The organism is Pseudomonas sp. HN11 (assembly GCF_021390155.1).
Classification (GTDB): Bacteria; Pseudomonadota; Gammaproteobacteria; order Pseudomonadales; family Pseudomonadaceae; genus Aquipseudomonas.
In genome coordinates this window covers 5287501-5518186 of record NZ_CP089985.1, presented here as the reverse complement: position 1 = coordinate 5518186, position 230686 = coordinate 5287501, and the positions used below count along the sequence as shown (strand labels likewise).

Genomic DNA, 230686 nt, shown 5'->3' with positions numbered 1-230686 from the left:
ACCTGGCTCTGCCGACAGTTTCCAATGTGCAGGGGGGAGCACGCGTGCCCTGCCAAACTCGAGCGGTTCCTCAAGAGGTGGCGGGAGCGTACCTGATAAGAGTTTCGATCAAAAGTTCGTTGACTCAAAAGCCAAGGGATTCGACTCCCAGGGCCATACCACTGGCGTACGGTCGCCGGGTGACGATCCGAGTACCAGCAGTAATCGCTCCCCGGAGCTGGACCAATATCGAACCGAGCAACAAAAAAAGTGGCAACTTGAGCAAGATAACAAAACCCGGGATAAGTTGTTCGGCCAGAAGTCTTCAGGCGAGGTTGGTGGTGAGGGCGTCAAGGAATTCTCTTCGGAAAAGCTCTCGCAGGAAGCTGCATCTGCGTCATCAGCAAAGGCCAAGGTAGATAAGGCCGCGCCGGCCAGAAACACCAGCCTGCTGCGCACCGCAGCGATCGCTATGCCCTTTTCAGCCTTGGGGTTGGTGATTGCGGGAACAGTCAACGCTTTTACCAAGACATTGATTGATCCTGCACAGCCCACAGGCCTAAGCGCAAAGGATCTGAGGGACACTCAGATAGTCCAGCAGAGTCAGAACGATGTATTCGTAGCGGCCAACGCTTTAAATGATCTCAATGGCCATGCGCACGTCGCGCCAGATTTGAAATGGGCGATGCAATCCAACGACGAGCGCATGGATACCCTCGAGGAAATGGTTGATATCGTAGAAAAGCAACTGGGAGCCAAAGCCAAAGAGTTGGGTATTCCGTTCACGCTCGCGTCCACCGGGGCTTCGGCGGACGATGTCCCAAACCGTGCGTTGTCGATCAACTCCAGGCTTGCGGTGATTACCGGACTCTTGCGTAGCATCGCTTCTGAGCTGAACGCCTCAGTCCCCTAAGCTTGTACTAGGCCGGGTCACACGTGGTGTGTCCCGGTGGTTTAAGTACGGTGCATGAAATGCAAGAAAACCTCGGTGTCTCAGGACGTTTCCTGAATAAGAGAGGGCGGATACATCGGTGCGTTTTACTTATTGCTTTACCAGTCCTGGTTTTTTTCTGACAGAGCGGGGCAGCTACATCCCAAGCTAAAGAGTGCGACTTTTCTCACCATACGCTAACCTGCCTCGATGTTTTACGAGGTCGACCATGCACATTCATATTCTCGGTATTTGCGGCACATTCATGGGCTCGATGGCGGTTCTGGCCAAAGAACTGGGCCACCACGTCACGGGCTCCGATGCCAACGTCTACCCGCCCATGAGCACGCAACTCGAGGCCCAGGGTATCGAGTTGACCCAAGGCTACGACCCGGCGCAATTCGATCCGGCCCCCGATCTGGTCGTGATCGGCAACGCCATGTCGCGTGGCAACCCGGCGGTCGAGTATGTCCTCAATAAAGGTTTGCCTTATGTGTCTGGCCCGCAATGGCTGGCCGACCATGTGTTGCAAGGCCGTTGGGTGCTCGCGGTCGCCGGCACTCACGGCAAGACCACCACCAGCAGCATGCTCGCCTGGGTGCTGGAGCACGCAGGCATGAGTCCGGGCTTCCTTATCGGTGGTGTACCGCAGAACTTCTCCGTGTCGGCCCGATTGGGCGATACGCCGTTCTTCGTAATCGAGGCCGATGAATACGACAGCGCCTTCTTCGACAAGCGTTCCAAGTTCGTTCACTACCGCCCGCGCACGGCGATCCTGAACAACCTGGAGTTCGATCACGCCGACATCTTCCCCGATCTGCCGGCCATCGAGCGTCAGTTCCATCATCTGGTACGCACCATTCCGAGCGAAGGCCTGGTGATCTGCCCGACCACCGAGCCGGCCTTGCGGCGCGTGATCGATATGGGCTGCTGGACGCCGGTGCAAACCACCGGCGCGGGCGGGCAGTGGCAGGTCAAGTTGCTCAGCGAAGACGGTTCCCGCTTTGAAGTGCTGTTCGAAGGCGAAGCCCAAGGCATTGTCGAGTGGGACATGACCGGCCAGCACAACGTCGCCAACGCCTTGGTTACATTGGCTGCCGCGCGGCATGTGGGCGTGGTGCCCTCCATGGGGATTACCGCGTTGAATGCTTTCAAAAGCGTGAAGCGCCGTATGGAAAAAGTCGCCGACGTGAATGGGATTACCATCTACGACGACTTTGCCCACCACCCGACGGCCATTGCTACCACGCTGGATGGCCTGCGCAAGCGCGTCGGCGATGCGCCGATCATTGCGATTGTCGAGCCACGCTCCAACTCCATGAAGCTCGGTGCCCACCGCGACGGCCTGCCGGAAAGCGTCAACGACGCCGACCAAGTAGTCTGGTACGCACCGGCCAACCTCGGCTGGGACCTGCCGGGCATCGCAGCGCTGTGCACCGTGCCATCAACGGTGTGCGATTCCATTGACGGCATCATCGAACACGTCAAACACCAGGCCAAACCCGGTACTCACGTGGTGGTCATGAGCAACGGCGGCTTTGGCGGCCTGCACGGCAAACTGGCCGAGGCGCTGAAATGAGTGGCCCGGAACGCGTTACCCTGGCGATGACCGGTGCCTCCGGTGCGCCTTATGGTTTGCGCCTGCTCGATTGCCTGGTGCGTGAAGACCGCGAGGTGCACTTCCTGATCTCCAAGGCTGCGCAATTGGTGATGGCTACCGAGACCGATGTGGCGCTGCCGCCCAAGGTGCAAACGATGCAGGCTTTCCTCACCGAATACACGGGTGCGGCGGCGGGGCAGATCAAGGTCTACGGCAAAGAGGATTGGATGTCGCCCATGGCGTCTGGCTCCGGTGCGCCGGCAGCGATGGTGGTGGTGCCGTGTTCCACCGGGACTTTGTCGGCGATTGCCACCGGTGCCTGCAACAACCTGATCGAGCGTGCGGCGGACGTGACGCTGAAGGAGCGTCGCCAGTTGATCCTGGTGCCGCGTGAAGCGCCGTATTCGAGCATTCACCTGGAACACATGCTCAAGCTGTCGAACATGGGCGTGACGATTCTGCCGGCCTCGCCGGGTTTCTATCACCAGCCGCAGACCATCGATGACCTGGTGGACTTTGTGGTGGCGCGCATTCTCAACCTGCTGAACATCCCTCAGGACATGCTGCCGCGTTGGGGCGAGCATCATCTGAGCAGTGATGAATAAGGCGCTGTTGATCCTGCTGGTGCTGCAACTGACGGGCTGCGCCACCGCGCGCACGTTGGATGCGGCGCAACCTGGCGCGCCGGTGGTGTATGCCGGCACGCGGTTGGATCTGTATGCGATGAATGGCGGTTGCTGCGCCAAGGACAGGTTTGGTGCCGAGGCGCCGGCCTATCCTGGGGTGGACCTGCCGGCGAGTGCGTTGCTCGACACGCTGTTGTTGCCGCTGTCGGTGTTGACGGTACTCGGCGTCGGCTTCAACGCAACAGGCGGCCTCTGACTTAGTCTTGAAGGCAACACAAAACCAATGTGGGAACGGGCGTTAAATCGGGTTATTTGCCTAGTTTACGCAACTCATCCGACTCCACCACTCGCACCCCATCCTGCTCTTCCAGCGCCAGGCGCCACATGGCACGCGCCAGTTCGCACACTTCAATGCCGTGGTATTTCCCCGGAATCAGTCGCGACAATGGTCCGGCCAGTTGTTCGGCCAGGCGTGGTTTCAGCCTTTCTCCCAGCAGCAACGACGGCCGCACGATGGTCAGTTGTGGCCAGTCCTGGGCTTTCAGCGCTTCTTCCATTTCCCCTTTGACACGGTTGTAGAAAATCGAGGATTTCGGGTCGGCGCCAATCGCGCTGATCACGATCAGGTGGCGTGCCCCCATTTCCCGCGCGCGTTTTGCGAAGGCCACGACCATATCCAGATCGACGGCGCGAAAAGCCGCTTCTGAGCCCGCCTGCTTGATGGTGGTACCCAGGCAGCAGAAGGCCAGATCCACCCGGCCACTCAGTTGCGGCAGGAACACCGCCGGGTCGCCCACCGGGTTTTCCAGGTGCGGGTGTTCGGCCAATGGTTTACGACTGGGTGCGAGCACTCGGGTGACGGTGGGTTCGTTGAGCAGACGATCGAGCAGGTGTTCGCCGGTGAGGCCGGAGGCTCCGGCGAGCAATATATGCTGAGGCGTCAGGTACATGGTGTTTCCCCCTTGTTACACGTTACAGCTTAGTTGCCTTTGGCTTCCTTGCTATTCATTGAGACGCTTTCGAGCGCCTTTCGTGCCTGCTGTTTGCGTAATAATTGCCAATGGGCGATTACGCCCTTGGGAGCCCAGAGCTGCGGTTCAGAGGCTTCGAAGTTGTCCGCCTGTTCGCGTTCGGCCACGTGCAATTGCGCCAGCTTGAAGGCTTGCTGCAAGTCGTCGGTCTGGTTGAAGGCTTGGGCGAAGAGGGCGTCGCCGAAGTAGGTGAAGTCGGCTTCTTCGGAGCAACCGAAGGACACGCGATCAGCACGGGAGGCGGTCATGATCAGGGTACGATCATCCTTCAAGGCCGGGATGAAACCACCGGAGTAGCAGGCGGAAATCACTACGATTTTGTCGCGGTTCTTCAGTGGTGCGAGTACGGCAGCGAGCTCATCGGCGGGCAGGTCAGCCAGCTCCATGCGCGGTTGGTCCAGCACCAGTTCGTGTTCGTGGGTGCCGTGGCTGGTCATGTAGATAAACACCAGGTCTTCCGGCCCGGTGCGGTCGGCCAGGGTTTGCACGGCGCGGCGCAGGCTTTCGCGAGTGGCCAACGGGCGGTCGGCAATGTGGTCGCGGTGGTTGACCAGGCGAATCTGCCCACGAGCACCGAAACGGGTGGCGAGCATGTTGCTGACGTAATCGGCTTCGCGCAGGAACACGCTCTGCTTGCCGTCACCGGCCACGGCCAGGGTGTACAGCTCCACGGCAGGTGTGGAGGCGGGCACAGCGGCGAGGGCGGCGTCGAGCAGGCGGCCTTGGGCCAATACGCCGATTTCCAGCGGGTCGGGCAACAGTTTGCCGTCGGCGTCCCGCACGCGCATGCCGTTGACCCAGGTGCCGGCCTGTACGGTGCCGTCGGTGAGGACCAGGGTGCCTTTGCCTTGATAGCTGTCGCTGTCGAAGCCGCCGATATAGAAGCTGCCGTCGGTGAGGTTCAGGCGACCGTCACCGCTGAAGCGCCAATCGCTGAAGTGACCGACATAGTGGCTGCCGTCCACGCCGATCAACTCGCCCTTGCCGCTGAGCGCGCCTTCCTTGAACTGGCCGATCCACACATCGCCGTCGGCGTTCTCGTAGCGGCCCTTGCCGTTGAGTTGGTTCTGCTTGAACTGGCCGACATAGATGTCGCCGTCGGCACTGTTGAACGTGCCATTGCCTTCCAACTGGCCATCGACAAAATGGCCGCTGAACTGGTTGCCACTGTCGTCGTTGCGCTGGCCTTCGCCATTTGGCTTGCCGTGGGCGAACTGGCCCTGGTATTGGCTGCCGTCGGCCAGCTCCAGGCGACCAAGGCCGGAATACTGGTCGTCCTTGAATTCGCCGCGATAGGTCATCTGCCCCTCTTTGAGGGTGCCTTCGCCGTTGCGTCGCCCATTCTTGAAGCCGCCCACATAGTGGCTGCCCGCCGTGGTCAGGCTGCCCTGGCCGTCGAACAGTCCCTTCTGGAACTGGCCTTTATAGACTTCGCCGTTGCTGCCATGCCACTCGCCCTGGCCGTGCCACTGGCCTTTGTCGAATTGGCCGGCGTACCAGCTACCGTTGGGGTAGTCCACACGGCCCTGGCCTTGCAGCAAGCCATCGACCACGTCGCCCCGGTAGCGGCCGCCGTCGGGCAGGCGCGCATCGGGCGGCAACAGCGATTCGCCGTCTCCGCAAGCGGTGAGCAACAGGGCAAGGGCGAGGGGAGCGAGTGGGCGCATAGCGGGATCCGGATAATTGAGCGCCGAGTATGCCGCAGCTGCGAGTTTCATACATAAATTTACATAGCCTGTGGTGAGTTTCAGTGCCTCACCACAGGGACGGGCTTACACGAAGTAGAGCGACAACGACTCAGCGATGTAAGCCGGCTTTTCCTGGCCTTCGATTTCCAGGGTGGCGGTGGCTTTGAGCAGCCATTGGCCGGGTTTTTTCTCGGTCACGTCATTGAGTGTCACGTTCAGGCGCACCTTGGAATTGACCTTCACCGGCTGGATGAAGCGCACGCTGTCCAGGCCATAGTTGACGGCCATCTTCAAGCCCTCGGGCACGATCAGCAGGTCTTCCATCAGCTTGGGCATCAGCGACAGCGACAGGAAACCGTGGGCGATGGTGCTGCCAAACGGGGTTTGCGCGGCCTTGACCGGGTCGACGTGGATGAACTGATGATCGCCCGTGGCCTCGGCGAACAGGTTGATACGCGCCTGGTCGATGGTGAGCCATTCGGAACGTCCCAGTTCCTTGCCGACATAGTCTTTGAGCTGCGCTACGGGTACATAGGGCATTGCGTCTCTCCTTGGTTCATCGGTTCTATATTTTTCATGGATTACAGAGAACCAATGTAGATCATCACGGCCAATCAGCCCGGTCAACCCACCATGCTTTTGGCGAATGCCGATGCATAGGGTGGGCATGCTTATAATGCGGGCGAGTTTTGAGGGAGAAGAGCGGATGCTGTTACGTGGCCTGACTTGGCTGGTGCTGTTTCAACTGATCGGCACGGCGATTAATCATTTGCTGTTGCCGGTATTGCCGGGGCCGATCATCGGCCTGCTTTTGATGCTTGGCTTTCTGATCTGGAAGGGCGAAGTCGGCGAGCCCCTGAGCCTGGCCGCCAGCAGCTTGTTGCGTTACCTGCCGTTGCTGCTGGTGCCGCCGGCGGTGGGGGTGATGGTGTATGCCAAGGACATCGCCGCGGATTTCTGGGCCATCGTCGGTGCGCTGGTGCTGTCGCTGGTGATTGCCATGGGCTTCGTCGGCGTGCTGATGCAGCAGATGGTCAAGCGCAAGGAGAAGGATCAATGATCTTCGACTGGCAGGGCGCGTGGACGGCAGTCATTCATCACCCGTTGTTCGGCATCGGCATCACCCTTGGCGCTTATCAGCTGGTGCTGGCAGGGTTCGAGAAAACCCGCTGGATCTTCCTGCAACCGGTGCTGGTGTCCATGCTGCTGGTGATCGGCGTCCTGATTACCTGTGGCCTGAGCTACGCCGAGTACCGCAAAAGCACTGAGATCATGGGGATCCTGCTGGGCCCGGCTACCGTGGCCCTGGCCGTGCCGCTTTATCTGAACCTGCGGCGCATTCGTCAATTGTTCTGGCCGATTTTTACTACGCTGGTGGTAGGCGGGGTGTTGGCTACCGGTTTGTGCGTGCTGTTGGGCTGGTGGTTTGGCGCTGAGCACATGATGTTGATGACCATGGCACCCAAGTCGGTGACCTCGCCGATCGCCATGCTGGTGGCCGAGCAGATCGGCGGCGTGGCAGCGTTGGCGGCGGTGTTTGTGCTGATCACCGGGGTGGTGGGTGCGATGATCGGTCCGACGTATCTGTCACGCTTGGGGGTGCACAGCCCAGAGGCACGCGGCATGGCCCTGGGCATGACCGCCCACGCCGTCGGCACCTCGGTGGCCCTGCAGGAAAGTGAAGAATGCGGCGCCTTTGCAGCGCTGGCGATGAGTTTGATGGGCGTGGCTACGGCGGTGTTCCTGCCGCTGGCTGTGTCGGTGATCGTTTAAACCGGGTTTAAGGAAACCTTTATGAGTCTGGCGCTGTTCCCGCTCAATACCGTGCTGTTCCCTGGCTGCACCCTTGACCTGCAACTGTTCGAGGCGCGCTACCTGGACATGGTCGCGCGTTGCATGAAAAAGGGCGAAAGCTTCGGCGTGGTGTGCATTCTTGACGGCCAGGAGGTGGGCACGGCACCGGACGGCTACGCGTTGATCGGCTGTGAAGCGCTGATCCGTGACTTCAAGCAACAAGACAATGGCTTGTTGGGGATTCGTGTCGAAGGCGGTCGCCGCTTCCGAGTACGGGACGCCGACGTGCAGAAAGACCAATTGCTGGTGGCCGACGTGCAGTGGCTCGAAGAGTTGCCGGACCAGCCGTTGGAAGAAGAGGACGCCGACCTGCTGGCGCTGCTCCAGGCATTGGCCGAGCACCCGATGGTGGCGTCGTTGGACATGGATGCCCACGCCGAGGGCCAGCAAGCCTTGAGCAATCAGCTGGCGTATCTGCTGCCTTTCACCGAAGCCGACAAGATCGACCTGCTGCAACTCGATGACCCGCAGCAGCGCCTGGATGCGATCCAGATGCTGCTCGACGAGTTGCAGGGCGAACTGTTCACTTAATAGGCATAGCGCAGCAGCGCGTGGGGCGTGCCGGTGAGGGCGATGAAACTCAGTACCGCGAACAATGCCGGCAGCAACAGCCACCAGGTTTTTTGCGACATGGCTGGCAACGGGCTTCTATATTCGCTGACGCCCAGGCTGAGCGCACACACCGTCATCGCCAATAGCGTGCCCGCGAGGATATCCGTAGGCCAATGAGCGCCGAGGTAAACCCGCGACAGCGCGATGAACGCGGCTGGAATACAACCCATCAACATCCAGGTCAGGCGCAACCGTACGGGTTGCCCGCGACCGGCCAGGATCGCCAAGGCCAGGAAAAACGCGAATGCACCGGACGCATGGCCGCTGGGCATGCTGAAACTGGTCAATGGGTCTGTGAGAATTTCCGGGCGGCCACGGGCGAAAAACAGCTTGGTCCCGGTGTTGATCACCGCAGCCCCGGCCAGCGTCGCGCCGACAAACACTGCATGGCGCCACTGCCGCGCCAGTAGCAGCAGGCCAGTGAACACGGCGCTGGCGACGAACATCTTCTTGAACTCACCCAGTTGGGTGATGCGCACCATCACTTCGTCCAGCCAGGGGCTGCGATGCTCCTGTACCAGCGCGCTCAGGCCGTGGTCGAAGTTGTCCAGCGAGTGATAGCCAATAAACAGCGCGATCAATAGCACCAGACTCGCACAACCAATCCACAAGGTGGCGCGACGATGGCCGCGCAGGCTGCTGTTCAGGCTCAGCCCGATCACTACCGCAAGGCATCCGGCAACCACTGCCGCCTCGCTCCAGAACCCTTCGGGCAGCGGCAGGCGGAAAGCGGCGCCGGTCGCCCAACCGGGCAGCAGATACGCCACCGACCAGCCCGCCGCCGCGACGATGCTGACAATCGCAAAGCGTGGGAAGGGCATGTCGCACATCCCGGCCACCATCGGCAGCATGGGGCGCAGCGGGCCGATGAAGCGGCCGACCAGCAGGCTGGCGATGCCGTACTTGTGGAAGTAGGTTTCTGCGCCGTTCATCCATTCAGGGTGGTGACGCAGGCCGGGCAAGCGCCGGATATTCTGGTGGAAATGTCGGCCCAGGAAGTAGGAAACCCCGTCACCCAATAAACCGCCCAGGAACCCCAGCAGCAGCGTTTCACTCAGGGACAGCGCGCCGCTGCCGGCGAGGGCGGCAATGGCAAACAACAACACTGTGCCCGGCACGATCAACCCGGCGATGGCCAGGCATTCCACGCAGGCGACGATAAACACCGCCACCGCCAGCCATTCCGGGTTCAAGGTCAACCAGCCGGTAATGATATCGAGCCATTGGCCCATACAATCCACTCCATGCTCAAATCAGAAAATAATCGCGGCCTTCGACCTGGCCCCGGCGCAGCGGGTTCCGCGTGCAATAAGGCGCATACCCAGCATCGACGAAGCGGTACATCAGGTGTTCATCACGGCCGCTGGGGATACCCAGGCGCGTGGTCTGGATGATCTGGGTCGGGGTCTGGCCCACGTCTTCAACGTAGAGCAATTCGCGATCGAAACGCTTGGCGTCCCACATCGGCACCTTCAGGCCCAAGGCTTTGCACAGCAGGGTCTGGCCGGCGCAGAGTTTCTGTGAGGCGCGCGGGCTACCGTCGGCATTCGGGTTGTTCAGCAGCATCTGCGCCAGGCTGGCCGGGCCGGACAATTCATCGACCCACGGATAGGCCGATTTGATCAACACGGCATTGCCCGGCCCATGGGCGCTGAAGTTCAGGGAATCACCACCACGGGCGTAGTACATGTAGATATGGCCACCATCCAGAAACAAAGCCTTACGCTTTTCTGTGTAGCCCAATGAAGCGTGGCTACCTTTTTCGGCCACGTAATAGGCTTCGGTTTCAATAATTCGCGCCGAAAGCCAGATTTTTCCCACTCGATGACGTATGACTTTTCCGAGCAAATCTTGCGCGAGCGCTTGTGCGTCACGGTCGAAAAAGCTATCGGGCAGGGGGCTTGCGGGGAGTTGCGGCGGTGAACTGGGCATGGTGGTCAGGGTAAATACGGCTAAATGTGACGGAATCATAACAACTCCCACCTTAATTACCGCTGAACCCCAGGTTTTTACAGTTCATTTCGACCATCCGCCCCTCACCGCTGTCAGTCGGGCGGCGTCACAGCTATAATCTGCCGCTTTCCTCCCTGCCAAGACTCCCTGACCATGACTGAGTCCGTTCTTGACTACATGACCCGCCTGGGTCGCGCCGCCCGTCAGGCCTCGCGGTTGATCGCCCGTGCGAGCACCGCGCAAAAGAACCGCGCCCTGCTGGCCGCCGCCGATGCTCTGGATGCTTCGCGCTCCGAGCTTACCGCCGCCAACGAGCAAGACCTGGCCAACGGCCGCGCCAATGGCCTGGAGCCGGCCCTGCTGGACCGCCTGGCGCTGACGCCGGCACGTATTGACGACATGATCGAGGGCCTGCGTCAGGTGGCCAAGCTGCCTGACCCCATCGGTGAAATCCGCGATATGCGTTACCTGCCGTCCGGCATTCAGGTCGGCAAGATGCGCGTGCCCCTGGGCGTGATCGGCATCATTTATGAGTCGCGTCCGAACGTGACCATCGATGCCGCGAGCCTGTGCCTCAAGTCCGGCAACGCTACCATCCTGCGTGGCGGTTCCGAGGCGATCAACTCCAACCGTGCCATCGCCGCGTGCATCCAGCAGGGCCTGGCCGTGGCCGAATTGCCCGCCGAAGTGGTGCAAGTGGTAGAAACCACCGACCGCGCCGCCGTGGGCGCGCTGATCACCATGCCGGAATTCGTCGACGTGATCGTGCCGCGCGGTGGCAAGAGCCTGATCGAGCGCGTCAGCCGCGATGCCAAGGTGCCAGTCATCAAGCACCTGGACGGCGTGTGCCATGTGTACATCGACATCGCCGCCGACATCGACAAGGCCATTCGCATCGCCGACAACGCCAAGACTCACCGATACGCCCCGTGCAACACCATGGAAACCCTGCTGGTGCACGTCGGTATTGCCGAGCGCGTGCTGCCGCCGCTGGCTGCCATCTACCGTGACAAGGGTGTTGAGCTGCGCGGCTGCGAGCGCACCCGTGCGCTGTTGGGCGCGGACGTGATCGAAGCGACCGAGCTGGATTGGTACACCGAATACACGGCACCGATCCTGTCGATCAAGCTGGTCGACGACCTGGACGAGGCCATCGAGCACATCAACACCTACGGCTCCAAGCACACCGACGCGATTGTTTCCGAGCATTTCAGCGATGCCCGGCGTTTCCTCAACGAAGTGGACTCCGCTTCGGTAATGATCAACGCCTCGACGCGTTTTGCCGACGGCTTCGAGTACGGCCTGGGGGCGGAGATCGGTATTTCCACCGACAAGCTCCACGCCCGTGGCCCGGTTGGTCTGGAAGGCCTGACCAGCGAGAAGTACGTGGTGTTCGGCGATGGTCATGTGCGCACTTGATGGGTAAACGCATCGGGTTGCTCGGCGGTACTTTCGACCCCGTGCACATCGGCCATTTGCGCAGCGCCCTGGAAGTCGCGGACGCCCTTGCACTGGACGAGCTGCGCGTGATGCCCAACGCCCGGCCGCCCCATCGCGATACGCCGCAAGTGTCGCCGCAGCAGCGCCTGGAAATGGTGCGCCTGGCGGTGGAAGGTATACCGCCGCTGGTGGTGGACGACCGCGAGCTCAAGCGCGATAAACCGTCCTACACTGTTGACACCCTGGAACTGATACGCGCCGAGTTGGCCGTGGATGACCAGTTGTTTCTGCTTTTGGGCTGGGACGCATTTTGCGGTCTGCCCTCTTGGCATCGCTGGGAGGAACTCCTCCGGCATTGCCACATCCTGGTTTTGCAACGCCCGGATGCCGACAGCGAACCGCCGGATGCCCTGCGCAACCTGCTGGCCGCGCGGTCGGTAAGTGACCCCTTGGCCCTGACCGGGCCGAACGGGAATATTGCATTCGTCTGGCAGACCCCGCTTGCGGTGTCCGCCACCCAGATCCGTCAACTGCTGGCCAGCGGTAAGTCGGTACGTTTCCTGGTGCCTGACGCGGTCCTGGCCTACATCGATGCGCACGGGCTTTACCGTGCGTCGAACTGAAAAGGCGCGCTTGAACGTACGAAATGTCGTGCAGCGAGCGCCCGAACATACGAGCAAAACGAGTTTTATATGACGAACAAAGACGTAAGCAAAGTTAAGCGCAAAGGCACTTTCAAAAGCGCTCCTCTGCCAGTAGAAGCCCACACCGGTCCTGAACTGGCTGGCGAAGAGCTGGTAAAAGTCGCCGTGGCCGCCCTGGAAGACGTTAAAGCCCAGGACATCCAAGTGCTGGACGTGCGCGACAAGCAGAGCATCACCGACTACATGATCATCGCCACCGGTACCTCGAACCGCCAGATCGGCGCGATGCTGGACAAAGTGCGCGAAGCCGTCAAAGCCCAGGGCGTCAAGCCACTGGGTGAAGAAGGCAAGGGCGACAGCGACTGGGTATTGCTGGACATGGACGACGTGATCGTTCACATGATGACCTCCAACGCCCGTCAGTTCTACGATCTGGAGCGTCTGTGGAAAGGCGCTGAGCAGAGCCGTGCCGCCGATGGTAAGCACCACAGCCCGGAAGTGGGCCACGCGCACTTCGACAAGCTGAACAAAGACCAGGAATAAGGAACGGCTGTGCGCCTGCGTCTGATCGCTGTCGGTTCACGCATGCCCAAGTGGGTGGAAGAAGGCTGGCACGAGTATGCCAAGCGTCTGCCCGCTGAGCTGTCGCTTGAACTGGTGGAAATTCCGCTTAACACCCGGGGCAAGAATGCCGATGTGGCGCGCTTTATCCGTCAGGAAGGCGAAGCCATGCTGGCCAAGGTCGGCCCCAACGAGCGCATCGTCACCCTGGAAGTGCACGGCAAACCCTGGAGCACCGAGCAGTTGGCGGTGGAACTGGATCGCTGGCGCCTGGATTCGCGTACGGTCAACTTCATGGTCGGCGGTCCCGAAGGGTTGGCGCCGGAAGTCTGTGCGCGGGCGGATCAGCGTTGGTCGTTGTCAGCATTGACGCTGCCGCACCCGTTGGTACGGATTCTGATCGGTGAACAGCTGTATCGCGCCTGGACAGTTCTGTCCGGGCACCCTTATCACAAATAATCTGCGCCCCTCCCGATGACCCAGCCGATCCGTATCAAGGACCACGAGAAAGACGCACGTCTTGTACGCGCTCGCGTGGTGTTTGGCGCAATCATGGTGGTGGCGTTAATCGGGGTGCTGATCGCGCGCCTGTATTTCCTGCAGGTGATCCAGTACGACTATCACTCCACCTTGTCGGAAAACAACCGGGTGCATGTGCAGCCGATTCCGCCGACCCGTGGGCTGATTTTCGACCGCAATGGTGTGGTGGTCGCGGATAACCGGCCCAGCTTCAGCCTGAGCATGACCCGCGAACGTTCCGGCGACTGGCAGCAGATCCTTGATGTGATTGTCGAGGTGCTGCAACTGACGCCGGAAGACCGGGCTATCTTCGAAAAACGCATGAAGCAGGGGCGCCGGCCTTTCGAGCCGGTGCCCATCCTGTTTGAGCTGACCGAAGAGCAGATCGCGCGGATCGCGGTAAACCAGTTCCGTTTGCCGGGTGTGGAGGTGGTGGCGCAGTTGGTGCGGCATTACCCGCAAGGGCCGCACTTTGCCCATTCTGTCGGCTACATGGGGCGGATCAACGAGAAAGAGCTGAAAACCCTCGATCCGGTCAACTACAGCGGCACCCACCATATCGGCAAGACCGGCATCGAGCGCTTCTACGAGCCCGAGTTGCACGGGCAGGTGGGTTACGAAGAAGTCGAGACCAACGCCCGTGGCCGCGTGCTGCGGGTGCTCAAACGTACCGACCCGGTGCCGGGCAAGGACATCGTGCTGAGCCTGGACATCAAGTTGCAGGAAGCCGCCGAGATGGCCTTGGGTGGTCGTCGCGGCGCAGTGGTTGCCCTGGACCCGAAGACCGGCGAAGTGCTGGCGATGGTCAGCCAGCCAAGCTTCGACCCCAACCTGTTCGTGACCGGCATCAGCTTCAAGGCTTACGCCGAATTGCGCGATTCCATCGACCGGCCGCTATTCAACCGCGTGCTGCGCGGCCTGTATCCGCCGGGGTCGACGATCAAACCGGCGGTGGCGATTGCCGGCCTGGACGCGGGCGTGGTCACAGCCTCCAGCCGAGTCTACGACCCCGGCTACTACATGCTGCCCAACTACGATCACAAATACCGTAACTGGAACCGCACGGGTGATGGCTATGTCGATTTGGACACCGCGATCATGCGCTCCAACGACACCTACTTTTACGACTTGGCCCACAAGCTCGGTATCGACCGCTTGTCCGCCTACATGGGCAAATTCGGCCTCGGTCAGAAAGTCTCCCTGGACATGTTCGAAGAATCCCCCGGCCTGATGCCGTCGCGGGAATGGAAGCGCGCGACCCGGCGCCAGGCGTGGTTTCCGGGTGAAACGCTGATCCTCGGTATCGGCCAGGGCTATATGCAGGCCACGCCGCTGCAACTGGCCCAGGCTACGGCGCTGGTGGCGAACAAAGGCATCTGGAACCGTCCGCACCTGGCCAAGACCATCGAAGGCGAAAAGCCGGTGGATGAAAATCCGATCCCGGACATTGTGCTGCGCGACCCGTCCGACTGGACCAAGGTCAACCACGGTATGCAGCAAGTGATGCACGGCGCTCGTGGTACCGCGCGCAAGGCCGCAATCGGTGCGCAATACCGCATTGCCGGCAAGAGCGGTACCGCTCAGGTGGTGGCGATCAAGCAGGGTGAAAAATACGACCGCACCAAGGTTCAGGAGCGCCATCGCGACCACGCCCTGTTTGTCGGCTTTGCCCCGGCGGACGACCCGAAAATCGTGGTAGCCGTAATGGTTGAGAACGGCGAGTCCGGCTCGGGCGTCGCGGCGCCAGTGGTGCGCCAGATCATGGACGCCTGGCTGTTGGCCGACGACGGCAGGCTCAAGCCAGAATATGGCGGCCCCCCTTCAAGCACCGAGGTTACGGCCCGTGAAGAGTAATTTTGACCGCATCCTCTCCAGCGAAGATGTGATGCGTCGCCGTGCGACGTTGCTGCAACGCATGCACATTGATGGCCCGTTGCTGATCCTGCTGCTGACCCTGGCGGCGGGTAGCCTGTTCGTCCTTTATTCCGCCAGTGGCAAGAGCTGGGACCTGCTGATCAAGCAAGCCTCGTCGTTCGGCCTGGGCCTGTTGTCGATGGTGGTGATCGCCCAGCTTGAGCCGCGCTTCATGGCACGTTGGGTGCCGCTGGGCTACGTCGCCGGCGTGCTGCTGCTGGTGGTGGTGGACGTGATGGGTCACAACGCCATGGGCGCGACCCGCTGGATCAACATTCCGGGGGTGATTCGCTTTCAGCCGTCGGAATTCATGAAGATTCTGATGCCGGCGACCATCGCCTGGTACCTATCCAAGCGCACCTTGCCACCGCAGCTCAAGCACGTGGGGATCAGCCTGATCCTGATCGGCATACCCTTCATCCTGATCGTGCGCCAGCCGGACCTCGGCACCTCGCTGCTGATCCTGGCGGGCGGGGCGTTCGTGCTGTTCATGGGCGGACTGCGCTGGCGCTGGATCCTCAGCGTACTGGCCGCCGCCGTGCCTGTGGCCATCGCTATGTGGTTCTTCTTTATGCACGACTACCAGAAGCAACGGATCCTGACCTTCCTCGACCCGGAAAGCGACCCGCTCGGTACCGGCTGGAACATTATCCAGTCAAAGGCGGCCATCGGCTCCGGCGGAGTTTTTGGTAAGGGTTGGTTACTGGGCACCCAATCGCATTTGGACTTTTTGCCGGAAAGCCACACCGACTTCATCATTGCGGTGATGGGCGAAGAGTTCGGCCTGGTGGGCATTTGCGCGCTGTTGCTGATCTATTTGCTGCTGATTGGCCGCGGCCTGGTGATCACTGCGCAAGCGCAGACACTGTTCGGCAAACTGCTGGCCGGTGCGTTGACCATGACTTTTTTTGTTTACGTTTTCGTCAACATCGGTATGGTCAGTGGCCTGTTGCCGGTGGTAGGGGTGCCGTTGCCGTTCATTAGCTACGGCGGAACTTCGCTGGTGACATTGCTGTCAGCGTTTGGGGTTTTGATGTCGATTCATACGCATCGCAAATGGATCGCGCAGGTTTGAATAAGGTGAAGATGTCAATGCAAGTAATGCGCGGCTGGGCGACTCGGCACGCGTCCTGGATGGGCCTGATTGGCCTGCTGGGCGTAATGCTAGAGGCGCAGGCCGGTGACTACGATGGTTCACCCCAGGTCGCCGAGTTTGTCGGTGAAATGACCCGCGACTATGGTTTCGCCGGTGAGCAACTGATGGGCGTGTTCCGCGAAGCCCAGAAAAAGCAGGCGATCCTCGACGCCATTTCCCGCCCGGCCGAACGCGTGAAGCAGTGGAAGGAATACCGCCCGATGTTTCTCACCGACGCCCGCGTGGCGCGGGGTGTGGACTTCTGGCGCCAGCACGAAGCGGTATTGGCCCGTGCCGAGCAGGAATACGGCGTGCCAGCCCAGGTGATTGTCTCGATCATCGGCATCGAAACCTTTTACGGACGTAATACCGGCAGTTATCGGGTGATCGACGCCTTGTCGACCTTGGGCTTCGATTATCCGCCGCGCGCCGACTTCTTCCGCAAGGAGCTGCGCGAATTCCTGCTGCTGGCCCGCGAAGAGCAGGTCGACCCGTTAACCCTCAAAGGTTCTTACGCCGGTGCGATGGGCTTGCCGCAGTTCATGCCGAGCAGCTTCCGCGCCTACGCGGTGGATTTTGACGGCGACGGGCATATCAATATCTGGAGCAACCCCGACGATGCCATCGGCAGCGTGGCCAGCTACTTCAAACGCCATGGCTGGGTGGCCGGTGAGCCTGTGGTGATCCGCGCCAATGTCACGGGTGACCGCGCCGACGAAGGCCTGACACAGGGCATTGAGCCGGCCAAGACGGTCGGGGAGTTGCGGGCGCTGGGCTGGTCGAGTCAGAATGCGCTGCCGGATGATATGCCGGTCACGGCGTTCCGCCTTGAAGGCGAAAACGGCCCGGAATACTGGATGGGCCTGAAGAATTTCTACGCAATCACGCGTTATAACCGCAGTGTGATGTACGCCATGGCCGTGCATCAGCTGTCAGACATGCTGGTCCAAGCACGGGGCAACAAGTAATGCGGGCATCGCCGTTCAATCAACCGCTCAAGCTGGTGGCGTTCGCCGCGTTGTCCCTGCTGGTCGTCAGTTGTTCCACCACCAACAGTCGCGCGCCGGCGCAGAAGTCCGGCGGCGCGGTGGTTCGTGCTCAACCGGGCCTGGACATCAACCGCGCGCACAAAGACGGCGCGCCGTGGTGGGACGTCGACGTGTCGAAGATCCCGGATGCCACGCCGACCCTGCACACCGGTCCGTACAAGGCCAATCCCTACACCGTGTTGGGCAAGAGCTACTTCCCGCTGCAGGAGTCCAAGACCTACGTGCAATCGGGCACGGCGTCCTGGTACGGCACCAAGTTTCATGGCCAGAACACCGCCAACGGCGAAGTGTATGACCTGTATGGCATGAGCGCGGCGCACAAGACGTTGCCGCTGCCCAGCTATGTACGGGTGACCAACCTGGACAACAACCGCACGGTGATCCTGCGCGTGAACGACCGTGGCCCGTTCTATTCGGACCGCATCATCGATTTGTCTTACGCCGCTGCGAAGAAGCTCGGTTACGCCGAAACCGGCACCGCGCGCGTGAAGGTCGAAGGTATCGACCCGGCCCAGTACTGGGCCCAGCGTGGCAAACCGGCGCCGTTGATGCTCAATGAGCCGCAAGCCCAGCAGCCGCAAGTGACCGCCTCCACCGGCAAGATCGAGCAGTGGACGCCACCTGCGGCGCAGCACGCGCCTGATACGGTGGTCGTGCCCCATGCCGCACCGGGCGCTTCCATGGCGGGTGGGCAATACCTGCAGGTCGGCGCTTTCGCCAACCCGGATGCGGCAGAACTGTTAAGGTCCAAGCTCAGTGGCATGGTCAACGCGCCGGTGTTCATCAGCTCCATCGTGCGTAACCAGCAGACATTGCACCGCGTACGGATGGGCCCGATCGGCTCGCCGAGCGAAGTGGCACAAGTACAGAACAGCGTACGCATGGCCAATCTGGGGCAACCCAGCTTGGTCACCGCGGAATAAGAGAGAATTGATGGTTCAGGCTCGTGCGCGGGCTCGAACCCTGGTTGTTGGCTCGTTGAACAATAAAAACCCAGGGGCAAGGGGTGAGCAGGCAACCGAACACGCGACAGTCTGGCAACGGGCTGTCTGAATAAGTTTTGCCCGCGAGGGCAAGTTTCCATAAGCAATTTCGAGAGACGGATGAACATCACCACCTTAGCCAAACGCACGTGCCTGCTTCTTTCGCTGATCATCACCCCGGCCGCCTGGGCCGTTGAAATGGTGCCGGCTTCCCCGCAACTGGCCGCCAAGTCCTGGGTCCTCATGGATGCCGCCAGTGGCAACGTGCTGGTCGAGAGCAATGGTGACCAGCGCCTGCCACCGGCCAGCCTGACCAAACTGATGACCGCCTACATCGCGACCCTGGAAATCCGTCGCGGCCAGATCGGTGAGAACGACCCGGTCACCGTCAGCGAAAACGCCTGGCGTACCGGTGGTTCGCGGATGTTCATCAAGGTGGGCTCGCAGGTCACCGTGAGCGACCTGCTGCACGGCATCATCATCCAGTCCGGTAACGACGCCAGTGTCGCGCTGGCCGAGCACATCGCCGGCAGCGAAGATGCATTCGCCGACATGATGAACAAAACCGTGGCCGACCTGGGCATGACCAACAGCCACTTCATGAACCCGACTGGCCTGCCGAATCCAGAGCACTACTCGTCGGCTCACGACATGGCGATCCTGGCGCGTGCAATCATCCGCGTCGACCCGGTGCACTACGCGATCTACTCCCAGAAGGAATTCTTCTGGAACAACATCAAGCAGCCTAACCGCAACCTGCTGCTGTGGCGCGACAAGACTGTCGACGGTCTGAAAACCGGCCACACCGACGAAGCCGGCTACTGCATGGTGTCGTCCGCTGTCCGTGACGGCCAGCGCCTGATCGCCGTGGTCTTTGGCACCAACAGCGAGCAGGCCCGTGCGGCCGAGACGCAAAAACTGCTGACCTACGGTTTCCGTTTCTTCGAAACCCAGACCTTCTACCAGAAGGGTGCTGAGCTGGCGACCGCGCCAGTGTGGAAAGGCGCGACCTCCCAGGTCAAAGCCGGCCTGGCCGATGACCTGACTCTGACCATGCCTAAAGGCCAGCTGAAAAAGCTCGCGGCCAGCATGACCATGAACCCGCAATTGGTTGCCCCAATCGCCAAGGGTGATGTGATCGGCAAGGTCGAAGTCAAGCTGGACGACAAAGTGGTACACAGCGCCGACCTGATCGCGCTGGACGCCGTTGACGAAGGTGGTATCTTCCGCCGCGTCTGGGATAGCATCCGTCTATTCTTCTACAGCTTGTTCAACTGATAGTGTGCACCTGCAAAGCCCCGCGTTGATCCGACGCGGGGCTTTGCCCGTCGCCACGGCTTACGCTTACGAGGCCGTTACGCCATGACCGATAAAGAAGTAGAAGTAAAGGCGCCTAAGATCGAATTCCCAGTGACGGATTATCCCGTCAAGGTGATCAGCGATACCGGCGTGGGCCGCAAGGACAAGATTCTCGAGATCGTGCGCAAATACGCGACGATCAACGATAACCGCGTGGACGAGCGTCAAAGCTCCACCGGCAAATACACTACGATCCAGTTGCACATCGTTGCGACCGATCAAGACCAGCTCTACAACATCAACAGCGAACTGCGGGCCACGGGCTTCGTGCACATGGTGTTGTGATGTCTCACGTCCTGGGCTTCCGCGAGCTCGGCCGGATGGACTACGAGCCCGTCTGGCACGCCATGCAACGGTTCACGAATGAGCGCGGCACCACGGCCCCCGATGAGATCTGGCTGGTGGAACACCCGCCGGTCTTCACCCAGGGCCAGGCCGGCAAGGCCGAACATCTGCTGCTGCCGGGGGATATTCCGGTGGTGCAGGTCGACCGAGGTGGCCAAGTGACTTACCATGGCCCTGGACAACTTGTCGCATACCTATTGCTGGACGTGCGCAAGCTGGGGTTTGGCGTGCGTGACCTGGTCAGTCGCATGGAGGCTTGCCTGATCGAGCTGTTGGCCAGTTACGGCGTGACCGCCGCGGCCAAGCCTGATGCGCCGGGTGTGTATGTCGACGGCGCGAAGATCGCCTCCCTGGGGTTGCGGATTCGCCACGGTTGTTCCTTTCATGGCCTGGCCCTGAACGTGGACATGGACCTGGCACCGTTCCGGCGGATCAACCCGTGTGGCTATGCCGGGTTGGCGATGACGCAACTGAGTGATCACGCTACACCGATTAAATTTGCCGAGGTAAGTGCCCGGCTGCGTGCGCAGCTCGTCAAACACCTCGACTATGCTGAGCAGACGACCCTTACGGGCGGAATCGACTGATTATGACTACTGATGCAGTGCAAACCATGATCCCGACGGTGGACGTTACCGACCGTCCGGCCCCGGCCCCGCGTGCCAAGGTGGAAGCCGGCGTCAAGCTGCGCGGCGCCGAGAAGGTTGCACGCATCCCGGTGAAGATCATTCCGACCACCGAACTGCCGAAAAAACCTGACTGGATTCGCGTGCGCATCCCGGTTTCGCCGGAAGTCGACCGTATCAAGGCCCTGCTGCGCAAACACAAACTGCACAGCGTGTGCGAAGAGGCGTCCTGCCCGAACCTGGGCGAGTGCTTCTCCGGCGGCACCGCCACCTTCATGATTATGGGTGACATCTGCACCCGTCGTTGCCCGTTCTGTGACGTCGGCCACGGCCGTCCGAAACCACTGGACGTCAACGAGCCGGAAAGCCTGGCCATCGCCATCGCCGACCTGCGCCTCAAGTACGTGGTGATCACTTCGGTGGACCGCGACGACCTGCGTGACGGCGGTGCCCAGCACTTTGCCGACTGCATCCGCGAAATTCGCAAACTGTCGCCGAACGTGATGCTCGAAACCCTGGTGCCGGACTACCGTGGCCGTATGGACGTGGCGCTGGAAATCACCGCCGCCGAGCCGCCGGATGTGTTCAACCACAACCTGGAAACCGTACCGCGCCTGTACAAGGCCGCGCGTCCGGGTTCGGACTACCAGTGGTCGCTGACCCTGCTGCAGAAATTCAAGCAGATGATGCCGCACATCCCGACCAAATCCGGCCTGATGCTGGGCCTGGGCGAGACCGACGAAGAAGTCATCGAAGTCATGAAGCGCATGCGCGAACACGATATCGACATGCTGACCCTCGGCCAGTACCTGCAACCGTCCCGCAGCCACTTGCCGGTGCAGCGTTTCGTGCACCCGGACACCTTCGCCTGGTTCGCCGAGGAAGGTTACAAGATGGGCTTCAAGAACGTGGCGTCGGGCCCGCTGGTACGTTCCTCGTACCATGCTGACGAGCAGGCCAAGCTGGTCAAGGCGAGCTTGGTTTCCTGAGCCGCTCCGCAATTGAAAGTGGATGCGGGCTTGCTCGCGAATGCGGTGTTTCAGTCACCTGATTTATTGACTGACATTGCGCTTTCGCGAGCAAGCCCGCTCCCACATTTCGTTTCGCGTCAGCCAAGGAGAATTGTGGATGAGCATTGCCGTACCTGTCTTGCGACCCGAAGGCACCATCGCCCTGATCGCTCCCGCCGGCCCCGCCACCCTGGACGTCGAAAAAGCCGGCCAATGGATGCGCGTTCGCGGTTACGACCTGCGAATCTTCCCCGGCGTCTATGAGCGCGACGGCTACCTTGCCGGCAGCGATAAAACCCGCCTCAACGACCTTCACAAAGCCTTCGCCCACCCTGAAATCGACGCCATCTTCTGTTTGCGCGGCGGCTACGGCACGCCACGCTTGCTCGACAGCCTGGACTTCGACCTGCTGCGTGCCAATCCCAAACCCTTCGTCGGTTACAGCGACATCACCGCGTTGCACCTGGCAATCAGTCGCTACGCAGGTTTTGTGACCTTCCACGGCCCGATGCTGAATGCCGACCTGCTCGGCGACAAGCAACAACCCACTGAGTCTTCCTTGTTCAGCCTGCTGCGCGGCCAACTGGGCGCCGGTAGCGAGTTGGTGCACCCGGTGGCCTACCCGTTGACCACCATCGAGCCTGGCATCGCTTGCGGCCGCTTGCTGGGCGGCAACCTGTCGATGATCGCTGCGGTGATGGGCACGCCTTACGAGATCGACGCAGACGGCATCATCCTGCTGATCGAGGATGTCAACGAGCCGATCTATCGCATCGACCGCCTGCTCACGCACCTGCGCCTGTCGGGCAAGCTGGCGCAAGTTGCCGGCGTGCTGGTGGGGGATGTGGCGGGCGTGGATAACGTCGCGTTGGAGCGGCTGCTGAAGCAGACCTTTGCGCCGCTGGGCATTCCGGTATTGGCCGGCTGGCGCAGTGGGCATTGTGATCCGAACCTGACGTTGCCGATGGGCGCGTTGGTAAGGCTGGATGCGGGGGAGCAGCGGGTGGTGTTGGAGCAGGATGTGGTGCTTAAACCTTGAGTTTCATGTTGCCTGTCAGGCCGTTATCGCATGCAAGCCAACTCCCACATTTGGAACGCATCCCCCCTGTAGGAGCTGGCTTGCCTGCGATAACGGTCGTTGCCGTGCGACGGTCTACCGGTTCTGCAGCGACTCCAGCAACTTCACCGTCGGATACCCATCCGCCGGCCAACCCAGCGCCTGCTGCGCCGCACGAATCGCCTTGCGCGTATTAGCGCCGATAATCCCGTCCGGGTTGCCGGCGTCATAGCCATTGGCACTCAAGGCCGTCTGCAAATCGATACGCTGGGAACGGCTCAACGGCAGTTCATCCTTCGGCCAATCGCCACGAATTACACCACCACCAGCAAAACGTTCCGACAGCAGGCCAACCGCCAGTGCGTAGGACGACGAGTTGTTGTACTTGAGGATCGCGCGGAAGTTGTCCAGTACGAGAAACGCCGGACCGCGATAACCCGCGGGCAGCAGCAGGGCGGCAGACAGTTGGTCGACATTCGGCGGCATGGTTGCGCCCGGCGGCAGTTGGATACCCAGCTTCAGCCATTCAGCGACCGTCTTGCGGATGCCGCCATCGGCCAGCGCGTAATCGAAATTCACCGGCAGTTGTTTCACCTCGAAACCCCAGGGCTGGCCTTTCTGCCAGCCGGAGCTTTGCAGGTAATGCGCGGTGGAGGCGAGGGCGTCGGCCGGGCTGTTCCAGATATCGCGGCGACCGTCGCCATCGAAGTCCACGGCGTGGGTGTTGTAGGTGGTCGGGATAAACTGGGTCTGGCCCATGGCGCCAGCCCAAGAGCCTTTCATCTGGTCGGCCTGGATATCGCCGTGCTGGATGATCTGCAGCGCGGCCAGCAATTGCGCTTGGGCAAACGCCGGGCGACGGCCTTCATAGGCCAGGGTCGCGAGTGAGCGAATCACCGAGTTATTGCCCTGGAACTGACCGAAGTTGCTTTCCATGCCCCATACCGACACCAGCGCCTGGCGGTCGACGCCGTAACGCTGTTCGATGCTTTGCAGGATGTCGGCGTACTTGATCAGCAGCGCCTGGCCGTTGCGTACGCGCAGTGGCGAGAGGGCGCCGTCCAGGTACTCCCACACCGGTCGGGAAAACTCCGGCTGGCTGCGGTCGGCGCGGATGACCGCCATGTCCGGGGTGATGTTGGCGAACGCGTTGTCGAACACGGCAGCAGTGATGCCGGCCTGCAGGGCTTGCACGCGGAAGCCAGCCTGCCATTCGGCAAAGGTCTGGGTCGGTTGGATGTCCAGATTGTCAACAGCCAGCGGGGCCACGACAGCGGGCGCTACCACAGGGGCGGTCTGAAGCTTGGGCAGGGGTTGAGCGTCGGCGGCGGTCGGTTTCTCCGCGCAGGCGACGAGCAGAATGAGGCTGGAGGCAGCGATCAATTGGCGAAGGTGCCAACGACGGGAAAGACTAGAGGGCATGCACAGGTCCAGGGATTGCAAATCAGGTGCAGACCTTATCATGTCGGAGGGGCGCTTGCCTTCAGGCAGCCAGAAAGTAAGAAGCCTCCCAGCTATTAGACTGGAAGGCTTCGCGGCGGTAGCTGCCTTTGCCCTTGCCGGCGCGTTCCTGACGGCTACGGAACAGGGGCTGGGCGATGATGGATTTGGCTTTGTTGGGGCCATGCTTGGATGGCTTTTTGCTCATGTTGTTACTCTCGATAGGTGGGATGAAACGGTGCAAATCATCTGCCGAAGTTTGGCTGCTGTAAAGCCCGGCGATATGTAGGAAATATAGAAAATTTGAAGGTGTACACGGTCAAAATGTGGGAGCGGGCTTGCTCGCGAATACGGTGGCTCACCCGACACTTGTAGTGACTGACACGCCGCCTTCGCGGGCGAGCTCCCCCATGGGATTTGTGGTGTTTTTGAGAGCGGGTTATTCAGCGGGGAGGGTCAGGCGCTGGCCGGCCATTAACAGCGACAAACGGCTCAGGCTCATCCACGGTGAACCGGCCGCCTGGCCCTTGATCTGCGCGTCGATACGCTGCGCTTCCAGCAACAGTTGCGCCCAGCGTTGCGCCGAGTGCCGCTGCAGCGCTTTGCTCATCAGGGGTTTGCGCTTGTCCCATACCGGCGGACGGGCTTGGCTGAAGGCCTTGTCCAGCGGCGTACCCTGGCTGTATTGCAGGGCGATATTGGCCAGCACGCGCAGTTCCCGGGCCAGGGCCCAGAGAATCACCGGGGGCTCTACACCTTCGCCGCGCAGGCCTTCGAGCATGCGCAGGGCGTGAGCGGGCTCGCCATTGAGAATTGCGTCCACCAAACCGAACACATCAAAACGCGCGCTATCCGCCACGGCGCCTTGGACGGTCTCGACGGTAATCTGCCCGTCTTCGGCCATCAGCTTGAGCTTTTCGATCTCCTGGGCGGCGGCCAGCAAGTTGCCTTCGACCCGAGCGGCAATCAGCTCCACGGCGTCCTGGGTCGCCGACAGCCCCGATTGGGACAGGCGCTGACGAATCCACTGCGGTAACTGATTGCTGTCCACTGGCCAGATCTGGATGAACTGGGTTTGCGCCCCTTCCACCAGGGCCTTGCCCCATTTGGTTTTCTGCGCACTGCCGTCGAGCTTGGGCAGGCTGATCAACAGCACTGTGTCTTCAGCAGGCCGCGAGCAGTATTCCATTAAGGCTGCCGCGCCTTTGTCGCCCGGCTTGCCCGAAGGCAAGCGCAGCTCCAGCAGGCGTTTTTCGGCAAACAGCGACATGCTCGCGCCAGCTTGCAGCAGCGTGCCCCAGTCGAAACTGGCGTCGGCGCTGAAGACCTGACGCTCGTCGAAGCCTTGCTGGCGTGCAGCCGTGCGGATGGCGTCGGCGGCTTCCTGGCACAGCAGCGGATCATCGCCGCTGACGATATAGACAGGCTCAAGGCCACCTTGCAGGTGTTTGGCGAGTTGGGCGGGGGCGAGTTTCATAGGCAGGGCGAACGGGGCGCTTGGGGCGCCCCGTCTGGCTTACTCGACAGGTACTTCAACAGGCGATTGTTTCGGCGTGTTGTCTTCGTACTCTTGGGCGGCTTTCAGCGCGTCAGCATCGGCCTTGGCCTTGTTGTCAGCGGCTTGCTGCAGGGCTTCCAATTGAGCCGGCGTCAGCAGTTGCAGACGCAGGATCATGCGCTGGACCAGCTCACGACGCATCTCCTTGCGCACTTGAACGATTTCCGAGTCCGAGCCCACCAGGTTGTTGCCATCGTGGCTCACGACCTTCTGAACCTGGATTTTGTCACCCATCAACGGCAGATGGTCGCGGCCCTGGATTTGAAAGCTCAATTCGGTGCTCAGCTCGATGTCGGATGCACGGCCGGCGCTGGCGTAGCTCAGGTTACGCTGGGTTTCTCTCTCGTCCACCAGAAACAGTTTGTACGTCGCGCCGGTGTAGACATGAACGCCGCTGTTTTTCAGAACCTGGCGCAACTGCGTCACGGTATCGCCATAGGCATTACGGGCGCTGACGTCCAGTTCCTTGATCGCCAGATCGTTGGTGCCGGTGCCGCGCAGCTGGAAGCCGCAAGCGCTCAGCAGCACGGCAAGGCCCATCACCAGCAAATTGCGTTTGATCATTTTGTTGCTCCCCTTGAAACCATGTGGGCCTTATCGAGGCCCTGAAGGCTTTGTTCGGCGCAGGGCTAGAAGCCTGCGCCCGATCCGATTAGCTAGCGACGATATTGACCAGTTTGCCAGGCACCACGATCACTTTGCGGATCGTCAGGCCTTCGGTAAAGCGCAGCACGTTTTCGTTGACGCGGGCAGCCGCCTCGACGTCTTCGCGGCTGGCCGTGGCCGGCATGTCGATCTGGCCACGCAGTTTACCGTTGACCTGGATCACCAGTTGCAGCGTGTCCTGCACCAGGGCGCTATCATCCTGCACCGGCCAGCGCGCATCAATGACAGCGTCGCTGTGGCCCAGGCGGTTCCACAGGTCGTGGCTGATGTGCGGCGTGATCGGTGCCAGCAGCAGGGTGACCGTTTCCAGGCCTTCCTGTACCAGTGCGCGATCCTGTTCAGTGGCTTGTGGTGCTTTTTCCAGCACGTTCATCAGCGTCATCACTTGGGCGATGGCGGTGTTGAACTTGTGGTTCTGGCCCACGTCCTGGCTGGCTTGCTTGATGGCCAGGTGGGTGCTGCGGCGAATGAGTTTCTGCTCGTCGCTCAAGGCCCCCACGTCCAGTTTGCCCGGCAGACCCTGGCTGATATGGGCGTGCGCCAGGCGCCAGACGCGTTTGAGGAAACGGTGCGAACCTTCGACGCCGGAGTCGGACCATTCGGCGCTCATGTCGGGCGGCGAGGCGAACATCATGAACAGGCGGCAGGTGTCGGCGCCGAACTGGTCGATCATCGACTGTGGGTCGACGCCGTTGTTCTTCGACTTGGCCATCTTCTCGGTACCGCCGATTTCCACCGGCAGGCCGTCGGCGATCAGCTTGGCGCTGATGACCTTGGCCTTGCTGTCGCGCTCGAGTTCGACGTCAGCCGGGTTGAACCAGGTATAAGCACCGTTGGCTTCACGGCGATAGTAGGTCTCGGCGACTACCATGCCTTGGGTCAGCAGGTTCTTGAACGGCTCATCGGAGCTTACCAGGCCTTCGTCACGCATCAGCTTGTGGAAGAAGCGCGCGTACAGCAAGTGAAGGATAGCGTGTTCGATACCGCCGATGTACTGATCCACCGGCAGCCAGTGGTCGGCCGCGGATTTTTCTACCAGGCCGCCTTCATAGTGTGGCGAGGCATAGCGCGCGTAGTACCACGAGGACTCGACGAAGGTGTCCATGGTGTCGGTTTCACGCTTGGCAGGCTGGCCGCATTTCGGGCAGCTGCATTCGTAGAACTCGGGCATTCGCGCCAAAGGCGAACCGGCGCCGTCCGGCACCACGTCTTCCGGCAGAACGACCGGCAGTTGATCTTCCGGTACTGGCACGTCGCCACAGCTTTCGCAGTGGATGATCGGGATCGGGCAGCCCCAGTAGCGCTGACGGCTGATGCCCCAGTCGCGAAGGCGGAACTGAGTGCGCGAAGCGCCCAGGTTTTTCTTGATCAGTGCAACTTCGATCGCGTCGAAAGCGCCTTGGAAGTCCAGGCCGTCGAACTCGCCGGAATTGATCAGCTCACCGTGCTCACCGTAGGCGTCTTGCCATGGGGCCGGGTGGGTATCGCCCGAGCTGGTGCGCACCACGGATTTGATCGGCAGGTTGTATTTGGTGGCAAATTCGAAATCGCGCTCGTCGTGAGCGGGCACAGCCATTACGGCGCCATCGCCATAGTGCATCAGCACGTAGTTGGCGACCCAGACTGGCAGCTTCTCGCCCGTCAATGGATGTTCAACAAACAGCCCGGTCGGCAGGCCTTTTTTCTCCTGGGTGGCGACGTCGGCTTCGGCCACGCTGCCGCCTTTGCATTCGGCGATGAACGCCTGCAGCTCGGGGTTGTTCTGTGCGGCCTGGGTGGCCAGCGGGTGTTCGGCGGCCACGGCGACGTAAGTCGCGCCCATCAGGGTATCTGGGCGGGTGGTGAAGACTTTGAGCGCGCCCGCTTCGCCGATCGAATCGACGTTGTACGGGAACTGCACTTCCATGCCCTTGGACTTGCCGATCCAGTTGCGCTGCATGGTCTTGACCTGTTCAGGCCAGCCCGGCAGGTCGTCGAGGCTCGACAAGAGCTCATCCGCGTAGGCGGTAATCTTGAAGTAGTACATCGGGATTTCGCGCTTTTCGATCAGCGCGCCGGAACGCCAGCCACGGCCGTCGATCACTTGTTCATTGGCCAGTACGGTCTGGTCCAGCGGGTCCCAGTTCACGGTGCCGCTTTTTTTGTAGATCACGCCTTTTTCGAACAGGCGCGTGAACAGCCATTGTTCCCAGCGGTAGTAATCCGGCTTGCAGGTGGTCACTTCGCGAGACCAGTCCACCGCCAAGCCCAGGCTGCGCAGCTGGGTCTTCATGTAGGCGATGTTTTCGTAGGTCCACTTGGCGGGGGCTACGTTGTTTTTCATCGCGGCGTTTTCCGCCGGCATGCCGAAGGCGTCCCAACCCATGGGTTGCAGAACGTTCTTGCCTTGCATGCGCTGGTAACGGGAAATCACGTCGCCGATGGTGTAGTTACGCACGTGCCCCATGTGTAGCTTGCCGCTGGGGTAAGGGAACATCGATAGGCAGTAGTAAGTCTCCTTGCCTGGCTGTTCACTGACTTCAAAGGACTTTTGTTCGTCCCAGAAGGTTTGGGCGGCATTTTCTATTTCACGGGGCTGATATTGTTCGTGCATGGCTACTTTTGAACTGAATAGGGGTGGCCTAATCCTCTTCGGTGCAGCGTTCAGGTTGATCGACACCAAAAAGCGGCGTGTCCGTGCCCAAACCCTGCGGGAAGTGGAGTTACAGGAAGCGCCGTAGCATACATGACCCCACTCTATCGAGGGAAACCCTGATTGCGCAGGCAGGGCCGTCTGTCGCGGCGCCAAGCAGGTGCAGCCATGGGGACTACGCTGTTTATTGGGGAGTGAGTCATATCTTCAATGAGGTGAGGGGATGGTTGAATCGCAGCGAATCGTAACGAAACCGGATATCTATGAAGGACTGATCGACCGATTGGGTCGTGCATTGGATGCAGCGAGGACAGCGGGCCGATTGCGTGATGAACGGCCTGTTGAGTTGGAACTGCGTGGTCTTAGCCGCGCGGAGCTGGAATTGATCAAGGCTTATCTGGAACGCAATGGGCGCAGTGCGCCTCCCTGGGTGGCAACCCCGCCAGCCAAGGAGCCTACGCACTCAGCCAAGGTGGTGTGGCTCAAGGACTTGTCGGCCGGTCGTGGCCCGGAAAAGCTCCGGTCCGCCCGCTACAAGTAGTTCATTCCCCCCTGAACTGCATCATCGCGCCATGGCACTGTAAAGATTGTCGCTAAACCCCGTTACACCTTAGGCTTCGGGCATCTATGGAGATGCCCGATGCCTATTCGTTACTTCATCAAACAACTGCTCCTGCCGCCCGGCATTCTCTTGCTGTTGCTGGCGCTTGCCTGGTGGTTTCGTCGCAGCCGTCCGCGATTGGCGGCTTGCTGCTTTGTCCTGGGGTTTGGGGGCATGTGGCTGGTCAGCCTGCCGGTGATGGTGGAGTGGGGGGCGCGGGCTTTGGAAACCGAACCGCCATTGGCGCGGGAAGACTGGTCGACCCTGGCCCAGCGCGCCGACGCCATCGTGGTGCTGGGCTCGGGGCGTGAGCGCGGCGACCCGGCCTGGGGCACTGACCAGCCTACCGGTACCGGCCTCGAGCGCCAACGCTATGCCGCACGATTGGTTAAAGCCTCCGGGCTGCCGGTGCTGACCACTGGCGGCCTGCATTACGGCACACCACCCAGCGAAGCGGCGTTGATGGCGGTGTCGATGCAGGATGATTTTGGTGTTGCGGTGCGCTGGAAGGAGGAGCGCAGTCGCACCACCTGGGAAAATGCGCAGATGAGCGCCGAGATTCTATTGCCTGAGGGCATCAAGCGCGTGGTGGTGGTGACCCAGGCCTGGCACATGCCGCGTTCGGTCTGGAGCTTTGAAAAGGCGGGCTTCACCGTGGTACCGGCGCCCGTGGGTTTCCTGGGCGTGGACAACGCCCGGCCGCTGGGCGGGTGGATGCCGGAGTTCAAGTCGATCTGGCAGAGCGGGCAATTGATCAATGAAGCGGTGGGTCAGTTGGGCTACCGGTTGTTCTACCGATAACACCGCAAATCCAAATGTGGGAGCAAGCCCGCTCCCACATGGATTTTGTGTTTGTTTGTCAGACTGTCTTGGACATCCGGCCCGCGAGCAGCGCCCAGCCGAACAATACCAGGCACACAATGATCAACGGCCATGAGCGCCATTGCAGGTACGGGGTGAGGTTGTGCATCGGCACCACTTCACCGTAGAGGATGCCGCGCTCGAATTGCGGGATCTGCGAGGTGATCTGCCCGAACGGGTTGATCAGGCCGGTAACCCCATTGTTGGTGGCGCGGATCATCCAGCGCCCCGCTTCCAGCGCACGCATCTGCGCCATTTGCAGGTGTTGCAACGGGCCGATGGAGCGGCCGAACCAGGTGTCGTTGCTGATAGTCAGCAGCAGATCGCTCTGGGCCGACAGGCCGGCGGCGAATTCCGGGTACACCACTTCGTAGCAGATGAACGGCGCAATCTGATAGCCCTTGGCCTGCAGCATCGCCTGGTCAGCAGGGCCGCGAGCGAAGTCCGACATCGGCAGATCAAAGAAAGCAATCAGGCCGCGCAGCATGTCCTGCAACGGCACGTACTCGCCAAAGGGCACCAGCTTCTGCTTGAGGTAGGTGCCGTCGCCTTCGCCAACCACGGTGATGCCGTTGAAGTAGCGCTTCTGGTGATGCACTTCCTGGCGGATCGGTACGCCGGTGATCAGCGCGGTGTGCCGGTCGGCGGCGAACTTGCCCATCATGCCCAGGTAGCCTTCAACGGACTCCTTGAGCACCGGCACGGCAGTTTCCGGCCATACCAGCAGGTCGACGGGCTTGGAGGTGAAGCTCATGTCGCGGTACAGCGCGAGCTGCGCATTGAGCTGTTCCGGGTCCCACTTCATGCTTTGTTCGACGTTGCCCTGGATAGCGGCCACGGTCAGCGGCGCGCCGGACGGGCTGGTCCAGGCGTGATGCTTGAGCGCCAGGCCGATCGCCCAAGGCGCGACCAACAGCACCAGACCCGCGCTAATAAACGCGTTGCGCTTGCCGGCCAGCAGGCGCGGCAGGTTGCACAGCAGCGCTGCGGTCAGTGCCAGGGCAAAGGAAATCAGCCACATGCCACCCACTGGGGCCAAGCCCGTCAGCGGGCCGTCAAGCTGGCTGTAGCCGGAGTACAGCCACGGAAACCCCGTCAGGAACCAGCCACGGAACGCTTCCTGGCCTACCCACAACGCGGCAAATGTCAGCGCATCCGCCAACGGCGCCTCGTTACGCCGCAACCAACGCGCCCACAGCCAAGCGGGCAGGGCGAAGAACCAGGCGATGGCAGCGGTGAACAGCAGCATCAGAAAACCCGCCAGCAGCACCGAAGCGCCGCCGAAGTGGTGGATGCTGTAGTAGATCCAGCTGGTGCCGGCGCCGAACAGGCCGAAACCAAAACACCAGCCACGCCCCAGGGCCTGGCGCGGGCTCAGGTCCCGCAGCCCCACGTAGAACAAGCCGACCGCGACCAGCGCAAACGGCCACAGGTCGAACGGCGCCAGCGCCAGGGTGGTGATGGCGCCGGCCACCACGGCCAGCAAATTACCGGGCCAGCCGGGGCGGGTCAGACGGCGCATATCAATCCTTAGCGGGCAATAGGTGTCAGGCGGATCAAGTGGATGCGACGACTGTCGGCATTCAGGATGCGGAAGCGATACGCGCCGATCTCGGTGGTTTCGTTACGCTTTGGCAGATGACCAAACGCACTCATCACCAGGCCACCCACGGTATCGAACTCATCATCGGAGAACTCGCTGTCGAAGAACTCGTTGAAGTTCTCGATCGGCGTCAGCGCCTTGATCAGGAAATCACCGCTGGGCAGTGGCTTGATGTAGCTGTCTTCTTCGACGTCATGCTCGTCTTCGATATCGCCGACGATCTGTTCCAGCACGTCTTCAATCGTTACCAGGCCGGCGACGCCGCCGTATTCGTCGATCACGATGGCCATGTGATTGTGGTTGGCGCGGAATTCACGCAGCAACACATTGAGGCGCTTGGATTCAGGCACGAAAGTGGCTGGACGCAGCAGGTCCTTGATGTTGAAACTGTCGCCATTCTCCTTGAGGATCAGCGGCAGCAGGTCCTTGGCCAGCAGGACGCCCATGACGTCGTCATGACTTTCGCCGATCACCGGGTAGCGCGAGTGCGCCGAATCGATCACGGCCGGGAGGAATTCCCGTGGAGTCTGGGTCGCCTTGATGCTGATCATCTGCGAGCGCGGGACCATGATGTCGCGTACTTGCAGGTCAGCCACCTGGATGGCGCCTTCGACGATGGCCAGCGCTTCGCTGTCCAGCAACTTGTTCTGATGGGCCTCGCGCAGCAGCTCAAGCAGTTCCTGGCGGTTTTTCGGCTCGTGGGCAAAAGCCTGGGTCAGTTTACCCAGCCATGACTTCTGCCCGTTGCTCGATCGGTCTTCGCTCATAGCGATTACTCTGAATCCTTTATTGTTACAGTTGAGTGTTTTTAAGCTTCGTCGTCGGCATACGGGTCCGGATGACCCAATTGCGCAAGCAACGTTTGTTCCAGTGATTCCATTTCCTCGGCTTCGTCATCGTCTATATGGTCGTAACCCAAGAGATGCAAGCAGCCGTGGATAACTAGATGGGCCCAATGGGCTTCCAGTTCCTTGCCTTGTTCTTTTGCCTCGCGCTCCACCACCGCGACACAGATGACCAGGTCGCCCAGCAACGGGATATCCAGCAGTTCATCCGGTACGTCGGCGGGGAAGGACAGCACGTTGGTCGCATAGTCCTTCTGGCGCCAGGTGTGGTTCAGCTCGCGGCCTTCGGGCTCGTCCACCAGGCGAATGGTCAGTTCCGAGTCAGCGGTGCGCTGGCGCAGGGCCAGGGTGCACCATTGGCGGAACTGGGCTTCGCTGGGGACGGGCGCTTCGGTGGCCAGTTGCAGGTCAAGCTCAAGCATCGCGGTGAACGTCCTTGGCCGGCGCGTCGTCGCGATGGTCGAAGCGCTCGTAGGCTTCGACAATGCGCTGCACCAGCGGGTGGCGGACCACGTCTTTGGGCATGAAGTGGGTGAAGCTGATGCCCGGCACGTCCTTGAGCACCTCGATCACCTGGGCCAGGCCCGACTTGGTGCCCTTGGGCAGGTCGACCTGGGTGACGTCGCCAGTGATCACGGCAGTGGAGCCGAAGCCGATCCGTGTGAGGAACATCTTCATCTGCTCGACGGTGGTGTTCTGGCTTTCGTCGAGGATGATGAAACTGTTGTTCAAGGTACGACCGCGCATGTAGGCCAGCGGGGCGATCTCGATCACCTGGCGTTCGATCAGCTTGGCCACGTATTCGAAGCCGAGCATCTCGTACAGCGCGTCGTAGAGCGGGCGCAGGTACGGGTCGATCTTCTGGGCCAGGTCGCCGGGCAGGAAGCCGAGCTTTTCGCCGGCCTCGACCGCCGGGCGCACCAGCAGGATGCGGCGCACTTGCTCACGCTCCAGCGCGTCAACCGCGCAGGCCACGGCCAGGTAGGTCTTGCCGGTACCGGCCGGGCCGATGCCGAAATTGATGTCGTTGCCGAGGATTTCCTTGACGTACTTCTGCTGATTCAAGCCGCGGGGGCGAATCATGCCTTTTTTGGTACGAAGGGCCACGCTGGCTTCGGCCACAGGGTTGTTGGCCAGGTCTTCCACGGCCGATTCCTGCAGGTACAGGTGCACGGTTTCCGGTGACAGCTCGCTACCCTTGGTTTCGCGGTAGAGACGGCGCAGCAGGTTTTCTGCGGACGTGGTGTGTTGGGGTTCACCAATGAGCTCGAACTGGTTGCCGCGGTTGCGGATCTCGATGCTCAGGCGTTGTTCGATCAGGCGCAGGTGCTCGTCGAACTGTCCGCACAGGTTGGCGAAACGGCGAGCCTCAAAGGGCTCGAGAATAAAACGATGGGGTTCTGCTATAGGTGCGTTCAAGGTCGCTTTTAGCCGCCCTTTGGCTGTTGAGGTGAAATAGAGAATAACGCCAGTGGCGCGGGTACGAAAGCACTTACGTTATCGGAATGCTGCGCGGTCTAAATGTGGGGGCGGGCTTGCTCGCGAAAGCGGTCTGTCAGTCAACCCATGCAGTGACTGATCCAGCGCTTTCGCGAGCAAGCCCGCTCCTGCATTTTGATCTTCGTCAGTCAGTGATACCGATGGATTACGGGATCAACGACCCACGCAACGAGTGCGGCTGCGCCGCATCGATGTGCACATCGGCAAACTGGCCAATCAAGGTTGGATTGTCGCAACGGAAGTTTACGATTCGGTTGTTCTCGGTGCGGCCTTGCAGTTCGCCCGGGTCTTTTTTCGAGTAGTCGGTGACCAGGATACGCTGAGTGGAACCGACCATTTGTCGGCTGATCTCGAAACCCTGTTGGTTCAAGCGGTGTTGCAGCGCATTGAGGCGCTCTTTTTTCAGCGCTTCCGGGGTTTCATCCGCCAGATCGGCCGCCGGGGTGCCGGGGCGCTGGCTGTAGACGAATGAGTACGAGAAGTCGAAGCCGACGTCTTCGATCAGCTTCATGGTCTGCTCGAAGTCTTTCTCGGTCTCGCCGGGGAAGCCGACGATAAAGTCCGAGCTGATACAAATGCCCGGCACCGCCGCGCGCAATTTGCGCAGTTTGGATTTGTATTCCAGGGCCGTGTGGTTGCGCTTCATCGCCGACAGGATACGGTCCGAACCCGATTGCACTGGCAAATGCAGGTGCTTGACCAGTTCCGGCACTTCGGCGTGGGCCTGGATCAGGCTGTCGGAGAACTCCAGCGGGTGCGAGGTGGTGTAGCGGATGCGCTCGATACCGTCCACGGCAGCCACCACGCGGATCAGCTCCGCCAGGTCGGCCAGGCGGCCGTCTTCTGTCAGGCCGCGATAGCCGTTGACGTTCTGGCCCAGCAGGGTCACTTCGCGCACGCCGTTTTCGGCCAGGTGGATGATTTCCGACAGCACGTCGTCAAACGGCCGGCTGACTTCTTCGCCTCGGGTGTAAGGCACTACGCAGAAGGTGCAGTACTTGCTGCAGCCTTCCATGACCGACACGTAGGCGCTTGGCCCATCGATACGTGGCTCGGGCAAGTGGTCGAATTTTTCGATCTCCGGGAACGACACGTCGACCTGCGGCAGCTTGGTGAAGCGCGCGGCGTCGATCATTTCCGGCAAGCGGTGCAGGGTCTGCGGGCCGAAGACCACATCGACATACGGCGCGCGGTCGCGGATCGCGGCGCCTTCCTGGCTGGCCACGCAACCGCCGACGGCGATTACCATGTCCGGGTTGGCCAGTTTCAACTCGCGCCAGCGGCCCAGTTGCGAGTACACACGGTCCTGGGCCCGCTCGCGGATCGAGCAGGTATTGAGCAGGATCACGTCGGCATCTTCGGCGCGGGCGGTGACTTCCAGGGCCTGGTGTTCGCCCAGCAGATCGACCATGCGCGAGCTGTCGTACTCGTTCATCTGGCAACCGTGGGTTTCGATGTAAAGCTTCTTGGCCATGGGAATCGTCAACTGGTGGTAAAGAACCGCGCATTATAGGGGGCATGTCCATTGGTTCCTAGCGTTGTGCATCGGGTGCCATGCTATAGTTCGCGCCCTCTTTTATATCCCCTATGTGTTATTCGCCCACCATGACCAAACGTGAAGCTCCAATCTACAAGGTGATTTTCCTCAACCAGGGCCAGGTGTTCGAAATGTACGCCAAGCAGATCTATCAGAGCGATCTGTGGGGTTTCCTGGAGGTGGAGGAGTTCGTCTTTGGCGAGCGCACCCAGTTGGTCGTCGATCCGGGCGAAGAGAAACTCAAGGCGCAGTTCGAAGGTGTGGTGCGCAGCTTTGTGCCGATGCATTCGATTGTGCGCATCGATGAGGTCGAGCGTTTAGGGACGCCGAAGATCAGCGAGGCGCGGGGCGTGAGCAATGTAATGCCATTCCCGATGCCAATGCCTGAAAAATAAGACCGCTGTCAGGGCAGGGGTGAGAAGGGCGAACGCCCGTCGGCACTCTGCAGTTCCTGAAGGTAATTACGGAAAATCTGCCCCAGCACCTGGGTCGCCACTTCCAGTTCATCGCGCTGCATGTGTTCGGCGACTTCATCGGCAGTGTCCAGCGCGTCTTCGGCGCCGTTGACCGCGGCCATTTTCAGCACGATGTACGCCTGGACATTATTGGCCGGCACACCTTCGCCTTTGAAGAACATGTTGCCCAGTTCGAATTGCGCCTGCGCATGCCCTTGCAACGAAGCTTTCTCGAAGTAGCTCAAGGCTTTGTTGAGGTCGCGGGCCGGGTTCTTGCCGTCGTGGAAGTACTCGCCCAACTCGTATTGCGCCTGTGCATCCCCGTCATCGGCCTGTTTCTGGCACGCGCTCAGCGCTTCGGCCTGGCTGTCTGGCTGGGTATTGAGGGTGCAACGACCCATCGCTGGGATTAACAACGAGTTGCCGCCTGCCTGGGCATGTGCCAGCAGCGGCTGAAGGAGCAACAGGCAGCCCAGAACCAGGGTGCGGCCGGTGCGTTTCATGGGAATCGACTTACCTCTGACGGGGCGCGCGGACCCTCGGGGGGTCCAATAAGCGCGCATTATGAAATAAGCAGGCCTCTGCTTACAAAGTCTTTACTCGTTTTTCTGCTGCTTGGGCAAGTTATCTGCCGGATTGCAGGTGATTTCTCGAAAAAACTCGGAAATCGCTGTAAGCAAAGTAGCAAATCAGGCGCCGTTTGCGTGGTGCCTGATTTTTGCGGCCAGTTATTTCAGTGCAGCAAAGGCGCGTTCAGCGGCATCGAGGGTCAGTTTCAGCTCGGCTTCGCCATGGGCGATCGAGCTGAAGCCGGCTTCGAAAGCGCTTGGCGCCAGGTACACCCCGCCTTCCAGCATCAAGTGGAAGAAGCGCTTGAACAGATCGGCGTCGCTGCCCATCACGTCATCAAACGTCACGATATCGTCGGCGCCGCTGAAATACAGGCCGAACATCCCCCCCGCCTGGGTGGTGACAAACGGGATACCGGCAGCATCGGCGCGCTGTTGCAGGCCGTCGAGCAGGCGCGTGGTGTAGTCGGTCAGCTCGGCGTGGAAACCCGGACGGCTGATCAGGCGCAGGGTGGTCAGGCCGGCGGCCATGGCCAGCGGGTTACCCGACAAGGTGCCCGCCTGGTACACCGGGCCCAATGGCGCGATGTGCTGCATGATTTCGCGCTTACCGCCGAAGCAGCCCACAGGCATACCGCCGCCGATGATTTTGCCGAAGGTGCTCAGGTCCGGCGTGACGCCATAGTGAGCCTGGGCACCACCCAGGGCAACGCGGAAACCGGTCATCACTTCGTCGAAAATCAGCACCACGCCGTGCTTGTCGCACTGCTCGCGCAGTCCTTCGAGGAAGCCCTGCGCCGGCGGTACGCAGTTCATGTTGCCGGCCACCGGCTCGACGATGATGCAGGCCACGTCCCGGCCCACTTCATTGAGCATCCGCTCGACGGCGGCGATGTCGTTGAACGGCAGGGTCAGGGTGTGTTTGGCAAACGCTGCCGGCACACCGGCCGAGCTTGGCACGCCTTGGGTCAGCAAGCCGGAACCGGCTTTCACCAACAGGCTATCGGAGTGGCCGTGGTAGCAACCTTCAAACTTGATGATGCTATCGCGGCCAGTGAAACCACGGGCCAGGCGGATCGCACTCATGGTGGCTTCGGTGCCGGAGCTGACCATGCGCACCATTTCCATCGACGGCACGATGCTGCACACCAGGTCAGCCATCTCGGTTTCCATGGCGGTCGGCGCGCCGTAGGACAGGCCGTGTTCCAGCTGCTTGCGCACCGCGTCCAGCACGTCCGGGTGGCTGTGGCCGAGGATCATCGGGCCCCAGGAGCCCACGTAGTCCACATAGCGCTTGTCATCTTCGTCGGTGACGTAGGCGCCTTCGGCATGCTTGAAGAACAGCGGCGTGCCGCCCACGCTCTTGAACGCACGCACGGGGGAGTTCACACCGCCGGGGATGTGTTTCTGGGCATTGGCAAACAGCGTTTCGGAACGGGACATGATCGGGCTCTCTAAACTGAAATTTTAAGAAGGTCGTTGAACGCACGAGCGCGGCGCGTGACTTGCTGGGTGCTGTCGGCGCCAAACAGGCCGTGCACCACCGCCAGCAGATCGGCGCCGTGGGCCACCAAAGGCTCGGCGTTCTCCAGGGTGATGCCGCCAATCACGCAGATCGGCAGCTGCAAGCGCGCGCGGGCTTGGGCCAGCATCTCGACGGTCGCGGCAGGTGCGCCGGGCTTGGTGTTGGAATTGAAGAAGCGGCCGAAGGCGACATAGCTGGCGCCTTCCTTGGCGGCCTGCTCAGCCAGTTCGATCTGGCTGTGGCAGGTGGAGCCGATGATGGCTTTGGAACCGAGCAGGGCACGGGCCGGGGTCAGCGGGCCGTCGGTCTGGCCCAGATGCACGCCGACGCCGAGGCGCGCGGCCAGTTCGGCGTCATCGTTGATGATCAACTGGGTCTTGTAGCGCGAGCACAGCTCCCGCAGCTTTTGCGCTTCACGCAGGCGCCGCGCTTCATCGCTGCTTTTGTCGCGGTACTGCAGCAGGGTCACGCCGCCGTCCAACGCCGCTTCGACGTAGGCGAGGAATTTACCGGCCAACAGTTGGCTGTCGGTAATGGCGTAAAGGCCACGTAGTTTCATCGGGCATGTCCCTTGATGTTACGAGCAGAAATCCAGCGGCAACCGGCGCGGTACAAACTGGCCCTGGCCGAGTTGTTCGGCGTCACGCAGAGTGCGCCAAGTGTAGTTGAGGGCCGATTGCACGGCGCTCACCAAGCCTTCGCCCTGGGCGATCCGACCGGACAACGCACTGGCCAACGTGCAGCCCGAGCCGTGATAACTGCCGGGCAAGCGCTGGCAGGTAAAGGTCTGGCGCGTGCCGTCGCGGCTGTAGAGGCGGTTGTGCACTTCGTGCTCGTCGCCATGGCCTCCGGTGATCAGCAGGTGCTTGATGTAGGGCAGCAGCTTCTCGGCGCATTCGTCCGCCGTGCCTTCTGGCAGCTCCGCGAGGATGCGTGCTTCCGGCAGGTTCGGCGTGGCGATCAGCGACAGCGGCAGCAACCGCTCGCGCATCGCATAGCCGACTTCATCCTTGCCCAGGCTGCCGCCGCCGCCGGCGCGCAGCACCGGGTCGCACACCACCGGCAGGTGCGGATGCGCCTGCAGTAGTTCGACCACGGTGTCGACCATCGCGGTGGAGCCGAGCATGCCCAGCTTGACCGCCGCCACTTCGGAGTCGCCAAGTACGGCATTGGCCTGCGCCAGCACCCACTCTCGGTCGAGCACGCGGAAATCGCTGACGTTGACGGTGTTCTGCACGGTCAGGGCGGTGACTGCCGGAGCCGCATGACAACCCTGGGCGAGCAGGGCTTCTATATCTGCCTGCAAGCCGGCGCCACCACTGGGGTCATGGCCGGAGAGACAGAGGACAACGGGACGAGAGCTGTAGATATTCATGGTGCGCGAGCTTACCACCAAACGCTTTTGGCGGGGCCGTCTGGCGATGGTTGAATTTTGCCTGGGGCACGACGTTTTTTTGGCGCGCTGCTGGCCGTTAGAACCCTCTGTAATGCCTGATCTAGAGCCTTTCAAAAAATTATTTCAATGGTGTCCAATAGCCTTTAGTGGCTATGCTAGAGTGGATCCAAACGACTAACTGTATTACCGGTGTACGTCTTCTCAAAAGGAAAGGGGGGCTTTTTGACATAACCGGACAGGCCACGCTGGGGCTCTATGCGCTATTTGCTGATTTTATTGTTGTGCGGGCTGCCGATGCTCGCCAACGCCATCGAGTTCAACCAGGACACGCGAAGCCTGCCGCTGGGCCGAGCCATGCAAGTGCTCGAAGACCCGACTGACGCGCTTACCATCACGGACGTCAGCGCACCTTCCGCCACCGTGCAGTTCAAGCCCCACGATAAAGACACCCTGAATGCCGGTTACTCACGCTCGGTGTTCTGGCTCAAGGTCAATCTGCATTACCTGCCGACTAACCCCGAAGCGCAACGCACCTGGCTGCTGGAGTTGGCGTACCCGCCGCTCGACCATCTGGACCTGTACCTGCCCGACAGCACCGGCAGCTATCGCCTGGCCGGGCGCACCGGGGATGCGCTGCCCTTTTCCGCCCGTGAGATTCGCCAGAACAACTACTTGTTCAAGGTCGACTTCATGCCGGGCGAGGCAAAAACCGTCTACCTGCGCCTGCAAAGCGAAGGCTCTATCCAGGCGCCGCTGACGCTCTGGTCCAGCACCGCCTACCTGGAACAACAGCCGCTGCGCCTGTATGTGCTGGGCCTGATCTATGGCGTGTTGCTGGGGATGCTGGTCTACAACCTGTTTATCTACCTCAGTGTGCGCGACACCAGCTACCTGTATTACATCTTCTATATCGCTTCGTTCGGCATGTATCAGTTGTCGGTGAATGGCGCGGCGGTGGAGTATTTCTGGCCGAACAATCCTTGGTGGGCGAATGCGGCGACACCGTTCCTGATCGGCTCGGCGGCATTGTTCGGCAGCCTGTTTGCGCGAAGCTTTTTGCACACCGCACAGCACAGTCGCTGGATCAACCGCCTGCTGCTGGCGCTGGTGGGCTGTGGGGCAGTGGTGATGCTGCTGTCATTGATGACCAGCTATGCCTTGGCGTTGCGCCTGGCCACCGGCTTGGCCCTGGTGTTCACCGTGACCATCTTTGTCGCCGCTATCAAGGCCTGGTACTGCGGCCAACGGGTGGCACGCTATTTCATCATCGCCTGGTCGGCGTTCCTGCTGGGTGGGGTAGTGAATACGCTGATGGTGCTGGGCTATCTGCCCAATGTATTCCTCACCATGTACGCCAGCCAGATCGGCTCGGCGATTGAAGTAGCGTTGCTGTCCCTGGCCCTGGCTGACCGTATCAACTCCATGCGAGAGCAACAGGCGCAGATCCTGTTCGATGCCAGCCAGAAACTCGAAGTGCTCAACCAGCAACTGGCCCGCAGCAACCGGCTCAAGGATGAGTTCCTCGCCACTCTGACCCACGAACTGCGCACCCCCATGAACGGCGTGATCGGTTCCCTTGAACTGATGCAGACCGTGCCCCTGGACGCCGACCTGGCGCAATACCATCAAACTGCCGCTGGCTCGGCGCGGGACATGATGCGTATGGTCAACGGCATCCTTACACTTACCGAATTGCAGGCCGGGCGCCTGAGTGCCCAACCCCAGGTGTTCAGCCTGCGCGCTACGCTTGACACCTTGCGTCAGCAGTTCAGCACCAGCGCCCAGAGCAAAGGCTTGGCGTTTTCCATCGACGTGGCGGACGAGCTGCCGGACCGCGTACTGGGTGACGTCGGCAAGCTTTCGCAATGCCTTGATTGCCTGCTGGACAATGCCTTCAAGTTCACCCACGAGGGTTCGGTGCGCCTGCGTGTGGTCGGTGTGCCCCAGAGTGATGGCGGCCTGCGTTTGAGCTTTATCGTCACCGACACCGGGATAGGCTTTGCTTTCCTCGACGAGGCGACCCTGTATCAGCGTTTCTTCCAGTTGGATGGCTCCACCACCCGCGAGTACGGCGGCCTGGGTATCGGTCTGGCGATCTGCCGGCAACTGATCGAGCTGCTGGGCGGACGCCTTACTCACCATTCCGAACCGCGCACAGGCAGCCGCTTCCAACTGGAGTTGGAAGTCTGCCCAGCGCCAACTGAGTCCAAACCCGCGCCGGATCAGCAACGCGCGCCTCAGGAGTGTTCGGTGCTGTTGGTGGATGACAACAGCGTTGGCCAGTTGGTCGTGCGCGGCATGCTGCTTAAGCTCGGTTACCGGGTGAAAACCGTGGAGACCGGCCCGAATGCGTTGGCCGCCTTGCAGGCGGGGGAGTTCGACGCGGTACTGTTGGATATTCCCGAGGGTGGGTTCTCGTTGTGCTGTCAGATTCGTGCACTGCCGGGCTGCGGTGAATTGCCGGTGATCGCGTTGAGCGCCTCGCTGAATGTGTCGGAGCGAGAGCACTGCCATGGCATTGGTGTCTCTGATCGACTGGCCAAGCCTGTGCGTTTTGAGGCATTGCAAGCGGTGCTGGAGCGCCGGTTGTTGTGCCTGGTAGAGGGCGAAAGCGCCGGGCATTCGGCGGGTATGCCACTTTTTTAAGCCGTCTGACGGTGCTTAACTGAAATTCAGGCCTCAACTGTACGTGGCCTTTTCAGGAGGCCCATCATGAACCCGCATCAGTTCGCCGAAACCCACGACGTCACCAATCAGCCACCGTCCCTGGACGGCACCAACCTGTACCGCATCGATTTGCCCCTGCAAGAATGGTCGCGCCGCTTTGGTGCCGGCTGGGCGCAAGCGCGTATCGATGCCTACGGTGCGCTGGCAGGTGGGCCGCTGATGGAAGCCGGGTTCCTGGCGAACCAGAACAAACCCGTGTTCAACAGCCATGACCGTTATGGTCATCGCATCGACCTGGTGGAGTTTCACCCGGCCTATCACGACCTGATGCGCACCGCCGTCGAACACGGCCTGCCATCGCTGCCTTGGGCCCATCCGCAGTCCGGCGCCCATGTGGCCCGCGCCGCCATGACCTACCTGCACAGCCAGGCCGAAGCCGGCACCGGCTGCCCGCTGACCATGACCTTCGCCTGCGTGCCCGCCCTGCGTTTGCAGCCGGACCTGGCTGAGACCTGGCTGCCGAAAATCCTCAATACCCACTATGACTCGCGCAATGTCGGCATCGCTCACAAGGCCGGCGCCACCATCGGCATGGCCATGACCGAGAAACAGGGTGGTACCGACGTGCGCGCCAACACCACCCGTGCTTACCCGGTGGGCGCCGGCGGGCCGGGCCAGGCGTATGAGCTGGTGGGCCACAAGTGGTTCTGCTCGGCGCCGATGTGCGATGGGTTCCTCACCCTGGCCCAGACCGATAAAGGCCTGAGCTGTTTCCTGCTGCCCCGGCACCGCCCGGATGACACGCGCAATGAGTTCTACATCCAGCGCCTGAAAAACAAGCTAGGCAATTGCTCCAATGCCTCCAGCGAAGTGGAGTTCCGTGGCGCCCTTGCTTGGATGATCGGCGAAGAAGGGCGGGGCGTGCCGACCATCATCGAGATGGTCGCCATGACCCGCTTTGATTGCATGGTCGGCTCCAGCGCCCTGATGCGCCAGGCGCTGACCCAGGCCAGCCATCATTGTGCCCATCGTTTGGTCGGTGGGCGAGTACTCAGCGAGCAACCACTGATGCAAAACGTCCTGGCTGACCTGGCGCTGGAAAGCGAATCCGCGTTGGCCTTGAGCCTGCGCATGGGCAGGGCCCTGGATCATTTGGGGGACGAGCAGGAAGCCAAGTTCGCCCGGCTGGTAACGGCGGTGGGTAAGTATTGGATCTGCAAGCGCGCCCCGGCCATGATCAACGAAGCCGCCGAGTGCATGGGCGGCGCCGGGTATGTCGAGGACAGTATCCTGCCGCGCCTGTTCCGTGAGGCGCCAGTGAACTCGACGTGGGAAGGTTCCGGCAACGTGCAGTGCCTGGACGTACTGCGGGCTTTGTCGAAAGAGCCAGGCGTGCTGGAAGCGTTGTTTGTCGGACTGGGGGATGGGCATGGCGACCGCCTGCTGGCGCGACATATAGAGCAATTGAAGTCGGCATTCATGGACACCCAGGATATCCAGTACCGCGCGCGGCAGCTCACCGAAGATATCGCGGTGGCGTTGCAGGCCAAGTTGTTGCTGGAAGCCGGCAATGCGGCGGTGAGCGATGGGTTTATCGCCAGTCGGTTGGGCGAATCGTCCGGTCGGGTGTATGGCACCTTGCCGCGTGGTGTGGAGGTGGCGGCGATTGTCGCCAGGTCCACACCTCGTTGATTGCATTCAAAGTTTGCGTCTGACAGGGATACAGGCAAGATAAAGGCCTGCTCGTCAGAACACAGGATGCTTACCGTGACCGAAGCTTTTGTTGTCGTTCAAACCGCTGAAGAAGCCGTGGACCGGCTGGCGGCCCTGCATGAGCGTGCCACCGGTGCGCTCAATCAAGCCCTCAAGCAATACCTCAAGGACCGCGTCGAACCCGACGCCGAACAACGTGCGTTGTTTCGCTACCCGGAACTGCGCCTGACCTACCACTGCCATGGCGAAGTCCCGCAGACTACCCGGGCGTATGCCAAGGTTCAGTTGCCGGGAACCTACAGCGTTACCGTCACCCATCCTGCGGCGTTCCGTAAATACCTGCTGGAGCAATTGGTGCCGTTGATGCATGACTTCACCGTAACGGTCGAAGTTGGCGTCAGCCAGCAGAACATTCCGTACCCGTACGTGGTGGAGCAGGGCGATGAACTGGCCGGCTCCGGGGTGACCGCGGCGACCCTGGCCCGCGTGTTTCCGAGTACCGACTTGTCGGCCGCCACCGATGGCATCGCCGATGGCCTGTACGACTGGGAAAACACCGACCCGCTGCCCCTGGCGTTGTTCGATGCGGCGCGCGTGGACTTTTCCCTGCGTCGCCTGGTGCACTACACCGGCAGCGACTGGCGCCATGTTCAACCGTGGATCCTGCTGACCAACTATCACCGTTATGTCGACCAGTTCATCCTGCATGGCCTGGAACAACTGCGCAGCGACCCGCGTTTTATCCGCATGGTGCTGCCGGGCAACGTAGTGATCGACAAAGCGATGGACCACGGTGAAGCCTCCGCGATTGCTGCCGGGGTGGTGTGGCACCGTTATCAGATGCCGGCTTATCACTTGCAAGCCACTGACGGCCACGGCGTGACCTTGGTGAACATTGGCGTCGGCCCGTCCAACGCGAAGAACATCACCGACCACCTGGCCGTGCTGCGTCCGCATTGCTGGCTGATGATCGGTCACTGTGGCGGCCTGCGCCAATCCCAGACCATCGGCGACTACGTGCTGGCCCACGCCTACATGCGTCGCGACGGTATTCTCGACCGCGTAGTGCCGCCGAACATCCCGATCCCGGCCCTGGCCGAAGTGCAGCTTGCGCTACAGCAAGCGGCGGCCAACGTCACTGGCGAAAAAGGCGAAGAGCTGAAAAAACGCCTGCGCACCGGCACCGTGCTGACCTACGACGACCGTAACTGGGAACTGCGCTGGGCTCAGGAACGACCGCTGATCAACCTGTCCCGCGCCGTGGCCGTGGACATGGAAAGCGGCACCATCGCCGCCCAGGGTTATCGCTTGCGGGTGCCGTACGGCACTTTGTTGTGTGTGTCGGACAAACCGCTGCACAGCGAAATCAAGCTGCCCGGTTCGGCTAACGCGTTCTATGAGCGCGCGGTGAGCCAGCACTTGAAGATCGGCATCGAGGCGGTGGATTTGCTGCGCACCGAACTCAACTCGCTGCACTCGCGCAAACTGCGCAGCTTCGACGAGCCGCCGTTCCGCTAAGCGGTTGGGATGGTCATTTGACGGTCAGGCCACTAGCATTGTCGGTCCTGACCGTTAGATGTTCCTTTGCCATGTCCCGTCCCACCCGTCCCGATTCGCGCCGCCCTGGCGTGAAACCGCCGTATTCCGCAGCACGGCGTGTCGCCAAGGCACCGCCGGCCGAGCCGAAATTGATACTGTTCAATAAACCGTTCGACGTGCTGACCCAGTTCAGCGACGAAGGCGGGCGTGCGACGCTCAAGGATTTCATCGACATCCCCGGCATCTACCCGGCGGGCCGCCTGGACCGTGACAGTGAAGGCCTGTTGCTGCTGACCAATGACGGCCAGTTACAGGCGCGGATTGCCGACCCCAAGCACAAACTGGCAAAAACCTACTGGGTGCAGGTCGAAGGTGAGCCGAGCGAAGAACAGCTGCAACGCTTGCGCGATGGCGTCGAGCTCAATGACGGCAAGACCTTGCCTGCGCAAGCGCGGCAGTTGGATGAGCCCGAGTTATGGCCGCGTAACCCGCCGGTGCGCTTTCGCAAAAACATACCGACGTACTGGCTTGAATTGGTGATTCGCGAGGGGCGTAACCGCCAGGTGCGGCGCATGACCGCCGCCGTGGGTTTGCCCACCTTGCGCCTGGTGCGAGTGCGCATTGGCGATTGGACAATCAACGGCCTGGATCAAGGCCAGTGGAAGGAAGTGCCGGCGCGCTTATAAGGCGCCGGATTCGATCAGGCCGATCACCACGCTCTTGATGATGAACGCGGCCACGCCCAGGCCCAAGACGAAGAACAGAATGAACGAGCCAAAACGCCCGGCCTTGGACTTCTTCGCCAGGTCCCAGACGATAAAGCCCATGAAAATGATCAGGATCGTGACCAGGCCGGTCATCATCCATTCTTCGAAGAGGGCGGGGTCGATGTTATTCACGGGGTCTTTTCCGACGGAGTAAGCGGCGAGTATAAGGCAGCGTCACAGGCCTGGAATTGGCCTGCGTCGGTCAGTCGCACCTCAAGTACGCAGGTGAGTCAGTGGCAACTCGGTGCTGTTGAGCACCTGGTTCAGCACAAAACTCGACCGCACGCTGGTCACGCCTTCAATACGGGTCAGGTGACCGAGCAGCAGTTTCTGGTAGTGATCCATGTCCGGCACCACCACTTTCAACTGATAGTCCGCATCCATCCCGGTCACCAGGCTGCACTCCAACACCTGGGGCAGAGTGCGAATGGCTGCTTCAAAATTCTCGAAACGCTCCGGGGTGTGGCGGTCCATGCCAATCAGCACATAGGCGGTCAGGCTCAGGCCGAGCATCTTGCGATCGAGCAAGGCGACCTGACGGGCGATGTAGCCGTCGTCTTCCAACTGCTTGACCCGGCGCGAGCACGGCGAAGGCGACAAGCCGATGCGTTCGGCCAACTCCTGATTGGAGATCCTCGCGTCGCGCTGCAATTCCGCCAAAATACTCAGGTCGTATCGGTCAAGCTTGCTCATTGGGTTGGCCTTTGTCGTAACTATTGCGGTGAATTATCCATGAAGGGTTAAAAATTGCGCAAGCACTGTTTATTGACGCAATCTTCGCAATCATCTGTCGGGCGCGGACGGGTATCTTTATCAACAGAATCACCGCCTGGACAACAGTCCACAGCAGCTCGCCCAATCAGGCCCGCTGCGGCCGCCACCCCCAGCAGGGTTGAGCCGGCCTCCAGGCTGCACACTGTCCACAGGACGGCGTGAGGTGAGCCAACGCCAAAAGCGTTGAGCCAGGACGAAGTTCTCAAGGGGTAGCCGACGGGTCACCCCTTTTCTTTTGCCTGCTGATAACCTGTCCCCGAACCGGGCCTGGCTTTTCCAGTCTCATGGACAGGCCCTAATCCGCAGTGAGGAATAGCATGAAGCGCATCTGGCGTTTGGCAGGTGTAGGTTTGCTGGTGGTCAGCGTCGGCGCCCAGGCAGTGGCCGACGAACGGGACAATGGGCCGCGTGGTGACGGCGGCGGCCAGCATGAAAGAGGGCCGGAGGGCGGGCGGCCAGGGGGAAGTGAACAGCCACGTCCGCAGAATCAGCATTTTGATCGCGCAGGCCAGAACGGCGGCGGCCAATGGCAAGGGCGTCCCCAAGGCAATGAGCAAGGGCGACCGCAGCCACAACCACAGCCCTCGAATAACCTGCCGATCCAGAGTCGCCCCGACACCGTGCGCCAGACCCAGGAGCCGCGCCAGGGCTACTACCGCGACATCCCTCGACGCAATGACGGCAACCAACACTGGGAGGCCGGAGGCCCAGGCTCACGTCCCGGCGACAACCGCTGGCCCGGTCGTCCCGACGGCCATGGCAACGGCTGGGGCCCTGGCCCGCAACATCGTCCAGGTTATGTGATCGATCGCTTCCCCGACCGCAATTACCGCGTGCCTTACCGTGGCCAGGATTATTTCTATTCCGGCGGCTATTGGTATCGCCCGCAAGGCCCGCGCTATGTAGTGGTGACGCCGCCCTACGGCATCCGTGTGCATTATCTGCCGGATTATGCCCGTGAAGTGTGGATCGGCAGTGCGCTGTTCTTCCTCGCGGCGGGTTCCTACTACACCTACGAAAGCAGTTCCCAGCAGTACGTGGTGGTGCCACCGCCAGCCGCCGTACCGGCACCGCAGCCCGCGCCGCAAGGCAATGGCTATGACGTGGTGGCGTATCCGGCCAATGGCCAGTCACCGGCCCAGGTGCAACAGGATGGTTATGACTGTTATCGCTGGGCCGTGCAGCAAAGCGGCTTCGACCCGCAGCAAGTCACCTACGCCCCCGACCCGGCGGTAGTGCAAACCTACCGCCAGGCCCAAGGCAACTGCCTGAGCAGCCGCGGTTATCAGGTGCAACAGTAGCAGTGGCAAGCCTCAAGCTTTTAGCTTCAAGCTTCAAGCTTCAAGCTTCAAGCTTCAAGCTTGAGGCTTGCCACTTGCAGCTTGAAGCTGATCCGCAGGATCCGCATGCACCAGCACTTCGGCGCGCGGGTATGCCTGGTGAATCGCATCGGCGGCCTGGTCGCTGATGCCGTGGGCCACTGACAGCGTCAATTCCCCCGGCAACTCCAGGTGCAACTGCACAAACCAGTGGCTGCCGGAGATCCGTGTGCGCAAATCATGCGCGCCCAATACGCCCGGTACGCCACGGGCCAGTTCGAGCATGTGCTGGCTGACGTCCGGCGGCAGTTCTTCATCCATCAACACCGCAAAGCTTTCACGGGCGATCTGGATGGCGCTCCATAAGATGTAAGCGGCAATGCCCAGTCCGAACCAGGCATCGACCTGATGGTAGCCAAACCCTGCCAGCACCAGCGCTACCAAGATGCTGCCGTTAAGCATCAGGTCGGAGCGGTAATGCAATGAGTCCGCGCGCACGGCGTTGGAGCCGGTTTCGCGGATCACCCGGTGTTGCAGCATCAGCAAGGCCACGGTCAGTACCAGGGAAAACACGATCACGCCGATGCTCAACCAGGGGGCGCCGACCGGTTCCGGGTGTTGCAGTCGCTCATAGGCCTGGAACGCGATCAACACCGCACTGCCGCCGATAAACAGCGCCTGCGCCATGCCCGACAGTGACTCCGCCTTTCCGTGCCCATAACGGTGATCGTCATCGGCCGGGCGCAACGCGTAATGCACCGCCACCAGGTTCAGCAGCGAGGTCACGCCATCCAGCAGTGAGTCGGTCAACCCGGCGAGCATACTCACCGAGCCGCTGAGCCACCAGGCGATGGCCTTGGTGATAATCAGCGCACAAGCCACGCCCACCGAGGCGCGGGTGGCCAGGCGCAAGAGCCTGGCGTGTTCGGGACTGCTGGTCATAGGCGGCTCGGATCCTTAAGCGGCGGGTTGCAGGCCCAGGCTGGCGAGCTGTTGCACACTGCCCTTGAACTGGATCATGCGCGGGTCGTCGAGCGGCAGGCTGCGGCCGGTTTCTTTCTGGATGATGCTTTGCAGCTTGGCGTTGTCGACCTTGCCGTCGGCGTCAACGGCTTCGTGGAGTTTCTGCGGATCGACCTGGGCGGTCTTGCCCGGTTCGAAGTAGATAGCGCCGGTGGCGAAGTCTACGCCGAACGCGATCAGGCCGGGGATCACATAGAACAGCAGGCCCACGGCGTCGAGCACGGCAATGGTCGGGTCGATCTTGCCGTCGATCTGGCCACGGCGGTCCGGGTAGAAGATCGAACCGCAGGCCGTCAGTTGGCTCAGCAGGGTGACGGCGAGGACACCGCCAATGACACGGGAAGCGATACGCATGGAAACTCTCCTGAACACGGTTGATACGGGACTATATAGCAACGGACTTATGGCAATGGCCTTGAGACCATCGTCGGCACTCGGCAGTTCGCCGTTATACTCGCCGCTCTGCTTTGGAGCCAGTATGAATTCGTTGCCGATTGATGAAGTTTTACCCGCACTGCGTGACGCCTTGGCGAATCGCCATGAAGCCGTGCTGGAAGCGCCGCCCGGCGCCGGTAAAACTACCCGCGTGCCCTTGGCGTTATTGAACGAACCCTGGCTGGCCGGGCAGACCATCCTGATGCTCGAACCCCGCCGTCTCGCAGCCCGTGCGGCGGCCGAGCGCCTGGCCAGCGAGCTGGGTGAGAAAGTCGGCGAAACCGTCGGCTATCGCATTCGTCTGGACAGCAAGGTCGGCCCCGATACGCGCATCGAAGTGGTCACCGAAGGCATCCTCACTCGCCGCCTGCAGGACGACCCTGCGCTGGACGGCGTGGGTTTGCTGATCTTCGACGAATTCCACGAACGCAGCCTTGACGCCGACCTGGCGTTGGCCCTGAGCCTCAACGGCCGCGAGCTGTTTCGCGATGATCAACCGCTGAAAATCCTGCTGATGTCCGCCACCCTAGAAGGCGAGCGCCTGGCTGGCTTGCTGGACAACGCGCCGATCCTGCGCAGTGAAGGGCGCATGTTCCCGGTGCAGATGCGCTGGGGCCGACCTTACCAGCCCGGCGAGTTCATCGAACCGCGTGTGGTGCAGACCATTCTCGAAGCCCTGCACGACGAAACCGGCAGCGTGCTGGTTTTCCTGCCGGGGCAGGCGGAGATTCGCCGGGTCAACCAGCAACTGGCTGACGCCCTCGGTGATCGCATCGATGTGCTGTTATGCCCCTTGCATGGCGAATTGGACCTGAGCGCCCAGCGCGCCGCCATCGACCCGGCGCCCACCGGTAAACGCAAAGTGGTGCTGGCGACCAACATTGCCGAGACCAGCCTGACCATCAACGGCGTGCGCGTGGTGATCGACGCCGGGTTGGCGCGGGTGCCGCGTTTCGATCCGGGCAGCGGCATGACCCGTCTCGAGACTCAGCGTGTCTCCCGCGCCAGCGCCACCCAGCGCGCGGGCCGGGCAGGGCGCCTGGAGCCGGGTGTGTGCTATCGGCTGTGGTCCGAAGACCAGCATGAGGGGTTGGCCGCCTACGGCAGTGCGGAGATCCTCGCCGCCGATCTGGCCGGCCTGGCTTTGCAGTTGGCGCGCTGGGGCGTTACGCCTGGGCAATTGGTATGGCTGGATGTGCCGCCGACCGCCGCGTATGCCCAGGCTCAGGATTTGTTGGTACGCCTCGGTGCGTTGAATGAAGACAAACTCACCGCCCATGGACAGAAGATGGCCGAGTTGCCTGCCCATCCGCGTATCGCTCATCTGCTGTTGCGCGGGCAGGATCTTGGGCTGGCGATGACGGCATGCAATGTGGCCGCTCTATTGGGCGAGCGCGATATCTTGCGCGGTGGCGGTGCGGATTTGCACAGTCGATTGGCACTGATGTCCGGCGAAGAACGAGCACGCGGCGCGCACGGCGGCGTGCAGCGGGCCAAGCAGCTGGCGCGACAATATCGCGGCTACTTGAGAGGCCAGGCGACTCAAGCCGTTGCCGACCCCGATCATCCGCGCTGGCTCGGCGCCTTGCTGGCACTGGCTTACCCGGACCGCGTCGCCCAGCAGCGTCGCCCCGGCGGTGCCGAGTATCGCCTGGCCAACGGCCGCGCGGCGCTGTTCGCCGAAGCCGACAGCCTGATGAAGCAACCCTGGCTGGTGATCGCCGACCTGGGCAGCCGTCAGGGCCAGCGCGAAGAACGTATCTACTTGGCGGCGGATTTTGATCCGGCGCTGTTCGACACGGTGCTGGCCGAGCAAGTGCGCAATGTCGACCAACTCGACTGGGACGAGCGCGAAGGTGTGCTGCGTGCCGAGCGCCAACGCAAAATCGGCGAGCTGGTGCTTAGCCGCGAACCCCTCACCGGCCTCGACGAATCCGCACGCAGCCAGGCACTGGTCAACCTGGTACGCCGCAAAGGCCTGGAGCTGCTGCCGTGGACGCCTGAGCTGCGCCAATGGCAGGCCCGCGTCATGTTGCTGCGCCAACTCGACGCCGGCAAAACCAGCGAATGGCCCGACATCAGCGACAGTGCCTTGCTCACCAGCCTTGAACACTGGCTGATGCCCTACCTGGGCAAAGTCTCGCGCCTGAGCCATTTCGCCAATCTGGATATTTCCAGCTTCCTGCACAACCTGCTGCCCTGGCCGCTGCCGCAGCGCCTGGACGAACTGGCGCCACAGCATGTGAAAGTGCCCTCGGGCTCGTCGGTGCGCCTGGACTACAGCGAACAGCCGCCGATCCTAGCGGTGCGCCTGCAAGAACTGTTCGGGCTGGCCGACACCCCGCGCATTGCCGGCGGGCGTCAGGTGGTGAAGCTACACCTGCTGTCCCCGGCACGCCGGCCGGTGCAAGTGACGCAGGACTTGGCGAACTTCTGGCGCAGTACCTACGCCGAGGTAAAGAAGGATTTGAAAGGGCGGTATCCCAAGCATTACTGGCCGGATGATCCGCTGGTGGCCGAGGCAACCGCGCGAATCAAACCGCGTAAGTAATCAGCGCACACAGGAAGTGCCTTGATTCATTACGCGGCATCACAAATGATGTTCCCGCCGCCGCATTTATTCGTCCAAGGCAACATTCTAAAGTCTCCACACTTGCCGCCTTATCATGTCGATGAGGGGCGAAGTGGAGACTTTTCCATGCCTTTCATCAGCGTTCGTATTACCCGTGATGGCGTCACCCAGGAGCAGAAAGCCCGGGTTATCGCCGAAATAACCCAAACCATGGAAACCGTGCTCAATAAGGACCCGCATCTTACCCATATCGTCATCGAAGAGGTGGATACGGATAACTGGGGCTACGCGGGAATCACCACCACCGCGTACCGAAACAGGGTCGAATAAACGCACACACCCCGTGCTCCCAGGGGAGGGATTATTGTGCGGCGGGCAGCAGGAACCGGGCGATCACCGGCAGGTGGTTGGAAATGCGCAACGTGTCCTCCTGCCGTACTTTCGCCTCCACCCGCTTGAGTCGCGGGCTGTAGAACAGGTAATCGAGCGTGCGGTCCGGCCCGTCGACGCTCGGGTCGTTGGGGAAGTGGGTCAGCCACTTCTCACGGTCAATCCCGCTGGATTGGCTGTTGCTCGGGATCATCGGGTATTTGTCCCACAGCAAATGCAGCTCGCTGTCCGGCGAATATTGCCCACGCTTGCCGGCGTCCAGGCGCAGGAATTGGCCCAGGGGCAGCAGGTTGAAGTCGCCGCCGATCAGCCAGGGCGTGCCGCGGCCTTCGAATTTATCCAGCAGCTTGACCGTGGTTTGTACCTGCTCCTGCACCGCGTTGCGCCCAGGGGCGTCGCCGTCCAGGCGGGTGTTGAGCACGGCCAGTTGGCCACCGTCGCTCAGCGGCAGGTAGGTCAACAGCAAGGCCGGCTTGGGTTGGAACTGGCGGCTGATGAAGTTCGCTTCGGGCGCCGGCAGTTGCAGGCGTTCGGCGTGTTCGATCTGGTAACGGCTGAGGGTCGCCAATTTACGGCCGACGCTGCCGAAGATATGCCGGTCGGGCACAAAGTCGGCTTTCCAGTCGAAGGCCTGGGCACTGCAGGGGTAGAGATCGACCAGGCGCTCTTGCAACAGGGCAAGCTGGTCTTGGTAATGGGAGGGCTTGGCGTTTTCGTCGAGTTCCTGCAGCAGCAGGATATCGGGTTGTTCGTCACGGATCACCCGCGCCACTTCGTCGAGGCTGGCGGCCATGTCCTCAACCGTTGGGCGGTCGTCGGGGCCGCTGCCGTCCGTGGTGTCATACCAGAAGACGTAATTCTTGCCGGCCAGGTATTGCACGTTCCAGGTCATGACCTTGAGTGCCTGCCCCGGCAATAGGGTCGGCGCACGCGGCGCGACGCAGCTCACCGGCAGGGTTTCCTTCGCCTCGGGGCGCCAGGTCAGGCTGTAGATCAGGACGGTCAGTAGGCCTGCGATGATCAGCAGGCCCAGCAAGGTGATGCGCAATAAACGGGTCATCGGCTCGGCTTATAGCGTTTCAGAAGTGGCACGGAGCATATCACCGCGCGTCGGCATCGCCACCGATCAGCATGAATAAACGGAACAGCACCACGCTGGTAAACAGTTGGAGGAAGCTGTGGGCGCTGTCCAACAACAAGCCAATCAGCGGCGCAGGTGTTGGATACGCTGCAACGCTGGCGCCCTTGAGCAACCACAGCGGCGTCATCACGCACAGCAGGCACACCAGGATCAGCCAGAAATGCCCACGGCTCAGGCGGAAACTTTCCTTCATTGCCTCCAGCGCGGGCATGCCGCGCAGCACCAGTAGGTACTCGGCAAACGCCAGCACCACCATCAGCCACAGCCCCGGTAGGAAATACAGCGACAGCCCCAGCAGAATCAGCAGCGTGCTCATCGCCGTCAGCAGGGCGAAGCGCGGCCACAGGGTGAGAGCCATAGCCCAGACATCTTTAGTGCGCGGCGACTCGCCACGGGTGCGAGCATCCAGAAACAGGATCAGCGCGCCGGTATACAGCGGATACACCAGCAACCCCACCACCACGCTGTAGCCGGGAAACGCATCCGGGCCGACGACGTGGTTGAGCACCTGTTGCAGCAGGGCTTCGAAAATCACCAGCGGCAGACACAGTTGGACGATGGCGCCCAGGTTGCGTTGGGTGAAACGGAAGGAGTCGCGCAGCACGTCTAACGGATTCATCAAGTTCATCGCAGGCCTGAAAGCAAGGGCAACACTTTAACCGATCAGCACCGGAGGTAAGCAAACGTAAACCTTGAGTAAAGACCATTGAAACAACTCGTAACACCCCCATAACTAAGACGGCGCCTGATGACAGGCGAGACCACGATTTCTATCGGCAATCTAACGAGGTCGCCATGAACAGCGAAGAGCAAACCCTGATCGATGGACTGTTTTCACGGTTGCAACAAGCCGAAACGGACTCAGCTCCCCGCGACGCCCAGGCCGAAGCGCGGATCAAGGAGCACATGACGCGCCAACCGGCGGCCGGGTACTACATGACCCAGTCGATCCTGGTGCAAGAACACGCGCTCAAGAGCCTCGACGCGCAGAACAAGCAGCAGGCGCAACAAATCCAACAACTGCAGGACGAGCTGCAACGGGCCAAATCCGCGCAGCCTGCCCCGGCGAGCAGCGGCGGTTTCCTGTCGAGCATCTTTGGCGGCGGCGGTTCCCGTGACCCGCAACCTGCCCAAAGCGCGCCAGCGTCTTCCGGTGGCGGCTGGCGCGAACCGGCGCGGCCTGGGTTCAGCCAGCCGGCACCGCAGCAAAACTATCAACAACCTGCTCCAGCCGCTCCGGTCGGCAGCGGGTTCCTGGGTGGCGCGATGAAAACCGCTGCCGGCGTGGCCGGTGGTGTGTTGCTGGCCGAAGGCATCAGCAGCCTGTTCCACCACAACCAGCAACCGCAGGTGGTGGAGGAAATCATCGAGCAACCGGCACCGGCCAGTGATCAAGGCGGCTGGGGCAATGACGACCAGAAGTACGCCGGCAATGACAACTGGGGCAGCAACAATTCGGACAGCTTTGCCGACAGCGATTATTCCGACGACTCCTCTTCCTTCGGCGACGACGATTCCTTCGTCTGAACCACCCGGGCCGGGGCGTCCCATCGCCCCGGTCTGATTTTTCCCGGAAACCTTCTCGTGGCTGGCATACTGGCACCCTTTCCGGGCCCTGGCGCCTGGCTGTCATGAGGAAATGCGGTGAAGAAAATTGCAGTGTTCGCCGATGTGCAAAACCTCTATTACACCGTCCGCCAGGCCTATGGTTGCCACTTCAACTACGCCGCGCTGTGGGCTGATATCAGCGCGCGTGGGCAGATCGTCGAGGCGTACGCGTATGCCATCGACCGTGGCGACAGCAAGCAGCAGCAATTCCAGCAGATCCTGCGCAACCTGGGCTTCACGGTAAAACTCAAGCCCTACATCCAGCGCAGCGACGGCTCGGCCAAGGGCGACTGGGACGTGGGCATCACCATTGACATCATGGATGCCGCCGACCACGTCGACGAAATCGTGCTGGCCTCTGGCGACGGTGATTTCGACATGCTGCTCGACCGGGTTATCCACAAGCATGGCGTCGAGGCCGTGGCCTATGGCGTACCGGGGCTGACGGCCAATTCATTGATACGCGCCGCCAGCCGGTATGTGCCGATTGAAGGCGCGTTGTTGCTCAAATAAATGCTAAGACGGAGTTGGAACAGGTTTGGAACGTATAGCGGTCATCGACTTTGAAACCACCGGCATCACCCCGAGCAGCCGTTGCCGGGCCACGGAAATCGCGGTGGTCATCCTTGAGCGTGGCCAGATCGTGGACCGCTACCAGAGCCTGATGAAAACCGGCGTGCACGTGCCCGCGTTCATCGAACAACTCACCGGCATCAGCAACGCCATGCTACGCAGCGCGCCGCCGGCGGAGCGGGTGATGAATGAGGTCAATGAATTTGTGGGTGTCACGCCGTTGTTGGCGCACAACGCCGCGTTCGACCAGAAGTTCTGGGATTACGAGTTGGGACTGATTCGCCGGACTCGTCTGCAAAAGTTCGCCTGTTCTCTGTTACTGGCCCGCCGCTTGATGCCCGCCGCACCGAACCACAAACTCGGCACCCTCAACAGCTACGCCCAACTGCCCCACACCGGCAAGGCTCACCGGGCGATGGCGGATGCGGAGATGGCGGCGAACCTCACGGCCCACCTGGCCCAGGAACTGCGCGGTACCCATGGCTTGCGTGAACTGTCCCATGATCTGCTGTGCACCTTGCAGAAAGTGCCGGCGGCGAAGATCAATGAGCATCTGAAGAAGCATCGCGGGTTCTAAACCCGCCACAATCCCAAGCACACTGAAGATCAAAATGTGGGAGCGGGCTTGCTCGCGAATGCAGCCTGTCAGTCGCCGAATAAATTGACTGATACACCGCCTTCGCGAGCAAGTCGCACCGCCGCTCCCACATTGGGTTAGGCGGCGCTCATCGAGGCTGTACACACTCCAGGGCTCGATCCACGACCCCCTTCGCCATCCCCACCAAATGCATCACCGCCCGCTGCTGCGCGCTCAGCACCTCAGCCGAGTCCTGCACCGTCTCCACCGCGCAATGCAGCAAATCCGCCGCATGGGCGAGGGCATCTTCGAAGCTCAGGTTGTCGTTCAGAATGAAATGGGGCGCATCCGGGGCGCAGGCTTTGAGGTAGTAGTTGATGGCTCGGCGATTGAGCAGGGCGTCTTCGCTGAGGAACCTGGGTGGATCGGGGGTGACTTTGACCATGGTGTAACTCCTTCCGTTAGGTAAGAAGCTGCAACCGTTCGCTTGCACGCGAATTAGGGTGGCAGCAGTACGCGGGTGTGCAAGACCAGGACGGAAGAACCCCGGCAGGCCCGAAGACCTCCCGCGCACAGCTGCCATAACAGGTCACGCCTACAACAATACGGGCGTTTTGATGTGAGGCATTTGTGCCTTCCGTAAGTCGGACTTGCACGTCCGATCATCGATTGTTCGACGACGAGGCGAGACTAGCTACTTGGTCCGACTGGCGCAAGGCTTTGGAATTCTCTAGGAAACGTCCTGCAAATGAAAGGGACTGATCTGTCCGTAGGATTAAAAACTAGAATGTATGCACGCTCCAGCAGCGACCGATGTGACTCGATGTGCTGTAAAGGCTGCGATGCTTCGGGAACTTCGACTCTTATATAATTAGGGGGTGTCTTCCTCGCTGTAACTACTCAGAAAGGGATATCGTCGTCGAATGGGTCATGTGTCGGAAGTGCAGGAGTGAAGGAAAGCATGGCCTCTTTAAGCTTCTTGCTTTGTGTGTTCCAGAACTCACCAATGATTACTGCGTCATGAAAACGCTCATCCCCTTCCCTTATTTTTTTAGTAAATAGCTCGTCGAAGCCGGCAGGAGCTTGTTCGGAAAGCTTAGTCAGGCTTGTTGATATGAATTTAAATATATAATTTTCTCGTTCGGTGTTCTTTGAGCTTAGGTTTTCGTAAATCGCCTGAATTGCTTCCTGTTTTAGAATCATTTTGTTGAAAATACATATAGCCCATGTTCCAAGTGAGCCGTCCAAGGTTCGCCCTTGTTTTGTACTGTATCTTCCTTCTTTTATAGATTTTATGAGGCGATTTTCAATTCTAAGACGTGCTGTTTCATGTAGGCTTTCCCAGCATGATTCTCCCAAGGATCCAGTTATATATCGAATGGTCGTTTCGTCATCTGCGGTTTTGAGCTCATCTGATATGACTTCATATGCTTGCTTGAGTTGTTCTGTGTTTAATTTCGGCAATAGGGAGTTAAAGAAGTGGCGCAGACTTTCAATTTTTCCAGACGTCTTGGCTCTATATGTATCGAGAAAAACCTCTAGTAACTGGCCTGTTGGGATTTCCGAAACAAGGAGGTCAGAATATCTGCTATTAGGGAAAAAGTCAGGATCCATAACTCTCTTTAAGAAATCTTCTCGCGAAAATTGCGATTTTGCGATGTCCAGCTGCCGAACTATGTATCCAATGAATACAATTATTACTTGCGCATCTTCTTCGGAGTCAGAGAACTTCTCATGGCTTCGTGGGTTTCTGAAAGTTTGGTACAGGCCGCGTAGGGTCATTTCCATACCCCTTTGTATATTTAGCTCTGATTCTGATTGCAGCTTGTTGAGCTTTATTTTGGGAGCTGCGCCTCCCAGTGCGCTTCCAATAAGGGCTGCACCATCACCCTCAGCGCCAGATTTTTTTCGGATGAGATCGCTTAGGAAGTGGAACGCATCCAAAATTGCTCCAGTGAAATCTTGTTTATCGTAATTTGTTCTTATAGAAGTCCACAGCTCAGTTGTTATTTTGGTTTCTAGGTTCAATTCTAAGCTCCATCATTCTGTATTTTGATTATAAGAGTTTTCTGGCGCGGGGATTTGGGGTGTTTGTGGCAATGTGCCATGAATAAACATTACCTGTTGCTTAGATCAGCGTCTACATGAATGCCAACGTGGGCGTCAAAAAATTTACTCCCTTGAGTTTTTGCTATCTAATTCAGTACCGCTTGCTACTGTTTTTCGCATTTTGACATGACGGCGTTTTGGGTGTCCGGGTGTCGCCGTATCTTATTAGGCTGAGCTCTCGCGGATAGGGACGAATGCCATCACTGACGCTGGCGATCCCGATCTGCCCTCAAGCGCCAATACACCAATTACCAGCGTGATGCCTTTGGCTGGCAACTGATCCAAGTTGGTCAAGCACTCCAACATAATCCTATTCCCCGCCAACACCGCATGGTTTGTCGCGAAAGTACTGCTCTGCCCCCGATCAACCCCGTGGGTATCAATCCCCACTCCTGCAATTTGACGCTGTTCAAGCAAGAACTGAATCGCCGCCTCGCTAATTCCAGGAAAGTGCGAGCCTTGCGCGTCCTGTCCAAAGAACGCTGTCGGATCATGCAGAGGTGTTGCCAGCCGGTGTACATCAGCACCATGGAGCCCGGTTCGATGAGCCCGTGCTGGCGTTCCCAGTCTTCAATGTCCTGCCCACTGATTTCGTAGTCCGGGTTGCAGCGGGCCCGTACATCAATTACTACCGCAGGTCGCACCAAGTCTTCCGGTTGATAACCTTCGATCCCCATGCCACCGGCATAAAAACTGTTCGGCGCATTCATATGAGTGGCGCTGTGTTCACCCATGCTGAAACGCCTTAGGAAATTGCCGTCCTCTGCCAAGGAGGCGACGTCTTCAAATTCAACCAGTGGGTCTCCCGGCCACAGCGGGATACGCGGACTGATCGGGTGACTGAGGCTGACGACCTTGCTGGGCTTACCCACCATTTTTGCCCTCCAACTGCCCCAACGGCACCCGCCGCTCTATCGCGCTCGACAAAATAATCGAGGTCTTGCTGAACCCGAACTTCGCCACGCGGTTGATCAAGCTCTCCAGCTCCGGCATCGACCCGACCGCCGCCTGCATGATCACACACGGATCGCCGGTCACCCGATGGCACTCCGTCAGTTCAGGGATCTCCGCCAACGCGTCATATACCTTCTGGCTGCCGTGATTGGTCAACCGCAGCTCAATCACACACTGAATCGGCAACCCCACTTTCGACAAATCCACCTTGGCCTGATACCCGGTGATCACGCCGCTGGCCTCCAGCTTGGCCACGCGCTCGGCCACGGCGGGGGCGGAGAGGTTTACCGTGCGGGCCAGTTGCGCGTAGGACGCGCGGCCGTCTTCGAGCAGAGCGCTGAGGAGCATGCGGTCGTATTTGTCCATGATAAGGCTCCGGTTGCGCATGACTTTCGAAAGCACGGTTTATAGCCTTCACAACCATGCTTTGAAAAGTGTATTGGCGTTTTAAACAGGTTTTGTAACTTATGTTTAGTGACTTGCCTTTTTAGAATAAGCCTCCCATCTCCTGCCATAGAGCCGCCCAATGCCTGGCCCACGTCGCTTTCCCTTACCGTTGATCGCCGCCTTTTTTGCGCTGTATGTGATCTGGGGGTCTACCTATCTGGTGATTCGCATCGGCGTGGAGTACTGGCCGCCGTTGTTGCTGGCGGGGATTCGGTTTTGCACGGCGGGGGCGTTGATGTATGGCTTCCTGCGCTGGCGCGGGGTGCCGGCGCCGACTTGGCCGCAGTGGAAGGCGGCCGGGATGATCGGTCTTTTGCTGCTCACCGTGGGTAATGGCGGCGTCAGTGTGGCGGAACACATGGGGGTGTCGTCCGGCGTCGCGGCGTTGGCCGTGGCGACCGTGCCGTTGTTCACCTTGCTGTGTGGGTATTTCTGGGGCGCGCGTAATACCCGTCTGGAATGGGCAGGGGTGATCCTGGGCATCATCGGCATCGCCATGCTCAACATGGGCAGCACGTTGCAATCGAGCCCGATGGGCGCTGTTTTGCTGTTGGTTGCGGCTGCCTCCTGGGCATTCGGTTCGGTGTGGAGCCGGCAATTGCCGCTGCCCCAAGGCGCCATGGCCAGTGCTGCGGAAATGCTGGTCGCCGGTGTGGCGCTGCTGATGGTGAGCGCGCTGTCTGGCGAACGCCTGCAGGCCGTGCCGCCGCTGGAAGGCTGGCTGGCCCTGGCCTACCTGACCGTGTTCGGCTCGATCATCGCCTTCAATGCCTATATGTACCTGCTCAAGCATGTACGCCCGGCGGCGGCGACCAGCTATGCCTACGTGAACCCGGCGGTCGCCGTATTGCTCGGTATCGTATTTGTCGGCGAGACCATCGGCTTGGAAGAAGCCTTGGCGATGCTGGTGATTATCAGCGCCGTGCTGTTGATCAGCCTGCCCCAGTGGCGAAAGCCCAAGCCGGAAATAAGGTAAACTGCGGCGCATTACGCCCTTGCGCTGAATTTTTCCTACGGTAAATACATGACTTTCGCCACCCTTGGCCTGATCGAACCCTTGCTGCGCGCCCTTGAGACGCTTGGCTACCAGACCCCGACGCCGGTGCAGGCGCAAGCCATTCCGGCGGTGCTGGCCGGTCGCGACCTGATGGCTGCGGCCCAGACCGGCACCGGCAAGACCGCCGGCTTCGCCGTGCCGTTGTTACAATTGCTGACGATGGAAGGGCCGAAAGTCGCCGCCAACTCGGCACGCGCGCTGATCCTGTGCCCGACCCGCGAGCTGGCCGAGCAGGTGCACGCCAGCGTCGCCGAGTATGCGCAAAACCTGCCGCTGACCACTTACGCGGTGTACGGCGGCGTGAGCATCAACCCGCAGATGATGAAGCTGCGCAAAGGTGTCGACATCCTGGTCGCCACACCTGGCCGCCTGATCGACCTGTTCCGCCAGAACGCGCTGAAGCTCAACCAGTTGCAAACCCTGGTGCTGGACGAAGCCGACCGCATGCTCGACCTGGGCTTCTCCGAAGAGCTGGCGAACATTTATCGCATGCTGCCTAAAAAGCGCCAGACCCTGTTGTTCTCCGCGACCTTCTCCGATGAGATCCGCACGCTGGCCGGGCAGATGCTCAATGACCCGCTGAGCATCGAGGTCAGCCCGCGCAACGTCGCTGCCAACACCGTGAAGCAATGGGTGGTGCCGGTGGACAAGAAGCGCAAGCCGGAGCTGTTTGTGCACCTGATGCGCAAAGGCCGCTGGAAGCAGGTGCTGGTGTTCGCCAAGACCCGTAACGGCGTGGATGCGCTGGTGGATAAGTTGCAGGGCCTGGGCATCAATGCCGACGGCATCCATGGCGACAAACCCCAGGCGACCCGCCAACGCGCGCTGGACCGTTTCAAATCGAGCGAAGTGCAGATCCTGGTGGCCACCGACGTGGCGGCCCGTGGCCTGGATATCGAAGACTTGCCGCTGGTGGTCAACTTTGACCTGCCGATCGTGGCCGAGGACTATATCCACCGTATCGGCCGTACCGGCCGTGCGGGCAACACCGGTGAGGCAATTTCCCTGGTGTGTGCCGATGAGGTGAACATGCTGTCGGCCATCGAGATGCTGACGCGTCAGACCTTGAACCGCCACATGGAACAGGATTTCGAGCCGGAACATCGCGTGCCGGACACCGATGCCAGTGGGCAGGTGGTGAAGAAGCCAAAGAAACCGAAGAAGCCTAAGACCTCGGGCGGCGGCGGTAAGCGCAACCTGGGCAAGTGGGTGGACAGCGGGGAAGTGGCGCCGGCGGAGCCTTCGATCAAGCCGGTGCGCAAGGTGCCGGTGTTCAATACCGGGCCGCGTAAGAAGAAGTGAAGCAGCCCTGAGCGGCAAGCTACAAGCTGCAAGTGAGTGTTGCTCTTACTTGCAGCTTTTAGCTTGCCGCTTAACCTCTGCTTTTAAACCATTCCAACATCCCCCGCCCAGCCGCTCTGCCGCTGGCAAAACACCCCGTCAGCAAGTAGCCCCCGGTTGGCGCTTCCCAATCCAGCATCTCCCCTGCACAAAACACCCCCGGCAACTGCTTGAGCATCAAGCGCTCGTCCAACGCTTCAAATGGCACGCCGCCCGCTGTGCTGATCGCTTCATCCATCGGCCGGGTCTTCACCAGCGTCAACGGCAACGCCTTGATATCCACCGCCAACTGCGCCGGATCATTGAAGTGTCCGGCAGGCGTCAACTCACGCAAAAGCGCTGCTTTGACCCCATCCAACCCCAACTGACTGTGCAGATGTTTGCTCATCGAGCGTGAGCCACGGGGTTTGGCCAACGCGGCCTGAACCTTGTCCAGCGGCTTGCTCGGCAGCAGGTCGATATGCACGGTGGCCGCCCCGTCCCTGTTGATCGCTTCGCGGATCGGTGCTGACAGCGCGTAGATCAAGCTGCCCTCGATCCCGCTGGCGGTGACCACGCATTCCCCGAGGCGTGGCTTGTCATCCCCTAAACCAATGGCGACGTTTTTCAACGGCGCGCCGGCGAATTTGCTGACCATCAGCTCGCTCCAGGCCGACACCTCGAAACCGCAGTTGCTCGGTTGCAGCGGGGCGTAGGGCACGCCGCGATCCTCCAGCAACTTGAGCCACGCACCGTCGGAACCCAGGCGCGACCAACTGCCGCCACCGAGGGCCAGCAGCACCGCATCGCTGTGGACCGTTTGTTCGCCTTCGGGGCTGTGGATAAGTAAGTCGCCGTCGGTATTCCAACCCAGCCAGCGATGCCGGGTGTGGATAACCACGCCTTGGTCGCGCAGGCGCTTGAGCCAGGCGCGTAGCAGGGGCGCGGCTTTCATGTCGGTAGGAAACACCCGTCCCGAGGTGCCGACAAACGTCTCGATGCCCAAGCCATGAATCCATTCGCACAACGTCTCGGCCCCAAAACCACGCAGCAACGGCGCCATGTGCGGCGCACGTTCGGCATAGCGCGACAGGAACGCCGGATACGCCTCGGAGTGGGTGATGTTCATGCCACCCACACCGGCCAGCAGGAACTTGCGCCCCACGGAAGGCATGCCGTCGTACAGATCCACCCGCACGCCCGCCTGGCTCAGGACTTCGGCGGCCATCAGCCCGGCAGGGCCGCCACCGATAATGGCAACGTGGGAGGGAGCAGTAGCGGGCATCGGCAAGCCTGGTCAAAAACAAAGGGCGCCCATTGTAAGCAATGCGCGCCCCGTGCCGTTAGGCAAAAAGTATTCAGGCAAAACCGGTGTTGGCGTACGGTGGGTATTCATCCTTGCGGTCGGCGTCGGTGATTGGGCCGCCGGTGAGGCCGTATTTGTCCAGCGTCGGCACCAGGTTGCCAAAGAACGCATCCTGTTGTTTCTCCCGCTTCACCACCTCAATGATCGGGAACACAAAGCTGGTCACGATGCCCACGCCGGCCGCCGCCCAGCCCAGTACCCCCGCGAAGGTGCCGGCGATGGCCGCCGCATCGGCAATGCCAAACAGGCCTGCACCGCCCTCAATAATCGACGCCACCGCCGCGCCGGTGCCCAGGGCGCCGCTGGTAAGGGAGAACCCGGCGTTGAGTTTGTCCCCGGCGAACGCGCTGTTGACCCCGCTGATCAGACCGAACACGCCGCCGATAAAGCTGCCGCCGCCGCCAACGATCTTGCCCAGGTTGCCCAGGCGGTTGAGGCCGTCGGTGTTCTGCACCATTTTGCCGGTGGGGAATTCGCCGATGCCTTGGGGTTTGTTCGGATCAATCGGCGTGGGTTTCCAGGTCATGCCGTAGCCGGCTTCCTTGGCGTATTTGGTGCCGCCTTCGGTAATCAGGCCGGCAAACTGCATGCCTGCCGCGACGCGGCCGGCGTTGTCTGCCGGGCTGTTGCCGCCCGTGGCGGAGCGCGCGGCCAACACGCCACCGGCCAACAGGGCGCTGCCGATGTGTAGCAGGCCCTGTTTGTACGCATCACTGGCGTTGAGCTTCAGCCCATCCACAGCCTTGGGCAGCACGTCGCTGATTTTCTCGCCCTGGCGATTAACGTCCCACATCGAGCGGATCAACGAGATCACGTCCTGCGGTTTGATTTGTGCACCCGTGGCGTCCTTGAACATTTCCGGGTCGTCGGCCATGGCTTTCTCGATGATGGCCGTGGTCTTGGCCTCGTCGAAGTTGCCATTGGCGTCACCGAACGCACCCTTGAGCACGTCATCGTTGGCGCCGTTGACCAGCGAATCGGACACCGCCTGGTTGACGTACTGCTGCACCGTCGACGAGTCCTGGGCCGAGACCTTGTCGCCGAGGAACTCCTTGAGCAACTCGGCGTGGGCGGCGTACTGGCCGATGGCGGTCATCGGGTCGGCGTTCGGCTGGGCGAGGGCGTCATCCAGATCCTTGCCGTTGAGAATGTGGTCCTTGAAAAATTGCTCGATATCCCCGGATTTGCCGGATTTTTGCGCAATGACGCTGAGGTCCACATGGCCATCGCCGCCCAGGGCCAGATCGGTGAGGGTGGCGTCGGTGCCGGCCAGGCTCAGGGCGTCCATGAGCGACAGCGGTTTGCCATCGGACCCTTTGGTGTTCAGGGCGGTGTTGAGCACGTTGCCGCTGTTGATCTGGCCGTCCTGGTAGGCCTGCAGTTCATGCTTGATCGCCGGGTCACTGTTGACGATATCGCGCATGCCGGACGCTTGGTTTTGCGAGAGGAAGGTCTTCACATCCGGGTCACTGGACAACTGGCCGATGGCGGCGTCGAGCTGGTCGGTGACCTTCGATTTGGTTGGGTTGAGGTGATATTCGGTGTCCGCTGTAATCCCCGCGTACAAATCGCCGTCACCCACTTTGTCACTGGCGGCCATGCGCGCGCGGGCGTCGCTGATTTCCATCATCACCGCGGCTTTGGTTTTGCCGTCGTAGTTTTCCGGGTGTTCGAGCACATCCTTGGTCAGCTTAGAGGTGTCGACGTCGGCCACCGAGCTGCGCACCGCGGCGTTGCTGAGCATCATCAGCACGCCGTGGTCGTCCTTGGGCGCCTGGTTTTCCAGCCAGGCGCCGATGTTTTTCTGCTGGGTGATGCCATCGGCCTTGGCGGTCGCGGGCAGGTCACCGGCCATGTCGAGGGTGCGCAGCATGCCGGGGGTGGACCAATAGCCTGCGGCGCCCGTCAGTTCCGGGCTCAGGCCTGAGTCATCCTTGATCGCCTGGAGGTTGGCGGTGTTGAGGCTGCCGTTGTTGGCGCGCTGGTTGGGCCCCTGCATTTGCGGGCCAGCGCTGCTCACCAGGGAAATATTGGCCATGACGATAGCCGCAGACTTGGCGTTTTCCTTGGCCAATGCGGTGGCATCGGGGTTTTTGCTGAGGAAGGTGCTGTAGGACTTCGAGGCGGCCGACAGATCCTTGTTCGATTGGCTGATGAACTTATCCACATCCGCGTGGGTAATCACCCCATCGCTTTTGCCCAGGCCGCCGCTGTCGAGGGCGTTCATCAGGCTCGGGCTGCCGGCCAGGTACTTGAGGCAGGCCTGGGCTTCGGGCGGCAGGTCGGCGGGCGGGTTGGAAAAGTCGATGGGGCGGTCATGCAAACCCCATTTGTCCCAGTTGTCGCTGAGCATTTTCGAGGCGGCGCGTGGGCGGTCGAGGTCGCGTTCTTCCTGGGTCGGCGCGCCGCTGGTGTTGCCGACTATCTTGTCCCAGTCCTTGGCGCTGGCGTATTTGGAGTTGTCGATCCAGTTGGTGTCCACCGCTCCGTCGACGTCGAAAATGCCGTTGGATTCCTTGACCACCGAGGCGTACAGGTCGGGGCTGATGGCCTGAGATACGATGATCTTGTCGCCCGAGGCGGTTTCGTAGCGGATCAGCCCGTGGCCGAGCTCTTCCGGCGTGCCCACCAGGCTCACGCTGCCGGCCTCATCGGCATTGGCCAGGCGATACCCTTCGTTTTTGCTATCGTTGATCAGGCCCCAGGTCTCGCCATCGGACTTCACTTTTTCGTACAGGTCGAGGTTGGTTTCCTTGCTGACAACGACCTTATCGCCCGATAGGGTTTCGTAACGAATCATCCCCGGCCCCACTTCATCAGCCGGGCCGATGCCTTTGTAGGTGTCCAGGCCCGGCGCGGTGTCGCCGGCCTGCGCGATGCGATAGCCGTCGGCCTTGCTCTTGTTCAGCGCATCCACCGCGTCGGCTTTGCCGGCCATGCCGTCAAACAGGTACGGGGTCATCTGCTTGATAATGATGATGTCCTCGCCGTCGCGGGTTTTCAGCTCCAGAACGTTGTCGGAAATCTTGGTGATGCTGGCGATATTGGCCAGGGGCACGCCGGTGTTGCTGATGTCGGCCAGATTCGGGTCGTTGAGGCGCTTGATCGCTTCCTGGTCGCCGGTAGCTTTGACGTCGGCGATTTTCTTGTCCTTGGTGTTGTCGGTCACCGCCAGCACCTTGAAGTTGCCAGGGTGGGCGGCTTCCTTGAAACCGGACAAGGCGCGGGACATCGCAGCGTCGAAGGTGGCGGCGACTTTCTTCAGGGCGTCGTCATTGCCGGGCGTCGTGCTACTGCCGATCTTGTAAGTTGCCATCGCAGGGTACTCTGAAAGCGGGAGAGGCCTTCAGGTTGACGACGGCGTACGGCAGTTTTGTTGCAAAACGGTCGCGGATGCCAAGTTCCACAACGTTTCACGGCTGTGGAAAAGTATCTGGTCAAAAAATGTACGGTTTCTGACAGGCTATGCGGCTAGAGGCTTTCAGGTCGTTACGCTCAAGTTATCCACAGGTGGTTCCACAGGGATTGTGGGTAACGCTCACAGTTCAGTGACAACCTGATGACGTCCACACCCGTTGCGCACTGTGGTGCAGGATGCCGTGGCGGCGGGCGAGGGCCGGTCGGTCCTTGCTATAACCGCCGCCGATTACGCCCATCACCGGGATGTCTCGGCCCAGGCAGTGGCGCATCACGCTTTCATCGCGGGCGGCGACGCCCTGGTCTGTCAGCTTAAGGTAACCGAGGGCGTCGTCCTTGTGCACATCGACGCCGGCGTCGTACAGCACCAGGTCGGGTTGGTAGAGCGGCAGCAGGTAGTTGAGGGCATCGTCCACTACCTTAAGGTAGTCGGCATCGCCCATGCCCATGGGTAGCGGAATGTCCCAGTCGCTCTGGGCCTTGCGCGCGGGGAAGTTCTTTTCGCAGTGCAGCGACACGGTGATGGCGTCCGGTGTGTCGTGAAGGATACGCGCGGTGCCGTCGCCCTGATGCACGTCGCAATCGAAAATCAGCACGCGGTTGACCCGGCCGCTGGCCAGCAGGTAATGGCTGATCACCGCCAGGTCATTGAAGATGCAAAAGCCCGCCGGGTAATCGTAATGAGCATGGTGGGTGCCGCCAGCCAGGTGGCAGGCCAGGCCGTGCTCAAGGGCTTGTTCGGCCGCGAGAATCGAGCCGCCGACCGCACGCACGGTGCGCCGGGCCAGGGCTTCGTTCCAGGGCAGGCCGAGGCGGCGCTGGTCTTCTCGGGATAATTCGCCGCCCATGTAGCGTTCGATATACCCAGCGTCATGGGCCAGGGCCAGAATCTGCGGTGGGCATAACTGCGGGCGCAGCAGTTGGCTGTCCTGGGTCAGGTCACTGTCCACCAGGTGGTCGCGTAGCAGACGGAACTTGTCCATGGGGAACCGATGGTCCGCCGGGAACTCGGGGCTGTAGTCATCGTGGTAGATCAATGGCAAAGGCATGGGATTTTCTGACGGGAACCTGCGACGGATCTTAACAGCGCTGTACACTCACGCACATGGCGAGGAAGGGGGACCCATGGAGCCGATACTGGAATTGGAAAGCGCACGCCTGGTGCTGCGCCAATGGCGCGACAGCGACCTGGCGGAGTTTGCGCGCATGTGCGCCGACCCGCAGGTGATGCGTTATTTCCCGGCCAAGCTGAGTCACCTGGAAAGCGCCGCGTTGATTGGCCGCATTCGTGGGCACTTCGCCGAATATGGCTTTGGTCTGTGGGCTTTGCAGCGCAAGGACAGCGGTGAATTCATCGGTCTCACCGGTTTGCTGAATGTCAGCTTCGAGGCCGACTTTGCCCCGGCGGTTGAAATTGGCTGGCGCCTGGCCCGCGAACACTGGGGGCTGGGCTATGCCAGCGAGGCCGCGTGGACAGCATTGCGTTGTGGTTTTGATCGTTTGAGCCTGGACGAAATCGTTGCCTTCACCACGGAAGCCAATCTGCCATCACAAAAAGTCATGCAGGCCATCGGTATGCATTACGATCCCCAGGCAGATTTTGAACACCCCAAGGTCGCAGCCGATGACCCGCTGCGCCATCATGTTTTGTACCGCATCACCCGCGCCCAATGGTTGGACACGCTGCACGGATAAGCAGCCCGGAATGCCCCATAGATTGTAGGAGTTGCTCTATGAGCCAAGTATTGGAAGATCTGGTGGACTTGCTGACCCTGGAGCCGATCGAGGAAAACCTCTTTCGCGGCCGCAGCCAGGACCTGGGTTTTCGCCAACTGTTCGGCGGCCAGGTGCTTGGCCAGTCGCTGTCGGCCGCCAGCCAGACCGTAGAAGAAGCGCGGCACGTGCATTCCCTGCATGGTTATTTCCTGCGCCCCGGCGATGCAAAGTTGCCGGTGGTGTACTCGGTGGACCGTGTGCGTGATGGCGGCAGTTTCAGCACGCGCCGCGTGACTGCGATCCAGAAGGGCCACCCGATCTTCACCTGCACCACCTCGTTCCAGTACGACGAACAAGGCTTCGACCACCAGACCACTATGCCCGTGGTAGTGGGCCCGGAAAACCTGCCGTCGGAGCTGGAACTGACCCAGCAGCGTGCGCACCTGATCCCCGAGCACATGCGCGACAAGCTGCTGTGCCCCAAGCCGATCGAAGTGCGCCCGGTCACCGAAAAAGACCCGTTCAACCCGCAGCCGTCCGACCCGGTCAAATACGTGTGGTTTCGCGCCGACGGCGCCCTGGCTGATGCGCCGGCGCTGCACAAATACCTGCTGGCCTACGCCTCGGACTTCGGCCTGCTGACCACCTCGCTGCTGCCCCATGGCAAGACCGTGTGGCACAAAGACATGCAGGTCGCCAGCCTCGACCACGCGCTGTGGTTCCACGCCGACCTGCGCGCCGATGACTGGTTGCTGTACGCCATGGACAGTCCATGGGCCGGCAATTCCCGTGGCTTCTCCCGTGGCAGCGTGTACAACCGCGCCGGGCAACTGGTGGCCTCGGTGAGCCAGGAAGGCCTGATTCGCCACCGCAAGGATTGGGCATGAGCCTGTCAGAGGTAAAACACTGGGTGTTCGACATGGACGGCACCCTCACGGTGGCCGTGCATGACTTCGCGGCCATTCGCGTGGCCCTGGAGATTGCGCCCGAGGACGATATCCTCACGCACCTGGCGGCGTTGCCGGCGGAGGTTGCGGCGGCCAAGCATGCGTGGTTGCTGGAGCACGAGCGCGAGCTGGCGCTGGGTTCAGTTGCGGCTGAAGGCGCGGTTGAGCTGGTGCGTGAGCTGGCCGGACGCGGTTATCGCTTGGGTATCCTGACCCGCAATGCTCGGGAGTTGGCGCACGTCACCCTGGAAGCGATCGGCCTGGCGGACTGCTTTGCCATTGAGGACGTGCTGGGACGTGACGATGCGCAACCCAAGCCCGATCCGGATGGCTTGCTGAAACTGGCGGCGGCCTGGGACATTTCGCCGAGCGAGATGGTGATGGTCGGTGACTACCGCTTCGACCTGGATTGCGGCCGAGCGGCGGGGACGCGGACAGTGTTGGTGAATGTGCCGGAGAACCCGTGGCCCGAGTTGGTGGATTGGCATGCAGCAGACTGCGCGGTTTTACTCGGGATGATCTAGCCCAGACAATGGAGATCAAATGTGGGAGGGGGCTTGCTCCCACATTTTGATTGGGTTTCTTCAAGAGAAGCTATTGAAAGAGTACTTTCTGGCCTTCCGGCGACGTAAACATCCCATCCCCGTTATGTCCCACCCCCGGCACTTCCACCAACTGATGGCTCAATTGCGGATGGCGCTGCTTGAGGTAGTCAAAATAGTTGTGCCCACGAATCAGGCGATACGCGCCCTGGGTTTCAGCGGCGCAGCTTTTATCCAGCGCTGGGTGGTTCGGGTCGGTGTCTTGCTGGCCCAGCAGGTAAGTGATGTTGCGTGACACATAAGCCTGCTCAAGCTGCTCGGCGCTCTGGCCCTTGGCGTAGGCCGGCAGGTTTTGCAGGCCGTATTTCCAGTCGTTGAAGCCTGGGCAACTGGCGGTATCGAATTTCACCGGTCGCTGTGGGGTGAAGTAGGCGTAGGACGACGGGTTGGCCACCACGTAACGCAGGCGGATGCCCTCGGTCTGCAGGGTAGGGTGATCGTGGCCGGTGAGGGCAAAGCGCTGCACCACCTGGCCGCCGCCGGAGTGGCCGGCCACCACGATTTCCTTGAGTGCCGGGAATAGCTTGCGGTTGCCCAGGTGCTTGATGATCTGGTCGAGGGCGCCGTAGGAGCTGATTGGCCTTGGTCCGGTCGACGGTTCGCCGGCCATCCAGTCATTGCCTTTCCAGCGCAGGACCTGATGGTCCAGTTGGTTACGCTTCACGTCGGATTCATTGAGAAACTGCGGCGCAATCACCAGTGTATGGGCGGCCTGGCCCGCATGCTCGGCGGCGTCTTCACCGCTTTGCAGGTAGGTCTGCGCATTGCGCAGTCGGCCATGCACGATGATCAATGCACGGGTGACTTGGGGTAGCGGTATGCTCCAGTCCTGGCTTAAACCCAGGCTGAGGTCGCCGGCCTCCAGGTGGAAACGATCGGGACTGACTTCCTTTACGCCATGCTCTTTTACGACAGGCCCGGCGGCCAAGGCGGAACAGGTGACCAACAAACCCAGCAGCAATCCCAATCGTTTATTCATCTAAAGACTCTTGGCGGTAAAAGTGTCGCATTGAGTGATCTGGCCCTGGGCGAAGCCGGTCTTGAACCAGCGAACCCGCTGCGCCGAGGTGCCGTGGGTAAACGAGTCCGGTACGACGCGCCCTTGACCCTGTTGCTGCAAACGGTCATCGCCGATAGCGTTGGCCGCATTCAGTGCTTCTTCAATATCGCCGGGCTCCAGCCAGTTAAGGCGCTTTTGCGCACGGTTGGCCCAGACGCCGGCAAAGCAGTCTGCTTGCAGTTCCTGGCGGACCAGCAGGCCGCCGTCGCCTTGCATCTGCCGGCCCTGCTGGCGCGCCGCCTGGATCTTCGACGAGATACCCAGCAGCGTCTGCACGTGGTGCCCGACTTCGTGGGCGATCACGTAAGCCTGGGCAAAATCGCCGGCAGCCTGGAAGCGTTGCGACATTTCCCGGAAGAAATCCAGGTCCAGATACACCTGCTGATCAGCCGGGCAATAAAACGGGCCACTGGCCGAGGTCGCACCACCGCAGGCCGAATTCACCCGGCCGCGGAACAAGATCAGTTTCGGGTTCTTGTAGGCCAACCCGTTTTCCTGGAACACCTGGGCCCAGGTATCTTCGGTATCGCCCAGTACGGCGCGGACAAAATCGGCTTGTTCATCGTTGGCCGGCGGTGCCTGGCGCGACGGCGTACTCACCGACGGTGCCTGTTCCATCTGGCCGGTCAACTGGCCGAGGATCTGCATCGGGTCTTGGCCGGTCAGCCAGCCAATGCCGACGATCAGTACGATTGCCGTGAGGCTCAGGCCCTTGCCGCCCCCAAAACGCATGCCGCCTCCGCCGCCGCCACTGTCATCGCGGGCATCTACCACGTTGTCGCTGCGTCGGCCTTTTTTCCATAGCATGGGGCAATCCTCTCGATGAACTCTGGAACAGTGTTGTTGGTGCGTAGGAATGGCGCCAGCCCGGCTGTCCGACAGGTACGAGAGCTGCGTAGTATCGCTGTTCTCGGCCAGTCCCGGCAGGGGCGCCAGATGAAACTTGTGTCAGCAAAACCGGTTCAGTCGCGGCAGTAACCTTCGCCGGTATCCACCACCAGGCAATCCTTTTTATCTGCCAGCCATTTCATCCCGGTGGCAGCGCCGTCACCGGCACGCAGCAGTTGCGGGCCATCCGGGCGAGTGAAGGCGATGCCGTCTTCGGTCGCTTCACCCTTGAAAGTGCCCGCGTCATCGGCGTCGAGGCCGTATTGCATGGTGAGAATGTAGTGACCCCGGCCGACGGCGTCGTCCTTGGCGATGGTCAGATGCAGGCCTTCGACGCCGATCCATTTGCCGACCCATTTATCGGTGGGCGGGGTTTGCGGTACCAAGGTAGCTTGCACGGATGCCGGGGCAGGTTTGGGCGCGTCCTTGGCTTCTTGATTGCAGGCGGTGAGCAGGGCGAGGGCGGACAAAACAAAGAGGGCTTTTTTCATAGTGGCAAGGCCTTGGTTAAAAAGTGTGCAACACGGCGGTCAATGTGCAGCGTTGGACTCGAAACCCGTGATTTAGTGCGCTGTTCGCACGCTGTTTGGTTATGCTCTTGGGGCAGACTCCAGCCCGGCTGCTAGATTACCGGGTTGAGCTCGACCGCGCGCCACACACGAGAATCCGATGACTGTCAGTACCCCTTTATCCGGCGTCAACCATCCCTTCAAGGGCATTTTGCTGATTGTCCTGGCGACGTTCCTGTTCTCCAGCCATGACGCCTTGTCCAAATACCTGGCCGGGTTCTACCCGATCGTGATGGTGGTGTGGGCGCGTTACCTGGTGCACACCTTATTGATGGCCGGCATTTTCCTGCCGCAATCGGGTTTGCGCGTGCTGCGCAGCAAACGGCCGGGGATGCAGGTGGTCCGGGCGCTTTGCCTGTTGGGCACCAGCCTGTTTTTCACGACGGCGTTGCATTACATCCCGCTGGCGGAAGCCACGGCGGTGAACTTCCTCGCGCCGATCCTGGTGACGGCACTGTCGGTGCCGCTGCTGGGTGAGCACGTGACCCGTGGCCAATGGCTGGCGGTGATCTGCGGGTTTGTCGGCGTGCTGATCATCATCCACCCCGGCGGCGAACTGTTCACCCCGGCGGTGTTGCTGCCGCTGTGTTCGGCGCTGTTCTTCTGCTTCTACCAACTGCTCACGCGCATTCTCAGCCAGTACGACACGCCCACCACCAGCAACTTCTTCGCCGGTCTGTGCAACACCTTGGTAATGAGTGCGATGGTGCCGTTCTTCTGGCAGATCCCCACGCTGTGGCATGGCGCGTTGATGCTGGCCCTGGGCACCTGCGGGATGACCGCGCACTTGATGTTGACCCAGGCGTTCCGCTTTGCGGCACCGGCCTTGCTGGCGCCGTTCGGCTATTGCCAGATCGTATTCGCGGGGTTGTTGGGCTGGCTGGTGTTCAACCATACCCCCGATGTGACCACGGTGGTCGGCATCGGGGTGATCTGCATGAGCGGGCTGGCCGCTGCCTGGCAGCAGCGGCGCCGGTAGATCAAGCGTCTACCGTAGGGATCTTGCGCGGTGCCATGAAGTACATCCAGGTCAGCGCAATGAAGTACATCGCCGGGATCAGGGTGAACAACACGGTGTAGTTGTTGTTGGTCACGGTCAGGATGTGGCCGACGATCTGGGTCATGAACATACCGCCGATAGCCGCGCACATGCCGCCGAACCCGAACACTGTGCTCATCATATGCTTGGGCGTGTAGTCCATCACCAGGCTCCAGATGTTGGCGGTCCAGGCCTGATGCGCACCGATCGCCAGGGAGATGGCAAATACCGCGACCCACAGCTGGCTGGAACCGGCGGCCATGATCACGCCGACGATGCAGCAGGCAAACAGCAGCATCGACAGTAGGCGCGCCTTGATCGAGTTCATGCCACGGCCGATCAGGAATGACGACAGGATCCCCCCACCCACGCTGCCGAAATCCGCCGTCAAATAGATGATGATCAGTGGGATACCCATCTGGGTCACGTTGATGCCCAGGTTGTATTGCTGGTTCAGGAATGGCGGTAGCCAGTACAGGTAGAACCAGAACACGGGCGCTGTCATCGAGTAGGCGAGGGCGAAGGCCCAGGTGCCACGCATGCGTAAGATACGGCTGAACGGCACGCGGGGTTGTTCCGGTTCGACTTCCTGTTGCACGTAGTCCAATTCGGATTGTTTGACGCTGGGATGGTCTTCCGGGTTGAAGTACTTCAGGCCCCAGAACACCAACCAGATCCCGCCTAGTGCCGACATGCACAGGAACGCCGCCTGCCAGCCCCATACGTGGAGGATCAACGGCAGCAGCATCGGCGTCATCATCGCGCCGACGTTGGTGCCGGCATTGAAGATACCGGTGGCCACCGCGCGCTCACCGGCCGGGAACCACAAACGCGTGGTCTTGACGCACGCCGGGTAGTTGGCGGCTTCGGTCAACCCGAGGATAAAACGGCACACCATGAAGCCAACGGCTGAGGTGGCCAGGCCGTGGGCGCCGGTCGCAAGGCTCCACAACAGCACGGCGCAGAAGAACACGCGTTTCACGCCCACCCGGTCTATCAAGCGACCTTGCAGCACAAAGCCGATGGCGTAGCCGACCTGGAACCAAAAATTGATGTTGGCGTAGTCCATCGCCGTCCAGCTCATTTCTTTGGCCAGGATCGGCTGCATGACGCCCAGCGCGGCGCGGTCGATGTAGTTGAGGGTGGTGGCGAAAAACACCAGGGCCAACATGCCCCAGCGCGTTTTACCCACGGCCAGGGCGCCGCGGATCTTGTCGCCGATGCCGGCGTGCGGGGTGCCGTGGCGTGCGGCCAAGGCGGAGTTTTGCAGAGGCATGAGGTCGTACCCGTTTTTTGAAATTTTTATGGTGTGTTCTGGGTCTTGTTACTGAATCGATGGTGCGCAGCGGCTAAAAAATCGTCAATTCGCCAAAAGGGCATAGTGTTCGATAATCGCACCAAAAACTAACCGGTTCGTACATTTTAATTGCTGTGAACAGTTTAGCGGCCAATAATTTGTCGTAAATAAGATGAGCCTTAAATACCGGGAGTCGCCCATGCAGCGCTCGATTGCCACCGTTTCCTTGAGCGGAACCCTGCCGGAAAAACTCGATGCCATCGCGGCCGCCGGGTTTAACGGTGTAGAAATCTTCGAAAACGATCTGTTGTACTACGACGGCAGCCCGCGTGAAGTTAGGCAAATGTGCGCCGACCTTGGCATTGCCATCACCTTGTTCCAGCCATTTCGGGACTTTGAAGGCTGCCGCCGCGACCGCCTGGCGCGCAATCTGGAGCGTGCCGAGCGTAAATTCGATTTGATGCAGGAGCTGGGCACCGATCTGGTGCTGGTGTGCAGCAACGCCTCGGCCGACTGCGTGGGTGACGAGCGCATTTTGCTGGATGACCTGAGCCTGCTCGCCGAACACGCCGGCCGTCGTGGCCTGCGCATCGGCTACGAAGCGTTGGCCTGGGGCAAGCATGTGAATACCTGGCAACAGGTATGGAACCTGGTGCGTCAGGTTGACCATCCCAGCCTCGGCGTACTGCTCGACAGCTTCCACACCCTGTCCCTCAAAGGTGATCCGAGTGCCATTGCGGAGATTCCCGGCGACAAGATCTTTTTTGTGCAAATGGCCGACGCGCCGATCCTGGCCATGGACGTGCTGGAGTGGAGCCGTCATTTTCGCTGCTTTCCCGGCCAAGGCGAATTCGACCTGGCAGGGTTCCTGGCGCCGATCATCAAGAGTGGCTACACCGGGCCGCTGTCCCTGGAAATTTTCAACGACGGCTTTCGCGCCGCGCCGACCCGCGCGAACGCGGCGGACGGCCTGCGCTCCTTGCTGTACCTGGAAAAGAAAACCCGCGAGCGCCTGAAGCAGGAAGCGCCCGCGCAACCGGTTGAAATTCTGTTTGATACCCCAGCGGCCAGCGAATACGACGGCATCGAATTTTTGGAATTTGCCGTAGACGAAAGCCTCGGCGCCAAGCTGACCCACTGGCTGGAGCGCCTGGGGTTCGTCAAGGCCGGGCAGCATCGCTCCAAGAGCGTGAGCCTGTTGCGCCAGGGCGATATCAACCTGATCCTCAACTGTGAACCCTATTCCTTCGCCCACAACTTCTTTGAAGCCCACGGGCCGTCGCTGTGCGCCACGGCGATTCGGGTCAAGGACAGCGCCAAGGCCTTGGAGCGTGCGGTGGCCTATAAAGGCCAGCCCTATCGCGGACTGGTCGGGCCCAACGAACTGGAACTGGCGGCGGTACGCGCGCCGGATGGCAGCCTGATCTATCTGGTGGATCAGAGCGAAGGCGGCCTCTACGACACTGACTTCAATCTGCAACCTGCCGCGTCATCCAGTGGCGGCTTGCTGCGCATCGACCACATGGCCATGGCCCTGCCGGCTGACAGCCTCGACAGTTGGGTGCTGTTCTACAAGAGCCTGCTGGATTTCGAAGCCGACGACGAAGTGGTGCTGCCCGACCCTTACGGCCTGGTCAAAAGCCGTGCGCTGCGCAGCCGATGCAGCTCGATCCGTTTGCCGCTGAATATCTCCGAGAATCGCAACACCGCGATTTCCCACGCCCTGTCGAGCTATCGTGGCTCGGGCGTGCACCACATTGCCTTCGACTGCGCGGATATTTTCGCCGAAGTACGCCGCGCCAAAGAGGCCGGTGTGCCGCTGCTGGATATCCCGCTCAACTACTACGACGACCTGGCGGCGCGTTTCGATTTCGACGACGAGTTCCTCAGCGAGTTGGCGTACTACAACGTGTTGTACGACCGCGACGCCCAGGGTGGTGAGTTGTTTCATGTGTACACCGAGCCGTTCGAAGGGCGGTTTTTCTTCGAGATCATCCAGCGCAAGAACGGCTATGCCGGCTATGGCGCGGCCAATGTGGCGGTGCGCCTGGCCGCGATGGCTAAATCGCGCAGCGGCGCGGTGCGCCAGGCGCGTTTATAACGGTGGGTCAGGTGCTTTCTTTCAGGCAGCATCGCGGCCCATAATCACGGCCTGCATAACACTGGCCGTGAGCGCACCATGACCACCGAGGCACCTCGCAAGAGTCGCAAGAACAATCCGGAAAAGACCCGCGAAAACATACTCCAGGAAGCCATCGTCGAGTTTGTCCAGCAGGGCCTTTCCGGCGCTCGCGTGGACGCGATCGCCGAGCGTATCCACACCTCCAAACGCATGATCTATTACTACTTCGGCAGCAAGGAGCAGTTATACGTCGAGGTGCTGGAGAAGCTCTACGGCGACATCCGCAACACCGAAACCCGTATGAACCTCACCGCGCTGGAACCGCGTGAGGCGATCCGGCGGCTGGTAGAATTCACCTTTGATCACCATGACCAGAACGTGGATTTCGTGCGCATCGTCAGCATCGAAAATATCCACAATGCCGAGTACGTGAAGCGCACCGACACCATCAAGGCGATGAACAGCAAAATCCTTGAAGGGCTAGGGGAAACCTTGCGCCGTGGTGCCGAGCTGGGCTTGTTCCGGGAAGGGCTGGAGCCGTTGGACGTACACCTGCTGATCAACTCGTTCAGCTTTTACCGGGTGTCCAACCGCCATACGTTCAGTGAGATCTTTCAAATCGACCTGTCGGATGAGGCGGTTAAACAGCGGCATCGGGACATGATTTGTGATTCGGTAATGCGTTACTTGCAGGCCTGAGTACTCAGGGCGGAGTGCAAGCCCGCTCCCACATTTGGATTCGGTTTCTACTGTCAGATATTCATGCTCTGGAAATGCGCCAGCATCCTCTGTGCATCCGGCACTTCTCCACTGAACAATTCAAACGCCTTCACCGCCTGAAACACTGCCATGTTGCCGCCATCCAAGGTGCGGCAACCCAGGGCGCGGGCGTCGCGCAGCAGTTCGGTTTCCAGCGGGAAATACACGATTTCCGCCACCCATAATTCGGGCCGTAGCAAGGTTGCCGGAACCGGCGTGCCGGGCAGCTTGGCCATGCCCATCGGCGTGGTATTGACCAAGCCATCGGCCTCGGCCATTGCGTTCTCCAACTGCTGGCCAACTTGAGCCCGTCCGGCGCCGAAACGCTGTCCAAGGTTATCCACAAGGTCGCGGGCGCGGCTGATCTCCACGTCGAAAATACTCAAGTACTCCACGCCTTCAGCCAGCAGCGCATGGGCCACTGCCGCGCCGGCACCGCCGGCGCCCATCTGCACCACGCGTTGGCGTGCCACGTCTTTCAAGTTGCGCCGAAACCCTTCGGCAAACCCCAGGCAATCGGTGTTGTGGCCGATACGCTTACCGTCCTTGAACACCACGGTATTGACCGCGCCAATGCCGCGGGCCTCGTCAGACAACTCATCGAGCAACGGCAGGATTGCCTGCTTGCACGGGTAGGTAATGTTCAGCCCGGTAAAGTGCATCAACTCGGCGGCATTCAGCAGACCGGGCAGGGCGTTGACGTCCAGACGCAGGGGCTCAAGGTCGATCAGGCGATACAGGTAGCGCAGGCCCTGGGCATCGCCTTCCTGCTCGTGCAGGGCGGGCGTACGGGAGGCCTGGATGCCGGCGCCGATCAGGCCGGCAAGGATGCGCGGTTTCATCGGGACGACCCTTTGAGCAACTGGTTGAAATGCTCCAGAGCCAAGTGGTAGCCGTGGCTGCCGAAACCGGCGAGCACCGCTTTGGCGATGGGCGACACAAACGAGTGATGCCGGAAGACTTCGCGGGCATGCACGTTGGATAAATGCACTTCGATCACCGGCACTTCACTGGCTACCAGCGCGTCGCGAATCGCCACGGAGGTGTGGGTCCAGGCTGCCGGGTTGATCACGATGCCGGCGCAACGGGCGCGGGCGCCGTGGATCCAGTCGAGCAGTTCGCCTTCGTGGTTGGTCTGGCGGAATTCGATTTTCAGCCCGAGTTGTTCGGCGCTTCGGCCACACAGGGCGGCTATATCGGCCAGGGTTTCATGGCCGTAAGTGGCGGGCTCACGGGTGCCGAGCAGGTTGAGGTTGGGGCCGTTGAGCACCAGCACGATGGGCGGCATTGGGGGATCTCCACAGTTATTTTTAGTTATGGGGATAAAATGTACTGGATAGTTAATTTGGTCAATTGATGACAGCGGATGTGTTCGATTACCGAACTGTTAATCAGACCTTTCGCGCAGAAAGATCAGACTCGATATCAATTGAAAATCATTCTCGACAACGCTTAGTATGTCTGTCTGTTTCCTTAACATTCCAGGGAGTCGGTTTGTCGGACGTGGATCTCAAGGGCCTGTTTCTCAAGCATGCCGATACGCTGCGCGGGTATCTGGCGCGCAAAGTAAGGGACCCGCAGTTGGCCGCCGACCTGGTGCAGGAGAGTTTCCTGCGCCTGGCGCAAAAGCCGGCCGGCGAGCGCATCGACAACTCCCAGGGCTATCTCTATCGAACGGCGAGCAATCTGCTGATCGACCATATTCGCCAGGAAGCGCGGCGCAAGACAGACGCCGTGCCCCATGAGGCGCTGGCCGAGATTGAAGATGAAGTGGCCGGGTTGGAGGCTCAGGCAATGGCGCAGCAGCAGCGACAGGCTTTGAAGCAGGCACTGGCGGAATTGCCGGAACGCACCCAACAGATTTTCCGTCTCAACCGCATCGAAGGCATGACCCACGCCCAGGTCGCACGGCACCTGGACATCTCCGACAGCTCCGTACAAAAGCACCTGGCCAAGGCATTGGCCTACGTGATGCAGCGCTTGCAGGATGGCGAAGGGGCGCCTTCCGACGAATGAGTTACCGAAATGCGCCACGTCAGACGTCACAGCGTTACATAACGAAAAATTCGAGATTCACACGTGAATAGCCAGGGTCCGCAACAGCACAGCATTACCGACGCGGCCGCCGAGTGGGTGGTGCGCCTGCACGCCGGTGCCCTGACCGAGCAGGAGCAGGCCGAGCTGCGGCATTGGATCGCCTGCGACAGCCGTCATGAAGCTGCGTTGCGCTTTGCCGAACAGACCTGGGCGGCATTGGGCGATGTGTACAAGGAGGACCTCGTGCACCGCCAGCGGCCAACAGTGGCAACTATGCCTGCGCGCCGCACCAAACGGCGAAGGCCATGGCAGCGTGCAGCCGCCGTCGCATTGGTCGTGGTGGTGGCCGGTGTTGGCTGGGTGCGTGGGCCGGACGTGTTGCTGCATCTGCAAGCTGACTACATCACCGAAAAAGGCGAAGTGCGCACCGTGCACCTGGCCGATGGCAGCAAGGTCGAGCTGGATTCCGCCAGTGCCATCCGCCTGGACTACGACGGTGTGCAGCGTCGCATCAGTTTGCTCCAGGGCTCGGCGATCTTTGACGTAGCGCCCATGGTGGGTGAGGAAACCCGGCCGTTCGTGGTACAGAGCGCAGGCGGGCTGACCCGCGCACTGGGTACGCGCTTTGTGGTGGAGCGCGAAGACGACAGCCAGGCGTGGGTCGGCGTGCTGGAGCACAGTGTCGAGGTTGCCTTGAACGCTACTCCGAAAAAGGGACCGTCCGACAGGGTGGTCCAGGAAGGGCTGGCCGTACGCTACAACCCTCAGCAAGGTATTGTGCCCCTGGACCCACTCGATGTTGCACGCGCCACCAGTTGGCGACGCGGGGTATTGATTTTTGATCGTCAGCCCTTGGCAAAAGTCATTGAGCAACTCAACCGCTATCGCCCCGGTCGTGTCGTGTTGACCGACTCGACCCTTGGTGATCGCGAAGTCAGTGGTGTGTTTCGCCTGGACATGCTCGACACTGCCCTTGCCACCCTCACCCAGGAACTCCAGGTGCAACGCCTGGACCTGGCAGGTCTCAGCCTGATCTATTGATGACCCGGTGGGAGGCCTTCTCCCACCGTCTGAAATCCCCCCTCTCAAAAACTTTCGAAAAAGTCTTACTGACTTCGTGCGCGTCACACGTCTTGCTAGGTGAGAAGCATTCGCACAAACCAAAACGCTTAGCGCAGGGACCAACAGAAATGTCAGCACTCAACAAGGGGCGTATCGCTGGTAGCCGATTGGCCCTGGCCATTCACCTGGCCCTGTTCGCCGCAGTGGCGCCGGTGTATGCCGTGCAGCCTCAGGTGAAGGCTGCACAACCTGGCGTGCTGAAGATTGATATTCCTGCGCAATCCCTGGGCAGTGCTGTGCTGGCATTCGCCGACCAGGCCGGCTTGCAGGTGCTGTTCGACAGCCAGCGCCTGGAAGGTTTGCAGAGCACGGCAGTGAAGGGACAGTACGGCGTGCAGGAAGGCTTGGCGCGCGTGTTGGGGAATGCCCCGGTGGAGTATCGCTTCAACGGGGAGCGCCAGGTCACCCTGACCCGCGTTGAGCAAAGCGGCGCAGCCTTGGCGCTGGCAACCACGACGATCACTGGCTTGCATTCCAACGACTGGGTGTATTCATCGCCGCGCTCGGTGAGTGTGGTCGGGCGTGAGCAATTGGATCGCAACCCTGCGCGACACGCGGCTGAAATGTTGGAGGAGGCGCCGGGTGTCTACTCGGCCGTCAGCCAGCAAGACCCTGGCTTGTCGGTGAATATCCGCGGCATCCAGGATTACGGCCGGGTCAACATGTCGGTGGACGGCATGCGTCAGAATTATCAGCAAAGTGGCCACCAGCAGCGCAACGGCACACTGTATGTCGATCCGGAGTTGCTCTCTGAAGTAGTGATCGAGAAGGGCGCCACTTCCACGATGGGCGGCGCGGGCGTGATCGGTGGAGTGGCCAACTTTCGCACCGTTGAGGCTGCGGATCTGCTCAAGGACGGCAAGGAAATCGGCGGGCGTATCCGCTTGACCACTGGCCTGGGCGGGCGCGGCAACGGCACTCATTTTATTGGCAGTTCGGCGTTTGCCGTGGGCACCGATGTGTGGGACATGCTGGTGGCCGCCAGCGAGCGTCACCTCGGTGATTACAAGCCCGGCACCCAGGGCAGCATCGGTGAGTTGCGCACCGGCAGCTCCTTCCTGCCGGCCGGTGAGGACCGGATCAAGAACACCACCGTCGAATACACCGACTCGGTGATGCGCTCACGTCTGCTCAAGCTGGGTCTCAAGCTGCCGGTGGATCAGCGTCTGCAACTGAGCTACCTGACTACCGAAGTCGACTACGACGACGTCAACATGATGACTGCCGAAAAAGCCCAGCTCTGGGAAAAGCTCGGCAGCAGTAACGTGACGGCGCAGAACTTCGCGCTGGACTACAGCTACACGCCGGACAATCCGCTGATCGATTTCAAAGCCAAGCTCTATTACGTCGACACGCGCAATGACCAAACCACGCTGACCCGCGGCAGCAGCAAGGGCTACGACGTCACGTATCAGACCCATACCTATGGTTTCCAGGCGCAGAACATCTCGACCTTTGCCTTGAGCGAGTTGTCCGTGATCAAGGCCAACTATGGGCTGGAATTTTTCTACGACAAGGTCCGCCCGGACTCCAACCAGTTGGTTGCGGCGGATTCAGCGGTGACGGCCTCGGCGGCTGAAAGCATCACGCCCAAGGGGGATCGGGCGATGGGCAGCCTGTTCGCGCGTCTGGATTATGACTACGACAACTGGCTGAACCTCAATGCCGGGTTGCGTTACGACCGCTATCGGCTGCGCGGCGAAACCGGCCTGAATACCCGTACGTTCATTATCGGCACCACCCGGCAAGTCGGCTTGCCCATGACTTATGACGTGGATCGGGAGGAGGGGCATTTCTCGCCGACCTTCGGCCTGTCGATCAAGCCCGGTGTGGATTGGTTGCAATTGTTCGCCACGTACGGCAAGGGCTGGCGCCCGCCGGCGGTCACTGAAAGCCTGGTCAGCGGCCGTCCCCATGGCGGCGGCTCGGAGTCGATTTTCCCCAACCCCTACTTGAAGCCCGAGACGTCCACGGCCTGGGAAGTCGGCTTCAACGTGCTGAAGGAAGACCTGCTGTTCGCCGAGGATCGGGTGGGTATGAAGGTGTCCTATTTCAACACCCGCGTCGATGACTTCTCCTACATGGCCCTGGGCGTGCAGCCGCCCGGTTATGGCATCGCCAATATCGGCAATGCGGCGTATGTGAATAACCTGGAGACCACGCGTTTTCGCGGCCTTGAATACCAGTTGGATTATGACGCCGGGTTTGCCTACGGCCAGTTCAACTACACGCGCATGCTTGGCAGCAACAAGTTCTGCAGCAAGACGGCGTGGCTGGGCGGTGTCACCAAGATCCAGAAAGGGCCGGGTAGTCGGGCGCCGGTCACCGCTATGGTGCCGGACGATGTGGCCAATGCGGGGCAGAGCTGCAGTGCGATCCTGGGTTCCTCCGAACACATGCCGATGGACCGTGGCACCGCGACGCTGGGCGCGCGCTTCCTTGAGCGCAAGTTGGATGTGGGCGTCCGCGCCCGCTACAGCGGCGGTTACTACGTAAAAGGTGGCGTTGGCGTGACCACTTCGCAAACCGGCGTCTACCCGGCCGACTGGAAGCCTTACACCGTCTACGACCTCTACAGCAGCTACCGCGCCACCGACCGGTTGACCTTGCGCCTGGCCATGGAAAACGTCACCGACCGCGCCTACCTGGTGCCGCTGGGCGACGTGTTGGCCTTCACCCTGGGACGAGGGCGCACCTTGCAAGGCACCGTCGAATATCAGTTCTGACCGATTTTGCCCAGTGATGGGCAAAACCACAGCAGGCACCGGCTTGCTGCGGAGATACCACCCCATGACTTGGAGTTTTGCATGAGCATTTCTATTTCATACAGCACGGCCTACGCCGCTAACACCGTTGCCGAATACCTGAGCGACTGGTCGGCTTACTTTGGCGACCTGAACCACCGTGAAGGGTCGGTCAAAGAGGGTTCGAACACCGGTGGTTTCAATCCTGGCCCGTTTGATGGCACCCAATACGGTGTGTCGAGCACTGTCAGCAACGCGGCAGTGGTCGCTAACGGCGATCTGCATTACACCTTGTTCAACCCGCCCTCGCACACCTTGTGGGGTTCGATCGACTCCCTGGACCTGGGCACTATCCTGACGGGCGGTGCGGCCGGCGGCAGCTACAGCCTCGCCGAGCAAGAAGTCAGCTTCGCCAACCTGGGACTGTCGAGCCTGCAGTCCGAAGGCCGTGACGGCCAGGTGCACAAAATCGTGTACGGGCTGATGAGCGGCGACAGCTCGGCACTGGCTTCGGCGATCGACTCCCTGCTCAAGGACATCGACCCCAGCCTGTCGATCAACTCAACGTTCGACCAACTGGCCGCTGCCGGTGTGGCGCATGTGGACTCGGCTTCGGTCGCAGCGTCCGACGTGGCGCTGGTTGGCGTGCAAGACGTGCCTCAGGACTTCGCCCTGGCCGCCTGAGGCCATGAAGAAAGCGAATGGAAGATCGCTCTCCCATTCGCCGCATGACACACCGCTGTCGCCAAGCCTTCTAACTCTTCGCGCGATGGCGGTGCCGAATTCTGTGCAGCGTCGCTCTGCCTGTCAACGCGGCGGCGCTGCCCGCTCAACCCATGAGAATCCCCAGATGCGCCACGCCGGCAACGAAACCCTGGCCGCCCTCACGGCCTATAAAAGTGGCTTCTTCAACATCGGCCTGTTCTCGGCGGTGATCAACCTGCTGATGCTCGCCCCGGCGTTGTACATGTTGCAGGTGTACGACCGGGTACTGGCCTCGGGTAACCAGATGACCCTGCTCATGCTGACGCTGATGATCCTCGGTCTGTTCGGCCTGATGGGCGCGTTGGAGTGGGTGCGCAGCCAGGTGGTGATCCGCCTCGGCACGCAGCTGGACATGCGCCTGAACCAGCGGGTGTACGACGCCGCGTTCGAAGCGCAACTCAAGGGCGGTAACCAGGCCGCGGGCCAGGCGCTGCATGACCTGACCACGTTGCGCCAATTTGCCACCGGCCAGGCGTTGTTTGCGTTCTTTGATGCGCCGTGGTTCCCGGTGTACCTGTTGGTGATTTTCCTGTTCCATCCCTGGCTCGGCGTGTTGGCGCTGGTCGGCGCGCTGTTGTTGATCGTGCTGGCGTGGATCAACCATCACGTCAGCCAGGCGCCGATGGCTTTGGCGAGTCAACTGTCCATCAGCGCCAGCCAGCAGGCCACGGCCAACCTGCGCAATGCCGACACCATCGAAGCCATGGGCATGCTCGCCACCTTGCGTGTACGTTGGTTCGGCCAGCATCAGGCATTTTTGGCGCAGCAGAACCTGGCCAGTGAAAAGACCGCCACCGTTACCGCGTGGTCCAAGGGCGTGCGCCTGGCGTTGCAATCCCTGGTGCTGGGCCTGGGCGCTTTACTGGCGGTGCAGGGCGAGATAACGCCGGGGATGATGATTGCTGGCTCGATCCTGATGGGCCGCGTGCTGAGCCCTATCGACCAGTTGATCGGCGTGTGGAAACAGTGGGGCTCGGCGCGCCTGGCCTTTGATCGGTTATCGCAGATGCTGCAGGCGAATCCCGCGCGCCCGGAGCGCATGACGCTACCGGTGCCCAAAGGCCAACTGAGTGTCGAACAGATCAGCGCTTGTGCCGCCGGCAGTCGTCGGCCCGCGTTGGCTAATCTGGGCTTCAACCTTGCAGCAGGCGAAGTCCTGGGCGTGATCGGGCCGTCTGGCTGCGGTAAATCCACCCTGGCTCGGATACTGGTGGGCGCTTGGGCACCTTTGGCCGGCAAGGTGCGGCTGGACGGTGCCGACCTGGCCCAGTGGGACAAGCAGCAGTTGGGCCCGTACATCGGCTATCTACCTCAAGACATTCAACTGTTCGCCGGCAGCATCGCGCAAAACATCGCGCGGTTTGCTGAGGTCGACGCGGATAAAGTCCTCGCGGCCGCGCAAATGGCCGGCGTGCATGACCTGATCCTGCAACTGCCCCAAGGCTATGACACGCAATTGGGAGAGGGCGGCGCCGGGCTGTCTGGCGGCCAGAAACAACGCGTTGCGCTGGCCCGCGCGCTATACGGCTTGCCTGCGCTGATCGTGCTGGATGAGCCGAATGCCAATCTTGATGAAGTCGGCGAGCAGGCTCTGCTCCAGGCCATCGCCCAGCTCAAGCAACAGCGGCGTACGGTCATTCTGATCACCCACAAACCCAACGTGCTGAGCCTGACGGACCAGTTGCTGATCCTCAAGGACGGCCAGTTGCAGGCCTTCGGGCCGACGGCGCGTGTACTGGAGGCACGGCAGAAACCGGCCGCGACCAAGCCGGTTTCGACCCTGAGCATGAGCTACCGCCTCGGTGAAGGAAAACAGGCATGAATCAGATCAAACCTGTGCGCGTCAGCGAAGCGCCAGATAACGTGCTGGCGCTGGATGACAAAAAGTATTCGCGCCTGGGCTGGTTGTTGGTACTCGGTGGTTTCGCCGGTTTCCTCGGCTGGGCGGCGTTGGCTCCGCTGGACAAGGGCGTGGCAGTGCCGGGCAAGGTCATGGTCTCGGGCCATCGCAAGACCGTGCAGCACCCGGCCGGGGGCATCGTCGAACGTATCGACGTGCGCGACGGTGACGTGGTGAGCGCCGGTCAAGTGTTGTTGCGTTTGAAGGAAACCCCGTTGCGTGGGCAGATGCAGTCCTTACGTAGCCAGTACCTGGCGTCCCTGGCGAGTGAGGCGCGTTTGAGTGCCGAAAGCGAAGGTTTAGCGGCGATCAGTTTCGGCCCTGAACTGCTCAACGATCCTGAGGCGGTGGGCACCCTGGACCTGCAACGGCAACTCTTCAGTAGTCGCGCCCAGGCTCTGGCCACCGAGCAACAAGGCTTGCGCGAAACCATCGCCGGTGCCGAGGCGCAATTACGGGGCACGCGGGATTCGCAAGCGAGCAAAGTCCAGCAGCGCGCCGCGTTGAATGAGCAGTTGCAGGGCCTGCGCGAGTTGGCGCGCGAGGGTTACATCCCGCGCAACCGCCTGCTCGACAGCGAACGGCTGTACTCACAAATCGACGGCGCCATCGCCGAGGACTACGGGCGCATCGGCCAACTGCAGCGCCAGGTGATGGAGCTGCACCTGCGCATCCGCCAGCTTGGCGAAGACTTCCAGAAAGACCTGCGTGGCCAGTTGGCCGAGACGCGCACCCGCAGCGATGATCTGCGCAATCGCCTGGCATCAGCCGAATTCGAACTGGCCAACAGCCTGGTGCGTGCGCCCGCGAGCGGCGTGGTGGTGGGGTTGGACGTGTACACCGAAGGTGGCGTGATCAAGCCCGGCCAGGCGTTGATGGACATCGTGCCCCAGGACGAACCGCTGCTGGTGGAAGCGCGGGTGCCGGTGCAGATGGTCGACAAGGTGCACCCTGGCCTGCCGGTGGAGCTGATGTTCTCGGCCTTCAACCAATCCACCACACCTCGGGTGGTCGGCGAGGTGACGCTGGTGTCGGCGGACCGCCAGGTCGATGAGCGCACCGACGAGCCGTATTACACGCTGCGCGCCCAAGTCCGCGCGGCCGACATGCAGCAACTGGACGGCGTGCAGATCCGCCCGGGCATGCCGGTGGAAACCTTCGTCAAGACCGGCGAGCGCTCGATGCTCAACTACCTGTTCAAACCCCTGATGGATCGCACCCATATGGCCCTGGTGGAAGAATGAAGGCGTTGTTGTTTACCTTGTGTTTCGGTTGTACCTCGGCGACGCACGCCCTGGGTTTGCTGGATGCCTACGACCTGGCTTTGCGCAATGATCCGACGTTTCAGGCCGCCATCCAGGAGCGTGAAGGCGGTGAAGAAAACCGCGCGATCGGCCGGGCGGCGTTGTTGCCGAATTTGTCATGGAGCTACAACAACTCGCGCAACGAGTCCGAAGTGACGGCGGGCAATGCCACCAGCGACCGCGACTACCGCAGCTATGCCTCGACCCTGACCTTGCAGCAACCGCTGCTGGACTACGAAGCCTACGCGCGTTTTCGCCAAGGCACCGCCCAGGCGCTGATGGCCGACGAGCGCTTTCGCGGCAAGAGCCAGGAGCTGGCGGTGCGGGTACTCAATGCCTACAGCCAGGCCTTGTTGGCCCAGGAACGCATCGAGCTGAGCCGTGCACAGAAGCGTGCGTATGCCGAGCGCCTGCAACTCAATGAGCGCCTTCTAAAAGGTGGTGAAGGCACGCGCACCGATGTGCTGGAAACCCAGGCGCGCCTGAGCCTGGCCCAGGCCGAAGAAATTGAATCCCAGGACACACAGGACAGTGCCTTGCGCGAGCTGGAAGCCATTGTCGGCCAACCGTTGCAGATCGAAGAGCTGGCGCCGCTGACCCGTCAATTCGAAATTGCGCCTCTGGAACCCAATCGTTTCGAGACTTGGCGTGAACTGGCCATGGCCAACAACCCGGAACTTAAATCTCAGCACCACGCCCTGGATGTAGCCTCCTATGAAGTGGAACGCAAACGTGCTGGCCACCTGCCCAAAGTCAGCCTGTACGCCACCAGCCGCCAGACCAACTCCGACTCGGAAAGCAGCTACAACCAGAAGTACGACACCAACACGGTCGGCATCCAGGTCAGCCTGCCGCTGTTTGCCGGCGGCGGTGTGTCGGCATCCACCCGTCAGGCGGCGAACCAGTTGTCCCAGGCCCAATACGAGCTGGACGCACAAACCTCGACCACCCTGGTGGAGTTGCGCAAACAGTTCAACCTCAACACCAGCGGCGCGGCGAAAGTGCGTGCCTATGAGATGGCCGTCAGCTCCGCCACGGCGTTGGTCGCTGCGACGAAAAAGAGTGTAACCGGCGGTGAGCGGGTCAACCTCGACGTCCTCGACGCCGAGCAACAACTTTTCACTGCCCGCCGTGATTTGGCGAATGCACGGCATGCGTATCTGTTGGCGAGGATTCAGTTGAAGTATTACGCGGGGTTGCTGAGCGAGCAGGATTTGCGGGCGCTGGCGAGGTATTTCCAGCCCCCGGCATGAGTGGTTACAACCCGGCATCCGCCGGGTTTTTTGTGCTTACTAATCTGTGAGACAACTTCGGAAGCGGAGCCGGTTGTCGGGTGATAGGGGAAAATTGTTACCTGGCGGAAAATAACCTAACGGATGGGTTACGATGAGAGTAGGCACTTACAAAGGATATGTGATTTCAGTGTTTATCAGGGACGAGCATTGCCCGCCCCATGTGCATGTGAGGGGGAACGAATGGGATGCACGTTTTCGTTTCAGCTTTCTGAATGGGGACGTGGAGTTGTGGGACGTAGAGCCTGAGCGGCGGCAGCCACCCATGGCGGTCTTGAAAGAAATACGCGAGGCGATCATGCAGCGGCACTACTTGGCGCGCGCACGCAGGATCTGGTGGGACTACCTGCAAACGGTCTGCCTGGAGAATCATTCCTGGGATTGGGAGGCCCACGAGGTGTTGCCTGGGCTACTCATTCAGCCGGGTGTTTATGTGATCGCGCGTGCCCGGCACGATGTCGTGGGGCAGAAAACAATTTTGAATCTGGTCAGGGCGCCGGGTTTTGTGGAGATTGAACTATGAAGCAAATCGTAAAAGCCAAAGTTGTACCCTACAAACCGCTCACTGAGGCCGACGTCGAAAAGGCGATAGCCCGAGGGCGCAAGACACGGCACCTTTATGCCCGCGCCAGCTCTGTGCGTTATGAAGACAACTGCATTTCCATCGGCTTCAGCGACGGCAGTCGCGTCATGTTGCCTGTGGCGGGGCTGCCGGAGTTCGAAGGGTTTTCCCTGCAGGACTTTCAACAGTTGGAAGTCGGCTTTGGCGGAAAGGCGCTGTGCTGTGAGGCCAAAGACCTAGACGTTTCGGTCACGGGCCTGATCGCCTCCAGCAAACCCCTCATGGACCTGGCTACCAGCCTGGTGGCCTCGCGCAACGGCCGCAAAAGCAGCGCCGCCAAAGCCGCCGCCGCCCGAGCCAATGGCAAGAAGGGCGGACGGCCGCGCAAGAAACCGACGGATGACGCTGAGTTACCGCCGGGTCAATAACACCCCGGACTCCATATGGTGGGTCCACGGGAACTGGTCAAACATCGCACATTGGGTAATGCGGTGCGTGTCATGCAGCTGCGCAATGTTCGCCGCCAATGTCTCCGGGTTGCAGGAGATGTACAGGATGTTATCGAAGCGACGCGTCAGCTCGCAGGTGTCCGGGTCCATGCCGGCGCGCGGTGGGTCGACGAAGACGCTGCCGAATTCGTAGCTTTTCAGGTCGATGCCGTGCAGGCGACGGAACGGACGCACTTCGTTCAGTGCTTCAGTGAGTTCTTCGGCTGAGAGACGTACCAGGGTGACGTTACCTACCGCGTTTTCATCGAGGTTGCTCAGGGCCGCATTCACCGAGGTCTTGCTGATTTCGGTGGCCAGCACTTTGCGCGCGCGGGTGGCCAGCGGCAGGGTGAAGTTGCCGTTGCCGCAATACAACTCCAGCAGATCATCCGGGCGATCGCCCAGTGCTTCGTAAGCCCAGTTGAGCATCTTCTGGTTCACCGTGCCGTTGGGCTGGGTGAAGGCGCCTTCGGGTTGGCGGTAACTGAAAGTGCGTCCGCCGACGTCGAGTTTTTCCACCACGTAGTCATGGCCGATCACATCGCGCTTACCCTTGGAACGGCCGATGATGCTGACATTCAAGTCGGCCGCCAGCTTGTTCGCGGCGGTGTGCCAATGCTCGTCCAGCGGGCGGTGATAGCACAGGGTGATCATCGCGTCGCCGGCCAGGGTGGTCAGGAACTCCACCTGGAAAAGCTTGTGGCTCAGCGCGGCGCTGGCTTGCCAGGCGGCCTTGAGTTGCGGCATCAACTGGTTGATGCGTGCGCTTGCAATGGGGAACTCTTCGATCAGGATCGGCGTGCGCTTGTCGTCCTGGGAGAACATCGCGTAGTGTCGCTCACCGCCCTCGCGCCACAGGCGGAACTCGGCGCGCAGGCGAAAATTCTGCAGCGGCGAGTCGAAGACCTGCGGCTCTGGCGCGTCGAACGGGGCCAGCAGGTCACGCAAGCGCGTGACCTTGTCTTGCAGTTGAGCGGTGTAGCTTGCGGCGTCAAAAGTCATGCGTTGAACCAGCCCAGCTTGATCACAAACAGGATCGACAGGATCACCAGCGCCGGGTTCAGCTCACGGTAGCGGCCCGAAAGCAGCTTGATGGCTGTCCACGCGATGAAGCCGAAGGCGATGCCGTTGGCGATGGAGTAAGTGAAAGGCATCGCCAGGGCGGTGACCACCACCGGCGCTGCAACGGTAATGTCGTCCCAGTCGATTTCGGCCAGGCCCTGGGTCATCAGCACCGCCACGAACAGCAGTGCAGGCGCAGTGGCGAAGGCCGGTACGCTGGCGGCCAGCGGCGAGAAGAACAGCGCCAGCAGGAACAGAATCGCGACCACGATGGCGGTCAAGCCGGTACGGCCACCGGCGCTCACGCCCGCAGCCGATTCGATGTAGCTGGTGGTGGTCGAGGTACCCAGCAGCGAGCCGGCCATGGCGGCGGTGCTGTCGGCGATCAACGCACGGCCCATTTTCGGCATGTGGCCGTCCTTGCCCATCAGACCAGCGCGCTTGGCCACGCCGATCAGTGTGCCGGAGTTGTCGAACAGGTCGACGAACAGGAAGGCGAAGATCACGCTGACCAGGCCGATATCCAGCGCGCCTTTGATATCCAGCTGCAGGAAGGTCGGGGCCAGCGACGGTGGCATCGAGGTCACTCCGCCGAAGGCGGTGACGCCGAGCAGGATCGAGACGATGGTCACCGCCAGGATGCCGATCAGCACCGCGCCGCGCACGGCCAGGGCTTCCAGGGCGACGATCAGCACGAAACCGAGGGTGGCCAGGATCGGCGCAGGTTGTTTCAGGTCGCCCAAGCCCACCATGGTGGCCGGGTTGCTCACCACGATTCCGGCGTTATGCAAAGCGATTAACGCCAGGAACAGGCCAATACCGGCGGCAATCGCCGAGCGCAATGGCAGTGGGATGGCGTTGATGATCCATTCACGAATACGGAAGATCGACAGCAGGAAGAACAGCACCGCCGAGATAAACACCGCACCCAGCGCCACTTGCCAGGTATGGCCCATGTGCAGGACCACGGTGTAGGTAAAGAAGGCGTTGAGGCCCATGCCCGGCGCGAGTGCGATCGGGTAGTTGGCGATCAGGCCCATCACGGTCGAACCAATAGCCGCCGCCAGGCAGGTCGCGACGAACACCGCGCCCTTGTCCATGCCGGTCTCGCCGAGGATGCTCGGGTTGACGAAGAGGATATAGGCCATGGCCAGGAATGTCGTGATCCCCGCGAGTATCTCGGTGCGCACGTTGGTGTTGTGTGCTTTGAGTTGAAACAGCTTTTCCAGCATGCCTGCTCCCTGTGACGCTCTGTGGCGTCGTGATTTGTTGACCTCTAAGTCAAAGCACAAACTGCGCCAAGCGCCTTTGGTTTCAGAGAGGATCGGAAAAAGCGGCGCATCATACCAGCAGCCGAGGCCTTGAGGCATACTGCGCCGACGTTTAAACGAAGGTCACTTGCAGCATGAAAATCGCCAGCCCGTGGAGTCTAGCCCTGATCTCCTGTATCAGCCTGTTGCTTGGCGCAGCACCGGCCTGGGGCGCGACTGCACCGCCCTTGAGCGAAGTGCGCGTGTTCAAGGTTGAGTCGGCCGGTTGCGCCGAAAACATCCCCGAGCGCGCGCAAGGCACCCAGATGTGCACGCACCGGGGCCCCACCAAGGTTTCGGTAATGGAAGTGGGCCTGGGGAATAATCCGGTCGGCCTCTTCAATGGTGCAGTGTTGAATGGCCAGCGCACGGCGGTATGCCAGGTCGGCAACATTAGCGAAGCCTGCAATGGGGCCGGCACATTGATGGGCTACATCTATGTGTTTGACCTGGATGTCGAGGCCCAGGGCTGGTTCCAATACAGCAACTCATCCATCAACCCGCCGCGCAATACCTTGTCGACGCAGCTCAATATCCGCTGATCAATCAGCTTGAACGCTCAATACGCCGGGAAGTCGTACCCCTGAGACGGCGACTTTCCTGAACGCCGCGGATGTACACCAACCCGTGAGGTGTTTATGAGCGCGACCCCCAATGGCGCGGCGGATCAACCGTTCGCCAGCCACTCGATATGCCTGCGCCTGAACGGCCAGGACCGCCAGCTGGATGTGCTGCCTTGGACCACGCTGCTTGACCTGTTGCGTGAACAACTCGGCCTGGTCGGCAGCAAAAAAGGCTGCGACCACGGCCAGTGCGGTGCCTGCACGGTGTTGCGCGACGGCAAGCGGATCAATGCCTGCCTGACCTTGGCGGTGATGTGCGACGGTGCCGAGCTGACCACCATCGAAGGTCTGGCCGACGGTGAGCAACTACACCCGATGCAACAAGCCTTCATCAAACACGACGCTTTCCAGTGCGGTTACTGCACCCCTGGGCAGATCTGTTCAGCGGTCGGCCTGGTCAATGAAGGTCGCGCCCACGACACCGCGCAGATCCAGGAACTGATGAGCGGCAACCTGTGCCGCTGCGGCGCCTACAGCAATATCCGCGATGCCATCGAGGACGTTGTTGGAGGTGAGCAATGAATCCCTTCCAGTACAGCAAGCCGGCCGATGTACAGGAGGCCGTGCACCTGAGCAGCGCCGCGTCGCGCTTTATCGCCGGTGGCACGAACCTGCTGGACCTGATGAAAGAAAACATCAGTTGCCCCGAGCATCTCATCGATATCACGGGGCTGCCGTTAAATGAGGTGCAGGAAACCGCCGAGGGCGGGCTGCTGATCGGCGCCTTGGTGAGCAATGCCGACCTGGCCTGGCACCCGCTGATCGAACAGCGTTACCCACTGCTGTCCCAGGCCATCCTGGCGGGCGCTTCGCCGCAACTGCGCAACATGGCCAGCACCGGTGGCAATCTATTGCAGCGCACCCGGTGCTACTACTTCTATGACGCCACCGTGCCGTGCAATAAGCGTGAACCCGGCAGCGGCTGCCCGGCGCGCACCGGCTTGAACCGAATCCACGCAATCCTCGGCGCCAGTGAACAGTGTGTGGCGACTCATCCTTCGGACATGTGCGTGGCGTTGGCGGCACTGGAGGCACGGGTGCATGTCGAGGGGCGTGGCGGATCGAGGATCATCGAGTTTGCCGACTTCCACCGCCTGCCCGGTGATGCGCCGCAGCGTGACAACCAGTTGGCCGACGATGAGCTGATCACCGCCATCGAACTGCCTGCCGATAACCTGGCGAGCCATAGCAACTACTTGAAGATTCGCGACCGCGCATCCTATGCGTTCGCGCTGGTATCTGTGGCAGCGGCGCTTGAGCTGGAGGGCGACACCATTGTTGATGCACGCCTGGCGCTTGGCGGTGTTGCCCACAAGCCCTGGCGTGACCGCGCAGTAGAAGCCGCGCTGATCGGCCAGATTGTCAGCCGCGAAATCTTCAGCCACGCCGCTGACGCAATGCTGCAAGACGCAGAACCTCTGGAACACAACGGTTTCAAGATCAAGCTGGCGCGCCGGGGCATCATTCGTGCCCTGAGCGATGCGGCTGTCGCAGGAGAACGCCCATGACCGCTATCGGCAAACCACTGGACCGGGTTGACGGTCTGCTCAAGGTCACAGGCAAAGCGCGTTATGCCGCAGAGTTTGCCGAGGACGGCTTGCTGCATGGCAGCGTGGTGTCCAGCACCGTCGCCAAGGGCCGTGTGCTGCGTATCGACGCTTCCAGGGCGCTGGCCCTGCCGGGTGTAGTGGATGTGATCCATCATCTAAACCGGCCGAAAATCGCCAGCTACGACGATGCTTTCCAAGATGCCGACGCCGCCGATGGCTCGCCGTTTCGCCCTCTGTACAACGACCAAGTGCTGTACAGCGGCCAGCCCTTGGCGTTGGTGATCGCCGATAACCTGGAGTTGGCACGGCATGCCGGCTCCCTGGTGCATATCGAGTACGAAACCGAAGCCTTCGAAACCGACCTGCTGGCCATGCAGGAACAGGCCCATGCCTCCCCGCAAACCCCGCCCAAGCCGCGCGGCAACTTCCAGGCAGAATGGACCAACGCCGCTGTCAGCCTGGATCTGCATTACAGCACCCCCATCGAGCACCACAACCCGATGGAGCCCCACGCCAGCACTGTGCTGTATCAACCGGACGGCACCTTGCATATCCATGACAAGACCCAGGGGCCGCAGAACTGTCAGGCCTATGTGCAAAAAGTCTTCGGGCTGGATAAGAACCAGGTACGTGTTTTGGCCGCGTTTGTCGGCGGCGCGTTTGGTTCAGGCCTGCGCCCGCAATACCAATTGCCGCTGGCGGTGATGGCGTCGTTGTCGCTCAAACGTTCGGTGCGCGTCACCCTGACGCGCCAACAGATGTTCACCTTCGGCTACCGCCCCCGCACCTTGCAGCGTTTGCAGATGGGGGCCGCCGCCAACGGCCGCTTGCTGGCATTGGGGCACACCGCCATCGGCCAGACGTCGCGCTTCGAGGATTTCAGCGAGCATGTGGTGGAGTGGAGCGGCATGCTCTACCACTGCGATAACGTGCAGCTTACTTATAAGTTGGTGCCGCTGGATGTGTTCACACCCCTGGACATGCGGGCCCCTGGCGCGGCGCTCGGGGTAATCGGCCTGGAGTGCGCCATGGATGAGCTGGCCAGCGCGCTGGGGATCGACCCGGTGCAACTGCGGCTGATCAACTACGCCGAACGCAACCAGAACGAAGACAAACCCTGGTCCAGCAAAGCCTTGCGTGAGTGTTACCGCGAAGGTGCCGAGCGTTTCGGCTGGCGCCACCGCAACCCGGAACCGCGCAGTATGCGCGACGGCCGTCAGTTGATCGGCTGGGGCATGGCAGGCGGCGTGTGGGAGGCCATGCAAATGAAGGCCAGCGCCAAGGCGCGGCTCGACGCGCACGGCAAACTCACGGTGAGCAGTGCCACCACTGATATCGGTACCGGCACCTACACGGTCATGACTCAAATCGCATCGCAGACCAGCGGCGTGGCGGTGGCCGATGTGAGCTTCCTGCTCGGTGATTCTTCATTGCCGACGGCCCCGCTGCAGGGTGGCTCGTTTACCGTTTCTTCGGTCGGGACCGCAGTGCAGCAGGCCTGTGAAGCGCTTAACGCCAAGTTGCTGGAAATCGCCAGGCAGACTTACCCCGTGTTCAAGGATGCCAAGGGGGTACGCTTTGAAGGCGGCCACCTGCACACGGGTAGTGTGAGTGTGTCGCTGGCGCAACTGGTCAAGGATGCTGGCGTAGACGCGCTGGAGGTGCAGGTCGACAGTGAACCGGACAAGAAACGCGAAGGTTATGCCACGGCCACGCATTCGGCGGTGTTTGTGGAGGTTCGGGTGGATGAAGACCTGGGCACCATCAAGGTCAGCCGGGTGGTCAGTGCGATTGCGGCGGGGCGGGTGGTTAATCCGAAAATGGCGCGCAGCCAGATCCTCGGCGGGGTGGTATGGGGGATCGGCATGGCGCTGCATGAGGAAACCCAGACCGATCATCAGCTGGGGCGCTTCATGAACCACAGCCTGGCCGAGTACCACATTCCGGTGAATGCAGACATCGGTGAGATTGAGGTGGTTTTCGTTGAGGAACACGACGAGATCGTCAATGCGCTGGGGTCCAAGGGGGTGGGTGAGATCGGTATCGTAGGCGTGGCGGCGGCAGTGGCGAATGCGGTGTACCACGCCACGGGCAAGCGCGTGCGGGATTTCCCTGTCACTTTGGACAAGCTGTTATGACGCAATAGGCTTGCTAACGCCGCGAAACGCAGCCACCGATTTTCAAGTCCCAATGCTCGTGAAAATCGGTGGCTCGGTACGTCCGTTAATCGAGCCGCTTGAGATCAATGAAGATTTCGGTTTTGTCTCGCGATTGAGTGACCGTCGTTGCCTGATTTGCCGGCGCGTCGTCGACGGAAACGCCCGTTGCGCCGGTCATTTGACTGATACCTCGGATTGGCGGTTCTCCGTCGTAGGTGAACACGTGATCGCTTCCGACGCGTGCCACCCATTTTGCTTGAGGGTTTGCCGCTTGGTCGTGTTCAATCACCTTGCTCGCGTAGTAGTTCATGTTTTTAAGGCGAGTGGTCTTGGGTTCCACGGACGGCACATCAATCGCTTTGATGCGAATACCATGTTTTCGCATGGTTAACAGCAATTCTCTATTGGTGTAGGGCTCATGGCCTGCGTGTGAGCGGTCTATGAGTCTCAAGTTGTTCCTGAGTGCAGGGGAGAATTCCCCTGTTTCGAAGAAGTGATCCAGGTCAGGTTGAAGCGAGTGCTCAAAGCCTTCCGAATACAAGACCATGACGTTGTTCTTCTTGAATTCGCCTGCCTGGTCGATGAGGAACCGCAGCCCTGCAGACTGGGAATGGTCCTCGCCAATAATCATGCCGGGTGATTTTTTGTAGACGCTATTGATAACGTCTGTTGGCGAAGCATCCTTGGCGATGTCGTCGAGAACGGGGCTGGGTTTGGTTTTTGCAGCTTTATGGAATTTCTTGGCATCGTCTTTCAACTGCTTATCAATCTTCTGCTTCACTTTCGACGAAGAAGCTTCTCCTTCTGCAGGATAATCATAAGCGCCAGGGTCAAACTGCTGGCCCGCGGGGCTTTTTGATTGCCATGGGAATTTTATACCGCCCGGTCCGCGAACCACTTCCCATGTTTCGTCCCCGGTATTGCGTACGATCATCACCGTTTTTCGGGTGAAAGGGTCGATAATTTCGACGGTATCGCTATCCAGTCTAAAACCGCTCTTGATCTCAAATACCCGGGTGGTCTCTTTGTCAAAGGTCACTTTGATCAACCAGTGGTCTTCACCGCGGGCATCTTTGACCTGATAGATACCGTTGGCGTTTGGCTTAACGCCTGAGATCTGTTGTTCGCCCTGCTCAACGGCGTAATCCTTGATATCGTTCGAGTCAATACCCGACGGGCGATTGACGTGCGGTTCAACCTCATTTTCAGACGCGGGTGCAGATGGCGGTGGCTCGGTGCTTTCCGCCACGGGCGCTTTTTCGGGTATTGCCTCAGGGGGCTTGATTTCATTAGCAGCAGCTTCGCCAGCACTCCCTCCTTTCAGGATATGGGGAAGTACTATCAGCGCAGCATTGAGTACGCCGAATATAATTCGCTTATCGCCGTCTGGTTTACCTCTTATTTTATCGTCGATCCCGATACCTGCTGTGATTACCCCTGTCGCCAGATAGTACACGCTCAGCGCTATCTCGACTTCAGGCATCACCAACGCCAACGGGGCTAGAAACAGCGCCGCTTTCGCAACCTTTTCGAACCCTTCAAGGACATGTTTTTTATGGACATCTAAATCGGTGGTTATTTTGGTGTTGGCATCGGCATAAGAGCGATCCTTTTGGCGTTTTGCAATTTCATCGAACGGTAATTTGATGGGCTCTGTCGTGATGGTTGTTTGCGGGTTCCCTAAGTCGCCATACCGCCGATACTCCTCGGTTTTCAACCCGCTGTGTGTGAAAAGGCCCTTTGGCCAAGTCCCGAGCTTTTCGAGTGTCTTGTCCAGACCCGGGTGCAAAAAGCCATTGGGCTTGTCCTTGAGGGGGAAGTGCGCGGCGATCGCTGCACGTTTAACCGGGTCAGTCATTTGCTCGGCGAGCCACTTTTTCATTTCAGCCTGGCTGCTGAATGTGTGAATAGGCGAGGAGTTCCCTGGTATGTAAAGCAGGGTCAGTGGAGGGACCTTTTCCCCGTTGGCGTCCAGTTTGACTTTGGTATCGGTGATGTACATAAGGTCGGGGGACTGATAGTCGCCAATCTTTAGCAGGCCCATTTCAATATTGGGATCGTTCGGAGGATTTTTTTTCAGTTGCTCATACGTGATATCCGGCCATGATACTTGGCTGTCTGGCAAACCGGCAGCCCGCAACGCCAGCTCTCGGCCCTCGGCAGTCAAACTACCTTCTTGGTGTTGGGCCATGGCTGATTTGGTGAAGGATGCTTTGGCGAGCGTCGGATATTGTTCTTTGTGACTGTTCCAGAAGTTGTCCAAAAACTTATCGTAGGGCTTTTTAAAGTCGGCCTTCCAGATCAGCTTCTTGAACTCTGCCGGCGTGATCTGACTTTGGTTGCCTCCGTTGTACACCGGTGCAGGCAATTCAGGGGATTCAATGTAAATCCCTTGATAGGTATGTGTGACGTCAGCGTCTTCACGGTTTGGCTTGGCGCGGCTCCAGAAGTCACTCGACTGAGGCTTTTGGGCTTTTATGTCGGGCTTGACTATGACTTCTGGGCCTCCTGCGTAGTAGGGCACCAAGAAGCCTTTTCCTTCTGGCGTATCTTGTGCGTTGGTGACCAGCGCCTCGGTCAGTGAGATTCTCTGGACGATTTTCGCGGGGTAAGGGGTGTCGCCTGTTTTGTTGTAGTTGAAAGTAACCAGATAAGTATTATCCGGGTCTATATTCCACTTTTCCTTATCGGCAGGGTTTGTTGCCTTCGCTGCCATCTCGGCGAATTTTTTCTTGAGAAAAATGGAGGCTTCTTGTGAGACGGTTTTGAACGACTCTTTAATCTCAGCGGTGGCGGGGTCGAGGCTGGGGTTTGGGCCTACATTGACGGGTACTGTTACTTTCTGACCAGTCCCGATGTTTTTATCAGGTTTGGGGTCAGCGCTGACGCTGTTTTGGTAACTTGGTCCAGCATCAATAGAACGTTTATTCCGCTGGCTTGCGGGGGCTGGTGGATGCGCGTTGTTTTTGGGGGCTAGCTCTGACTCGGCTAGCTTACGGTGAGCAGGCAAGGTCGTAGAACTAATATGCATAGGTGTAGTCCTGGAGTATTCAGCGGCAATGATTTCCTTTTGTGTGGTCGCGTGGGTAAGAAGAGTTCCTGCGCCGGTATCAGCCCTTTCATCCTTTAATGTATGACGAGGGCTTGTCGCTAAGGCACCGGCGAAATGGATCGATATGAGGATGTTTAAGTGTTTTTCTCATCCTTCGGCACATGCATGCGATCGCGGTTGGCCAGGGTTGGGAACAGCTTGATCCACACCCCCGTCACCACCAGCGTACCGATCCCGCCCATGACCACTGCGGGCACGGTGCCGAACCAGTGGGCGGTAATCCCCGATTCAAACTCGCCCAACTGGTTGGACGCGCCGATAAACAGGCCATTCACCGCACTGACTCGGCCACGCATTTCATCCGGTGTCTCCAATTGCACGAAGGAGGCGCGAATGACCATGCTGATCATGTCTGCCGCCCCCAGCACCACCAGCACCGCCAGGGAGAACCAGAAGGAGGTGGAAAGGCCGAAGGCGATAGTCGCCACGCCGAACACACCGACAGCGGTGAACATCACGCGGCCCACATGGCGGTCCACCGAGAACCGCGCCAGCCACAATGACATCAACAACGCGCCCACGGCTGGGGCCGACCGCAGCAGCCCCAGGCCCCAGGCGCCGGTCAGCAGGATGTCCTTGGCGAACACCGGCAGCAACGCGGTGGCGCCGCCCAGCAACACGGCGAACAGGTCAAGGGAGATGGCGCCGAGGATGTCCGGGCGGCTGCGGATAAAACGGATGCCGGCCAGAAGCGAGTCCAAGGTGGCCTTGCCTTTGTTAAGCGGCATCTGGCGGGCGGGCAGGTTGAGGGTCAGCACGCAGGCGATCAGGTACAGCACCACTGTGGGGCCATAGACCCAGACGCTGCCGAAGGCGTAGAGCAAACCGCCAAGGGCCGGGGCGACGATTGTGGCCAATTGTTGGGCCGACTGTGACGAGGCCACCGCCCGTGGGAACAGCGCGCTGGGCACGATGCTCGGGAGCAGCGCCTGAGTGGTCGGCATTTCAAACGAACGCGCGGCGCCGAGCAGGAAGGCGAGGACGAAGATCATCTCGCGGGTCACATTGCCGGTCAGCCCGCCGATGGCCAGGCTCAGGGCAATCAGCGCCTGCACAGTCTGGCAGATGGCGGCGACCTTACGCCGTTCATAGCGGTCGGCCACATGCCCGGTGTGCAGCATGAACAACACACGCGGCACAAACTCCACCAGGCCGACCAAACCCAGGTCCAGCACATTGCCCGTCAGTTGGTAGAGGTTCCAGCCGATGGCCACGGTGAGCATCTGAAAGCCGCTGGCGGTGAAGATGCGCGCTAGCCAGAACGCGATGAAAGGGCGGTGGTGACGCAACAACAGCGCAGGTTCACTAGGCATCGGGAGTTCAGGTCAGGGCCGGAGGGAGCGCCGAGATTATCACTAAGTTGTAACAAATAGTTGCAACAACTGAGCTGAGGCAGTCTGTCACGCGGCAAAAGACCACACAGTTCATTCCTGAAAATGGGACTACTCTTTCAGCAATGCTTGATCCAGATCAATGTCCGTATGGGCATCGACCTGGCGGCCTTGGGGCCAGATTCCCTACGCGGTGGATTAAAAAAGAAACGAATTGAAATTCGCCAGACTCCATATCCGTGGGGGCAGTGGGTGCAGGCTCCCGCCAGCAGCCGGTATTACCTGACAGAGGAAGACTTATGTTCGGTTTGGAGGCGCTAGATCTCGCCCGAATTCAATTTGCGTTCACCATCTCCTTTCACATCCTGTTCCCGGCGATCACCATCGGCCTGGCCAGTTACCTTGCGGTGCTGGAAGGCTTATGGCTCAAGACGCACAACGACACTTACCGTGACCTCTACCACTTCTGGTCGAAGATCTTTGCCGTCAACTTCGGCATGGGCGTGGTCTCCGGGTTGGTCATGGCCTACCAGTTCGGTACCAACTGGAGTCGTTTCTCGGACTTTGCCGGCGCCGTCACCGGGCCGCTTCTTACGTACGAAGTGCTCACGGCCTTCTTCCTAGAGGCCGGTTTCCTGGGCGTGATGCTGTTCGGTTGGAACAAGGTGGGGCGCAACCTGCACTTCTTCTCCACCGTAATGGTGGCCATCGGTACATTGATTTCCACGTTCTGGATCCTCTCGTCCAACAGTTGGATGCAGACGCCTCAGGGCTTTGAAATCATTGATGGCCGTGTGATCCCGACCGATTGGTTCGCTGTCGTGTTCAACCCGTCATTCCCGTATCGCCTGGCACACATGGCCACGGCGGCCTTTGTGGCAACCGCGTTCTTCGTCGGCTCCTCGGCGGCCTGGCACTTGCTGCGTGGCAAGGACAACCCGGCGATCCGCAAGATGCTCTCGATGGCGATGTGGATGGCCCTGATCGTCGCGCCTATACAAGCAGTGATCGGTGACTTCCATGGCCTCAATACCTTGAAGCACCAGCCGGCGAAAATTGCCGCGATTGAAGGCCACTGGGAAAATATCGGCAATGAGCCGACGCCGCTGATCCTGTTCGGCTGGCCCGACATGAAGGCCGAAAAAACCAAATACGCGGTCGAGATCCCGTATCTGGGCAGCCTGATCCTCACCCATTCCCTGGACAAGCAGGTGCCGGCCCTCAAGGAGTTCCCGCCTGAAGACCGCCCCAACTCGACCATCGTGTTCTGGTCGTTCCGGGTCATGGTCGGCCTGGGCTTCCTGATGATCTTCACCGGCCTGTTCAGCCTCTGGCTGCGCCGGGGCGACAAAATGTACACGTCCAAGCCGTTCCTGTACCTGGCGTTGTGGATGGGCCCTTCCGGCCTGATTGCGATCCTTGCGGGCTGGTTCACCACCGAGATCGGCCGCCAGCCGTGGGTGGTCTATGGCTTGATGCGCACGGCGGATGCTTCCTCCGGGCATAGCCTTGCACAGATGACTATCACCCTGGTGCTGTTCGTGGTGGTGTATTTCGCGCTGTTCGGCGCGGGCTTGGGCTACATGATGCGCCTGGTGCGCAAAGGCCCTGTGACCCACGAAAGCACCGAGCCCACCCACGGGGGGCCTGGTCAGAAACGCACGCCGGCTCGTCCGTTGTCCGCCGCCGATGACGGCACCGACAACGACCATGACGACATCCAGCACAAGGGGAATTGAGATGGGTATTGATCTTCCGCTGATCTGGGCTGTGATCATCATCTTCGGCATCATGATGTACGTGGTCATGGACGGCTTCGACCTGGGTATCGGTATCCTCTTTCCGTTTATTCCGGGCAAGACTGACCGTGACGTGATGATGAACACCGTGGCCCCGGTCTGGGACGGTAACGAAACCTGGCTGGTACTGGGCGGCGCGGCGTTGTTTGGCGCCTTCCCGCTGGCGTATTCGGTGGTGTTGTCGGCGCTGTACCTGCCGCTCATCCTGATGTTGATCGGTTTGATCTTCCGTGGCGTGGCCTTCGAGTTTCGCTTCAAAGCCAAGGACCACAAGCGTCACCTGTGGGACAAGGCGTTTATCGGCGGCTCATTGGCGGCGACGTTCTTCCAAGGCGTGGCGCTGGGGGCGTTTATCGACGGCATCCCCGTGGTAAATCGCCAGTTTGCCGGCGGTTCGCTGGACTGGGCCACGCCGTTCACGATGTTCTGCGGCGTGGCGCTGATCGTCGCCTATGCGTTGCTCGGCTGCACCTGGCTGATCATGAAAACCGAAGGCCCTTTGCAGGAAAAGATGCACAACCTGGCACGACCACTGGCTTTCGTGGTGCTGGCGGTGATCGGCATCGTGAGCATCTGGACGCCATTGACGCACCCGGAAATCGCCTCGCGCTGGTTCACTTTGCCGAACCTGTTCTGGTTCCTGCCAGTGCCGATCCTGGTGCTGGTGACCATGTACGGCCTGTTCCGCGCCGTGGCACGCAATGCGCACTACACGCCGTTCCTGCTGACATTGGTGCTGATCTTCCTGGGCTACAGCGGGTTGGGCATCAGCCTGTGGCCGAACATCATTCCGCCCTCCGTGTCGATCTGGGACGCCGCCGCGCCGCCGCAGAGCCAAGGCTTCATGCTGGTCGGCACCTTGTTCATCATCCCGTTCATCCTGGGCTACACCTTCTGGAGCTACTATGTGTTCCGCGGCAAGGTCACCCACGAAGACGGTTATCACTAGGAGGGTCGTCTCATGTCCGGCAAACCTACGTTGCACGAGATCGAACAGGCCGAGAAGCAGCCGTTGTGGCGGCGCCTGGGGTGGCTGGCGATGATCTGGACCGGCAGTGTGCTGGCCCTGTTCATCGTGGCAAGCCTGATGCGCATGTTCATGAATGCGGCGGGCCTGACCACTCACTGACATCCCGATCCGGGCCTTGCGGCCCGGCTTTTCAACCCTGCTTGTCGCGAGATGAGCAGGGTTTTTTTATTTGCGCGCTTTGAGAATCACGAATTTTGGCGTGGTGGCGACTTGCTCGACACCCCTGAACAAACGCGCCAGCTTGGTGTGATAGCCCAGATGGCGATTGCCGACTATATAGAGGGCGCCACCAACCACCAGGGCTTCCCGCGCCTGTTGGAACATGCGCCAGGCGAGGAAGTCACCGACGACCTGTTGCTGGTGAAAGGGCGGGTTGCACAGCACCACGTCCAACGAGCCAGGTTCCTGGCCAGCCAGGCCATCGGCGGCGCGTACGACTGCATCGCGATCACCCAGGGCGGCTTGCCAGTTTTCGGCCGCCGACTGCACGGCCATATAGGACTCGTCTACCAAGGTGTACTGCGCTTCGGGGTTTTGCATGGCGCTGGCAATCGCCAACACGCCGTTGCCGCAACCCAGGTCCGCCACCCGGGCATTGCCCAGGTTTTTCGGCAGGTGGGGCAGGAACGCGCGGGTGCCGATGTCCAGGCTTTCGCGGCAGAACACGTTGGCGTGGTTCAGCAGTTCGATGGCCGGTGCTTCCAAGTTATAGCGGGTGGGGTAGGGCGAGACGGCCACGGGACGGTCGTCAGCGGTGGCGATCAGCAAGCGCGCCTTCTTCACCGCTAGCGACGCCTGCATCGGCCCGATGTAGCGCTCCAGTAACTCGCCCGCCGCCCTTGGCAAGTGCTTGATCATCGCCCCTGCGACGACATGCGCGCCCGGTGCCAGTTGCCCTTGCAGGCGGATCAATTGTTCTTCAAGCAGCGCCAGGGTTTTTGGCACGCGGATCAGCACGCGGTCGAAAGGCCCGGACGGGATTTGGCTAGCTGGGATAAACGGCACAGCGTCAAAAGCCTTGCCGTTGCGTACCAGGTTTTTCTCCAAGCCTTGGGCGGCCAGAAACGAATCACCGCTGGACGTGACCTGCACCTGCCCCTGAAGGCTGGCGGCCAGGGCGCCGAAGCTGTCATTGAGCACCAGCACGCGCGTCGCCGTAGTCGGTTGCTGTTCGGCCAGATAATGGAGCAGGTACTCGTCGGCGGCATCGAAGGCTTGCAGCGGATCGTTATGTTGCTCTGGCTGGCGGATCAGATCGAGCTGGGCGAAGGGGCTTTCGAGCAGGGGCATGGCGGGGGAGGCTCTGGTTAAACGATGGGTGTTCGGCAATAACGGGCCGAACCGTCTGAATGAACTGCGGGCGGCGCCCGATGGGCTGCTCAACACTCAGAATTGGCCGTAAATGTTACGTTTTTTTCAGCGTGAATACATGCGGTGTTTCTTTGTCGGTCAAATAATCCCGCTACGCGCGGCACAGAGCACAGCGGCAATTTTGTTATTGACCCCAAGCTTTATGAAGCACCTGCTCATATGAAAGCCAACCGTACGCTCGGACAAGCACAGGATGGTGGCGATGTCTGAGGCGGTCTTGCCCATGCCGGACCACCTGAGGACCTCCCGTTCTCGCGGGGTCAGTTTGCTGGCCGGGCTGATGTCGGAGGGGGCAGCATACTTCTGCGCCACGACAGCGTGCATTGCGTGACAAAGCCATAGCACCAGGCCCGCTTTTTCATAGAGTTCTTCCGGGCTGACGTCCCGCTGTGCACGACTCAGGGTCAGCATGCTGAACACGCCTCGGAAATCATGCACGGTGATAGTCAACGCCCTATGCACACCTAAGGTTTGTGCCAATGACCAAAGGCTTGGTACGTCTTTAAATGTTTCTTCCTCCCAGACGAGAGGTAGTACGCTCTCCATGCACTGCTTTACGACGGGATCCACTTCAAAGAAACGCGCTTGCTCATACAGCGATTTCCACTCATTTGGATAGTTTGTGAATTCGATCGGATTGACTTGGTTTTCGGGACGGTTGGGACTCATTTTGAAGGAACAGTGTTGGAAACCAAGCTCATAAGTCTTGTTGATCACCATTTCAAAAACGCTGGTGATCTCGTCTTCGCCTTCCAGTTTGGAGAGGCGTGTGTTGCGCCAGGTAATCATTGGTACTCTCCATGGGCTGCTTCGTGCCTTGGGGTACGTCCTGGACCCCCAACGCTGCACGAAAAAGAGTGTAGGACATACCTTACATATCAGATGGAGAATTTCGTTCTTGCGCACGGGTATTTAAGAGTTTTTTGCGAGGAGTTCAGTGGTAGTCAGGAAGCAGGCAATTGAAAATTCACGGATTATTAGTGGTTTGGGAGCGGTGTAACGATCAACTAACAGCGCGCCTGTGAAGCTGGTTGAAAGGCTAATAGCGAATTGATTTGGGGTGCAATTAGATAGCCACTATCGCTTGATTGCGCCATGCCACTACCAACCGTAGGTGTTTCCGCACGCGACTTTGAGGGACACTAGGGCACCTGTAGAACGGAGTCCCCCATGACGGCCAGTGCTGAGAAATTCACCCGCCAGACCTTGCTCGACGTGCAATCGCTGACCCCCAGCCTGTTTACCCTGCGCACCACCCGCGATCCGGGCTTTCGTTTCACGGCGGGGCAGTTCGTGCGGCTGGGCGTGACCAAAGCGGATGGCAGTACCGTATGGCGTGCCTATTCGCTGGTCTCCTCACCGTTTGACGAGCATCTGGATTTCTTCTCGATCGTGGTCCCAGGCGGTGAGTTCACGAGCGAGCTGAGCCACCTGCGGGTGGGTGATACCTTGATGGTGGAGCGCCAGGCGACGGGCTTCCTGACCTTGAACCGTTTCGTCGATGGCCGCGACTTGTGGATGCTGGGGACTGGCACCGGGGTGGCACCGTTCCTGTCGATCCTGCAGGATTTCGAAGTCTGGGAGAAATTCGAACGCATCATTCTGGTGTACAGCGCACGGGAAGCCAAAGAACTGGCCTATCAGGCACTGATCAAAGAATTGGGCGAGCGTGAATACCTGGCCGAGTACGCGCATAAACTCACCTACATTCCCATCGTCACCCGTGAGCAGTATCCCGACGCGTTGAATGGGCGCATCACCACCCTGATCGAAAATGGCGAGCTTGAACGTGTAGCCGGCCTCGAGCTGACACCGGAGCATTCCCGCGTGCTGATCTGCGGCAACCCGCAAATGGTCGATGACACACGCCAGTTGCTCAAACAGCGCGATATGAACCTGAGCTTGAGCCGCCGCCCCGGTCAGGTGGCGGTGGAAAACTACTGGTAATAAAAAAGGCGCCTCTAGCAGGCGCCTTTTGTTCAAGCAGATGCTTATTGAAGCGGCTTATCGTTCTGTGCCTTGAGCAGATCGCGGATCTCACCCAGCAACACTTCTTCCTTGGTCGGCACCGGTGGCAGCTTCGGCGCAACGGCTTCTTCACGTTTCAGACGGTTGATGACTTTCACACCCATGAAGATCGCAAATGCGACGATCAGGAAGTCCACCACGCTCTGGATGAATTTGCCGTAAGCCAGGATCACCGCAGGCGCGTCGCCTTGCGCCGCCTTGAGCGTCACGGCCAAATCACCGAAGTCCACCCCACCGATCAACAGACCGAGTGGTGGCATCACCACATCGCCTACAAACGAGGACACAATTTTGCCGAAGGCTGCACCGATGATGATACCGACGGCCATGTCGACCACATTACCTTTGACCGCGAAGGCCTTGAACTCACTGATCACGCCCATAGGTTATTCCTTGTTACAGATGAGAAGGGTGGGACACAGTGTAAGTCAGCTGTAACGGGCTTGCCCGACACAACTTCTAACACTGTTGGTTTTTATCGACACATTAAATCGCAAATAGTTTGCAAAGTGCCACCAATCGCGCGCGAAATACGCCGAATATCAGTGAGTTAACAGATTATTTTATTAATCGGGTTGGTATGACTTTTCTATTTATCTTCTGACTCTTGGGTCACTAGCCTCTGGCAAGCACAACTGAATGTGCACTAAAAAAACCAGAGGAAACCTCGATGAAGAATCCAATGAGCCGCGGGCCTGTTTCAGCGCGATGCGTGCTGGTACTGGCGAGCGCCAGCCTGCTTTCCCTGTCCGTACACGCCGCCAACCTGACACGCGACAACGGTGCTGCGGTGGGCGACAACCAGAACTCGCAGACAGCCGGTGCCAATGGCCCGGTCCTGCTGCAAGACGTGCAGTTGATCCAGAAGCTGCAGCGCTTTGATCGCGAACGTATCCCTGAGCGCGTGGTACACGCGCGTGGCACCGGCGCCCACGGTACCTTCACCGTCACGGACAACCTCAGCGACCTGACCAAGGCCAAGGTGTTCGCGGCCGGCGAAGCCACCCCGGTGTTCGTGCGTTTCTCCGCCGTGGTCCACGGCAACCACTCGCCGGAAACCTTGCGTGACCCGCGCGGTTTCGCTACCAAGTTCTACACCGCTGAGGGTAACTGGGACCTGGTAGGCAACAACTTCCCGACGTTCTTTATCCGCGACGCGATCAAGTTCCCGGACATGGTCCACGCCTTCAAGCCAGACCCACGCACCAACCTGGATGACGATTCCCGTCGCTTCGATTTTTTCTCCCACGTGCCCGAATCCACGCGCACGCTGACCGAGCTGTACTCCGACTCCGGCACCCCTGCCAGCTATCGGGAAATGGACGGCAACGGCGTGCACGCCTACAAGCTGATCAACGCCAAGGGTGAAGTGCACTACGTCAAGTTCCACTGGAAGAGCCTGCAAGGCATCAAGAACCTCGATCCCAAGCAGGTCACCGAAGTACAAGGTCGCGACTACAGCCACATGACCAACGACCTGGTCACTCACATCAACAAGGGCGACTTCCCCAAATGGGACCTGTATGTGCAGGTGCTCAAACCTGAAGATTTGGCCAAGTTCGACTTCGACCCGCTGGACGCGACCAAGATCTGGCCGAATGTGCCTGAGCGCAAGGTCGGGCAGATGGTGCTGAACCGCAACCCGGCCAACGTGTTCCAGGAAACCGAGCAAGTGGCCATGGCGCCGGCCAACCTGGTGCCGGGCATCGAACCGTCTGAGGACCGCCTGCTGCAGGGCCGGGTGTTCTCCTACGCCGACACCCAGATGTACCGCCTGGGCGCCAACGCCCTGCAACTGCCGATCAACGCGCCACGGGTGACTGTCAACAACGGTAACCAGGACGGCGCGATGAACTTCGGCAAGACCACCACGGGCGTGAACTACCAGCCAAGCCGTCTGCTGCCACGGGACGAGCCGCAAACCGCGCGCTACAGCCAGTCGGCCCTGTCGGGCAGCACCCAGCAGGCGAAGATCCAGCGCGAGCAGAACTTCAAGCAGGCCGGTGATCTTTACCGCTCCTTCACCAAGAAAGAGCGTCAGGACTTGATCGAGAACTTTGGCGGCTCGCTGGCTACCACCGATGATGAGAGCAAGCACATCATCCTGTCGTTCCTCTACAAGGCTGACCCGGAATACGGCACTGGCGTGGCCAAGGTCGCCAAGGGTGACCTGGCGCGCGTGAAGGCGCTGGCGGAAAAACTGACTGACTGATTCGTTGGTTACGGCCGACGTCCTTGATCGGGCGTCGGCCCTTGGCAGGAGAAAAACCCATGCGAATTTCTATCGGCTTGCTGATGGCCATGCTGGCCTTTGTCGCCCATGCCGAGTCTCCCGACCCGGTCGCGCTCAAGGCTCAGTTGCAGGACTACTATTTCGACGCTGCCCGCCGTGGCGACCTCGACATGCTCAACACCTTCATCGATTCCGGCTACAGCCTCAATACCCAGGACGACAAGGGTTACACCGCGTTGATCCTGGCCGCCTACCACGGCCAGGGCCCGTTCGTGGAACGCCTGCTCGATGCCGGAGCCGACGCCTGCATGCAGGACAAACGCGGCAACACAGCGCTGATGGGCGCGATTTTCAAGGGCGAATTGAAAATTGCCCAGCGCCTGCTGGCCACTGACTGCAACCCCGACCAACGCAACGGCGCGGGACAGACGGCAGCCATGTACGCCGGGCTGTTCAAGCGTGTCGAGTTGCTGGATGAGTTGAAGGCCAAGGGCGCGGACCTCAACGCCGAAGACCCGATCGGCAACAGCGCTTCACGATTGGCCAGCGGTGAAATCCGGACCCCGGCGCCGCGCTGAGCTATCATCGCGGTTTTTCGGTTGGAGGTTCTCAAATGGCAAAGGCCAAGCGCATGTACGGCTGCACGGAGTGCGGCGCGACCTTTCCCAAGTGGGCCGGCCAGTGCACCGAGTGCGGTGCCTGGAACACCCTGACTGAAACCATGATCGAAAGCGGCGGTGCCGCGGCCCCTGCAGGACGTGCCGGCTGGACCGGGCAGCAGGCACAGATCAAGACGTTGGCCGAGGTCAGTGTCGAAGAGATCCCGCGTTTCTCCACCGCTTCCGGCGAGTTGGACCGGGTGTTGGGCGGCGGCCTGGTGGACGGTTCGGTGGTGCTGATCGGCGGCGACCCAGGCATCGGTAAATCCACGATCCTGCTGCAAACCCTGTGCAGTATCGCCAGCCGTATGCCGGCGCTGTATGTCACCGGCGAAGAATCCCAACAGCAAGTGGCCATGCGCGCCCGTCGCCTGGGGCTGCCCCAGGATCAACTGCGGGTCATGACCGAAACCTGCATTGAAAGCATCATTGCCACGGCACGTATCGAAAAGCCCAAGGTCATGGTGATCGACTCGATCCAGACGATTTTCACCGAACAACTGCAGTCGGCACCGGGCGGCGTGTCCCAGGTGCGTGAAAGTGCGGCGCTGTTGGTGCGATATGCCAAGCAGAGCGGCACGGCGATCTTCCTGGTGGGCCATGTGACCAAAGAGGGCGCACTGGCCGGGCCACGGGTGTTGGAGCACATGGTGGACACCGTGCTGTATTTCGAAGGCGAATCCGACGGACGCCTGCGTTTGCTGCGGGCGGTGAAGAACCGTTTCGGTGCGGTCAACGAATTGGGTGTGTTCGCCATGACTGACCGGGGGCTTAAGGAAGTCTCCAACCCTTCGGCGATTTTTCTCACGCGGGCCCAGGAAGAAGTCCCCGGCAGCGTGGTGATGGCAACGTGGGAGGGCACCCGCCCGATGCTGGTGGAAGTGCAGGCCCTGGTGGATGACAGTCATTTGGCCAACCCGCGCCGCGTGACGTTGGGTCTGGATCAGAACCGCCTGGCGATGCTGCTTGCCGTATTGCATCGTCACGGCGGCATTCCGACCCATGACCAGGATGTGTTTCTCAACGTGGTTGGCGGGGTAAAAGTGCTGGAAACGGCGTCCGACCTGGCGTTGATGGCGGCGGTGATGTCCAGCCTGCGTAACCGGCCATTGCCCCATGATTTGCTGGTGTTCGGTGAGGTCGGTTTGTCGGGCGAGGTGCGCCCGGTACCCAGCGGCCAGGAACGCTTGAAGGAAGCTGCCAAGCATGGCTTCAAGCGCGCGATCGTGCCGAAGGGCAATGCGCCGAAGGAGTCGCCGCCGGGGTTGCAGATTATCGCGGTGACGCGTCTGGAACAGGCACTGGACGCGCTATTCGAGTAGGGCGCCCAGCTCGCGCTCCAACTCTTGCTGATCACCCAGGTTCAACTCGATCAGTCGTCGCAAATGGCTGATCGAGTCCAGATCGATATGCTGGCACACAAAACCCAACTGCCCATGATCCTCATGGGTCAGGCGCACTTGCATTTTTATATGGGCCTTGGGATCCAGGCGGATGTCGACGTCGAACGGCAGCGCCTTGTTGCCCTTCCAGTCCTCTGGCCGTTGTATCAACAAGCCTTTTAATGACAAGTCCACCAATTGCACCGGCCATTCGCGACCGTTTTGCCGAAATTCGGTCTTGGCGTCAAAGGCTATGCGGCGGAAACGGCGGCGGTCAGACGGTTGCTCGGTCATGGTGAAACCCTCTGGAGATAGGAGGATTGTAGCCCCGAGCCATCATCGGGCATTTATTTCTGCTTTTTTTTTCTGCGCAAGGCTCTAGACCAACGTAGGGGGGTGGTCTTTAAGGCCAACAGCGCTAAACTCGGGGTGGCTGTCCTTTCTGTCCACCCTGGCTGGAATATAAAAATGAAAAATAATAATAGCCTGCTACGCCACCTACCCTGGCTGGTGCTGGCAATTGTAGGAGCGTGCGCCCTGGGCGTAGTGGCCTTGCGCCGCGGCGAGGCGATCAACGCCTTGTGGATTGTGGTCGCTGCTGTGGCCATCTACCTGGTTGCGTACCGTTACTACAGTCTGTTCATCGCTAACAATGTGATGCAACTCGATCCACGGCGGGCCACCCCCGCAGTGCTCAACAACGACGGTCTGGACTATGTGCCGACCAACAAACACATCCTGTTCGGTCACCACTTTGCGGCGATTGCCGGTGCAGGCCCCTTGGTCGGCCCGGTACTGGCGGCGCAAATGGGCTACCTGCCCGGCACGCTCTGGCTGATTGCCGGCGTGGTGCTGGCCGGTGCGGTGCAGGACTTCATGGTCCTGTTCCTGTCCACGCGGCGTAATGGCCGTTCTCTCGGCGACATGGTTCGCGAAGAGATGGGCCGCATTCCGGGGACCATCGCGCTGTTCGGCTGCTTCCTGATCATGATCATCATCCTCGCGGTGCTGGCGCTGATTGTGGTCAAGGCCCTGGCCGAGAGCCCATGGGGCATCTTCACGGTGATGGCGACCATCCCGATCGCGATGTTCATGGGCATCTACATGCGCTACATCCGTCCGGGCCGCATCGGTGAAATCTCGATCGTCGGCGTGCTGTTGCTGCTGGGGTCGATCTGGCTGGGCGGGCAGATTGCCGCTGACCCGGTCTGGGCCAAGGCCTTCACCTTTACCGGCATCCAGATCACTTGGATGCTGATTGGCTACGGTTTCGTTGCCGCCGTTCTGCCGGTGTGGCTGATCCTGGCACCGCGTGACTACCTGTCGACCTTCCTCAAAATCGGCACCATCATCGCTTTGGCAATCGGCATTCTGGTCACCATGCCAGAGCTCAAAATGCCGGCCCTGACCCAGTTCATCGACGGCACCGGCCCCGTGTGGAAGGGCGGCCTGTTCCCGTTCCTGTTCATCACCATTGCCTGTGGCGCGGTCTCGGGTTTCCACGCGCTGATCTCCTCGGGCACTACACCCAAGTTGCTGGATAACGAAACCAACGCACGCTACATCGGTTACGGCGGCATGTTGATGGAGTCGTTCGTCGCCATCATGGCAATGGTTGCTGCTTCGGTGATCGAGCCTGGTGTGTACTTCGCCATGAACAGCCCGGCTGCCGTGGTGGGTAGCGATGTGGTGGCTGTGGCACAAACCGTCAGCAGTTGGGGCTTTGCAATTACCCCGGAAGCACTGACGGCGGTCGCCCATGATATCGGTGAAACCACTATCCTGGCGCGTGCCGGCGGTGCACCAACCCTGGCAGTGGGGATCGCGCAGATCCTGCACAGCGTACTGCCGGGTGAAAACACCATGGCGTTCTGGTATCACTTTGCGATCCTGTTCGAGGCGCTGTTCATTCTGACGGCAGTCGACGCGGGTACCCGGGCCGGTCGTTTCATGCTGCAAGACCTGCTGGGTTCCTTCGTACCGGCGCTGAAACGCACCGAGTCGTGGACTGCCAACCTGATCGCAACAGCCGGCTGTGTGGCGATGTGGGGTTACCTGCTGTATCAAGGCGTGATCGACCCACTGGGCGGCATCAACACCCTGTGGCCGCTGTTCGGTATCTCCAACCAGATGCTGGCCGGTATCGCGCTGATGCTTGCAACGGTTGTGCTGATCAAAATGAAACGCCAGCGCTACATCTGGGTGACCATGCTGCCGGCTGTCTGGCTGCTGATCTGCACCACCACCGCGGGCTTCATCAAGCTGTTCGACGCCAACCCGGCGATCGGCTTTCTGTCGCTGGCCAAGAAATACAGCGATGCATTGGCCAATGGGCAGATCCTCGCCCCGGCGAAGAACATCGACCAGATGCAGCACGTGATCTGGAACGCCTACACCAACGCAACGCTGACGGCGCTGTTCCTGTTCGTGGTGTTCAGTATCCTGTTCTATGCGCTCAAGGTCGGTGTCGCCGCCTGGGGCAACAAAGAGCGTACCGATAAAGAAGCGCCGTTCCAGGCCATTCCGGACGCGTGATCGAGGATTGCAACCATGTTCAATGACATCAATCGCCTCGGTAAATACCTCGGTCAGGCCGCGCGCCTGATGGTCGGCATGCCCGACTACGATACGTACGTCGAGCATATGCAAACCAAACACCCGGACAAGCCGGTGATGGACTACAAGGCGTTCTTCCGGGAACGCCAGGAAGCCCGTTACGGCGGCAAGGGTGGGCCCAAGTGCTGTTGACCCGGTAGTCGGGCTGGCGGTGATCTACTGTGGGAGCGGGCTTGCTCGCGAATGCGGTCAGTTGGCGGATGTGCTGACTGATACACCGTATTCGCGAGCAAGCCCGCTCCCACATTTGTTTTGTGTTCCTTCAGTTATAAGGAGAATTGCTTTTGTCCTCTCCCATCCCGGTAACGGTCCTCAGCGGCTTCCTCGGCGCCGGCAAGACCACCTTGCTACGCCACCTGCTCAAAGCCGAGCACGGCCTGAAAATCGCCGTGATCGAAAACGAATTCAGCGACGCCGGTATCGACACCCAGCTGCTGGGCGAAGAGCCAGTGCAAGTCATGACCCTGTCCAACGGCTGCGTGTGCTGCACCATCCACACCGACCTGACCAAAGCCCTGTACCTGCTGCTCGAACGTCTGGACAGTGGCGAGATCGCCTTCGACCGCCTAGTGATCGAGTGCACCGGCCTGGCCGACCCAGCTCCCGTGGCCCAGACCTTTTTCATCGACGAGGAACTGCGCGAGCGCTACCTTCTCGACGGCATCATTACCCTGGTGGACGCCGCCCACGCCGAGCACCACCTGACCCAGACCATCGCCCAGGCCCAGATCGGCTTTGCCGACCGCCTGCTGGTGAGCAAGCGCGACTTGGTGGACGCCGCCGCCTTTGACGCGCTCAGCGAACGCCTCACCCGCATTAACCGCCGCGCGCCGATCCGCGTGGTGGACCATGGCAACATCGACCTGGCTGAACTGCTCGATGTGCGCGGCTTCAACCTCAATGCCGGCATGAGCCTGCGCCCGGTGCGGGCTGCACCGTCCATCGACCGTATCTCCAGCCTGGTGCTGCGCACCGACCAGCCGCTGGATATCGACCGCCTCAGCGCGTTCATGAACGAACTGCTGGAAGACCACGGCAAGCAACTGTTGCGCTACAAGGGCGTGCTGAACATTGCCGGGGAAGATCGGCGCATGGTGTTCCAGGGCGTGCTCAAGCTCTACGGTTTCGATTGGGATACCGAATGGGCCGAAGGTGAGGTGCGAGAGAGTGTGATCGTATTCATTGCCGATGAGTTGCCTGAAGAAAAGATTCGCGAAGGTTTCCGGCGCGTCTATCAGGCATAAAAAAGCCCGGCTTAAAAGCCGGGCTTCTTATTCAAGCAACTGCAATCAAGCGCCGTACACCGGCAGCTTCTTGCAGATGGCCTTGACCTTCTCACGTACCGCGTCGATCACGGCTTCGTTGTTCAGGTCTGCCAGGATGTCGCAGATCCAGCCCGCCAGTTCCTTGCACTCTGCTTCCTTGAAGCCACGTGTGGTCACCGCGGGGGTGCCGAAGCGCAGGCCCGAGGTGACGAACGGCGAACGTGGGTCGTTCGGCACGGAGTTCTTGTTCACGGTGATGAAGGCTTTGCCCAGCGCGGCGTCAGCGTCTTTACCGGAAATGTCCTGCTTGATCAGCGACAGCAGGAACAGGTGGTTCTCAGTACCGCCGGATACCACGTCAAAGCCGCGCTCGATGAACACGTTGGCCATGGCCTGGGCGTTCTTGACCACTTGTTGCTGGTAGGTCTTGAACTCAGGCTGCAGGGCTTCTTTGAAGCAGATCGCCTTGGCGGCGATCACGTGCTCCAGCGGGCCACCCTGGGCACCTGGGAATACGGCGGAGTTCAGCTTCTTCTCGATGTCGGCGTTGGCGCGAGCCAGGATCAGACCGCCACGTGGACCGCGCAGGGTCTTGTGGGTGGTGGTGGTCACCACGTCAGCGTAAGGCACCGGGTTCGGGTAAACGCCAGCGGCGACCAGCCCCGCAACGTGAGCCATATCAACAAAGAGATAAGCACCGACTTTGTCAGCGATAGCGCGGAAGCGTGGGAAGTCCAGGATCTGCGAGTAGGCGGAGAAACCGGCCACGATCATTTTTGGCTTGTGTTCAACGGCCAGTCGCTCGACTTCGTCGTAGTCGATCAGGCCGTTGGCATCGATACCGTATTGAACGGCGTTGTACAGCTTGCCGGAGGAGGAAACGCTGGCGCCGTGGGTCAGGTGACCGCCGTGGGCCAGGCTCATGCCCAGGATGGTGTCGCCGCCTTGCAGCAGGGCCAGGTACACGGCGCTGTTGGCTTGGGAGCCGGCGTGCGGCTGGACGTTGGCGTAATCGGCGCCGAACAGTTCTTTGGCACGGTCGATGGCCAGTTGCTCAACCACGTCGACGTACTCGCAACCGCCGTAGTAGCGCTTGCCTGGGTAACCTTCGGCATACTTGTTGGTCAAGACCGAACCTTGAGCCTCCATCACCGCTGGGCTGGTGTAGTTTTCCGAAGCGATCAGCTCAATGTGCTCTTCCTGGCGCACGGCTTCTTGCTCCATGGCGGCAAAGAGATCGGCGTCGTACTTGGCAATAGTCAAATCACGGCTGAACATGGCGGTCCTCAAGGATCGGGGGCAGAAAAGGAGGGCATTCTAACCCAAGCGCCTATTAGAAGGGGTATGAAACATAGTCATGGTGATGAAGCGCCAGCTTCAAGTTGCAAGCTGCAAGCCTCAAGTAAAAGCAGATTTGCCCTTGCTTGCCGCTTACAGCTTGAAGCTTGCCACTGCCCTCTTCATGTTCGATTGATTGGAGCTGTTAGCTCCAATCAATCGAACATGAAGAGGGCATCATTACTGAACTGCGCCTCGAACCGGTTCGCCGGCATCGGCCGCCCGAACAGGTAGCCCTGAACCTCATCGCAGCCATGCTCACGCAGGAAGTCCAGCTGTTCATGGGTTTCCACACCTTCGGCGATCACCGCCAGGTTCAGGCTGTGGGCCATGGCAATAATGGCGCGGGCGATCTGGGCGTCCTGTTCGCCGGAAGGCAGGCCATCCACGAAGGTGCGGTCGATCTTCAACACGTCGATAGGGAATTGCTTGAGGTAGTTGAGCGACGAGTAGCCCGTGCCGAAGTCATCAACCGCAATGCTCAACCCCAGGTTTTTCAGGCTGTCGAGGATCTGCATGGCCTCGTTGACTTCCCGCATCAGGATACTTTCGGTCAGCTCCAGCTCCAGGCATGCCGGCGGCAGCCCGGTGTCCTTGAGGATGGTGGCGATACGGGTGCCCAACTGGCCGTCGGAGAACTGCCGCGCCGAGATGTTCACCGAGACTTTCGGCACGCGCACCTTGTTCTGATGCCAGGTCTTGAGCTGGCGACAGGCTTCGCTGATCACCCAATCACCAACATCCACCACCAGGCCCAACTCTTCCAGTACCGGGATGAAATCCCCCGGCGGCACCAGTCCGCGACGCGGGTGGCGCCAGCGCAGCAAGGCTTCGGCGCCGGTCAGGCGTTTGCCGTCGCCGCTGAATTGCGGTTGGTAATAAAGCACGAATTCGTTCTGGTCCAAGGCATGGCGCAGGTCGCTTTCCAGCTCGAGGCGTTCCAGGGCGCTGGCGTTCATGTCGGCCTGGTAGAACTGGAAGTTGTTTTTGCCGCGTTCCTTGGCGTGATACATCGCCGTGTCGGCGTTTTTCATCAACTGGCTCAGCTCGTTGCCGTCCTGAGGGCTCAGGGCGATACCGATACTGGCGGTCACAAAGAATTCGCGACCTTCCAATACAAAGGGCTTCACCAGGCTGGCGAGGATCTGCTCGGCCACGTGTATCGCGCGGTTGAGCGCCAACTCGCGGCTGACCCTGGGTTGCAGGAGCAAAGTGAACTCGTCGCCGCCCATACGCGCCACGGTATCGTCTTCGGCCACGCAGCCCAGCAGGCGCGTGGCCATTTCCTTGAGCATGCGGTCTCCGGCGGCGTGGCCCAAGGAGTCGTTGATCGGTTTGAAGCGGTCGAGGTCGAGGAACATCAGCACCACCCACGACTTCTGCCGTTCGGCCGACTGCAACGCGGTGTGCAGGCGGTCCTGGAACAACGTGCGGTTAGGCAGGTGGGTCAGAGCGTCATAGTAGGCCAGGCGGTGGATGCGCTGCTCGCTGGCCTTGCGCTCACTGATATCACTGAAGAAGCACACGTAGCTGGCCAGGTCCCCTTCATCGTCGAACACGGCGGTAATGCCGACCCACGCCGGGTAATGCTCGCCATTGCGGCGCTTGAGCCACACTTCGCCTTCCCAGGTGCTGTGCTGGTGCAACTGCTTGAGCACGTAGCGCAGGTGGGCTTCCTGTTGTTCGTCGACGGTGAGCATGTTCGGCAACTGGTCGAGCACATCGCTGACCGCATAGCCACTGACCCGACTGAATGCCTCGTTGGCCTGCACGATATAACCGGCCGGGTCGGTGATCAGGATCGCCGAGGTGGAGTGCTCGAAGACCGTGGCCGCCATGCGCAGGTCTTTTTCGGCGCGGCGTTGCTGGCTGATGTCGCGGCCTACACCAAGGATGCCCTCGAAGGCGCCGTGTTCGTCCCACACCAGCACCAGGCGCAGCTCGATCGGCACTTTGCGACCGTCTGCGCGCAGGCAATCGAAAAGGAACAGCTGGGTTTGAATGTCGTCGCGCAGCCTGTTCAGCGCCTCGGGATCGCCCAGCGCGCGGCTGACCTGTTCCATCAGGCTGTAAATGCCAGTCAATTGCTGCGGGTTGGCGATGATCGACTGCCAGCCGTGCTTGAACACCCAGTCCACGTCATAACCGAGCACGGCGTTGACCGAGGGGCTGATGTAGTTGAGGGCCAACTGGCTGTCGGTGGAGCAGATCACGTCGCTGATGCTTTCAGCGAGCATGCGGTAGCGCTGTTCGCTGTCGCGCAGGGATTCGCTGGCTTCGATCTGGTCGGTGATGTCCTTGGCCACGCCGATGATGCGGGTGATCTGCGCTGTCTTGTCGCGGGCCAGGGCTTGCTCGCGGATGTCAAAGCGCCGCCATTGGTTATTGCGGTGGCGGAAGCGCAGTTGGCATTGCAATTGGGTGGTGTAACCGGCCTGGCGCTGTTGCTGGCGCAACTCGTGGTAATGCTCGGCGTCTTCGGGGTGCAGCAGGATTTCCCAGAAATACTCGCCCATTTGCTGCAGTTCGACCTTGTTGTAGCCGAGGGTGTGGCCCAAGTGGTGGTTGCTGAAAATCATGCGCTGGCTGATCACGTCCTGCACGTACAGGTGATCGGGCACTGTGCGGACCACATCCGACCAGAAGCTCTCGCGCTCCACCAGCGACAGCTCGATCAGCTTGCGGCTGGTGATATCGCTGATGCTGAGGATCACCGCCTTGAAGTCGTCCTGCTGCTCCGGCAGGCGCATCACCAGCCACAGGTATTGCTCGTTGCCGGCCACGTCCTTGAGCTGGATTTCCAGTTCCAACTGGTGCTGTTGGGTCAGCACCGCCTCAAGTATCTGATAGCCAATGGACGTGGCGTTACGTGGGCAGTCATCGATCAGGCGCTCCCAGGCTTCTTCGCAGGAACCCACGTTCAACAGACGCACCGCCACTTGGTTGACCTCGGTGATGCGCAGTTCCTTGAGCAGTTGCTGGCGCTCACCGGGGTTGTCGTGCAGCCAGGCGTGCAGTTGCTCGCGGGTCTCCAGTCGGGTCTTGTCGAAAAGCGCGTTCAGGCCCGACAGGTCGAGCACGCACAGGGCCACACCGGTGCCTTCGAAAATATCCTGGTAACGCCGGCGGCCTTCATGCACCTGGCGTTGGCGGCGGCGCATGTTCAGCAACACGATCACCGGGATCAGCGAGAACGCCAGGCCCAGAAGGCATTTGCCAATGAAGGCCGGCAGCAGTTGTTCCAGCACCGCCGTGCGGTCGAACAGCCCGCGCAGCTGCCAGTCGCTTTTGCTCAGAGGGGTGACCAATACGCTTTTATTCAGCTCGTCCGGGGTCAGCGCAGACGCCCATTGCGCCGGCATGCCGCTGTCCCGGCTGACAACCCGGTGGTTGATGCGATTCTCGATGACCCACATCGGGCGTTGGCCCTGGCTGTCCTGGCGGGTGAGGTTGGCCAGGTAGTTGGGAGCCAGGCGCAGTGCCCAATACATTCTTGAGCCGCCGCTGGGCTGGTGCAGCAACAGATAGATGATCGTGCCGTCGTTGCTGTTGCTCAGGTAATAAGACTGGGCGTGGCTGCGTTGCACCAGCTCTGCAAGCCAGGCGCTATCCTGGCTGTCTGCGGCGCTGTCACTGATCATCGCGCCGCTGGGGGCGAGCAGGGCCACGCTGCGCAATTCCGGCATCGAGCGCTGCAAAGTGCGCATCAAGGCTTGTTGCTGTTCGCTGTCACGCGGCGGCTCGACCATCGGCAGCAGGTTCAGGGCGATTTTTGCGCTGAGGGCCATGTTCAGGCTGATCTGTTCAGCCAGGTCGGCACTGTAGTCGATGGTGTATTGCTGCTGGTTCTTCTGGTTTTGCTGCAGCTGGTCCAGCAACTGCCAGAACAATAACGCGAGCAGCATGAGGACAAGCGTCGCCAACGCGCCTTTGAGGGTGCCGTGCAGGGGCGCTCCCGGCGCTATATGAGCGGCGCGCAGGGGAGTGGGCGGCGTGACTTTGGACAAGCTGTGATCCTGCGGTTTGGCTGGACTGGCGCGCGACGTGCACTATAAGCCGGACGCCCGGAGGGCGGCTAGCATGCCTTGACTTGTGGCAAAGTGCCAGCCCCTGCCTGGCTGGACTGACCAAGCGCATTCAGGTAGCTTTGCCGGTTACGCGGGGGCGTTCCAGCCCCAGATATTCAGGCTTTATACCGCACGCAGGCATTGATGATAGTCAACGGCCCGCGCCGCGCATGGCCTGGCACGGGCTTCGTCCGCTTAATTCATCAGTCACTGACGCTAGGTTCACCATGGCTCAATACGTCTTCACCATGCATCGGCTGGGAAAAGTTGTTCCGCCGAAGCGGGAAATCCTGAAAAACATTTCGCTGTCCTTCTTCCCAGGCGCCAAGATCGGCGTGCTCGGCCTCAACGGTTCGGGTAAATCCACGCTGCTGAAAATCATGGCCGGCGTCGACACCGAGTTCGAGGGCGAAGCCCGCCCGATGCCGGACCTGAACATCGGCTACCTGCCGCAAGAGCCGATCCTGGACCCGACCAAGACCGTGCGTGAAGTGGTCGAAGAAGCCGTCAGCGTGATCAAGAACGCCCAGGCGCGCCTGGACGAGGTCTACGCCGCCTACGCCGAACCGGATGCTGATTTCGACAAGCTCGCCGCCGAACAGGCCAAGCTCGAAGCCATCCTGCAGGCCGGCGACGGTCACAACCTGGAGCGCCAGCTGGAAGTCGCCGCCGACGCCCTGCGCCTGCCGGCGTGGGACGCCAAGGTCGAACACCTGTCCGGTGGTGAGAAGCGTCGTGTGGCCCTGTGCCGCCTGCTGCTGTCGGCCCCCGACATGCTGCTGCTCGACGAACCGACCAACCACTTGGACGCCGATTCCGTCGCCTGGCTGGAACACTTCCTTCACGATTTCCCAGGCACCGTGGTAGCGATCACGCACGACCGGTACTTCCTGGACAACGTGGCTGGCTGGATCCTCGAGCTCGACCGTGGCGCCGGTATCCCTTACGAGGGCAACTATTCCGGTTGGCTGGAAGCCAAGTCCGACCGTCTGGCGGCCGAATCCAAGCAGCAATCGGCCCATGAAAAAGCCATGAAGGAAGAACTGGAGTGGGTGCGCAAAGGCGCCAAGGCCCGCCAGTCCAAATCCAAGGCACGTCTGCAACGCTTTGAAGAAATGCAGTCGCAGGAATTCCAGAAGCGTTCGGAAACCAACGAGATCTACATCCCAGCCGGTCCGCGCCTGGGTGACAAGGTCATCGAGTTCAAGAACGTTTCCAAAGGCTATGGCGACCGCGTGCTGATCGACAACCTGTCGTTCTCCATGCCAAAAGGCGCGATCGTCGGCGTAATCGGTGGTAACGGTGCGGGTAAATCCACCCTGTTCCGCATGCTGATGGGCAAGGAAACGCCGGATTCGGGCACTATCGAAGTGGGCGAAACCGTGCAACTGGCCTGTGTCGACCAGAGCCGCGAAGACCTGGACGGCAGCAAGACGGTGTTCCAGCAGATTTCCGACGGTTCCGACCAGATCCGCATCGGCAACTATGAAATCCCGTCGCGTACCTATGTCGGTCGTTTCAACTTCAAGGGTGGCGACCAACAGAAGTTCGTCAAGGACCTGTCCGGTGGTGAGCGCGGTCGCTTGCACCTGGCCCTGACCCTGAAAGAGGGCGGCAACGTCCTGCTGCTCGACGAACCGTCCAACGACCTCGACGTCGAAACCCTGCGTTCCCTGGAAGAAGCCCTGCTGGACTTCCCAGGCGCCGCCATTGTGATCTCTCACGATCGGTGGTTCCTTGACCGCGTCGCGACGCACATCCTGGCGTACGAAGATGACTCCCAAGCGGTGTTCTTCGAGGGTAACTACACCGAGTACGAAGCGGACCGTAAAAAGCGCTTGGGCGATGCTGCTGCCCAGCCGCACCGTGTGCGTCACAAAAAACTGGCCTGATTCGGGTTGGTGGTTTGAAAGAGCGGAGCCTTCGGGCTCCGTTTTTTTTTTGCCTGGAATTTGATGGTGCGTGCGGTTTGATTTGAATCCCTGAAAGGGTGCATAAAAGCCGCTAAAACTGGATACAGTTATATAAAACGCACCATTTAAATTCACAAAGGCGACATTTTGCCCTGTCGCAGTGCGGAATGAATTGATAAAGTCCGGCTCAATCTCCGTTAACAACTAAAAATTTGCCGAGACTTTCCATGATCGAATCCGTCGAATCCTTCCTTGCCCGCCTCAAGAAACGCGACCCTGATCAGCCGGAATTCCACCAGGCGGTGGAAGAAGTCCTACGCAGCCTGTGGCCGTTTCTTGCAGCCAACCCCCACTACCTGACTTCGGGCATTCTGGAGCGCATTTGCGAGCCGGAGCGCGCCATTACCTTCCGGGTGTCGTGGGTGGATGATCATGGCAAGGTCCAGGTCAATCGCGGTTTCCGTATCCAGATGAACAGCGCCATCGGCCCGTACAAAGGCGGCCTGCGCTTCCATCCGTCGGTGAACCTGGGCGTGCTGAAGTTCCTCGCCTTCGAGCAGACCTTCAAGAATTCCCTGACCTCGCTGCCCATGGGCGGCGGCAAAGGCGGCTCGGACTTCGACCCCAAGGGCAAGAGCGATGCCGAGGTCATGCGCTTCTGCCAGGCATTCATGAGCGAGTTATACCGCCACATCGGCGCGGACGTGGACGTGCCGGCCGGCGATATCGGCGTGGGCGCCCGTGAAATCGGCTTCCTGTTTGGCCAGTACAAGCGCCTGAGCAACCAGTTCACCTCCGTGCTGACCGGCAAGGGCATGACCTACGGCGGCAGCCTGATCCGCCCGGAAGCCACGGGTTTCGGCTGCGTGTACTTCGCTGAAGAGATGCTCAAGCGCAACAACCAGCGGGTTGAGGGCAAGCGTGTGGCGGTGTCCGGTTCCGGCAACGTGGCGCAATACGCGGCGCGCAAGGTCATGGACCTTGGCGGCAAAGTGATTTCCCTGTCCGACTCCGAAGGCACCCTGTACGCCGAAAGCGGTTTGACCGAAGAACAATGGTCGGCCCTGCTGGAGCTGAAAAACGTGCAGCGCGGCCGTATCAGTGAACTGGCCGAGCGTTTCGACCTGGAGTTCCGCAAAGGCCGGGCCCCATGGGAACTGACCTGCGACATCGCACTGCCCTGCGCGACCCAGAACGAACTCGATGCCGACGCTGCCCGCACTTTGCTGCGCAACGGCTGTGTCTGCGTGGCTGAAGGCGCCAACATGCCGACCACGCTTGAGGCTGTGGATATCTTTATCGAGGCGGGCATCCTGTTCGCGCCGGGCAAGGCATCCAATGCCGGCGGTGTGGCCGTCAGTGGCCTGGAAATGTCGCAGAACGCCATGCGCCTGCTGTGGACTGCGGGTGAAGTGGACAGCAAGCTGCACAGCATCATGCAGTCGATCCACCACGCCTGCGTGCATTACGGCGAAGAAAACGGCCGGATCAATTACGTGAAAGGCGCCAACATCGCCGGCTTCGTCAAAGTCGCCGACGCGATGCTGGCCCAAGGCATCGTCTAAACTTCGGGTTCGATCCGCAGCACTTCGATCAACTGATTGCCGACGGGGCGTATCCATAGCACCTCGTCACCCACCTGGGCGCCCAACAATGCGCGTCCCAATGGCGATCCCCAGTTGATCAGGCCTGCGCTCGCATCGGCCTGGTCTTCGCCAACCAACTGGATGCGTTGTTGTTCGTCCTGCTCATTGGCGAAGGTCACCCAACTGCCGATCTGCACCGTGTCGGTGGAGGTGGCGGGCGCGACCACTTGGGCGCTTTGCACCCGCTGGTTGAAGTAACGCAAATCCCGCTCAAGGTCCGCCTGGCGCTGTTTATCGCCCTTGGCGGATTCGAGGGTGTATTCCTGCTGCAACTGCGCAACCTTGGCCTGCAACTGCGCGAACCCTTGCGCGGTGAGGCGGTTAGGCTGTTCGCTGACTTGGCGCTCTACCGGCTGATCAGCCTGGGCGGCGGCGTTGTCCTCGTTTACAAAAGCTCGGCTCATGATGTTCTCCCTCTATGGAGTTTGGGCCATGGTCGCCGTGCTTTAGTTTCGATGGATGTCTGGAAACGACCTATTGCGAGCGATAGGCCCGTGCGGCGTCGCGGTTTTTCTCCTGCTGCCATTCGCGATCCCGGTCGTCCCAGTGACGCTCCTTGTAGTCCCGCAACGCCTCGTTCTCGCGCATGGCCTTGCACTGGCGAAAGCCATCTTCCCAGCCTTCGGCGTATTGCCGGTCCTTCAGATACCGCGGCACATTCTTGCGAAACTCCCCGGTAATCACCCCCGCTGCCTGGCGACCGCTACTGCAGCCATCATCAAATCCGTCGGCAAACGCCGGTGGGTAACCCTTGGCCAGCAAATCCTCATGGGTCGATTGGCAACCGGCCAGCCACATCACTGCACACAGCATTACCGCAGACCGCCACATGACGTACTCCCTGGCCGTTTCACGGCTGATAGGGAGAGTCTAGAAGGGGATTTGTTGGAGGCATGTGAAAGGGAGGTGAGAAAGCTGTTTTGCGTACGTTGGCTAAACACATAATCCAGAGTGGGAGCGGGCAAGCCCGCTCCCACATGTTGAGCGTCGCCAGGTTTCGATCAGTAGTGATACCACTTCACCTCAAGCATCACTTCATTCACCGGCGTCGACAGGTGGCTGTACTCGCGCTGTGCACTCAGGCGCAGCCCCAGGTTGCGCGACAGCTCCCACTGCTGGTTGAGGCTGATGCTACGGCGTACTTCGCCATTGGTGAAAAAATCACCCTTGGCTTCCAGGCTCAGGTTGCCCAGCGGGTTTTTCCACAGCACGCCGGTGTTGAACCCGGCCGCCGGGGAGATGGCTTCGCTGAAGTCGTTGTTGTGCTCCACGCGCACGGTGCCGAGGGCGAAGCCGAGCATGTCGTCGCTCAGCTGCCAGGTGCCACCGGCGCCGCCGTTGACGTGGGCGACCAGGGTTTCGTCGTCGTGTTTGCCGGGGACCCGCTCAAGGCCGCCAGTGACTTGCCATGACCACGGCTGCAACAGGGCGTTGCGTGGGGTCAGGGAGCGGATGGTGGCCAGGTCCAGTTGCTGCAGTTGCCAGTGGTTGCCTTCGTACTGGCGCAGTTTCATCTGCAGGATTTCGATCTGCGCGCCCAGGGGGAAACCTTCGGCGTTGTCGTTAAGGTCATGGTAGGCCATGCGCAGGCCGTATTCACCGAAAGCCTTGTCGCCACGGGTGCCGATGCCGGCTTGCCAGGTGCGCGACTCATGGCCGTTTTCCGGCAGGCCGGGCGGGGTGATCTTGAGATCGGGTGCCGGGTTCTGGTTGATCGCGCGCAGCAGTTCGAAGCTGCGCTGGGAGCGGGCGCTGTCGCGCTCCAGACCGTTGGCGCGGTAGCGGCCGAGTCGATAGGCAGCGTCGATGATCAGGGCCTGGCGCGCGCGGGGCAGGGCTTTGAAGGCGGGCTCCTGCAATTGTTTCTGGTCGTCGCTGATCTTCAGTGCCCATTGTTGCTCGTCGCTATCGAGCGGCTTGGCGCGCTCCAGCAATTCGCGTTCACGGGAAGGGCGGTAGTCGATTTTTTCTACCAGACCTGCGTCTTTCACGGCCTTGACCGTGTCGGTCGGGATGGCGGTCAGCGGGAATTGCTCGGTCAAGCGCAGGCCGGGACGGGCTACTTGCAGCAGTTCCAGCAGGCGATACGAGCAGTTTTCGTCGAAGAAGAAGTAGTCGAACTGGATCTGCTTGAGTTCCCACACGTGCTCGACCATGCGCTCGGTCTCGACTTGCGTAAGGTTGAGGCGATATTCCCACAGGTCGCGGTTCTCAAGGCTGCGGTATTCCGACAGCTTCTCCTGGTAAGGCACCAGGGCGAACAAGCCGGGATAACCGCCCATCAGGCCTTTCCAGGCGTACAGAATGCTGTTGTCGGAGCCTTCAATGTAGGCGCCGAAGTTGATCGCGTAGCTGAGCAAGGCGGTGTTATTGCTTTGCACGTCGGCCTGGTCGATGCGCAGCAGGGTGTGGCCGAACATTGACGACGGGCTGTTGAGGTAGGCCGCCGGGAAGATCATCACCGCGCTATGGGGGGCGACGTCCTTGAACCATTGCTTGAATTCTTTGCAGTCCACGGCGGGCAGGTCAGTGAGGTGCAACTGATCCTTGAGCCAGCGGGTGCGTGCGGGGTAAACGCATTGGGCGTGTTTTTCACCCAGGCTGGCCGGGGCGTAGAGCGCGTCAACGGTGGCCTTGAGTTCGGCGTCCGGGTGGTGGGCGCCATCGGGCGCGAGGAAGAACTTTTTGTCGCTGACATAACTGCGCCAGCCACTGATTTTGCCGGCTTCATAATGGCCTAGAGACAGCCAGAACGGATCATTGGCCAATTGCTGCAAACGTTGATCATCAAGGTGCGGGGCCGCGTACAGCGGGGCGCAGGCGAAGAGTGCCATCCAGGCAAAGCGTTTGAGCATAGGGGCAACTTAAGTCGGAAATAAAAGAGACCCAAAGGGGAGGCGGGTCCAAAATAAAACCCGCGCCTTGGTAGGCGCGGGTCGGTCGAGCTTAAGCCTGGGTAGCGTATTTCGCCAGACGGGCATCGCTTTTCAGTACCGCAATGGTGTTGTTGTGCACGTCGTCAGCGGTCACGTCAGCCTTGCTGAAGATCTGCTGGAAGTGCTCGTGGGTCACGGCCGCGAAATGCTCGCGGTCTTCCGGTGCCACGCCCAGAACCACAGCGTAGGTGGTCAGCGCTTCGCCGTTGCCTTTAGCCATGTCTTCGGACAGCTCGTTCATCATGCCATTCATGGCAATCCACGATTTGCCGCCGTAAGTCAGGGCGCTGTTGGTGCTGCAACCGTTGGTGCCCGAGGTCATGCCGAAAGTGGCGTTACCCGAAGTACCGTTGGTGGTGGAAGCGAGGAAGTGAGCTGGCGTGCCGCGCTGGCCTTCGAACAACATGTTGCCCCAACCGCAGTTAGGGCCGCCTGGTGCTTCTGCCATTGCATTGAGGGAGACGACGGTGAAGAGAGTACCGAGAAGGATCCGTTTCATAGCTTTGTTCTCTTTGTGTGCAAACCAATGGACAAGGGTTCAGGCGCCTCGCAGCGCCCTAGGGGCCAGTTATTAGTCCAACCCGCGCAATTTGGAGTTTAGGCACGTTCCAAGGGTTCCGTGCATTTTTATAAAACTATCGGCGATGTCACGATATTTCTGCAGGTCGCCTCCCACGTCTGTGCTTTCCCGAAAGCGCGCCTTGCCAGAGCGCGCAACCGGGAGCCAGAATGCCGACATCTGCCCCGCCTGATGTAAGGAAGCCCGATGCCTGATCCTGTTGCTGCCAGCTTGCGTCTAGCGCCCGAAGCGCTGACTCGCCCTTTCTCCGCTGAACAGTTCAGCTTCTCGACCACCAATGATCTGGAGCCCTTTCGCGGTGTGCTTGGCCAGGAACGTGCGGTTGAAGCCTTGCAGTTCGGTGTGGCCATGCCACGCCCCGGTTACAACGTGTTTGTCATGGGCGAGCCCGGTACCGGCCGCTTTTCGTTCGTCAAACGCTACCTCAAGGCCGAAGGCAAGCGCCTGCAGACCCCGGCGGATTGGGTCTATGTGAACAATTTCGATGAACCTCGCGAACCTCGCGCCCTGGAATTGCCGGGCGGTGCTGCGGCGGCTTTCATCAACGACATCAACGGCTTGATCGACAATCTCGTCGCCACCTTCCCGGCCGTCTTCGAACACCCGACGTATCAACAGCGCAAAAGCGCCATCGACCGTGCCTTCAACCAGCGTTACGACAAGGCCCTGGACGTGATCGAACGCCTGGCTCTGGAAAAAGACGTGGCGCTGTACCGCGACAGCACCAACATCGCCTTCACCCCGATGCTCGACGGCAAGGCGTTGGACGAAGCTGAGTTCTCGCAGTTGCCGGAAGCCGATCGCGAGCGTTTCCACACGGACATTTCCGAGCTGGAAGAACGCCTCAACGAAGAATTGGCCAGCCTGCCGCAGTGGAAACGCGAGTCGAACAACCAACTGCGCCAGTTCAACGAAGAAACCATCACCCTGGCCCTGCAGCCTTTGCTCGCACCACTGTCGGAAAAGTACTCGGAAAATGCCGCCGTCTGCGGTTATCTGCAAGCCATGCAGGTGTACCTGCTCAAGACCGTGGTCGAGCAACTGGTGGACGACGCCAAGACTGACGCTCAGGCGCGCAAGCTGCTGGAAGAACAGTATTGCCCAAGCCTGGTGGTGGGGCATCCGGTCAACGGTGGCGCGCCGGTGGTGTTTGAGCCGCACCCGACCTACGACAATCTCTTTGGCCGTATCGAATACAGCACCGACCAGGGCGCGCTCTACACCACCTATCGGCAACTGCGCCCCGGCGCCTTGCACCGGGCCAATGGTGGTTTCCTGATCCTGGAGGCCGAGAAAATGCTCAGCGAGCCGTTTGTCTGGGACGCGCTCAAGCGTTCTCTGCAATCGCGCAAGCTGAAAATGGAATCGCCCCTGGGTGAGCTGGGCCGCCTGGCCACCGTGACCCTCAACCCGCAAATGATCCCGTTGCAGGTCAAGGTGATCATCATCGGTTCGCGCCAGCTGTACTACGCGTTGCAGGACGCCGATCCGGATTTCCAGGAGATGTTCCGCGTACTGGTGGACTTCGACGAAGACATCCCGATGGTCGACGAAAGCCTGGAGCAGTTTGCGCAATTGCTCAAAACCCGTACCTCGGAAGAAGGCATGGCGCCGCTGACGTCGGACGCGGTGGCGCGGTTGGCTACCTACAGCGCACGGCTGGCGGAGCATCAGGGCCGTTTGTCGGCGCGCATTGGTGACTTGTTCCAATTGGTCAGCGAGGCGGACTTCATTCGCCACCTGGCGGGCGACGAGATGACCGATGCTGGCCATATCGAGCGTGCTCTCAAGGCCAAGGCTACGCGCACCGGGCGGGTGTCGGCGCGGATTCTCGACGACATGCTCGCCGGCGTCATCCTGATCGACACCGCCGGTGCGGCGGTGGGCAAGTGCAACGGGCTGACGGTGCTGGAGGTGGGTGATTCGGCGTTCGGCGTGCCGGCGCGGATTTCCGCCACGGTGTACCCGGGCGGCAGCGGCATTGTCGACATCGAGCGTGAGGTCAACCTCGGCCAGCCGATCCACTCCAAAGGCGTGATGATCCTCACGGGGTATCTGGGCAGCCGTTATGCCCAGGAATTCCCGCTGGCGATCTCCGCGAGCATTGCGTTGGAGCAGTCCTACGGCTACGTGGACGGCGACAGTGCGTCGCTGGGCGAGGCGTGCACCTTGATCTCGGCCCTGTCGAAGACGCCGCTCAAGCAGTGCTTTGCGATCACCGGTTCCATCAACCAGTTTGGTGAAGTGCAGGCGGTGGGCGGGGTCAACGAGAAGATCGAAGGTTTCTTCCGCCTGTGTGAAGCGCGTGGTTTGACCGGGGAGCAGGGGGCAATCATTCCCAAGGCCAACGTCGCTACGTTGATGCTCGACGAGAAGGTGCTGCAGGCCGTGCGCGCTGGGCAGTTCCACATCTATGCCGTGCGTCAGGCGGACGAGGCGTTGAGCCTGTTGGTAGGCGAGGATGCCGGTGAGCCGGACGCCGAGGGGCAGTTTCCGGAAGGCACGGTGAACGCTCGCGTGGTAGAGCGGTTGCGCGCGATTGCCGAGATGATCAGCGAGGAAGACCTCAAGGAAGCGGAGAAGGAGTTGGCACAGCAGGCGCTGGCCGAAGCCAAGCCGACCTGATTTTTTGTCGTGACGCGGTCAAGTGTGGGAGCGGGCCTGCGGTGTATTTAGGAATAGTTGGCAAACTCGTCATTAAATTGACTTGGGTTGGGGGCCAACGCCCGTTGGTCCCTACAACCTTGGTTTGTCGTAGTTTTCTTCTATTCTGAGCTTAAGGGATATCCACAGGAGTCGCTGGATAGAAACAGCCTCGCCCCAAGCGCAGGTTGAACGCCGATCTACCGGGGGTCGCCGCCATGCCGCGCAACCTTTGCCTTACCCGCCAGTGCTTCGGCCTGGTCACCCGTATCGAATGTTCCATTCGCCCTCTCGCGGGGGATAACGGGATGTGGACCTTGTTGTTTGCCGCCGGAATGACCGGTGAGCAGCCGTCCACCATCAAGTCCCAAGGTCCGTTTCCTGGGCCATTCGCTGCGGAAAACATTCTTGAGTCCATCGTCGACAGCTTGACCCGGCACGGCTACGAGCAGGCGGCTGATCCGCAGATCTGGTGCCTGCACATGCAGGCCCATCTGCGACAGCTTAATGGTGACACCCACCACTGACCGCTATTTGCTCTCGGGCTTGTCCAGCCTGACCTCGAAACCGTATTGCACGGTGCTCAGGTCGGTGCGCTGGTAGCTTTCCAGGCTCGTCGGCTGGCCGTAGAAGTAATGCACGTCAAACATCGCCGTACCGTATTCCTCGGCGCGGTGGCTCACACTGAGGATTTCCTTGAGGTAGTTGCCGCTCGCGTCCTTGGCGTAGAAGCGCCAGCTGTCGGCGGGGAAGTCCTTCTGGTCGACGACTAACGCGTTGTCCTTGAGAGATAGCCCCTTGGGCAGCTTGGAGGCGTCTATCTCCGCTTTCTCGATGGTGGCCAGGAACAGCGGAATTGAACCCACCACAAAGCCTGGGTTTTCCGGGAACAGGTTGAGGTCGTAGGTAAGGGTGCCCCGCGCCGGGTTCAGTTCGAAAGCCTCGGTCGGCAATTCGATTGGCTCGCCACGCTCGCCTTTTTCGTTGGCGGTGAAGAAGGTCACCGGCGATTCGCTGCTGTTGCGCTCGCTGCCCACCAGGTCGTCATTGAAGGTGAACGGGTGGTCGAACACGATGTGCGCCGCGCTGGCGTCTTCGACCGACTGGCTGATGGTGACGCTGTTTTTCAGCTGGTCTTCGGTCATGCTCGCGTCTTTGAGCCAACTGGCGGCGCTGTCGTCATACACGGTGACTGGCATCGGAAGCGCTTGCACGGTCTGCTGCAGGCTGTTCTTGTCGAAGCGCAGCACTGGCAGGTCGAGGTCTTTGCGGGTGAGCGTGGCGGTGGAGAAATCCAGCACGTTGATCTGCAGGTTGTCGATCACGCCATTGAAATACACCTTGGCGTAATGGCTGCTCTGCTTGCGTTCGAAGGCTTTGCGTTCATCGGTGAGCTGTTTCTCGAACGCCTCCGACCAGGCCTTCTGCTTTTGCATCTCGGTCAGTTGTTTCTCGTAGAACGCGACTTGGGCGCTGCTCTCGTTGATCGAGCCCGAGCGAGTGAGGAATTGCCCGGTGCTGTCCCGCGCCTGTACCAGCAGCGGGTTAGGTGACTCGTCCCCCACTTCCGGTGCCAGTGGCTGGCTGTTGGTCAGTTCGATCTCGGCATAGTTTTTTTCCAGCAAGACCAGGTTAAGGGTGATATTGCCTTCGGTGCGCTTGTGGCCCACGTCCTTTTTCGACAGATCAAAGGTCAGCACCTTGCCCGGCGCGACCACTTCAACTGTACCCTTGAGCCTGACAGGCTGTGGCTGGCTTTTGTTTTCGGTCTCGATGCCGTCGATGAACGGGTAGGTCACCGTCAGGTCATCCGGGTTGGTCAGGTTGGAACTGCTGGGGCTCAATTGGATGCCCGGGTCGGTTTCCGACCATTCCGGCTGGAACGGGATGACCTTGTTGTTGCTCAAGGTCACCGACTGCCATTCCAGGCCATGGGGGAAGGGGAACTGGTCCGGGATGTTGAAGTTGAAGGGGAAAACCGGCTGCAAGTCCGTCAAATAGTCGGAATGGGAGGTCTTGCGTAGCACGAACAGACCATTGATGTAGGTGTCCACCAGCGCCTGTGGCGTGGGGTAGTGCTTGAGCAGGGCCAGGGCGTCTTCGCCGTATTCGGCTTCGATAGGTTTGGTGGCGAGCTTGGCCCGCGCCCTTTCCAGTAACAGCAGCGAACCGCCAAGGTCGGCGACAGCGTCGCGCAGCTTGGGGTCCTGGATGCTGTCGAGGGATTGTTCGAACTTGGCGGTTTTCTCTTCGAGGGTGTTCTGCTTCTGCTCGTCGCTGGGGGAGCAGCCGCCAGCCAGCAGCAATGCCGCGCACAGGCCGATACTGGCCAAAGGGGATCGCACATCCATCATCTGAGTTTTTTCCTGTCCGACGTCATCGAGCCGAGTTGTTATTGGGCTCGACACTAGCAGAAAAATTCTCTTACAGATGCCGCACAGGTCAGTTTTCTCGTGGTTACAGGTGTCTTGTAGCGGCTGGTATACTCGCCGCCATTTCTAGCCAAGCTGTGTGAGATCCAATGGAACGCTTTATCGAAAATGCTATGTACGCCTCGCGCTGGCTGCTGGCGCCGATCTATTTCGGCTTGTCCCTGGGGTTGCTGGCGCTGGCGCTGAAATTCTTCCAGGAAGTGATTCACCTGCTGCCGAGCGTGTTCTCGATGGCCGAGTCCGAGTTGATCCTGGTGCTGCTGTCGTTGATCGACATGGCCCTGGTCGGCGGCTTGCTGGTCATGGTGATGATCTCCGGCTACGAGAACTTCGTCTCGCAGCTGGATATCGATGACAACAAAGAGAAACTCAACTGGCTGGGCACCATGGACTCTTCGTCGCTGAAGATGAAAGTGGCGGCCTCCATCGTGGCGATTTCGTCCATCCACTTGCTGCGCATCTTCATGGACGCCAAGAACGTCGATCCGCAGCACCTGATGTGGTACGTAATCATCCACATGACCTTCGTGGTCTCGGCGTTTGCCATGGGTTACCTGGATAAGGTCACCAAGCATTGATGCCCTGCGCCAGCCTTACTGCTCCACGAAGTAGTAAGGCTGGCGGTTGATCGAGATCTGTTTGATCACCTTCACCGGGGTGGCCAGGTCGTTGGTATGGTCCAGCAACGCAATGTTGCCGGGCTTGGCGCTGAGGTAATTGTGCAGCTCGGCCTCGGTCTTCAGGATTGGCAAGTAGGCCTGCAGATAGAACACGCTGGCCCCGGCGATGCGTTCGTTGGGCTGGAACAGCACCACTTCCTTACCTTCGTCTTTCAATGCCTGGACCTGGCTGATCACCGGCACGAACGACTGGCGCACATCGGCTTTGGGCGCAAACCAGAAGGCAGCGATCAGGTAGCAACCCACGGCCAGGGTGAACACGCCGCCTACGATGGTTCTTTGGTGTGTGTAGAGCGCAGGTTTGTGGATTTTCAGCCAGTCCAGCAGCACCCGTGCATATTCCGCAGCCAGGACGGCGGCTGCCGGCGTAAGTGCCATCAGGTAAACGGTGCGTTTGCTCGACGCAAGGGTCAGCAGGGTGAACTGCGCCACCAGCCACACGCTGAAGAACAGGTGGTAGCGGTTGCGCACCAGGCTTTTGCGAAAGTGCCACAGGCCCAGGTACACCAGGATGTTCCAGGGCAGGAATGCCTGGGGTAGCTTGGCGATGTAGTAGTAGAACGGCTCGTAATGCCCGGCTTCGACAAATGAACCGCTGAACCGGCCGACGCTGTTGGTCCACAACACCTCGCCCACCGCCTGCATCCCGCCGCGCTGAAACAGAAACCCCAGCCAGATCAACAGCGGCACCAAGGCCAGCAGCGTGAACAGCGCCGGCTTGAGCCAGTCGCCGATGCGCAGGCGTTTATCCATCAGACTAGTACTGAGCAGGTACACAAAGATCACGATCCCCGGCAGCGCCAGGCCCAACACACCCTTGCTCAGCGTGGCGATGACCATGCCAGCGGTAAACAACGCCCACGCCCACACACTGGAGCCATCGCGCTCGGGCCGCACAGCCTGGTAGAACCCCAGCAATGCCATGGTCACACCGAGGCTGAGCAACGAATCCTCGCCAACCCCCCGCACATTGCCCCAGTAACTGGCCATGGTCGCCAGAATCAGTGCGGCACTGAACGCCAGCGTCTGCGGCCGCCCGAAGCGACGCAGCATCCCGTACAACAGCATCACGCTGAACAACCCGGCAAACGCCGACGCCAGACGCACCGCCCCGGTGCTGGCGCCAAACAAGCGAATCGCACCGGCATCCAGCCACAGGCTCAGGGGTGGTTTTTCCAGGAAGGGTTCACGAAACAGGCGCGGCACCACCCAGTCATTGTCCAGGTGCATCGCCATGGCGATCCCGGACACCCGGGCTTCGGTGGAGCCTTGCAGCTCGTGGTTGCCAAGGGCGAAGAAGAACAACAGACCAGCAAGCAGGAGCAGCAGGGGAGCGGGACGCGTCATGGAATCTGGCTACCGGGGCATGAGACCGATCGGGCGACCGGTCATGGGTAGTCAGGGAGTATACGAGCGCGATTCTTAACCTTTGGTGAACGGCTGTGGGGTTTTTCTCGGGCGCGTCAGGGCAGTTTCAAGCTGGGCACTGCCGCTTTGCCTGGTTCGGTCAGCACCGGTTCCAACTGCTCCCAGGTAAAGCTCAAGTCATTGTCGCAACCGTCACCATTGGCCGGTGTCGAGAGTTGCAGGCCTTGGGTGTTGAAGCTGAGGTGAAAGTTGGAGTAATTGGTGATCGCGGGGCAGCCCTCGTCGGTGGTGGTTTGCTTGGCCAGCCAGGTACTGAAGGCGGCCGGCAGCTTCAAGTGACCGGAATAGGCGTCATACCACTGCTGATGGCCGCCGAGCCAGGTCCAGGGGTCAACCGATTCACCGGTTTGCAGGTTCCAGGAGTGCAGGCCCCAACTGATGCCCATGGCGCCTTGGCCTGCGGCCCAGCGGTAGAACCGCACGGTGAGAAATTGCGATGACCAATAGGCGGGCTCAACCTCGATTTCACTGGTATAGGCCGAACCGTTTCGCCCCAGGTATTCACGCCGTTCATAAAAATAATCGGTTAGATCTTCGTCATTGACGGCCAGAGCGGCGAGTTGCTGGTTGATCTTCTGCACCGCCGGGCTGTCACCCTCCAGCTTGAGCGTGACGCGGGGGCCTTGGGTCTTGAGCAGGTAGGGATGGTTGTGGAAAGTCTTCTTCTCGGTCTTGATCGGCAGCGGCGCGGCTTCCATGGGCGCGTTATAGGCATCGCTGCCGCAGCCGTCCGTGCCGATGCGGCGCAGGGCCAGTGGCAGCGGCGTGCCGTCATCGGTTTTGCTCCAGGCACCCGAAAGGGTATCGGCCTGAGGTTTTTGCAGGGCCCAGAAACCGGTGTTTCCTTCCTCCACCCAAGGCGCGTTGTCGTTGGCCTGGGTCAGCTGAATCGGGGTACGGATGCGCTGGTAGTAATAACTGCCATGCTCCCCGTCGGCGCCGTTGAAACAGACGATGATAGCGGACTTGCCCAAGGTGCCTTGCCAGACCCCGTCCAGCTCGGCAGCGGTGGCGAATGAAGGGATGAAGGCGAGGGCGATGACGGCGAAAGGCTTGAGCACGGGTATCTGACTTCCGGTTGTCTGATAAAGGCCGTCAGGGTAATGGGAAGTGTGAGGGGATGCCAGCGGGCGAGATGCGGTGAGGCGTCTCGCCCTTTTGCGTGTTTTAGGGTTGTGGCGTCTGACTGGTGAATGGCTGGGTGTTCAAGACTCGTTCTACCAGTAGCTCACCTAGAACGATCAACTGCTGAGCAGCCAGCAACTTGTGGCGGTGTGCGCCTTCAAGTTCGAAAGCCAGGTCGGTGGTCATCGCGTTGAGGGAAGCGAGGGTTTCGCTGGCTTGGATTAGCAGGGTTTCGGGGTGGATGTTTTCGGCGAGGATGAAGAGGGTGGTTGGGGGATTGGGGGTGATTTTTTTCATGATGAAGCTCCTACACTGTTTAAGGAGCTGCCTCCCCCCTGCTGTCAAACAGGAATAGGTGGCAGCTGTACGCGGGTTGACAGACCGGAAGTGTAGGAACCCGGCGCACCCGAAGATGCCCCACGCACAGCTGCCATGAACGGAGCGGAATGCGTAAGCATGCCGTCTTATCACGGGGTGTGAAAGGTTACACTTTTCGGCCTGTCAAAGCCGGTCGCTGATCATCAGCGACGCAAAGAAGTTAACGTTGTGAGGTGGCTTGCGCTAGTTCACCAACAGCGCGGCAACTTGCGGGAAAATTCCGAAGCTCGGCCCTGTTGGCGTCCCCCGTCGTCAGGCTCTGTTAAAAGCTCCAGCCCTCAGCCTGAACCAACTGACAGAACGGCCCGTTGAGCGTGGCATTGTGATGAGCCACGATGGCCTCGGCTTTCATCAAGGGCGTGTCGGAACAGGTATGACCGTCGGCGATAAGTACCACATCGAAGCCAAGATCACGTGCGGCACGGCAGGTGCTGTCGACGCAGTATTGCGTTTTCATCCCAGTGACCACCACGCCTGTAGCGCCGCAAGCGCGCAAATTGTCAGCCAGTTCGGTCATCGCAAAAGCACTGGGCCGGCGTTTTTCGAACACCACTTCCCCACCCAGTAACTTCAGTTCCTGTGCAATCAACGTAAGCGGGCTGCCCGGTTCGATTGGCGAGCCAGCAGGGCCGATATGGCGTGCGAGAAAAATCGGCACGCCTGTGCTGCGGGCCTTGTCCATCAGGGTTTTTCCGGACCGTGGATGAGTCCGACTTGGATATCGAGTATCAATAGGGCGTACATGGGTGCATCTCCTTGCGTGTGAACCAGCGACACAAGGCATAAAAAAAGGCCCTGTCCATCGCTGGCGGGCCTTTGAAGTGTTCGTTGGTTATTGGCTCACCACACCTCGCACGCTCCGCTTGAAGCGGTCGTGGTGGTGGTTGTTGAGGTGAGGCAATAGGTAGTCATAGGGTTGACACTAGCATCGTGGCTGATGGAACGCCAAGTACAAAAAAGACGTCTTTGGACGTCTTTTTTGTTGATGCCGGGGGAAGCTGAAAAGCTTTCTCATCTTATTAATTTATATAAAGAATAAGAATCTTAAAAAGTTGAGTAGGAATATTTTGTAAGAAGTTTCCTCATTTTTGGTAGGCTTTTGCCATCAGTCGAGAGGAAATGGAATGCCCGCAGTCATCGTTGAAAACGACACATCGCAATGGCAAGACGAGACCGGTGCTGTCTATCACTTCCCCAAGCGGTACCAAGCCTGGCTTGCTGAGGGAACCGAAGTGATCTATTACAAAGGACGCATCAAGGACAAGACCTTTGCTTCTGTCCGCCTCAGCGCCGATCCGCATTATTTTGGTATGGCACGCATCGGCAAGGTCTACGCAGACCGGAAGAGTGATAAGGGTGACCTTTTTGCTTTGATCGAAAACTTCACTCCGTTTGAAGGCGCTATCCCCTCGAAAATTAACGGAGCGTACCTGGAGACGATCCCCGCTACTCGCGTGGACAACTATTGGCGTGACGGGGTTCGGTCCATTTCCCAACTGGATTACGATGCAATCCTAAGTCATGCGAAGCTCCTGTCTTCCCAGGCTGATCAGGTCGCGCCAAATTCAGAAGGCGATCCATTGATCTTTGAATCGGCCAATGAAGGCAGCAAATCAAGTTACTTTGGAACCCGTTACGAACGCCGGAAAGATCTGCGGGTGAAGGCTATTGCTATCCACGGGCTCGACTGCAAAGCATGTGGCTTTGATTTCGAACAGGCGTACGGCGAGCACGCGAAGGGCTTCATTCACGTTCACCATATAGTGCCGATTTCGGATTTTGGTGGTGAGAAAGCCGTGAATCCTGAGACTGACCTCGTTACGTTGTGCGCCAACTGTCACGCCGTGGTCCATCGCAAGCGGGATATGACGCTGAGCGTTGATGAGCTGAGAGGCATGTTGCGCGGGCGATGGGTAATCGAGCCTTAGTTTTCTACTGTGTTCAGCCTACGTTTTTTTTGTGAGGCTGAACCCGAATAGTGACATCGTACCGGCGGGCCCACTAGCCGTTACTGTACCCGGCAAGTCGGCTCTCAAGGTATTGCGCGGTCTCCAGATCGGTACAGTATAGGTAGCAGCCTTTTATCCCATTGGAAAATGGGACTGGAAGAAGGTGGATTTATTTTTCCCCGTATTTACTGGATTTCAGGCACAAAAAAGACGTCCATAGACGTCTTTTTTCGTTCGTTTGGCCGGGGTAAGTTGAACAGGATTAGTAACTTTCTGATTTTGATAAGTAATTTTTTTTTTTGAGATTTATGTGGAATACCTTTTGGAATACCAGAGGTTTCCGCAGGTTGTTGGGATTCAGCGATACCCCTGCCAACTGTCTTGACTAAGCTGAAGCGCTTCCACCCTCACAGCGCTAAGGCCTCCGTAGTTTCGACATGCGGACCTTCGATTCAGTGATATCCAGTACACTTGCCCCATCTCTAGCCTGCCAGCGGAGCAGGCTACCCGAACAGCTGCTCAAGATTTTTTCGAGTAAAAATGACCCTGATTAAATTAAAAGACCTTGAAGCGCACCTATGGCACGCCGCACACATCATCACCGGCCCCATCGACGCCTCCGACTACAAAACCTACATATTCCCGATCCTATTCTTCAAACGGATCTGCGATGTATATGACGAAGAGTTTGACGAGGTGCTGGCCAAGGTCGGAAGCGCGGAGCTGGCGCGCGAGAAAATCTTCCATCGCATCCAGGTTCCTGTTGGCAGCCACTGGGATGACGTCTTCGCCAAGTCCCACGATATCGGCAAGGCACTTAAGGATGCTTTTCTAGGCATAGAGCAAGCCAACACCCAGTTGCATGGCATCTTCGGCGATGCCAGTTGGACCAATAAAGAGCGCTTGCCGGATGAGCTGCTAGCCACGCTGCTCAACCACTTCAACAAAGTCGATCTCGGGGTTGCCAGCGTTCGTAACGACGATATGGGGCGCGCCTACGAATACCTGATCAAGCGTTTTGCCGACAAAGCCAACAAGAAAGCCGGTGAGTTCTACACCCCGCGCACTATTGTGCGGCTGATGGTCAACATTCTTGACCCCAAAGCGGGTGAAAGCGTTTATGACCCGGCTTGCGGTACGGGCGGCATGTTGCTGGAGACCATTCACCACGTTCGAGAAAACGCGGGTGATCCCCGGCTGCTGAAGCTCAAAGGTCAAGAAAAGAACTTGACCACTGAAGCCATTGCCCGCATGAACCTGTTTCTCCACGGCCAGGAAGACTTTGAGATTGTTCGTGGGGATACCCTGCGTGAGCCCAAGTTTCTGATCTACGACCGGCTCGAAACCTTTGATTGTGTGATCGCCAATCCACCGTTCAGCCTCAGTGAGTGGGGTCATGAACAATGGGCGGCGGACGCCTACAGCCGCAACAGTCACGGCCTGGCCCCGAAAACCAACGGTGACTTTGCCTGGGTACAGCACATGTTCGCCTCCCTTAATGCCGATGGGCGAATGGCGGTTGTGCTGCCTCATGGCGTGCTGTTCCGTGGTGCGGCAGAGGACCGAATCCGCACCAGCCTGCTCCAAGAAAACCGCATCGAAGCCATTATCGGCGTAGCGCCCAACCTGTTTTACGGTACCGCTATCCCGGCTTGCATCCTGTTGCTGCGCAAGCAGCGCCCTGATGAGCATCGTGACCATGTACTTATCATCAATGCCGAGGAGATTTTCACCAAAGGCCGCGCGCAAAACACCCTGAGCAATGCCCAGGCGGATCAGATTTACCAGATCTACCTAGAGCAGTATCAGCAAGGCCCCTCTGCCACAGCATTGGAAGGCGTAGCGCGCTGGGTGCCGGTGGGTGAAATTGCCGAAAACGACTTCAACCTGAATATTGCCCGCTATGTGCAAAAACCACTGGAAGAAGAAACGATCACCGTCGAAGAGGCGCTGAAAGACTTTCAGCAGAAACTGGCCGCACTGGAGCAGGCCGAGCTGGAGCTGGAAGAACTGCTGATCAAGGAAGGGTTTGAGCTATGAGCACGTATGTTGCCGACAGCAACACCTCGCAGTTCATCAAGCAACACGCCGAGTCGCAGTACGAGCAGTTTCACCAGCAGCGCCAACATAAAGATGCCGCCGGCGCAGACAAACGCCTCGCCGACCTGAGCCAGCTTGCTCATCAGCTATTAGACAAGACTCGTAAGAATGATTGAGTACCAGAAAAACCAAGCCTCCCAACTTGGCAAAAAGAAACTCGAAGACCTCCTTTGGGGGGCGGCCGAGTTTCTTCGCGGGCAGATCGACGCCTCCGACTACAAGCAGTACATCTTCCCGCTACTGTTCTATAAACGCCTGTCCGACGTTTACCTGGAAGAGTATGTCGAGGCCATGGAAGTCAACGAGGGCGATGCCGACTATGCCGTCATGCCCATGTTTCACCGCTTCCATATTCCCCAGGAGGCTCGCTGGGAAAAGGTACGCCATACCAGCAAGAACATCGGCGAAGCCATCCAGAATGCCCTGCGCCTGATCGAGACCCACAACGAACGCCTGCACGGCGTATTCGGCGATGCCCAGTGGACCAACAAAGAGCGTCTACCCGACCACCTGCTGGCCGACCTGATTCAGCACTTCAGCAAGATCCCCCTGGGCATCAAGTCGGTGGCCCAGGACGACCTGGGCGAAGCTTACGAATACCTGATCAAGAAGTTCGCCGATGACTCTGGCCACACCGCCGCCGAGTTCTACACCAATCGCACCGTGGTGCACCTGATGACCCGCATCATGGGTCTCAAACCCGGTGAAACCGCCTATGACCCCACCTGCGGCACCGGCGGCATGCTGCTCAATGCGGTGATGGACCTGCGGGACGAAGGTAAAGAATGGCGCAGCGTCAAACTCTATGGCCAGGAAGTGAACCTGCTCACCTCCGCCATCGCCCGTATGAACATGTTCCTGCACGAGATCGAAGAGTTTGAAGTGCTGCGCGGCGATACCTTGGCCGAGCCCAAGTTTATCGATAACGACCAGCTCAAGCAGTTCGACGTGATCTTCGCCAACCCGCCGTACTCCATCAAAAAATGGAACCGCGACAAATTCGCTGCCGACCCTTATGGCCGTAACTTTTACGGCGTGCCACCCCAGGGCTGCGCCGACTATGGCTTTTACACCCATATCATCAAAAGCCTGAAGCCCGATACCGGCCGCGCCGCCATGCTCTGGCCCCACGGTGTGCTGTTCCGCGATTCGGAGCAGGCAATCCGTAAGCAGGTGATCGAGTCGGACATTATCGAAGCAGTGATCGGCCTTGGCCCCAATCTCTTCTATAACTCGCCGATGGAATCCTGCGTGGTGGTGCTCAACTGCAACAAACCCACTGAGCGCAAAGGCAAAGTCCTGTTCATTAATGGCGTCGAGAATGTCACCCGTGAGCGTGCCCATAGCCGACTTTCGGATGACGATCTAGCTGTGCTGATCGAAGCCTACTGTGCACCGGACAAGCTGCCGGCCATTACCGCGCTGGTGGATATCGAGACGATTCGCGAGAACCAGCACAATTTATCGATACCGCTCTATGTGCAGGCCCGCGACGATGACGAATCACATGATATTGAACATGCCATTGAAGTTTGGAAAGTTGGCCGAGTGAAATTAAAAAATAAAACTAGACAGCTATTTAAAAGCCTCGAAATCTTGCGTGTCGGGGTGAGTAAATAATGAGTAACGTCTTCAGTCTGCGATTTGGCGATATTTGTCGTGAGGTTAAAGCTACAACAAGGACACCGATTGCAGATGGATATGATCGCTATATTGGTTTAGAGCATTTAGACTCTGGCTCTTTAAAAATAAAGCGCTGGGGCTCTGTGGCTGTAGATAGCCCGAGTTTCACTCGTGTATTTAAAAAAGGGCAAATTCTTCTTGGAAAGCGTCGCCCTTACTTAAAGAAGTCTGCAATAGCAGAGTTTGATGGTATCTGCTCGGGAGATATTATTGTTTTAGAGCCAAAGCCTTCGAAAATAATGCCTGGCTTGTTAAGATTTATAATTCAATCCGATGCTTTTTGGCGAGTCGCCATTGCTACGTCATCTGGATCTTTGTCGCCAAGAACCAAATTTTCAGCGTTGGCCTCTTGGGAGTTCACTGTAAATTGCTCTTTCGCGCAAGAAGAAATTCTTAACTTGCTGGTCAAGTCCCAAGAAGCAAGCGAAAAGCTAATTGATCTGCAGATATCCTCCACGGAAAATATCAGAAGTTTATATTTAAGTTTTTTCCAGAATTTTTATGAGAGAGGGGCAACCCAGGTTGCTCTGCCTGACGATTGGAAAACAATGCTCCTCGGGGATCTACTGACATGTGTTCCTGAAAGTGGATTCTCGGCTAATGAGGTTTCAAGTGAAACAGGGAGCTACGTCTTAAACTTAAATAATCTGTCGCCTGATGGATATGTGTTGGACGGGGAGTTGAAGCCAATTGCTATGTCAGATTATGACGCAGACCTAGAACTTAAGGAAGGTGATTTCCTAATATCCAGGGCGAACACTCAAGACTTGGTTGGGCTTGTCGGTATTTATAAGTCTCGTAAAGATAAAGTTATTTTTCCCGACACGATGATGCGGTTAAGGCTGAATGAAAAGCTAATCGTTAAAGAATATCTCGAAGCATATCTTCTTTCTCCATATGGCCGAAGATCAATACAGCGCGTTGCTGCTGGTACTAGCGCTAGCATGAAGAAAATAAATAAGAAGACATTGTCAAAAATAAATATTCCTGTTCCGCCGACGGAAGAGCAAACACTGATTTTTTCGACCATGTCGTCTTTTCTGGAGGTTCGCGAGCAATTGACTTGTTTATCAAAATCTCATTCGGCTTTAAGAAGTCGTATTGTTGAAACAATTATCTCCTAGCCCGAGGCCGTTATGTTTACCGAGCAAACCGTCACCGAAAATGGAATTATCGACCGTTTAAGAAATTTAAGCGGGGTAAAGTGGACTTACTGCCACGGCGAAAGCCTGCCCAAGAAGGCGCAGGATATCTTTGTCGATGAGTGGCTAAAAGACGCGTTATGTTTGTTAAACCCAGCTATCGAAAAACAGCCGGATTATGCCGATGAGGTGATCCACAAGCTGCGCGGTGTGCTGTTGGAGGCGTCGCACAGTGGCTTGGTCAGGGCCAACGAAAATTTCCAAGCGTGGCTGTTGGCCGAAAAAACCCTGGCCTTTGGCGAGAACGGTGAGCACGTCACCATCAATCTGATCGACTTCGACAACCTCGACAACAACCACTTTGTGGTGACCCAGCAGGTGCACTATGTAGCGGCTGGCGAGGTGTTCTTCGATATTGTGCTGTATGTAAACGGCATCCCGCTGGTGGTAGGTGAAGTGAAAAGCGCCACTCGCCCCAGCGTCAGTTGGCAGGACGGTGCCGCTGACTTTATGGGCGGCAAAAAGCACTATTGGCAGCATGCAAAAGCCTTCTTCGTACCCAACCTGCTGTGCTTCGCCAGTGAGGGCAAAACCTTTGCCTACGGAGCGATTAATGCCCGTGCCAAGGATTGGGGCCCCTGGCACCACACCGATCAGCGTGAGGATATTCCCGCCACCCTGGCCTCCGTGCTGGCGAGCACCGAAGGGCTATTGAACCCACAAACCCTGCTGCAACTGCTGGCCTCCTTTGCGCTGTTTTCTACCCATAAAACCGGTAAAGACACACCACCCAAACGCATCAAATTGCTGCCGCGTTACCCGCAGTTCGAGACGGCCAAGCAGATTGTTGAGCGGGTCAAACAGGGTTACCCAAAAAAAGGCCTGATCTGGCATTTTCAAGGTTCGGGCAAGTCGCTGCTGATGCTCTACGCGGCCAAGATGCTGCGTGCCGACAACGAGCTGAAAAACCCCACCGTGTTGATCGTGGTCGACCGCCGCGACTTGGACAGCCAGATCAGCGAGACCTTCGGCGGTGCCGATGTGAAAAACCTGATCAAGGTGCAGACCTGCAAAAAGCTGGGTGAACATATCGAGCAAGACAGCCGCGGGATTCTGATTACGACCATTTTCAAGTTCAAGGATGTCGAGGTTGATGAACTCAACCCGGATGGCCTGAACAATCGCGACAACATCATCGTGCTGGTGGATGAAGCCCACCGCACCCAGGAAGGCGGTCTGGGCGAAAAGATGCGCTGGGCGCTACCCAATGCTCACTTCTACGGCCTGACCGGTACGCCGATCTCCGGCATCGAGCGCAATACCTTCAAGCTGTTCGGCGCCGATGAAGACCCTGGCCGCTATATGAACCGCTACAGCTACAAGCAGTCGATCCGCGACGGTGCCACCAATCCGGTTAAGTTCGAGCCCCGTTTAGCCGAATTGCGGGTCGACCGTGAGGCGATCAATGAAGAGTTCGAGCAACTGGTTAAAGACAACAACCTGGACGAGGACGAAAAAGCCGTCCTGTCCAAACGCGCCGGTAAGCTGGCCGTGATGCTCAAGGCACCGAGACGCATGGAGGCCATCAGCGCCGACATTGCCGAACACTTCATCAGCCATGTGCAGCCGAAAAAGATGAAGGCCATGGTGGTGGTCTATGACCGCGATGCCTGCGTGCAGATGTATTACCTACTTGGTAATAAGCTGGGTTTCGACGCACTGGAGGTGGTCATGAACCTCGACCAGGCTCCGGTGAAGGATGAGAGCGGCAAGCTCAATAAGGACTGGAGCAAGTGGAAGGAAGAGCTCGATCTACCGATCAATCAAGCCGACTTTGAGCGCTGGCAGAAATTCGATGGTGAAGAGCAGGGGCAGAAAAACCTGCTGGAAACCTATAAAGACCCGAAACAATCCCTGCAACTTCTGATCGTGACCGCCAAGCTGCTGACCGGTTTCGATGCGCCGATCTGCTACTGCATGTACCTGGATAAACCGCTGCGCGACCACACATTGCTGCAGGCCATGTGCCGCACCAATCGTCTGTATGAGGCTGACGGGGTGGTCAAGCGTATGGGCCTGATCATCGATTATCTGGGCGTATTCGAAAACCTGCGCACGGCGTTGGCCTATAACCCGGAAGAGATCGACGGGATTGTCGAAGGCATCGAGAAATTCAAGGAGTTGCTGCCAGAGCAGTTGAAGCTGTGTCTGGCCTTCTTCCCGAACGTGGACCGCACCCTGGCAGGCTTCGACGGCATCCTGGCCGCACAGGAATGCTTGCCGGACAATAAAAAACGCGATGAGTTTGCCGCAGCTTTTGGCGTGCTGGCCAAACTCTGGTCGGCCATCAACCCCGACTCTTTCCTGACACCCTACCGCCAAGATTACAAATGGCTGGCGCAAATCTATGAATCAGTACGCCCGGTTGGTCAAACGGGGGCGCTGGTCTGGGCCGCGTTAGGGCCCGAGACCATCAAGATGATTCATGAGCACACCGATATCAGCCGCATACGCGATGACATCGATGAACTGATCATGGATGAACACGCGATCTTCACCCTGACCGAGAAAGAGCAGGAAAAACGTGCCCGCCGACTGGAAATAGACTTGATGGGACGTCTGCGCGGCCATGGCGAGGCTGTGTTCGTAGAGCTGGGTGAGCGCTTGGAGAAACTGCGCCGAGAGTATGAAGCTGGCGTAATCAAGGCCATCGACTGGCTCAAGGGCCTTCTGGATGCCGCCAAAGATACGGTGCAGGCCGAGCGTGAAATCGGTGACCCGGTGGTAACGGAGGCAGACAACAAGCAGGCGTTGACCAAACTATTCCTGGAGACCCGCCCGGAAACCACGCCGAAGCTGATTGGTGATGTGGTCGAGCAGATCGACAAAATTGTCAACGCTACTCGCTTTGAGGGTTGGCAGAACTCCAACAGTGGTCCACGCGAAATCCAGAAAGCACTCATGCTGACCCTGGCGCAGTTTGGCCTAAGCAAAGACAAAGACCTTTTTGAGAAGGCCTATGCTTATATTGAAGAGCATTACTAAGTCGATGACGTACCGCCGTGACCTGACGGTGACATCGGCATCACCCTTAATGCTAAGCTCCTGAGATGTGCTCAGGAGCCGCTTATGCTACATATAACTACAGTTGATACTGAGGCCCATATATTATATCTGAAGGCCTTTCATTATTTAAAGCGCCTCATAGGCCCAGAGGTGACTTGAGTAAGGCGCCCCTTCTTTGTTAAGTTTATAAAAAATTCTGAATTGAGACCCTGCCGCACTATCCGTGATGGCGGAGGCGCAGCGACTAACTTTAGTCCCTTGTTGTAGAGTTTGACCGACAGTTACCCACGCTTCGTTTTTGTTTTTTCTATGCACCACCTCGACAATTACGGAAGGGAGGGCGCTGAATTTTCCCTTTGCCGGACTTGCGTCGGAAATGTAAGTGATCGCAGACGGGATCTGCATCAACTCCAAGCTCTTGAGACAGCGCATTAGACTGATTTTTGAAAATAGCGGTAGATTTTCCGAAAGATACTTTGGATCTTTGTTCGTTATAATTCCATATATTATTTTTATATTAATATTTTCAATTGCGTCGCAGTATTGCTGTAAATTATTTTGGCCAATTCGTTCTGTGATCAATTCCTTCAGCTTTTCCCGGCATTTTGGCTCTAAAATTATTAGCTCAGCTGAGTTTATGCCCTGGTTGAATAAATGGCTGAGTTGAGATGATTTAGTGGATATCTTCAAGTGGTAGAGTTTAGCCAGCTCTTGGCCGCCGTCATCAGCCCTGCTCAGAGTGTATAAGTCACAAGGCTCAATGGCAGTCTGCCCATCGAGGCTCATATTTGTTTGGTCCAAACATATAAACGCGGGTAGACTTTCAGATACAGCAGTATTATAAGATTCTTCGCTGTAATGGCTGATCCCATCCTTTGTAAAGTCGTGATTGTAATCAAATAAATCCGTGCGCTCGAATTTTGTGTCGAGGTATTCTTTAAGTAGCTCTACGTATTCTCGCTCTACTCGATACCATGAGCCTTCACATATGTGATAAATTTCTGCTTGCTCATGAATGTCAAGCAGTAGGCAGTTATATATATTATAGGCTTTGTTGATGTTTCCATCTGTATCGCACAATGCAACGCTAAAAGATTTTAGTTTGTCTATAGTGAAATCAGTCAGATCGATTTTTTCGCCAAGGTAGTCGTAAAATGCTTCCAGCGATATGTCTGTATAGATTTCCGCCACTCCACCGCGTCCTTGAAATCTGCAGGAAGTGTTGTCTCGGTAATCTACGATATCAGGAATGCAAATGGAAAGCGACGGATCTCGGGCAATAAAAAACTTTAGAAGTTTATCATCTAGGGTGCGCACAATATCAGGATCATTTTCAGGTGAGATTTTCCCAACATTTGGAAAAGTGTTCAGGTAATCATTGCTGTTGTACAGCGCTAGTAAGTTGGTGCACAGGCCATGAAGCTCCTCAGGAAGGAACTTTAAACTGACCTTGAGACTCGCTGAGCCTGTTGCGCTTTTAAAAAGTCCAGTTAGATCCTCCCTGACAGCCCCTGTGAGGCTTCGAACAATTTCTGTATTGCTGTCAAAGTCAAGAAACGTTATATCTGCAGCCGCTGGGATCTGGGTTCTCTTCCTTCTTGAAGCGCCAGGATCCATTACGTCTGCACTTTTCAGTTTTTTTGGATCGAGACTATTAAGTGTTACTAGTAGTCCAAAGTCATACTCGTAGCAGTTGTCGCGAAGCTTATGAAATACATGTCCAAACGATAGGGCAAACCATCTATCTGCTACTGGTATGAAGACTAGTGCGCCTTTGTTTGATTGTTGGAGAGGGTTAGCGATATTGAAGTATTGACGCCACCAAGGCTCTCTTGGTTGGCCGTCTAGAATATAAACGCTTGAGTTCTCTGGAAGACGATCTGATGCTACGACTTGACCTAACTCGTGCTCTTCTTTTAGCGAGTTAGTGGCGTTGAATCCTTGTTTTAGCAGGAATATAGTAAAAGGACGACTTTTCAATTGTTGAATCCCTTCGGTTGGCATTGATTGAATGTTGTTTAGAGCGGTGACGGGAATCCTATCCTCTTGTTGGCATATTGCCATCATCTTTCATTATATGACTGAATTTTCTTCCAAATGCAAGCCGTCCTTTATTCAGGCTTCGTGCTGTTCTGATCAGCCCCTCGACGGTTTCTTGACGTATCTAATGCTGTCGGTCGTGGTGACTGGCGCGGGTTTTAATCATAGTAAGAACCATGGCTTTTTCAGGCGTTTTGCGAGCAGCCGAACTGTCAGTAGATAGTAATAGCGCGTCGCGTCACTGCGACCTGCCAAACAATTGTCAAGAAACCAAATTAAATGCTTCCTCTGCCAATTCCACGGTGTCTCTCGCTGCCATCGCTTTGCGATAGCCACTTGGATAGCCCTAGCTTGCCGAAAATGACGTCGCCGTGTCGCATGCGACCCATTCAGCACGCCGACTAAGAACAACTCCATATCGAATGGCTTGCTCATATGCGTCCTCCAATGTAGGCCGCGACCACATCGATCCGACCGTGCCCCAGCTCGTAGCTGATTTGCCTCCGTGCCTCACGATCAAGGTTGCTGTCTAACTGGCAACAGTGACCGCCATTGATAGGCGCGCGGTGTTGGGTGATTTGCTCATAGCGCTCACATGCGTACGCCGCTCGTAGCTCATGGAAGCCTTTGAGGTTGTGTGCATGCAGAGTGTCCCGCGCAGGGCGGATGATTTTTTGCAAAATACTCAGGTAGCTTTCGTGTGGCGCAATCAGGTTGTGGCTTCCCGCAGGCGACACCTGCCGTGCAAGCCTAAGTGCACCTCGAATATGGTCGTCCACTGCGATCCAACGTGGCGCCGACGCCCCGGCGCGGCCACCTTTGGTGCCATCCTGAATGTTAATCCTGCCTAGATCGCAAACCTCACGACTCAGCCTTGGCAGGTCAGCCAAGATGGCCTCACGCAAGCGCATGCCGGTGGCTCGCGCCAACAGAACAATCGCGGCGGCCCGTAGCTGATGTTGGCTGCAAAGCGCATTGACGATCTGCACAAGCTGTTCGCGGCCTTGGCCCTGCGGCACCGAAAGACGAACCCCGGTACGCTGCATCCCCAACGCCTTGCTCGGGCTTGGCAGTTTCACATGCTGATCACCGCGAAGCGCCGCCATGGTCCTGTTGACGCTGGATAGCCGGTTTTGTGCGGTACTGACGGCGAGATCACCGCGCCTAACCATGTCGCGCAGATGCGCCGCGTAGTCGGCCAACACCTTTCGATCAATCTGCCGCGCATCATTGATACCGGGCCCCTGTTCGGAGCGGCACCATTTCACGAATGCCAACCACCGATCACAGTGCGCCTTGACCGTGCCGTAATGACCGCCGCCGAACATGTCTTTTAGCGCTTGCGGCCCCGCGTAGCTCAGTTGCCTGCCGTAGCCGAAATTTCGGCCATCGCGTCGACCCACCAATGCCATCTCAATCACCTCATCTGCCGTTCTCCGATCCTCGCCCCACGTCATCCCGCCAAGAATGCTTAGTGTTATCAGGGATCAAGGCCCCTGCGGCCTGTGGGGGTGTCCACTCACGCAGGACTGGCGGCTCCTTACGACCGGGAGCAAGGGCATCTCATGATCTGGTCTCCTGAGCACCGTTACAGGTGGGCGGGTGGAGGCTGCATTGGCTGACGAGACCAGTGCCGCGAGATCCTGAGCCAGGTGAAAGCAGCAATGCGATGACCGGGGCATGCCTGACTGTCAGTCAGGTACAGTCCATTCCGTGGTCTGCGGCACCATCATCTGCATGGCTGTTGCTGGTGACATCGGCGTTTGTCACGCCAATTGTCACGAGTGGAGTTGCCGCAAAGCCAAGTGCGATGAGGGCTGCAGCAGTGTTAGAAGCGCCCGTCTCTTTCCAGGAGAAAGAGACGGGCGCAGGTTGGCGCAAGATTCGGCCAAGCGGATAGGTTGCTGCAGGGCAGCGGAGTAGTCGTCTGGCGCATGAGGGCCATGATCTGAAGTAGGCATCCATCACCGGGGAGGTGACCGGGCGAGCTGCCGGACGCGAATCGCCATTAGGGGAGAACCACCGCGGGAGCGGCGTGACCTTGAAGGTTCGGGCCACCTGGGGTGCTGTCAACGACAGCGCTTGCACGGCCAGTTCTACGCTTGTGAATAAATCCGGTCAAGGGCCGAAATTCAGCGTTACTCTGGACTTGGAGTGAGGTTATCCACATATGGAATTCCGTGGTAAACCCCGGACAACGTCGTGGCTTTTAGTTTTTCAAAGTGAGGTCCTTCCAAACAGGGCGGCTTTGCAGCCCTGTTTGGAAGGACCCGCGCTTACAAGCGGATAAACGAGACTGCTTGCCCTGAATCTCGAGCGCTCAGTTGTTGCTACCGTTATTGAGCCTGTACAGCGCTAGCGGATCGGCACCACGTTCTTGTCTCTGGCTTGGCCGTATGCAGAGGCGAGCATGCTGCCGGTCGCGGCTTTCTGGATGTACTCACTCCACCAAGCCATCATCGGGCGCCGTCGCTCGATATAGTCGGCTCGGTTGTAGGCGCTCCGCACCTCATCCTTGTCGACGTGCGCCAGGGCCACCTCGATGAGCTCCGGGTCCCAGCCATGTTCATTCAAGATGGTGCTTGCCATCGAACGCATGCCGTGGCTGACCAACCGATCTTGGAAGCCCATACGTTTTAACGCCATGTTGGCGGTCTGGCTATTGGCGTGGGTGCGTGGATTTCTGTCGGCCGGGAAGACGTACTCGCGATGACCGCTGTGAGTCCTCAGTGACTCCAACAGTGCGACCGCGTGATCACTCAACGGGATGCTGTGAGGGCGGCGTTTTTTCATCCGCTCCGGTGGGATAGTCCAAACACGCCTCTCGAAGTCGATGTCTGCCCAACGAGTAGTCGCCGCCTCGGCGGGGCGAGTCATCGTGTGCAGCTGCCATTCGATCAGGCAGCGGGTGGTGCGTTTGATACTGGCGTTCGCGATCTCCAGCATGAGTTCGGGGAGCTCTTCGGGCGGAAGCGCAGCCATATTCTCTTTCTTGGGCTTCTTGAATACTGCCCTGATGCCGCTGAGTGGGTTGGCGAAGATCAGACCGGAGTTCACCCCGTAGGTCATGATCTCGTTAAGCCGCTGGCTAAGGCGTTTGACCGTCTCCAGGCTGCCTTTCGCTTCGATTGGACGAAGCAATGCGATCACCATCGGCGCGGTGATTTTCGTGAGTGGTGTCGTCTTCAAATCGGGGAACACGTGCAGCGTGAGCGACCGCCAAATGTCCTCGGCGTAGGCAGGGGTGACCGAGTCCTTCTTGAGTTCGAACCAAGCGGTGGCCACGTTCTCGAAGGTATGTTCCGTTTCTGCGCGCTTGGCTTCATTCAGGGTATTGCGCTGCACCTTCGGATCGATGCCTTGGGCGAGCAGCTCCCGCGCATCGACTGCCATCTTCCGTGCGTTCGCCAACGACAGTTCGGGGTAGGTCCCGAAGCCGATGTTGATGCGCTTTTTGGTCACTGGTTCGCGGTAGTTGAAATTCCACAGCAACGAGCCGTTGTTGCGTACGCGGAGCTGCAAACCGTCACCGTCTGTGAGGACGTAATCCTTGGACGCCGGTTTGACTCCCTTGAGCTGTCGATCGGAGAGGCGGAGGTTTTGAGCAGGCATGAGATTGTCCTCAGGCACTAATTCGGTATTCCAAAGATTAGCACCGGACGGACTGGAATGCCGTCTGGAATACCCGAATGGCTGGAACTCAAAAACTCTCAAAAGACCGCAAAAGCGCTGGAAGCCGCGTATTTGCTGGGTTGAAGGCACAAAAAAAGACGTCCGTGGACGTCTTTAGATGATGAAGTGGTGGAGCCGGGGGGATTTGAACCCCCGTCCGCCAGTACTCCGCTGTCGGTACTACATGCGTAGCCGTTTCTATTAAGTTAACCCTCAGCGACCCGAAGGGCAGGGTGCTTTGGGCGAGTTGTGTAAGTTTTAGCCGCTTCGTCCACAACGTACTGCACGGCGATTCTGTTCTATATGACAATCACTTTGGGTTTACAGACATCCCCTGGTGATTGCTGGACCCGAAGGTACCAGAAGCTCAGGTCTAAGGCTGCTTACGCAGCGATAGCGAATTCCTGGCCGTAGTTTTCGTCATTGGCAACTATAAGAAGTTGCAACAGTGGATTTACGAGTTCTGTTACCAACTCGGCATGCACCTAAAGTTTCGCGACCGGCGTCGAATCCTAAACGGCCCCGTGCTTGTAACTCGTTGTTTCTTAGTGAGTGACAAGCCTGTGCAGTGTACGCCAAACCGTCACGGAAGGCCAACCCGAAGGTTGGCCTTCCGTGACTAAGCGGTCTATTGGCCGCCTTTTTCGCTGTTCTGTAGGTCTTGCAGCGCCTTCGAGGTGATCTCGATGCACTTTTTGTCATCGCCCGCGGCGTGGGCCGCTTTGGCCTGGGAAACGGCGGTGTCTATTTCGCCGTTTTTGCCGCTGGTGTCAGTCGCGAGTAGCGCTTTACCGTTGTTGATTTTGTCCAGATTGATTTTGCACAGGTCGGGCTCGCCTGCCGCGAACGCAGGTGAGGCCAGCATCGCAGCGGTAATAAACAAGCCAGCAAGAGCGGAACGCTTCATAGGGTGTCTCCTTGCGCTAAAGGGCTCGACGCTGCTGGCGTTCAACGGCTGCCAGCGACATCACTGATGGGCCTCGTTTGCCGAGGCCTATGCAGATGACTCCGCCGGTACGCTGGGGTTCTGTTTTTTTTGCAGGATCCTTTTTGCAGGATCAGTGGGCGCGAGCCTGGGTGACGCGGTCCACCAGATACACCAACCCGTGATAATCGATGCCGCCATGCTGGCTCAGGCCGATCTCGCAGGTGCGGCTGGTGGAGATGCCTTCGCTGCAATATCGCACGGCGTCCTTGAGTGTGCGCAGTGAGTGGGCATTGAGTTCCGGCGTGGTGAAGCCTTTGTCGCCGGCGAATCCGCAGCAGTGAATACCTTCTGGAATGACCACGGTGTTGGAGCAGCGTCGCGCCAGGTCGATCAAGGCTTGGCTTTCGCCCAAGTGTTGGGTGCTGCAGGTGACGTGCACGGCGATCGGTGCTTCCTGGGGCGTGAAGTCGAGGCGGTCCATCAGGTGGGTGCGGATAAAACGCACGGGGTCGTACAGATCCAGGCGTGTTTCCCCCAGGTCTTGCACCAGGCGCAGGGTGCAGGGGCTGGTGTCGCAGTAGATGGGGTCGAGCCCGCCACGGCTGGCGTGGAGCAGGGCGCCGATCAGCTCCTGGCGTTTGTGTTCGGCTTGTTCGGCGTAGCCTTTGGAGGCGAAGGGCTGGCCACAACACAGACTGTCCTGATTGTCGGGGAACACGACTTGGTAACCGGCTTTTTCCAACAGGCTACGGGTTTTGTCGTACAGCGACATCTGTTCCTTATCCCCCGCTGCCGGGCCCATGGTGCGTGAGACGCAGGCGGCCAGGTAGACCACCCGTGGCCGCTCGCCCGTCACGGTAGGACTGAAGCGGATGGCCTTTTCTGGCTGGGGCATGGCGTTGGTCCACTGCGGGATCTGCCCCTTGGACAGCTTAGTCAAGCTGGCCGATAACTTCGCCAGGCGCGGTGCGCCCAGCAGCATGCGTGCACCATTGGCTACATGCAGGGTAAAGCGCGCGCCTTTGAGGGCGGTGGAGAAATGGGTGGCGAGCCATTCGGCGGTTTTCGTACGGTCGGCGTTGCGGCTGCGCAGTTTTTTCACCAGGTCGCCGGTATTGATTCCCACAGGGCAGCGCTGGGCGCAAAGCCCGGTGGCGGCACAGGTGTCGATGCCCTGGTACTGATACGCGGCTTCCAGCTCAGCGGTGTCGACACCGGCGCGTTTTTTCGCCTGGATATCGCGCCAGATCACGATGCGTTGGCGCGGGCTCAAGGTTAGCTCTTTCGAAGGGCACACCGGCTCACAGAAGCCGCATTCGATGCACTTGTCCACAAGCTCGTCAGCGGCGGGCAGCGGCTTGAGGTGCTTGAGGTGGATTTGTGGGTCTTCGCTGAGTACCACGTCCGGGTTGAGAATGCCGTTGGGGTCGAGCAGGCGTTTGAGTTGCCACATCAATCGATAGGCGTCGCTGCCCCATTCCAGCTCGACGAACGGTGCCATATTGCGGCCGGTGCCGTGTTCGGCTTTCAACGAACCACCGAACTCCACGGCCACCAGTTGCGCCACGTCGTCCATGAACGCTTGGTAGCGTGTGACTTCTTCCGCACTGTTGAAGCCCTGGGTGAACACGAAGTGCAGATTGCCTTCCAGTGCGTGTCCGAAAAGTATCGCTTCGTCGTAGTGATGTTTGTCGAACAGTTGGATCAAGCGATTCACGCCGATTGCCAATTGCTCAACCGGGAAGGTTACGTCCTCGATGATCACCGTGGTGCCGGTTTTGCGCACGGCGCCAACGGCAGGGAAGGTGTCTTTGCGGATTGCCCACAGGCGAGCGTTTTCCACGGGATCCTCAGTGAAATTGACCCGTTTCTCTACCGGAAATGGGGCCAGGGAAGCCATGATCAACGCCAGTTGCTCGTGCAGCAGGGATGGCGACGCCGCACGGGATTCGATCAGCAGGGCGCAGGCATTTTCCGAAAGCTGTTGTACGAAAGCGGGCATGCCTGGTTTGTTCTGTACCGAGCGCATGCTGCGTCGGTCCAGCAGTTCGACGGCAGAGACCGGTTGGGTTTTAAGTACGGTCACTGCGTTGCAGCAGGTTTCGACATCCGGGAACACAATCAACGCCGACGCTTTGTTGGGGTGATCGATCACGGTGTCGTAGGTGACCGCGCTGATAAACCCAAGGGTGCCCTCGGAGCCCACCAGCAGATGGCTGAGGATATCCAGTGGCTCATCAAAATCCACCAAGGCATTGAGTGACAGCCCGGTGGTATTTTTCAGGCGGTATTTATGGCGAATCTTTGCCGCCAGTTCAACATTTGCGCGGGTCTCGCGACCCAATGTCGCCAGGCGCTCAAGCAGCGTCCCGTGCTGTTCCCGAAACGCCCTGACGCTGGCTGCGTCCTCGGTATCCAGGCGGCTGCCGTCAGCCAGTACCAAGCGAATCCCCGCAAGGGTGTGGTAGGTGTTCTGCGCGGTGCCGCAGCACATGCCGCTGGCATTGTTGGCGACGATACCGCCGATCTTGCAGGCGTTGATCGACGCAGGATCCGGTCCGATCTTGCGCCCGTACGGCGCTAGCCACGCATTGGCTTGGGCGCCGATCACGCCGGGTTGCAGGCGGATTTGCGTGCCTTGCCCACGGATTTCGCGGCCGTTCCAATTGTCACCCAGCACGATCAGCACCGAGTCGCTGATGGCTTGCCCGGACAGGCTCGTGCCGGCTGCGCGAAAGGTTACGGGTACGTGGTCTCGTTGGGCCAATTGCAGCAGCGCAACGACTTCGTCTTCTGACTCCACGCGGATCACCAACTGTGGGATCAGTCGGTAAAAGCTGGCGTCGGTGCCGAAAGCGAGGGTGGAAAGTGGGTCGTCGAAACGCCGATCTTTCGGGATCAGTTGTGCGACGTCGCTCAGGAAAGCAGCAGGCAGGCTCATCGGTCCTCCAGAAATAGCGGACGCCGGAATCGTATCCGGCGTCGATTCTTACTCTATTGCGTGCAGGTCTCAGTGCACCAGCATACCGGTGAACCAGTAAGCCTGAGCGAGGGTGATCAGCCCGACGATCGTGGCAAAGAACAGGCTGTGCTTAAGGGTGAAGCGGAACAAGTCGGACTCCTTGCCTACCAGGCCGGTAGCGGCGCACGCCACGGCGATTGATTGCGGCGAGATCATCTTGCCGGTCACGCCGCCACTGGTATTCGCGGCGACCAGCAACGTGTCGTTAACGCCGATCTGATGCGCAGTGGTGGCTTGCAGCGAGCTGAACAGGGCATTGGACGACGTGTCGGAGCCTGTCAGGAAAACCCCCAGCCAGCCGAGGAAAGGCGAGAAGAATGGGAAGGCTGCACCGGTGCCGGCCAATACCAGCGCCATAGTCGAAGACATTCCGGAGTAGTTGGTGACGAAGGCGAATGCCAACACCATGCCAATCGACAGGATAGGCCAGCGCAGTTCGTAGAAAGTCTCCTTAAAAGTGGTAAGACCAGTTTTTATATCAATCTTCAGTACCAGCATCGAGATCAGTGCGGAGAAGAAAATCGCGGTGCCGGTCGCTGAAACCGGGTCCAGCTTGAATACGGCCGGGATTGCGGTCGGATTGATCACAATTGGCGCAACCTTGATCACCAACTGATCCAGGTGCGGGATCGCAAAGTTGAACGTCCAGCTGTACATCGAGCCACCGGCGGCGAACATCGCTTTGAACGGCTTAAGAGTCCAAATGGTGACCAGCACGGTGAGAATAAGGAACGGCGACCAGGCCTTGAAAATCTGCACCAGACTGTAGGGCGAGACAATCGTGTTACGTGGCAGGCCGAAACCGCCGGCACTGGCGGTGACTGCTGCGCTGGAAGTGGCGCCGGCAATCTGTGCGCCTGCGGTGCGCTTGGGTTGCCACACCTTCAGGAACAGGGTCAGGGCGATGAGGCTGGCCAGGGCCGAGGTGATGTCCGGCAGTTCGGGGCCGATGAAGTTGGAGGTGAAGTATTGGGTGATGGCAAAGCTCAAGCCCGCGACCAGCGCAGCCGGCCAGGTTTCACGCACGCCGCGCACGCCGTCCATCATGAACACCAGCCAGAACGGCACGAACAGTGACAGCAGCGGCAATTGGCGGCCGGTCATGGCGCCGATCTTGAATGCGTCGATGCCAGTCACCTGGCCAGCAACGATGATTGGGATGCCGAGTGCGCCAAAGGCCACGGGGGCGGTGTTGGCAATCAGGCACAGACCGGCGGCGTAAAGCGGGTTGAAGCCGAGACCGACCAACAGCGCGGCGGTGATTGCCACGGGCGCGCCGAAACCGGCTGCACCTTCCAGGAAGGCGCCGAAGCAGAAGCCGATCAATAGGACCTGCAAGCGCTGGTCGTCAGTGATCGACAGTACCGAGCTGCGGATGATCTCGAACTGACCGCTTTTGACTGTGAGTTTGTAGAGAAATACCGCCGCGACGATGATCCACGCGATAGGCCACAGGCCGTAAGCAAAACCGTAACCAGCAGCCGCCAGCGCCATGTCTACCGGCATCTGGAAAGCGAAGATCGCCACCAGGATCGACAGCGCCAAGGTGATACTGCCAGCCACGTGGCCTTTGAGGCGAAACACGGCCAGGGCCAGGAAGAAGAATACGATCGGAATGACGGCTGCCAATGCGGACAAGCCGAGGCTGCCGAGCGGGCTGTAGAGCTGTTGCCAGGTTTGCATAGTGGGGTGGCCCCTGATTGTTGTTGTTTGGTCAGCTTGGATAATTGGTAATACCAGTTTACAATCGCTGTGGGCTAGAGTAAGAGCCTCTGCGGGGTGTGTCAATTTGCCGCTTGCGAAACTTTGGTCGTAGGTGTGTGGCGAAGGTGTGCTGATCAGCGGAAATGAGGGCGTTCTGATAGGTGCTGCATTCGTCGTGATCAGCGAGAATAGAGGGCCCGGCGGGTGGTCGGGATGGTGGAGAGCGGGTTATGGGATTTGATCAGGTGCGCCAGCGCCGTTTGTCTGACGATATCGTCGAGCAGCTTGAGGGCATGATCCTTGAGGGCACGTTGAAGTCCGGCGAACGCTTGCCGGCCGAGCGCGCTTTGGCTGAGCAGTTTGGTGTGTCGCGTCCTTCTTTGCGTGAAGCGATCCAGAAGTTGGCGGCTAAAGGTTTGCTCGTCAGCCGTCAGGGCGGTGGTAACTACGTGGCGGAGTCCCTCGGTTCCACGTTCAGTGATCCGTTGCTGCATCTGCTGGAGAACAATCCCGAGGCTCAGCGTGATCTGCTGGAATTTCGTCAGACCCTGGAAGCTTCTTGTGCCTATTACGCGGCATTGCGCGCCACCGAAGTTGATCGTGAGCGGCTTACAGCAGCGTTCGAAGCGCTACAGGATTGCTACGCCCGCTCTGATGAAGTGAGTCGGGCGGAAGAGGGGGCAGCGGATGCACGGTTTCACTTGGCAATTGCCGAGGCCAGCCACAACGCGGTGCTACTGCACACCATTCGCGGCCTGTTCGACCTGCTGAAACGGAACGTGGTAACCAACATTGGCGGCATGTACCAGCAGCGCACGGAAACCCGCGACATGCTGATCAGTCAGCATCGGGATTTGTACCTGGCGATTATCGAAGGGCGAGCCGAGCAGGCACGGGAGGTTTCAACACGTCACCTGCTGTATGTGCAGGAAGTGCTGGAGGAGGTGCGTCAGGAAGTCCAGCGTGTGGCGCGTGCGGAGCGGCGCAAGGGCATGTAGCCGAGGGAGGGAGACTCCCAAGGCTGCATCACTGCGAGGATCAGTCTTCCTTGCCCTTGTTGCGCACGGCACGATGCAGTTCGCGGTTGGAATCGCGCTCGCGCTCGGTATCACGCTTGTCGTATTCCTTCTTGCCCTTGCCCAAGGCGATCTCGCACTTGACCAGATGCTTGCTCCAGTACCAGGACAGGCACACGCAGGCATAGCCTTTTTGCTGTACCGCAGCGGCGAGCTTTTCGATTTCGCGCGCATTGAGCAGCAACTTACGCGTGCGCACCGGGTCGGCAATCACGTGGGTGCTCGCGGTGGTCAGCGGGGTGATATGACTGCCGAGCAGCCATGCCTCGCCATCCTTGAGCAGCACATAGCTGTCGACCAGCTGCAGCTTGCTGGCACGCAGACTCTTTACTTCCCAGCCGGCCAGGACCAGACCAGCCTCGAACCGATGTTCGATGAAGTAATCGTGTCGCGCTTTTTTATTTTGCGCGATGGTCCCTGTGGGGTGTTTCTTTTGTTTAGCCATAGGGGCGGCATTATAGGGAGTTGCGAGCGTGTCGGCTACGGTCAACCTGCGTGCTTGAGCGTGTTGGACGAATCCCGGACAATGCGGGCAGTTCTTTGGTTTTTTTCTTTCGCGGATCGGGCTGTTCTTTCGCGATGTTTGCCTCAGCGGTGGAAATAACGCACACATGACGACGCATATTCAACGTTCGGCGCTGTTGCCCTATCCGGCACAGGCGCTTTATGACCTGGTCAACGACGTGGCGCGTTACCCGGAATTCCTGCCGTGGTGCTCAACGGCCGAGGTGCTGGAAAGTGGTGATGAACACATGGTTGCCAGTGTTGGGGTCGCGAAAGGCGGCCTTAGCCAGCACTTTGTTACGCGCAATGTACTGGTGCCTGGCAAATCCATTGAAATGAATTTGCAGGAAGGGCCGTTTACCCAACTGCACGGCGTGTGGGTATTCAAGGCACTGACAGACAAGGCCTGCAAAATCAGCCTGGATCTTTCCTTCGATTACGCCGGGCCTATCGTGCGAGCAACATTGGGCCCGTTGTTCAACCAGGCGGCCAATACGCTCGTGGATGCGTTTTGCCAGCGAGCCAAGCAACTGCATGGTTGAGATTGAGGTGGTGTATGCCGCCGTGGACCGCCAGGTGTTGTTGGCAGTGACGGTGCCGGCGGGCACGAATCTGCGTGCTGCGGTACAGGCATCCGATATTGCAGTGCAGTTTCCTGAGCTGGATCTGGCTGTTTGCCCTTTGGGTATATTCGGCAAAGTGGTTGCGGATGCTGAGGTGCGTGCCGTGCAGGCCGGTGATCGTATTGAGATCTACCGGCCGTTGCTGGCGGATCCAAAAGAGGTTCGCCGACTGCGCGCGGCCAAGGCGGCCCTGGCCAAGCAGCAGAATTCATAGGCCAGTCAAATGACAGGCAGCAAAAAGCCCGGCATGCCGGGCTTTTTGTTGAGCGCTGCAACGTTACTGCGGGCTGGTGTCCAGAGGCTGCGGCGTCGGGACGGGCACTGTTTCCACGCCGTCGACGTCTTTCTGGATCTTGTCGAGCAGTGAGCCTGGCTTGGCCGGTACTTCGGACTTCGGCTTTTCACCTTCCTGTGCAGGGGCAGTCACGTTAGTGCCGTTATCCTTGCCGAGCAGCGCTTCATCACGGCTCACGCCGGGCATGAAGTCACCAGACAGGCTGACAAGCTGGTCATTGCCATTGAAAACGACACTGACGCGTTCCTGCTGGCGTTCACCGCCACCTGGTTGCAGGCTGTAGAGATAATCCCAGCGATCGGCATGGAAAGTGTCGGTCAGCAGGGGGTTACCCATGATAAACCGTACTTGCCGTCGGGTCATTCCGGGGCGTAACTGGTCTATCATGTCCTGCGTGACGACATTGCCCTGCTGGATGTCGATTTTGTAAACCCCGGGGAATGAACAACCGGCGAGTGCGAGCAGTCCCACAAAGGTGAAACTGGTTAGCAAGAGCTTGGTGTTTTGCATCGGTGGGCGACTTCCACTATCTTGGCTGGGACAACGTAAACGCCGATCATACCCGTATTAAGAGAAGCTGCGAAGCAGCATCCGCGAGAAAGCTAACCATGGTTGAAAATAGCGAACTACGCAAAGCCGGTCTCAAAGTGACTCTGCCACGAGTCAAGATTCTACAAATGCTCGATTCTGCTGAGCAGCGCCACATGAGTGCCGAGGATGTCTACAAGGCGCTGATGGAGTCTAACGAGGACGTCGGCCTGGCCACGGTTTACCGTGTACTGACCCAGTTTGAAGCCGCAGGGCTGGTGGTTCGTCATAATTTCGACGGCGGTCATGCGGTGTTCGAATTGGCTGACGGTGGTCATCACGATCATATGGTTGACCTGGATACCAATGAGGTAATCGAGTTCACCAGCCCGGAAATCGAAGCGCTGCAGCACAAGATTGCTGAGGAGCATGGCTTCGATCTGGTTGACCATAATCTGGTCCTGTACATCCGTAAGAAAAAGTAACAAGCGCTGCAGATTCTCTCTGCGAAACGATCGAAGGCGACCTCAAGGTCGCCTTCGTGCTTTCTATATAAAGAGAAAATTATCCGCTCAGGCCTTTGCCGCTATGACCATTTTCTTCGCGTGCGCCAACGACTCCTTGGTCAAATCAATGCCGCCGAGCATCCGCGCCACTTCTTCCACACGCTCCGATTTGTTCAGCTTGGACACGGCCGTGTGTGTTGCATCATTGCCGCGTACCTTATGCACAAACAGGTGTTGATGGCCCTGAGCTGCCACTTGCGGCAGGTGGGTTACCGTCAGTACCTGGCCTCGATCCCCCAGGCGTCGCAACAACTGGCCAACTATTTCCGCTGTAGGCCCACCAATCCCTACGTCGACTTCGTCAAATACCAGCGTTGGGACTCGAGAGGTTTGCGCGGTAATCACCTGGATCGCCAGACTGATCCGCGACAGCTCGCCGCCGGATGCCACTTTTGCCAAGGCCTTGAGCGGCTGCCCAGGGTTGGCGCTGACCAGTAGTTCAACCTGTTCCAGGCCGTGGGGCTGCAATTCGTTGCTGGCGTTCGGGCGCAATTCAATAGTGAAACGACCGCCCGGCATGCCCAGGCGCTGGATTTCCAGCTCCACTGCGCTGGCCAGGCCTGTCGCTGCTTGTTGGCGCAGGTCGCTCAGCTCGCGCGCCTTCTCTTGGTAATGGCGGGCGAAAGAGGCTAGCTCATCACCCAGGCGTTCGATGGATTCGTCGTTGGCGTTCAGTGTCTCGATTTCATCCAGCAACTTTTGCTGCATGGTCGCCACTTCGGTGGGCTGAATACGATGTTTGCGCGCCAGGGTGTAGATGGTGTCCAGGCGTTCTTCTATTTCCTGCAGGCGTGCCGGGTCGGCATCGAAGTGATCGAGGAACCGATTCAGTTCGCCGACGGCTTCCTCTACCTGGATCTGTGCACTGGTGAGCAGGGTCGTCGCCTCGCTCAACGAGCCGGAGCTGTTGTTAACGCTGGACAGGCGATTGAGACTGGCAGTCAGTGCATTGAGTACATTGCCTGAATCACTCTCACTGCATTGTTCCACTACCTGTCGACAAATACCCAGCAGCGTTTCGGCATTGGTGAGGTTTTTGTGTTCCTGCTCGAGTTGCTCCAGCTCGGTTTCGCCAAGGCCCAAGCTTTCCAGTTCTTCGAGTTGATAGCTGAGCAATTGATGGCGAGCACGTTGTTCATCGCCAGAATTGGAAAGTCGTTCCAGTTCCTGTCGAGTCTGACGCCAGCGTTGGGCGGCCAGCTGCACCTGACGGGCAAGGTCTGTGGCTCCAGCGTACTCATCGAGCAGGCGACGATGGGTATCGGTTTTCAGCAGGGACTGGTGTTCATGTTGGCTGTGGATGTCGATCAGCAACTCACCCAGCGCTTTGAGGTCGCCAAGCGGGCAGGGTGTGCCGTTGATGTAGCCACGGGAACGACCTTCCGCCGTGATGACCCGTCGCAGGATGCACGGACCTTCATTATTAAGGTCGCGCTCGACCAGCCAGGCTTGCGCCTCGGGAATATCCGCCAGGTCGAAGGTGGCCAGGATATCGGCCTTGTCCGCACCGGGGCGTACCACGCCGCTGTCGGCGCGATCACCCAGGGTCAGGCCAAGGGCGTCGAGCATGATCGACTTGCCGGCACCGGTTTCGCCTGTGATTACGCTCATCCCGCGATCCAGTTCGAGATCCAGGTGTTCAACGATGGCGTAGTTATGTACGGACAAGTGCACGAGCATGACGGCCGCTCCCAGGCTTTAGGTCTGGTTATTTATACAGTGTTTTGTTTGGGGCTGACAATCCTGGTGCTTAGCTCGATTTGCTTGAAATGGCATGTTTTTTAGCGCAAACCGGAATGACCACGCAGGAAGTGATGTAGGTCAGTCGAAAGGTTTTTGGTAACGCCTGCGCCCTTGAACCTGGAAATTGTGGCCCCATATACCCGAACAGAAGCGCGAGTCGAGTTCGCGCATGATTTTGAAAGGAGAAAACTATGGCTGACGAACAGACGCAGGATACGCAAACTCCAGACGCCAATTCGGCTGTCGGCGATGAGCTGACAACTCGCGTGCAAGTGCTCGAAGAGCAATTGGCCGCTGCGCAGGACCAATCTTTGCGTGTTGCCGCTGATCTGCAGAACGTCCGCCGCCGTGCCGAGCAGGATGTAGAGAAGGCTCACAAATTCGCGCTGGAAAAATTTGCCAATGACTTGCTGCCGATCATCGACAGCCTGGAGCGTGGCCTTGAATTGTCCAACCCGGACGACGAAAACATCCGCCCGATGCGCGAAGGGATCGAGCTGACCCTGAAAATGTTCCAGGACACCCTGAAGCGTTATCAGTTGGAGGCGATCGATCCACAAGGCGGAGAGCCGTTCAACGCTGAGCATCACCAAGCCATGGCCATGCAGGATAGCCATGACCTGGAGCCGAACAGCGTGCTCAAAACGTTCCAGAAGGGTTATCTGCTCAATGGTCGCTTGCTGCGCCCGGCGATGGTCGTGGTGAGCAAGGCGCCTGCACCGGTTTCGCCTTCTATTGATGAGCAGGCTTGAAATACGCTGCAAAGCCCCCATCTATTAAGTCAAGCGATTAAGTGCTACCGCAGTTGGCCACCACTGCTGCGGCAACCAAATTCAAGTTTCGGGAGAGTAAATCATGGGCAAAATTATCGGTATTGACCTGGGGACCACCAACTCCTGTGTCTCCGTCATGGAAAACGGCAAAGCCAAAGTAATCGAAAACGCCGAAGGCGCGCGTACCACGCCGTCGATCATTGCTTACGCAAATGATGGCGAGATCCTCGTCGGTCAGTCGGCAAAGCGCCAGGCTGTCACCAACCCGCACAACACTCTGTACGCGGTAAAGCGTCTGATCGGTCGTAAGTTCGACGAAGAAGTCGTGCAGAAAGACATCAAGATGGTGCCTTACAAAATCGCCAAGGCTGACAACGGTGACGCCTGGGTTGAGGTAAATGGCAATAAGATGTCTGCACCGCAGATCTCGGCTGAAGTCTTGAAAAAGATGAAGAAGACTGCCGAAGACTATCTCGGCGAAGCAGTGACCGAAGCGGTGATTACCGTTCCGGCCTACTTCAACGACAGCCAGCGCCAGGCGACCAAAGACGCCGGCCGCATCGCGGGTCTGGACGTAAAACGTATCATCAACGAACCCACCGCAGCTGCTCTGGCTTACGGCATGGACAAGGCCAAAGGCGACCACACCGTGATCGTTTATGACCTGGGTGGCGGTACTTTCGACGTCTCGGTCATCGAGATCGCTGAAGTTGACGGCGAGCACCAGTTCGAAGTGTTGGCCACCAATGGTGACACCTTCCTGGGTGGTGAAGACTTTGACATTCGTCTGATCGACTACCTCGTCGACGAATTCAAGAAAGAAAGCGGCATGAACCTCAAGGGTGATCCGCTGGCGATGCAGCGCCTGAAAGAAGCCGCTGAAAAAGCCAAGATCGAGCTGTCTTCCAGCAACTCGACCGATGTGAACCTGCCATACATCACTGCAGATGCCACCGGTCCTAAGCACTTGAACGTGAAGGTTTCTCGTGCCAAGTTGGAAGCTCTGGTTGAAGACCTGGTTCAACGCACCATCGAACCTTGCCGCACCGCGCTGAAAGATGCCGGTATCGACGTTGGTTCCATCAACGACGTGATCCTGGTGGGCGGTCAGACCCGTATGCCACTGGTTCAGCAGAAAGTAACCGAGTTCTTCGGCAAGGAAGCACGTAAAGACGTGAACCCGGACGAAGCGGTTGCCATGGGTGCTGCCATCCAGGGCGCGGTATTGGCCGGCGACGTGAAAGACGTTCTGCTGCTGGACGTGAGCCCGCTGACCCTGGGTATCGAAACCATGGGCGGCGTGATGACTGCGCTGATCGAGAAAAACACCACGATTCCTACCAAGAAATCGCAAGTGTTCTCGACTGCTGACGATAACCAAGGCGCTGTAACCATTCACGTGCTGCAAGGTGAGCGTAAGCAGGCTGCTCAGAACAAGTCCCTGGGCAAGTTCGACCTGTCCGAGATTCCACCAGCACCACGTGGCGTGCCACAAATCGAAGTGACCTTTGACATCGACGCCAACGGCATTCTGCACGTCGGCGCGAAAGACAAGGCGACTGGCAAAGAACAGAAGATCACCATCAAGGCCAACTCCGGTCTGTCTGATGAAGAAATTCAACAGATGATCCGTGATGCGGAAGCCAACGCTGATGCGGACGCCAAGTTTGCTGAACTGGCTGGCGCCCGTAACCAGGGTGATGCACTGGTTCACTCGACACGCAAAATGGTCGCTGATGCTGGCGATAAAGTGACTGCTGAAGAGAAGGCCGCAATCGAAGCCGCTGTAGTTGCCCTGGAAGCCGCCGTCAAGGGCGACGACAAGGCTGCTATCGAAGCCAAGATCGAAGAGCTGTCGAAAGTCTCCGCGCCAGTCGCTCAGAAAATGTACGCCGAACAAGGTCAGCCAACTGACGGTGCTGCGCAACAGGCAGAGCCTGAAGCCAAGCACGACGACGTTGTCGATGCCGAGTTCGAAGAAGTCAAAGACCAGAAGTAAGTTGGTCGCCCGGTTGACCGCTATCAAGCGGTGACTGGTAGGATGTCGCCGCGCGGGAGCTTGCTCCCGCGTTGGCGTGTCTGGGGTATGCGAATTTTTACAGCATGCGACAGCGTACGGATGCTGGCGGTGTGATCGGGAATGCTCCTGCTTTCCGAGCAGTAAATACCGCATTTTTGGCCGGCTCCCTGGCTAAAAAGTAGTAATGACCAGGATCGTTGAATTGACGTGAGTTGGGTCCGGGCCTGTATTGGGGCTCAACGAGTTTGGCGAGGCTCAGGAGGGCCTGGCTGAACGTCCTTAAGAGTGCAAAGACTTATGGCAAAGCGTGACTATTACGAAGTATTGGGTGTGGAGCGCGGTTCCAGCGAGGCGGACCTGAAGAAGGCCTACCGTCGCCTGGCGATGAAGCATCACCCGGACCGTAATCCGGATAGCAAAGAATCCGAAGAGATGTTCAAAGAGGCCAATGAGGCCTACGAATGCCTGTCTGATCCCAACAAGCGTGCGGCCTACGACCAGTATGGCCACGCTGGCGTCGACCCGAGCATGGGGGGCGGTGGTGCCGGCTTTGGCGGTCAGAACTTCTCCGACATTTTCGGTGACGTATTCAGCGACTTTTTCGGCGGTGGCCGGGGTGGTCAGCGTGGCGGCGCCCAACGTGGCAGCGATTTGCGCTACACCCTGGAATTGAACCTGGAAGAAGCCGTGCGCGGCACCAGCGTCAACATCCGCGTGCCGACGCTGGTCAACTGCAAACCGTGCGATGGTTCGGGTGCCAAGAAAGGCTCCTCGCCGATCACCTGCCCAACCTGTGGCGGTATCGGTCAGGTCCGTATGCAACAGGGCTTCTTCTCGGTGCAACAGACCTGCCCGCGTTGCCATGGCCAGGGCAAGATCATTTCTGATCCGTGCGATTCCTGCCACGGCGAAGGGCGTGTCGAAGAGTACAAAACCCTTTCGGTGAAAGTGCCGGCGGGCGTGGACACTGGTGATCGCATTCGTCTGTCGGGCGAGGGCGAGGCGGGGACCCAGGGTGGCCCTACGGGTGACCTGTACGTGGTGATCAATGTGCGCGAGCACTCGATCTTCCAGCGTGACGGTAAGCACCTGTTCTGCGAGGTGCCGATCAGCTTTGTTGATGCGGCACTGGGCGGCGAGCTTGAGATTCCAACCCTCGATGGTCGGGTCAAACTCAAGATTCCTGAAGGCACCCAGACCGGCAAGCAGTTCCGTATCCGTGGCAAAGGCGTTGCGCCAGTGCGCGGTGGCGGTGCTGGCGACCTGATGTGTCGCGTGGCGGTAGAGACTCCGGTCAACCTGAATCGCCGTCAGCGTGAACTGCTTGAAGAGTTCCGCAGCTCAATGGAAGGTGATGACTCTCACTCGCCGAAAACCGCGGGCTTTTTCGATGGCGTGAAGCGCTTCTTCGGCGACCTGTAAGGAACTGAGTATGCGACGTATAGCCGTAATGGGCGCTGCCGGGCGCATGGGCAAGACGCTGGTCGAGGCGGTGCAGCAGCGCTCGCCGGCCTCCGGGCTGACCGCTGCGATCGTTCGCCCTGGCAGCACGTTGATTGGTGCGGATGCGGGTGAGCTCGCCTCGTTGGGGCGCATCGGTGTTTCGTTGTCCGGCAACCTGGAGCAGGTGGCGGACGAGTTCGATGTGCTGATCGATTTCACCCTGCCAGAGGTGATGCTGAAAAATCTGGCCTTCTGCCGCAAGGCGGGCAAGGCCATGGTGATCGGTACTACCGGTTTGACGGCGGAGCAGAAGCAGTTGCTGGTGGAGGCGGGCAAGGATATTCCCATCGTCTTCGCCGCCAACTTCAGTGTTGGCGTGAATCTGTCGCTCAAGCTGCTGGACCTGGCAGCGCGTGTGCTGGGTGATGAAGCGGATATCGAGATCATCGAGACCCACCACCGCCACAAGATCGACGCGCCGTCGGGCACCGCGTTGCGCATGGGTGAAGCGATTGCCGATGCGCTGGGCCGCGACTTGTCAAAAGTCGCGGTGTACGGCCGTGAAGGCCATACCGGTGCGCGTGCGCGTGACACCATAGGTTTTGCGACCGTGCGCGGCGGTGACGTGGTGGGCGATCACACTGTGCTGTTCGCCACAGAGGGTGAGCGCCTGGAAATCACGCATAAAGCCTCCAGTCGCATGACTTTTGCCAAGGGTGCGGTACGTGCTGCGCTCTGGTTGGAAGGTCGCGAGCCGGGTCTGTACGACATGCGCGATGTACTGGATCTGCACTGATCAGTAGCTAAAACAGGGCCTCAAGCTTATGCTTGGGCCCCGTTTTGACCCGCTAAGCGACGTCCTGTCGCATTCCCCTGCCTTTAAGGCTCAATAGCGGTGGACCAAAAAAGCCTTTTTCTGTAAGCTACAGCTTTAGTGTGTTCACTAAAAGCGCGCAGAATAATTCAGTGAATAAGCGGAGTGACGTGTCCATACGTCACTCCGCTTTTTTACACCTGCGATCGCCCTTTCAGGCTTTATTTACGGGAGGTCTTCTTGACTAAGCCAGCCATACTCGCCCTTGCTGATGGCAGCATTTTTCGCGGCGAAGCCATTGGAGCCGACGGTCAGACCGTTGGAGAGGTAGTGTTTAACACTGCCATGACCGGCTATCAGGAAATCCTTACCGATCCTTCCTACGCCCAACAGATCGTTACCCTGACCTATCCGCACATCGGCAACACCGGTACTACACCGGAAGATGTCGAGTCTGATCGTGTCTGGTCGGCCGGTCTGGTGATTCGTGATCTGCCACTGGTTGCGAGCAACTGGCGTAACACGATGTCACTGTCCGACTACCTGAAAGCCAACAATGTTGTGGCGATCGCCGGGATCGATACGCGCCGCCTCACGCGCATCCTGCGTGAAAAAGGCTCGCAGAACGGCTGCATCATGGTCGGTGACAATATCTCCGAAGAGGCGGCGATTGCCGCAGCGCAAGGCTTCCCAGGCCTGAAGGGCATGGACCTGGCGAAAGTCGTCAGCGTCAAAGAGAAGTACGAATGGCGCTCCACTGTCTGGGACTTGAAGACCGACAGCCATGCAACTATCGAAGCCGCTGACCTGCCCTACCACGTCGTGGCCTACGACTACGGCGTCAAATACAACATCCTGCGCATGCTGGTCGAGCGCGGTTGCCGTGTGACCGTGGTGCCGGCGCAAACCCCGGCCAGCGACGTGCTTGCGCTGCAACCGGACGGTGTGTTCCTGTCCAACGGCCCGGGTGACCCTGAGCCTTGCGACTACGCCATCCAGGCGATCAAGGAAGTACTTGAAACCGAGATTCCGGTATTCGGCATCTGTCTCGGTCATCAACTGCTGGCCCTGGCCTCCGGCGCCAAGACCCTGAAAATGGGCCATGGTCACCACGGTGCCAACCACCCGGTACAAGACCTTGATACTGGCGTTGTGATGATCACCAGCCAAAACCACGGCTTTGCGGTAGATGAAGCCACCCTGCCGAGCAACGTGCGCGCGATTCACAAGTCGCTGTTCGACGGTTCCCTGCAAGGCATCGAACGCACCGACAAGAGCGCGTTCAGCTTCCAGGGCCACCCTGAAGCCAGCCCGGGCCCGAACGACGTAGCGCCGCTGTTCGACCGTTTCATCAATGAGATGGCCAAGCGACGCTGACTGAGCGGCCAGCGGGCGGCCCCGGACTTCGGCGGCCCCCGCAGGCTCTTCAAAGAATGTTCAAGACGGCTTGCCGACTGACCTGCGGATTTGAGTGACAAACCCATGCCAAAACGTACAGACATACAAAGCATCCTGATTCTCGGCGCTGGCCCGATTGTGATCGGCCAGGCCTGCGAATTCGACTACTCCGGCGCCCAGGCCTGTAAAGCCCTGCGCGAAGAGGGTTACCGCGTCATCCTGGTGAACTCCAATCCGGCCACCATCATGACCGACCCGGACATGGCCGACGCCACCTACATCGAGCCGATCAAGTGGCAGACCGTTGCCAAGATCATCGAGAAAGAGCGTCCGGATGCGCTGCTGCCGACCATGGGTGGCCAGACCGCACTGAATTGCGCCTTGGACCTGGAGCGCGAAGGCGTTTTGGAGAAGTTCGGCGTAGAGATGATCGGCGCCAACGCCGACACCATCGACAAGGCTGAAGACCGTTCGCGCTTCGACAAGGCCATGAAGTCCATTGGCCTTGACTGCCCGCGATCCGGTATTGCTCACAGCATGGAAGAGGCCAATGCGGTTCTCGAAAAGCTGGGCTTCCCGTGCATCATCCGTCCGTCCTTCACTATGGGTGGCACCGGTGGCGGTATCGCTTATAACCGTGAAGAGTTCGAAGAAATCTGCGCCCGTGGCCTGGACCTGTCGCCGACCAAAGAGCTGCTGATTGACGAATCCCTGATCGGCTGGAAAGAGTATGAGATGGAGGTTGTCCGCGACAAAAAGGACAACTGCATCATCGTCTGCTCGATCGAAAACTTCGACCCGATGGGCGTGCACACCGGTGATTCGATCACGGTTGCTCCGGCGCAGACGCTGACGGACAAGGAATACCAGATCATGCGTAACGCCTCGCTGGCGGTACTGCGTGAGATCGGCGTTGAAACCGGCGGTTCCAACGTTCAGTTCGGTATCTGTCCGAACACTGGCCGCATGGTCGTGATCGAGATGAACCCGCGTGTATCGCGTTCTTCGGCGCTGGCATCGAAGGCTACCGGCTTCCCGATTGCGCGCATCGCTGCCAAGCTGGCGATCGGTTACACCCTGGACGAGTTGCAAAACGAAATCACTGGTGGCGCTACGCCGGCGTCATTTGAGCCGTCGATCGACTACGTCGTGACCAAGCTGCCACGCTTTGCCTTCGAGAAATTCGCCAAGGCCGACGCTCGCCTGACCACCCAGATGAAATCCGTGGGTGAAGTCATGGCCATCGGCCGGACCTTCCAGGAATCCCTGCAGAAAGCCCTGCGCGGCCTGGAAGTGGGGGTTTGCGGTCTGGACGAAAAGCTCGACCTGGGCAACCCGGAAAGCATGAGCGTGCTCAAGCGCGAGCTGACCGTCCCGGGCGCCGAGCGCATCTGGTACGTGGCTGACGCTTTCCGCGCCGGTATGACCGTCGAAGACATCTTCGGCATGAACATGATCGACCCGTGGTTCCTGGTACAGATCGAAGATCTGATCAAGGAAGAAGAGAAGGTCAAGACCCTGGGTCTGGCCAGCATCGACCGCGACATGATGTTCCGCCTCAAGCGCAAAGGCTTCTCCGACCAGCGTCTGGCCAAGCTGCTGGGTGTGACCGAGAAGAATCTGCGCACGCATCGTCACAAGCTGGATATTTTCCCGGTCTACAAGCGCGTTGACACCTGCGCGGCCGAGTTCGCCACCGACACCGCGTACCTGTACTCCACTTACGAGGAAGAGTGCGAAGCCGCGCCGTCGGGTCGCGACAAGATCATAATCCTGGGCGGCGGTCCAAACCGTATTGGCCAGGGTATCGAGTTCGACTACTGCTGCGTACACGCCGCTCTCGCCCTGCGCGAAGATGGGTACGAGACCATCATGGTCAACTGCAACCCGGAAACCGTTTCCACTGACTACGACACTTCCGACCGTCTTTACTTTGAGCCGGTGACCCTGGAAGACGTGCTAGAGATCTGCCGCGTCGAGAAGCCAAAAGGCGTGATCGTCCAGTACGGCGGCCAGACCCCGCTGAAACTGGCGCGTGCTCTGGAAGCGGCTGGCGTGCCTATCATCGGCACCAGCCCGGACGCCATTGACCGTGCGGAAGACCGTGAGCGCTTCCAGCAAATGGTTGAGCGCCTGAACCTGCGTCAGCCGCCGAACGCCACCGTGCGCAGCGAAGACGAAGCCATTCGCGCAGCCAGCAAGATCGGCTATCCGCTTGTGGTGCGTCCGTCCTATGTGCTGGGCGGTCGTGCGATGGAAATCGTCTACGAAGAAGAAGAACTCAAGCGTTATCTGCGTGATGCGGTGAAAGTGTCCAATGACAGCCCGGTGCTGCTGGACCACTTCCTCAACTGCGCCATCGAAATGGACGTGGACGCTGTTTGTGACGGCACTGATGTGGTTATCGGCGCGATCATGCAGCACATCGAGCAGGCTGGCGTTCACTCCGGTGACTCCGCATGCTCGCTGCCGCCGTACTCGCTGCCGGCGCACATCCAGGACGAGATGCGCGAACAAGTCAAGAAAATGGCCCTGGAACTGGGCGTGGTCGGTCTGATGAACGTACAGTTGGCGCTGCAAGGTGAAGACATCTACGTCATCGAAGTCAACCCGCGCGCTTCGCGTACCGTGCCTTTTGTTTCCAAGTGCATCGGTGTGTCCCTGGCCATGATCGCTGCTCGCGTGATGGCGGGTAAGACCCTCAAAGAAATCGGCTTCACCCAGGAAATCATTCCGAACTTCTACAGTGTGAAAGAGGCGGTGTTCCCATTCGCCAAATTCCCTGGCGTGGACCCGATCCTGGGCCCAGAGATGAAGTCCACCGGTGAAGTGATGGGTGTGGGTGATACCTTTGGTGAAGCCTTTGCCAAAGCCCAGATGGGAGCCAGCGAAGTGCTGCCGACCGGCGGTACTGCGTTCATCAGCGTGCGTGATGACGACAAGCCACTGGTTGCAGGCGTGGCCCGTGATCTGATCAACTTGGGTTTTGAAGTCGTGGCTACCGCCGGGACCGCCAAGCTGATCGAGGCTGCCGGCTTGAAGGTACGTCGCGTGAACAAGGTGACGGAAGGCCGTCCGCACGTGGTCGACATGATCAAGAATGACGAAGTTACCCTGATCATCAACACCACCGAAGGTCGCCAGTCGATCGCGGACTCCTACTCCATTCGTCGTAATGCCTTGCAGCACAAGATCTACTGCACCACCACTATTGCTGCTGGCGAAGCCATCTGCGAAGCGCTCAAGTTCGGTCCGGAAAAGACCGTGCGTCGCTTGCAGGATCTACACGCAGGATTGAAGGCATGACCAAATACCCAATGACCGTCCAGGGCTTCAAGGCCCTGGAAGAGGAGCACGCCCACCTGACCAAGGTCGTACGTCCAAAGCTGAGCCAGGACATCGGTACGGCCCGCGAGCTGGGTGACTTGAAGGAGAACGCCGAATACCACGCTGCCCGCGAGCAGCAAGGTATGGTCGAGGCGCGAATCCGTGATATCGAAGGCCGCCTGCAGAACTCGGTGGTCATCGATGTGACCACTATTCCTCATACTGGGAAGGTGATCTTCGGTACGACCGTCGAAATCGCCAATGTCGAGACCGATGAAAGCGTGACTTACCACATCGTGGGAGAGGACGAGGCCGACATCAAGCAAGGCAAGATCTCTGTGGGGTCCCCGATTGCCCGTGCCTTGATTGCCAAGGAAGAGGGCGATGTGGTCGCTGTGAAGACGCCGAGTGGCGTGATCGAGTACGAGATTGTCGAAGTTCGTCACATCTGAAAAACGGCGCCCGCTTCGTGCGGGCGCCATGCTTTGGCAACTCTCTCAGATGCTTTGGGTGGGCGGCCTGTGGTTGTTGCACATCGGTGTGCTTCCGGCGCTGGGCCTCATTGGCCTGGCACCGCTACTGATCGACGAGATCGATGGACTACTCAGTGCGCTGCTGGTGGGTTTTGCGGCAGCGTGCGTGACGCTCCAGGCGTTGGTACTGGTCAAGGCCGAGGGCTTGGGGAGTTTGTGGCGGGATATTCGCGGGCAACTGCTGTTGATGGCGCTGTATGCGTGCGCAATGTTTTGCATGGTGCATGTCTGGTTGCCGGAAGCGTTGCGCTGGCAGCTATTCAGCTATCTTGTGCTAGGGTTCTCCGGCCTGGTGCTGGTTTTACAGCCTGCACCGGGATGGAGTGGCGGGGCGCGCGAAGCACGCCCGTGACCCTTTTTGTAATTTAAAAGCTACTTGAAGCGGTGTACGTTCGACAGTTGCTTGTTGGCGCTGAAGTTCTTGCGATACAGCAGCGCCATCTTGCCGATGACCTGGACCAGGTCTGCTTTGCCTACCTTGCACAGTTCTGCAATGGCGGCCAGGCGCGCTTCGCGGTCAAGGATGTTGACCTTGATCTTGATCAGTTCATGATCGTTCAGTGCGCGTTCGAATTCGGCTAACACACCTTCAGTCAAACCGTTATCTGCCACAATCAGAACTGGTTTCAGATGGTGGCCAATGGATTTGTACTGTTTCTTCTGCTCTTGAGTGAGCGGCATAATCTGACCCCTGCGTCTGATCTTGTAAAAAGCGGCGGCCAGTTTACCCGAGCGAGTCCGGGACCGCCCAGTTAATCACGACCCGTTTTATTTTTCGAGGTGGCCCGTGGCCCGTTCCAAAACCAGCCTTAAGTGGCTTCAAGAACATTTCAACGATCCTTACGTCAAAAAGGCGCAAAAGGACGGCTACCGTTCCCGGGCCAGCTACAAGCTGTTGGAGATTCAGGAAAAGGATAAATTAATCCGTCCGGGAATGAGCGTTATTGATCTGGGGGCAGCCCCTGGTGGGTGGTCTCAGGTGACCAGTCGTCTGATTGGTGGGCAGGGCCGCTTAATCGCTTCCGACATTCTGGAAATGGACAGTATCCCGGATGTGACCTTTGTTCATGGGGACTTCACCGAGGACGCGGTGCTCGGACAAATCCTTGAAGCTGTGGGAAATTCGCAGGTAGACCTTGTGATTTCCGACATGGCCCCCAATATGAGTGGATTGCCGGCCGTTGATATGCCGCGCGCGATGTTCCTTTGTGAACTGGCGCTGGATTTGGCGGGTCGAGTTCTGCGCCCTGGTGGTGATTTTCTGGTGAAAGTCTTCCAGGGCGAGGGTTTTGACGAGTACCACAAGAATATCCGGAAATTGTTCGACAAGGTGCAGACGCGTAAGCCTGATTCCTCCCGGGACAGGTCTCGGGAGCAGTACTTGCTGTGCCGCGGTTTCCGCGGTGTTGAAGGCGCTACGAGTGAAGAGCGTTTTTGAAGAATTTGAGGGGGGCGATAGGTTTTTTTATATCGCTTTCGTCACGAAGCTTTACGAATATTGTGTAGTCAAAGTTTCACAAAGGGTTACAGACGGCGCCTGCCAGAGTTGTAGGTAATGTAGTAAGTTAGGCCGGTGAATATCATGCGAAGCGCGCGCCAGTAGCGGAGCTTGCTTCAGAGGGTAGTTAATTGAACGATATGGCAAAGAATCTGATCCTGTGGTTGATCATCGCGGCTGTCCTGGTGACGGTGATGAACAACTTCTCCAGCCCTAACGAGCCGCAGACCCTCAACTATTCCGACTTCATCCAGCAAGTTAAGGATGGCAAGGTCGAGCGCGTAGCGGTTGATGGCTATGTGATCACCGGCAAGCGCAACGATGGCGACAGCTTCAAGACTATTCGTCCGGCGATTCAGGACAATGGCTTGATCGGCGACCTGGTGGATAACAAGGTGGTCGTTGAAGGCAAGCAGCCTGAGCAGCAGAGTATCTGGACTCAACTCTTGGTGGCCAGCTTCCCGATTTTGGTGATTATCGCCGTGTTCATGTTCTTCATGCGCCAGATGCAAGGTGGTGCAGGGGGCAAGGGCGGGCCGATGAGCTTTGGCAAGAGCAAGGCGCGCCTGCTCTCTGAAGATCAGGTGAAAACCACACTGGCTGACGTTGCCGGTTGCGACGAAGCCAAGGAGGAAGTCGGCGAACTGGTCGAGTTCCTGCGTGACCCGGGCAAGTTCCAGCGTCTGGGTGGCCGTATTCCTCGCGGTGTATTGATGGTCGGTCCTCCGGGTACCGGTAAAACCTTGCTGGCCAAGGCGATTGCCGGCGAAGCCAAGGTGCCTTTCTTCACCATTTCCGGTTCTGACTTCGTCGAAATGTTCGTCGGTGTTGGCGCCAGCCGTGTTCGCGATATGTTCGAGCAGGCCAAGAAGCACGCGCCATGCATCATCTTCATCGATGAAATCGACGCCGTTGGTCGGCATCGTGGTGCTGGCATGGGCGGTGGTCATGATGAGCGTGAGCAGACCCTTAACCAGTTGCTGGTTGAGATGGATGGCTTTGAAATGAATGACGGCATCATCGTCATCGCTGCAACCAACCGTCCGGACGTATTGGACCCCGCGTTGCTGCGTCCAGGCCGTTTCGACCGTCAGGTCGTGGTGGGGCTGCCGGATATCCGTGGTCGCGAGCAGATTCTCAAAGTACACATGCGCAAAGTCCCCATGGGGGACGACGTGGCCCCGGCCGTGATTGCCCGTGGTACGCCTGGCTTCTCCGGTGCTGACCTGGCCAACCTGGTCAATGAGGCCTCGTTGTTTGCTGCCCGTACCGGCAAGCGCATCGTTGAAATGAAAGAGTTCGAACTGGCGAAAGACAAGATCATGATGGGCGCCGAGCGCAAATCCATGGTCATGTCCGAGAAAGAGAAGCAGAACACCGCTTATCACGAAGCCGGTCACGCCATTGTCGGTCGCGTTGTGCCTGAGCACGACCCGGTCTACAAGGTGTCGATCATTCCTCGTGGTCGGGCGCTGGGGGTTACGATGTTCCTGCCGGAAGAGGACCGTTACAGCCTCTCCAAGCGTGCGCTGATCAGCCAGATCTGCTCGCTGTACGGGGGCCGGATCGCTGAAGAAATGACCCTTGGCTTTGACGGTGTCACCACTGGTGCTTCCAACGACATCATGCGTGCCAGCCAGATTGCACGGAACATGGTGACCAAGTGGGGGTTGTCGGAAAAGCTCGGCCCGCTGATGTATGCCGAAGAAGAAGGTGAAGTGTTTCTGGGGCGTGGCGGTGGCGGTCAAAATGCCAGCTTCTCCGGGGAGACGGCCAAGCTGATCGACTCCGAAGTGCGCAGCATCATTGACCAGTGCTACGGCACGGCCAAGCAGATCCTGACGGATAACCGCGACAAGCTGGATGCCATGGCGGATGCGCTGATGAAGTATGAGACCATCGACGCCGACCAGATCGACGACATCATGGCCGGTCGTACGCCTCGTGAGCCACGTGATTGGGAAGGCGGTTCGGGCACCTCTGGCACTCCGCCTGTGGTTCAGAACGAACGCCCTGAAACCCCGATCGGCGGCCCTGCAGCTGACGTCTAAGGTTTGAAATGACTTCTGTGTTGTCCTCCACCCGGTTGCCTTGCGGCAATCGGGTTCTTGATTTGGCCCATATGCATGTTATGGGCATCCTTAATGTAACTCCCGACTCCTTTTCCGATGGCGGCCGCTTCAGCCAGCTTGATGCGGCATTGCGTCATGCTGAAGCCATGGTTATGGCGGGAGCGACCCTGATTGACGTCGGTGGTGAGTCGACTCGGCCTGGTGCTCGCATCGTTTCTCCGTTGGAGGAGCTGGAGAGGGTGGCGCCGATCGTCGAACGTATTGCGCGTGAGCTGGATGTGATCATCTCGGTTGATACCTCGACGCCTGCCGTGATGCGCGAAACTGCACGCCTTGGGGCGGGACTGATCAACGATGTGCGCTCCCTTCAGCGTGACGGCGCCCTTGATGCGGCTGCGGCAACCGGTTTGCCAGTGTGCCTGATGCACATGCTGGGTGAGCCCGGCAACATGCAGGACAGCCCTCACTATGATGATCTTGTCGGCGAAGTAAGCGGTTTTCTTGCTGAGCGGGTCGCTCAGTGTGCTGCCGCCGGCATTGCTGAGGAAAAAATCATCCTCGATCCCGGCTTCGGCTTTGCTAAGACCCTGCAGCACAATCTAAGCCTGTTCAAGCATATGGAAGCCCTGCATGCCCTGGGTCGCCCCCTATTGGTCGGCGTTTCGCGCAAGAGCATGATAGGGCTGGCCTTGAATCGTCCGGTGGGTGAACGGCTGTATGGCGGTCTTGCGCTGGCGGCGCTGGCGGTGACCAAGGGTGCGCGTATCTTGCGTGTGCATGATGTCGCCGAGACCATAGATGTAGTGCGTATGATTGCCGCTGTAGAATCAGCCGAATAAGAATGATGGAGCACTTATGACTAAAAAATACTTTGGCACCGACGGTATCCGTGGTCGGGTCGGCGAATTTCCGATTACTCCTGATTTCATGCTCAAGCTGGGTTGGGCGGCTGGCATGGCGTTCCGCAGCATGGGGGCTTGCCGTATCCTGGTGGGTAAAGACACCCGAATTTCGGGCTACATGTTTGAGTCCGCACTGGAGGCGGGTCTGTCTGCCGCGGGGGCTGATGTCATGCTGCTGGGGCCCATGCCGACGCCAGCGATCGCTTACCTGACGCGTACCTTTCACGCTGAAGCCGGTATCGTGATCAGTGCTTCGCATAACCCTCATGATGACAACGGCATCAAGTTCTTCTCGGGCCAGGGCACCAAGCTGCCCGACGAGATCGAGTTGATGATCGAAGAGCTGCTGGATGCGCCGATGACGGTGGTTGAGTCCAGCAAGCTTGGCAAAGTTTCGCGTATCAATGACGCATCCGGCCGTTATATCGAGTTCTGCAAGAGCAGTGTGCCGAGCAGTACCAATTTCGCCGGCCTGAAGATTGTGGTCGACTGCGCCCATGGTGCGACCTATAAAGTCGCGCCTAGCGTGTTCAAGGAGTTGGGTGCTGACGTGACGGTGCTGTCGGCCCAGCCTAATGGTTTGAATATCAACGAAAACTGTGGCTCCACCCATATGGAGCAGTTGCAGGCGGCCGTCCTCGCCGAGCATGCGGACCTGGGTATTGCGTTTGACGGCGATGGTGACCGTGTTCTCATGGTGGATCATACCGGTGCCATTGTTGATGGTGACGATCTCTTGTTCATCATTGCGCGCGATATGCATGAGCGTAACAAGCTGCAAGGTGGTGTTGTCGGTACGCTGATGAGTAATCTGGGTCTTGAATTGGCCTTGGCGGATTTGGGTATCCCGTTCGTGCGCGCCAATGTCGGTGACCGTTATGTGATCGCTGAGTTGCTTGAGCGTAACTGGCAGGTGGGTGGCGAAAACTCCGGGCATGTTGTCTGCTTCCAGCACACTACGACTGGCGATGCGATCATTGCTGCGTTGCAGGTTCTGCTTTCCTTGCGTCGTCGCGAAGAGAGCCTTGCCCAGGCGCGCCAGGCCCTGCGCAAATGTCCGCAAGTGCTGCTCAATGTGCGTTTTGCCGGCGGCGATAATCCGATCGAGCACCCCGCTGTCAAAGAGGCGTGCGATCGTGTGACTCTGGCGATGGCGGGTCGTGGTCGAGTGCTGTTGCGCAAGTCCGGCACAGAGCCTCTGGTGCGTGTCATGGTCGAAGGTGAAGACGAAACACAGGTTCGCGGTCATGCCGAAGACCTGGCAAAACTGGTAACTGAAGTTTGCGCCTGAATTCGGCTTGCCAGTGATGAGATGGTTGGGTAACATCTGCGCCCACTTTGACCGACGAGGTACAGCATGCGTCGCACTATGGTAGCTGGTAACTGGAAGATGCACGGTACCCGCGCCAGTGTCGCTGAGCTGATCAATGGCCTTCGTCACTTGGCCTTGCCTAGCGGTGTTGATGTTGCGGTTTTTCCGCCTTGCTTGCATATCAACCAGGTGGTTGATGGCTTGAAAGGTAAGTCGATCCAGGTCGGCGCGCAGAATTCTGCGGTGGAGCCGATGCAAGGTGCGTTGACCGGTGAGATTTCGCCGAGTCAGTTGGTTGATGCGGGTTGTTCCTATGTGCTTGTCGGGCACTCCGAGCGCCGCCAGATGATGGGCGAGCGTGACGGGACACTCAATCGCAAGTTCGCAGCGGCACAGGCTTGCGGCCTGATTCCAGTGTTGTGCATAGGGGAGACTCTGGAGCAGCGCGAATCGGGCAAGACTCTTGAAGTTGTCTCGCGTCAGTTGGGCAGCATCATCGAGGAGCTGGGGGTTGGTGCGTTTGCAAAGGCAGTGATTGCTTACGAGCCGGTCTGGGCCATTGGTACCGGGCTGACTGCTACACCGCAACAGGCGCAGGATGTGCATGCAGCCATCCGCGCGCAGTTGGCGGCAGAGAATTCTGAAGTCGCACAAGGTGTGCGTCTTCTATACGGCGGCAGCGTGAAGGCGGCCAATGCGGTCGAACTGTTCGGCATGCCGGATATCGATGGGGGGCTCATTGGTGGAGCTTCCCTGAATGCAGATGAGTTCGGTGCGATCTGTCGCGCCGCGGGAAACTGAAAAAATGCTGGAAACAGTCGTAGTCGTTTTTCATCTGTTGGCTGCTCTGAGCGTAGTTGCTCTGGTTTTGCTGCAACAGGGTAAAGGTGCGGATGCTGGTGCGTCTTTCGGTGCAGGTGCTTCAAATACTGTGTTCGGAAGCCAAGGTTCCTCTACCTTTCTTAGTAAGTTTACTGCTATACTTGCCGCCGGTTTCTTCATAACCAGCTTGGGGTTAGGTTACTTTGCTAAAGAGAAGGCTCATGTGCTGACTCAGGTAGGTCTCCCAAATCCAGCAGTGTTGGAAGTACCAAAAGCAAAACCGGCTTCTGATGATGTCCCGGTGCTTCAAGAGCAAAAGTCGGCTACTCCAGCGACTGACGTACCTCCAGCTCAAGAGCAGAAGTAAGAAGGGTTGTAAGCGCTGTATTGCCGAGGTGGTGGAATTGGTAGACACGCAACCTTGAGGTGGTTGTGCCCATAGGGTGTAGGGGTTCGAGTCCCCTTCTCGGTACCAATTGTCAGGAGAGCCCGCTGTTGCGGGCTTTCTTGTAGGTGGAAGGTTACATTGACCCTGCAAGGGATCGGTCGTATACTTCCGCCCCAGCTTTGTCGCGGGGTGGAGCAGTCTGGTAGCTCGTCGGGCTCATAACCCGAAGGTCGTCGGTTCAAATCCGGCCCCCGCAACCAGTTTTAGCGGAGCCCCTTTTAAGGGGCTTTTTGTTAGCTGGACACTTTCAACGCCGCTGTTCGACGGCGTTTCAAGGATGGGCGTTTCGCCCATTTTTTTATTTTGCACAGCATGCACATACATGCACGAGGGGGTTCAGGTGTCGAGCAAGCTAGAAGAGTTGCAGGCCTTGTTGGCCCCGGTGGTCGTGGCCCTAGGCTATGAATGCTGGGGTATTGAGTTTTCGGCTCAAGGTCGCCACTCAATGTTGCGTGTTTATATCGATAAAGAGGGCGGCGTGCTGGTGGACGATTGTGCCATTGTCAGCCGTCAGATCAGCGGTGTGCTGGATGTTGAAGATCCGATCTCCGTTGAATACACCCTCGAAGTTTCCTCGCCAGGCATGGAACGCCCACTGTTCACTATTGATCAGTTTGCAAAATTTGCCGGTGAACAAGTGAAGATCAAGCTGCGTTCTCCCTTCGAAGGGCGACGCAACTTTCAGGGCCTTCTGCGCGGTGTAGAAGAACAGGATGTCGTGGTGCAGGTAGAAGACCATGAGTTCCTGTTGCCGATCGATATGATCGACAAGGCCAACATTATTCCCAGTTTTGACTGAGACGCGGATCCCGCGGATCCAATGGCTTGCGAAAGGCGAGGCGTACGATGAGCAAAGAAGTACTGCTGGTTGTTGAGTCGGTATCCAATGAAAAGGGCGTACCGGCAAACGTGATTTTTGAAGCGCTGGAGCTGGCCCTGGCCACTGCTACCAAAAAGCGTTTTGAAGACGAAGTTGATCTGCGTGTGGAAATCAACCGCCACACCGGTGCCTATGAGACTTTCCGTCGTTGGACGGTCGTCGAAGAAGCCGATCTTGATGATCCGGCCATCGAAACCTGGCCGAGCAAGGTTGCCGAAACGCACCCTGGCGCCAACGTAGGTGATGTCGTCGAAGAAAAGATCGAATCGATCGAATTCGGCCGCATTGCTGCACAGACCGCCAAACAGGTCATTGTGCAGAAGGTTCGCGAAGCCGAGCGCGCTCAAGTCGTTGACGCTTATCGCGAACGCCTGGGCGAGATCATCTCCGGCACCGTGAAAAAAGTCACCCGCGACAACGTGATCGTTGACCTGGGCAACAACGCTGAAGCGTTGCTGGCTCGCGAAGACATCATCTCTCGCGAAACCTTCCGTGTCGGCGTGCGCCTGCGCGCGCTGCTCAAGGAAATCCGCACCGAGAACCGCGGCCCTCAGCTGATCCTGTCGCGTACCGCGCCGGAAATGCTGATCGAGCTGTTCCGTATCGAAGTGCCGGAAATCGCCGAAGGCCTGATTGAAGTCATGGCGGCGTCCCGCGACCCGGGTTCGCGCGCCAAGATCGCGGTCCGCTCCAAGGACAAACGCATCGACCCGCAAGGCGCTTGCATCGGTATGCGCGGTTCGCGCGTCCAGGCCGTGTCGGGCGAATTGGGCGGTGAGCGTGTGGACATCGTCCTGTGGGACGATAACCCGGCGCAGTTCGTGATCAATGCCATGTCGCCGGCTGAAGTGGCGGCAATTATCGTTGACGAAGATGCCCATGCAATGGACATCGCCGTTGGCGCAGACAATCTGGCTCAGGCCATTGGTCGTGGTGGTCAGAACGTGCGTCTGGCCAGCCAGTTGACCGGTTGGACCCTGAACGTGATGACCGAATCGGACATCCAGGCTAAGCAGCAAGCTGAAACCGGTGACATCCTGCGCAACTTCATCGAAGAGTTGGAAGTCGATGAAGATCTGGCACAGGTGCTGGTAGATGAAGGCTTCACCAGCCTGGAAGAGATTGCCTACGTACCGTTGGAAGAAATGCTCAACATCGACGGCTTTGACGAAGACACCGTCAACGAGCTTCGCGCTCGGGCCAAGGATCGTTTGTTGACTAAAGCCATCGCTACTGAGGAAAAGCTGGCAGACGCCCATCCGGCCGAAGACCTGCTCTCGCTTGAGGGTATGGACAAGGATTTGGCGATGGAACTGGCGGTGCGCGGCGTAATTACCCGCGAAGACCTGGCCGAGCAGTCTATTGACGATCTGCTCGACATCGACGGCATTGACGATGATCGTGCCGGCAAGTTGATCATGGCCGCCCGAGCCCATTGGTTCGAGTAACTAGGCGCGGCCTGAGGAGAGAAGTGCATGACGCAAGTCACGGTGAAACAACTGGCCGATGAGGTCAAAACACCGGTAGAGCGCCTGTTGCAGCAGATGCGTGAGGCAGGTCTGCCGCACACCGCCGCCGATGAAGGTGTGAGCGATAGTGAGAAGCAGTCTTTGCTGACTCACTTGAAGAGCAGCCACAAGGCGAAAGTGGAAGAACCGCGCAAGATTACATTGCAGCGCAAAACCACCAGCACCCTGCGTGTTGCTGGTAGCAAGAGCATCAGCGTTGAAGTACGCAAGAAGAAAGTCTTCGTACAGCGCAGCCCGGAAGAAATCGAAGCCGAGCGCAAACGCGAACTGGAAGAACGTCGCGCCGTAGAAAATGCTGCTCGTCAGAAGGCTGAAGAAGAAGCCAAGCGTCGCGCCGAAGAAGAAGCGCGTCGCCAGCCTGCTGCTGCGCAACCTGCTGCCACTGAAGCGGTCGCCGCGCCAAGCGCTCCAGTAGAAGCTGTGCGTGAGGCCGCTCCGGTTGCCGCTGCACCAGCACCTGCTGCTGACGCTCGTAAACGCGACGAACCTCGTCGTCCGGATAAGCCACGTGCCGACGATAACAATCGTCGCGGTGGTGGTGGCGATGGCGAGCGCAAAAACGCTCCGCATCGTGCCTCCGTCAAAGAGAAAGCGCCTGCTCCACGCGTTGCCCCACGTACTACCGACGAAGAAAGCGATGGCTTCCGTCGTGGTGGTCGCGGCAAGGCCAAGCTGAAAAAACGCAACGCCCACGGTTTCCAGAGCCCAACCGGCCCTGTCGTGCGTGAAGTGAAGATCGGCGAGACCATCACTGTGGGCGATCTGGCCCAGCAGATGTCGGTCAAGGCAGCTGAAATCATCAAGTTCATGTTCAAGCTGGGCACTCCGGCCACCATCAACCAGGTATTGGATCAGGAAACCGCCCAGCTTGTGGCTGAGGAATTGGGCCACAAAGTGACCCTGGTCAGCGATACCGCCCTGGAAGATTCCCTGGCCGAGTCCCTGAAGTTTGAAGGTGAAGCCGTTTCCCGTGCACCGGTTGTGACCGTAATGGGCCACGTTGACCACGGTAAGACTTCCCTGCTCGACTACATCCGTCGCGCCAAGGTGGCTGCTGGCGAAGCCGGCGGTATTACCCAGCACATCGGTGCGTACCACGTTGAAACCGAGCGCGGTATGGTCACCTTCCTCGACACCCCTGGTCACGCCGCGTTTACCGCGATGCGTGCCCGCGGTGCCAAGGCGACCGACATCGTGATTCTGGTGGTTGCAGCGGACGACGGCGTGATGCCGCAGACCATTGAAGCTGTCCAGCACGCGAAGGCTGCCGGTGTACCTCTGGTCGTTGCCGTGAACAAAATCGACAAACCGGGCGCCGATCTCGATCGCATCCGCAGCGAACTGTCGGTTCACGGTGTGACATCTGAAGAGTGGGGTGGCGATACTCCATTCGTACCGGTCTCCGCGAAGATGGGTACCGGCGTTGACGAACTGCTCGAAGCCGTTCTGTTGCAAGCCGAGGTTCTGGAACTGACTGCTACGCCATCGGCCCCAGGCCGTGGCGTTGTGGTTGAGTCCCGTCTCGACAAGGGCCGTGGCCCGGTTGCAACCGTACTGGTTCAAGACGGTACCCTGCGCCAAGGCGACATGGTCCTGGTCGGTTCGAACTATGGCCGTGTACGTGCCATGCTCGACGAGAACGGCAAGCCAATCAAGGAAGCCGGCCCGGCTATCCCGGTCGAGATCCTCGGCCTGGACGGTACCCCGGACGCTGGCGACGAGATGAGCGTGGTTGCCGACGAGAAGAAAGCCCGCGAAGTGGCTCTGTTCCGTCAAGGCAAGTTCCGCGAAGTCAAGCTAGCCCGTGCTCACGCCGGCAAGCTGGAAAACATCTTCGAGAACATGGGCCAGGAAGAGAAGAAGACGCTTAACATCGTCCTCAAATCTGACGTACGTGGTTCTCTCGAAGCGTTGAACGGCGCCTTGAACGGCCTGGGTAACGACGAAGTGCAAGTGCGCGTTGTCGGTGGCGGTGTCGGTGGTATCACCGAATCCGACGCCAACCTGGCACTGGCTTCCAACGCTGTACTGTTCGGTTTCAACGTGCGTGCCGATGCTGGCGCTCGCAAGATCGTCGAGCAGGAAGGCCTGGACATGCGTTACTACAACGTCATCTACGACATCATCGAAGACGTCAAGAAAGCCCTCACCGGCATGCTTGGCAGCGACGTCCGGGAGAACATCCTGGGTATCGCCGAAGTTCGTGACGTGTTCCGCTCGCCGAAGTTCGGCGCGATCGCCGGTTGCATGGTTATCGAAGGTACTGTGTACCGCAACCGTCCGATCCGTGTACTGCGCGAAGACATCGTTATTTTCGAAGGCGAGCTGGAATCCCTGCGCCGCTTCAAGGATGACGCTTCCGAAGTACGTGCCGGCATGGAATGCGGTATCGGCGTCAAGAGCTATAACGACGTCAAGCCTGGCGACAAGATCGAAGTCTACGAGAAGGTCCAGGTTGCTCGCAGCCTCTAACTCGCGCACTTCCGGAGCCACGCGGCGTGTGGGCATGCAAATGCCTCGCGCGGCGTACGGACTCTAAACGCAACGCCCGGTCTGGCTTTTGTCAGGCCGGGCGTTTGCCGCTTTCAGACCCCACGGGTTTCACCGTGTGGCAGTAACAGGTAACAAGACATGGCAAAAGAATACAGCCGTACCCAGCGTATCGGCGATCAGATGCAGCGTGAGCTGGCCCAACTGATCCGTCGCGAAGTCAAAGACCCCCGCGTTGGCCTGGTCACCATCACCGCCGTAGAAGTGAGCCGTGATGTGGGTCACGCCAAGATCTTCATCACCGTGATGGGGCAGGACAGCAGCGAAGAAATTGCACAAAGCATCAAGGTGCTCAACTCCGCCGCAGGTTTTCTGCGCATGCAGTTAGCCCGTGAAATGAAGCTGCGCAGTGTTCCCCAGTTGCATTTCCACTACGACGAAAGCGTCGTGCGTGGTGCGCACCTGTCGGCACTGATCGAGCGCGCCGTGGCTGAAGACAACCAGCATCCGTCCACACCTGAAGACGCCAAGGAGTAAGCGGTGGCTCAGGTCAAACGTATCCGTCGCAACGTCAGCGGCATCATTCTGCTCGACAAGCCTATTGGCTTTACCTCCAATGCCGCGTTGCAGAAGGTCCGCTGGTTGCTCAATGCCGAAAAGGCCGGGCACACCGGCAGCCTCGATCCTTTGGCCACCGGTGTACTGCCGTTGTGCTTTGGCGAGGCCACCAAGTTCTCGCAATACCTGCTCGATTCCGACAAGGGTTACGAAACCCTGATGCAACTGGGCAAGACCACCACCACGGCCGACGCCGAAGGAGATGTTCTGCAGGTTCGCGATGTGACCGTTGGTCGTGCTGATATTGAAGCTGCTTTACCTGGTTTTCGTGGGGAAATCAGCCAGATACCGCCAATGTACTCGGCGCTCAAGCGTGACGGGCAGCCTCTTTACAAACTGGCACGTGCGGGCGAAGTAGTGGAGCGCGAACCGCGTTCTGTTACTATTGCGCGCTTGGAATTGCTTGCCTGTGAAGGCGACACTGTCCGCCTGGCGGTGGACTGCAGCAAAGGCACCTATATCCGTACCCTGGTGGAAGATATCGGTGAGAAGCTCGGTTGCGGTGCGTACGTTGCAGAACTGCGACGCACCCAGGCAGGTCCTTTCAGCCTGGCCCAGACAGTCACGTTGGAAGAGTTGGAAGCGGTACACGCCGAAGGTGGCAATGAAGCAGTTGATCGCTTCCTGATGCCGTCGGACAGCGGCTTGCTGGATTGGCCATTGCTGCACTTCTCGGAGCACAGCGCGTTCTACTGGCTCAACGGCCAGCCGGTACGTGCCCCGGATGCCCCGAAATTCGGTATGGTGCGGGTACAGGATCATAATGGTCGCTTCATCGGTATCGGTGAAGTGAGCGAAGACGGGCGCATCGCGCCGCGTCGACTGATTCGGTCAGAATGACCGGACGAGTGTGGCTGTTAACAGGCACGGTCAACACTCATTTTTAGATACAGGGATTTGTCCCTGGCCTGTTGAAACTGCCCTTTGGGTGGTTTCCTGAAAAAAGGATTGCCTCATGGCTCTCGACGTTCAAGAAAAAGCACAAATCGTTGCTGACTATCAGCAAGCTGTTGGTGACACTGGTTCGCCAGAAGTGCAAGTTGCACTGCTGACCCACAACATCAACAAGCTGCAAGGTCACTTCAAGGCCAACGGTAAAGATCACCACTCCCGTCGTGGTCTGATCCGCATGGTAAACCAGCGCCGTAAGCTGCTGGACTACCTGAAAGGCAAGGATCTGGGTCGTTATCAGACTCTGATCGGTCGCCTGGGTCTGCGTCGCTAATAAGCGATTGCGCTAGAGGTTGGTTGTCTGTCGTGTGTCAGTGGGATTCCCGCTGGCCCATGGCAGGCTCCCAGCCTCAAGTTTTATCTGGATACACGTTTTACCCTGGACCAGGTTCGGGCCGATTCCCGACATTGCCCAAGAATTTCGCAAGAAGACAAGTTCCCCCAAGAGCCACAAAGAAGGTAGGACACCGTGAACCCGGTTATCAAAAAATTTCAGTTCGGTCAGTCGACCGTTACCCTCGAGACAGGCCGTATCGCCCGTCAAGCCTCCGGCGCAGTGCTGGTTACCGTTGATGACGACGTTACCGTTCTGGTGACCGTGGTTGGCGCCAAGACCGCTGACCCGAGCAAAGGCTTCTTCCCTCTGTCCGTTCACTACCAGGAAAAGACTTACGCTGCCGGTAAGATCCCTGGCGGTTTCTTCAAGCGCGAAGGCCGTCCTTCCGAGAAAGAAACCCTGACTTCCCGACTGATCGACCGTCCGATCCGTCCGCTGTTCCCAGAAGGCTTCATGAACGAAGTGCAGGTTGTGTGCACTGTCGTTTCCACTAGCAAAAAGACCGATCCGGACATCGCTGCGATGATCGGTACCTCGGCTGCCCTGGCGATCTCCGGCATTCCTTTCGATGGCCCGATCGGCGCCGCCCGCGTTGCTTTCCACGAAAGCACCGGCTACCTGCTGAACCCGACTTACGAGCAACAGAAAGCGTCGAGCCTGGACATGGTCGTAGCCGGTACCTCGGAAGCCGTGCTGATGGTTGAATCGGAAGCCAAAGAGCTGACCGAAGACCAGATGCTGGGTGCTGTGCTGTTCGCCCACGACGAGTTCCAGGCTGTCATCAAGGCTGTTACCGAGTTGGCTGCCGAAGCTGCCAAGCCGACCTGGACCTGGGCGCCACAAGCTGAAGCCACCGAACTGCTGGGCGCTATCCGCTCCGAGTTCGGCGCTGCCATCTCCGATGCCTACACCATCACCGTCAAGGCCGACCGCTACGCTCGCCTGGGTGAGTTGAAGGATCAGGTTGTGGCCAAGCTGTCCGGTGAAGAAGGCCAGCCTTCTTCCAGCGAAGTCAAAGCTGCCTTCGGCGAAATCGAATACCGCACCGTTCGCGAAAACATCGTTAACGGCAAGCCACGTATCGACGGTCGCGACACCCGCACCGTACGCCCGCTGAACATCGAAGTCGGTGTTCTGCCAAAGACTCACGGTTCGGCGCTGTTTACCCGTGGTGAAACCCAGGCTCTGGTTGTTGCAACCTTGGGCACCGCCCGTGACGCACAACTGCTGGACACCCTGGAAGGCGAGAAAAAAGACCCGTTCATGCTGCACTACAACTTCCCTCCGTTCTCGGTAGGCGAGTGTGGTCGCATGGGTGGTGCTGGTCGTCGCGAAATCGGTCACGGCCGTCTGGCCCGTCGTTCGATCGCAGCCATGCTGCCTGCCGCTGACGTATTCCCGTACACCATTCGTGTTGTGTCGGAAATCACCGAGTCCAACGGTTCCAGCTCCATGGCTTCCGTTTGCGGTGCTTCCCTGGCGCTGATGGACGCTGGTGTGCCGATGAAGGCGCCGGTTGCCGGTATCGCCATGGGCCTGGTTAAAGAAGGCGAGAAGTTCGCCATCCTGACCGATATCCTGGGCGATGAAGACCACTTGGGCGACATGGACTTCAAAGTAGCCGGTACCGCCAAAGGTGTGACCGCGTTGCAGATGGACATCAAGATCAAGGGCATCACCGAAGAAATCATGGAAATCGCTCTGGGCCAAGCCCTGGAAGCGCGCCTGAATATTCTCGGCCAGATGAACCAGATCATTGGTCAGTCCCGTACCGAACTGTCGGAAAATGCTCCGACCATGATCGCGATGAAAATCGACACTGACAAAATCCGTGATGTCATCGGTAAGGGCGGCGCGACTATCCGTGCGATCTGCGAAGAAACCAAGGCTTCGATCGATATTGAAGACGATGGCTCGATCAAGATCTTCGGCGAAACCAAGGAAGCGGCTGAAGCAGCACGTCAGCGCGTACTAGGTATCACCGCTGAAGCCGAGATCGGCAAGATCTACGTCGGTAAGGTTGAGCGCATCGTCGACTTCGGCGCATTCGTCAACATCCTGCCGGGCAAGGACGGTCTGGTTCACATCTCCATGCTGAGCGACGCTCGCGTTGAGAAAGTGACCGATATCCTGAAAGAAGGCCAGGAAGTGGAAGTGCTGGTACTGGACGTGGACAACCGCGGCCGTATCAAGCTGTCCATCAAGGACGTAGCAGCAGCGAAGGCTTCGGGCGTTTAACCACCCCGAACGAACGCTGAAAAAGGACTCTGCGGAGTCCTTTTTTTATGGACGCTGGAAAGTGAAGGCAAATCAGCCGTTTAGCGCGAGTCAAAAGCCGCAACTTGCATGCAGGTACAATGGTGTTCATGCAACTTGCACGATTTCGAAAATTGCGTGATTTCCTAACTCGTTGTTTTATAACGGTTTAATTCGCTATCGATACTTGGCACAGTGCCTGCAATATCCCTGTTAACGCTGCAGCATCAAGGTTTATGCGCTGCAGACTTTTAATAAAACAGGAGTTACTCGTATGAAGAAGTTCGCTCTCGCTACTGCTACCGCTCTGACCCTGGCCATGGGTGCTAACGTAGCCTTTGCTCAGACTTCCCAAGCCCCTATGACGTTGGCGGCCGGTGAAGTGACCAAGGCTAAAGAGTCCACCTCGGATGCCTGGATCACCACCAAAGTAAAAGCTGACCTGCTGACCGAGAAAGGTATTCCTGGTTCGGACATCAAGGTTGAAACCAATAAAGGCGTGGTTTCCCTGTCCTCCGAAGTCGCTATTTCAGACTCGCAGAAAGCGACTGCCGTAGCCATCACTAAGAAAATCAAAGGTGTAACTGCTGTTTCTGCTGACGGCCTGCTGGCTGGCGGCGCTACCAAGGCTGATGGTATCGACAAAACCAAGGGCGCGGCTGCTAGCGCTAAAGAGTCGACCTCCGATACTTGGATCACTACCAAAGTCAAAGCTGATCTGGTCACCGAGAAAGGCATTCCTGGCACGGACATCAAGGTCGAAACTAACAAAGGTGTAGTTTCCCTGTCGTCGGCTACTGCCGTGACCGAAGCTCAGAAAACTACTGCGGTGAATATCACCAAGAAAATCAAAGGCGTTAAAGCTGTATCGGCCGACGGCCTGAAAGCAGAGTAACGTTGGAGGAATTCGTCTGAACTAGGCGGCAGCGAGTGAGCTAGTTATCCACTCAATGCACCACACAGGTTCATGCGACCGGCCACAAGGATGTGGCCATTAAAGGCCCCGGCATTCGTGTCGGGGCCTTTTCTATTGCGGCTCGGAACGAAAACCTCATAACGACCTCGATCAATTAGAGGCGCTGGCTTGTTTGCGCTCGTATCACCGCTATACAACTGAGTGACCCGCTGGCAAGCCAAAGCCTACACGTGAGCAGGTGTCGTCCAGGCGTTATTCAGCATCCAGGTGCATTGGCGTAACGACTCGACCGTCCTTCTCTGCCTTTCCCAGGTTGGCATCGATGAAGTACACCCGGTCATCTTCCAGTTGCCCTTTATCCACCAGGTAGTCCTTGATGGTGCTGGCGCGGTCCTGGCCCAGTTGACGCAGTAGCACATCACTTGTACTCCAGAATTTGATCACGCCGTCCTTGAGCTTTGCTGTGCGGTCATCACGGCTCAAGTCTTTCCATTCGGCGGGCGGTTGCTGTTTCAAGCGGGTGCGGTAAATGCCTTCAAGCAGTGGCGCCTTTTCACTTTCTGGTACGACCAGCAGCGAAGCCTGGGCTGGTACCTTGTCGCCACGGCGTTGGAGCATTTTGTAGTAATTGTATTGATATTCGCGCTCCAGACGCTGCCCGGCGAGGAACGGGCCATCGCTGCTGGCTGCGGCAGTGCCTTCGATTTCGAGGCGCAGGGTAGGGCGTTCCTTCAACGCCTTGGCCAGCGTGTTCAACGCGCTCTCTGCATCTTTGTCCAATTCGCTGGAACCTGCGGCGAACGACACATTCCCAAGGTCTTCCGAACCGCCACCGGTCACCAACCCACCGATAAACTTGAAGGGGGCTGTCGCCGCGCGTACCACGAGGTTGCGCAGGGTCTGCCAGACGATCGGCATCACGCTGAATTGTGGGTTATTCAAGTCGCCGGTCACCGGCAGTTCGATGGAGATCTTGCCGTCAGAGTCTTTGAGCAGCGCGATTGCCAGGCGAATCGGCAAGTCTACGGCGTCGGCGCTGTCGACTTTTTCACCCAGTTGCAGTTGTTCGACCACCACTTTGTTCTCAGCCTTCAATTGGCCTTTGGTGATCACGTAATGCAAATCGAGATTCAGCCGACCCTTGCGGATTCGGAATCCAGCAAACTTGCCTGAATAGGGTGTAAGTGTTGTCAGTTCGACACGTTTGAAGCTGGTCGCAATATCCAGTGCTGCCATGGGATCGAACGGGTTCACACTGCCCTTGATCGTCACCGGCGCATAGCGATCAACCTTACCCTTGATATCGACGCTCGCCGGTTTGGCCTGGCGGCTGTCGATGGTGCCGATCTGCCCGTTGAGCTGCTGAATCGCAGTAGCAAAGTTAGGCGTGAGGCTGAAGTCGGCGAAGTTGGCCGAACCGTCGTTGATCGCAATCTGCCCGATACGAATGCCCAAGGGTTTTTCTTTGCTGGCAGGCTTGGGTGTTTTGTCGGCCGGTTGCGCAATCAACAGATCGTCAACGTTAGTGGTGCGGTCATCATTGATCATGAAGCGCGCGTACGGCTGCAGCACATTGACCTTGTCGATCGACAGGCTATCGCCGTGCTGATAGTTCACTCCTTCGAGTACCAGACGCTGCCATTTGAGAAAGTCGCGGGTCTTGAGGGTGTCCAGCGTGTGCAACTGGTCGACTTGTGCTCGGCCTGTGACTTGGAGCTTCAGTGGATCCGTACTTTTGAGGTTCACATCGAGATTGCTGCCGAGCATGCCGCTACGCAGTTCCAGGCGGATGAAAGGGCTGATATAGGACTGGGCAACCCGCAAGTCGATGTCCTGGGTATTCACTTTCAGCTTGGCACTGACCGGGTTGAGGTTGACCTCGCCGGTCGCCTGGATTTTACCTTGCTTGCCCACGCCCGAATCGACTTTCAGGGTAAACGGGTTTTGGTTGAGGCTGTCGAAGTTCTGCAGGTCGACATTCAGCGGGCCCACCTCCAACGCGACCGCCGGCTTGGCCTGACGGTCAGCCAAGTGCACTTGATAGTTACGCAGTTGCACGTCCTTGAGCAGCACTTGCCAAGGTTTGCTTGGTGCCGTGGGCTCAGCCTTTGGCGAGTCTGCGGTGGCCGGCGCGGTGGCGGGCTCGGGCGCCTTGGCCGGTTTGCTCGGTTGGCCGGCGAACAGCTTTTGCCAGTCCAGTTGCCCGTCGGCTTCAAGGGCTGCCCAGGTTTCCAGCTTGTTGCTGCGGATCTTGCCGACCACCACTTGCTGCTTGGCTAGGTCTACCGTGGTCTCGCTGACGTCCAGGCGCTCCAGGCGCACCAATGGACGACCGTCCGGCGCCTTGATGGCAAATGGGGCGATGCTGGCGGCGGTGTTGGTCAGGTTCAGTTCGGTCTCTTTGGCCAGGCTGAACGTGTACTCGGTGCTGAAGTTGAGCACGCCGTCTTCCAGTACCAATGGCAGCGCGTCGCGTACATAGGGCCACCAGGCTTTCATCTTGCCGTCGGTGACCTTCAACGTACCTTCGGAGGTAATCGGCACCAGGCTGAAATTACCTTTCCAGTCGATCTGCCCACCTTCAGGCCCAGCAGCTACCAACGTCATATCGGCGTTGTCTTCAGGCAGGGTACTGAGGTTTTTCAGCTCGAAATCGAGCGTGTCGTAGAGAAATTCGATGGGTTCGCTGGGGCGTAAATCCTGAAAGTGCACATAACCGCCCGCCAGCTTGATGCTGTCGATACGCAATGGAAACGGCTTGGCGTCCGGATCGGCCGGGGTTGGCTCGCTGGGCGGCAGCTTGAACAATTGCGCCAAGTTCAATTGACCAGACTTGTCGAACAACAGCTCGGTCTTGGGCTTGTCCAGTTGTACATCGGCCAGGTGCAGGGCACGGGTCCAGAGGCTGTCGATCTGCAGGTTGGCGTAGAGGCGCTCGAAACCCACCTGTTCTTTGCCGGGCTCACCGATCTGGAGCCCCCATGCTGTCACTTCCAGGCTGAACGGGTTGAGTTCGATCCGCTCGATTCGGGCCGGCACCGTGGCGTAGTTGGCCAGTTGCTGATTGGCAATGCGCAGAGCGACACCAGGGAGAATCAAAAAGCCCAGCAAGCTGTACAGGGCAATGGCAGTCAACAAGGCGCCAGCGGCGCGAATCAATCCTTTGGGCATGGGGCAGCGCCATCTATATCAAACAGGAGTGCCTTGGAGTATGGCACGGGTTTCCGGTTCCGAAGAACGGGGTCCTTTGGGAAACGTCTTACAGTTGGAGTATCAGGGTCTTCAGGGGGGGCTGTTGGTCGTGTGAAGGAAAGTCTGCGCCTGGCGTCATGATTTTCCAGTCGCGAACTGGCCGCCCGGCTTTTTCCGCGCAACGCAGGACTTGTTCACGCCATTCATCCATGCTGACCTTCGCCAAGTTGTTACAGCAAATCAGCACGCCTTGGTCGGCCGTGGCAAGCAGCGCAGGCTTGAGCAGACTCTGGTAGTCGCGCAGCAGGTCGACGGTGCCGAATGCGCTCTTGGCCCAGGCGGGAGGATCAAGCAATACCAAATCGTATTGACGTTGTTCCAGGCGCGGATAACTCGGCAACTTCTGCCCACGTCGCTGGGTGATCGGCAGGCCCGCGAGTTGGCGAATTGCCGGGAAGTAGTCGGACTGTACAAATTCCATGGTCGGTAATTGTGGGTTGAGCAGACCGTTCTCGCGACCGACCGCCAGGTTGCCCTCGGCGAAGTCCAAATTGCACACCTCGCGGGCTCCGCCGGCAGCTGCGCTCAGGCCTACGCCGCAGGTGTAGGCGAACAGGTTCAGTACGCTTTTGCCCGCACTGTGCGCCTTGACCCAGCCCCGTGTGTTGCGCAGATCAAGGAACAGCAGCGGGTCCTGCCCTGCATGCCGCCCGCGCACACGGTAATTGAGGCCCCACTCACGGCCCACCAGGTCCTCCAGCGCAGCGGGTTCGGCGCGATAAACCGGGTCTTCGCGGTCGATGCGCGAATGGCCACGGGAACGGTCGTTGTACACCAGCAACAATTCCAGGCCCATGTACTGGCTCACCTGTTGATGCAGGTCCAGCAGCTCTGCGGTTTCCAGGGATTGGTGGAAGCTCTGCACCAGCAATTGCGGGCCGTAGCGGTCGATGGTCAGGCCGCCGGCGCCTTCCTGGCTGCCATGGAACAGCCGGTAGCAGTCGGTTCTCTGGGCATGCAGTTCGCTGATCAGGTCTTGGCGATGATCGAGGGCGGCGCGCAGCGCCTGATTCAAGGAAGACATGGAGCGCGCCTTGCTGAGGGAAATGAGGGCGCGAAGTTTAACAGTTATGCGCTGTCGCCTACATCAACCCCATCCGCCGATGCGCCCGTTGCACCGAACCATTGCGCATCGCCCAGCGCAGCATCGGTGCACTGCGTTTGACCGCGGTGCGGATCATCTGACGTTGCAGTGGGCTTTGGTGCTGTTCGAGCATGGCACTGGCCCAATCTGGCAGCAGATCGATCCCGGCCTGCATCATCAAGCTGCCAAAGGGTTTGGCCAGCAGGCTGGGGGAGGGCGCATTCAGCAGCAAACGCAGCACTTCGCGGCTGCGGTCATCGCACAGCAATTGTGGGCGGATGCGTGCCAGATAATCCGAAATGTCCTGCCGTGAACGTGGAACATGCCGTGCGCCCAACCGTTCGGCGACCAAGGCAATTTCGCCGTAGTACCGGTCCTGATCGCGATCTGAAAGGTGCGGATTGCGATAGCGCAAGTGGGCGGCCAGGAAGTTACTCACTTCCGCCACATGCACCCAGGTGAGCAGCTCCGGATCACTGGCCGCATAGGCCCGGCCATCCGGGGCTTGGCCGACTACCTGCAGGTGAATGGTGCGGACTTTTTCGATCAGCCATTCAGCGTCCTTGCGCGAGCCGAAGGTGGTACCCGAGATGAACTGCGAGGTGCGCCGCAAGCGGCCGAGCATGTCCTGGCGAAAATTTGAGTGGTCCCACACGCCAGCCAGGGCCAATGGGTGCAAGGCTTGCAGCATCAGGGCACTGATGCCGCCGATAAGCATGCTGCTGAAGTCGCCATGGACCTGCCAACTTACCGAATCGGGCCCGAACAGGCCGGGGTCGCCCTTGGGGTTTTCCAGGTCCAGTTGGCCCAGCGACAGGCCGGTCAGGCTCATCAACTGGTTTTCGATACGGCTGCGGATAAATTCCATGGCGACTCAGGGCTTCTATCGGTTCAAGCGCTTGTCGATCAAACCCTCTACAACGCTCGGGTCCGCCAGGGTCGAGGTATCACCGAGGCTGTCGAGTTCATTGCAGGCGATCTTGCGCAAAATCCTGCGCATGATCTTGCCTGAACGGGTTTTCGGCAAGGCCGGCGCCCATTGGATCAGTTCCGGCTTGGCAAAACTGCCAATTTCCTTGCTGACCAATTCCAGCAGGTGCTTTTTCAATGCATCGTCGGGTTCCACGCCATTCATGGGCGTGACAAACGCGTAGATGCCCTGGCCTTTGACGTCATGGGGGTAGCCCACCACGGCGGCTTCGGCCACCAAGTCGTGCAGCACCAGGGCGCTTTCTACCTCGGCAGTGCCGATACGGTGGCCGGAAACGTTGATCACATCGTCGATGCGCCCAGTGATCCAGTAATGGCCGTCTTCATCACGGCGTGCGCCGTCACCGGTGAAGTAGTAGCCGGGGTAAGGTTTGAAATAGGTGTCGATCATCCGCTGCGGATCGCCGTACACGCTGCGGATCTGCCCTGGCCAGCTGCCTTTGATCGCCAGTACGCCACTGCCGGCGCCGCTGATTTCTTTGCCGTGTTCGTCAAGCAATACGGGTTGTACGCCAAACATCGGCTGGGTTGCGCAGCCGGGCTTGATCCACTGGGCGCTGACCAAGGGGCTGAGCATGATGCCGCCGGTCTCGGTCTGCCACCAGGTATCCACAATCGGGCAGCGCTGTTCGCCTACGGCATTGAAGTACCAATCCCAGGCTTCCGGATTGATCGGTTCGCCGACACTACCCAGCAGGCGCAGGCTGGCGCGGGACGTGTTCTCCAGCGGGCCGTGGCCCTCACGCATCAAGGCGCGAAGTGCAGTGGGGGCGGTGTAGAAAATGTTGACCTTGTGCTTGTCGATCACCTGCCAGAAGCGGGAGCTGTCCGGGTGGCTCGGCACGCCTTCGAACATCAGCGATGTCGCGCCATTGGCCAGCGGGCCGTACACGATGTAACTGTGGCCGGTGACCCAGCCCACATCGGCGGTGCACCAGAACACCTCGCCCTCGCGGTAGTCGAGCACGTATTTGAAGGTCATTGCGGCTTGCAGCAGGTAGCCGCCGGTGGTGTGCAGCACACCTTTGGGTTTGCCGGTGCTGCCGGAGGTGTAGAGGATGAACAGCGGGTCTTCGGCGTCCATTGGCTCGGGCGGGCAGTCGCTGCTTGCCGCATCCAGGGCCTGTTGATACTTGAGGTCGCGGCCTTCGCTCCAGTTAATGGTCGCTCCGGTGCGTTCTACCACCAGTACCGTGCTCACATTCGGGCAACTGGCCAGGGCTTTGTCGACATTCTGTTTCAACGCAACCGGCTTGCCGCCGCGCACACCCTCGTCAGCGGTGATCACGGTGCGGCAATCTGCGTCGAGAATTCGGTCGCGCAGGGCGTCCGGTGAGAACCCGCCAAATACCACTGAGTGGACCGCGCCAATTCGCGTGCAGGCGAGCATGGCGTAAGCGGCTTCCGGGATCATCGGCATGTAGATGCACACCCGGTCACCCTTTTTCACGCCACGGCTTTTCAGCACATTGGCCAGGCGGCTGACGTGCTGGTGCAGTTGGCGGTAGGTGATTTTGGAAGATTTTGTCGGATCATCGCCTTCCCAGATGAAGGCCGGTTGGTCAGCGCGTTGTGCCAGGTGACGGTCGATGCAGTTGTAGCTGACGTTCAACTGGCCGCCGGCAAACCATTGGGCTGCGCCGGTGTTGATGTCTGAGCGTTGAACCGTGTGCCAGGGAGTTATCCAGTCGAGAAAGCCTTTGGCCTGTTCAGCCCAGAACGTATCCGGCTGTTCGATGGATTGGCGATAGAGGCGCTGATAGTCCTCTTGACTGAGTTGCGCAGCCCGGCGGACGGCATCGGCGGTGGGGAACGTGCTGATATCGAACATGAGCGATCCTTATTCTTGTTTTGGCCACAAGTGATAAAGATGCACCCTGTAAGGGGAGGGTTCAAGGCCAACGTCCAAACGGACGTTGGCCCTGCGATACCTGGATCAGCCGCGATGACGACCGCGGAAGTAGTTGATCAGGCCCTGGGTCGACGCATCCTCGGCCGAGGTTTCTTCGGCGCCGGTCAGGCGGTTGTAGACGCCCTTGCCCAGCTCTTTACCCAGTTCCACACCCCATTGGTCGAAGGCGTTGATACCCCAGATCACACTCTGTACGAACACTTTATGCTCATACATGGCAACCAGAGCACCCAAGCGACGTGGGCTGATGCGCTCAACCACGATGGTGTTGCTCGGACGGTTGCCCGGGATCACCTTATGCGGTGCGAGTTTCTGCACTTCGTCTTCCGCGATGCCCTTGTCGCGCAGTTCGGCTTCGGCTTCGGCGCGGGTCTTGCCGAGCATCAGCGCCTGGCTCTGGGACAGGCAGTTGGCGTACAGCCACTGATGGTGGTCGGACACCGGGTTGAAGCTGACGATCGGCACGATGAAGTCGGCCGGGATCAGTTGGGTCCCCTGGTGCAGCAACTGGTGATAAGCGTGCTGGCCGTTGCAGCCTACGCCACCCCAGATCACTGGGCCGGTGTCGGTGGCCACGGGTGTACCGTCCTGGCGCACGCTCTTGCCGTTGGATTCCATGTCCAGCTGTTGCAAGTGTTTGGTGATGTTACGCAGGTAGTGGTCGTACGGCAGGATCGCATGGCTCTGCGCGCCCCAGAAATTGCCGTACCACACGCCCAGCAAGCCCAGCAGCACCGGCATGTTCTGTTCGAACGGCGCATTCTGGAAATGCTGGTCCATGGTGTAGGCACCGGACAGCAGTTCCTTGAAGTTGGACATGCCGATCGCCAGGGCGATTGGCAGGCCGATAGCCGACCACAGCGAGTAACGGCCGCCGACCCAGTCCCACATCGGGAAGATGTTTTCTTCGCGGATACCAAAGGCCACCGCCGCCGCGTTGTTGCTCGATACGGCGATGAAGTGACGATACAGCTCAGCTTCCGAGCCACCCTGGGCCAGGTACCAGGCGCGGGCGGCCTGGGCGTTTTTCAGGGTTTCCAGGGTGTTGAAGGATTTCGAGGAAACGATGAACAGCGTGGTCTCGGCGCGCAGCTTCATGGTCAGCTCGTGGAACTCACTGCCATCGATGTTCGCCAGGTAGTGGCAGCGCACGCCTTTGTGGGCGTAGGACAACAGCGCTTCGGAGACCAGTTCCGGGCCGAGGAACGAGCCACCGATACCGATGTTCACCACGTCGGTGATCGGCTTCTCGGTGTAGCCGCGCCACAGGCCGTCGTGGATGCGGCCGACCAGGTCGGTGATCTGGTTCAGCACCTTGTGCACGTCCGGCATGATGTTAACGCCGTTCACCGACAGCTTGTCGCCCACCGGGCGGCGAAGGGCGGTGTGCAGGGCAGGGCGGCCCTCGGAGGAGTTGACCGGTTCGCCGGCGTACAGCGCGTCAATTGCGCTCTTGAGGTTCACTTCCTTGGCCAGGCCCACCAGCAGGTCGCGGGTCTCGCTGGTGATCAGGTTTTTCGAGTAATCGAGGAAAAGTCCGCAGCTGCTCAGGGTGAACTGGGAAAAACGCTGAGGATCGGCATTGAACGCTTCGCGCATGCTGAAATCCTGCATGGCTTGGCGATGTTGATTGAGCGCTTGCCAGGCGGGCAGAGCGGTAACGTCATGAGGAGTGCGGTAGTACGCCATCGCTGCGGGTTTCCTTTTATTACGGGGACTGCCTTTAGGACACTTCTAAGTCCAGAACGTCCAGTCTTTGATCAAGCAATGGGTTCCGGACAGCGCTAACCATAGCGCAGGCCGATTACATTAAACCTAGCGTGTCGATATGTCTTGGCTTTGTCTGCGCTAAGGCCGGTACTTTTTTGTACCGGCACTTTTTATTCTCGCAGCGGGGAGGGCAATTGGAAGAGGTCAGTCGAGGGTCAGGTGCAGGTTGTCGATGAGTCGGGTGGCGCCCAGATAGGCGGCTACCAGGATCACGATATCCCGATCTTCGGCCGTGGCCGGGCGCAAATGCACGCCCTGGCGCACTTCCAGGTAGTCCAGGCGCAACCCGGCGGCTTCGATCTGCGAGACCTGTTCGGCGCGCAACTTGGCGAAGTCGTGGTCGCCGGCTTTGATCGCGGCCCCAATCTGGCTGAGGCTGCGGTACAGCACCGGCGCAATGGCCCGCTGCTCGTCGGAGAGATAGCCGTTGCGCGACGACAGTGCGAGGCCGTCGTCGGCGCGTACGGTAGGCTCGCCGATGATCTGGATCGGCATGTTCAGGTCGTGGACCATGGCGCGGATCACCGCCAGTTGCTGGTAATCCTTCTGGCCAAACACGGCCATGTCCGGCTGGACCATGTTGAACAGCTTGCTGACCACCGTCGCCACGCCTTCGAAGTGCCCCGGACGGCTGGCGCCGCACAGGCCTTCAGACAATTGCGGCACGCTGACGCGGGTCTGGCCGGTCATGCCGCCGGGGTACATTTCCTCGACGGTGGGCGCGAACAGCAGGTTGCAACCCGCTTGCAGGAGCTTTTCCTGGTCGGCGGCCAATGTGCGCGGATACTTGTCGAGGTCTTCGCCGGCGCCGAACTGCAGCGGGTTGACGAAGATGCTGGCCACCACGAAATCCGCCTGCTGGGCGGCCTTGGTCACCAAAGTGGCATGGCCGCTGTGCAGGTTGCCCATGGTCGGTACAAAGCCAATGCGCTTGCCGGCATTGCGGGCGTGGGTAACAGCGGCCCGCAGTTCTCGTACGGTTTTTACGGTGTTCATGCAGAGAATCCGTGTTCGGCGCCAGGGAAGGTCACGCCTTTGACTTCGGCGACGTAGGCGCTCAATGCGGCGTGAATGCTGTCCTGTCCGGCCATGAAGTTCTTCACGAACTTCGGCACACGGCCGCTGATCGACAGGCCGAGCATGTCGTGCAGCACCAGCACCTGGCCATCAGTGGCGGAGCCCGCGCCAATCCCGATCACCGGTACTTTTACGGCCTGGGTGATTTCTGCCGCCAACTCGCTCGGCACGCACTCGAGCAGGATCATCGCCGCGCCCGCTTGTTCCAGGGCGATGGCATCGGCACGCATCTGGCGCGCCTGGGCCTCATTACGGCCTTGTACCTTGTAGCCGCCGAGGATGTTCACCGACTGTGGCGTCAGGCCCATGTGCGCGCACACCGGCACGCCACGTTCCGCCAGCAGCCGGATCGACTCGGCCAGCCACACCGCGCCTTCGACTTTGATCATGTGCGCACCGGCCTGCATCAGCTTGCCTGCATTCTGGAAGGTCTGTTCGAGCGTCGCGTAACCCATGAACGGCAAGTCGGCGATGATGAAGGCGCCATCGTTACCGCGCTTGACGCTGGCCGTGTGGTAAGCAAGTTCATCGGTGGTGACGGGCAGGGTGCTGTCATTCCCTTGAAGAACCATGCCCAGGGAGTCGCCCACCAGCAACACTTCAACCCCGGCCTGGCAACTGGCGTGGGCGAAGGTGGCGTCATAGCAGGTCAGCATGGCGATTTTTTCACCTTTGAGCTTGAGGCTCTGCAAGGTGGTCAGGGTAATGTCTGGCATGAAAAGGGTCCTCGTTCAGGCGCTTGGAAACAGCGAGTAACGCGCGTGAGTCTTCGTCTATACAGGCGCACGGTCTTGAGAGCAGTGCTTATATGGCCTGGATTGCGCCCTTTAGCGCCGGGTTGGCGGCAGCGGGACGCCTATAGTCGTGAGGAGGACACGGGAAGTCAATTGGATGTGTTACCGCATTGTTACGATGACGGTGTTACCGCTGTTACTGACGCGATTCAGCAATGGTGAGGCGTTCCAAACCGACAAACGGACAGGCTTCAAGCAGATCACTGAGGGTTTGGCCATCGGGTAATCTCAGGGTGGAGGGCGCCAGTTCGGCCAGTGGGTACAGCACAAACGCACGCAGGTGCATCTGGTAGTGCGGGACCTTGAGACGCGGCTCGTCGATCAGGCGATCACCAAACAGCAGGATGTCCAGGTCGAGGGTGCGTGGGCCCCAGCGTTCAAGGCGTTCGCGGCCTTGGTCGTTCTCGATGGCTTGCAGTGCATCCAACAGCTCCAGGGGCGCAAGGCTGCTGTCTAAAGCGGCAACCGCATTGGTGTAGCGCGGCTGGCCTGGGAGCAGGGAGTCACTTTGATAGAAGGCGGATACACCGGCGACGGTAGTACTCGGCAATTGCGCCAACGCTTCGATAGCACTGCGCAATTGCTGGTCCGGGGCAGCCAGGTTGCTGCCCATGCCGATGTAGATGCGTTCCACGTTTATTCGCCCACTGCGCCCGAGGCATCAGCCGAACTGCGCTTGCGCTTGGTGCCACTGCGACGACGCTTTTTCGGGCCGGCGCCTTCACCCTCACCCTTGCTGCCGAGGTCACGGATCATGTCGCGGCGTTCGCTGTCATTGGCGTCCTGATAGTCGGTCCACCATTCGCCCAAACCGTCGGTCTGCTCGCCAGCGCTTTCACGCAGCAGCAGGAAGTCATAGCCGGCGCGAAAGCGCGGGTTATCCAGCAACAGGTCGGCACGCTTGCCGCTGCGGCGTGGCAGGCGTTCCTGCATGTCCCAGATTTCGCGGATCGGCATCGTGAAGCGTTTCGGGATGGCGATGCGTTGGCACTGTTCAGCGATCAACTCGTGAGCCGCTTCCTGCATGGCTGGAATCGGCGGCATGCCACGGTCTTGCAGGCGCAGTACACGTTTTGGCAGTGCGGGCCACAACAAGGCGGCAAACAGGAACGCCGGGGTGACCGGTTTGTTCTGCTTGATGCGCAGGTCGGTGTTGATCAGCGCCTCACTGATCAGAGTGTGTGTGTAGGTCGGGTTGTATTCCAAAGCCTCGGCGCTGGCCGGGAACAATGGGTCGAACAGCTGCAGATCCACCAGCATTTCGAAGGTGTCAGCGGCATAGCCCGAGAGGAACAGCTTGAGTACTTCTTCGAACAGGCGTGCCGAGGGAATCTCGTGCAGCATCGGCGCCAGTTCGCGAATCGGCGCGGCGGTGTGTTTCTCGATGCCGAAGTTCAACTTGGCGGCAAAACGCACGGCCCGCAGCATGCGCACCGGGTCTTCCTGGTAGCGCTGGACCGGGTCGCCGATCAGGCGGATCAGATTATTGCGAATGTCGTGTACGCCATTGGCGTAATCGAGGATGCGCTCGCTGACCGGGTCGTAATACAGGGCGTTGATAGTGAAGTCGCGGCGCTGCGCGTCTTCCTCCAGGGTGCCGTAGACGTTATCGCGCAAGATGCGCCCGCTTTCGTTGCGGGAGGACTGGTTGGTGTCTTCCTCTTCATCGTTTTGCGGGTGGCCTGCACGGAAGGTTGCGACTTCGATGATTTCGCGACCGAAGTGGATATGCACCAGCTTGAAGCGCCGGCCGATGATCCGCGCATTGCGGAATTCGGCGCGCACTTGCTCAGGCGTGGCGCTGGTGGCGACGTCGAAGTCCTTGGGCGTGATGTTGAGCAGCATGTCGCGCACGCATCCGCCCACCAGATAAGCCTGGTAGCCGGCGTTCTGCAAACGTTCGACGATATTCACTGCATAACGGCTGAATTGAGCGCGTTGCAGCGAATGCTGACTGCTGTTGAGCACTTCAGGCGTGCTGCGTTTGTGTTGCGTACGACGCAAGGGAGAACGGAATGACTGGAACAACTTCTTCAGCATGGGATGCACTGTTTGAAGGAATGTTCGGCCATAACGAAGAATGACCGCATGATGGGCCGGGATTCTAGCATTTAGTCAGGGGATGGTGTAGGAACAAGCTGCAAGCCTCAAGCCAAAAGCTTCAAGAGGTTGCTGGAAGGGCAATGTGCAGAAAATATTTTCTGAAACTACAAGGGGAGCCGAAGCTCCCCCAGAAGTAGTTGCGTGCTCTATTTTTATTATTGGTTGCGGGCTTCTTGTTTTTGTTGATCGCCCTCGCCATGAATCTTCACCTTCATGACACTCCCAATCGGGAGTCAAGAGCAAACGGATTGCTTTGGTCGCTGTGTTGCTGATCTACGATCCAACCAGTTCAGGCTCTGCCTTAGGGCAGTTTTTGTTGTTCTCGGCCTGGTTGCGGGGCAAGCCCCAAATGCAACGCCTCTCCAAAAGAATCAGTTAGCTGCGCCTCCGCCGTGTTGTTTTTGTTATGCGTGAGTCGATTCGTCTTATTTTTATTGTCTTGTACAAAGCTTGTTATTGTTTTTGTACTAAGCATATAGCAGGGTGCGTGCCAACTTTTGCACCGCCCAGCAAAACCGGGGGCTTTAGGTGGTTTAGGGTTTTTGACGGACCAAAAAAAGCCGGGGCTTCGTTACCGTAAGCCCCGGCTTTTGTTACGCAAAAAATCAGCGGTAACAGTTTTTTCACATCTGAAGGTGTTACCTGCGGGGGCGCACCGTCAACTCTCGCTGGCAACACCCGTCTTGCGCCGTGGAATGCCCAGGCGCTGGCGGCGTTCCCATAGGCATTTACGGCTCACGCCCAGTTTGCGCGCCAGTTCGGTCTCGGTCATATGGTCCTGGTGCTCAAGGACGAAATGCTGGAAGTAATCTTCCAGTGACAAGTCTTCCGTCGGCTCATGGCTGGTATTGCTACCGCCTGCTTGTGGGGCCAGGCCGATGAAGTCATCGTCCTCCAAGTCACTCAGCTCGATATCGATGCCCAGTAGCTCGGCGGAAATCTCCGGGCTTTCCGACAGGATTACCGCACGCTCGACCGCATTCTCCAGTTCCCGCACATTACCCGGCCACGAGTAATGCCGGATCGCCTGCTCGGCGTCTGCGGCAAACTTGAGGTCTGTACGGTTGATGCGCGCACTCTGGCGCAGCAAGAACGCGTTGGCGATTTCGTTGACGTCGGCGCCACGTTCACGCAGGGCCGGCAACTTGAGGGCGATTACGTGCAGACGGTAATACAGGTCTTCACGGAACTGGCCGATCTTGGCCAGGCTCTTCAGGTCTCGGTGAGTGGCCGCAATCAGGCGCACATCGACCTTTTGCGACTGCACCGAGCCTACGCGACGGATCTCACCTTCCTGTAGCACGCGCAGCAAGCGCGCTTGAGCTTCCAATGGCAGCTCACCGATTTCATCGAGGAACAACGTGCCGCCGTCCGCCGCTTCCACCAGACCTGCGCGCCCGGCGCTGGCGCCGGTAAACGCGCCTTTCTCATGGCCGAACAGTTCGGACTCGATCAAAGATTCGGGGATCGCCGCGCAATTCACCGAGATCATCGGCGCCTTGGCACGCTTGGACAGGTTGTGCAGGGCGCGGGCCACCAATTCTTTACCGGTGCCGGATTCGCCCTGGATCAATACATTGGAGTCGGTCGGCGCGACTTTGCGGATCTTGCTGTAAAGATCCTGCATAGGTGGGCAGGAACCGATGATGCCAATCTCGCCGTTGCTGTTGTCGACACCTGGCTTGTCGGCGGCTTTTCCGGCGGGACGCTGTTCGGTCGGTGCACTGCTGGCCGACTGACGGTCACGCAGGATGCGAGCCACTGCCTGAAGCATCTCGTCATGGTCGAACGGCTTGGCGATGTAGTCCACCGCGCCCATCTTCATGGAGTCCACCGCCGAGCGCAGGCTGGCGTAGCTGGTCATGATCAGCACCGGCGTGCCTTGGCCAAGCTTGATCAACTCGGTGCCAGGCGCGCCAGGCAGGCGCAGGTCACTGACAATCAGGTCGAACGTGGGAATGCTGAAACGCTCCTGGGCTTCCTGCACCGAGCCGGCTTCGCTGACCTGGTACTGATTACGTTCAAGCAGGCGACGCAAGGCAGAGCGGATAATGGTTTCGTCTTCGACGATCAAAATGTGCGGCATTGATTCAATTCTCTCGACGGTCTCAGTTCACAGCGGACGTCGCTTCGACATGACGCGGCAAGGTCACCCGAATACGGGTGCCGCGTTGGCTTTCGGTGTCAGCCGGGCTGTCGATGGTGATTTGTCCATAATGCTCTTCAACGATGGAATAGACCAGTGCAAGGCCCAGACCGGTACCTTCACCCGGGTCCTTGGTGGTGAAGAAGGGTTCGAACAATCGGTCCATGATGTTCTGTGGAATACCGCTACCTTCATCTTCGACGATCAGATCGACCGTATGTTCGAAAGCCTCGGTCTTGACGCGTACCGCACCGCCGCCTGGCGTTGCGTCACGGGCGTTGGACAGCAGGTTGATCAGCACTTGGGCCAGGCGTTGCGAGTCGCCATCCACCCAATGATCCGGGTCGCACAAGTTAAAGAACTGTACTTCGAAATTACGCCGGTTCAAGGCCAGCAGCCCAATGGCATCCTGCGCCACTTCGGCCAGGCACACCGCTTCGTCCTGATTCTGATGGGCGCCGGCGTGGGCGAAGCTCATCAGCGACTGCACGATGCGTGAAACACGCTTGGTCTGTTCGAGGATCTGCCCGCTGATCTCAGTGATTTCGCCGTCTTCTTCACGCTCTTCGCGCAAGTTCTGCGCCAGGCACGCGATACCGGTGATCGGATTGCCGATTTCATGGGCCACGCCCGCCGCCAGTCGGCCAATGCTGGCCAAGCGCTCGGAGTGCACCAGTTTGTCTTCAAGCATTTGAGTATCGGTCAGGTCTTCCACCAGCAACACCAGGCCGCTGTTGCCGGGCGCCAGTGGCTCGTCGATGGCGGCTTTGTGCAGGTTCAGCCAACGGGTCTGGCCATCGAGGGCCAGGTGTTGTTTGTGCAAATGCTCGTCGGGCAGGTTGATAAAGCCTTGCAGCAATTCTTTCCAGGGGTCACCCAGGGTATTAAGGCGTGAACCCACCACGCGTTGCGCGGCGATGCCGGTGAGTTCTTCCATGGCTTTGTTCCACATCAGGATCTCTTGATCCTTGGCCAGGGAGCACACGCCCATGGGCAATTCCTGCAGGGTCTGGCGGTGATAGCGTCGCAGGGCATCGAGTTCGGCGGCGAGGCCGGTGAGGCGTGAGTGGTAATCCTCCAGTCGGCTCTCGATGAAATGGATGTCTTCGGTGACGTAGTTTTCGCCGCCGGCCTTATAGGGGAGGAAGGTTTCCACCATGTCCTGGGACACGCTCGGCCCCATCAACCCGGACAGGTTGGCCTCGATACGGTCACGCAGGCGGCGCAACGCGTAGGGGCGGCGCTCATCAAATGGCAGGTAAAGATCGCGCAGTGCCTGTTCGACCTCCTTTTGCGCCGCCTTGGCGCCCAGGGGTTTGGCCAGTTGCGTGGCGAACTCCTGGGGCGAGGCCGCATGCAATTCTCGGCGTTGTGGGCGACGTACGTTATCCACCGCGCAGGCTTCGGCGGCGCTGGTTTCTTCCGGGCTGGCGTTGGTGAACAGCGAGATCAGGGTGAACATCAAGACGTTGGCGGCCAGGGAGGCAATCGCGGCCATGTGCCAACTGGTGTCATCCAGCACGTAGATCATGTTCAGCAATGGGATGTAGAAGCCCTGCAGATTGCCGACCAACGGCAGCAGCATGGTCACGACCCACACTAGGATCCCCGCCAGCAACCCGGCGATGAAGCCCCGGCGATTGGCGGTCGGCCAGTACAGCACCGACAGCACACCCGGCAGGAACTGCAAGGTGGCGACAAACGCGACGATACCCAGGTTGGCCAGATCCTGTCCGGCGCCCAGCAACAGGTAGAACCCGTAGCCGGCCATGATGATCGCGACGATAAGCGCGCGGCGTGTCCATTTCAGCCAGCGGTAGATATTGCCTTCGGCTGGCGGCTGGTACAGCGGCAGCACCAAGTGATTGAGCGCCATGCCGGACAGTGCCAGCGTCGTGACGATGATCAGTCCGCTGGCCGCTGATAACCCTCCGACATAAGCCAGCAGCGCCAGCGCAGGGCTGTTGGCTGCAATGCCAATACCGAGGGTGAAATATTCAGGGTTGGTGGTGGCGCCGAGTTTCAAACCTGCCCACAGAATCAGCGGCACCGCCAGGCTCATCAACAGCAGGAACAACGGCAAACCCCAACTGGCGCTGACCAGTGAGCGCGGGTTGAGGTTCTCAGTGAAGGTCATGTGGTACATGTGCGGCATCACAATCGCCGAGGCGAAGAACACCAGCAGCAGCGTGCGCCATGGGCCTTCCTGCAGCGGCGTGTGCAATGCGGCAAGGGCGGTCTGGTTTTGCAGCAGCCACAGTTCCAGCTGTTGCGGGCCATCGAACACGCCGTAAAGCGCATAAAGACCGACGCCACCGATGGCGATCAGCTTGATCACCGACTCGAAGGCAATCGCAAACACCAGGCCTTCGTGTTTTTCGCGGGTGGCGATATGGCGTGAGCCGAAGAAAATCGTGAACAGCGTGATCAGCGCACAGAAGGCCAGGGCGACGCGATGCTGCACCGGCTCGCGGGTCAGAATGCTGATGGAGTCGGCCACGGCCTGGATTTGCAGGGCCAGCAACGGCAACACGCCGATGAGCATGAAAATGGTGGTCAGCGCGCCGGCCCAAGTGCTTCGAAAGCGAAAGGCAAACAGGTCGGCCAGGGATGACAACTGATAAGTACGGGTGATCTTCAGGATCGGGTACAGCAGCACCGGCGCCAGCAAAAACGCGCCGGACACCCCGAGGTAGCTGGACAGAAAGCCATAACCGTACTGATAGGCCAGGCCCACGGTGCCATAGAACGCCCAGGCGCTGGCGTATACGCCGAGGGACAAGGTGTAGGTCAACGGATGGCGAATGATCGCCCGCGGAATCATTCCGCGCTCACTGATCCAGGCCACCCCGAACAACGCGGCCAGGTAGGCGGCGCTGATCAGCAGCATCTGGGTGAGGCTAAAGCTCATCGGCATCTTTTTGGCTCTGCAGGATGAAAGTCACGACGATCAGGATCAGCCACAGCAGATAGGGGCGATACCAGGCGCCCGTGGCGTCGATCCACCAATCCATGATGGCGGGGGAGAACAGGTAGATCCCGACGACCAGCAGCAGGACCAATCGATAGATGTACATGTTGGCCTCTGTGTAAAAACGTGCGGCGATGGTAACGGATGCTTGGCAAGCTGCAAGCGTCTTCAGCTCAATTGCGCGTCGGCCAGCGTGAGTGTGCGCGGGATTCGGGCGGCATCCCAGTGCGCAATGCCCCAATCCAGCAGTTCCCGCGGGCTGGCGTACGACAGTTCGTCGCCAGGTTGCTGGCCGAGGGCGCGCAGGGCTCTCACTAGCAAAGGCGTGGCCTGGTCGGGTGTCAGCGGTGGGGAACGGTAGGATTTGCCCAATTTGTTACCGTCCGGCTGTACGATCAGCGGCACATGCAGGTAGCGCGGCTGGCGCAGGCCGAGTAGTTCCTGCAGGTAGAGCTGGCGAGGCGTGGAATCCAGCAGGTCGGCCCCGCGCACGATATCGGTCACACCCTGCCAGGCATCGTCGAGGACCACGGCCAGTTGATAGGCGTAGAGGCCGTCGCGGCGGCGGATGATGAAATCGCCTACATCGCGGCCCAGGTGCTGTCGGAATTCGCCTTGGACGCGGTCGGTAAAGTGGTACTCAAGCTCGGGAACACGCAAACGGATGGCGGCGTCTTGCTGATCGTGGCCAGCATTGCGGCACAGGCCAGGGTAGACGCCGTTGTAGGGCTCCAGTTGTTTGCGTGAGCAGGTGCAGGCGTAGGCCAGGCCGTGGTTGAACATATCGTTCAGTACCTTGGCGTAGGCCTCGTGCCGCTCGCTTTGTCGGACCCGTTCACCGTCCCACTCAAAGCCATAGCTTTCCAGGGCATGCAGGATTGCTGCCTGGGCGCCGGGCTCTTCACGGGGCGGGTCGAGGTCTTCCATGCGCATCAACCAGCGGCCGTGGTTGGCGCGGGCGTCGAGGTAGGAGGCGAGGGCGGCGACCAGGGAGCCGAAGTGCAAATGGCCGCTGGGCGTGGGGGCGAAACGCCCGATATAGGTAGAGGCTGTCATGGGCCGGATACTACTGGAAATTCGGTAAACGCCAGAAACAAAAATGGGGCGTTTGCACGCCCCACTCGTTCAACTCGGCTGGATTACTTGCCGACCTGTTTTTCCTTGATTTCGGCCAAGGTCTTGCAGTCTACGCAGAGGTCCGCGGTAGGGCGGGCTTCCAGGCGACGAATACCGATCTCGACGCCGCAGGATTCGCACCAGCCGTATTCTTCGTCTTCGATCAGTTGCAGCGTCTTGTCGATTTTCTTGATCAACTTGCGCTCGCGATCACGGGCGCGCAGTTCAAGGGCGAATTCTTCTTCCTGGCTCGCACGGTCGGCCGGGTCCGGGAAGTTGGCGGCTTCGTCCTTCATGTGGTCAACGGTGCGGTCGACCTCCTGCATCAAGTCCTGCTTCCACTTTTGCAGGATCTTGGTGAAGTGCTGGCGCATGGGCTTGCCCATGTACTCCTCACCCTTCGTTTCGACGTAAGGTGTGAAGCCACTAAGGCTTTGCTGCTGTTGCTTTGCTTGGGTGGACATGAATAGACCGCCTCTCACTCTTCTAATCCATTGCGCAGGATTGCAACGTCACCGACACCTGCCGGCCCTGCGGCTGCAAGCGGGCGAACTTACCAGATAGATTCGGGGTGCGCCACTCCCGGTTGTCGAGGCCCACGGCATTGGGCTTGCAAACTGCATCAGCCCGTCGTTGCTGGGTATGTGTTGCCTCAGTTGTAGATTTTAGTCGTTTTGCTGGCGCTTGCCCGGACGCCATATGCCGTCGGGCAGGCAATAGAACATGTTTTACAGCGCGGGTTCGGTAGAATCCAGATTTTGTTCTCACCGTTAAGGAAGGCTAATGGCTCAGCCGTACAGTGCGCGCAGTCGCGCCATCGAACCTTTTCATGTCATGGCATTGCTGGCGCGGGCCAATGAGCTGCAGGCCGCTGGCCATGACGTGATCCACCTGGAAATCGGCGAGCCGGATTTCACCACCGCCGAGCCGATCATTAAGGCTGGCCAGGCGGCGTTGGCCAACGGCAAGACGCGCTATACCGCCGCCCGTGGCTTGCCGGAACTGCGTGAGGCTATCAGTGGTTTCTATCAGCAGCGCTACGGGTTGAATGTGGACCCCGAGCGCATTCTGATTACACCGGGAGGCTCCGGTGCATTGCTGCTCGCCAGCAGCCTGTTGGTCGACCCGGGCAAGCACTGGCTGCTCGCCGACCCAGGCTACCCTTGCAATCGCCACTTCCTGCGCTTGGTGGAAGGCGCGGCGCAGCTGGTGCCTGTCGGCCCGCAGGTGCGCTATCAGTTGACCGCCGACCTGGTGGCCAACCACTGGGATCAGGACAGTGTTGGTGCATTGGTGGCATCGCCAGCCAACCCGACCGGCACGATCCTCACCCGCGACGAGTTGGCCGAGCTTTCCGGCGCGATCAAGGCGCGCAACGGTCATCTGGTGGTGGACGAGATCTACCATGGCCTCACCTACGGCACGAACGCTGCCAGCGTGTTGGAAGTGGACGACGATGCGTTCGTCCTGAATAGCTTTTCGAAGTATTTCGGCATGACCGGCTGGCGGCTGGGGTGGCTGGTCGCGCCCCCGGCAGCAGTGGGGGAGTTGGAGAAACTGGCGCAAAACCTTTACATCAGTGCGCCGAGCATGGCTCAGCACGCGGCATTGGCCTGTTTCACCGCGCAAACCCTGAGCATTCTCGAAGAGCGCCGCGCCGAATTCGGCCGCCGTCGCGATTTCTTGCTGCCTGCCTTGCGCGAGCTAGGGTTTGGTATAGCGGTCGAGCCGGAGGGCGCGTTCTATTTGTACGCTGATATCAGCGCGTTCGGCGGTGATGCCTTCGCATTCTGCCGTCACTTCCTCGAAACCGAACACGTAGCTTTTACTCCGGGCCTGGACTTCGGGCGCTACCAAGCCGGCCATCATGTGCGTTTTGCCTACACACAAAACCTCGATCGGTTACAGGAGGCGGTGGAACGGATCGCCCGTGGCTTGCGGAGCTGGCACGGCTGATGCGCTTTCATCCTCCCCTTGAAGAAGCGCGGCTGATTCGTCGCTACAAGCGTTTTCTCACTGATATCGAAACCGTTACCGGCGAGCTGTTGACCATTCACTGCCCCAACACCGGCTCGATGCTCAATTGCATGGTCGAAGGTGGGCAGGTCTGGTTTAGCCGCTCCGATGACCCCAAGCGCAAATTGCCCGGCACTTGGGAAATTGCCGAAACGCCCCAGGGCCGCTTGGCGTGTGTAAACACGGCGCGTGCCAATCAGTTGGTCGAGGAGGCGTTGCGTGCGGGTGTGATCACCGAGCTGAACGGCTTTACCGCCTTGAAGCGCGAAGTGCCTTACGGTCAGGAGAAAAGCCGCATCGACTTCCGCTTGGACTACCCCGACGGCGCGGCCTACGTCGAAGTCAAAAGTGTAACTTTGGGTTTTGACGGTACTTCGGTCGCCGCCTTCCCCGATGCGGTGACCCAGCGTGGCGCCAAACATTTACGCGAGCTGGCCCACTTGGCACGTGATGGTGTGCGGGCGGTGCAGTTGTACTGCGTCAACCTTTCGGGAATTGATGCCGTGCGTCCGGCTGTAGAAATCGATGCGGCCTATGCTGCTGCCCTGCATGAAGCCAAGGCGGCCGGGGTGGAAGTGCTGGCGTATGGCGTGCGTATGACATCCGAGGAAATAAGCGTGGACCGGCGCCTGGACGTGCTGCTCGACTAGAGTTCCACCCACAACCCTTGGGCGTCTTCGCGGCCGGGCAGGACAGTGAGGCTTTGCCCGGCACAGGGGCCTGCGATGCACTCGCCGCTCTCGATCAGGAACAGGGCGCCGTGGGTGGCGCACTGGATCAGGCTGGCGCTGTCGTCTAGGAACCGGTCAGGCTGCCATTCCAGTGGAATGCCGCGATGGGGGCAACGGTTGATATAGAAGTAGGCAACGCCGTTCCGGCGCACGGCCAACAATTTGCAACCATCGATTTCAAAACCGAGGCTGCTGTCTGACGCGAGGGTATCGGAGGAGCAGAGAAACTTCATTTCAATCCTTAAGTGCCTTGACGTTCAAATGCAAACAATTATCAAATGCCGACTTCGCCCGTTAGCTGACCGGGCGCTCAATACGATGCGGGGCAGGGGTTATCTGTCTCGTTGATGAGCGTTTTGAGCGGCCCTGCCCTTGGAAGGAAACCCTGTTATGCGCTTGAGTGCCAGCGCTATCGCGCTTGTTGTCGGACTGCTGGTCAACCCTGGGGCTCAAGCCTCTGATCTGCCACAACGCTGGGTGAGTGCCGGTGGGGCGCTGTCGGAGTGGGTGACTGCCTTGGGCGGCGAGTCGAAGTTGGTGGGGGTGGATACCACCAGCCAGCATCCTGAGTCCCTTAAGGCGTTGCCGAGCATTGGTTACCAGCGGCAATTGTCGGCCGAAGGTATCTTGAGTTTGCGTCCGCAGGTGCTGGTAGGCACTGAAGAAATGGGCCCGCCGCCGGTACTGGCACAGATTCGCAGCGCAGGGGTGCAAGTGGAGATGTTTTCGGCACAGCCTGATCTGCCTACGTTGAAAGGCAACCTTCAGCACTTGGGCAAGTTGCTGGGCACGGAGGCCAAAGCCAGCGAATTGTTTACCGGATATGAACAGGCGCTGGATCAGCAGAAACGCTGGGTCGACAAGGCTCAGGCCACGCAAAAGGCCCCTGGCGTTTTGCTGTTGCTGGGCCATGCGGGCGGCAAGCCACTGATCGCGGGCAAAGACACGGCGGCTGACTGGATGTTGCAGCAGGCGGGCGGGCGCAATCTGGCGACGCATACTGGCTATAAGCCGTTTTCGGTGGAGTCGTTGGCGGGGTTGAGTCCAGATGTACTGGTGTTTGCTGACCGTGCCCTGACCGGGGACGCGGCGCGTGCGGCGCTGTTCAAAGAGAATCCGATCCTGGCTTCCACGCCAGCGGCCAAGGTTGGGCGGGTATTTGAGGTGGATCCTACTTTGCTGGTCGGCGGGCTCGGGCCGCGTCTGCCTCAAAGCCTGGTTGCGTTGTCTGCCGGGTTTTACCCGTCCCTGGCCAAGCCAGCCCCATGATCACGCTGGTAAAACCCAAAACGCTGTTTGCTGGGCTGGCGCTGTTGTGTGTCTTGGCGATCTGGCTTTCGCTGGCGCTGGGGCCGGTCAGCTTGCCCCTATTGGATACGCTCAAGGCCGCCCTGCGCTTGATGGGGTTGCCGATAGAGGCACAGGGGCTGGAGCAGGCTGAGTTGATCCTGGGGCAGATCCGCTTGCCACGCACGTTGCTGGGCTTGGCCGTCGGCGGTGTCCTGGCCTTGTCGGGTGTGGCGATGCAGGGCTTGTTCCGCAATCCTCTGGCAGACCCAGGTTTAGTCGGCGTCTCCAGCGGCGCTGCGCTGGGCGCGGCGGTGGCGATTGTTGGTGGTTCGTTTTTCGGCGGCTTGCCGGATGCATTCGGCCCTTATCTCCTGTCGCTGTGTGCATTCTTGGGTGGGCTCGGTGTGACTGCACTGGTGTATCGACTGGGGCGACGTAACGGCCAGACCAACGTCGCTACCATGCTGCTCGCCGGCATTGCCCTTACGGCCCTCGCCAGTTCGGCGGTGGGCCTCTTCACCTACCTGGCCGACGACGCCACCTTGCGCACCCTGACATTTTGGAACCTGGGCAGCCTCAACGGCGCCAGCTATTCGCGGTTATGGCCGCTGTTGCTCGTGAGCGCGGGTGTGGCGCTGTGGTTGCCGCGCCGGGCCAAGGCGTTGAATGCCCTGTTGCTCGGTGAGTCGGAGGCCAATCATCTTGGTGTCGATGTGGAAGGGCTCAAGCGCGAATTGGTTTTCTGTACGGCGCTGGGTGTCGGGGCGGCGGTGGCTGCTGCGGGCATGATCGGTTTTGTGGGTCTGGTGGTGCCGCATCTAGTGCGCTTGTTGGCGGGTCCCGATCATCGTGTGTTGTTACCGGCGTCGGTCCTCGCGGGTGCGAGCCTGTTGTTGTTTGCCGATCTGGTCGCACGGCTTGCCTTGGCACCGGCTGAGTTGCCTATCGGTATCGTCACTGCGTTTATCGGCGCGCCGTTTTTTCTTTACCTGTTGTTGCGGGGGCGTGCCTGATGCTGCGGGTGGAAGATTTGCAGATCCGTCGCGGTCGCAAAACCGTATTGGCTGATGTCACCCTCGACTTGTTGCCAGGGGAGGTGCTCGGGGTGCTGGGCCCCAATGGTGCGGGCAAGAGTACGTTACTCGGAGCATTGTGCGGTGAGCTGCACCCCGACCAAGGCCAGGTGTGGTTGGATCAACGCCCATTGAATGAGTGGAGTGGTGCGCAGCGGGCACAACGCCTGGCGGTATTGCCGCAAAGCTCGACGCTGGACTTCGCTTTCCGGGTCGAAGAGGTGGTCGGCATGGGCCGCTTGCCTCATCAGACCGGGCGAGCCCGCGATGACGAGATCATCGAGGCAGCCTTGCAGGCGGCAGATGTCGGTCACTTGAGCGGCCGCAGCTACCTTGCGCTGTCTGGTGGCGAGCGTCAGCGGGTGCATCTGGCACGAGTGCTGGCGCAGTTATGGCCGGGCGAGGCAGGGCAGACGTTGCTGTTGGATGAGCCGACGTCGATGCTCGATCCTTTGCATCAACACACCACCTTGCAGGCCATTCGCACCTTTGCTGATCGGGGGGCGGCGGTGCTGGTGATCCTTCACGACCTGAACTTGGCGGCGCGTTACTGCGATCGGATTCTGCTACTGGAAGCGGGGCGGCCGCATGCTCTGGATACGCCAGCGCAGGTGATGCAGCCTGAACCGTTGAAGGCTGTGTTTGGTTTGGATGTGCTGGTGCGGCCACATCCGGAACGTGGTCATCCACTGATCATTGCGCGCTGAAGTCGGCTTTTCTATAGACAAAAAAAGACCCGGCAAGAGCCGGGTCAAATAACCGTGATTAGCCTGATGAGGAGATAATCTGAGAGTCCGAACCAATGGTCTTTCAGTTATCGGCTGATCTCGCGATCAGTTGTGATAATCATAACGATTCTCATTTGAGTGTCAACAGTTGTTTTGGTCTGTTCTCTGCGTTTTCTCAAACGCCTGTTCGCAATGCCGGTAAATGTTGGGATTTGTCAGCGAGCTAATTCTTCTGGCGCGCCGATAGCGCATCCAATTGACGGTTCAACGCTTCCTTGCGCTCGGCAGGAATGTCATTCCAGTGCACATCCATCAAGGCCCCCTCGATTGCATACAGCAATACTTTCGAGGCACGAAATCCGCGCGTCCGGACGGCCCGGTACGCATCGACGGCACCCAGGCGGCGCAAATCCGACGCACTGTGGATGCCCACCGCGTGCAGCCACTGTGCGGACGTCTTGCCGAGATTTTTCAGGTGTTGCAGCTCATCGTTCATCAAGCCTCCTTGCGACAGCCGAATGGTGCGGTGGGTATCGAAACCAGGCAAGCCTGCACAGGAGTGTAGCGCTCAGTAGGAAAAGCGTAGTTCTTTAGTCGGAAACGGCCTAAAGCTTATAAGCGTGGCGAAACCAGTCAGGCGGGAAGTCCCCCGGTGCGCCTGTGCGAAACCGGGGCTGAAACAGAGGGGGTCAGCGGGTGCGGTAGCGCAGGCGAGTACCGAAATTAACCGACATGAGGATCTCATCGGCGGTCAATTCTGGCGGGAAATACGTACCGGAGATCTGCGCATGGGCCAGGCTGGCGCCTTCCAGTGGGCAGTCGCGCAGGTCCAGGCCGCGCAGGTCGGCGGAGCGGAAGTAGGCATCGGTGAAGTCCACGCCAGTGGTGTTCAGCTCGCGTAAATCCAGCCCGCGGAAGTCGCCACCGCGCATGTCGATGACACCGTCTTTGGGGCGCTCCTGGTTGAAGCCTCGGATATCGTCTTTGTGCAGGAGCGTGTAAAGCGGCGTATCAAGAAGCTTGGGCTGACTCATGACGGCGACTCCTGTTGGACTTATGACGCCATTATAGTGCCACTATTTCTGGGTCGTGCGCCCTAAATAGGCGACACGACCAAGAAATTTTTCCTACAGGCCAGGCAGACGCTGACGAATGTGCGCTACCAACGCGTCGAGGGTGCCACTTTCGTTCGTTTCGATGCGCTTGCTGAGGAGCAATTCTTCGGCAGTCAGCGGGTCGCGATTGGCCTGCTGTTCTTCGATAATCGCCAGTGTTGCGTCGGAAGGGTCGTTTTTGTCCGCCTGACGTTGCGCCAACCAGCTTGCGATAACTGCTTGCGGGGCGTTGCAATCCACGATCAGGAAGGGCGCACCGGTAGCCTCAGCTACTTTGGCCGCTGCATCGCGCTGTTCGCGTTTCAGGAAGGTCGCGTCCAGCACCACCGGGTAGCCGGCGCGCAGTACGGTATCGGCGATTTCGTTCAAACGTGCGTAGGTTGCCGCACTGGCATCAGCCGCATAGATGCCGGCTTGTGGCGTATTTTCCACTTGTTGCTCGCCGAACAGGCGCTTGCGTTCCACGTCCGAGCGCAGGCGTACAGCGCCAAGGGCTCCAACCAAACGCATGGACACGTGGCTTTTGCCTACGGCTGACACGCCGTGGGTAATGGCCAGGAAGCGCGACGGAATGGTGCTGTAGCTTTCCGCCAGGTTGGCGTAGTTGCGGTATTGACGCAGGGTAGTGGCGCGTTGCACCGGGCTGGCTTCGCTCGGCATGCTGAACAGTGCGATCTTGGCGCGTACCAGGGCGCGATAGGCTTTATAGAAGTTCAGCACCTCCAGGCCCTGATAATCGCCGGTCAGTTCCAGGTACTGGCTGATAAAGCGGCGAGCCAGAGACTTGAGGCCCCGATCTTCAAGGTCCATCGCCAGGAAACCGGTGTCGGCGTACACGTCGGTGAAGCGGAATGGCTCGTTGAATTCGATGCAATCGAAGATCACCACGTGGCCATCGATCAAGGTGGCGTTGCCCAAGTGAATATCACCGTGGCATTCGCGGGTGAAACCGTCTTTTTTGCGCAGGGAGAACAGCGGCTTGAGGCGCTCGAAGCTGCTTTCGGCCCAGGCCTGCAGAGCGTCCAGCTGAGCCAGGTCGGCCTTGTCGCTGAGGAACGGACGGATCTGGTCGAAGTTCTGGCGCACCGGTGCCATCACTTCATCCGGAGTGCCGGCCGGGTGTTCCTGCGGGACTTTTGGCGCCGTGAGGTGGAAGTGCGCGATTTGCTTGGCCATCTCATCAATGTGCGCGCTGGTCAGTTCGCCATTGGCTTGCAAGGTGCTGAGCAATTGGCTTTGCGGGAACTGGCGCATTTTCAGCGCGTATTCGACGACCGGGCCGTCGCCGCCCAATTGCGGTGCTTCGGCACTGCCGGTGATCGGCAACACTTCAAGATACAAATCTTCGGTCAGGCGCTGGTTGAGGCGCAGTTCTTCATTGCAGAAGTGCCCGCGCTTTTCCAGATCGGTAAAATCCAGGAAGCCGAAATTCATCGGTTTCTTCAGCTTATAGGCATACGGGCCGGTCAGGACCACCCAGGAAATATGGGTTTCGATGACTTGAAACGCCTCAACCGGGTGAGGGTATAAAGCCGGGTTTTGCAGGGCAGCGATCAGGGACTGGCTCACGGGCGATCCTTCAGAGTCTGGAGAAAATCATGGTGGGCATTATGGCCGCTACGAGCGGTCGTGCAAACCGCTGTCCGGCTCATGTTGATCATCCATAAAGTGCGTATAATCCGCCGCCATGACTCGAACCCGATCTCCCCGTTCCCGTAAAAAAACTCCTTCCCGCGGCCTGCGCCCTTGGCTGGGCTGGGCGCTCAAGCTCGGCCTGGTAGGCTTGGTAGTGCTCGCTGGCTTTGCGGTATACCTCGACGCCGTGGTGCAGGAGAAATTCTCCGGCAAGCGCTGGACTATTCCGGCCAAGGTGTACGCGCGCCCGCTGGAACTGTTCGCCGGCCAGAAGCTGAGCAAGGATGACTTTCTCACCGAGCTCGACGCCTTGGGCTACCGCCGCGAACCCGTGAGCAACGGTCCAGGTGCCGCTGCCGTCAGCGGCAATACCGTCGACCTGAACACCCGTGGCTTCCAGTTCTACGAAGGCCTTGAAAAAGCCCAACCTGTGCGCGTGCGCTTCTCGGGCGATTATGTGGCCGAACTGTCGTCGCTCAATGGCTCAAAGTTGCCCGTGGTTCGCCTGGAACCGCTGATGATCGGCGGCATTTACCCGAAAAACCTTGAAGATCGCATCCTGATCAAGCTCGATCAGGTGCCGCCGTATCTGCTGGAAACCCTGGTTGCCGTTGAAGACCGCGATTTCTACAGCCACTGGGGCGTATCGCCAAAGTCGATCGCCCGTGCGGTCTGGGTGAATACCTCCGGCGGCAAGATGACTCAGGGCGGCAGTACGCTGACGCAACAATTGGTCAAGAACTTCTACCTGACCAGCGAGCGCAGCCTGACTCGCAAGCTCACCGAAGCGATGATGGCGATGCTGCTGGAGCTGCACTACAGCAAGCAGGAAATCCTTGAGGCGTATCTCAACGAAGTGTTTGTCGGCCAGGACGGCCAGCGCGCGGTGCATGGTTTCGGCCTGGCCAGCCAGTTCTTCTTTGGTCAGCCACTGTCCGAACTGAAGCTGCACCAGGTTGCGTTGCTGGTGGGCATGGTCAAGGGCCCTTCCTACTACAACCCGCGCCGCAATCCTGAGCGTGCGCTGGAGCGTAGAAACCTCGTGCTCGATGTGCTTGAGCAGCAGGGTGTCGCCACGGCTGAGCAAGTCGCTGCCGCGAAAAAAATGCCACTGGGTGTAACCACCCGCGGTAAGTTGGCAGACAGTTCCTTTCCCGGCTTTATCGACCTGGTCAAACGTCAACTGCGTGAAGACTACCGCGACGAAGACTTGACCGAAGAAGGCTTGCGGATCTTCACCAGTTTCGACCCGATCCTGCAGATGAAAGCCGAAGCGTCCGTCAATGACACCTTCAAACGTCTGACGGGCCGTAAAGGTTCTGATGAAGTCGAAGCGGCAATGGTCGTGACCAACCCGGAAACCGGTGAAGTGCAGGCCATGATTGGCAGCCGTCAGGCCAGCTTTGCTGGCTTCAACCGCGCGCTGGATGCGGTGCGTCCCATCGGTTCGCTGGTCAAGCCAGCGGTTTACCTGACCGCCCTGGAAAAGCCGAGCAAGTACACCCTGACCAGCTGGTTGTCGGATGAACCGCTGTCGGTCAAAGGTGCGGGTGGCCAGGTGTGGACGCCGCAGAACTTCGATCGTCGCTCCCACGGTACAGTGTTCCTGTATCAGGGGATTGCGCACTCCTATAACATTTCCACTTCGCGTCTCGGCCTTGAAGTCGGTGTGCCGAATGTCCTCAAGACCATCGCGCGTCTGGGCGTCACTCGTGAGTTCCCGGCGTTCCCATCGATCCTGCTGGGCGCTGGCGCGATGACCCCGATGGAAGTCGCGACCATGTACCAGACCCTCGCGAACGGCGGCTTCAATACACCGATGCGCGGGATCCGCAGTGTGTTGACTGCCGAAGGTGAGCCGCTCAAGCGTTACCCGTTCCAGATTCAGCAGCGTTTCGACGCCGGTTCCATCTACCTGATCCAGAACGCCATGCAGCGTGTGATGCGTGAAGGTACAGGGCGCTCTGTCTACAGTGTGCTGCCGGCTAATCTGACGTTGGCAGGCAAGACCGGTACCAGTAACGATTCGCGCGATAGTTGGTTCGCCGGTTTCGGCCAGGACGTACTGGCGGTGGTGTGGCTGGGACGCGACGACAATGGCAAGACACCGTTCACCGGTGCCACTGGTGCGCTGCAGGTCTGGACCAGTTTTATGCGCAAGGCCGACCCGCTGCCATTGAACATGCCGCAGCCGGATAACATCGTGCAGGCCTGGATTGATCCGCACACGGGGCAAGGCTCCGATGCCAACTGTCCGGGCGCGGTGCAGATGCCGTATATTCGCGGCAGCGAACCGCCACCCGGCGCCGCCTGCGGTGGCAGTGCCCCTGCTGATGCGGAATCGGTGATGGATTGGGTCAAGGGCTGGATGAATTAAGCAAAGAGGGTTTCAAGTGAACAAATGGTTGTTTCCAGCTATTACAGCTCTGGCTTTGCTCAGCGGTTGCTCCAGCGTGCAACGCGGCTCCATTCCCGTGGTGGATTCGAGCACTGCCGTCTCCAACAACGATCGGATTTCGGCCAATGGCGGTTTCCGCCAGACCGTGACTAACCGCCCTGCCCAAGCCAAACCACAGGCCATGCCGCAGGATTCGGGCGTAGTGGTAATGGTGCCAGGCGGTGGTGCTGCGACATCGGCCCCGATCAGCGCCGAGCCATGGACCCCTGGGCCGAGCAACTCCGGCCCGATCGATACCACGCCGATCCAGACCGCCCCGATCAGCCAGGGCACCTACAACATGCCGTCGACCCCGAGTGGCATTCCATCGTCCTCCAGCGCTGGCGGCCTGTCGGCTGACGAGCAATTGGACGGTCCGGTGCTGGCACTGTTGACCACTGCCCAGCAACAGCAGGCGGGTGGTGATTTAAATGGCGCATCGTCGAGTCTCGAGCGGGCCCAGCGCGTTGCGCCGCGTGAGCCGCAAGTGCTGTATCGCCTGGCTCAGGTGCGCATGGCCCAGGGTGATGCCCCGCAGGCGGAGCAGTTCGCACGTCGCGGCTTGTCGCTGGCCAACGGTCGTCCCGACCTGCAAGCCAGTCTGTGGGCGTTGATTGGTGACGCGCGTGCCGCACAAGGTGATGCTGCCGGCGCTGCCCAGGCGCGGCAAAAAGCCAAGGTCAGTCTCTGATGGATCCACGGTTTCCCGCCATCGCCGAACAGTTATTGCTCATCGAGCGCGAATTGCGCGTGCAGGGCTGGTGGGATGACGTATCCCCCAGTGCCGAGGCGCTCAGCAGTGTCGAGCCCTTTTCCGTGGATACCCTGGATTTTCACCAGTGGCTGCAATGGATCTTCCTGGTGCGCATGAAGCAGATCCTCGAAGAGGACCTGCCGTTGCCCAATGCCTCGGGCATTCTGGAAATGGCCGAAATGGTCTACGCCGATCGCCCGCAAGAGAGCCTTGGCTTGCGCAACGCGCTGAAAAAGTTCGACCAACTCATCGTCGACGCTCGTTAATTGCCTGACTGCCGGGTTTTTCGGCAGTCTTGCGCACATTTCTACCGCTTGACGACATTCAGGCGAGTTTTATCCCTCCTCAAAGCCCTTTCTTCTACGTTCTCATGCGCTTAGTTGGAAAAAAGCGCAATTATTGCTTGACTTGAGGGGCCTGAAACAGAAGAATCCAAAGTCCGCTGTATCGGGACTGCCAGAAGCAGGCCCGCTCAGCAGATCATGAGGCGCACATCCGCGCCGACCTGTAACACCCGCAACGCGTTACCTCGCGCTGGGTGGGAAAAGCCCGCAACACTTGGGACGATCCCAATACTTGCTCAGTCAGTGCTGACGTAGTCGGCGACCACCGTCGCTCATGCTCTGTTGAGAAGTAAACCTATTAAGACCCGTCGGTTTTCAACGGACGGTATTCTGGCGTTTTAGAGGTGAACAACGTGGAGCTTTTATCTGGCGGTGAGATGCTCGTCCGCTTTTTGCGTGACGAAGGCGTCGACTATATCTACGGGTACCCAGGTGGTGCTCTGCTGCATGTCTACGACGCACTGTTCAAGGAACCGGCTGTTACCCACATCCTGGTTCGCCACGAACAGGCCGCGACCCATATGGCTGACGGTTACGCCCGTGCCACCGGTAAAGCCGGCGTGGTACTGGTAACGTCCGGCCCAGGCGCAACCAATGCCATTACTGGCATCGCGACTGCTTATATGGACTCCATCCCGATGGTGATCATTTCTGGCCAGGTGCCCAGCACCATGGTCGGTACCGATGCATTCCAGGAAACCGATATGATCGGTATCTCTCGGCCGATCGTGAAACACAGCTTCATGATCAAGCATCCGTCGGAAATCCCTGACGTCATGAAAAAGGCTTTCTACCTCGCGCAGTCGGGTCGTCCGGGCCCTGTGGTGGTCGATATCCCGAAAGACATGACCAACCCTGCCGAAAAATTCGAATACGTCTTCCCGAAGAAAGCCAAGCTGCGTTCCTACAGTCCGGCCGTGCGCGGGCACTCTGGCCAAATCCGCAAGGCCGCAGAAATGCTCCTGGCGGCCAAACGCCCAGTGTTGTATTCGGGCGGTGGCGTCATTCTGGGCGGCGGTTCCGCACCGTTGACCGAATTGGCCAAGCTGCTCAACCTGCCGGTGACCAATACCCTGATGGGCCTCGGCGCATTCCCGGGTTCGGACCGTCAGTTCGTCGGTATGCTCGGCATGCACGGCAGCTACACCGCCAACCTGGCCATGCATCACGCTGACGTAATCCTGGCTGTGGGCGCGCGTTTCGATGACCGAGTGATCAACGGCGCGAGCAAATTCTGCCCGAATGCCAAGATCATCCACATTGACATCGACCCAGCGTCCATCTCCAAGACCATCAAGGCTGATGTGCCGATCGTGGGTCCTGTGGAAAGTGTATTGACCGAAATGGTTGCCGCGCTCAAGGACATCGGCGAAACCCCGAACAAGGAATCGGTCGCCAGTTGGTGGAAGCAGATCGACGAGTGGCGCGGTGATCGTGGCCTGTTCCCTTATGACAAGGGCGACGGCAGCATCATCAAGCCACAAACCGTGATCGAGACCCTGTGCGAAGTGACCAAGGGCGATGCCTTTGTGACCTCCGATGTGGGTCAGCACCAGATGTTCGCCGCGCAGTACTACAAGTTCGACAAGCCTAACCGCTGGATCAACTCCGGTGGCCTGGGCACGATGGGCTTTGGTTTCCCTGCGGCCATGGGCGTGAAGCTGAGCTTCCCCGACACCGACGTCGCGTGCGTCACCGGTGAGGGCAGCATCCAGATGAACATCCAGGAACTGTCGACGTGCCTGCAGTACGGCCTTCCGGTGAAGATCGTCTGCCTGAACAACGGCGTGCTGGGCATGGTTCGTCAATGGCAGGACATGAGTTACAACAGCCGTCACTCCCATTCCTACATGGAATCGCTGCCGGATTTCGTAAAATTGGTTGAAGCCTATGGCCACGTCGGCATTCGTATCACTGATTTGAAAGATCTGAAGCCGAAGATGGAAGAGGCGTTCGCCATGAAGGATCGCCTGGTGTTCATCGATATCAAGGTGGATACCAGCGAGCACGTCTACCCGATGCAGATCAAAGACGGCTCTATGCGCGACATGTGGTTGAACAAGACGGAGCGTACTTAATCATGCGGCACATTATCTCCCTGCTTCTGGAGAACGAACCCGGCGCTCTGTCTCGTGTTGTCGGCCTGTTTTCGCAACGCAACTACAACATCGAAAGCCTGACCGTGGCCCCGACCGAAGACCCGACCCTGTCGCGCCTGACGTTGACCACCGTGGGCCACGATGAGGTGATCGAGCAGATCACCAAAAACCTCAACAAGCTGATCGAAGTGGTCAAGTTGGTCGACCTGTCGGAAAGTGCCCACATCGAACGCGAGCTGATGTTGGTTAAGGTCAAGGCCACGGGCGCCCAACGTGCCGAGATCAAACGCACAACCGACATTTATCGCGGGCAGATCGTCGATGTGAGCGCCAGCGTTTATACCGTTCAACTGACCGGTACAAGCGACAAACTGGACAGCTTCATCCAGTCGATCGGGACGGCCTCGATTCTGGAAACTGTACGCAGTGGTGTCACTGGGATTGCCCGTGGCGACAAAGTACTCAGCATCTAACCCAAATTAGCGAATGGCCTTATGGCCTGGATATATAGAGGAACCTCATGAAAGTTTATTACGATAAAGATTGTGACCTGTCGATCATCCAGGGCAAGAAAGTCGCCATCATCGGCTACGGCTCCCAAGGTCACGCGCAAGCCTGCAACCTGAAAGACTCCGGTGTTGACGTGACTGTTGGCCTGCGCAAAGGCTCGGCCACTGTTGCCAAGGCTGAAGCCCACGGCCTGAAAGTGACCGACGTTGCTTCCGCTGTTGCGGCTGCCGATCTGGTCATGATCCTGACTCCAGACGAGTTCCAGTCCTCGCTGTACAAGAACGAAATCGAGCCGAACATCAAGAAGGGCGCTACCCTGGCCTTCTCCCACGGCTTCGCGATCCATTACAACCAGGTTGTGCCGCGCGCTGACCTCGACGTGATCATGATCGCGCCGAAAGCACCGGGTCACACCGTGCGTTCCGAGTTCGTCAAAGGTGGCGGTATCCCTGACCTGATCGCGATCTACCAAGACGCATCGGGCAACGCCAAGAACGTGGCATTGTCCTATGCTGCCGGCGTCGGTGGCGGTCGTACCGGCATCATCGAAACCACCTTCAAAGACGAGACTGAAACCGACCTGTTCGGCGAGCAGGCCGTTCTGTGCGGCGGTACCGTTGAACTGGTGAAAGCCGGTTTCGAAACCCTGGTTGAAGCTGGCTACGCGCCAGAAATGGCCTACTTCGAGTGCCTGCACGAACTGAAGCTGATCGTTGACCTCATGTACGAAGGCGGTATCGCCAACATGAACTACTCGATCTCCAACAACGCCGAATATGGAGAGTACGTGACTGGCCCGGAAGTGATCAACGCCGAGTCCCGTCAGGCCATGCGCAACGCCCTGAAACGTATTCAGGACGGCGAATACGCCAAGATGTTCATCAGCGAAGGTGCTACCGGCTACCCTTCGATGACCGCCAAGCGTCGTAATAACGCCGCTCACGGTATCGAAGTCATCGGCGAGCAACTGCGCTCCATGATGCCGTGGATCGGTGCCAACAAGATCGTCGACAAAGCCAAGAACTGAGTCGTACGCATCAACGGAAAACGCGGCTTAGGCCGCGTTTTTTCGTTTGGGGGCGGGTTCTGGTATAAAGCTGCATCGTTTGCAGGCGAACACGCGCCGCAAGTATTTGTCGAATTCTTTTCACACCGTTGCAAGGTAAAGTCCATGACCGAACGTCCCGAAGAGCCAAACCAGGCCTCTGACGCCGAAAGCCTGCTGCCGATCGATGAACATGTCGAAGAAGGGCATGACGCGGAAGGCCGCAAGGTCCGGCATCGTGGCATCTATCTTTTGCCCAACCTCTTCACCACGGCGAATCTGTTTGCCGGGTTCTATTCCATCATCAACTCCATGAGCGCCCAAAGCGCGCTGGCGGCAGGTGATGCTGCGAATGCCAGCAAGTATTTCGGCTTTGCTGCCATCGCCATCTTTGTCGCCATGGTGCTCGACGGTCTGGATGGTCGAGTGGCGCGCATGACCAACACGCAAAGCGCCTTCGGTGCCGAGTACGACTCGTTGTCGGATATGGTTGCGTTTGGTGTTGCGCCTGCATTGCTGGCATTTGCCTGGGCGCTGGGTGACATGGGTAAGGTCGGTTGGATGGTTGCCTTCATCTATGTCGCGGGTGCTGCTTTGCGTCTCGCGCGCTTCAATACCCAGGTGGGCACTGCCGACAAGCGTTACTTCATCGGTCTGGCCAGTCCGGCAGCTGCAGGCGTGGTGGCAGGTATCGTCTGGGCGTTCAGTGATTACGGCATTCAGGGTTCGAAGATGTCGTTCCTGGTGGCATTGATGGTGGCTGCGGCCGGCATGCTGATGGTCAGTAACATCAAGTACAACAGCTTTAAGGAGTTGGACCTGAAAGGGCGCGTGCCTTTCGTGGCGATTCTGGCAGTGGTGTTGGTATTCGCCGTGGTGTTCAGTGATCCGCCACGGATTCTGCTGCTGGCGTTCCTGGTCTACGCGGCTTCGGGCCCGGTTCAATACTTGCTGCATCTGCGCCGCGACAAAACATTGCCTTAATGTAATTTCCCCCATACTCCGCAGTCTATTGGTGCATCAGTTCTCCAATGCTGCGGAGTTGCCATGTTAATCAAATTGCCCAAAGCGTCCGATTGCCACGAATCGGATGTCACCCCTGAATCCTTTTATCTCTCTCGCCGTAGCTTGCTCGGTGGTGTGCTGGCTGGTATTGCCGCCAGTAGCTTGCCGCGTTGGGCCAGTGCTGACGAAGCTTCGCGTTATGCTGATGTTGAGGCGGGCGGGGCGCCGACTTGGTTTGCCGACAAACTGTCGAGCACCCGATGGCAGGCGGTCACGGTGAAGGACGAGGCGATCACCCCCTTCAAGGACGCAACCCACTACAACAACTTCTATGAGTTCGGTACAGGCAAGGGTGACCCGGCAACGAATGCGGGTTCACTCAAGACCGAGCCATGGAGTGTTGTTATTGACGGTGAAGTCGCGAAGCCGGGCCGTTATGCGCTCGAAGACTTCATGAAACCCTACCAGTTGGAGGAGCGGATCTACCGCCTACGCTGTGTTGAAGCGTGGTCCATGGTCATTCCTTGGATTGGTTTCCCGATCGCTGCGTTGCTCAAACAGGTTGAGCCGACCTCAAAAGCCAAGTACATACGTTTTGAGACCCTTCAGGATCCGAAGAGCATGCCGGGGCAGCGTTCGAGCTTCGGTTTGATCGACTGGCCCTATATAGAAGGACTGCGCCTGGATGAAGCGATGAACCCGCTGGCGATACTTGCGGTTGGGATGTATGGGCGCGAGTTGCCTAATCAGAACGGTGCGCCGTTGCGTTTGGTGGTGCCGTGGAAATACGGTTTCAAGAGTGTGAAGTCCATCGTGCGGATCAGCCTCGTGAGTGAGCAGCCGAAAACCACCTGGCAGAGCATTGCCGCGGACGAGTATGGCTTCTATGCGAATGTGAATCCTACGGTCGACCATCCACGTTGGACACAGGCGCGGGAGCGACGTCTGCCGAGTGGGCTATTCAGTCCCAACGTGCGTGAGACGCAAATGTTCAATGGTTACTCGGATGAGGTGGCGTCTCTTTATACCGGCCTCGACCTGCGGAAGAACTACTGATGCGTTATCCAATATGGCGTATTTGCGTCTTCATAGGGGCGGCGATATGGCCGCTGTTCTGGCTATATGAAGCGTGGGGTTCTGCTCTGGGTCCTGACCCTGGCAAGGTGCTGGTCGATCGACTGGGGCTCGGTACGTTGATTCTGTTGCTGATTACCTTGGCAATGACGCCGCTGCAGAAACTCAGTGGTTGGGCGGGGTGGGTAGCCGTGCGTCGACAGTTGGGGTTGTGGTGCTTTGCCTATGTAGTGCTGCATCTGTTTGCTTATTGTGTATTTGTGCTTGGGTTGGATTGGTCGCAGCTAGGTGTGGAGTTGCGTAAGCGGCCCTACATTATTGTGGGGGCGCTGGGTTTCCTGTCGCTGTTGATATTGGCGGTGACATCGAATCGTTACAGCCAGCGTCGGTTGGGAAGTCGTTGGAAGAAGCTGCACCGCTTGGTGTATGTGATTCTCGGGCTTGGATTGCTGCATATGCTGTGGATTGTGCGCGCTGATCTCAAGGAGTGGGCTATCTATGCCTCTATAGGTGTGTTGCTTCTGGTGCTGCGCATACCGCCTGTGATGCGCCGAATCTCCCGCCTTACTGCGAAAAAACCACTTTCTGCGACAAAAGCGTAATTAAGAGTTGACGGCAGTTTCTGGAAGTCTATAATTCGCCCCACTTCCGACGCAGTCGAAATGGAAAACTCCTTGTTAAACAATGGGTTATGTAGGTTTCGGCGGTAAGTTGCTTCAGGTCATCGAAGTCAAAAGGAAGTTGAAAAAGAGGTGTTGACAGCAGCGTGTAACGCTGTAGAATTCGCCTCCCGCTAACGAGAGATCGCAAGCGCAAGTGGTTGAAGTTGTTGAAGAAATCTTCGAAAACTTCTGAAAATAATCACTTGACAGCAAATGAGGCTGCTGTAGAATGCGCGCCTCGGTTGAGACGAAAGATCTTAACCAACCGCTCTTTAACAACTGAATCAAGCAATTCGTGTGGGTGCTTGTGGGGTCAGACTGATAGTCAACAAGATTATCAGCATCACAAGTTACTCCGCGAGAAATCAAAGATGTAACCAACGATTGCTGAGCCAAGTTTAGGGTTTCTTAAAAACCCAAAGATGTTTGAACTGAAGAGTTTGATCATGGCTCAGATTGAACGCTGGCGGCAGGCCTAACACATGCAAGTCGAGCGGTAGAGAGAAGCTTGCTTCTCTTGAGAGCGGCGGACGGGTGAGTAATGCCTAGGAATCTGCCTGGTAGTGGGGGATAACGTTCGGAAACGGACGCTAATACCGCATACGTCCTACGGGAGAAAGCAGGGGACCTTCGGGCCTTGCGCTATCAGATGAGCCTAGGTCGGATTAGCTAGTTGGTGGGGTAATGGCTCACCAAGGCGACGATCCGTAACTGGTCTGAGAGGATGATCAGTCACACTGGAACTGAGACACGGTCCAGACTCCTACGGGAGGCAGCAGTGGGGAATATTGGACAATGGGCGAAAGCCTGATCCAGCCATGCCGCGTGTGTGAAGAAGGTCTTCGGATTGTAAAGCACTTTAAGTTGGGAGGAAGGGTTGTAGATTAATACTCTGCAATTTTGACGTTACCGACAGAATAAGCACCGGCTAACTCTGTGCCAGCAGCCGCGGTAATACAGAGGGTGCAAGCGTTAATCGGAATTACTGGGCGTAAAGCGCGCGTAGGTGGTTTGTTAAGTTGGATGTGAAATCCCCGGGCTCAACCTGGGAACTGCATTCAAAACTGACTGACTAGAGTATGGTAGAGGGTGGTGGAATTTCCTGTGTAGCGGTGAAATGCGTAGATATAGGAAGGAACACCAGTGGCGAAGGCGACCACCTGGACTGATACTGACACTGAGGTGCGAAAGC

199 protein-coding genes, 2 tRNA genes, 1 rRNA gene, 1 other RNA gene and 2 pseudogenes (2 of these 205 running past the window's edge) are annotated in these 230686 nt (G+C 59.2%); 118 read left to right on the top strand and 87 right to left on the bottom strand.

Annotated features, from left to right (window positions below):
• The 4 genes from LVW35_RS25255 to LVW35_RS25240 all read left to right on the top strand — a co-directional run.
• Positions 1–892 carry the 3' portion of a hypothetical protein gene (locus tag LVW35_RS25255; protein WP_233892505.1) on the top strand. The gene continues 140 nt to the left of window position 1, outside the view, so only the last 892 of its 1032 coding nucleotides appear in the window; its start codon lies off the left edge, out of view; the stop codon is at positions 890–892.
• Between the two features lie 247 nt (positions 893–1139).
• On the top strand, positions 1140–2489 hold the full coding sequence (mpl, locus tag LVW35_RS25250) for a UDP-N-acetylmuramate:L-alanyl-gamma-D-glutamyl-meso-diaminopimelate ligase (RefSeq protein ID WP_233892503.1): 1350 nt from the start codon (positions 1140–1142) through the stop codon (positions 2487–2489).
• The gene (ubiX, locus tag LVW35_RS25245) at positions 2486–3115 is read left to right on the top strand and encodes a flavin prenyltransferase UbiX (RefSeq protein WP_233892502.1); all 630 of its coding nucleotides are present in this window, start codon (positions 2486–2488) and stop codon (positions 3113–3115) included. The genes mpl and ubiX overlap by 4 nt, the downstream gene beginning before the upstream one ends.
• On the top strand, positions 3108–3392 hold the full coding sequence (locus LVW35_RS25240) for a YceK/YidQ family lipoprotein (protein WP_233892500.1): 285 nt from the start codon (positions 3108–3110) through the stop codon (positions 3390–3392). Before ubiX ends, LVW35_RS25240 begins: the two co-directional genes overlap by 8 nt.
• Before the next feature lie 52 nt (positions 3393–3444).
• Here LVW35_RS25240 and LVW35_RS25235 read toward each other — a convergent pair whose 3' ends face one another.
• From LVW35_RS25235 to LVW35_RS25225, 3 genes are all read right to left on the bottom strand, one after another.
• Positions 3445–4086 carry an oxidoreductase gene (locus LVW35_RS25235; RefSeq protein ID WP_233892499.1) on the bottom strand — a complete coding sequence of 214 codons (642 nt, stop codon included), beginning with the start codon at positions 4084–4086 and terminating at the stop codon, positions 3445–3447.
• A gap of 29 nt (positions 4087–4115) precedes the next feature.
• Complete coding sequence (locus LVW35_RS25230) at positions 4116–5834, bottom strand: C13 family peptidase (protein WP_233892498.1); 1719 nt, start codon at positions 5832–5834, stop codon at positions 4116–4118.
• Positions 5835–5939: 105 nt separating this feature from the next.
• Positions 5940–6395 (bottom strand): MaoC family dehydratase, encoded by a 456-nt coding sequence (locus LVW35_RS25225; protein WP_010206803.1) that lies wholly within the window; start codon positions 6393–6395, stop codon positions 5940–5942.
• Positions 6396–6561: 166 nt separating this feature from the next.
• On the opposite strand from LVW35_RS25225, the gene LVW35_RS25220 reads away from it, so the two are divergent.
• Genes LVW35_RS25220 through LVW35_RS25210 form a run of 3 tightly spaced genes read left to right on the top strand, consistent with a single transcriptional unit; the run spans position 6562 to position 8240 of the window.
• Positions 6562–6915, top strand: a complete 354-nt coding sequence (locus LVW35_RS25220; protein ID WP_016978575.1) for a CidA/LrgA family protein — start codon at positions 6562–6564, stop codon at positions 6913–6915.
• The gene (locus LVW35_RS25215) at positions 6912–7628 is read left to right on the top strand and encodes an LrgB family protein (protein WP_233892497.1); all 717 of its coding nucleotides are present in this window, start codon (positions 6912–6914) and stop codon (positions 7626–7628) included. Before LVW35_RS25220 ends, LVW35_RS25215 begins: the two co-directional genes overlap by 4 nt.
• Before the next feature lie 21 nt (positions 7629–7649).
• Entirely contained in the window at positions 7650–8240 is a 591-nt protein-coding gene (locus LVW35_RS25210; protein ID WP_233892496.1) for an LON peptidase substrate-binding domain-containing protein, read from the top strand.
• Here the strand turns inward: LVW35_RS25210 and LVW35_RS25205 are convergent.
• Entirely contained in the window at positions 8237–9553 is a 1317-nt protein-coding gene (locus LVW35_RS25205) for a bifunctional DedA family/phosphatase PAP2 family protein (protein WP_233892495.1), read from the bottom strand. The two genes, LVW35_RS25210 and LVW35_RS25205, sit on opposite strands and share 4 nt — an antisense overlap.
• Positions 9554–9569: 16 nt before the next feature.
• Positions 9570–10253, bottom strand: a complete 684-nt coding sequence (locus tag LVW35_RS25200) for a DNA-3-methyladenine glycosylase (protein ID WP_233896549.1) — start codon at positions 10251–10253, stop codon at positions 9570–9572.
• A gap of 174 nt (positions 10254–10427) precedes the next feature.
• On the opposite strand from LVW35_RS25200, the gene LVW35_RS25195 reads away from it, so the two are divergent.
• From LVW35_RS25195 to LVW35_RS25135, 13 genes are all read left to right on the top strand, one after another.
• On the top strand, positions 10428–11693 hold the full coding sequence (locus LVW35_RS25195) for a glutamate-5-semialdehyde dehydrogenase (RefSeq protein WP_016978581.1): 1266 nt from the start codon (positions 10428–10430) through the stop codon (positions 11691–11693).
• A complete protein-coding gene (gene nadD / locus LVW35_RS25190) occupies positions 11693–12337 on the top strand; it encodes a nicotinate-nucleotide adenylyltransferase (protein ID WP_233892494.1) in 645 nt (214 codons plus the stop codon). Before LVW35_RS25195 ends, nadD begins: the two co-directional genes overlap by 1 nt.
• 69 nt (positions 12338–12406) lie before the next feature.
• Complete coding sequence (gene rsfS, locus LVW35_RS25185; protein WP_010206793.1) at positions 12407–12901, top strand: ribosome silencing factor; 495 nt, start codon at positions 12407–12409, stop codon at positions 12899–12901.
• 9 nt (positions 12902–12910) lie between these two features.
• Positions 12911–13378, top strand: coding sequence for a 23S rRNA (pseudouridine(1915)-N(3))-methyltransferase RlmH (gene rlmH, locus LVW35_RS25180; protein WP_003176297.1), 468 nt, complete (start codon positions 12911–12913; stop codon positions 13376–13378).
• A 15-nt stretch (positions 13379–13393) separates the two neighbouring features.
• Positions 13394–15292: a penicillin-binding protein 2 gene (mrdA, locus tag LVW35_RS25175; RefSeq protein ID WP_233892493.1), complete on the top strand. Its 1899-nt coding sequence runs from the start codon at positions 13394–13396 to the stop codon at positions 15290–15292.
• 31 nt (positions 15293–15323) lie between these two features.
• Entirely contained in the window at positions 15324–16427 is a 1104-nt protein-coding gene (gene rodA, locus LVW35_RS25170) for a rod shape-determining protein RodA (protein ID WP_233896548.1), read from the top strand.
• 17 nt (positions 16428–16444) lie between these two features.
• Positions 16445–17455 (top strand): lytic murein transglycosylase B, encoded by a 1011-nt coding sequence (gene mltB, locus LVW35_RS25165; protein WP_233892492.1) that lies wholly within the window; start codon positions 16445–16447, stop codon positions 17453–17455.
• Positions 17455–18459 (top strand): septal ring lytic transglycosylase RlpA family protein, encoded by a 1005-nt coding sequence (locus LVW35_RS25160; RefSeq protein WP_233892491.1) that lies wholly within the window; start codon positions 17455–17457, stop codon positions 18457–18459. Before mltB ends, LVW35_RS25160 begins: the two co-directional genes overlap by 1 nt.
• Positions 18460–18639: 180 nt before the next feature.
• Positions 18640–19797: a D-alanyl-D-alanine carboxypeptidase family protein gene (locus tag LVW35_RS25155; RefSeq protein WP_010206786.1), complete on the top strand. Its 1158-nt coding sequence runs from the start codon at positions 18640–18642 to the stop codon at positions 19795–19797.
• A gap of 84 nt (positions 19798–19881) precedes the next feature.
• A complete protein-coding gene (locus LVW35_RS25150) occupies positions 19882–20163 on the top strand; it encodes a DUF493 domain-containing protein (RefSeq protein ID WP_025858241.1) in 282 nt (93 codons plus the stop codon).
• Positions 20163–20810: a lipoyl(octanoyl) transferase LipB gene (gene lipB, locus LVW35_RS25145; RefSeq protein ID WP_233892489.1), complete on the top strand. Its 648-nt coding sequence runs from the start codon at positions 20163–20165 to the stop codon at positions 20808–20810. Before LVW35_RS25150 ends, lipB begins: the two co-directional genes overlap by 1 nt.
• Positions 20811–20836: 26 nt before the next feature.
• Positions 20837–21838 carry a lipoyl synthase gene (gene lipA / locus LVW35_RS25140; RefSeq protein WP_017735632.1) on the top strand — a complete coding sequence of 334 codons (1002 nt, stop codon included), beginning with the start codon at positions 20837–20839 and terminating at the stop codon, positions 21836–21838.
• A gap of 139 nt (positions 21839–21977) precedes the next feature.
• The gene (locus LVW35_RS25135) at positions 21978–22898 is read left to right on the top strand and encodes a S66 peptidase family protein (RefSeq protein ID WP_233892488.1); all 921 of its coding nucleotides are present in this window, start codon (positions 21978–21980) and stop codon (positions 22896–22898) included.
• A gap of 114 nt (positions 22899–23012) precedes the next feature.
• Here the strand turns inward: LVW35_RS25135 and LVW35_RS25130 are convergent, their stop codons facing one another.
• From LVW35_RS25130 to leuS, 5 genes are all read right to left on the bottom strand, one after another.
• Positions 23013–24338 carry a lytic murein transglycosylase gene (locus LVW35_RS25130; protein ID WP_233892486.1) on the bottom strand — a complete coding sequence of 442 codons (1326 nt, stop codon included), beginning with the start codon at positions 24336–24338 and terminating at the stop codon, positions 23013–23015.
• A gap of 61 nt (positions 24339–24399) precedes the next feature.
• Positions 24400–24564: an alternative ribosome rescue factor ArfA gene (arfA, locus tag LVW35_RS25125; RefSeq protein ID WP_003176285.1), complete on the bottom strand. Its 165-nt coding sequence runs from the start codon at positions 24562–24564 to the stop codon at positions 24400–24402.
• A 231-nt stretch (positions 24565–24795) separates the two neighbouring features.
• Positions 24796–25833, bottom strand: coding sequence for a DNA polymerase III subunit delta (holA, locus tag LVW35_RS25120; RefSeq protein WP_233892485.1), 1038 nt, complete (start codon positions 25831–25833; stop codon positions 24796–24798).
• Positions 25834–25872: 39 nt separating this feature from the next.
• Positions 25873–26478: an LPS-assembly lipoprotein LptE gene (locus tag LVW35_RS25115; RefSeq protein WP_233892484.1), complete on the bottom strand. Its 606-nt coding sequence runs from the start codon at positions 26476–26478 to the stop codon at positions 25873–25875.
• 88 nt (positions 26479–26566) lie between these two features.
• Positions 26567–29173: a leucine--tRNA ligase gene (gene leuS, locus LVW35_RS25110; protein ID WP_233892483.1), complete on the bottom strand. Its 2607-nt coding sequence runs from the start codon at positions 29171–29173 to the stop codon at positions 26567–26569.
• A gap of 262 nt (positions 29174–29435) precedes the next feature.
• On the opposite strand from leuS, the gene LVW35_RS25105 reads away from it, so the two are divergent.
• Both LVW35_RS25105 and LVW35_RS25100 read left to right on the top strand, forming a co-directional pair.
• Positions 29436–29753, top strand: a complete 318-nt coding sequence (locus tag LVW35_RS25105; protein ID WP_233892482.1) for a hypothetical protein — start codon at positions 29436–29438, stop codon at positions 29751–29753.
• A gap of 99 nt (positions 29754–29852) precedes the next feature.
• Positions 29853–30614, top strand: a complete 762-nt coding sequence (locus tag LVW35_RS25100) for a YdcF family protein (RefSeq protein ID WP_233892481.1) — start codon at positions 29853–29855, stop codon at positions 30612–30614.
• Positions 30615–30672: 58 nt separating this feature from the next.
• Here LVW35_RS25100 and lnt read toward each other — a convergent pair whose 3' ends face one another.
• The 5 genes from lnt to miaB all read right to left on the bottom strand — a co-directional run bounded on the left by lnt (position 30673) and on the right by miaB (position 36096).
• On the bottom strand, positions 30673–32196 hold the full coding sequence (lnt, locus tag LVW35_RS25095; protein WP_233892480.1) for an apolipoprotein N-acyltransferase: 1524 nt from the start codon (positions 32194–32196) through the stop codon (positions 30673–30675).
• A gap of 8 nt (positions 32197–32204) precedes the next feature.
• Positions 32205–33044: an HlyC/CorC family transporter gene (locus tag LVW35_RS25090; protein ID WP_010206772.1), complete on the bottom strand. Its 840-nt coding sequence runs from the start codon at positions 33042–33044 to the stop codon at positions 32205–32207.
• Positions 33045–33085: 41 nt separating this feature from the next.
• Entirely contained in the window at positions 33086–33544 is a 459-nt protein-coding gene (ybeY, locus tag LVW35_RS25085) for an rRNA maturation RNase YbeY (RefSeq protein ID WP_233892479.1), read from the bottom strand.
• Positions 33537–34541, bottom strand: coding sequence for a PhoH family protein (locus LVW35_RS25080; RefSeq protein ID WP_233892477.1), 1005 nt, complete (start codon positions 34539–34541; stop codon positions 33537–33539). Before LVW35_RS25080 ends, ybeY begins: the two co-directional genes overlap by 8 nt.
• A gap of 226 nt (positions 34542–34767) precedes the next feature.
• On the bottom strand, positions 34768–36096 hold the full coding sequence (miaB, locus tag LVW35_RS25075; protein ID WP_233892476.1) for a tRNA (N6-isopentenyl adenosine(37)-C2)-methylthiotransferase MiaB: 1329 nt from the start codon (positions 36094–36096) through the stop codon (positions 34768–34770).
• Positions 36097–36227: 131 nt separating this feature from the next.
• Between miaB and LVW35_RS25070 the strand changes: the two genes are divergently transcribed.
• Positions 36228–36554: a DUF1820 family protein gene (locus tag LVW35_RS25070; protein ID WP_003236992.1), complete on the top strand. Its 327-nt coding sequence runs from the start codon at positions 36228–36230 to the stop codon at positions 36552–36554.
• 8 nt (positions 36555–36562) lie between these two features.
• Here the strand turns inward: LVW35_RS25070 and LVW35_RS25065 are convergent, their stop codons facing one another.
• The 4 genes from LVW35_RS25065 to LVW35_RS25050 all read right to left on the bottom strand — a co-directional run bounded on the left by LVW35_RS25065 (position 36563) and on the right by LVW35_RS25050 (position 40083).
• Positions 36563–37117, bottom strand: a complete 555-nt coding sequence (locus LVW35_RS25065) for a tetratricopeptide repeat protein (RefSeq protein ID WP_233892475.1) — start codon at positions 37115–37117, stop codon at positions 36563–36565.
• Positions 37118–37342: 225 nt separating this feature from the next.
• Positions 37343–38626: a glutamate-1-semialdehyde 2,1-aminomutase gene (hemL, locus tag LVW35_RS25060; RefSeq protein ID WP_233892474.1), complete on the bottom strand. Its 1284-nt coding sequence runs from the start codon at positions 38624–38626 to the stop codon at positions 37343–37345.
• 11 nt (positions 38627–38637) lie between these two features.
• On the bottom strand, positions 38638–39267 hold the full coding sequence (thiE, locus tag LVW35_RS25055; protein ID WP_233892473.1) for a thiamine phosphate synthase: 630 nt from the start codon (positions 39265–39267) through the stop codon (positions 38638–38640).
• 18 nt (positions 39268–39285) lie between these two features.
• Positions 39286–40083, bottom strand: coding sequence for a hydroxymethylpyrimidine/phosphomethylpyrimidine kinase (locus tag LVW35_RS25050; protein WP_177004248.1), 798 nt, complete (start codon positions 40081–40083; stop codon positions 39286–39288).
• A gap of 276 nt (positions 40084–40359) precedes the next feature.
• On the opposite strand from LVW35_RS25050, the gene LVW35_RS25045 reads away from it, so the two are divergent.
• The 4 genes from LVW35_RS25045 to LVW35_RS25030 all read left to right on the top strand — a co-directional run bounded on the left by LVW35_RS25045 (position 40360) and on the right by LVW35_RS25030 (position 46709).
• Positions 40360–42750 carry a hybrid sensor histidine kinase/response regulator gene (locus LVW35_RS25045; RefSeq protein ID WP_233892472.1) on the top strand — a complete coding sequence of 797 codons (2391 nt, stop codon included), beginning with the start codon at positions 40360–40362 and terminating at the stop codon, positions 42748–42750.
• Between the two features lie 66 nt (positions 42751–42816).
• Positions 42817–44463, top strand: a complete 1647-nt coding sequence (locus LVW35_RS25040; RefSeq protein WP_233892471.1) for an acyl-CoA dehydrogenase family protein — start codon at positions 42817–42819, stop codon at positions 44461–44463.
• A 66-nt stretch (positions 44464–44529) separates the two neighbouring features.
• Positions 44530–46002 carry an AMP nucleosidase gene (gene amn, locus LVW35_RS25035; protein WP_161634128.1) on the top strand — a complete coding sequence of 491 codons (1473 nt, stop codon included), beginning with the start codon at positions 44530–44532 and terminating at the stop codon, positions 46000–46002.
• Positions 46003–46073: 71 nt separating this feature from the next.
• Positions 46074–46709 (top strand): pseudouridine synthase, encoded by a 636-nt coding sequence (locus tag LVW35_RS25030; RefSeq protein ID WP_233892470.1) that lies wholly within the window; start codon positions 46074–46076, stop codon positions 46707–46709.
• On the opposite strand, the gene LVW35_RS25025 is transcribed toward LVW35_RS25030, so the two are convergent.
• Together LVW35_RS25025 and LVW35_RS25020 are read right to left on the bottom strand one after the other, a co-directional pair.
• Positions 46704–46913 carry a DUF2788 domain-containing protein gene (locus LVW35_RS25025; protein WP_025999909.1) on the bottom strand — a complete coding sequence of 70 codons (210 nt, stop codon included), beginning with the start codon at positions 46911–46913 and terminating at the stop codon, positions 46704–46706. The genes LVW35_RS25030 and LVW35_RS25025 overlap by 6 nt on opposite strands.
• Before the next feature lie 90 nt (positions 46914–47003).
• Positions 47004–47483: an Lrp/AsnC family transcriptional regulator gene (locus LVW35_RS25020; RefSeq protein ID WP_003194418.1), complete on the bottom strand. Its 480-nt coding sequence runs from the start codon at positions 47481–47483 to the stop codon at positions 47004–47006.
• Positions 47484–47881: 398 nt separating this feature from the next.
• Between LVW35_RS25020 and LVW35_RS25015 the strand changes: the two genes are divergently transcribed.
• Positions 47882–48865, top strand: a complete 984-nt coding sequence (locus LVW35_RS25015; protein WP_233892469.1) for a DUF6515 family protein — start codon at positions 47882–47884, stop codon at positions 48863–48865.
• A gap of 54 nt (positions 48866–48919) precedes the next feature.
• Here the strand turns inward: LVW35_RS25015 and LVW35_RS25010 are convergent, their stop codons facing one another.
• Positions 48920–49825, bottom strand: coding sequence for a cation diffusion facilitator family transporter (locus LVW35_RS25010; RefSeq protein WP_233892468.1), 906 nt, complete (start codon positions 49823–49825; stop codon positions 48920–48922).
• A 15-nt stretch (positions 49826–49840) separates the two neighbouring features.
• Positions 49841–50260 (bottom strand): polyribonucleotide nucleotidyltransferase, encoded by a 420-nt coding sequence (locus LVW35_RS25005; RefSeq protein WP_233892467.1) that lies wholly within the window; start codon positions 50258–50260, stop codon positions 49841–49843.
• Between the two features lie 124 nt (positions 50261–50384).
• On the opposite strand from LVW35_RS25005, the gene hrpB reads away from it, so the two are divergent.
• Both hrpB and LVW35_RS24995 read left to right on the top strand, forming a co-directional pair.
• Positions 50385–52892 (top strand): ATP-dependent helicase HrpB, encoded by a 2508-nt coding sequence (hrpB, locus tag LVW35_RS25000; RefSeq protein ID WP_233892466.1) that lies wholly within the window; start codon positions 50385–50387, stop codon positions 52890–52892.
• A gap of 147 nt (positions 52893–53039) precedes the next feature.
• Positions 53040–53243, top strand: a complete 204-nt coding sequence (locus LVW35_RS24995; protein ID WP_233896547.1) for a tautomerase family protein — start codon at positions 53040–53042, stop codon at positions 53241–53243.
• Positions 53244–53274: 31 nt separating this feature from the next.
• On the opposite strand, the gene LVW35_RS24990 is transcribed toward LVW35_RS24995, so the two are convergent.
• Together LVW35_RS24990 and LVW35_RS24985 are read right to left on the bottom strand one after the other, a co-directional pair.
• Positions 53275–54363 carry an endonuclease/exonuclease/phosphatase family protein gene (locus tag LVW35_RS24990; RefSeq protein ID WP_233892464.1) on the bottom strand — a complete coding sequence of 363 codons (1089 nt, stop codon included), beginning with the start codon at positions 54361–54363 and terminating at the stop codon, positions 53275–53277.
• Between the two features lie 40 nt (positions 54364–54403).
• Positions 54404–55063 (bottom strand): YciC family protein, encoded by a 660-nt coding sequence (locus LVW35_RS24985; RefSeq protein WP_025999910.1) that lies wholly within the window; start codon positions 55061–55063, stop codon positions 54404–54406.
• Between the two features lie 176 nt (positions 55064–55239).
• On the opposite strand from LVW35_RS24985, the gene LVW35_RS24980 reads away from it, so the two are divergent.
• The 3 genes from LVW35_RS24980 (at position 55240) to LVW35_RS24970 (ending at position 57202) form a co-directional block, all read left to right on the top strand.
• The gene (locus LVW35_RS24980) at positions 55240–55971 is read left to right on the top strand and encodes a DUF2076 domain-containing protein (RefSeq protein WP_233892463.1); all 732 of its coding nucleotides are present in this window, start codon (positions 55240–55242) and stop codon (positions 55969–55971) included.
• Between the two features lie 117 nt (positions 55972–56088).
• Positions 56089–56565 carry a LabA-like NYN domain-containing protein gene (locus tag LVW35_RS24975; RefSeq protein WP_057024475.1) on the top strand — a complete coding sequence of 159 codons (477 nt, stop codon included), beginning with the start codon at positions 56089–56091 and terminating at the stop codon, positions 56563–56565.
• A gap of 25 nt (positions 56566–56590) precedes the next feature.
• Positions 56591–57202, top strand: coding sequence for a 3'-5' exonuclease (locus LVW35_RS24970; RefSeq protein WP_233892461.1), 612 nt, complete (start codon positions 56591–56593; stop codon positions 57200–57202).
• A 148-nt stretch (positions 57203–57350) separates the two neighbouring features.
• Here the strand turns inward: LVW35_RS24970 and LVW35_RS24965 are convergent, their stop codons facing one another.
• The 4 genes and pseudogenes from LVW35_RS24965 to LVW35_RS24950 form a co-directional block, all read right to left on the bottom strand.
• Complete coding sequence (locus tag LVW35_RS24965) at positions 57351–57647, bottom strand: DUF6124 family protein (RefSeq protein WP_233892456.1); 297 nt, start codon at positions 57645–57647, stop codon at positions 57351–57353.
• Positions 57648–58102: 455 nt separating this feature from the next.
• Positions 58103–59230, bottom strand: coding sequence for a TIGR02391 family protein (locus LVW35_RS24960; RefSeq protein ID WP_233892454.1), 1128 nt, complete (start codon positions 59228–59230; stop codon positions 58103–58105).
• A gap of 246 nt (positions 59231–59476) precedes the next feature.
• Positions 59477–60186 (bottom strand): annotated as a pseudogene (locus tag LVW35_RS29025) (cyclase family protein).
• A complete protein-coding gene (locus tag LVW35_RS24950; RefSeq protein WP_033896506.1) occupies positions 60176–60631 on the bottom strand; it encodes an Lrp/AsnC family transcriptional regulator in 456 nt (151 codons plus the stop codon). The pseudogene LVW35_RS29025 and the gene LVW35_RS24950 overlap by 11 nt, the downstream one beginning before the upstream one ends.
• A gap of 160 nt (positions 60632–60791) precedes the next feature.
• Here LVW35_RS24950 and yedA point away from each other — a divergent pair, with 160 nt between their 5' ends.
• Positions 60792–61688, top strand: coding sequence for a drug/metabolite exporter YedA (gene yedA / locus LVW35_RS24945; protein WP_010206736.1), 897 nt, complete (start codon positions 60792–60794; stop codon positions 61686–61688).
• 48 nt (positions 61689–61736) lie between these two features.
• The gene (locus LVW35_RS24940; protein ID WP_233892453.1) at positions 61737–63071 is read left to right on the top strand and encodes a DEAD/DEAH box helicase; all 1335 of its coding nucleotides are present in this window, start codon (positions 61737–61739) and stop codon (positions 63069–63071) included.
• 70 nt (positions 63072–63141) lie between these two features.
• Here LVW35_RS24940 and LVW35_RS24935 read toward each other — a convergent pair whose 3' ends face one another.
• The 3 genes from LVW35_RS24935 to LVW35_RS24925 form a co-directional block, all read right to left on the bottom strand.
• Positions 63142–64374, bottom strand: a complete 1233-nt coding sequence (locus LVW35_RS24935) for a TIGR03862 family flavoprotein (protein WP_233892452.1) — start codon at positions 64372–64374, stop codon at positions 63142–63144.
• A 73-nt stretch (positions 64375–64447) separates the two neighbouring features.
• A complete protein-coding gene (locus LVW35_RS24930) occupies positions 64448–67771 on the bottom strand; it encodes a type III effector HrpK domain-containing protein (RefSeq protein WP_233892451.1) in 3324 nt (1107 codons plus the stop codon).
• A 229-nt stretch (positions 67772–68000) separates the two neighbouring features.
• Positions 68001–68921 (bottom strand): histone deacetylase family protein, encoded by a 921-nt coding sequence (locus tag LVW35_RS24925; RefSeq protein WP_233892450.1) that lies wholly within the window; start codon positions 68919–68921, stop codon positions 68001–68003.
• Positions 68922–68997: 76 nt separating this feature from the next.
• On the opposite strand from LVW35_RS24925, the gene LVW35_RS24920 reads away from it, so the two are divergent.
• From LVW35_RS24920 to LVW35_RS24910, 3 genes are read left to right on the top strand one after another with little or no spacing between them, the layout of a single operon-like run.
• Complete coding sequence (locus tag LVW35_RS24920; RefSeq protein WP_233892449.1) at positions 68998–69567, top strand: GNAT family N-acetyltransferase; 570 nt, start codon at positions 68998–69000, stop codon at positions 69565–69567.
• A gap of 38 nt (positions 69568–69605) precedes the next feature.
• Positions 69606–70475: an acyl-CoA thioesterase II gene (tesB, locus tag LVW35_RS24915; RefSeq protein ID WP_233892448.1), complete on the top strand. Its 870-nt coding sequence runs from the start codon at positions 69606–69608 to the stop codon at positions 70473–70475.
• Entirely contained in the window at positions 70472–71059 is a 588-nt protein-coding gene (locus tag LVW35_RS24910; protein WP_233892447.1) for an HAD family hydrolase, read from the top strand. The genes tesB and LVW35_RS24910 overlap by 4 nt, the downstream gene beginning before the upstream one ends.
• 70 nt (positions 71060–71129) lie before the next feature.
• Here the strand turns inward: LVW35_RS24910 and LVW35_RS24905 are convergent, their stop codons facing one another.
• The 3 genes from LVW35_RS24905 to LVW35_RS24895 all read right to left on the bottom strand — a co-directional run bounded on the left by LVW35_RS24905 (position 71130) and on the right by LVW35_RS24895 (position 73576).
• A complete protein-coding gene (locus tag LVW35_RS24905; protein ID WP_233892446.1) occupies positions 71130–72116 on the bottom strand; it encodes an alpha/beta hydrolase in 987 nt (328 codons plus the stop codon).
• A complete protein-coding gene (ypfJ, locus tag LVW35_RS24900; protein ID WP_233892445.1) occupies positions 72117–73004 on the bottom strand; it encodes a KPN_02809 family neutral zinc metallopeptidase in 888 nt (295 codons plus the stop codon).
• A 155-nt stretch (positions 73005–73159) separates the two neighbouring features.
• Positions 73160–73576 carry a lipoprotein gene (locus LVW35_RS24895; RefSeq protein WP_233892444.1) on the bottom strand — a complete coding sequence of 139 codons (417 nt, stop codon included), beginning with the start codon at positions 73574–73576 and terminating at the stop codon, positions 73160–73162.
• A gap of 178 nt (positions 73577–73754) precedes the next feature.
• Between LVW35_RS24895 and LVW35_RS24890 the strand changes: the two genes are divergently transcribed.
• Positions 73755–74633, top strand: a complete 879-nt coding sequence (locus tag LVW35_RS24890) for a DMT family transporter (protein WP_233892443.1) — start codon at positions 73755–73757, stop codon at positions 74631–74633.
• A gap of 1 nt (position 74634) precedes the next feature.
• Here LVW35_RS24890 and LVW35_RS24885 read toward each other — a convergent pair whose 3' ends face one another.
• Positions 74635–75969, bottom strand: coding sequence for an MFS transporter (locus tag LVW35_RS24885; protein WP_233892442.1), 1335 nt, complete (start codon positions 75967–75969; stop codon positions 74635–74637).
• Between the two features lie 220 nt (positions 75970–76189).
• On the opposite strand from LVW35_RS24885, the gene quiC reads away from it, so the two are divergent.
• Positions 76190–78091: a 3-dehydroshikimate dehydratase QuiC gene (gene quiC, locus LVW35_RS24880; RefSeq protein ID WP_233892441.1), complete on the top strand. Its 1902-nt coding sequence runs from the start codon at positions 76190–76192 to the stop codon at positions 78089–78091.
• Positions 78092–78169: 78 nt separating this feature from the next.
• Positions 78170–78811: a TetR/AcrR family transcriptional regulator gene (locus tag LVW35_RS24875; protein ID WP_033897904.1), complete on the top strand. Its 642-nt coding sequence runs from the start codon at positions 78170–78172 to the stop codon at positions 78809–78811.
• A 53-nt stretch (positions 78812–78864) separates the two neighbouring features.
• Here the strand turns inward: LVW35_RS24875 and LVW35_RS24870 are convergent, their stop codons facing one another.
• Both LVW35_RS24870 and aroQ read right to left on the bottom strand, forming a co-directional pair.
• On the bottom strand, positions 78865–79713 hold the full coding sequence (locus tag LVW35_RS24870) for a shikimate dehydrogenase (RefSeq protein WP_233892440.1): 849 nt from the start codon (positions 79711–79713) through the stop codon (positions 78865–78867).
• Positions 79710–80159: a type II 3-dehydroquinate dehydratase gene (gene aroQ, locus LVW35_RS24865; protein ID WP_233892439.1), complete on the bottom strand. Its 450-nt coding sequence runs from the start codon at positions 80157–80159 to the stop codon at positions 79710–79712. Before aroQ ends, LVW35_RS24870 begins: the two co-directional genes overlap by 4 nt.
• A gap of 206 nt (positions 80160–80365) precedes the next feature.
• On the opposite strand from aroQ, the gene LVW35_RS24860 reads away from it, so the two are divergent.
• The 9 genes from LVW35_RS24860 (at position 80366) to LVW35_RS24820 (ending at position 91025) form a co-directional block, all read left to right on the top strand.
• On the top strand, positions 80366–80887 hold the full coding sequence (locus tag LVW35_RS24860; protein ID WP_233892438.1) for an RNA polymerase sigma factor: 522 nt from the start codon (positions 80366–80368) through the stop codon (positions 80885–80887).
• 63 nt (positions 80888–80950) lie between these two features.
• Entirely contained in the window at positions 80951–81949 is a 999-nt protein-coding gene (locus tag LVW35_RS24855; RefSeq protein ID WP_233892437.1) for a FecR family protein, read from the top strand.
• A gap of 149 nt (positions 81950–82098) precedes the next feature.
• On the top strand, positions 82099–84756 hold the full coding sequence (locus tag LVW35_RS24850; RefSeq protein ID WP_233892436.1) for a TonB-dependent receptor: 2658 nt from the start codon (positions 82099–82101) through the stop codon (positions 84754–84756).
• An 81-nt stretch (positions 84757–84837) separates the two neighbouring features.
• Positions 84838–85458: a heme acquisition protein HasA gene (locus LVW35_RS24845; protein WP_233892435.1), complete on the top strand. Its 621-nt coding sequence runs from the start codon at positions 84838–84840 to the stop codon at positions 85456–85458.
• A gap of 166 nt (positions 85459–85624) precedes the next feature.
• Entirely contained in the window at positions 85625–87361 is a 1737-nt protein-coding gene (locus tag LVW35_RS24840) for a type I secretion system permease/ATPase (protein ID WP_233892434.1), read from the top strand.
• Positions 87358–88683 (top strand): HlyD family type I secretion periplasmic adaptor subunit, encoded by a 1326-nt coding sequence (locus LVW35_RS24835; RefSeq protein ID WP_233892433.1) that lies wholly within the window; start codon positions 87358–87360, stop codon positions 88681–88683. The genes LVW35_RS24840 and LVW35_RS24835 overlap by 4 nt, the downstream gene beginning before the upstream one ends.
• Positions 88680–89996 (top strand): TolC family outer membrane protein, encoded by a 1317-nt coding sequence (locus LVW35_RS24830; RefSeq protein WP_233892432.1) that lies wholly within the window; start codon positions 88680–88682, stop codon positions 89994–89996. The genes LVW35_RS24835 and LVW35_RS24830 overlap by 4 nt, the downstream gene beginning before the upstream one ends.
• Before the next feature lie 133 nt (positions 89997–90129).
• Positions 90130–90558, top strand: a complete 429-nt coding sequence (locus LVW35_RS24825; RefSeq protein WP_233892431.1) for a DUF4160 domain-containing protein — start codon at positions 90130–90132, stop codon at positions 90556–90558.
• Entirely contained in the window at positions 90555–91025 is a 471-nt protein-coding gene (locus LVW35_RS24820; protein WP_233892430.1) for a DUF2442 domain-containing protein, read from the top strand. The genes LVW35_RS24825 and LVW35_RS24820 overlap by 4 nt, the downstream gene beginning before the upstream one ends.
• Here LVW35_RS24820 and trmA read toward each other — a convergent pair.
• Both trmA and LVW35_RS24810 read right to left on the bottom strand, forming a co-directional pair.
• Positions 91008–92087: a tRNA (uridine(54)-C5)-methyltransferase TrmA gene (gene trmA / locus LVW35_RS24815; RefSeq protein ID WP_233892429.1), complete on the bottom strand. Its 1080-nt coding sequence runs from the start codon at positions 92085–92087 to the stop codon at positions 91008–91010. The genes LVW35_RS24820 and trmA overlap by 18 nt on opposite strands.
• Positions 92084–93379, bottom strand: coding sequence for an NCS2 family permease (locus LVW35_RS24810; RefSeq protein WP_233892428.1), 1296 nt, complete (start codon positions 93377–93379; stop codon positions 92084–92086). Before LVW35_RS24810 ends, trmA begins: the two co-directional genes overlap by 4 nt.
• Before the next feature lie 173 nt (positions 93380–93552).
• On the opposite strand from LVW35_RS24810, the gene LVW35_RS24805 reads away from it, so the two are divergent.
• The 4 genes from LVW35_RS24805 (at position 93553) to LVW35_RS24790 (ending at position 97768) form a co-directional block, all read left to right on the top strand.
• Positions 93553–93999 carry a DUF4879 domain-containing protein gene (locus LVW35_RS24805; protein WP_233892427.1) on the top strand — a complete coding sequence of 149 codons (447 nt, stop codon included), beginning with the start codon at positions 93553–93555 and terminating at the stop codon, positions 93997–93999.
• Between the two features lie 96 nt (positions 94000–94095).
• Entirely contained in the window at positions 94096–94602 is a 507-nt protein-coding gene (locus LVW35_RS24800) for a (2Fe-2S)-binding protein (RefSeq protein WP_233892426.1), read from the top strand.
• On the top strand, positions 94599–95588 hold the full coding sequence (locus LVW35_RS24795) for an FAD binding domain-containing protein (RefSeq protein WP_233892425.1): 990 nt from the start codon (positions 94599–94601) through the stop codon (positions 95586–95588). Before LVW35_RS24800 ends, LVW35_RS24795 begins: the two co-directional genes overlap by 4 nt.
• A complete protein-coding gene (locus LVW35_RS24790) occupies positions 95585–97768 on the top strand; it encodes a xanthine dehydrogenase family protein molybdopterin-binding subunit (RefSeq protein WP_233892424.1) in 2184 nt (727 codons plus the stop codon). The genes LVW35_RS24795 and LVW35_RS24790 overlap by 4 nt, the downstream gene beginning before the upstream one ends.
• An 85-nt stretch (positions 97769–97853) precedes the next feature.
• On the opposite strand, the gene LVW35_RS24785 is transcribed toward LVW35_RS24790, so the two are convergent.
• Both LVW35_RS24785 and LVW35_RS24780 read right to left on the bottom strand, forming a co-directional pair.
• Positions 97854–100820 (bottom strand): membrane-targeted effector domain-containing toxin, encoded by a 2967-nt coding sequence (locus LVW35_RS24785; RefSeq protein ID WP_233892423.1) that lies wholly within the window; start codon positions 100818–100820, stop codon positions 97854–97856.
• A 155-nt stretch (positions 100821–100975) separates the two neighbouring features.
• Positions 100976–102214, bottom strand: a complete 1239-nt coding sequence (locus LVW35_RS24780) for an MFS transporter (RefSeq protein WP_233892422.1) — start codon at positions 102212–102214, stop codon at positions 100976–100978.
• Between the two features lie 317 nt (positions 102215–102531).
• Here LVW35_RS24780 and LVW35_RS24775 point away from each other — a divergent pair, with 317 nt between their 5' ends.
• The 3 genes from LVW35_RS24775 to LVW35_RS24765 are packed head-to-tail and all read left to right on the top strand — an operon-like array spanning position 102532 to position 105160.
• Positions 102532–103971: a cytochrome ubiquinol oxidase subunit I gene (locus LVW35_RS24775; protein WP_233892421.1), complete on the top strand. Its 1440-nt coding sequence runs from the start codon at positions 102532–102534 to the stop codon at positions 103969–103971.
• Between the two features lies 1 nt (position 103972).
• Positions 103973–104980 carry a cytochrome d ubiquinol oxidase subunit II gene (cydB, locus tag LVW35_RS24770; RefSeq protein ID WP_065875348.1) on the top strand — a complete coding sequence of 336 codons (1008 nt, stop codon included), beginning with the start codon at positions 103973–103975 and terminating at the stop codon, positions 104978–104980.
• Positions 104981–104992: 12 nt separating this feature from the next.
• Entirely contained in the window at positions 104993–105160 is a 168-nt protein-coding gene (locus LVW35_RS24765) for a DUF2474 domain-containing protein (protein ID WP_099584739.1), read from the top strand.
• Between the two features lie 66 nt (positions 105161–105226).
• Here LVW35_RS24765 and LVW35_RS24760 read toward each other — a convergent pair whose 3' ends face one another.
• Both LVW35_RS24760 and LVW35_RS24755 read right to left on the bottom strand, forming a co-directional pair.
• Positions 105227–106351 carry a methyltransferase gene (locus LVW35_RS24760; RefSeq protein WP_233892420.1) on the bottom strand — a complete coding sequence of 375 codons (1125 nt, stop codon included), beginning with the start codon at positions 106349–106351 and terminating at the stop codon, positions 105227–105229.
• Between the two features lie 159 nt (positions 106352–106510).
• Positions 106511–107221 carry a helix-turn-helix transcriptional regulator gene (locus LVW35_RS24755; protein ID WP_233892419.1) on the bottom strand — a complete coding sequence of 237 codons (711 nt, stop codon included), beginning with the start codon at positions 107219–107221 and terminating at the stop codon, positions 106511–106513.
• A 381-nt stretch (positions 107222–107602) separates the two neighbouring features.
• On the opposite strand from LVW35_RS24755, the gene LVW35_RS24750 reads away from it, so the two are divergent.
• Entirely contained in the window at positions 107603–108379 is a 777-nt protein-coding gene (locus LVW35_RS24750) for a ferredoxin--NADP reductase (RefSeq protein ID WP_233892418.1), read from the top strand.
• 44 nt (positions 108380–108423) lie between these two features.
• On the opposite strand, the gene mscL is transcribed toward LVW35_RS24750, so the two are convergent.
• Positions 108424–108843 carry a large-conductance mechanosensitive channel protein MscL gene (gene mscL, locus LVW35_RS24745; protein WP_186691051.1) on the bottom strand — a complete coding sequence of 140 codons (420 nt, stop codon included), beginning with the start codon at positions 108841–108843 and terminating at the stop codon, positions 108424–108426.
• A gap of 299 nt (positions 108844–109142) precedes the next feature.
• On the opposite strand from mscL, the gene katB reads away from it, so the two are divergent.
• From katB to radA, 3 genes are read left to right on the top strand one after another with little or no spacing between them, the layout of a single operon-like run.
• Positions 109143–110672 (top strand): catalase KatB, encoded by a 1530-nt coding sequence (katB, locus tag LVW35_RS24740; protein ID WP_442799698.1) that lies wholly within the window; start codon positions 109143–109145, stop codon positions 110670–110672.
• A gap of 59 nt (positions 110673–110731) precedes the next feature.
• Entirely contained in the window at positions 110732–111271 is a 540-nt protein-coding gene (locus tag LVW35_RS24735) for an ankyrin repeat domain-containing protein (protein ID WP_233892416.1), read from the top strand.
• A 35-nt stretch (positions 111272–111306) separates the two neighbouring features.
• Positions 111307–112674: a DNA repair protein RadA gene (radA, locus tag LVW35_RS24730; protein WP_233892415.1), complete on the top strand. Its 1368-nt coding sequence runs from the start codon at positions 111307–111309 to the stop codon at positions 112672–112674.
• Here radA and LVW35_RS24725 read toward each other — a convergent pair.
• Positions 112663–113028 (bottom strand): PilZ domain-containing protein, encoded by a 366-nt coding sequence (locus LVW35_RS24725; RefSeq protein ID WP_233892414.1) that lies wholly within the window; start codon positions 113026–113028, stop codon positions 112663–112665. The genes radA and LVW35_RS24725 overlap by 12 nt on opposite strands.
• 174 nt (positions 113029–113202) lie before the next feature.
• Here LVW35_RS24725 and LVW35_RS24720 point away from each other — a divergent pair, with 174 nt between their 5' ends.
• The 3 genes from LVW35_RS24720 to yjiA all read left to right on the top strand — a co-directional run bounded on the left by LVW35_RS24720 (position 113203) and on the right by yjiA (position 116594).
• Positions 113203–115269: a carbon starvation CstA family protein gene (locus tag LVW35_RS24720; RefSeq protein ID WP_233892413.1), complete on the top strand. Its 2067-nt coding sequence runs from the start codon at positions 113203–113205 to the stop codon at positions 115267–115269.
• Between the two features lie 15 nt (positions 115270–115284).
• Entirely contained in the window at positions 115285–115482 is a 198-nt protein-coding gene (locus LVW35_RS24715) for a YbdD/YjiX family protein (protein WP_016976771.1), read from the top strand.
• Positions 115483–115634: 152 nt separating this feature from the next.
• A complete protein-coding gene (yjiA, locus tag LVW35_RS24710) occupies positions 115635–116594 on the top strand; it encodes a GTPase (RefSeq protein WP_233892412.1) in 960 nt (319 codons plus the stop codon).
• 45 nt (positions 116595–116639) lie between these two features.
• Here the strand turns inward: yjiA and glyA are convergent, their stop codons facing one another.
• Positions 116640–117893: a serine hydroxymethyltransferase gene (gene glyA / locus LVW35_RS24705; protein WP_025859212.1), complete on the bottom strand. Its 1254-nt coding sequence runs from the start codon at positions 117891–117893 to the stop codon at positions 116640–116642.
• A gap of 215 nt (positions 117894–118108) precedes the next feature.
• Positions 118109–121960 carry a sensor domain-containing protein gene (locus tag LVW35_RS24700; RefSeq protein WP_326489595.1) on the bottom strand — a complete coding sequence of 1284 codons (3852 nt, stop codon included), beginning with the start codon at positions 121958–121960 and terminating at the stop codon, positions 118109–118111.
• A 287-nt stretch (positions 121961–122247) separates the two neighbouring features.
• On the opposite strand from LVW35_RS24700, the gene ettA reads away from it, so the two are divergent.
• The gene (gene ettA, locus LVW35_RS24695; protein ID WP_233892411.1) at positions 122248–123912 is read left to right on the top strand and encodes an energy-dependent translational throttle protein EttA; all 1665 of its coding nucleotides are present in this window, start codon (positions 122248–122250) and stop codon (positions 123910–123912) included.
• A gap of 248 nt (positions 123913–124160) precedes the next feature.
• A complete protein-coding gene (gdhA, locus tag LVW35_RS24690) occupies positions 124161–125498 on the top strand; it encodes an NADP-specific glutamate dehydrogenase (RefSeq protein WP_233892410.1) in 1338 nt (445 codons plus the stop codon).
• Here the strand turns inward: gdhA and LVW35_RS24685 are convergent.
• The 4 genes from LVW35_RS24685 to LVW35_RS24670 form a co-directional block, all read right to left on the bottom strand.
• On the bottom strand, positions 125495–125983 hold the full coding sequence (locus tag LVW35_RS24685; RefSeq protein ID WP_233892409.1) for a GreA/GreB family elongation factor: 489 nt from the start codon (positions 125981–125983) through the stop codon (positions 125495–125497). The genes gdhA and LVW35_RS24685 overlap by 4 nt on opposite strands.
• A 70-nt stretch (positions 125984–126053) precedes the next feature.
• A complete protein-coding gene (locus tag LVW35_RS24680; protein WP_233892408.1) occupies positions 126054–126410 on the bottom strand; it encodes a hypothetical protein in 357 nt (118 codons plus the stop codon).
• A 170-nt stretch (positions 126411–126580) separates the two neighbouring features.
• The gene (locus tag LVW35_RS24675; protein ID WP_233892407.1) at positions 126581–128434 is read right to left on the bottom strand and encodes an Lnb N-terminal periplasmic domain-containing protein; all 1854 of its coding nucleotides are present in this window, start codon (positions 128432–128434) and stop codon (positions 126581–126583) included.
• A 91-nt stretch (positions 128435–128525) separates the two neighbouring features.
• Positions 128526–129014: a DUF3015 domain-containing protein gene (locus LVW35_RS24670; protein WP_015885974.1), complete on the bottom strand. Its 489-nt coding sequence runs from the start codon at positions 129012–129014 to the stop codon at positions 128526–128528.
• Between the two features lie 267 nt (positions 129015–129281).
• Between LVW35_RS24670 and LVW35_RS24665 the strand changes: the two genes are divergently transcribed.
• Together LVW35_RS24665 and LVW35_RS24660 are read left to right on the top strand one after the other, a co-directional pair.
• Complete coding sequence (locus LVW35_RS24665; protein WP_233892406.1) at positions 129282–131720, top strand: Lon protease family protein; 2439 nt, start codon at positions 129282–129284, stop codon at positions 131718–131720.
• Between the two features lie 236 nt (positions 131721–131956).
• The gene (locus LVW35_RS24660; RefSeq protein ID WP_233892405.1) at positions 131957–132265 is read left to right on the top strand and encodes a PA4575 family protein; all 309 of its coding nucleotides are present in this window, start codon (positions 131957–131959) and stop codon (positions 132263–132265) included.
• A gap of 3 nt (positions 132266–132268) precedes the next feature.
• Here the strand turns inward: LVW35_RS24660 and LVW35_RS24655 are convergent, their stop codons facing one another.
• Complete coding sequence (locus tag LVW35_RS24655; protein WP_233892404.1) at positions 132269–134092, bottom strand: hypothetical protein; 1824 nt, start codon at positions 134090–134092, stop codon at positions 132269–132271.
• A 167-nt stretch (positions 134093–134259) separates the two neighbouring features.
• Between LVW35_RS24655 and LVW35_RS24650 the strand changes: the two genes are divergently transcribed.
• Positions 134260–134748 (top strand): TIGR00645 family protein, encoded by a 489-nt coding sequence (locus LVW35_RS24650; RefSeq protein ID WP_010206662.1) that lies wholly within the window; start codon positions 134260–134262, stop codon positions 134746–134748.
• Positions 134749–134763: 15 nt separating this feature from the next.
• Here LVW35_RS24650 and LVW35_RS24645 read toward each other — a convergent pair whose 3' ends face one another.
• From LVW35_RS24645 to LVW35_RS24630, 4 genes and pseudogenes are all read right to left on the bottom strand, one after another.
• Positions 134764–136197, bottom strand: coding sequence for an ArnT family glycosyltransferase (locus LVW35_RS24645; RefSeq protein ID WP_233892403.1), 1434 nt, complete (start codon positions 136195–136197; stop codon positions 134764–134766).
• Positions 136198–136313: 116 nt separating this feature from the next.
• Positions 136314–137339, bottom strand: a complete 1026-nt coding sequence (locus tag LVW35_RS24640; protein ID WP_233892402.1) for a hypothetical protein — start codon at positions 137337–137339, stop codon at positions 136314–136316.
• 106 nt (positions 137340–137445) lie between these two features.
• Positions 137446–137700 (bottom strand): DUF6124 family protein, encoded by a 255-nt coding sequence (locus tag LVW35_RS24635; RefSeq protein ID WP_078803867.1) that lies wholly within the window; start codon positions 137698–137700, stop codon positions 137446–137448.
• Between the two features lie 343 nt (positions 137701–138043).
• Positions 138044–138525, bottom strand: a pseudogene (locus tag LVW35_RS24630) (isochorismatase family protein).
• 380 nt (positions 138526–138905) lie between these two features.
• On the opposite strand from LVW35_RS24630, the gene LVW35_RS24625 reads away from it, so the two are divergent.
• The 6 genes from LVW35_RS24625 to LVW35_RS24600 all read left to right on the top strand — a co-directional run bounded on the left by LVW35_RS24625 (position 138906) and on the right by LVW35_RS24600 (position 147700).
• Positions 138906–139709 carry an HNH endonuclease gene (locus LVW35_RS24625; RefSeq protein ID WP_233892401.1) on the top strand — a complete coding sequence of 268 codons (804 nt, stop codon included), beginning with the start codon at positions 138906–138908 and terminating at the stop codon, positions 139707–139709.
• A 561-nt stretch (positions 139710–140270) separates the two neighbouring features.
• Positions 140271–141770: a type I restriction-modification system subunit M gene (locus LVW35_RS24620; protein ID WP_233892400.1), complete on the top strand. Its 1500-nt coding sequence runs from the start codon at positions 140271–140273 to the stop codon at positions 141768–141770.
• Positions 141767–141946: a hypothetical protein gene (locus LVW35_RS24615; RefSeq protein ID WP_233892399.1), complete on the top strand. Its 180-nt coding sequence runs from the start codon at positions 141767–141769 to the stop codon at positions 141944–141946. Before LVW35_RS24620 ends, LVW35_RS24615 begins: the two co-directional genes overlap by 4 nt.
• Positions 141939–143450, top strand: a complete 1512-nt coding sequence (locus LVW35_RS24610; RefSeq protein WP_233892398.1) for a type I restriction-modification system subunit M — start codon at positions 141939–141941, stop codon at positions 143448–143450. Before LVW35_RS24615 ends, LVW35_RS24610 begins: the two co-directional genes overlap by 8 nt.
• A complete protein-coding gene (locus tag LVW35_RS24605) occupies positions 143450–144637 on the top strand; it encodes a restriction endonuclease subunit S (RefSeq protein WP_233892397.1) in 1188 nt (395 codons plus the stop codon). Before LVW35_RS24610 ends, LVW35_RS24605 begins: the two co-directional genes overlap by 1 nt.
• Positions 144638–144649: 12 nt before the next feature.
• A complete protein-coding gene (locus LVW35_RS24600) occupies positions 144650–147700 on the top strand; it encodes a type I restriction endonuclease subunit R (protein ID WP_233892396.1) in 3051 nt (1016 codons plus the stop codon).
• A gap of 147 nt (positions 147701–147847) precedes the next feature.
• Here LVW35_RS24600 and LVW35_RS24595 read toward each other — a convergent pair whose 3' ends face one another.
• The 8 genes from LVW35_RS24595 to LVW35_RS24560 all read right to left on the bottom strand — a co-directional run bounded on the left by LVW35_RS24595 (position 147848) and on the right by LVW35_RS24560 (position 159066).
• Positions 147848–149785, bottom strand: a complete 1938-nt coding sequence (locus LVW35_RS24595; RefSeq protein WP_233892395.1) for a DUF6119 family protein — start codon at positions 149783–149785, stop codon at positions 147848–147850.
• A gap of 138 nt (positions 149786–149923) precedes the next feature.
• Positions 149924–150196 carry a hypothetical protein gene (locus LVW35_RS24590; protein WP_233892394.1) on the bottom strand — a complete coding sequence of 91 codons (273 nt, stop codon included), beginning with the start codon at positions 150194–150196 and terminating at the stop codon, positions 149924–149926.
• On the bottom strand, positions 150193–151173 hold the full coding sequence (locus LVW35_RS24585; protein WP_124379487.1) for an integrase domain-containing protein: 981 nt from the start codon (positions 151171–151173) through the stop codon (positions 150193–150195). Before LVW35_RS24585 ends, LVW35_RS24590 begins: the two co-directional genes overlap by 4 nt.
• 943 nt (positions 151174–152116) lie before the next feature.
• Positions 152117–153373, bottom strand: a complete 1257-nt coding sequence (locus LVW35_RS24580) for an integrase domain-containing protein (RefSeq protein WP_124379486.1) — start codon at positions 153371–153373, stop codon at positions 152117–152119.
• Between the two features lie 187 nt (positions 153374–153560).
• Positions 153561–153957: a transfer-messenger RNA gene (ssrA, locus tag LVW35_RS24575) on the bottom strand.
• Between the two features lie 104 nt (positions 153958–154061).
• Positions 154062–154340 carry a hypothetical protein gene (locus LVW35_RS24570; RefSeq protein WP_233892393.1) on the bottom strand — a complete coding sequence of 93 codons (279 nt, stop codon included), beginning with the start codon at positions 154338–154340 and terminating at the stop codon, positions 154062–154064.
• 151 nt (positions 154341–154491) lie between these two features.
• Positions 154492–157302: an FAD-binding and (Fe-S)-binding domain-containing protein gene (locus LVW35_RS24565; RefSeq protein ID WP_233892392.1), complete on the bottom strand. Its 2811-nt coding sequence runs from the start codon at positions 157300–157302 to the stop codon at positions 154492–154494.
• Positions 157303–157371: 69 nt separating this feature from the next.
• Positions 157372–159066 (bottom strand): lactate permease LctP family transporter, encoded by a 1695-nt coding sequence (locus tag LVW35_RS24560; RefSeq protein ID WP_233892391.1) that lies wholly within the window; start codon positions 159064–159066, stop codon positions 157372–157374.
• A 251-nt stretch (positions 159067–159317) separates the two neighbouring features.
• Here LVW35_RS24560 and LVW35_RS24555 point away from each other — a divergent pair, with 251 nt between their 5' ends.
• Positions 159318–160085, top strand: a complete 768-nt coding sequence (locus LVW35_RS24555) for a GntR family transcriptional regulator (RefSeq protein ID WP_186605127.1) — start codon at positions 159318–159320, stop codon at positions 160083–160085.
• A gap of 40 nt (positions 160086–160125) precedes the next feature.
• Here the strand turns inward: LVW35_RS24555 and smpB are convergent, their stop codons facing one another.
• Complete coding sequence (gene smpB, locus LVW35_RS24550; RefSeq protein WP_233892390.1) at positions 160126–160608, bottom strand: SsrA-binding protein SmpB; 483 nt, start codon at positions 160606–160608, stop codon at positions 160126–160128.
• A gap of 166 nt (positions 160609–160774) precedes the next feature.
• Between smpB and LVW35_RS24545 the strand changes: the two genes are divergently transcribed.
• Complete coding sequence (locus LVW35_RS24545) at positions 160775–161209, top strand: type II toxin-antitoxin system RatA family toxin (protein WP_025857099.1); 435 nt, start codon at positions 160775–160777, stop codon at positions 161207–161209.
• Positions 161202–161504, top strand: a complete 303-nt coding sequence (locus LVW35_RS24540; protein WP_233892389.1) for an RnfH family protein — start codon at positions 161202–161204, stop codon at positions 161502–161504. Before LVW35_RS24545 ends, LVW35_RS24540 begins: the two co-directional genes overlap by 8 nt.
• A gap of 63 nt (positions 161505–161567) precedes the next feature.
• Here LVW35_RS24540 and LVW35_RS24535 read toward each other — a convergent pair whose 3' ends face one another.
• Positions 161568–162095, bottom strand: a complete 528-nt coding sequence (locus tag LVW35_RS24535) for an outer membrane protein assembly factor BamE (protein WP_078050224.1) — start codon at positions 162093–162095, stop codon at positions 161568–161570.
• A gap of 98 nt (positions 162096–162193) precedes the next feature.
• Between LVW35_RS24535 and fur the strand changes: the two genes are divergently transcribed.
• Entirely contained in the window at positions 162194–162598 is a 405-nt protein-coding gene (gene fur / locus LVW35_RS24530) for a ferric iron uptake transcriptional regulator (protein ID WP_003194220.1), read from the top strand.
• Positions 162599–162685: 87 nt separating this feature from the next.
• Here the strand turns inward: fur and recN are convergent, their stop codons facing one another.
• Positions 162686–164359 carry a DNA repair protein RecN gene (gene recN / locus LVW35_RS24525; protein WP_233892388.1) on the bottom strand — a complete coding sequence of 558 codons (1674 nt, stop codon included), beginning with the start codon at positions 164357–164359 and terminating at the stop codon, positions 162686–162688.
• 254 nt (positions 164360–164613) lie between these two features.
• Here recN and grpE point away from each other — a divergent pair, with 254 nt between their 5' ends.
• From grpE to LVW35_RS24485, 8 genes are all read left to right on the top strand, one after another.
• A complete protein-coding gene (gene grpE, locus LVW35_RS24520) occupies positions 164614–165174 on the top strand; it encodes a nucleotide exchange factor GrpE (RefSeq protein ID WP_233892387.1) in 561 nt (186 codons plus the stop codon).
• Between the two features lie 103 nt (positions 165175–165277).
• Positions 165278–167194 carry a molecular chaperone DnaK gene (dnaK, locus tag LVW35_RS24515; protein WP_233892386.1) on the top strand — a complete coding sequence of 639 codons (1917 nt, stop codon included), beginning with the start codon at positions 165278–165280 and terminating at the stop codon, positions 167192–167194.
• A gap of 318 nt (positions 167195–167512) precedes the next feature.
• Positions 167513–168637, top strand: coding sequence for a molecular chaperone DnaJ (gene dnaJ / locus LVW35_RS24510; RefSeq protein ID WP_016976814.1), 1125 nt, complete (start codon positions 167513–167515; stop codon positions 168635–168637).
• Between the two features lie 10 nt (positions 168638–168647).
• On the top strand, positions 168648–169454 hold the full coding sequence (dapB, locus tag LVW35_RS24505; protein WP_233892385.1) for a 4-hydroxy-tetrahydrodipicolinate reductase: 807 nt from the start codon (positions 168648–168650) through the stop codon (positions 169452–169454).
• Between the two features lie 258 nt (positions 169455–169712).
• Positions 169713–170849, top strand: coding sequence for a glutamine-hydrolyzing carbamoyl-phosphate synthase small subunit (gene carA, locus LVW35_RS24500; protein ID WP_071489993.1), 1137 nt, complete (start codon positions 169713–169715; stop codon positions 170847–170849).
• 105 nt (positions 170850–170954) lie between these two features.
• Positions 170955–174176, top strand: coding sequence for a carbamoyl-phosphate synthase large subunit (gene carB, locus LVW35_RS24495; RefSeq protein WP_233892384.1), 3222 nt, complete (start codon positions 170955–170957; stop codon positions 174174–174176).
• A complete protein-coding gene (gene greA, locus LVW35_RS24490; RefSeq protein ID WP_060752268.1) occupies positions 174173–174649 on the top strand; it encodes a transcription elongation factor GreA in 477 nt (158 codons plus the stop codon). Before carB ends, greA begins: the two co-directional genes overlap by 4 nt.
• Before the next feature lie 28 nt (positions 174650–174677).
• Positions 174678–175082 (top strand): MFS transporter, encoded by a 405-nt coding sequence (locus tag LVW35_RS24485; RefSeq protein ID WP_233892383.1) that lies wholly within the window; start codon positions 174678–174680, stop codon positions 175080–175082.
• Between the two features lie 20 nt (positions 175083–175102).
• On the opposite strand, the gene LVW35_RS24480 is transcribed toward LVW35_RS24485, so the two are convergent.
• The gene (locus tag LVW35_RS24480; protein WP_049711487.1) at positions 175103–175411 is read right to left on the bottom strand and encodes a YhbY family RNA-binding protein; all 309 of its coding nucleotides are present in this window, start codon (positions 175409–175411) and stop codon (positions 175103–175105) included.
• A 106-nt stretch (positions 175412–175517) separates the two neighbouring features.
• Here LVW35_RS24480 and rlmE point away from each other — a divergent pair, with 106 nt between their 5' ends.
• The 16 genes from rlmE (at position 175518) to LVW35_RS24400 (ending at position 191740) form a co-directional block, all read left to right on the top strand.
• On the top strand, positions 175518–176168 hold the full coding sequence (gene rlmE / locus LVW35_RS24475) for a 23S rRNA (uridine(2552)-2'-O)-methyltransferase RlmE (RefSeq protein ID WP_233892382.1): 651 nt from the start codon (positions 175518–175520) through the stop codon (positions 176166–176168).
• A 200-nt stretch (positions 176169–176368) separates the two neighbouring features.
• Positions 176369–178279 carry an ATP-dependent zinc metalloprotease FtsH gene (ftsH, locus tag LVW35_RS24470; RefSeq protein WP_233892381.1) on the top strand — a complete coding sequence of 637 codons (1911 nt, stop codon included), beginning with the start codon at positions 176369–176371 and terminating at the stop codon, positions 178277–178279.
• 8 nt (positions 178280–178287) lie between these two features.
• Complete coding sequence (gene folP, locus LVW35_RS24465; RefSeq protein WP_233892380.1) at positions 178288–179139, top strand: dihydropteroate synthase; 852 nt, start codon at positions 178288–178290, stop codon at positions 179137–179139.
• 16 nt (positions 179140–179155) lie between these two features.
• Positions 179156–180493 carry a phosphoglucosamine mutase gene (gene glmM / locus LVW35_RS24460; protein WP_233892379.1) on the top strand — a complete coding sequence of 446 codons (1338 nt, stop codon included), beginning with the start codon at positions 179156–179158 and terminating at the stop codon, positions 180491–180493.
• A 66-nt stretch (positions 180494–180559) separates the two neighbouring features.
• On the top strand, positions 180560–181315 hold the full coding sequence (gene tpiA / locus LVW35_RS24455) for a triose-phosphate isomerase (RefSeq protein ID WP_003194193.1): 756 nt from the start codon (positions 180560–180562) through the stop codon (positions 181313–181315).
• Between the two features lie 4 nt (positions 181316–181319).
• Entirely contained in the window at positions 181320–181703 is a 384-nt protein-coding gene (secG, locus tag LVW35_RS24450) for a preprotein translocase subunit SecG (RefSeq protein ID WP_003194191.1), read from the top strand.
• Between the two features lie 22 nt (positions 181704–181725).
• A tRNA-Leu gene (locus LVW35_RS24445) sits at positions 181726–181811 on the top strand.
• Between the two features lie 96 nt (positions 181812–181907).
• A tRNA-Met gene (locus tag LVW35_RS24440) sits at positions 181908–181984 on the top strand.
• 140 nt (positions 181985–182124) lie between these two features.
• Positions 182125–182583 (top strand): ribosome maturation factor RimP, encoded by a 459-nt coding sequence (rimP, locus tag LVW35_RS24435; protein WP_003235029.1) that lies wholly within the window; start codon positions 182125–182127, stop codon positions 182581–182583.
• Positions 182584–182630: 47 nt separating this feature from the next.
• Positions 182631–184112, top strand: a complete 1482-nt coding sequence (gene nusA, locus LVW35_RS24430) for a transcription termination factor NusA (RefSeq protein WP_233892378.1) — start codon at positions 182631–182633, stop codon at positions 184110–184112.
• A 27-nt stretch (positions 184113–184139) separates the two neighbouring features.
• A complete protein-coding gene (gene infB, locus LVW35_RS24425) occupies positions 184140–186665 on the top strand; it encodes a translation initiation factor IF-2 (protein WP_233892377.1) in 2526 nt (841 codons plus the stop codon).
• 159 nt (positions 186666–186824) lie between these two features.
• Positions 186825–187220: a 30S ribosome-binding factor RbfA gene (gene rbfA / locus LVW35_RS24420; RefSeq protein ID WP_058412546.1), complete on the top strand. Its 396-nt coding sequence runs from the start codon at positions 186825–186827 to the stop codon at positions 187218–187220.
• 3 nt (positions 187221–187223) lie between these two features.
• On the top strand, positions 187224–188141 hold the full coding sequence (truB, locus tag LVW35_RS24415; protein ID WP_233892376.1) for a tRNA pseudouridine(55) synthase TruB: 918 nt from the start codon (positions 187224–187226) through the stop codon (positions 188139–188141).
• Between the two features lie 115 nt (positions 188142–188256).
• Positions 188257–188526 carry a 30S ribosomal protein S15 gene (gene rpsO, locus LVW35_RS24410; RefSeq protein ID WP_003177875.1) on the top strand — a complete coding sequence of 90 codons (270 nt, stop codon included), beginning with the start codon at positions 188257–188259 and terminating at the stop codon, positions 188524–188526.
• A 195-nt stretch (positions 188527–188721) separates the two neighbouring features.
• Positions 188722–190827, top strand: a complete 2106-nt coding sequence (gene pnp / locus LVW35_RS24405; protein WP_233892375.1) for a polyribonucleotide nucleotidyltransferase — start codon at positions 188722–188724, stop codon at positions 190825–190827.
• Positions 190828–191119: 292 nt separating this feature from the next.
• Positions 191120–191740, top strand: a complete 621-nt coding sequence (locus tag LVW35_RS24400; protein WP_233892374.1) for a BON domain-containing protein — start codon at positions 191120–191122, stop codon at positions 191738–191740.
• A gap of 273 nt (positions 191741–192013) precedes the next feature.
• On the opposite strand, the gene LVW35_RS24395 is transcribed toward LVW35_RS24400, so the two are convergent.
• The 14 genes from LVW35_RS24395 to dksA form a co-directional block, all read right to left on the bottom strand.
• Positions 192014–194932 (bottom strand): DUF748 domain-containing protein, encoded by a 2919-nt coding sequence (locus LVW35_RS24395; protein WP_233892373.1) that lies wholly within the window; start codon positions 194930–194932, stop codon positions 192014–192016.
• 88 nt (positions 194933–195020) lie between these two features.
• A complete protein-coding gene (locus LVW35_RS24390; protein ID WP_233892372.1) occupies positions 195021–196037 on the bottom strand; it encodes a class I SAM-dependent rRNA methyltransferase in 1017 nt (338 codons plus the stop codon).
• A gap of 58 nt (positions 196038–196095) precedes the next feature.
• The gene (locus tag LVW35_RS24385; protein WP_233892371.1) at positions 196096–196965 is read right to left on the bottom strand and encodes an oxygenase MpaB family protein; all 870 of its coding nucleotides are present in this window, start codon (positions 196963–196965) and stop codon (positions 196096–196098) included.
• A 15-nt stretch (positions 196966–196980) separates the two neighbouring features.
• The gene (acs, locus tag LVW35_RS24380; RefSeq protein WP_233892370.1) at positions 196981–198918 is read right to left on the bottom strand and encodes an acetate--CoA ligase; all 1938 of its coding nucleotides are present in this window, start codon (positions 198916–198918) and stop codon (positions 196981–196983) included.
• 105 nt (positions 198919–199023) lie between these two features.
• Positions 199024–200688: a glucose-6-phosphate isomerase gene (pgi, locus tag LVW35_RS24375; protein WP_233892369.1), complete on the bottom strand. Its 1665-nt coding sequence runs from the start codon at positions 200686–200688 to the stop codon at positions 199024–199026.
• A gap of 225 nt (positions 200689–200913) precedes the next feature.
• On the bottom strand, positions 200914–201765 hold the full coding sequence (gene panC, locus LVW35_RS24370; RefSeq protein ID WP_233892368.1) for a pantoate--beta-alanine ligase: 852 nt from the start codon (positions 201763–201765) through the stop codon (positions 200914–200916).
• Positions 201762–202562, bottom strand: coding sequence for a 3-methyl-2-oxobutanoate hydroxymethyltransferase (panB, locus tag LVW35_RS24365; protein WP_016976834.1), 801 nt, complete (start codon positions 202560–202562; stop codon positions 201762–201764). The genes panC and panB overlap by 4 nt, the downstream gene beginning before the upstream one ends.
• Before the next feature lie 214 nt (positions 202563–202776).
• The gene (folK, locus tag LVW35_RS24360; protein WP_233892367.1) at positions 202777–203274 is read right to left on the bottom strand and encodes a 2-amino-4-hydroxy-6-hydroxymethyldihydropteridine diphosphokinase; all 498 of its coding nucleotides are present in this window, start codon (positions 203272–203274) and stop codon (positions 202777–202779) included.
• A gap of 2 nt (positions 203275–203276) precedes the next feature.
• Entirely contained in the window at positions 203277–204680 is a 1404-nt protein-coding gene (locus tag LVW35_RS24355) for a polynucleotide adenylyltransferase PcnB (RefSeq protein ID WP_233892366.1), read from the bottom strand.
• A 721-nt stretch (positions 204681–205401) separates the two neighbouring features.
• Entirely contained in the window at positions 205402–206829 is a 1428-nt protein-coding gene (locus tag LVW35_RS24350) for a sigma-54-dependent transcriptional regulator (protein WP_233892365.1), read from the bottom strand.
• 22 nt (positions 206830–206851) lie between these two features.
• A complete protein-coding gene (locus LVW35_RS24345) occupies positions 206852–209806 on the bottom strand; it encodes a sensor histidine kinase (protein ID WP_233892364.1) in 2955 nt (984 codons plus the stop codon).
• Positions 209790–209966, bottom strand: coding sequence for a hypothetical protein (locus LVW35_RS24340; RefSeq protein ID WP_003176118.1), 177 nt, complete (start codon positions 209964–209966; stop codon positions 209790–209792). Before LVW35_RS24340 ends, LVW35_RS24345 begins: the two co-directional genes overlap by 17 nt.
• A 62-nt stretch (positions 209967–210028) precedes the next feature.
• Positions 210029–210916, bottom strand: a complete 888-nt coding sequence (gluQRS, locus tag LVW35_RS24335; RefSeq protein ID WP_233892363.1) for a tRNA glutamyl-Q(34) synthetase GluQRS — start codon at positions 210914–210916, stop codon at positions 210029–210031.
• 83 nt (positions 210917–210999) lie between these two features.
• Positions 211000–211440, bottom strand: coding sequence for an RNA polymerase-binding protein DksA (gene dksA / locus LVW35_RS24330; RefSeq protein WP_034100675.1), 441 nt, complete (start codon positions 211438–211440; stop codon positions 211000–211002).
• Between the two features lie 319 nt (positions 211441–211759).
• On the opposite strand from dksA, the gene LVW35_RS24325 reads away from it, so the two are divergent.
• Positions 211760–212932: a pyridoxal phosphate-dependent aminotransferase gene (locus tag LVW35_RS24325; protein WP_233892362.1), complete on the top strand. Its 1173-nt coding sequence runs from the start codon at positions 211760–211762 to the stop codon at positions 212930–212932.
• On the top strand, positions 212932–213642 hold the full coding sequence (sfsA, locus tag LVW35_RS24320; protein ID WP_233892361.1) for a DNA/RNA nuclease SfsA: 711 nt from the start codon (positions 212932–212934) through the stop codon (positions 213640–213642). The genes LVW35_RS24325 and sfsA overlap by 1 nt, the downstream gene beginning before the upstream one ends.
• Here sfsA and LVW35_RS24315 read toward each other — a convergent pair.
• Positions 213639–213956, bottom strand: a complete 318-nt coding sequence (locus LVW35_RS24315; RefSeq protein WP_233892360.1) for a Rieske (2Fe-2S) protein — start codon at positions 213954–213956, stop codon at positions 213639–213641. The genes sfsA and LVW35_RS24315 overlap by 4 nt on opposite strands.
• 157 nt (positions 213957–214113) lie before the next feature.
• On the opposite strand from LVW35_RS24315, the gene LVW35_RS24310 reads away from it, so the two are divergent.
• From LVW35_RS24310 to LVW35_RS24300, 3 genes are read left to right on the top strand one after another with little or no spacing between them, the layout of a single operon-like run.
• Positions 214114–214992, top strand: a complete 879-nt coding sequence (locus LVW35_RS24310) for a heme/hemin ABC transporter substrate-binding protein (protein ID WP_233892359.1) — start codon at positions 214114–214116, stop codon at positions 214990–214992.
• Positions 214989–216026: a FecCD family ABC transporter permease gene (locus LVW35_RS24305; RefSeq protein ID WP_233892358.1), complete on the top strand. Its 1038-nt coding sequence runs from the start codon at positions 214989–214991 to the stop codon at positions 216024–216026. The genes LVW35_RS24310 and LVW35_RS24305 overlap by 4 nt, the downstream gene beginning before the upstream one ends.
• Positions 216026–216793 carry a heme ABC transporter ATP-binding protein gene (locus LVW35_RS24300; RefSeq protein ID WP_233892357.1) on the top strand — a complete coding sequence of 256 codons (768 nt, stop codon included), beginning with the start codon at positions 216026–216028 and terminating at the stop codon, positions 216791–216793. The genes LVW35_RS24305 and LVW35_RS24300 overlap by 1 nt, the downstream gene beginning before the upstream one ends.
• Positions 216794–217037: 244 nt before the next feature.
• Here LVW35_RS24300 and LVW35_RS24295 read toward each other — a convergent pair whose 3' ends face one another.
• From LVW35_RS24295 to LVW35_RS24285, 3 genes are all read right to left on the bottom strand, one after another.
• On the bottom strand, positions 217038–217310 hold the full coding sequence (locus LVW35_RS24295; RefSeq protein WP_010206563.1) for a TfoX/Sxy family protein: 273 nt from the start codon (positions 217308–217310) through the stop codon (positions 217038–217040).
• A gap of 193 nt (positions 217311–217503) precedes the next feature.
• The gene (locus LVW35_RS24290; RefSeq protein WP_233892356.1) at positions 217504–217848 is read right to left on the bottom strand and encodes a pentapeptide repeat-containing protein; all 345 of its coding nucleotides are present in this window, start codon (positions 217846–217848) and stop codon (positions 217504–217506) included.
• Between the two features lie 93 nt (positions 217849–217941).
• The gene (locus LVW35_RS24285) at positions 217942–219498 is read right to left on the bottom strand and encodes a bifunctional aminoglycoside phosphotransferase/ATP-binding protein (protein ID WP_233892355.1); all 1557 of its coding nucleotides are present in this window, start codon (positions 219496–219498) and stop codon (positions 217942–217944) included.
• 118 nt (positions 219499–219616) lie between these two features.
• Here LVW35_RS24285 and mrcB point away from each other — a divergent pair, with 118 nt between their 5' ends.
• The 10 genes from mrcB to LVW35_RS24235 all read left to right on the top strand — a co-directional run.
• Entirely contained in the window at positions 219617–221941 is a 2325-nt protein-coding gene (gene mrcB, locus LVW35_RS24280) for a penicillin-binding protein 1B (protein ID WP_233892354.1), read from the top strand.
• 16 nt (positions 221942–221957) lie between these two features.
• Positions 221958–222692: a tetratricopeptide repeat protein gene (locus tag LVW35_RS24275; protein WP_233892353.1), complete on the top strand. Its 735-nt coding sequence runs from the start codon at positions 221958–221960 to the stop codon at positions 222690–222692.
• Entirely contained in the window at positions 222692–223021 is a 330-nt protein-coding gene (locus LVW35_RS24270; RefSeq protein ID WP_233892352.1) for a YqcC family protein, read from the top strand. The genes LVW35_RS24275 and LVW35_RS24270 overlap by 1 nt, the downstream gene beginning before the upstream one ends.
• Positions 223022–223452: 431 nt before the next feature.
• The gene (locus tag LVW35_RS24265; protein ID WP_233892351.1) at positions 223453–225177 is read left to right on the top strand and encodes an acetolactate synthase 3 large subunit; all 1725 of its coding nucleotides are present in this window, start codon (positions 223453–223455) and stop codon (positions 225175–225177) included.
• A 2-nt stretch (positions 225178–225179) separates the two neighbouring features.
• Positions 225180–225671, top strand: coding sequence for an acetolactate synthase small subunit (gene ilvN / locus LVW35_RS24260; RefSeq protein ID WP_003176102.1), 492 nt, complete (start codon positions 225180–225182; stop codon positions 225669–225671).
• Between the two features lie 47 nt (positions 225672–225718).
• Entirely contained in the window at positions 225719–226735 is a 1017-nt protein-coding gene (gene ilvC, locus LVW35_RS24255; protein ID WP_003194132.1) for a ketol-acid reductoisomerase, read from the top strand.
• Between the two features lie 144 nt (positions 226736–226879).
• Complete coding sequence (gene pssA, locus LVW35_RS24250) at positions 226880–227737, top strand: CDP-diacylglycerol--serine O-phosphatidyltransferase (RefSeq protein ID WP_233892350.1); 858 nt, start codon at positions 226880–226882, stop codon at positions 227735–227737.
• 63 nt (positions 227738–227800) lie between these two features.
• On the top strand, positions 227801–228814 hold the full coding sequence (gene msrP, locus LVW35_RS24245) for a protein-methionine-sulfoxide reductase catalytic subunit MsrP (RefSeq protein WP_233892349.1): 1014 nt from the start codon (positions 227801–227803) through the stop codon (positions 228812–228814).
• Complete coding sequence (msrQ, locus tag LVW35_RS24240) at positions 228814–229434, top strand: protein-methionine-sulfoxide reductase heme-binding subunit MsrQ (RefSeq protein WP_233892348.1); 621 nt, start codon at positions 228814–228816, stop codon at positions 229432–229434. Before msrP ends, msrQ begins: the two co-directional genes overlap by 1 nt.
• A gap of 488 nt (positions 229435–229922) precedes the next feature.
• Positions 229923–230686, top strand: a 16S ribosomal RNA gene (locus tag LVW35_RS24235) (it continues 773 nt past the right edge of the window).

Coding starts and splice junctions, on each gene's coding strand:
- dksA (WP_034100675.1), bottom strand. CDS start 211,440: ATGTCCACCCAAGCAAAGCAACAGCAGCAAAGCCTTAGTGGCTTCACA.
- panC (WP_233892368.1), bottom strand. CDS start 201,765: ATGAACACCGTAAAAACCGTACGAGAACTGCGGGCCGCTGTTACCCAC.
- LVW35_RS24590 (WP_233892394.1), bottom strand. CDS start 150,196: ATGAGCAAGCCATTCGATATGGAGTTGTTCTTAGTCGGCGTGCTGAAT.
- katB (WP_442799698.1), top strand. CDS start 109,143: ATGAGCCGCGGGCCTGTTTCAGCGCGATGCGTGCTGGTACTGGCGAGC.
- LVW35_RS24650 (WP_010206662.1), top strand. CDS start 134,260: ATGGAACGCTTTATCGAAAATGCTATGTACGCCTCGCGCTGGCTGCTG.
- LVW35_RS24645 (WP_233892403.1), bottom strand. CDS start 136,197: ATGACGCGTCCCGCTCCCCTGCTGCTCCTGCTTGCTGGTCTGTTGTTC.
- tesB (WP_233892448.1), top strand. CDS start 69,606: ATGAGCCAAGTATTGGAAGATCTGGTGGACTTGCTGACCCTGGAGCCG.
- LVW35_RS25205 (WP_233892495.1), bottom strand. CDS start 9,553: ATGGGCCAATGGCTCGATATCATTACCGGCTGGTTGACCTTGAACCCG.
- LVW35_RS24290 (WP_233892356.1), bottom strand. CDS start 217,848: ATGAGTCAGCCCAAGCTTCTTGATACGCCGCTTTACACGCTCCTGCAC.
- holA (WP_233892485.1), bottom strand. CDS start 25,833: ATGAAACTCGCCCCCGCCCAACTCGCCAAACACCTGCAAGGTGGCCTT.
- LVW35_RS24990 (WP_233892464.1), bottom strand. CDS start 54,363: ATGACCCGTTTATTGCGCATCACCTTGCTGGGCCTGCTGATCATCGCA.
- mltB (WP_233892492.1), top strand. CDS start 16,445: ATGCAAGTAATGCGCGGCTGGGCGACTCGGCACGCGTCCTGGATGGGC.
- LVW35_RS24930 (WP_233892451.1), bottom strand. CDS start 67,771: ATGGCAACTTACAAGATCGGCAGTAGCACGACGCCCGGCAATGACGAC.
- LVW35_RS24680 (WP_233892408.1), bottom strand. CDS start 126,410: ATGTGGCGGTCTGCGGTAATGCTGTGTGCAGTGATGTGGCTGGCCGGT.
- carB (WP_233892384.1), top strand. CDS start 170,955: ATGCCAAAACGTACAGACATACAAAGCATCCTGATTCTCGGCGCTGGC.
- LVW35_RS24780 (WP_233892422.1), bottom strand. CDS start 102,214: ATGCCTAGTGAACCTGCGCTGTTGTTGCGTCACCACCGCCCTTTCATC.
- LVW35_RS24295 (WP_010206563.1), bottom strand. CDS start 217,310: ATGAACGATGAGCTGCAACACCTGAAAAATCTCGGCAAGACGTCCGCA.
- LVW35_RS25150 (WP_025858241.1), top strand. CDS start 19,882: ATGACCGATAAAGAAGTAGAAGTAAAGGCGCCTAAGATCGAATTCCCA.
- LVW35_RS24720 (WP_233892413.1), top strand. CDS start 113,203: ATGAAAAATAATAATAGCCTGCTACGCCACCTACCCTGGCTGGTGCTG.
- LVW35_RS24580 (WP_124379486.1), bottom strand. CDS start 153,373: ATGCCTGCTCAAAACCTCCGCCTCTCCGATCGACAGCTCAAGGGAGTC.
- rsfS (WP_010206793.1), top strand. CDS start 12,407: ATGACGAACAAAGACGTAAGCAAAGTTAAGCGCAAAGGCACTTTCAAA.
- LVW35_RS24610 (WP_233892398.1), top strand. CDS start 141,939: ATGATTGAGTACCAGAAAAACCAAGCCTCCCAACTTGGCAAAAAGAAA.
- LVW35_RS25105 (WP_233892482.1), top strand. CDS start 29,436: ATGGTTGAATCGCAGCGAATCGTAACGAAACCGGATATCTATGAAGGA.
- leuS (WP_233892483.1), bottom strand. CDS start 29,173: ATGCACGAACAATATCAGCCCCGTGAAATAGAAAATGCCGCCCAAACC.
- LVW35_RS24340 (WP_003176118.1), bottom strand. CDS start 209,966: ATGTACATCTATCGATTGGTCCTGCTGCTGGTCGTCGGGATCTACCTG.
- LVW35_RS24850 (WP_233892436.1), top strand. CDS start 82,099: ATGTCAGCACTCAACAAGGGGCGTATCGCTGGTAGCCGATTGGCCCTG.
- dnaJ (WP_016976814.1), top strand. CDS start 167,513: ATGGCAAAGCGTGACTATTACGAAGTATTGGGTGTGGAGCGCGGTTCC.
- ftsH (WP_233892381.1), top strand. CDS start 176,369: ATGGCAAAGAATCTGATCCTGTGGTTGATCATCGCGGCTGTCCTGGTG.
- LVW35_RS24605 (WP_233892397.1), top strand. CDS start 143,450: ATGAGTAACGTCTTCAGTCTGCGATTTGGCGATATTTGTCGTGAGGTT.
- LVW35_RS25135 (WP_233892488.1), top strand. CDS start 21,978: ATGAGCATTGCCGTACCTGTCTTGCGACCCGAAGGCACCATCGCCCTG.
- LVW35_RS24800 (WP_233892426.1), top strand. CDS start 94,096: ATGAGCGCGACCCCCAATGGCGCGGCGGATCAACCGTTCGCCAGCCAC.
- LVW35_RS25130 (WP_233892486.1), bottom strand. CDS start 24,338: ATGCCCTCTAGTCTTTCCCGTCGTTGGCACCTTCGCCAATTGATCGCT.
- LVW35_RS24790 (WP_233892424.1), top strand. CDS start 95,585: ATGACCGCTATCGGCAAACCACTGGACCGGGTTGACGGTCTGCTCAAG.
- nusA (WP_233892378.1), top strand. CDS start 182,631: ATGAGCAAAGAAGTACTGCTGGTTGTTGAGTCGGTATCCAATGAAAAG.
- mrcB (WP_233892354.1), top strand. CDS start 219,617: ATGACTCGAACCCGATCTCCCCGTTCCCGTAAAAAAACTCCTTCCCGC.
- LVW35_RS25050 (WP_177004248.1), bottom strand. CDS start 40,083: ATGAATATCTACAGCTCTCGTCCCGTTGTCCTCTGTCTCTCCGGCCAT.
- LVW35_RS24810 (WP_233892428.1), bottom strand. CDS start 93,379: ATGCTGGAAAAGCTGTTTCAACTCAAAGCACACAACACCAACGTGCGC.
- LVW35_RS25115 (WP_233892484.1), bottom strand. CDS start 26,478: ATGATCAAACGCAATTTGCTGGTGATGGGCCTTGCCGTGCTGCTGAGC.
- dapB (WP_233892385.1), top strand. CDS start 168,648: ATGCGACGTATAGCCGTAATGGGCGCTGCCGGGCGCATGGGCAAGACG.
- folP (WP_233892380.1), top strand. CDS start 178,288: ATGACTTCTGTGTTGTCCTCCACCCGGTTGCCTTGCGGCAATCGGGTT.
- miaB (WP_233892476.1), bottom strand. CDS start 36,096: ATGGCCAAGAAGCTTTACATCGAAACCCACGGTTGCCAGATGAACGAG.
- LVW35_RS25040 (WP_233892471.1), top strand. CDS start 42,817: ATGAACCCGCATCAGTTCGCCGAAACCCACGACGTCACCAATCAGCCA.
- LVW35_RS24560 (WP_233892391.1), bottom strand. CDS start 159,066: ATGCAAACCTGGCAACAGCTCTACAGCCCGCTCGGCAGCCTCGGCTTG.
- LVW35_RS24775 (WP_233892421.1), top strand. CDS start 102,532: ATGTTCGGTTTGGAGGCGCTAGATCTCGCCCGAATTCAATTTGCGTTC.
- LVW35_RS25160 (WP_233892491.1), top strand. CDS start 17,455: ATGCGGGCATCGCCGTTCAATCAACCGCTCAAGCTGGTGGCGTTCGCC.
- LVW35_RS25240 (WP_233892500.1), top strand. CDS start 3,108: ATGAATAAGGCGCTGTTGATCCTGCTGGTGCTGCAACTGACGGGCTGC.
- yedA (WP_010206736.1), top strand. CDS start 60,792: ATGCCTGGCCCACGTCGCTTTCCCTTACCGTTGATCGCCGCCTTTTTT.
- LVW35_RS24595 (WP_233892395.1), bottom strand. CDS start 149,785: ATGGCAATATGCCAACAAGAGGATAGGATTCCCGTCACCGCTCTAAAC.
- LVW35_RS24600 (WP_233892396.1), top strand. CDS start 144,650: ATGTTTACCGAGCAAACCGTCACCGAAAATGGAATTATCGACCGTTTA.
- LVW35_RS24395 (WP_233892373.1), bottom strand. CDS start 194,932: ATGCCCAAAGGATTGATTCGCGCCGCTGGCGCCTTGTTGACTGCCATT.
- LVW35_RS24750 (WP_233892418.1), top strand. CDS start 107,603: ATGACGGCCAGTGCTGAGAAATTCACCCGCCAGACCTTGCTCGACGTG.
- LVW35_RS24585 (WP_124379487.1), bottom strand. CDS start 151,173: ATGGCATTGGTGGGTCGACGCGATGGCCGAAATTTCGGCTACGGCAGG.
- mrdA (WP_233892493.1), top strand. CDS start 13,394: ATGACCCAGCCGATCCGTATCAAGGACCACGAGAAAGACGCACGTCTT.
- grpE (WP_233892387.1), top strand. CDS start 164,614: ATGGCTGACGAACAGACGCAGGATACGCAAACTCCAGACGCCAATTCG.
- ubiX (WP_233892502.1), top strand. CDS start 2,486: ATGAGTGGCCCGGAACGCGTTACCCTGGCGATGACCGGTGCCTCCGGT.
- radA (WP_233892415.1), top strand. CDS start 111,307: ATGGCAAAGGCCAAGCGCATGTACGGCTGCACGGAGTGCGGCGCGACC.
- sfsA (WP_233892361.1), top strand. CDS start 212,932: ATGCGCTTTCATCCTCCCCTTGAAGAAGCGCGGCTGATTCGTCGCTAC.
- LVW35_RS24925 (WP_233892450.1), bottom strand. CDS start 68,921: ATGCCTTTGCCATTGATCTACCACGATGACTACAGCCCCGAGTTCCCG.
- LVW35_RS24385 (WP_233892371.1), bottom strand. CDS start 196,965: ATGGAATTTATCCGCAGCCGTATCGAAAACCAGTTGATGAGCCTGACC.
- LVW35_RS24725 (WP_233892414.1), bottom strand. CDS start 113,028: ATGACCGAGCAACCGTCTGACCGCCGCCGTTTCCGCCGCATAGCCTTT.
- cydB (WP_065875348.1), top strand. CDS start 103,973: ATGGGTATTGATCTTCCGCTGATCTGGGCTGTGATCATCATCTTCGGC.
- nadD (WP_233892494.1), top strand. CDS start 11,693: ATGGGTAAACGCATCGGGTTGCTCGGCGGTACTTTCGACCCCGTGCAC.
- LVW35_RS24985 (WP_025999910.1), bottom strand. CDS start 55,063: ATGAATCCGTTAGACGTGCTGCGCGACTCCTTCCGTTTCACCCAACGC.
- LVW35_RS25215 (WP_233892497.1), top strand. CDS start 6,912: ATGATCTTCGACTGGCAGGGCGCGTGGACGGCAGTCATTCATCACCCG.
- fur (WP_003194220.1), top strand. CDS start 162,194: ATGGTTGAAAATAGCGAACTACGCAAAGCCGGTCTCAAAGTGACTCTG.
- LVW35_RS25030 (WP_233892470.1), top strand. CDS start 46,074: ATGTCCCGTCCCACCCGTCCCGATTCGCGCCGCCCTGGCGTGAAACCG.
- ettA (WP_233892411.1), top strand. CDS start 122,248: ATGGCTCAATACGTCTTCACCATGCATCGGCTGGGAAAAGTTGTTCCG.
- hemL (WP_233892474.1), bottom strand. CDS start 38,626: ATGTCCCGTTCCGAAACGCTGTTTGCCAATGCCCAGAAACACATCCCC.
- LVW35_RS25225 (WP_010206803.1), bottom strand. CDS start 6,395: ATGCCCTATGTACCCGTAGCGCAGCTCAAAGACTATGTCGGCAAGGAA.
- LVW35_RS24870 (WP_233892440.1), bottom strand. CDS start 79,713: ATGAAACCGCGCATCCTTGCCGGCCTGATCGGCGCCGGCATCCAGGCC.
- mpl (WP_233892503.1), top strand. CDS start 1,140: ATGCACATTCATATTCTCGGTATTTGCGGCACATTCATGGGCTCGATG.
- LVW35_RS24890 (WP_233892443.1), top strand. CDS start 73,755: ATGACTGTCAGTACCCCTTTATCCGGCGTCAACCATCCCTTCAAGGGC.
- secG (WP_003194191.1), top strand. CDS start 181,320: ATGCTGGAAACAGTCGTAGTCGTTTTTCATCTGTTGGCTGCTCTGAGC.
- LVW35_RS24570 (WP_233892393.1), bottom strand. CDS start 154,340: ATGAAGCGTTCCGCTCTTGCTGGCTTGTTTATTACCGCTGCGATGCTG.
- pgi (WP_233892369.1), bottom strand. CDS start 200,688: ATGGCGTACTACCGCACTCCTCATGACGTTACCGCTCTGCCCGCCTGG.
- trmA (WP_233892429.1), bottom strand. CDS start 92,087: ATGACTTTTGACGCCGCAAGCTACACCGCTCAACTGCAAGACAAGGTC.
- tpiA (WP_003194193.1), top strand. CDS start 180,560: ATGCGTCGCACTATGGTAGCTGGTAACTGGAAGATGCACGGTACCCGC.
- quiC (WP_233892441.1), top strand. CDS start 76,190: ATGCAGCGCTCGATTGCCACCGTTTCCTTGAGCGGAACCCTGCCGGAA.
- rbfA (WP_058412546.1), top strand. CDS start 186,825: ATGGCAAAAGAATACAGCCGTACCCAGCGTATCGGCGATCAGATGCAG.
- LVW35_RS24485 (WP_233892383.1), top strand. CDS start 174,678: ATGCTTTGGCAACTCTCTCAGATGCTTTGGGTGGGCGGCCTGTGGTTG.
- rpsO (WP_003177875.1), top strand. CDS start 188,257: ATGGCTCTCGACGTTCAAGAAAAAGCACAAATCGTTGCTGACTATCAG.
- LVW35_RS24895 (WP_233892444.1), bottom strand. CDS start 73,576: ATGAAAAAAGCCCTCTTTGTTTTGTCCGCCCTCGCCCTGCTCACCGCC.
- LVW35_RS24885 (WP_233892442.1), bottom strand. CDS start 75,969: ATGCCTCTGCAAAACTCCGCCTTGGCCGCACGCCACGGCACCCCGCAC.
- LVW35_RS24545 (WP_025857099.1), top strand. CDS start 160,775: ATGACGACGCATATTCAACGTTCGGCGCTGTTGCCCTATCCGGCACAG.
- LVW35_RS24965 (WP_233892456.1), bottom strand. CDS start 57,647: ATGGTCAAAGTCACCCCCGATCCACCCAGGTTCCTCAGCGAAGACGCC.
- arfA (WP_003176285.1), bottom strand. CDS start 24,564: ATGAGCAAAAAGCCATCCAAGCATGGCCCCAACAAAGCCAAATCCATC.
- LVW35_RS24300 (WP_233892357.1), top strand. CDS start 216,026: ATGCTGCGGGTGGAAGATTTGCAGATCCGTCGCGGTCGCAAAACCGTA.
- LVW35_RS24535 (WP_078050224.1), bottom strand. CDS start 162,095: ATGCAAAACACCAAGCTCTTGCTAACCAGTTTCACCTTTGTGGGACTG.
- LVW35_RS25155 (WP_010206786.1), top strand. CDS start 18,640: ATGAACATCACCACCTTAGCCAAACGCACGTGCCTGCTTCTTTCGCTG.
- lnt (WP_233892480.1), bottom strand. CDS start 32,196: ATGCGCCGTCTGACCCGCCCCGGCTGGCCCGGTAATTTGCTGGCCGTG.
- LVW35_RS24670 (WP_015885974.1), bottom strand. CDS start 129,014: ATGAAACGGATCCTTCTCGGTACTCTCTTCACCGTCGTCTCCCTCAAT.
- LVW35_RS24635 (WP_078803867.1), bottom strand. CDS start 137,700: ATGAAAAAAATCACCCCCAATCCCCCAACCACCCTCTTCATCCTCGCC.
- infB (WP_233892377.1), top strand. CDS start 184,140: ATGACGCAAGTCACGGTGAAACAACTGGCCGATGAGGTCAAAACACCG.
- LVW35_RS24315 (WP_233892360.1), bottom strand. CDS start 213,956: ATGAAGTTTCTCTGCTCCTCCGATACCCTCGCGTCAGACAGCAGCCTC.
- LVW35_RS25065 (WP_233892475.1), bottom strand. CDS start 37,117: ATGAAACGCACCGGCCGCACCCTGGTTCTGGGCTGCCTGTTGCTCCTT.
- pssA (WP_233892350.1), top strand. CDS start 226,880: ATGACCGAACGTCCCGAAGAGCCAAACCAGGCCTCTGACGCCGAAAGC.
- LVW35_RS25070 (WP_003236992.1), top strand. CDS start 36,228: ATGACCAAACGTGAAGCTCCAATCTACAAGGTGATTTTCCTCAACCAG.
- LVW35_RS24875 (WP_033897904.1), top strand. CDS start 78,170: ATGACCACCGAGGCACCTCGCAAGAGTCGCAAGAACAATCCGGAAAAG.
- LVW35_RS24655 (WP_233892404.1), bottom strand. CDS start 134,092: ATGATGGATGTGCGATCCCCTTTGGCCAGTATCGGCCTGTGCGCGGCA.
- recN (WP_233892388.1), bottom strand. CDS start 164,359: ATGCTCGTGCACTTGTCCGTACATAACTACGCCATCGTTGAACACCTG.
- LVW35_RS24270 (WP_233892352.1), top strand. CDS start 222,692: ATGGATCCACGGTTTCCCGCCATCGCCGAACAGTTATTGCTCATCGAG.
- LVW35_RS24685 (WP_233892409.1), bottom strand. CDS start 125,983: ATGAGCCGAGCTTTTGTAAACGAGGACAACGCCGCCGCCCAGGCTGAT.
- LVW35_RS25235 (WP_233892499.1), bottom strand. CDS start 4,086: ATGTACCTGACGCCTCAGCATATATTGCTCGCCGGAGCCTCCGGCCTC.
- LVW35_RS24310 (WP_233892359.1), top strand. CDS start 214,114: ATGCGCTTGAGTGCCAGCGCTATCGCGCTTGTTGTCGGACTGCTGGTC.
- LVW35_RS24785 (WP_233892423.1), bottom strand. CDS start 100,820: ATGCATATTAGTTCTACGACCTTGCCTGCTCACCGTAAGCTAGCCGAG.
- ilvN (WP_003176102.1), top strand. CDS start 225,180: ATGCGGCACATTATCTCCCTGCTTCTGGAGAACGAACCCGGCGCTCTG.
- LVW35_RS24905 (WP_233892446.1), bottom strand. CDS start 72,116: ATGAATAAACGATTGGGATTGCTGCTGGGTTTGTTGGTCACCTGTTCC.
- panB (WP_016976834.1), bottom strand. CDS start 202,562: ATGCCAGACATTACCCTGACCACCTTGCAGAGCCTCAAGCTCAAAGGT.
- LVW35_RS24555 (WP_186605127.1), top strand. CDS start 159,318: ATGGGATTTGATCAGGTGCGCCAGCGCCGTTTGTCTGACGATATCGTC.
- LVW35_RS24760 (WP_233892420.1), bottom strand. CDS start 106,351: ATGCCCCTGCTCGAAAGCCCCTTCGCCCAGCTCGATCTGATCCGCCAG.
- lipB (WP_233892489.1), top strand. CDS start 20,163: ATGTCTCACGTCCTGGGCTTCCGCGAGCTCGGCCGGATGGACTACGAG.
- LVW35_RS25100 (WP_233892481.1), top strand. CDS start 29,853: ATGCCTATTCGTTACTTCATCAAACAACTGCTCCTGCCGCCCGGCATT.
- LVW35_RS24355 (WP_233892366.1), bottom strand. CDS start 204,680: ATGCTGAAGAAGTTGTTCCAGTCATTCCGTTCTCCCTTGCGTCGTACG.
- LVW35_RS25220 (WP_016978575.1), top strand. CDS start 6,562: ATGCTGTTACGTGGCCTGACTTGGCTGGTGCTGTTTCAACTGATCGGC.
- LVW35_RS25045 (WP_233892472.1), top strand. CDS start 40,360: ATGCGCTATTTGCTGATTTTATTGTTGTGCGGGCTGCCGATGCTCGCC.
- glyA (WP_025859212.1), bottom strand. CDS start 117,893: ATGTTCAGCCGTGATTTGACTATTGCCAAGTACGACGCCGATCTCTTT.
- LVW35_RS24480 (WP_049711487.1), bottom strand. CDS start 175,411: ATGCCGCTCACTCAAGAGCAGAAGAAACAGTACAAATCCATTGGCCAC.
- glmM (WP_233892379.1), top strand. CDS start 179,156: ATGACTAAAAAATACTTTGGCACCGACGGTATCCGTGGTCGGGTCGGC.
- LVW35_RS24565 (WP_233892392.1), bottom strand. CDS start 157,302: ATGAGCCTGCCTGCTGCTTTCCTGAGCGACGTCGCACAACTGATCCCG.
- LVW35_RS24910 (WP_233892447.1), top strand. CDS start 70,472: ATGAGCCTGTCAGAGGTAAAACACTGGGTGTTCGACATGGACGGCACC.
- ypfJ (WP_233892445.1), bottom strand. CDS start 73,004: ATGCTATGGAAAAAAGGCCGACGCAGCGACAACGTGGTAGATGCCCGC.
- LVW35_RS24660 (WP_233892405.1), top strand. CDS start 131,957: ATGCCGCGCAACCTTTGCCTTACCCGCCAGTGCTTCGGCCTGGTCACC.
- aroQ (WP_233892439.1), bottom strand. CDS start 80,159: ATGCCGCCCATCGTGCTGGTGCTCAACGGCCCCAACCTCAACCTGCTC.
- LVW35_RS25020 (WP_003194418.1), bottom strand. CDS start 47,483: ATGAGCAAGCTTGACCGATACGACCTGAGTATTTTGGCGGAATTGCAG.
- LVW35_RS25195 (WP_016978581.1), top strand. CDS start 10,428: ATGACTGAGTCCGTTCTTGACTACATGACCCGCCTGGGTCGCGCCGCC.
- LVW35_RS24940 (WP_233892453.1), top strand. CDS start 61,737: ATGACTTTCGCCACCCTTGGCCTGATCGAACCCTTGCTGCGCGCCCTT.
- LVW35_RS24620 (WP_233892400.1), top strand. CDS start 140,271: ATGACCCTGATTAAATTAAAAGACCTTGAAGCGCACCTATGGCACGCC.
- gdhA (WP_233892410.1), top strand. CDS start 124,161: ATGATCGAATCCGTCGAATCCTTCCTTGCCCGCCTCAAGAAACGCGAC.
- LVW35_RS24765 (WP_099584739.1), top strand. CDS start 104,993: ATGTCCGGCAAACCTACGTTGCACGAGATCGAACAGGCCGAGAAGCAG.
- LVW35_RS25010 (WP_233892468.1), bottom strand. CDS start 49,825: ATGACCAGCAGTCCCGAACACGCCAGGCTCTTGCGCCTGGCCACCCGC.
- ybeY (WP_233892479.1), bottom strand. CDS start 33,544: ATGCTTGAGCTTGACCTGCAACTGGCCACCGAAGCGCCCGTCCCCAGC.
- mscL (WP_186691051.1), bottom strand. CDS start 108,843: ATGGGCGTGATCAGTGAGTTCAAGGCCTTCGCGGTCAAAGGTAATGTG.
- rodA (WP_233896548.1), top strand. CDS start 15,324: ATGCGTCGCCGTGCGACGTTGCTGCAACGCATGCACATTGATGGCCCG.
- LVW35_RS24980 (WP_233892463.1), top strand. CDS start 55,240: ATGAACAGCGAAGAGCAAACCCTGATCGATGGACTGTTTTCACGGTTG.
- msrQ (WP_233892348.1), top strand. CDS start 228,814: ATGCGTTATCCAATATGGCGTATTTGCGTCTTCATAGGGGCGGCGATA.
- lipA (WP_017735632.1), top strand. CDS start 20,837: ATGATCCCGACGGTGGACGTTACCGACCGTCCGGCCCCGGCCCCGCGT.
- LVW35_RS24835 (WP_233892433.1), top strand. CDS start 87,358: ATGAATCAGATCAAACCTGTGCGCGTCAGCGAAGCGCCAGATAACGTG.
- LVW35_RS25090 (WP_010206772.1), bottom strand. CDS start 33,044: ATGAGCGAAGACCGATCGAGCAACGGGCAGAAGTCATGGCTGGGTAAA.
- LVW35_RS24995 (WP_233896547.1), top strand. CDS start 53,040: ATGCCTTTCATCAGCGTTCGTATTACCCGTGATGGCGTCACCCAGGAG.
- LVW35_RS24920 (WP_233892449.1), top strand. CDS start 68,998: ATGGAGCCGATACTGGAATTGGAAAGCGCACGCCTGGTGCTGCGCCAA.
- msrP (WP_233892349.1), top strand. CDS start 227,801: ATGTTAATCAAATTGCCCAAAGCGTCCGATTGCCACGAATCGGATGTC.
- thiE (WP_233892473.1), bottom strand. CDS start 39,267: ATGAAACTACGTGGCCTTTACGCCATTACCGACAGCCAACTGTTGGCC.
- dnaK (WP_233892386.1), top strand. CDS start 165,278: ATGGGCAAAATTATCGGTATTGACCTGGGGACCACCAACTCCTGTGTC.
- LVW35_RS25015 (WP_233892469.1), top strand. CDS start 47,882: ATGAAGCGCATCTGGCGTTTGGCAGGTGTAGGTTTGCTGGTGGTCAGC.
- LVW35_RS24325 (WP_233892362.1), top strand. CDS start 211,760: ATGGCTCAGCCGTACAGTGCGCGCAGTCGCGCCATCGAACCTTTTCAT.
- LVW35_RS25005 (WP_233892467.1), bottom strand. CDS start 50,260: ATGCGTATCGCTTCCCGTGTCATTGGCGGTGTCCTCGCCGTCACCCTG.
- gluQRS (WP_233892363.1), bottom strand. CDS start 210,916: ATGACAGCCTCTACCTATATCGGGCGTTTCGCCCCCACGCCCAGCGGC.
- LVW35_RS24830 (WP_233892432.1), top strand. CDS start 88,680: ATGAAGGCGTTGTTGTTTACCTTGTGTTTCGGTTGTACCTCGGCGACG.
- LVW35_RS24755 (WP_233892419.1), bottom strand. CDS start 107,221: ATGATTACCTGGCGCAACACACGCCTCTCCAAACTGGAAGGCGAAGAC.
- LVW35_RS24400 (WP_233892374.1), top strand. CDS start 191,120: ATGAAGAAGTTCGCTCTCGCTACTGCTACCGCTCTGACCCTGGCCATG.
- LVW35_RS24625 (WP_233892401.1), top strand. CDS start 138,906: ATGCCCGCAGTCATCGTTGAAAACGACACATCGCAATGGCAAGACGAG.
- LVW35_RS24675 (WP_233892407.1), bottom strand. CDS start 128,434: ATGCTCAAACGCTTTGCCTGGATGGCACTCTTCGCCTGCGCCCCGCTG.
- LVW35_RS24615 (WP_233892399.1), top strand. CDS start 141,767: ATGAGCACGTATGTTGCCGACAGCAACACCTCGCAGTTCATCAAGCAA.
- LVW35_RS24840 (WP_233892434.1), top strand. CDS start 85,625: ATGCGCCACGCCGGCAACGAAACCCTGGCCGCCCTCACGGCCTATAAA.
- amn (WP_161634128.1), top strand. CDS start 44,530: ATGCTTACCGTGACCGAAGCTTTTGTTGTCGTTCAAACCGCTGAAGAA.
- LVW35_RS24345 (WP_233892364.1), bottom strand. CDS start 209,806: ATGCCGATGAGCTTTAGCCTCACCCAGATGCTGCTGATCAGCGCCGCC.
- greA (WP_060752268.1), top strand. CDS start 174,173: ATGACCAAATACCCAATGACCGTCCAGGGCTTCAAGGCCCTGGAAGAG.
- ilvC (WP_003194132.1), top strand. CDS start 225,719: ATGAAAGTTTATTACGATAAAGATTGTGACCTGTCGATCATCCAGGGC.
- LVW35_RS24305 (WP_233892358.1), top strand. CDS start 214,989: ATGATCACGCTGGTAAAACCCAAAACGCTGTTTGCTGGGCTGGCGCTG.
- acs (WP_233892370.1), bottom strand. CDS start 198,918: ATGTTCGATATCAGCACGTTCCCCACCGCCGATGCCGTCCGCCGGGCT.
- LVW35_RS24665 (WP_233892406.1), top strand. CDS start 129,282: ATGCCTGATCCTGTTGCTGCCAGCTTGCGTCTAGCGCCCGAAGCGCTG.
- smpB (WP_233892390.1), bottom strand. CDS start 160,608: ATGGCTAAACAAAAGAAACACCCCACAGGGACCATCGCGCAAAATAAA.
- LVW35_RS24825 (WP_233892431.1), top strand. CDS start 90,130: ATGAGAGTAGGCACTTACAAAGGATATGTGATTTCAGTGTTTATCAGG.
- LVW35_RS24845 (WP_233892435.1), top strand. CDS start 84,838: ATGAGCATTTCTATTTCATACAGCACGGCCTACGCCGCTAACACCGTT.
- LVW35_RS24540 (WP_233892389.1), top strand. CDS start 161,202: ATGGTTGAGATTGAGGTGGTGTATGCCGCCGTGGACCGCCAGGTGTTG.
- LVW35_RS24935 (WP_233892452.1), bottom strand. CDS start 64,374: ATGCCCGCTACTGCTCCCTCCCACGTTGCCATTATCGGTGGCGGCCCT.
- LVW35_RS24350 (WP_233892365.1), bottom strand. CDS start 206,829: ATGCCGCACATTTTGATCGTCGAAGACGAAACCATTATCCGCTCTGCC.
- LVW35_RS24735 (WP_233892416.1), top strand. CDS start 110,732: ATGCGAATTTCTATCGGCTTGCTGATGGCCATGCTGGCCTTTGTCGCC.
- LVW35_RS24390 (WP_233892372.1), bottom strand. CDS start 196,037: ATGTCTTCCTTGAATCAGGCGCTGCGCGCCGCCCTCGATCATCGCCAA.
- LVW35_RS25210 (WP_233892496.1), top strand. CDS start 7,650: ATGAGTCTGGCGCTGTTCCCGCTCAATACCGTGCTGTTCCCTGGCTGC.
- LVW35_RS24805 (WP_233892427.1), top strand. CDS start 93,553: ATGAAAATCGCCAGCCCGTGGAGTCTAGCCCTGATCTCCTGTATCAGC.
- LVW35_RS24820 (WP_233892430.1), top strand. CDS start 90,555: ATGAAGCAAATCGTAAAAGCCAAAGTTGTACCCTACAAACCGCTCACT.
- hrpB (WP_233892466.1), top strand. CDS start 50,385: ATGAATTCGTTGCCGATTGATGAAGTTTTACCCGCACTGCGTGACGCC.
- LVW35_RS24715 (WP_016976771.1), top strand. CDS start 115,285: ATGTTCAATGACATCAATCGCCTCGGTAAATACCTCGGTCAGGCCGCG.
- LVW35_RS24950 (WP_033896506.1), bottom strand. CDS start 60,631: ATGGACAAATACGACCGCATGCTCCTCAGCGCTCTGCTCGAAGACGGC.
- LVW35_RS25200 (WP_233896549.1), bottom strand. CDS start 10,253: ATGCCCAGTTCACCGCCGCAACTCCCCGCAAGCCCCCTGCCCGATAGC.
- LVW35_RS25230 (WP_233892498.1), bottom strand. CDS start 5,834: ATGCGCCCACTCGCTCCCCTCGCCCTTGCCCTGTTGCTCACCGCTTGC.
- LVW35_RS24795 (WP_233892425.1), top strand. CDS start 94,599: ATGAATCCCTTCCAGTACAGCAAGCCGGCCGATGTACAGGAGGCCGTG.